Here is a 230686-nt window from a genome sequence, read left to right as displayed (position 1 = left end):
TCTAAAGAATCTGTAAAAGCAAGACAAAAAAAAAGAGAAAAAACAGTTTTAAAATACGAAAAAAAACGTAAAATATTAAAAGATTCTAAATCTTATGAACTCCTTCAAAGATTACCTAGAGATGCTTCACCAGTACGTTTAAGAAATAGATGTTCTATTACAGGAAGATGTAGAGGATACATGCGGAAATTTGGAATATCTAGAATTATTTTTAGAGATATGGTTTCTCAAGGTTTGATTCCGGGAGTAAAAAAAGCTAGTTGGTAATTTGTTGTAAAAAATGAACACAGATCCTATTGCAGATTTTTTAACTAGAATTAGAAATTCTTGTCTTGCAAGACATAAATTATTAGAAATTCCATATTCTAAATTGAAAAAAGAAATTACTAGAGTTTTATTAGAAAGTGGATATATATTAGATTATAAATTAGAAAAGAAAAAAAAATTTATAAAAATAGCTTTAAAATATTCTCAAGGAAAAATATCTGTTATTCAAAAAATAATTCGAATAAGTAAACCGGGTTTAAGAAAATATTCAAAATTTAAAAATCTTCCCCGTGTATTAAATGGATTGGGGATTGCAATTATTTCTACATCTTTTGGAGTAATGACAGATAAACAAGCGAGAAGAAAAAGATTAGGTGGTGAGGTATTATGTTATGTATTTTAAATTATTAAAAATATGTCTAAAATTGGTAAATCTCCTATTTTTTTTCCTGAAAATGTAGAAGTTAAAATTGAAAATGATAAAATATTTGTTAATGGAAAATTAGGTCATTTATGTCAAAAAATTTCTTCAGAAATTAAATTAGTTATTCATTATCATGAAAGAAAATTATTTTTAATTAGGAATCAAGAAAATAAAAAATCTAGGTCTTTACATGGGTTGTATCGTGTTTTAATTAATAATATGATACAAGGTGTTTCCAAAGGATTTAAAAAAGTATTAGAGTTAGTAGGAATTGGATACAGAGTGTCTAGTCATGAAAAAATATTAGAATTGAATTTAGGATTTTCTCATAATATTATGATGCAGATTCCTGAAGAAATTGATATAGAAGCAAGAATGGAAAAAGGTAAAAATCCTATTCTTATTTTGAAATCTTATGATAAACAACTTTTAGGGATTATTGCATCTAAGATAAGATCTTTCAGAAAACCAGAACCTTATAAAGGAAAAGGAATAAGATATTTAAACGAATATATTAGAAGAAAGACGGGTAAATCTGCCTAAATAAAAATATTATTTTATTGTTTGATTAATAATAAAATGAAATGAAAAAAAAAAAAATTCAATTTAAATTGAGAAAAGGAAAAGTTTTTGGGAAATCAAATAAACCAAGAATATCTGTTTTTAGAAGTAATAAATCTATATATGTACAAATGATTGATGATGATTCTGGACGGACTTTAATTTTTTCTTCTTCAAGAGAAAATATTTTAAAAAAAGAGAATAAAACAAAAATAGAGTTATCCAATGAAGTTGGAAAACTTTTTGGTAAAAAAGCAAAAGAATTGAATATACAAAAAGCTATTTTTGATAGAGGAAGATATTTGTATCATGGTAGAATCAAATCATTAGCTGAAGGAATTAGAGAAATGGGATTGAAATTTTAGTTAAAAAAAAATATGAAAATAGAAAAAAAAAGAAAAGGAAAAAATATTATAGGTGGGATAGAATTAAAAGAAAAATTAATAGGAGTTACTAGAGTTTGTAAAGTAACAAAAGGAAGAAGATATTTTAGCTTTAGTGCAATTGTAATTAAAGGAACTAAAAAAGGAATGGTGGGCTATGGATTTGGAAAATCTAAGGAAGCTCCTGATGCTATTCATAAAGCAGGAGAAAAAGCAAGAAAAAATTTACGTAAAGTATGTGTATTTAAAGGAACTATTCCTCATGAACAAGAATCCAGATATGGAGGAGCAAAAGTACTTATAAAACCTGCTTCAGATGGAACTGGAATCATTGCAGGTGGTATTTTAAGAGCTGTTTTTGAAGCTGCTGGATTTAAAAATATTTTATCAAAATCTAAAGGTTCATCTAATCCTCATAATTTGATTAAAGCTGCGCTTAAGGCCCTCTCTTGTTTAAGAGATGTTCAAACAATAGCAAAACAAAGGGATATTTCAATTCAAAAAGTGTACAGTGGATAAAAATTTATTAAAATTTTTATGTTAAGTAGTTTAAAACCAAAAAAAGGATCAAATAAAAAGAAATTAAGATTAGGAAGGGGACAAGGGACTGGAAAAGGGGGGACTTGTGGAAGAGGACATAAAGGAGAAAAATCTCGTTCTGGATATTCCAAAAAAATTGGGTTTGAAGGAGGGCAAATGCCTTTACAAAAACGTATTCCTAAATACGGATTTAGAAAAAGAAATAAAAAAAAATATTTTTGTATTAATTTAGATACATTACAAGATTTAGTATCCAAAGGAAAGATATCTGAAAATAGTGTTGTAGATAAAAAAGTATTGTTGAGCATTAATCTAATTCGTAAAAATGATGTTTTAAAAATTTTAGGAAGAGGAAAATTGTTATCTCCATTAAAAATTTATGCATCTAAGTTTAGTAAAAAAGCTATTTCTTCTATAAAAAAAGTTGGGGGAGATATTTTATCTATATAAAAATTATTTATGAATAATTTTTTTATTACATTTCACAATATTTGGAATGCAAAAGAATTACGTAAAAAAATAATAACAACTTTAGGTTTTCTATTAATATATCGTTTTGCAGCATATGTTCCTATTCCGGGGATTAATCCTTTGGGGATTAGTGATTTTATGAAAAATTTCAATCCTGGATCTAAAGGACTTATGCAAATTCTTTCTTCTTTTACTGGAGGAGCTTTTAATCGTGCATCTGTTTTAGCACTTGGAGTTATGCCTTATATTTCAGCTTCTATCATAATACAATTAATGTGTCTTATTATTCCTACTCTTCAAAGAGTACAAAAAGATGGAGAAAGTGGAAGAAAACAAATTAGTCTTATGACAAGATGGTTAACTGTAATTTTATGCTTAATACAAGCTCCAGTATATCTTATTTCTTTAACTAAACAGTTTATCCCTTTTTTATCATATTCTTCTATATCCAAAACTTATCTTATTGATATAAATTCATTTTATGGAAAAACTTTATTTTGGGGGATTGGAATTATGGTATTAACATCTGGAACTTTGTTTACCATGTGGCTGGGTGATAAAATTACGGATAAAGGAATAGGAAATGGGATTTCTTTGATTATTATGTCGGGGATCATAGCTCGTTTTCCAGAAGCAGTTTCAAAAGAAATACTTAGTAAAATAGAAATTGGAAATGGAGGTTTTATTGTTTTATTTTTTGAGTTTTTATTATGGTTATTAGTAGTACTTTTTTCTATTATAATTATACAAGCAATTAGGAAAATTCCTGTACAATATGTTTCTCATTATAAGTCTTTAAGTTCCAATTCTAAGTTAATACAAAAAAGACATCAATATATTCCATTGAAAATGACTGCAGCAGGTGTTATGCCGATTATATTTTCTCAGGCAATTATGCTTTTTCCATTAACTTTTTCAGAGTATGTAAATAATAATAAAATGAAAAATTTTTTCCATCTTTTTCAAGATGTTTATGGATTATGGTATAATTTAACTTTTTTCTTATTAGTAATAATTTTTACTTTTTTTTATACTGCTATTAGTATTCCGGTAAATCAAATGGCAGATGATTTAAAAAGAAATGGAGGACATATTCCTAAAATAAAACCGGGAAAAGAAACTGCAGAATATATAGATCATGTTTTATCTAATATAACTATCCCAGGGGCAGTACTTTTGGGAATTATTGCGATACTTCCTTCTGTAGTTTATCGAAGTATAGGAATAACTCAAAATTTTTCATTATTTTATGGGGGAACATCTTTGTTAATTGTAGTTGGTGTTATTTTAGATGTGATACAACAAGTTAATATATATTTGTTAAATTATCATTATGATGGATTAATGATGATGAAAAAAAAAGATAGTAAATTTAGATATTTTAATAAAAATTGATCAATAAGTCATAATCAATGAAAAATACAATATAAAAAAACAAAAAAATTCATAGTTTTTATTTGTTTTTTTTTATATTTATTATATTAAATTAAACAAACAGTTGTATTGTTATGATGGCAAAACAGAAACATATTGAGGTAGATGGAACTATTATAGAATCATCTCCAAACGCAATGTTTCGTGTTGAATTGGAAAACGGATGTATTGTTAAGGCTCATATTTCTGGAAAAATGAGAATGCATTACATAAAAATATTGCCTGGAGATAAAGTAAGGTTAGAAATGTCATCTTATGATTTAGAAAGAGGAAGAATAACATATAGATATTAAAAAAAATAGATATTGATTATGAAAGTAAGAGCTTCTTTAAAAAAAAGGACTGATAATTGTAAAATTGTAATTCGAAAAAAACGTTTGCGGATTATTAATAAAAAAAATCCAAGATTTAAACAAAAACAAGGTTAAAAGTTAAAATATGAGTAGAATTTCTGGAGTGGATATTCCAAAATCTAAAAATAGTGTTATAGGTTTGACTTATTTATATGGAATTGGAAGAAATTTGTCAAAAAAAATATTGTTCAATGTTGGAATTGACGAGAATAAAAAAGTTAAAGATTGGTCTGATGAAGAAATTAGTATACTTAGAAAGTATATCTCAAACAATGTAAAAATTGAAGGAGAATTGAGATCAGAAATTCAAATGAATATCAAACGATTAATGGATATTGGTTGTTATATAGGAACTAGACATAGAAAATGTTTACCATTAAGAGGACAAAAAACCAAAAATAATTGTAGAACTAGAAAAGGAAAAAGAAAAACTGTCGCCAATAAGAAAAAAGTATCAAAAAATTAATTATTAAAATAATTTTTGTTATTCATAAATAATATGAAAAAATCATCCTATGGAAGGAAAAAATCAGTTGTTGTAGATTCATTTGGAATAGCTCATATTCAATCTACATTTAATAATATTATTATTACTTTGACTAATAAAAAAGGTGAAGTAGTTTCTTGGTCATCTGCAGGAAAGATGAATTTTAAAGGATCTAAAAAAAATACTCCTTATGCCGCTCAAATGACCGCAGAAGATGTTGCAAAAAATGGATTAAATGCAGGCATAAAAAAAGTTGAAGTAAAAGTTAAAGGACCTGGATCAGGTAGAGATGCAGCAATACGAGCATTAAGTAATTCAGGACTTATAGTTACTTTAATAAAAGATATAACTCCATTACCACATAATGGATGTCGACCTCCTAAAAGGAGAAGAGTTTAATTATTGAATTTTTTTAAATTTATGGCAAGATATATAGGTCCAAAAACTAAAATATCAAGAAGATTTGGAGAATGTATATATGGAAAAGATAAATATTTCGAAAGAAGAAAATATCCATCAGGTCAACATGGAAATAGTATTCTTCGTAGAGGAAAACGTTCTGAATATTTCGTACAATTGTTAGAAAAACAAAAAGCAAAATACACTTATGGAATATTGGAACGACAATTTGAAAGATTGTTTTTAGAATCTGTAAGAAAAAAAGGAGTTACTGGAGAATTATTATTACAAGCATGTGAATCTCGTTTGGATAATGTTGTTTTTAGATTGAAATTTGCTCCATCTAGATCTTCTTCACGTCAAATAATTTCTCATAGACATATTATGGTTAATGGAAGTATTGTTAGTATTCCGTCTTTTAGATTGAATCCTGGAGATAAAATTGAAATTAGAGAAAAATCTAAAGAACATCCAGTCATATTAGAATCTATAAAAAATAAAGTAGAAGGAACGGTAGTTGATTGGTTAATTTTAGATGAAAAAAACATGTTTGGAATATTTAGAATGGTTCCAAAAAGAAATCAGATCCCCGAAAATATAAAAGAACAACTAATTGTTGAGTTATATTCAAAATAACATCTATAATATAGTATTAATTATATGTCTATTCTAGATTTTGTTAAACCTGATAAAATTACAACATCCGAATTCTCTGATTATAGAGGTATTTTTCATTTAAAACCTTTAGAACCTGGTTATGGAATAACATTGGGAAATGCATTAAGAAGAGTGCTTTTAGGTTCTTTAAAAGGATTTGCGGTTACTTCTATTAGAATAAAAGGAGTAAAGTATGAATTTACTACTATAGAGGGAATTGTTGAAGATGTTACTGAAATTGTTTTAAATTTTAAAAAAATTCGTTTAAAACGAAAAATTCAAGGAACAATCAAAAAAGAGATAGTTAATGCTTATATCGAAAGTCATTATGAACAAATAACAGGAAAGTTATTAAATAAATTTATTTCTAGTTTTCAGATTTTAAATACAGATTTAGTTATTTGTAATAAAAATAATGTTCCATTAGAAATCAGTTTTACCATAGAAGAAGGAAGAGGATATGTTCCTGCAGAAGAAAATAAAAATAATAATGATTTTTTAATTGACACTATTCCTATAGATTCTATCTATACACCTATTAGAAATGTAAAATATACAATAGAAAATTGTCGTGTAGGTCAGAAAACTGATTTTGAAAATCTTTCATTAGAAATAAAAACAGATGGTTCTGTTTGTCCAAAATCAGCTTTAATGGAAGCTTCTAAAATATTAATACAGTATTTTTCTATTTTTTCTTATGAAAAGATTGGAAAAAAAGAACATGATAAAATAGATAAAGAAATAAAATATGAAGAAGAATATTTACGTATGCGGACTTTATTAAAATCCAAATTAAGTGATATGAATTTATCTGTACGTACAAAAAACTGTTTAAAATATGCATCTATAAAAACTATAGCTGATTTAGTAAGTGGTAGTAGATCGAGTATGTTAAAAATGAGAAATTTTGGTAAAAAATCTTTGGATGAATTAGAAAGTCGAATGAAAGAAAAAGGATTGTATTTTGGAATGGAGATATCAGGGTTTAAATTAAAAAAATAGATTTTCTAATCTAATAGATAGATGAATCATAGAAAAAAAAATAATCATTTAAGTAGGAAATTTGGACATAGGAACTCTATGCTTTCTAACATGTCTTCTTCTTTGATTAAAGAAAAAAGAATTTTCACAACTTTAGCTAAAGCTAAGGCATTAAAAAGATATATAGAACCTATTATTACAAAATCTAAAATAAATACTCTTCACTCAAGAAGAAATATATTTTCATTATTGAAAGACAAAATTGCAGTGTCAGAACTTTTCAAAGATGTTTTTAAAAAAGTACGGGAACGTTCTGGTGGATATACAAGAATTATAAAAGTTGGATTTCGGTTGGGAGATATGTCTAAGTATTCTTTGATAGAATTAGTAGATTTCAATGATTTATCTTTTATTAAAATTAAAAAAAACAAGAGAAAATACACGAGACGTAGTAGTAAAAAAACAAAAAATTTAATAAAAAAAAAGGATAGAGGAAGAATTTATGAGCAAAATTAAAAAGATTAAATCGAGACAAATATTAGATTCTAGAGGAAATCCAACTGTTGAAGTAGATGTAATTACAGAAAATAATATATTAGGACGAGCGTCAGTTCCATCAGGTACTTCTAAAGGAATAGAAGAGGCTTTTGAATTGCGTGATGAATGTGAGTTTTTTTTAGGAAAAGGAGTTTTTAAGGCAGTTCAAAATGTTAATAATATTATTTCTCCTGAGTTGATTGGAAAATCAGTTATGGAACAAGAATATATTGATCAATTAATGTTAGATTTAGATGGAACAAAAAATAAGAAAAGATTAGGATCAAATGCAATTTTAGGAATTTCGTTAGCTGTAACAAAAGCTGCATCAAAAGAATTGAAATTACCTCTGTACAGATACATAGGTGGAATTTCTTCAAAAATTCTTCCGGTTCCTTTAATAAATATTATAAATGGAGGAAAACATTCTGATTCTTGTATTCCATTTCAAGAATTTATGATTATTCCTGTAAAAGCAAATAGTTTTTTTGAATCTATTCAAATGGGACATAAAGTTTTTTACAAACTAAGGGAACTTTTGAGGAAAAAAGGATTCTCCACTAATCTTGGTGATGAAGGGGGGTTTGCTCCAAATTTATTTAATATAGAAGATGTTTTGGATAATCTTTTAGAATCTATATATATGGCAAATTATGAGCCATATGATCATATAGGATTAGCTTTAGATTGCGCAGCTTCTGAATTTTATTCAGATAATCAATATAATTATTCCAAATTTGATAGAAGAAAAAACAAAAAAATAATTAAGAAGTCTAGTCAAGAACATGTAAATTACTTATCTTATTTGGTGAAAAGATATCCAATCTTATCTATTGAAGATGGAATGGATCAAAACGATTGGGAAGGTTGGAAATTGTTAACAGATGAAATAGGAAATAATGTCCAATTAGTTGGAGATGATCTTTTTGTAACAAAAATAGAAAGATTAAATAAAGGAATAAAAAAAGGAATTGCTAATTCTATTCTTATTAAAGTAAATCAAGTAGGGACGCTTACTGAAACTGTAAATACCATCAATTTAGCAAAAAAAAATAGATATAATAACATTATTTCTCATCGTTCTGGAGATACAGAAGATAGCTTCATAGCAGATCTTTCAGTTGCTTTTAATACTGGACAAATTAAAACTGGTTCGATCTGTCGTTCTGAACGAACCTCAAAATATAATCAATTATTTCGTATCGAAGAAATACTAGGAAAAAACTCCTGTTATCCAGGATGGACCTTTCATTAAAAAAATATTTATTGAATTGACTTTATTTATAAAGTCAAATTAAAGAATAAACCACAATCAATATTCCTTTTATTTTAAAATAATTATTACAACAACAATAAATACAGTACATAATAAGAAAGTAATTATATAATATGCAGTCAATGGTAATAATATTAGTTTTTATCATTGGATATCTATTTATTACACTTGAAAATATTGTATCCTTAAATAAGATAATTCCATCTCTTATTATGGCATCTATTTGTTGGTCTTTAATTATGTTTTGGAGACCTCAAATTTTTGAGTTAGATCATAATAAACAATTATTTAACTGTAGTACTAGTTTTGATAAATATCATTATTTATTATTACATTCTTTAGGAAAAGCATCTGAAATTATTTTTTTTTTAATTGGGGCAATGTCTATTATTTCTATTATTGATATTTTTTCTGGATTCGAGGCATTAAGAGAATTATTTTCTAATCATACGAAACGTAAATTTTTATGGATAATAACTTTTTTATCCTTTTTTTTATCTGCAATAATAGATAATCTTACTGCAACTATAGTTATGGTTTCTTTATTAAGAAAGATTATTTATGATTATAAAGAACGTTTATATTATTTAGGGTTTGTGATTATATCTTCCAATGCTGGGGGGGTATGGTCTCCTATTGGAGATATTACTACTACAATGTTATGGATTTCTGAAAAAGTTACCACTATAAATCTTATAAAAGAAATATTTATTCCATCTTTTTTATGCATGTTTTTTTCTACTTTATTAGGTTCTAGAATGTCTATTTTTAATGGATTTATTCAAGTTAAAGAAACTCAGTTATCTCAATTAGATCTTAAAAGAGGTTTTTTTTTATTGAATGTGGGGTTATCTCTTATGTTATTTGTACCTATTTTAAAAACTCTGATAGGTGTCCCTCCATATATGGGAATGTTGCTTTCACTTGGAATATTTTTTATTATAATAACTTTATTAAATTTTAAAAAAAGTTTTTCTATAGATGAAGTTTTTAGAAAAATAGATCTATCCAGTGTTTTATTTTTTTTAGGAATATTACTATCCGTTTCTGCATTAGAATCTTTAGGAATATTATATAATCTTTCTCATTGGATTATGGAAATAGTTTTTACGTGGAAATTAACAGCTTTTATATTTGGTTTGATTTCTTCTATTATAGATAATGTTCCACTAGTAGCAGCAACTATATCTATGTTTTCTTATCCTATTGATCACGAATTTTGGAATTATATAGCTTATGTTTCTGGTACGGGGGGGAGTCTTCTTATTATAGGATCCGCTTCTGGAGTTGCGGCTATGGGAATGGAAAAAATAGATTTTTTATGGTATTTGAAAAAAATTAGTTGGATCGCTTTGATAGGTTATTTTTCTGGATTTTTTTATTTATTAATAAAGTCCATTTTTTTGGAATGAAACTGATAACATTTTCTATAAATTCTCCTCCTAAATATGATATTGGAAAAAATATTGTTAAAATAATAATTTTAAACCAGATAGGAATTGTATATAAAAAAATTTGTATAAAGAAAATAATGAGTAAAATAAATCCATTTAACATTGCATAAGCTTTTTTAGCCTTTTGTACAAAAAAAGATGTTGTGATCCCCCCCAAAAATGCACTTAAAGCATAAAAAAAAATTAAAATTATAAAAAACTTAGTTGGTGCATGTATAAAAATATCTTTCAAATTTTTTAATGAAATGAATTGAATTTCTACAAATTTTTTTTTTATTAATTTAATAGAAAAAAGTATTTCAGAAACACTTACTATTATCCCTAGAATTATTGAAAACATATTTCGTAACATAAAATTCCGTTTTATTATTGATTGAGAAAATTTTTTTTATTTTGTTAATAAGTAAGTAAAACATTAAAATTTAAATTTTATTAATTTATGCATTCTTATACAGTAAATTGGATTTCAGTTAAAAAATATGAAGATATATTATTCCATTTTTGGAATGGAATTTCGAAAATAGAAATTAACAGACCGGAATGTCATAATGCTTTTCGTGTGGAAACAGTTAAAGAGATGATTGATGCTATAGATATATGTCGTGATAGGAAAGATATAGATGTATTGATTATAACAGGTTCTGGAGATAAATCTTTTTGTTCCGGGGGAGATCTTAGAACAAGAAAATTAGGGGGATATTTAGGAAAAGACGGAGTTCCAAGATTAAATATTTTAGATTTTTATAAAAAAATACGAGAATTGCCTAAACCTGTTATTGCAATGGTAAATGGTTTTGCTATAGGTGGTGGGCATGTCTTACATGTAGTCTGTGATTTAACAATTGCATCAAATAATTCTACTTTTAGCCAAGCAGGTCCTAAAGTTGGATCTTTTGATGGAGGTTTTGGATGCTCTTATTTAGCTCGTCATATTGGTCAAAAAAAAACAAGAGAAATGTGGTTTTTATGTAAAGAATATTCTGCTGAAGAAGCTTTAAGTATGGGTTTAATTAACAAAGTTGTCTCTAGAAAAAACCTAGAAAAAAAAACCATAGAATGGTGTCAAATAATACAAAAGAGAAGTCCTATGTCTTTGAGAATGATTAAAAGATGTTTAAACGCAGAACTAGATGGACAACATGGATTGATGCAATTAGCAGGAGATGCTACTTTTATGTTTTATTTAATGGAGGAATCTCAAGAGGGAAAGAATGCTTTTTTAGAAAAAAGAAATCCAAACTTTAAGAAATTTTCAAAAATTTTATGAAAATCATGAATAAAAAGTTGAAGTATTGGTGTGTATCTGCCAGACTTCATACTTTACTTTTATCTTTTTCTGGAATCACTTTGAGTTTTTTAATTTCAAAATATAAAGGATATCAAGTAAGTTTTGTTACTTATTTTTTGTGTTTAATGACTGCTTTATTTTTACAAGTACTATCTCATTTTTCAAATGATTATGGAGATTTTGTTAAAGGAGTAGATAATTGCAAAAGAATAGGTCCATTGCATCCAATTCAGAAAGGTTTTATTTCATTATTAGAAATGAGAAAAGCAGTGAATGTTTTTTCTATTTTATCATTTTTTTCTGGAATTTTATTGATTTTCCAATCAATTAAAGTAAATGTGAATAATTTTTTTATTCTTTTATTTTACTTTTTAGGAATATTAATTTGTATATATAGTTCTATAAACTATTCTATGGGAAAAAAACCTTATGGATATATAGGAATGGGAGATCTATTTGTTCTTATTTTTTTTGGAGTTGTTTCTGTAATGGGAAGTTATTTTTTATACACTCATACTTGGCATAGGGATGTTTTTTTTTATCTTTATCTATAGGATTTCTAAATGTATCCGTTTTGAATATTAACAATATGAGAGATATAGAAAATGATTCTAAAAATGGAAAATATACAGTAGCAGGAATACTTGGAATTAAGTATGCAAAATTATACCATGTTTTTTCTATTTTGATTTCTTTTTTTTTAGGAATCTACTTTATTTATTTAAACTATAATGGAGGATATCAATTTTTTTATTTAATTTTTATTTTTCCTTTTTTAATAAATCACATAAAAAAAATTATTTTTATATCAAGTCCAAAAGATTTTAATTTAGAACTAAAAAAACTAATTTTAATAACCTTTTTTTATTCAATAGGAATTGGAGTATTGTTTAATGTTAGATTTTGAAAAATATAAATTGTAAAATATGAAAATTACTTTTTTTAGTCATAGTACATACATGATAGAAATACATGGAATTTTTTTGTTAGTAGATCCTTTTTTTTATGGAAATCCTCTATTCAAAAAAGATTCAAAATTATTGAATAGATGTATAAAATATTTTAAAAGAATAGATTACATTTTATTAACACATGCGCATTATGATCATGTTTGTGATACAGAATTATTTGCTAATAAATTTGGATCTTTGGTAATTTCAAATTATGAAATATCTAATTTTTTTGAAAAAAAAAAATTAAAAACATATGGTATTAATTATGGATCTTTTATTTCTTTTCCATTTGGAAGATTAAAATATGTTTGGGCAACTCATTCTAGCGTTTTTGACGATGGAACTTATGGAGGTAATCCGGGAGGATTCCTTTTACAAACCAAAGATAAAAAAAATATCTATTTATCAGGAGATACTTCTCTTACATATGAAATGAAACTTATCCCCAGTTTTGGAACATTGAAGATTTCTATTCTTCCTATAGGAGGAGTTTATACAATGGGTGTAGAGGAAGCTATAATTGCTTCTGATTTTTTACAATGTAAAAAAGTTTTAGGGGTACATTATGATACTTTTGAGGCGATTAAAATAGATAAAAAAAAGGCAAAAGAGAAGTTTTATGAAAAAAATAAAGAACTTTTTTTGTTAAAAATTGGAGACACCATGTGTATTTAATATGTTTTTTCAATCAATTATAAAAAAAAAATTATTCTTTTTTAAAGAAAAAATAAAGAATTCTAATAGAATATTTGAACATAATATTATTTGGTTTCTAATTTTAAAAGAAAAAAATAAAAGAATAGGAATTGGAGAATGCAATCCATTATTGGATCATTTTGCATTAAAAAATTTGTATAATTATGAAAAAGAATTACTATTTATTTCTAAAAAGATAAATCGTAGTAAAAAAATTGATCCCATGTATTATCGCAGATTCATTTCGTATTCATCTATTTTTTTTGGATTAGAACAAGCTTTTTTAAGTTTTAATAAGGGATTTCCAATATTATATAATTCTGATTTTACTGATGGTAAAAATGGACTTCCTACAAGTAGTCTCATTTGGTTAAATACTTCTGAAAATGAATTTTTCAAAAAAGTAGAGGAAAAAATATATCTAGGATTTTCATGTATTAAAATAAAAATAAGTTCAAAACTTTTTCCTTATCAGTATTTTTTGTTAAAAAAAATAAAAAAAAAATATAATAATATAAAAATCCGTATAGATGCAAATGGTTCTTTTAAAGATAAAAAAAGTGCTTTGGATTGTATTAATAAGTTATTTGATTTAAATTTTGTTTATTTTGTTGAACAACCTATAACTCCTGGAAATTGGAATGAAATGGCTTATATATGCAAAAATTCAAAATTACCTATTGCATTAGATGAAGAATTAACAACTATAAATCAATTTAAATCTAAATTTTTGAAAGAAAAATTATTAGATTTTATATCTCCTCAGTATATTGTTTTGAAACCAAGTATATGTGGAGGTTTTTTAGGTTCTAAAAAATGGATTTTAGAAGCTAAAAAAAGAAAAATTGAGTGGTATATTAGTTCTTCTTTAGAAAGCAATATAGGAATGAATGCTATTACTCAATGGACTTTTAATCTTGTAAATGATCAGATAACTCATGGATTAGAGACAGGATCTTTTTATATGAATAATTTTTTATCTCCTTTACAAATCAAAAAAGGAAGTATTTGGTATAATCCTTTTATTATTAAAAAATGGAAGATAAAAAATCTCATTTAGGGTTGGGTTTATGGATAAATTTTTCTTCTAAAAAAATTTTTAAAAATCTCTTTTCCCCAGGACATCCTTTCTTTTATTGGCAAAAATCAATTCTTTCTTTTTTGAAAAGTTGGTATGATAGTAATCCTGGATTGATTGGATTTACTTCCGGAACTACAGGTATTCCTAAAAAAGTTTTTCTTAAAAAAAAATATATGATAAGATGTGCAAAAATGACAGTAGATTATTTTAATCTCAAAAAAAAGGGATTAAAAGGATTATTATGTTTATCTATAGATTCTATAGCAACAAAAATGTTTTTTGTCCGTGCTATTTTATTTGAGTGGAATATTTATTGTATTCCTCCGTCTTCTAATCCATTAAAAAATATCAACAAAGAATATTTTTTCGATATTTCATCAATGGTTCCGATACAAGTTTATTCATCTTTAAAAAAATTGGAAAATATAAAAATTCTTTTAATAGGAGGTGCCCCTATTTCTAGTGATTTGGAAAAAAAATTACAAAATATTTCAACTCTTTGTTATGCAACTTATGGAATGACGGAAACATTGGGGCATATAGCTTTAAAAAAAATTAATGGATTAAATAAAACTAATTATTATCAATCATTCAAAGATATTTCTCTTAGTAGAGACAAAAGAAATTGTTTAAAAGTATTTTCTCCATATTGTATGGATTCATTTATTCAGACAAATGATATTGTTCATCTGATATCAAAAGACAAATTTTACTGGGTTGGAAGATATGATAATCTTATTAATAGTGGTGGGATCAAAGTTGTCCCCGAATTGATAGAAAAAGATCTTTTTCCATTATTTCTAACATTTAAAAAGAGGTTTTTTGTTTCTTCAATTCCAGATAAAAAATTAGGTGAAAAAATTGTATTAGTTATAGAAAGTGATCCTTTCTTTTTTCGTATTCCAAAATCAATTTTTTTAGGTAAAAAAAAATTTTTTATGCCCAAACATATTTTTTTTGTGAAAAAATTTATAGAGAATTCATTGGGAAAATTAAGAAAAAAAGAAATAATGAATAAGTTGATCCAAAAATCAATTTAAATTATTATTTAGTATTTTCTTATCAAAATGTAATTTCAAAAGATTCAAAAAAGATTTTGTATCTAAATAATTTTTTATACTATTTTTTGTATTAACAATTTGAAATAAGTCTTTAGTCATATTTCCAGATTCTATTACTTCTATACATGTTTTTTCTATTTTTTCAGAAAAATCTTTTAGATCTTGATTTTTATCTAAAAATGCACGATGTTTAAGCCCCCGTGTCCATGAGAAAATAGATGCAATTGGATTTGTTGATGTTTTTACTCCTTTTTTATATAATTTATAATGTTTTGTTACAGTTCCATGTGCAGCTTCTGATTCTAATGTTTTTCCATCAGGAGTTAATAATGTTGAAGTCATCATTCCTAATGATCCAAATCCTTGAGCTATAGCATCTGATTGTACATCTCCATCATAATTCTTACATGCCCATACAAATCCTCCATTTGATTTTATTACATACGCAACCATATCATCAATTAAACGGTGTTCGTAAGTAATTTGAAGATCTTTGAACTTTGATTGAAATTCTTTTTCATACAAGTTTTGAAATATTTTTTTATATCTTCCATCATATGTTTTTAGAATTGTATTCTTTGTAGAAAGAAAAAGAGGACATTTTTTGTAAATAGAATAGTTGAAACAAGAACGAGCAAATCCATAAATAGATTCATCTGTGTTATACATTCCCATTGCAATTCCATTTCCTGAAAAATGATGTATTCCAAATTTTTTACTACTACTGTTCTTATTGTCGGGAATAAAAGAAATATATAATTTTCCTTTTTCTTTAATAAGAAAATCTACTGCATTATATTGATCTGCATGAGCATGACGTGCTATGCAGATAGGTTTTTTCCAATTTGGGATCAAACGAGAAATATTTTTTGCTATGATTGGCTCTCTAAATAAGGTTCCGTCTATCATATTTCGGATAGTTCCATTTGGAGATTTCCACATTTTTTTTAAGTGAAATTCTTTCATTCTTTCTTCATCTGGAGTGATAGTTGCACATTTTATTCCTACATTATATTTTTTTATCGCATGAGATGCATCTATAGTTATTTGATCATTTGTTAAATTTCTATTTTTTATTCCCAGATCAAAATAGATAATTTTAATATCCAAATAAGGGAATATAAAATATTTTTTTATGTACTTCCATATAATTCTAGCCATTTCATCTCCATCCATTTCTACTATAGGATGAATTACTTTTATCTTTTTCATAATATTAACTAACTTATCTTAATGAATTAAGAATAAAAAAGTGACAAATTTTTTTATTATATTCTGTATTTTTTTATTTTAAGAAAAATAACATATTTTTTGTATTATTTTTTTGAATTCAAAATAGAATTCTTAAAAACATCTAATAATTTTGTAATTTTCAAAAAAAAACTAAACTATTAGATAGGATAATTATTGGTTTATTTCATACAATGAAAATAATAATATAAAAAAATGCAAAATCTAAATATAGATTTTTTAGAAAAACTATTTGAAAATAATAAAAAAAGAAAATATTCTTTTCCAAATAAAAAAATGTCCACAAAATTTGTGGAAGATTTATTTTATATTCTTTTTACGCCTGACAAAAAGATTTTAAATAAAATTTCTTTTTTCAAAAAAAATTATAAAATTTTACAAAAAAAGTTATATTCTATTTTTTTAGAATTAAACATTGAAGAAAAAAATTCTGAAAAACTTTCTCAAAAATTCTTTAAAAAAATTCCTCATATTTATCAGACGTTAATTATGGACGCTAATGCCATTTTAGAATTTGATCCTGCCGCAACTGTTATAGAAGAAATATTTTTGTCCTATCCTGGTTTTTTTGCTACCGCGTTATATAGAATAGCTCATCAACTATGGATTCAAAATATTCCAATTTTTCCTAGATTGATAACAGAATACGCGCATAGTAAAACGGGGGTGGATATTCATGCTTCTGCAGAAATAGGAAATTCTTTTGTAATAGATCATGGAACCGGAATAGTAGTTGGATCTAGCACAAAAATAGGAAATAATGTTAAAATATATCAAGGAGTAACTTTAGGTGCCATATATGTAGATAAAAAATTAGAAAATAAAAAACGTCATCCTACCATAGAAGATAAAGTAACTATCTATGCTGGAGGAACTATTTTGGGAGGAGAAACTGTAATTGGACACGATAGCATACTTGGGGGGAATGTATGGGTAACCCGTAGTATTCCTCCTTTCTCTATAGTTTATCAAAAAAGTGAAATTAAAATGCGTAATAATAATACCCCTTTTCCTGATTCTATTAATTTTATGATATAATATAAAAAAAATTAAAAAAAAATGAGAGTAGAAAGCATCCTAAAAACTATTGGGAATACACCTCATGTCCATCTTAATCGTTTATTTCCTACTCATAAAGTATGGATAAAATTGGAAAAAAATAATCCTGGGGGGAGTATTAAAGATAGAATTGCATTATCAATGATTGAAGATGCAGAGAATCAAGGAATACTTAAAAGGGGGGATCTCATTATAGAACCTACATCTGGAAATACCGGAGTAGGGCTAGCTATGGTTTCTGCTGTAAAAGGATATCGTCTGATTTTAGTTATGCCCGAATCCATGAGTATTGAAAGAAGAAAACTTTTTTCTATTTTCGGAGCAAAATTTGTCCTTACTCCTAGAGAAGAAGGAATGAAAGGTTCTATTAAAAAAGCAGAAGAGTTGATAAATTCTATACCTAATTCTTGGATGCCAAGACAATTTGAGAATGTTTCCAATCCAAATATACACAGTCATACAACTGCAAAGGAAATTATTGATTCTTTTCCTGAGGGAATAGATTATTTTATTACAGGAGTGGGGACTGGAGGACATATAACTGGAGTAGCAGAAGTATTGAAAAAAAAATTTCCAAAAGTAAAAATTTTTTCTGTAGAACCAGTGGAATCTCCTGTTATATTTGGAGGGGTTGGAGGAACTCATTCCTTGCAAGGATTAGGAGCTGGATTTATCCCCCCTATTCTAAATGTGAATCTTTTAAATGGATCTTTTTTGGTATCAAAAGAAGAAGCATTTAAGTTTGTCAGAAAAATTGCAATAAAAGAAGGGATTCTTGTTGGAATTTCTACAGGAGCTTCTTTGTCAGCTATAGACAAAAAACTCTCTAATATTTCTAGAGAATCTACAATACTTACATTCAATTATGATACGGGAGAAAGATATTTATCAGTAGAGAATCTTTTTTAGATGTTAAAATTAACATATTAATATAAAAATGAGGGAAAAAAAACATTTATGTGGAATAGTTTTGAATAATTTACTTTTAAACAAAAAAAATAATAAATCTCATAAAGAATTTTATCACATTGAAATATTGATGAATGAATCTGGTGACTACTCTCCAGGAGACTCTGTTGCAATAATGGCGGAAAACTCATCAGAAGAAGTTCATAAAATTATGAATTTTTTGAAAAGTTGGAAAAAAATAATTTTTAATGATAAAAATGAAAAAAATATGATGTTTTTTATGTTTAAAAAAAAATTTAACATCGTTCATTTATCCCGAAATATGTTAAGTAAGTATTCTTTTTTTTCAGATCAAAATCCTATTTATTCTAATAAAAAAATATGGAGTTTTTTTGATCTTTTAAAAAAATTTCCTTTAAAAAAGGAAGTTCAATTAAAAGATTTTATTGAGCTTATGGATCCTATAAAACCTAGATTGTATTCTATCTCATCTTCTCCTAAAGCACACAATAATACTGTAATACATATTACAGTATTACGTCATCAATTTAAAATTGATGGAAAAATTAAATATGGATATTGTTCTAATTTTCTTTCTAAATTAAAAAAAGGAGATCTATTATCTTTTTTTATTCATAGAAATCATTTATTTAAATTACCAAAATCCAATAAGGATATAATACTTATTGGAACTGGTACGGGGATAGCTCCTTTTCGTTCTTTTTTATATGAAAGAGAAATTAATAGATCTACTGGAAAAAATTGGCTTTTTTTTGGAAATCAATATTCAGAAATTGATTTTCTATATCAAATGGAAATAAAAAATTGGAAAAAAAATGGAATATTAAACCATATAAATATCTCTTTTTCTAGAGATCAAAAAAAAAAAATTTATGTACAAGATGAAATATGGAAAAACCGTAAAGAGTTTTACAAATGGATAAAAAATGGTGCATATATTTACATTTGCGGAAAAAAAAAAAATATGAGTGTGGATGTTGAAAATACATTACTTCGTGTAATAAAAGAAGAGTTAGGAGAAAATTCTCTCGAATTTTTAAAAAAAATGAAAAAAAATAAACGTTATTCAAAGGATGTATACTAATAATTCAGATTCATAAAAAAATTCAGTGATAATGAAATTTTTTTTTTAAAAAAATTATTTTATTAACAATGATTTTAGCCATTTTATATCTTGATTCTTTTGTCCATCCAGCAATGTGGGGGGTTAATATAACTTTATCAGAATCAATAAGATAAAAAAAGTTTTTAGAAAGATTTCGATGATTGAAAAAATCTTCAAAAGAAGATTTTTCATATTCTAGTACATCTAAACAGGCTCCATATATCTTTCCATTTTTCAATGCATTTACCAAATGCTCAGTAAGCACACATTCTCCACGAGAAGTGTTCACTAAATAAAAAGGTTTACAAAAATTTTTTATAAATTTTTCGTTTACCATTCCTTTTGTCCCCTTTGTATAAGGGACATGAAGGCTAATTATATCAGATTCTATAAATATTTTTTCCATATCTACTTGTTTTGCATAATTATCTCCTATTTTAGGAAGGATATCATAACATAATGTTGTCGTTTCAAATCCTGAAAGTTTTTTAGCAAAAGCTTTTCCAGTATTTCCATATCCTATAATTCCTATTGTTTTTCCCATTATCTCTTTTCCTATATTAGATTCTCTGTTCCACTTTCCTATCTTAATTTCTTGATGAGTACGAATAACATTATTCATCATACATAAAAGCATAGCTATAGCATGTTCTGCTACAGAATCTTTATTTCCTTCTGGAGAAGAAATTAATGTAATCCCTTTTTTTAAAGCATAATCTTTATCTATATTTTCCATTCCAGATCCAACACGAGCTATAAATTTTAAATTTATAGCCTTATTCATAAATTTTTTATCTATTTTTAAACGACTTCTCAAAATAATTCCGTCATATAAAAAGATATTTTTCATAATGATTTCTACAGGATCAAAATAATTTTCATCACAAATTAATTTTTCTTTTCTGAGTTTATATATGATAAAAGGATGATTTTTATCTAAAATTAATATTCTTTTTATCATAACTTACTTTATTATTTATCTATCGTAATATTTTTATTATCAGGTTCTGTATTGATATTATTCTCATTAAAGTTTATCATCTCTTCTTCTTTATTTTTTTTTTCATCTTCATTCTCATTATTATTATCATCATTCTTAGTCTCAGTAGAAGAATCGGAATCTTTATTTTTTTTTTCATCTTCATCTTCATCTTCATTATGAAAAATATCTTCACAATGGGTCCAATTATATTTGAAATTTTCTGGTTTATGAAATGATAGTTTATCATGATAAATAAGGCTTGAATCTTTATATAAACTTTTCATATAATAAGCCCATATAGGTAATGCCATATTAGCTCCTTGCCCCAATTTTATACTTTCAAAATGAGCAAATCTATCTTCCCATCCAACCCATACTCCAGTAGTTAAATTTGGAATCATTCCTATAAACCATCCATCTGAATTTTCATTACTCGTCCCCGTTTTTCCTGCTATATCTAATCCTAAAAAATTATAATACTTCAATAATCTTTTAGCAGTTCCATATTGAACTACCCCTTGCATTAGTTTTAACATTATATATGCAACCTCTTCGCTAAAAACTTGTCTTCTACTAAAATCTATATGTTCTTTGATTAATTTTCCATATTCATCTTCTATTTTAACTAAAAGACTAGGTCTTACGTAAGAACCATAATTAGTAAATGTATTAAATGCTCCCGTCATTTCGTACAGTGTTAAATCGGCCGATCCAAGAGCAATGGAGGGATGTTCAGGAATGATAGATTCTATTCCCATTTTTTTTGCTAATTTAATTACTGGAACTGGGGTTATTTGAGATATAAGACGAGCAGAAATTGTATTTACTGATTGTGCTAATCCATCTTTTAATGTTAAAAATCCTCCATATTTTCCATTTGAATTTCTAGGATACCATTTTCCTATATGGAATTTTTCATTTGATATTTTAGTACAAGGTGTATAATGTAATTCATTAATAACAGTTGCATATAAAATAGGTTTAAAAACGGATCCAATTTGACGTTGTGTTTTTGCTACATGATCATATTGAAAATAATTAAAATCTATTCCTCCTACCCATGCTTTTATATATCCTGTATAAGATTCTATAGATAATAATCCAGCTTGGATAATACTTTTTTGATAACGAATAAAATTCCATGGGGATATGAAAACTTTTTTCTCTCCATTCCAAGTGAATAATTTGAGATATTTTGGTTTTTTAAATTCTTCTATAATTTTTTCTTCTTTAATCCCTTTTTGTTTCAGTTCTTGATAAAGCTGTGTTCTATGCATAGCAGATATAAGAATTCTCTTTGTTTTTTCTTGAGATATATTAAAAAATGGAGAGTTTTTGTTTTTTTTTTGAAAATTATTGAATAGAATTTGTAATTGACTAAGATGTTTTTTAACTGCTTTTTCAGCATAATCTTGCATTTTCGCATCAATAGATGTGTATATTTTTAATCCACTAGAATAAAGATTTAATCTTTTTCCCGTTTTTTTTTCGTAATCATCTAATGCATCTTGGATTTCCTTTTTTAAAAAATCTCCATAATAGGTTAATAATTCAAAATCTTTTTTTTGAATTTTGAAGTTTATTTTTATGTTTTTTTTTAATTCATTTTCATATTTTTTTCTATTCAAAAAATTATATTTATTCATTTGATGTAAAACCAAATTTTTTTGTTTTTTAGATCTTTTAGGATACATTTTTGGGTTATACAAAGAAGGATTTTCTAGCATTCCAACTAATGTCGCACATTCTCCTAAATTTAATTCTGAAGCTTTTTTATTAAAATAAGTATGAGCAGCAGTCTCAATTCCTTTTGCATTATACAAAAAATCAAATTTATTGCAATACATAGTAATGATTTCTTCTTTTGTATAACGTTTTTCTAATTCAACCGCCATGATCCATTCTAAAAGTTTTTGATGGATTCTTTCTAGTTTATTTTTCGCAGATTTACCTGTAAAAAGAAGTTTTGCTAATTGTTGAGAAATGGTGCTCCCACCTCCTCTTTTTCCCAAAGAAATAATGGCTCGGATAAGTGACTTTAGATCTATTCCTGAATGATTTTTAAAACGAATATCTTCTTTTGCTATCAAGGCATTTACAAAATATTTTGGAAGTTGTTTATAAGTAATTAGTGTTCTATTTTCTGAAAAAAACTTCCCAAGTAAAATTCCATTTGTATCATATACCTCTGATCCAACTTCCATTGTGGGTTTTTCGATATCTTTAGTATTGGGTAAAGGACCTAAATATCCTTTCGATGCAAAATAAAAAATGACAAAAAGTATGCTAATCCCCAAAAAAAAGAAAAACCAAAAATAAAAAAGAAGTATACGTAAATAAAAACTGATTTTATTTTTTTTATTTTTTTTATACACGTATAAAATTATTTTATTTTCATTTTTTTTTTAAAAAATTTTTAATTTTTATTTATATGTTAATTTTGTATTTTGAATGGCATTGATTGTTGATAATTTTTCCAGGGGAGGAGCTATTTTATTTTTTTTGTTTTTTTTTAAAATATCTTTTATCTTTTTTAATTCTATTATGTACCAGGTGTTTGGATTCTTTATGTAAGAAAACCACATTTTTTTTTTAAAAACATCAATTTTCATACATTGTGCAGCCCCTTTTTCTGTATAAATTTTGCTATGAATGTCTGGAAAATCTTTTATAGCAGATAAATAGGTATCCAATTCATAGTTTAAACAACATTTCAATTTACTACATTGTCCAGTTAATTTTTGTATATTGATAGAAAGTTGTTGATATCTAGCAGAATTGGTGTTAACGGTCTTTAATTTTTTTAACCAAGTAGAACAACAAAGTTCACGTCCACAAGATCCTATCCCCCCAATTTTTGCTGCTTCTTGTCTATATCCTATCTGACGCATTTCTATTCTTGTACGAAATGTTTTAGCTAATTCCTTGATCAATTTTCTGAAGTCAACCCTATTTACTGCTGTATAATACAATGTGGCTTTTTTTCCATCTCCTTGATATTCCACATCACAAATTTTCATAGTAAGATTTAAATCTTTTGCAAATTTTCTAGCCTGTAAAAGACTCTTGTATTCTTTTTTTTTTGAATAATTCCAGATATTTATTTCTTTATTTGTTGATTTTCTATATATTTTTTTTGTTAAAGAATCCAAGGAAATATTTTTATTTCGTATTTGTAATTTTACTAATTCTCCAGTTAGATTTACTATTCCCACATCATATTCTATAGGTTTTTTATTATTAGTAGATTCTACAGTTTCAACAGTGACAGGATCCCCTTGATAAAGAGGAATTTTTTCAAAATAGAGAAAAAATTCTTTTCTATCATTTTTAAATTTTACTTCTACTATCTTTTTTTTTTCTTCAAAAGGAGATTGTATATTGGACAACCAATCTATTACGTCAAATTTAAAATGATTCTCTCTTCTACTTCTATTTTTATTTCTATTATTACAATATTGATTATTAAAACAACTAGAACATAATTTTTCCATTATTTTAATGAGTTTACAAACAAAAATAAACTTTTCTTATCCTTATTATTTTCAATAAAATAATTTAATTTATATATTTCCATACTAAAGTATGGAGTTTATTATTATTTATGGAGAAAAAGATTGCTGTTTTTCCTGGTTCATTTGATCCTATAACTTTGGGACATTATGATGTTATTATTAGATCTTTAAATTTGTTTGATAAAATCATTATAGCCATTGGAAAAAATAATGAAAAGAAAAACATGTTTTCTTTTAGAAAAAGAAAAGAATGGATAGAAAAAACTTTTTTCAGTTTTTCTAAAGATAGAATCGAAATAGATATATTTCAGGGGCTTATAACTTCTTTTTGTATAAAAAAAAAGGCTCATTTTTTGTTGAGAGGGATTAGAAATCAATTGGATTTTGAATTTGAAAAGAATATGTTTTATGCAAATAAAGAATTAGAAAATTCAAATTCTATTTCTATTGAAACGGTATTTATTTTTTCTTCTTATAACAAGTCTCATATTAGTTCTTGTGTTGTAAGAGATATCATCAAAAATAGGGGGGATTATACTGTTTTTGTTCCTCATTCTGTGAGAATTTAAATTTTTTTTATTTACTGAATCCAATCAAGAGTGATTTGTTTTTTTTCTACATTTGCATCAATTAATTTTACTTTTACTTTATCTCCTAAATGATAAATCTTTCTTTTTTTTTTACCAATTATGCTATTATTATAATTATTTGAATTTAATGTATAAATGTCTTCTTTTATGTCACGTAATAGAACCATTCCTTCAGTTTGAAATAATAATAAATCTATATAAACACTCCAACTTGTAAATCCTGTAATAATTCCATAAAATTCTTCTCCTAGGTATTTTTTAATGTATTTTACTTGTATAAATTTTGAAAATTCTCTTTCTGCATCTACTGCTATGCGTTCTTGATAACTACAATGTTTAGATTGTTCTTCATAAAAATCCACAGATTTTATTTTTGATTTACATTCTTTATTTTTCATCAAATAAAAATCTAATAAACGGTGTGCTATAATATCTGAATATCTCCTTATGGGGGAAGTAAAATGAGTATAATAGTTAAAGGATAACCCATAATGTCCTATGTTTTTTGTGGAATATTTTGCTTTGCTCATGGAACGCAAAATTAAATTTTCAACCATATTTTTTTCTGATTTTCCTTTAACATTTTTCAAGAGATGATTAATAGATTCTTTTAGATTTTTTACATTTAAAAAATATCCTAACGGTTCTATTATTTTTTTTAAAACGAAAATTTTTTGAAAATCGGGTTTTTCGTGTATTCTATAAATATATGTTTTTTTAGTAGGTTTTCCATCTATATTTAAACTTACAAATTCTGAAATTTTTCTATTAGTCAATAACATGAATTCTTCTATCAATCTATGAGCATCATTGTTTTTTTCTAAATACAATTCAATCGGATTTTTATTTTTATCCAAATGGAATTTGATTTCAACTTTATCTAAAAAAATTGCTCCGTTTTTTATTCTTTTTTGAGTTAAAATTTTGGAAAAAAATAACAAAGTTGAAATTTCTTCATAAAAAGATCCTTTTTTTTTATCTATAATTTTTTGTACTTCTTCATATGTAAATTTTCTATTGGATCTAATGATTGTTTTTCCTATCCAACTTTTTAATATTTTTCCTTCACGGTTGATATTAAAAATAAATGAGAAACTGAGTTTATCTTTTTCAGGTTTCAAAGAACAAATATTATTTGATAATATTTTTGGGAGCATAGGAATCACTTTTCCTACAAAATAAACAGATGTTGCTCGTATGTATGCTTCTTGATCCAGTAAAGTTCCTTCTTTTACATAATGTGATACGTCTGCAATATGAATTCCTATTTCCCAAATGTTTGTATTTAATTTTCTAATTGAAATCGCGTCATCAAAATCTTTTGCATCTATAGGATCAATAGTAAAAGTATTAATATTTCGCATATCTTTTCTTTGATTGGTATCAAAATTTTTTTTTAATCCAATTTCTTTTGCTTCTTTTTCTACTTTTTTAGGAAATTCATATGGGATTCCATACTCTTCCAATAAAGAATAAAATTCCGTTTTATGTTCTCCAGATAATCCAAATACTTTTATGATTTCCCCTAAAGGATTATTGAAATTTTTGGGCCATGATATTATTCTGACTAACACTTTTTCATTGTGAAAATGTCCTTTTAGTTTTTTTTTTGGAATATGTATATCTACATGAATAGTTTTGTTATAAACTACTACTGATCCATATTTAGAGGAATGAGATTGAATTTTCAATATTCCTATAAAATTTTTTCTTTTTCTTTTTAGAATTTTTAGAACTTTTCCTTCTATTCTATTATTTGAAATTCTTAAAAACCGGATTCTCACTAAATCTCCTTCTAAAGCTCTATTTGTGTTTTTTTTCGAAACAAAAATATCGTTTTGTTTTCCATTTATACTTACAAAAGCATATCCATAGCTAGTAATATTTATGAATCCAGTAGCTAAATTGTTATGTAGAATTTTTCTTTTCAAATCTTTTTTTTCTTTTTTTTAATTTCATAATAAAAAATAAAAAACGTATTTATTAATGAATAATAGTTCAAGAATAAAAATCTGAAATTCTATAATTAGGAATTTATAGAATAGAAAATTTATTATTTTTCATATGTTTATGTTTTCGGATGTCATTCAGTATTGTTGATTATTTATTATCTTTGCATTGATCCGTTTTTTTTTACTATATATATAAAAAAATAACTCTCAGATGACAGGCAAACGTATATTATATGTTTCTTCAGATTTATTTCCTTTTTCTTCAGAGAATCCAATTTCTTTATCTGTTTTTAAGGTGACCAAATTTATGCAGTCTATTGGAAATGATGTACGTATTTTTATGCCAAGATTTGGAGTAATTAATGAACGAAGACATCAACTGCATGAAGTTATTCGTTTGTCGGGAATGAATTTAATTATTAATGACATAGATCAACCTTTATTGATAAAAGTAGCGTCTATTCCTGATGCTAGATTACAAGTCTATTTTATAGATAATGAAGAATATTTTAAAAGAAAAGCGATTTATGAAGATGAGAATGGAATATTTTTTCATGATAATGACGAAAGAGCTCTGTTTTTTACTAAAGGAGTTTTAGAAGCTGTAAAGAAATTGAATTGGGTTCCTGATATTATCCATATATATGGTTGGATCAGTTCTCTGATTCCGCTATATATAAAGAATTTTTATAAAAATGATTTTATTTATAGAAATGCAAAAATAATAGCATCTATATATAATAAACCTTTTAAAGGAGTTTTAAATAAAGATCTAATTAATAAAATTAGATTTGATGGAATCAAATCTAGAAAAATAAAATTATTAGAAAATCCAAATTATTTTAATTTAATTAAATTATGTATGGATTTTTCTGATGCTATAATAAAAGGAGATCTTTCTTTTCCAAAAGAAATAGAAGATTATATAGAAAAGAATAAGTTTTTAGTATTAAAATATTATCCTGTAGAAGAAAAAATAGAAACCGTTTATCAACAATTTTATAAAGAAACTGTTTTAGAACAGATTGATTAATAAAACATACATACATAATCAAACAAAAAAAATAATAATTTTTAAATTCTAATTTAATCAAATGTGTGGTATAATTGGTTACTTGGGATATAGAGATGCATATCCCATTTTGATTAATGGATTAAAGAAATTGGAATATCGTGGATACGATAGTTCAGGAATAGCCGTTTTTTATGAAAATGGATATACTTTATATAAGTCCAAGGGAAAAGTGAATGAATTAAAGAAAAAAATTTCTTCTATTCAAATTAAAGGAACCACAGGAATAGGGCATACAAGATGGGCAACACATGGGGGGCCAGATGATGTGAATGCACATCCTCATGTTTCTAATTCTAATGAACTTATTTTAATTCATAATGGAATTATAGAAAATTATCATGCTATTAAGATTATTTTACTTAAGAATGGATTTACTTTTAAAAGTAAAACGGATACAGAAGTTCTTGTAAATTTGATTGAATTTATTAAAAAAAAAAATAAATTATCTTTAGAAGAAGCAGTGAGAATTTCTTTAAATGAAATAGTTGGAGCATATTCAATTGCTATAGTAGAAAAATATCATCCAGAAAGAATTGTTATTGCTAAATTGGGGAGTCCTCTTGCATTAGGAATTAATGAGAGAGAATTTTTTATTGCATCAGATCCTATTCCTTTTTTAGATTATACAAAAAATGTAATTTATTTAAAAGATGGAGAAATGGCAATTCTTAGGAAGGGAGAAGAATTAGATCTTCGTAAAATTGTGGATAATCATAAACTGAGTCCGATTATTCAAGAACTTCAGATTAATCTAAAAGAAATTGAAAAAGGGGAATATAAATACTTTATGTTAAAAGAAATTTATGAACAACCAAAAACGATTTTGGATACCTTGAGAGGAAGATTAACAGATGGATTAATATGGATTAATGGAGTTGAATCTAATAAAAATATTTTTATAAACGCAAAATGTATTACTATAGTTGCATGTGGAAGTTCGTGGAATGCAGGTTTGATTGGAGAATATTTATTAGAAGAACTTGCAAGAATTCCTGTAGAAGTGGAATATGCTTCTGAATTTAGATACAGAAATCCTATTTTAGAAAAAAAAGATACTATTGTGATAGTGATTTCTCAATCAGGAGAAACTGCAGATACTTTATCTGCTTTGAAATTAGCAAAAAAGAAAGGTGTTTTCGTTTTCGGAATTTGTAACGTTGTAGGTTCTTCTATTGCTAGAAATGTGGATGCAGGGGCTTATACACATGCAGGTCCTGAAATTGGAGTAGCTTCTACAAAAGCATTTACTGCACAAATAGCAGTTCTTGTTTTATTAGCTTTGAAGATAGGAAAATATAGATTATCTCTTACAGAATATCGTTACAATCATTTATGCCAAGAATTTGGATTGATTCCAGAAAAAGTAAACAGGACTTTAGAAATGATTGAAAACGATATAGAAAAAATAGCTAAAGCATATTACAATGTAAATAATTTTCTTTATTTAGGAAGAGGAATCAATTTTCCAGTAGCTTTGGAAGGGGCTTTAAAATTAAAAGAAATTTCTTATATCCATGCTGAAGGATATCCTGCTGCTGAAATGAAACATGGTCCTATTGCTTTAATAGATGAAAATATGCCAGTAGTTATCATTGCAACAAAAAAAGGATGTTATGAAAAGATAATAGGAAATATTCAGGAAATTAAAGCTAGAAAAGGGAAAATTATATCTATAGTCAATGAAGGAGACGTTCAAGTATCTATGTTGTCAGATTACGTTATAAAGATACCTAATATTTCTGAAGAACTTAGTCCGTTGTTAACGGTGATTCCTCTTCAACTATTGGCTTATCAAATTGCATTTATAAGAGGTGAAAACGTGGATCAACCTAGAAATTTAGCTAAATCAGTAACAGTTGAGTAATGAGTCAAAAAAAGTTTAACGATATTCTTTTATGTATTTTTCTAGTGCCATGGACATAGAAGGAAATTCTGGAGTCGGTACTTTTATAGCTATTTTCAATCCTGCTTTGGAAGCAGCGTCCAAAGTTTTTTTTCCAAAAGTTGCGATCTTTATATTATTTTGATCAAAATTTGGGAAATTTTCAAATAAAGATTTGATACATGCGGGACTAAAAAAAACTAATATATCGTAATATATAATATGTTTTAAATCAGATAAATCACTGGAAGAAGTTTTATATAAGATTGCTCTTTTCCAGAAAAGATTCAATGTATTTAACATGTTTGAGATTTCTGGATTGAATATGTTTGAAGACGGAAAAAGAAATTTTTCTTTTGAATTTTTTTTTATGTAAGGAAGTATATCTTTAAAAGATTTTTTTCCAATGTGAATTTTTCTTTTTCTATAGACTACATACTTTTGTAAATAGTAAGCAATTGTTTCTGTTTGACAGACATATTTCATAGAGATAGGAACTTTGAAACGCATAGATTTTGCTAATCTAAAATAGTGGTCTACTGAATTCTTGCTTGTAAAAAGAACAACAGTAAAATCAGAAAAATTAATTTTTTGTTTTCTAATATCACTAGATGATGCCCCTTTTACTTCTATAAAAGATCTAAAATCTATTTTTACATTTTTATTTTTACTTAATTTTAAATACGGAGAATCTGAACCTGTGAGAGGATGTGAAATGAGAATATTATTGATCTTCATCATTTTTTCATTAATAATAATCTTGTTGTTATTGATTTAAAATCAAATTTTTAATCATAAAATGTATTAACGCAAATGTACAGAAAATATAGAAAAAAGATGAGTAAGATAATTCTTTTCCCATTTTTTTTTATTTTTTTTCAGAAATTAGCAAGAGTATTTTTTTCTAAAATTTTTACAAACAAGTTCTATAAGTAAATCGATCATATGATTTTTAGAAAAAAAATGACTCTATTATAAAGTCATCACTAAAAAAAAATGTGCAAAAAATATAACCTAACAGAGGGATAACTCCTGTCAAATTTAGATTATTACATAAATATTCTAAAAAAATTGAAAATTGAGGAGAGGCACAGAGCGGAATCGAACCGCTATAAAAGGTTTTGCAGACCTCTGCCTTTCCATTCGGCCACAGTGCCTTAATTTTTATTAATTAGATCTTTATCTTCTAGTAAAACACAGACTCTATCTACATTACTTTGCAAAGGGGGGTTTTCTTTACATATTTTTATTTTTGTATACTTTATCAAATCTACTTTACTATATTTTTTTCTTATTCGTTGAATTATTCTTTGTGCTAAATGTTCTAATAATTTAGAATTAGTTGCCATTTCTTCTTTCACGATGCGATATAAGTGGACATAATTAATGGTTTTTGATAAGTCATCATTAACAGAGGCTTTATAAAGATCTAATTCTACCTCTACATTTACTGTGTAATAAGATCCCACATATGATTCTTCAGGCATGCATCCATGAAATCCGAATAATTTTATATTTTCTAAAATAATTTTCCCCATTAATTATTTTAATTCATTTCATTTTCTAATTCTAATTTAATCTCTGATTATAATATATATACAACGAATAAAATAATAATAGAGAGATGTAAAATGAATAGAAAATAAGTCTCTACTATCTATAGAGAGAGAGATTTTTTAATTTATTTATTATTGTTTGTATCTAGAATCTGATTAATTAATTAAATTAATTTCTTTTTTATAGTTTTCTTCTACTTTTTTCCAGTTTACAATGTTCCAAAAAGAAGAAATATAATCTATACGACGATTCTTATATTTAAGATAATAAGCGTGTTCCCAAACATCTAATCCTAAAATTGGGATACCATCACAATCACAATTGATTCCTAACATTAATGGATTATCTTGATTTCCTGTAGAACAAATAGTGAGTTCTTTTTTTTCTTTAACACAAAGCCATGCCCATCCAGATCCAAATCTATTTAATGCTATTTCAGAGAATTTTTCTTTGAAAGAAGAAAAAGATTTAAAATATTTTTGAAATACTTCATTTAAATAGATACTGGGGGAAGAACTTTCTGAATGAGGAATTAATATTTCCCAAAATAAATTATGATTATAAAATCCTCCGCTATTATTTCGTATTGCAGGAGTTTCTATATTTGCTCTTCTTAAAATTTCTATTATGGACAGGTTGATCATGTCTGTCCCTTCAATAGCTTTATTTAAATTGTTAGTATATCCAGCATGATGTTTAGTATAATGAATTTCCATAGTTTTTCTATCTATATAAGGTTCAAAATCCTCATAAGAATAAGATAGTTTTGGAAGTTTAAATGACATATTTTTTTATTTTTTATTGAATATAAATATTGAGAATGTGAATGAAAACAAATATAATAAATATAAAGACAATTCGAAAGAAAAAATTATGATGAAATCATAGCTTTTATACCGGGAAGAATTTGATTCTTAAAACTTTCTAGCATTGCCCCACCTCCAGTAGAAAGATAACTAATTTTTTTTTCTAATTTTTCTATTTTTAATGAGGAAATAGTATCGCCTCCTCCAACTAAAGAAAAAGCTCCTCTCTCAGTTGCATTGGCTATTGCTTTTGCTATAGATTTAGTACCTAAAGAAAAATTAGGAAATTCAAAAACTCCTAAGGGGCCATTCCAAAAAATCGTGTTTGATTCATTTATTATATCGCAAAAATATTTTATAGATGAAGAAGCAATATCTAACCCCATCCATCCGTTTGGAATAGAATAAATAGAAACAATCTTCTTAGTTGCATGATTATGAAATGAATCCGCTATAACAACATCTTTTGGAAAAAATAAGTTATTTTTTTTTCTACATTTTTCAATAATATTTTTTAATATTCGTTTTGTTTTTTCATTTTCATCTTTTTCTATTACTATGGAATTTCCAACATTTCCTCCTTTTTCTTTTATAAAAGGATACGCCATTCCTCCACCTATTAATATATTATCTGCAAAGTGAATGATAGATTCAATGATCTTTATTTTAGAATATATTTTGGATCCTCCTAATAAGATAGAAATGGGTTTTTTTTTATTTTTTCCTAATACTTTGTTTAAAGATTGAATTTCTTTTTTCATTAGTAGTCCAATACACTTTTTTTGATCAAAGAATTTTGGAATGACACTTATAGAAGCATGTGAACGATGGGAAACACTAAAAGCTTCATTAACATAAATATCTCCTAAATTTGCTAATTTTAAAGCAAATTTTTCATTTCCTTCTTCTTCTTCTTTATAAAAACGAAGATTTTCTAACAATAGTATTTCTTTGTTTTTTAACATTTTAACATTTTTTTTTACATTTTCTCCTATGCAATTGTCAGAAAATTTTATAGGTATTTTTAATTGTTTAGATAACAATGGAATTATAATTTTTAAAGAATTATGATCCCTATTGAGGCTTCCTTTTGGTCTTCCAAAATGAGAAATTAAGACTATTTTACCATAATCAGAAATAATTTTTTTTAGAGTAGGAATACTATATTGAATTCTAGTATCATCAGAAATTTTATGAGAAGATTTAGATCTATCAACAGGAACATTGAAATCAACTCTTACTAGAGCGACTTTATTTTTAAAATTAAAATCATTTACAGTTTTTATTTTATCAATTATATTTTCCATTCAAACATCATTTAATTCAGTAATTAATTTAATGAAAATAATTTGATATATTAAGTTCAAAATTTTTGAAAAATTTATTTTTAATTCATTACAAATTTTTTTCACGTAATTTTGCAAATATATATTAGTTTTTCTTTGATTTTTTTTTAATGAAAATAGCAATAGGATCAGATCATACAGGAATAGATTACAAATGTTTAATTATTGATTTTTTAATTGAAAAAGGATATAAAATAAAAGATTTTGGTTTTTCTAGTTGTGCAGATAAGGTAGATTATCCTGATTTTGTTCATCCTACATCTAAGTTTGTAGAAAAAGGAAAAGCGGATTTTGGAATTATTATTTGTGGTAGTGGAAATGGAGCTGCTATGACAGCTAATAAATATCAGAAAATTCGTGCTGCATTGGCATGGAAGAAAGAAATTGCTTTTTTAGCGAGAAGACATAACAATGCAAATATAATTAGTATCCCCGCACATTTTGTGAAAAAAAATAAAGTTTTAGAAATAGTAGAAATATTTTTAAAAACAGATTTTGAAGGTGGAAGACATAAAGTTAGAATAGAAAAAATTCCTAAAAAAAATAATAATCCTCAGTAGCTCAGTCTGGTTAGAGCACCTGACTGTTAATCAGGGTGTCGCTGGTTCGAATCCAGCCTGAGGAGTTTTGTCCAGTTTAAATTTCAAGTCAAGTTCAATTATCCCTAATTTTTTCTAAGAAAATTAGAAACTAATTTTTTTGCTTTTTTTTTTGTTTGAATCAAATTAACGTTTAGTAATACAATATCAAATAATTTTGCATAGTGAAATTCTCTTTCTGCTTTGTTTAAACGTATTTTTATTTTCGATAATTCTTCAGAATTTCTTGTAATAAGTCTTTTTTTTAGAATTTTTATGGAGTGTGCCATTATAAATATGGATAATGAATTTTTGGGATATTTTCTTTTTAAATGTACCCCACCTTTTACATCAACATCAAATAAAATATGTTCATTTGTTTTCCAAATCTTGAAAATTTCACTTTTTAAAGTTCCATAAAATAATTGTGGGTAAACCTCTTCCCATTCCGCAAATTGATCCTTTTTTATATTGGAAATAAATCTGTCTTTAGAAATAAAATAATAATCTTTTCCATGTTTTTCATGGGGGCGAATTGTTCTAGTGGTACATGATACTGAAAATTTTAATTCAGGAAATTTTGAAAGAATGTAATGAGAAATTGTGGTTTTTCCAGATCCCGAAGGTCCTGATAGGATAATCATTTTTCCTCTTTTCATTTTTTCATTGTTTTTTTTTCTTTGTGAGAGAAAAAGACTTTTTCATAAAAAAAGAAAAATAAAAAGTGGATATTATTTCCTAAATTTGTTTCTTCTAATAACTTAAATTTACGTTTTTTTTAATTTTATATAAATGAAATTAGGAATAGTGGGGGTAACAGGAATGGTTGGACGTGTAATGATAGATGTTTTAAAACAAAGAAATTTTCCAATTGATGAATTATATCTTTCCGCTTCTGAAAGGTCAATAGGAAAAAAATTTATTTTCAAAAACAAAAAACATACTGTTCTAAGTATGGAAGAATTATTTTCAAAATCTCCTCATATTGTTTTATTTTCAGCAGGATCAGAAATTTCAAAAAAATGGGCTCCAAGATTCTCAGAAATAGGAACAACTGTTATTGATAATTCTTCTGCATGGAGGATGGACCCTGATAAAAAGTTGATTGTTCCTGAAATAAATGCTTCTTGTTTAAAAAAAACAGATAAAATTATTTCTAATCCAAATTGTTCTACAATACAATTGGTAATGATTTTATACCCTTTACATTTGGAATACTGTATAAATCGCGTAATAGTATCTACATATCAATCTGTTACTGGAACGGGAAAAAAAGCGTTAAATCAATTAAATAAAGAGAAAGCAGGATACTCCTATTATAAGGATAAATATGAAAAAATATATCCCCATCCTATTTATCAAAATGTATTACCACATTGTGATTCGTTTGGATCAGATGGATACACGATAGAAGAAATAAAATTAATGAAAGAAACAAAAAAAATTATGAATGATCAAAAAATATCTATTACAGCAACTTCTGCAAGAGTTCCTGTGATAGGAGGACATTCAGAAAGCGTTAATATCACATTTCAAAAAGAACCAAACATTGATCAAATACGGGAAATATTTGTAAAAAAAATTAAAGGAGTTATTGTTCAAGATGATCTAGAGAAAAATATTTATCCTACTCCGTTCTTTTCTCATGGAAAAGATGAAGTGTTTGTTGGACGGATTCGTAAAGATTTTTCATGTTTAAATTCATTAAATCTTTGGATTGTTTCAGATAACCTTAGAAAAGGTGCCGCAACAAATGCAATACAAATAGCGGAATACCTAATAGAAAAAAAATATATTTAGTCAGTTTACACTATATTATTAGTGATTTAGTGATTATTTATTGTTTCTTTTTGTTAAGAATTAAAGTATATTCCCCTAATATTTTTTTTTTATTATTAAAATATGAAATCATATCTCCAATATTTCCTCTTAGTGTTTCTTGGAAAACTTTTGATATTTCTTTACATATAACAATCTTTTTTTCTAATCCGAAAAAAATCTTAAAATCATTTAACGTTCGTATCAATCTATGAGGCGATTCGTAAAATATAAGAGTTCTATTTTCTTGAGATAAATTTTCTAATTTTATTTTTCTTTTTTTTTTTGGCAAAAAACCAACAAATGTAAATTCATTAGTAGGAAATCCAGAACTTACTAATGCGGGAATTAAAGCTGTTGGTCCTGGTAAACATTCTATAGATATATTAGAATTTATACAGTTTTTTACTAGTAAAAAACCTGGGTCAGATATACTTGGGGTTCCTGCATTGGAAATCAATGCTATTTTTTTCCCTTCTTTTATTTTTTTTAAAATAAATGGAATGATTTTATGTTCATTATGAATATGATAGGTTTTTGTATGAGTTTTAATATTATAGAAATTTAATAATCTTTTTGAAAATTTATAATTTTCTACTAGTATAAAATCTACTTTTTTTAAAATACGTAAGCTTCTAAAAGTAATATCTTCAAGATTTCCTATAGGAGTAGGAACAATATATAATAGCATTTTTTATAAAATTTTTAATTTTTTCAAAAAATTTCGGAAATTTTCTATTTTTTATCTATAAGATATAGAAGAACTTTTTCTAAGTTTTATTTTAAACTTAAAAATAAAACTTACTTAATGTCTGGTGATAGAGTAATCAATATTTTAGATTAAAAATAAAATTGGAGAAAATAATTTTTTCACTGTAAAAAAAAATAGATCGAAATCAAGTGAAATTTGACATTGAAATTTTATATAAGAACTTCATTGTCAAATTTATAATTATTATATTATAGATAATAAAAAATATGAAAATGAAATAATGCTGATGAAATCACAAAAGGAATGAAAGGAAAACAATATATATTTAGAAGTCGTTTAGTATCTGGAGATATTATATTTAAATATGATTTAAATGGTTTTTTAAGAGAGATTATATTTCCTGAAAGTCTTTCTTTATCACATTATATATGGATAGGAAAATATTTACCTTACAATGAATCTATTATTAATAAAATGAAAAATATAAGGTCTTCATTTTTTATAGAAGAAATTCCTGTAGATTTGTCTTTTAATCGTTTTTGGACAGATTATAGATATAAAGTAGGAAAAAAAAAAATGGCTGAAAATCTATGGAATAGAATGTCTTTGTCAGATAGAGTCAAAGCTTTATCATATATTCCTAAATATTTAGATCATGTTAGACGTACAGGACATGATCAAGCATATCCTACAACCTATTTAAATCAAAGATATTTTGATAGTTAACAATTATTTATTTCTCTTTTTTTCTATTTTCTAGTATGAGATTTATTGCTTTTTCAAGATTTATATCAAAAAAATAGTTTTCTTCAATTGGAATTGATTTATTTTTATGTTTTATATAAATATTGTATTTGTTTATTTTTAAAAGGATTTCATTATTTTCAAAAATTCCTAATAATTTAGGTAACTCAAGTAGTTTTAATGCCAATTCAAAAGAAATTGTATCAATTTTTTGACTGTTTAATAAAGGAGAAAATTTTGGTTTCTTTTTATCTTTAAATTCTCCCATTTGAACAATAGGTCCAAATCTCCCCACTTTTGCAAAAATTTTTTGATTTGATACTGGTTCTATTCCCAAAAATCGTTTTTTATGTATTTTATCCACATTTTTTTCTACATGTTTTATTTTTTCATGGAATTTATCATAAAAATTTTGAATGATTTTATTCCAAGATTTCTTTCCTTTGGCTATGTCGTCAAAACTTTTTTCTAAGTTTGCAGTGAATCCAAAATCCACTATTTCTTGAAAATTTTTTTTTAAAAAATTAGTAGTTAAAATTCCCATATCTGTGGGAATAAATTTATTTTTTTCTATTTCAGTAATTTGATCTTTTTTTTCAGTTATAATATTCTTCTTAAGATTAAGAAAAAAAGTTTCACGTTCCTCTATTTTTTTAATAATTTTTTGTCTATTCACATAATTTCTTTTTTGTATAGTAGAAATAATGGGGACATAAGTAGATGGTCGTCCTATACCTAGTTTTTCAAGATTTCTTACTAAAGAAGATTCACTATATCTAGGTAAGTGTTTTGTAAAAATCTGTTTTGCTATTATTTCCTTTTTTTTTAGAGAAGTTCCTTGTTCAATTTCTATTTGAATTTTTTTTGAATCATTTTTGTTTTTGATTCTCATAAATCCATCGAAAATTACGGTTTTTTTTGTCCAAACAAAAGGATATTCTAAATTTAAAGAAGATTGAATATAGAAATTTTTAATTTCTATATGTGCATCTGACATTTGTCCTATTATAGTTCTTTCCCATATAAGTTGATAAAGGCGTTTTTGAGAGATATCTAAAGAATCTAAAGAAGTGTTTAGAGAACTATTTTTTATATCTGTAGGATGAATAGCTTCATGAGCTTCTTGAGAAAATTTGTTTTTCGATAAAAATTCTTTTTGAGATAAATATTTCTTTCCATACAAAAGAAGAATATAATTTTTAATCTTTGATAAGATTTCTTTGGATAGATTAGTGCTATCAGTTCGAATATATGTGATATATCCTTTTTCATATAATTTTTGTGCTAAGAACATAGTTTTAGATATGGAATAATTTAATTGTTTACTGGCCTCTTGTTGTAAAGAAGATGTTGTAAATGGAGGAGGAGGAGTTTTTTTTTCGTATTTAGTGATAATATTTTTTATTAAAAATGAAGCATTTGAACATGAAATCAAAATGTTTTCCATTTTATTTTTGTTTTCTATCTTTTTTTCCAATTTTGCATTAATTATTATTTTTTTTGAATTTGAACCTGAATTAGTAAAAACACCATAAATCTGGTAGATTGGAATGGGGATGAAATTTTTTATATTTTGTTCTCTTTCTACTATAAGTCTAACAGCTGCTGATTGAACTCTTCCCGCAGAAAGTCCAGTGTTAATTTTTTTCCATAATACGGGAGATAATTGAAATCCTACTAATCTATCTAAAATACGTCTTGCTTGTTGAGCATAAACTAAATTATGGTTAATTCCTCTAGGTTTTTTTAGAGCATTTAAAATAGATTTTTTTGTAATTTCATGAAAAACTATTCTTCTAAATTTTTCATCTGGTATATTCAATGTTTTATAAATTTGATATGCAATAGCTTCTCCTTCCCGATCTTCATCAGAAGCTAACCAAATAATTTTATAATCTTTTATTAAACATTTTAGATTTCTAACAATTTTCTTTTTTTTAGGAAGTATCACATAATTTGGATGAAAATTTTTATTTGTATCAATTCCTATTTTTTTTTCGGGGAGATCTATAAGATGACCGTAACTAGATACTACATGAAAATTTTTTCCTAAAAATGTTTGTATAGTATTAGCTTTTGTAGGGGACTCTACGATTATTAAGTTTTCTTTCATAATTAGAATTTTTATCTATTTCTTTCTACAATAAAATTTACCATTGTTTTTAAAGATTTTTTTATTGTACATTCTGGGTAATGTTCTAATATTTTTAATGCATTATTACGTAGTTTCATCATTTTTTGATGAGCGTATTCTAATCCTCCGGATTGTTTAACATAGGAGATGATTTTCTGTTTTTTTTTTTCATCAAAATTTTTTATGGAATCTAATATCCATTTTTGATCTTCTTGAGAAGCATTCCTTATAGCATAAATAAGTGGAAGTGTTATTTTTTTTTCTTTTAAATCAATTCCAATAGGTTTTCCTATTAAATTTTTATGTTCACTAGCATAATCAAACAGATCATCTTTTATTTGAAAAGCAATTCCAGTTAATATTCCAAATTTTCTCATTTTTAATACTGTATTTTCATCAGCATTGACTGATCGTGCACCACCTTCACAAGAGGCAGCAATTAGACTTGCAGTTTTATGATAAACGATTTTATTGTAAGTGCTTTCAGTGATATTTAATTTTTTCGATTTTTCCATTTGTAATAATTCTCCTTCACTCATATCTTTCATAGTTTTACAAACAATTTTAAGAAGATCATGATAATTGTTATTTGTTGCTAATAGAAGACTTTTAGAAAGTAAATAATCACCTGTTAAAACAGCTATTTTATTTTTCCATATTGCATTAATAGAGGATACCCCACGTCTTAAATTGCTGTTATCGATTACGTCGTCATGTACTAAAGTTGCTGTATGAATTAATTCTATTAAAGAGGCTGTATGATATGTTTTTTTTTGTGTTTTTCCTAACATCTTAGCTATTAAAAAAACAAACATAGGACGGATTTGTTTTCCTTTTCTATGAATAATGTAATGAGTAATTTGATCTATAAGAGGAATTTTACTTTTTATAATAGAAAAAAATTGTTTTTCAAATACTTTCATTTCTTCTTTTATAGATGTTCTTATTTTTTCTAGTATTTTTTTCATTTTAAATTATAAGATTAGCATAGCATCTCCGTAAGAATAAAATCTATATTTTTCTTGTATAGCTATTTTGTATGCTTTCATAAGCAATTCATATCCAGCAAAAGCAGAGGTCATCATAAGTAATGTAGATTTAGGCATATGAAAATTTGTAATCATGGAATTAGCTATGCTAAAGTTGTAAGGAGGAAATATGAATTTATTAGTCCATCCAGAAAAAGGATTGAGATATTTTTTAGATGAAACAGAACTTTCAATAGCGCGCATAGATGAAGTCCCTACTGCACATACACGTTTTTTTTGTTGAATTGTATGGGTTACAATATGACATGTGTTTTTTTTTATAAAACATTTTTCAGAATCCATTTTGTGTTTAGAAATATCTTCTACTTCTACTGGTAGAAAACTTCCCAATCCTAAATGAAGAGTAATTTCTACTAAATTTATTCCTTTTATTTCTAGTATTTTTAATAAATGTTTTGAAAAATGTAATCCTGCTGTGGGGGCTGCTACAGATCCTTCTTTTTTTGCATAAACAGTTTGATATCTTTCTTCATCGTTTTTTTCTGGTAGTCTATTAATATATTTAGGTAAAGGAGTTTTTCCTAATTTTTTTATTTTTTTTATAAGTTCTTCGTGATTTCCATCAAAATGAAGTTGTAAAATTCTTCCTCTTGAAGTAGTATTATCTATCACTTCTCCTGTCAATCCGTTTCCAAAATTTAATTTATTTCCTACTCTTACTTTTCTAGCGGGATCTACAAGTACATCCCAAGTATTGTCTTTTGAATCTAATTCTCTAAGTAGAAAAACTTCTATTTTTGCTTCTGTTTTTTCCTTTTTTCCAAACAGTCTTGCGGGAAAAACTTTTGTGTTATTTAGGATTAAAGTATCTCCTTCTTCAAAATAAAGATGTAATTCTTTGAAAAGTTTATGTTCAATTTTTTGATTATTTCTATGAATTATCATCAATTTAGATTCATCTCTTTCTTGAGTTGGTTGATGAGCTAAAAGACTAGATGGAAATACAAAGTCAAAATCTGAAGTTCTCATAGAAGAATAGAATTAATTTTATTGAATTATCAAATATAAGGTCCTTTTTTTTTTATAAAAAAATATATATTTGTTTTTTTATTTGTGTGAAACTTTTTTTTTGAAAAAAAAGTGTACATTTACATGTGAATATGTTATCGTTCTTTATATTTTGAAAAATTGCTTCTAGACCTGATTCTAAGGATTTAATTAAGGTTTTTCGTAATTTTGATATTATTTTTAAAACAACGAAGAGTTTGATCCTGGCTCAGGATGAACGCTAGCGGCGGGCTTAACACATGCAAGTCGAGGGGCAACATGAAATCTATGTATTTAGATTTTGATGGCGACCGGCGGACGGGTGCGTAACACGTACGTAACCTACCTTTTGCTAGAAGATAGCCTGAGGAAACTTAGATTAATATTCTATAATGTAATATTATCTTATGATGATATTATTAAAGCTGAAATGCGGCAGAAGATGGGCGTGCGGCCGATTAGTTAGTTGGTGGGGTAAAGGCCTACCAAGACCACGATCGGTAGGGGGCCTGAGAGGGTGATCCCCCACACTGGTACTGAGACACGGACCAGACTCCTACGGGAGGCAGCAGTGAGGAATATTGGTCAATGGAGGAAACTCTGAACCAGCCACGCCGCGTGCAGGAAGAATGCCTTATGGGTTGTAAACTGCTTTTGTTTAGGAATAAAGATTTCTACGAGATAGAAATTTTGAATGTACTATACGAATAAGTGTCGGCAAACTCCGTGCCAGCAGCCGCGGTAATACGGAGGACACAAGCGTTATCCGGATTTATTGGGTTTAAAGGGTGCGTAGGCGGTTTATTAAGTCAGTAGTGAAATTTTGCAGCTTAACTGTTAAAATGGCTATTGATACTGATAAACTTGAGTGAGATTGGAGTAGCTGGAATGTGTGGTGTAGCGGTGAAATGCATAGATATCACACAGAACACCGATCGCGAAAGCAGGTTACTAAGTCTATACTGACGCTGAGGCACGAAAGCGTGGGGAGCAAACAGGATTAGATACCCTGGTAGTCCACGCCGTAAACGATGATCACTAGTTGTTGGATTTTTATATTCAGTGACTAAGCGAAAGTGATAAGTGATCCACCTGGGGAGTACGGCCGCAAGGCTGAAACTCAAAGGAATTGACGGGGGCCCGCACAAGCGGTGGAGCATGTGGTTTAATTCGATGATACGCGAGGAACCTTACCAAGGTTTAAATGTACTACGAATAAACTAGAAATAGTTTAGTCTTCGGACGGAGTACAAGATGCTGCATGGTTGTCGTCAGCTCGTGCCGTGAGGTGTTGGGTTAAGTCCCTCAACGAGCGCAACCCTCATTGTTAGTTGCCAGCGAATTAAGTCGGGGACTCTAACAAGACTGCCGACGCAAGTCGAGAGGAAGGTGAGGATGACGTCAAATCATCACGGCTCTTATACCTTGGGCTACACACGTGCTACAATGGTCGGTACAAAGGGTCGCTACTGAGCAATCAGAAGCTAATCTCTAAAAGCCGATCTCAGTTCGGATTGGAGTCTGCAACTCGACTCCATGAAGTTGGAATCGCTAGTAATCGCATATCAGCCATGATGCGGTGAATACGTTCCCGGGCCTTGTACACACCGCCCGTCAAGCCATGGAAGTCGGGGGGACCTGAAATCGGTGACCGTAAAAGGAGCTGCTTAAGGTAAAATCGATAACTGGGGCTAAGTCGTAACAAGGTAGCCGTACCGGAAGGTGCGGCTGGAACATCTCTTTTTTCAGAGTATTTTAATCTTGTTAAATTCTGTGAATTAGTCTAGAAGTATATTTATATATTCAACAAAAATAAAGTTAGAGGAGAGAGATTGGTATTTATATAAATTATATATCAGTCTCGTAGCTCAGACGGTTAGAGCGCTACACTGATAATGTAGAGGTCCGCGGTTCAATTCCGCGCGAGACTATTTTAGTTTTTTAATTTTTAAGATTAAAGTTAAAGTAGTGAGGTAGGAGGGGGAATTAGCTCAGCTGGCTAGAGCGCCTGCTTTGCAAGCAGGAGGTCATCGGTTCGACTCCGATATTCTCCATTCATTATTTTCATTATTATTGATATTGAGTTCTTTGACATAACATACAAACAAAATTAAATATAGGTTCACTTTAAAGTAAGTGTTAAGAAAAAAAAAAGCTAAGTAAGGGCGTATGGTGGATGCCTTGGCTCTGAGAGGCGAAGAAGGACGTGATAAGCTGCGATAAGCTGCGGGAATTGGCACATACAAATTGATCCGCAGATATCCGAATGGGGAAACCTATCATATTTCTATATGATATTACTTAAACAGTAATGCAAACCTAGAGAACTGAAACATCTAAGTATCTAGAGGAAAAGAAAACAAAAGTGATTCCGTTAGTAGTGGCGAGCGAAATCGGAAGAGCCCAAACCATTGAAGTTTTATCTTCAGTGGGGTTGTAGGTCTATAACTAAGGTAGATGTTTTATATAGTAGAATGGTTTGGAAAAACCAATCATAGAAGGTGATAATCCTGTATACGAAATATAAAAAATCACCTATTAGTAACCTGATTAGGACGGGACACGGGAAATCTTGTCTGAATCTACCGGGACCATCCGGTAAGGCTAAATACTACTCAGAGACCGATAGCGAACTAGTACCGTGAGGGAAAGGTGAAAAGTACTTCGAATAGAAGGGTGAAATAGATCCTGAAACCATACGCTTACAATCTGTCGTAGCCTTTTAGTGAGGTAACGACGTGCCTTTTGCATAATGAACCTACGAGTTAATTTTTCCGGCAAGGTTAAGTAGTTGAGCTATGGAGCCGTAGCGAAAGCGAGTCTGAATAGGGCGTTTAGTCGGAAGAATTAGACGCGAAACCGAGTGATCTACCCATGAGCAGGTTGAAACTGTGGTAACACATAGTGGAGGACCGAACCGGTTGACGTTGAAAAGTCTTCGGATGACTTGTGGGTAGGGGTGAAAGGCCAATCAAACTCGGAGATAGCTCGTACTCCCCGAAATGCATTTAGGTGCAGCATCGTGTTAAAGTAATGCAGAGGTAGAGCTACTGATTGGATGAAGGGGTTTCATCACCTACTGATTCCTGACAAACTCCGAATGCTGTCATTATGTTTCACGGTAGTGAGGGCATGGGTGCTAAGGTCCATGTCCGAGAGGGGAACAACCCAGACCATCAGTTAAGGCCCCAAAGTATATGTTAAGTTGTAAAAACGAGGTTTAGTTACACAGACAGCTAGGATGTTAGCTTGGAAGCAGCTATTCATTTAAAGAGTGCGTAACAGCTCACTAGTCTAGTGATTGAGCATGGATAATAAACGGGCATAAATATATCGCCGAAACTATGGGATTGAAAAATCAATCGGTAGGGGAGCATTGCAAGAACGCAGAAGCTATGTTGTAAAATGTAGTGGAGTTCTTGCAAAAGAAAATGTAGGTATAAGTAACGATAATGCGGATGAGAAATCCGTACACCGAAAAACTAAGGTTTCCTCAGCTATGTTAATCAACTGGGGGTTAGTCGGATCCTAAGATGTAATCGAAAGGTGTAGTCGATGGAAAACCGGTTAATATTCCGGTACTTGCTTTTATTGCGAAGGGGGGACGGAGTTATGAAACTGTCGCGTACGGACGGAAGTGTACGTTAAAATAGTTAGGTATAAAATATATAGGTAAATCCGTATGTTTTGCTGATCTATGATAGTACCACAAGCCTTTTTTGGTGAGTGGATAGTACAGGTAAGAGCTCCCAAGAAAAGCCTCTAAGCTTCAGATAAAAGCGATCCGTACCAAAACCGACACAGGTAGTTGGGGAGAATATCCTAAGGTGCTCGAGTGATTCACGGCTAAGGAACTAGGCAAAATAAACCTGTAACTTAGGGAGAAAGGTAGCCTTCCTTAGATCTCTAAGGAAGGCCGCAGTGAAAAATATCCAGGCGACTGTTTATCAAAAACATAGGACTCTGCTAAATTGAAAAATGATGTATAGGGTCTGACACCTGCCCAGTACTGGAAGGTTAAAGAAAAAGGTTAGCTTCTTTAGCAAAGCTTTTGACTGAAGCCCCAGTAAACGGCGGCCGTAACTATAACGGTCCTAAGGTAGCGAAATTCCTTGTCGGGTAAGTTCCGACCTGCACGAATGGTGTAACGATCTGGAAACTGTCTCAGCCGTGAGCTCGGTGAAATTGTAATATCGGTGAAGATGCCGATTACTCGCAATGGGACGAAAAGACCCTGTGAACCTTTACTATAGCTTCGTATTGATTTTGATTAAAAAATGTGTAGGATAGGTGGGAGACTTTGAAGTACTGTCGCTAGATAATATGGAGTCAACCTTGAAATACCACCCTTTTTTTAGTTGAAATCTAACTCAGTATTAAAAAAACTATTGAGGACATTGCGTGGTGGGTAGTTTGACTGGGGTGGTCGCCTCCAAAAAGGTAACGGAGGCTTCCAAAGGTACCCTCAACACGTTTGGTAATCGTGTGTAGAGTATAATGGCATAAGGGTGCTTGACTGTGAGACTTACAAGTCGATCAGGTACGAAAGTAGGGCATAGTGATCCGGTGGTTCCGCATGGAAGGGCCATCGCTCAAAGGATAAAAGGTACTCCGGGGATAACAGGCTAGTCTCCCCCAAGAGCTCACATCGACGGGGAGGTTCGGCACCTCGATGTCGGCTCGTCACATCCTGGGGCTGAAGAAGGTCCCAAGGGTTGGGCTGTTCGCCCATTAAAGTGGCACGCGAGCTGGGTTCAGAACGTCGTGAGACAGTTCGGTCTCTATCTATTGCGAGCGTTAGAAGCTTGAGTGGACCTGATTCTAGTACGAGAGGACCGAATTGGACGAACCTCTGGTGTATCAGTTGTATCGCCAGGTGCATTGCTGAGTAGCTACGTTCGGAAGAGATAAGCACTGAAAGCATATAAGTGCGAAGCTCACCACAAGATTAGGCTTCTTTATAAGGGTCGTTGAAGATTACAACGTTGATAGGCTATCAGTGTAAAGACAGCAATGTCATAGCTAAGTAGTACTAATTACCCGTAAGCTTTTATTTTCTGTCTATATTTAAATTAATGTATGTTATGTTCTTTTTTTTTGTTTTGATTCAATCAATCAATTCAATTATTTATTTTTTTTTATGGGTGGTTATGGCAATGTGGACCCACCTCTTTCCATTCCGAACAGAGAAGTTAAACACATTAGCGCTGATGGTACTGGTTCTTCCGGAAGAGTAAGTCGCCGCCCTATTTTTTGGTTAGTTAGTTTTTATTTTTAAGAGTGAGAGAGTTAGTTATGTAATAATTATTTTTATTTATTACCTATTATTTATTATTATAGCAAGCATTCCGAATATAAATCTCTGTGTTTAGTGTCTGCACGAAGAATGCTTTCGCTTCTATAATAATAAAGACTTTTTAATCCCATTCTCCAAGCTTCTAGATGAACTTTATTTATGAATTTAGCGGGAGTATTTTGATGAAATGCTAGATTTATACTTTGTCCTTGATCAATGTATTTTTGCCGTATTCTAGCTTGTTTTATTAATTCTAGTTGATTTATTTCTTTAAAACATCTAAATACATTTTTTTCTTTTTCACTAAGAGCAGTTAATACTAATCCTAAACAAGATCCTTTTTCATTCGCAATTTGTTCCCAAACTTCTGGAATATTATATCCATTTTTTATAAGAATTTTTTCCAAATGAGGATTTTTTCGAATATGCATTCCTTTTGAATCATCATCTACATATATATTTGCTGCTAAAGGTTCCACTCCTTGTGAGAGCCCTCCTGCTAATTTTGCAGAACTTCTATTGGGGGCCATTGCCATTAAAGTTAAATTTCTCCTTCCGGTTCCAACATTCCATTCTGATTCTCCATATTCTTGAGCTAAATATTGAGTTGCTTTTTGTGATTCTACTTGAATATTTCTGAAAATATGATGAATTAATATTTCAGATTCTTTAGATATAAATGGAATCATTTTAGATTGTAAATAAGAATGCCATCCTAAAGCACCTAATCCTAGAGCACGGCTTTTTTCTGCAAAACGAATAGCATCTTCTATTCCTTGTATATTTCTTCCTTTGTCAATAAATTCTTGCAAAACAGCATCTAAAAATAAAATAGAATAAAACACAGTATTTGTATTTTTCCATTCTACATATTTGTACAAGTTTAATGAAGAAAGACAACATACGAGAGTATGGCTTTCATCTGTTGGCAACATGATTTCTGAACAAAGATTACTATGATGGATTTTTAATCCGTGTTTTTTCCAATATTCTGGAATATGCTGATTAGCATTATCTTTAAAAAAAAGATAAGGTTCTCCAGTTTTAACACGTTCTTTCAATGTGTTGATCCATAAATTTCTTTCTTTTCCGTTATTATTCAACGCTTTTTCCATAAAAGAATTAGAAATTATCACTCCTTGATGAACATTATGACATTGTCTATTGATATCTCCTTTAGGTTCTCTTATTTTTAAAAACTCTGGATATTCCTTATGTTCAATATTCAAATAAATAGCTACTGCCCCTCTTCTAGTTCTTCCTTGTTTACTAGCTACTATGGTACTATCATATGATTTAATAAAAGGAATAATTCCATCAGAAGTTCCCAATGTTCCATTTTTTATAGAACTTCCTACTGGTCTCACAAGACTAAAATCATAAGAAGTTCCTCCTCCATGCTTGCTTAAAATAGCCATCTCTAAATTCTTTCTATATATCTCATACATACTATCTCCAATCCTTCCTGAAAAACAACTAATAGGCAACCCTCTTTCAGTCCCTAGATTTACCATAACTGGAGTGGAAGGAATCAGCCATCCTTTCCATAGAATATTAAAAAATTTTTCTTCTATTTTCTGTTTTTTAAGAATTTTTGCAGCATTTTTAGACAATCTTTTATATGCTTCAAAAGGAGTTTCTCCATTCAACAAATATCCCCCTTTAATTGTAGTCAAATACAGTTCATTATTAGCCCATATTGGAAGATCTATTCCAACTTTCCATCCTTCTTTTTCTGCAATAGGGTGTGTTTCCATTTTTTTTACTACTGTAAAATTCAAATTCCTAAAAAATACTTTTACTCTTTTTCTTCTATTTTTTTCTCCTTTTCTATTTTTTCTTTTAACTTAGCCAATCCCGCAATGTCTCCCAAAGTAGATTTTTCTAGTTTCCTGCTTCTAACACGATGCTCTTTTTTTTGTTGTTTTCCATCTTTATAATCTTTATAAATTGAAGTATGAGAAACAACAATCTTCTTGGTTTCTTTATTAAATTCTATAATCTTAAAATTAACTTTTTCTCCTATTTTAAGGTATTTACCATCTTTTTTTTCCAAAAAACGTAATGGAGCAAATGCTTCGAATTCTTCGAATTTTTGTTCTTTATCTTCTTTTTCTTTATCAGTAGTAGTCACAGGAAATTTTACTGTAGCTCCTTTATCAAATAAGTTTATTATTATTCCATGATGAATACTTCCTACATGATAAATATTTTCATACTTATTCCATGGATTTTCCGTTAATTGTTTGTGTCCTAAATTGAGTCTTCTTGTTTGAATGTCTAAGGACATAACTATGATTTCCAATCTATCATTAATATTACAGAATTCAGAAGAATGTTTGATTTTTTTTAACCATGAAAGATCATTTGTATAAACAATTCCAGATATTCCTTTCTCTAATTCTAAAAGAACTCCAAAATTAGTAAATTTTCGTACTACCCCAAGATGTTTTGATCCTATAGGATACTTTTTTTGGATAGATATCCAAGGATCTGGAGTGAGTTGTTTGAGACTTAAAGACATTTTTCTTTCTTGACGGTCTATAGTGAGTATCATGGTTTCTAACTTATCTCCTATTTGCACAAAATCTTGGGGAGAAGATAAATCAGAAGACCAAGACATTTCACTTATATGTAATAAAGCTTCTACTCCTGGTATAATTTCTACAAAAGCTCCATAATCTGCCAAAACACTGACTTTTCCCTTGACTATACTTCCCACTTTTAAATTTTTGTCCAATGAATTCCAAGGGTGTGGTTGCAATTGTTTTAATCCTAGCTGAACACGATTTTTATCTTTATCCACACCTAAAACCACAAATTTTAATTCTTGCTCCAACTGAACAACTTCTGTGGGATGATTTATATGAGGCCAACTCATATCTGTGATATGTAATAATGCATCTACACCTCCTAAATCTACAAAAGCTCCATAAGGAAGAATATTTTTTATTTTTCCTTCTAAAACTTGTCCTTTGTCTAATTTAGAAATCATTTCTTTTCTTTGTTCTTCAATATCTCTTTCTATCAAAACTTTATGAGAAACAACAACATTTTTTGTTTTTCTATTAATTTTAACGACTTTGACTTCCATAGTTTTTCCAACATAAATATCATAATCTCGAACAGGTTTTACATTAATGTGTGAACCTGGAAGAAAACATTCAATATCAAAAATTTCTATGATAAGCCCCCCTTTTGTTCTAGCAGCAACATAACCTAAAATAACCTCCCCTTTCTCATATGCTTCATTAATGCGTTTCCAATTTCTTAATGTTTTTGCTTTCTGATATGATAGAATACATTGTCCTTTATAATCCATCTTGACCACCATGACTTCTATAGAACTTCCTACTTCAAAAAAATTAAAATCTTCTCTAAATTCATTTATAGGAATCGCCCCTTCTGCTTTAAATCCAATATCCACAATTACATTCTTATTCGTAATAAGCGTCACAATCCCTTTATAAATTTCCAATTCTTGGATATCTGGCAAAGTTTTCGTATATATTTCTTCAAATTCTTTTCTTTTTTTTTGTATCTCATTATTATTATGAGTTTCGTATTTCGTCCAATCGAAACTTTTTATTTTTTCCTTATCATTTTTTGATTTCTCTAAATTCACATCATAAAGATTTGAATCTAAACTTTTTACATCCTTTTTAATTTCTTCTGTTTGATTAGACATATATTTATAATTTTAAAAAATAAGATAAGAACATCCGCACTTAACTTTTTTATTATTTTCTATTCATATTCATTCATAAAGATAGTAGTAAGGAACAGAAAAAACTAGAACAGTCAGATATTCTTTCTTAGTATTCTTAGTATTAGTATTGGAATATTGTTCAAGAATAAAAAAACTAGAGAATACAAAACTAATAATTTTTCATAAAATTATAATTCAAAAAAACTATTTTTTTCTAACTCAGACTTTCAAATTTTATCCTACTAAACTAAAATATCATCATCATTCATACACAGACACAAATGATTTCCACTTACACTAAAAAAGTAATAAAGTAAGTAAGTGAGAGATGAGAGATAATAAATAATTAATGATAATACAAAATACAATCTGAATTGATTAAATTGTAATGTAAAAAAAAGAATGTACCTCATTGTTGATACAGAAACCACAGGGCTACCTATATCTTACAGTATTCCAATTACTAATACAGAAAATTGGCCTAGAATTGTTCAAATTGCATGGCAATGTCATGATCTTCTAGGGAATTTTATAGAATTTAAAAATTTTATTATCCAACCAGAACATTATGACATTCCTTTCAATTCTTTTAAAGTTCATGGAATTACTAATGAAAAAGCAGAAAAATGTGGAAAAAATTTAAATTATGTTCTCAAAGAATTTAAAAAATCTTTCGAAAAATCCAAATGTCTAATTGGACATAATTTAGATTTTGATGTTAAAGTTATTGCATGTGAGTTTTTTCGTAAAAAAAAAGAAATTTCTTTCAAAGAAAAAAAACTTATAGATACTAAAGAAATATCAATTTCTTATTGTAAACTACCTGGAATCAGCAAAAAAAGATTTAAATGGCCCACATTAAACGAATTATATTACAAATTATTCGGAATCTACTTTTCTAATTTGCATAATGCATCAAATGATGTAAAAGCAACAGCTCGTTGTTTTTTAGAACTTATCAGAATTGGAATTATATCGTCTCATGATTTAGGAATAGACAAAAATACTCTAATCCAATTCAGAGAGCAGTTTCAGAACCCTATTTCTTCCTCTATGGTTTTCTTTGAAAAACCTTCCCCTTCTTATAATTACAAAAATACTCTTTATACAGAAGAATCAGAAGATATTTCTTATAAAAATTTGGATAAAATAAAAAAAAAAAGATATTCTCATATTCATAATCACACTTCTTTTTCCATACTTTCCTCAACCATAGAGATTCAATCTTTGATTGAAAAATCAATCTATTTTGAGATGCCTGCTGTAGGAATAACAGATTATGGAAATCTGATGGGGGCTTTTCATTTTTTAAACGCCATTCATTCCGCAAATAAAAAATATTTTCCAAAATCCATTAAGGGAATTATTGGATGTGAAGTTTTTATATCAGAATTTTATTTACAAAATAAATTCACTAAAGAACAACCAGACAAACGATATAAACAAGTCCTTTTATCTAAGAACAAAGATGGATATCACAATTTATCAAAAATTTGTTCTCTTGGCTTTACAGAAGGATTTTATTCTGGAATTCCTAGAGTGGGAAAGAATTTAATTGAAAAATACAAGAAAAACTTAATAGCTCTTACTGGAGATCTAAATGCAGAAATTCCACAAACCATATTAAATCAAGGAAAAAGAAAAGCAGAAAAAGTTTTTCTTTGGTGGAAAGAACTTTTCAAAGAAGATTTCTATATAGAACTATTCCGTCATGGATTAGAAGAAGAAGATTATGTCAATAAGATTTTACTTCAGTTTTCAGAGAAATATCATGTAAAATATATTGTCCAAAACAATACTTTTTACTTAAATAAAAAAGAGGCTCATGCGCATGATATTTTACTTTGCGTAAAAAATGGAGAAAAACAATCAACTCCTATAGGGACTGGAAGAGGTTACAGATTTGGATTTCCAAATCAAGAATTTTATTTTAAAAGTCAAGAAGATATGAAAGAAATTTTTTCTGATCTTCCAGAAGCTTTTGATTTTTTAGACGAATTAATTAACAAAATTGAAACTTATCATCTTTCTCATAAAATATTGCTTCCCAAATTTCAAATTCCAGAATCTTTTCGAAAGACTCTGGATCAGAAAGTTGAAATAAAAAATAACAATATAGGAGAGAATTATTTTCTAAGAAATCTTACTTATGAAGGAGCTAAAAAACGTTACCCCCATTTGACAAAAGAAATTAAAGAAAGAATTCATTTTGAATTAAAAACAATTGAAAAAATTGGATATCCTGGTTATTTTCTGATTGTACACAATTTTATTTCTCAAGCTAGAAAAATGGATATTTCAATAGGTCCGGGAAGAGGTTCTGTTGCTGGATCTGTTGTAGCTTATTGTATAGGAATAACAGATATAGATCCCATCAAATATAACCTTCTTTTTGAACGATTTTTAAATCCAGATAGGATTTCTCTTCCAGATATTGATATTGATTTTGATGATCGTGGACGGGAAAAAATTATTAAATGGGTTGTAGATAAATATGGGAAACATCAAGTTGCGCAAATTATTACCTATTCCACTATGGGGGCGAAATCTGCCATTAGAGACACGGCACGTGTATTTAATCTATCCTTAAAAGAAACAGATCGTATCGCAAAAATGGTTCCTAGTTTACTTTCTTTGAAAGAAATTTTATCAAAAAATTCTAAAATAGAAGGAATCAACAAAGATGAAAGGAATAATGTTAAAAGACTTAGAAAAATTGCAGAGAAGAAAGAAACCTTGGAAGGGAGAATTCTAAAACAAGCAAAAATTTTAGAGGGATCTATAAGAAGTACTGGAATACATGCTTGTGGAATAATTATAAGCCCCTCTGATATTAAAGAATATGTTCCAGTTTCTGTTTCTAAAGAATCTGATTTATTAGTTACACAATTTGATAATAATGTAGTCGAACATGCGGGCCTGTTAAAAATGGATTTTCTAGGATTAAAAACCCTTACTATTATTAAAGATGCTTTAAATCTTATAAAGAAACGTGTGAATCTCACAGATTTTTCATTTCCTCTAGAAGATAAAAAAACTTATTCTCTTTTCCAGAAAGGAGAAACCATAGCCGTTTTTCAATACGAATCTCCAGGAATGCAGAAATATTTACGTCTTCTTAAACCTGATAAATTTGATGATTTAATTGCAATGATGGCATTGTATAGACCGGGCCCATTACAATATATTCCTAATTTCATATCTAGAAAACATGGAAAAGAAGCAATCACCTATGATTTACCAGAAATGGAAGAATTTTTAAAAGAAACTTATGGGATAACAATATATCAAGAACAGGTTATGTTGATATCGCAAAAAATAGCTGTATTTAGCAAAGGGGATGCAGATTTACTTAGAAAAGCTATGGGAAAAAAACAAAAAAATGTTCTAAATAAAATGAAGAATCAGTTCCTTTTTCAGGCAATGAAAAAAGGATATCCGAAAAATATTTTGGAAAAAATATGGCAAGATTGGGAATCTTTTTCTTTCTATGCATTTAATAAATCTCATGCTACATGTTATGCTTATATCGCATTTCAAACTGCTTACCTGAAAACACATTTTCCATATGAATATATGGCTTCTGTTCTAAGTAATAATATGCAAAATATTAAACAACTAACATATTTCATAAAAGAGTGTAAAAGAATGGGAATATCTATTATTGGACCAGATATAAATGAAAGCGATTCCTTTTTTCAAGTAACAAAAGATCATAATAATATCAGACATATTAGATTCGGAATGAGAGGAATAAAAGGAGTTGGAGAAAATGCTGTTAAAACAATTCTTAGTGAAAGAGAAACAAATGGACCATATACTTCTATATTTGATTTAGTAAAAAGAATCAATTTACGTATAGTGAATAAAAAAACTTTGGAAAGTTTAATTTTATCAGGATCATTAGATGGATTTCATGTTGAGAGAGAACAATATTTTCATTTAGATGATGAAAATCAGTTCAGAACTATAGAGAAAATTATTCGATTCGGATCAAAATATCAAAAAATAAAAAAAGAGAATAAAACTTCTCTTCTTAATCTTAAAAAAATTGAAATAGAAAAACCAATTTTCAGAGAAGGAAACACATGGAGTCAGATTCATAAATTATCCAAAGAAAAAGAAGTATTAGGGGTTTATGCCACTTCACATCCTCTGGATGCTTTTTATTATGAGAGAAAATATTTTACTAATCTTTCTTTAGATCAATTTAATAAAAATGAATCCAAACTCATAGGAAAAAATATACACATATGTGGAATTCTATCTAAAATAGAAAAAAAAACATATATAAAAAGTGGAATAAAATATGGAATCTTATTGTTAGAAGATTATCATTCTTCTAAAGAATTCCGTCTTTCTGGAAAAGAGTATTTAAAATATGAACACCTTTTATTTAACAATAGCTTGTTGTATTTATCTATCTATATAGAAAAATATAGAGTAGAAAAATATAAATCTAAAGAAAATAGAATTCATGTTTTGCACATAGAAAGTTTACAAGATGTACTCAAAAAACTGACTCATAAATTGATAGTAAAAATTAATATTAATGACCTTGATAGCATGATCATTCATGAAATAGAAAGGCTTTTTTCTCAACGAAAAGGGAACAAAATACTTCATATTCTACTTTATGATAGAGAGAATAAAATTTATTTAAATTTTGAATCTAAAAAGTATGGAGTTAATATAACTTCAAGTTTTTTAAAAGAATTAGAAAAAATAAAGGGATTGGATTTTTTTTTAATTAAAACTTGTAATAGACAATAAATACTAAAAAATACTTTGTTTTATTAAATTTGTACCTTGCGAATAGTAGTGATTAGTAGTAGTTAAAGTTAATCAGTAAAGAATAGAGAAGATTATTTTTTACTACTGAATTGAATAATTAGTACTAAAAACTACAACAAAAAACTCGTTTATTTTTTCTTAGTGTTTTTGGGTTTTTACAAAATGAAAATAAAAGTTAGAGTATCTCATGATGAGGATACAAAATATGCTTTCTTGATTTGCAAGAAAATAGAGGAATCAGCAAAAAGTAGAGGAACTGGAATTTCTAAAAAAGATCCGGAATATATTAAATCAATAATGATTAATGGAAATGCTGTGATTGCCTTTTGTAATGGAGAAATAGCAGGATTTAGTTATCTTGAAGTTTTTCAAAATGAAGAATTTGTTGTCAATTCCGGGTTGATTGTTTTTCCTGAGTTCAGAAAAAAAGGATTAGCAAGAATCATAAAAATTGAAATCTTTAAACTTTCCAGAAAAAAATTTCCAAATTCTAAAATTTTTAGTATTACAACAAGTAATTCCGTTATAAAAATGAATACAGAATTGGGTTTTAAGCCAGTTTCTTTTAGTGAACTACCTCAATCAGAAGAGTTTTGGAAAGGTTGTCAAAGTTGTTCAAACTTTGACATATTAAACAGAAATAAAAGAAAAATGTGTCTCTGTACAGGACTTTTATACAACATATGTGACAAGATAAATAAACCTAACAAGAATAAAAATAACGAAAAAAATTTAATTCATGGAGATAAAATAGTTTTAGCCTATAGTGGTGGATTAGATACTTCCTACTGTTTAAAATATCTGATCCAGGAAGAAGGATACGAAGTCCATACTGTGATTATAAATACAGGAGGATTTAAAGAAGAGGAATTAAAAGAAATTGAAGAAAGAGCTTTTAATATTGGAGCAAAATCACATAGAACTATTAACGCTATAGAAGAATATTATCAAAATTGTATAAAATATCTTATATTTGGAAACATTCTTAAAAACAATACATATCCACTTTCAGTTAGTTCTGAAAGAATTTTTCAGGCTATTCAAATTGCACAATATGCAACTTTTATTAATGCTAAAGCAATCGCTCATGGTAGTACTGGAGCAGGTAACGATCAAATTAGATTTGATATAGCTTTTCAAATCATTTGTCCTGAAAAAATTACTTTATCCCCTATAAGAGATCTGAAAATTTCTAGAAAAGAAGAAATTGAATATTTGCGAAACAGAGGTATCTCCATTTGCTGGGATAAAGCGAAATATTCCATTAACAAAGGAATTTGGGGGACTAGCATAGGGGGAAAGGAAACACTCACCTCTTATCACGATTTTCCGGAAGAATCCTATCCAACAAAGTTAAAAAAAAAAAAGAGTGAAACTCTAGAATTAGAATTTGAAAAAGGAGAATTAGTAAGTATTAACAGAGAAAAGGGAAAGGCGATAAAAAATATAATAAAACTTGAAAAAATTGCCTCAGAATTTGCAATAGGAAGAGGAATTCACATAGGAGATACTATTTTAGGAATTAAAGGAAGAGTTGCGTTTGAAGCTTCAGCTGCTATTATCATTATTAAAGCTCATCATTTGTTAGAAAAACATATTCTTACAAAATGGCAACTTTATTGGAAAGAACAGTTATCTAATTGGTATGGAATGTTACTTCATGAAGCTCAATATTTAGATCCTGTCATGCGTGATATAGAAATGTTTTTAAGTAGCTCCCAAAAAAGGCTAACTGGAACTGTCCATATAATTTTATATCCTTATAGATTTCATTTAGTTGGGATTCAATCTGAATTTGATTTAATGGAATCTAATATGGCTCAATATGGAGAAATGAATTATGCTTGGACTGCAGAAGATGTTAAAGGATTTACAAAAATATTGAGCAATCAAATGAAAATGTATCATAATTTAAATAAAAAAGAAGGTAAAAAAGAATGATTGAAATAGGGATTATAGGAGGAACTGGATATACTGCTGGAGAATTAATCAGATTGATAATTCATCATCCGAAAGCAAGAATTAATAGTGTGGTCAGCAAAAGTAATCCAGGAAAATGGATTCATTGTATTCATCAAGATCTACTAGGTGAAATAAATATGAAATTTACTAGATCTTTAAACAAAGAAATAGATATAGTGTTTCTTTGTTCAGGACATGGACAATCTAGAAAAGAATTAAAAAAAATATCTGATCATGTAAAAGTTATTGATCTTAGTCAAGATTTTAGAATTCTCAATCAATCTGTTTTTGAAGGGAGAAATTTTATATATGGATTACCAGAATTACAGAAAGATGTCATAAAAAAATCTTATAATATCGCCAATCCAGGATGTTTTGCGACAGCTGTTCTTTTATCCATTTTACCTTTAGCTCAAAACAATCTACTAAAAAAACAGATTCATATTAGTGCTATAACTGGATCTACAGGATCCGGAAAAAAAATAAGTGAAACGAATCAATTTAGTTGGAGAACTAACAACATTTCTACTTATAAAATTTTTCAACATCAACACATACAAGAAATCAAACAGGTTATTCATAAAGTACAAAATAACTTTTCTTCTGAGATTTATTTGATTCCTTATAGAGGAAATTTTTCAAGAGGAATTATAGCAACTTTATATACTTATTCTAGTTTTTCTTTGGAGAAGAATAGAGAAATTTATAAGGAATATTATAAGAGGCATCCATTTGTTGAAGTCTCTGATATTAACATAGATATAAAACAAGTAGTAAATACCAATAAATGTATTTTGTATCTTCTAAAAGAGAAGGATCAACTGATAGTTATAAGCATTATAGATAATCTTATAAAAGGGGCTTCCGGTCAAGCCGTACAGAATATGAACCTTTTATTTAATTTAGATGAAACTTGTGGGTTGAGATTAAAATCCGTTCGTTTTTAATCAAAAAAAAGTGAAAATGGAACTATTTGACGTATACCCTATTCTAAACATAGAATTAACCAAAAGTAAAGGAGTATATATTTTTGATAAACAAGGACATATGTATTTAGATTTTTATGGAGGGCATGCCGTAATTTCTATTGGTCATTCGCATCCATATTATGTAAAATCCTTAATAGAACAAATTCATAAAATTCCTTATTATTCGAATAGTGTTTTTATTTATAAAAAAAAAAAATTAGCTCATTTACTTGGGTGTGTTTCAGGATATGAAAATTATTCTTTATTTCTTTGTAATTCTGGAACTGAATCTAATGAAAACGCATTGAAAATAGCCTCTTTTCATACAGGTAAAAAAAAGGTTATTGCTTTTAAAGGTTCTTTTCATGGAAGGACAAGCGGAAGTGTCTCCGTAACGGATAACTACAAGTTAGTATCTCCTTTTGATGCTCAACATGAAACTATATTTTTAGATTATAAGGAGATTGGAATTTTAGAAAAAAAATTAAAACATGGAGACATTTGTGCTTTAATTACGGAAGGAATACAAGGTGTTTCGGGAATCAGAGATCCGGGGGCTGATTTTTTTTGTCAAGTTGGGGCACTCTGTAAAAAGTACAATACAGTTTTTATTGTAGATGAGATTCAAAGTGGTTATGGACGAACTGGATCCTTTTTTTCTCATCAATTATATCCTCTTATAAAACCAGATTTAATTACTATTGCTAAAGGAATGGGAAATGGATTTCCCATGGGGGGTGTTCTTATTCATCCTAAATTTAAACCATATCACGGAATGTTAGGAACTACATTTGGGGGGACCCATTTAGCTTGTACTGCTGGAATTGCTGTATTAGAAATTATTCTAAAAGAAAATTTAATTGAAAATGCAAGAAAAATGGGAAAAATTCTATTGCAAGGATTACGTATGATTCCTAAAATAAAAAAAATAAGAGGGAGAGGACTAATGTTAGGTTTAGAATTTGATTTTCCTATTCATGAATTGAAAAATGTTTTAATTTACAAAGAAAAAGTATTTGTTGGAATCTCTAATCATTCATGTGTTTTAAGATTACTTCCTCCATTGAGTATTAACGTAACCCACATCAAATTATTCCTTACAAAGCTGAGGAATGCTTTATCATATCTAGAAAAAAAAAAATGAAAAAGAATATAACAAAAAGAAGAACGGCAAAGTTGATTCTGGAAGATGGAACAAAGTATGAAGCTTATCATTTTGGAGCCCCCGTTTCTTCTTCTGGAGAAGTTGTATTTAATACAGCTATGACGGGGTACACGGAGAGTTTGACAGATCCTTCTTACAAAGGTCAAATTTTGACTTATACTTATCCCATTATAGGAAATTATGGAATTCCATTTTCTTTTAATAAGGAATCAATTCATGAATTTTATGAATCAGATAAAATTCAAGTATCTGGACTTATTATTTCCTATTATTCTAATCGTCCGTATCATTGGAATATGTTTTGTACACTATCGGATTGGTTGCTAGAAAATGGAGTTCCCGGATTGTATGGAGTAGATACAAGACTCATTGCACAAAAACTTAGAAAGAAAGGAGGGGCAATGTTAGGTAAAATTTTAATGGATAAAGAGAAAGAAGATATCCCTTTTTATGATCCGAATCAGGATAATCTTTCTGAAAAAGTTTCGATACATGAGAAAATCATATATGGAAATGGAAAATATAAAATATTACTTGTTGATTTTGGATTAAAAAATAATATTTTACGTTGTCTTTTGCGAAGGAATTGCTCTATAATAAGAGTTCCATGGGATTATGATTATACAAAAGAAAAAGAAGAATATAACGGAATCGTTCTTTCTAATGGCCCCGGAAATCCAAAAATTTATGAAAAACCTATATCTTATATTCGTATGGCACTGAGAAAAGAACATCCTATATTTGGAATCTGTTTAGGAAATCAACTTTTGGGGATTGCAGCAGGAGGAGATACCTATAAACTAACGTATGCACATAGAGGACATAATCAACCTGTTTTATCACTAGAAACAGGAAAAAGTTTTATAACGTCACAAAACCATGGATATGGTTTGGATACTAAAAATATTTCTGGAAAATGGAAAATATTCTTTAAAAATTTAAATGATAATACTTGCGAAGGGCTCATTCATGAGAAAAAACCTTTTTTTTCTGTACAGTTTCATCCAGAAGCATCCAGCGGACCTAAAGATACAGAATTTTTGTTCGATCTTTTTCTCTCTTTTATTAAGAAGAGATTATTCAAAAAAAATTAGAAAGAATCTTCCTTAGACTTAAATATGAAGAATAAAATAGAGACAGTCCTGATTTTGGGATCAGGAGCATTAAAAATAGGGGAAGCTGGGGAGTTCGATTATTCTGGTACACAGGCTTTAAAAGCTCTTAAAGAGGAGGGGATTTATACTATATTAATCAATCCAAATATTGCAACTGTTCAAACTTCTAAAGAAGTTGCTGATAAAGTTTATTTTCTTCCTCTTACATCTTTTTTTATAAAAAGTGTGATTGAGAAAGAAAAACCAAAAGGAATTTTACTGTCTTTTGGAGGGCAAACCGCATTGAATTGTGGAATTCAGCTTTTTAAAGATAAAATCATAGAAAAATATAAGATTCAAGTTTTAGGTACTCCTATTGAATCGATTATACATAGTGAAGACAGAAGTCTTTTTCAAAAAAGGTTATCTAGTCTTAATCTCAAAACAACAAAAAGTTTCGTAGTCAATTCTATTGATCATGCCGTTTCTTATTCTTTAAAAATTGGGTTTCCTATTATAATAAGATCTGCTTATACACTTGGTGGGTTAGGAAGTGGGGTTGCAACAAATATTCATGATTTAGAAAAAATAGTACGTAAAGCTTTTTCTTATTCCCCTCAAGTAGTTGTAGAAGAATATTTAGAAGGGTGGAAAGAGATCGAATATGAAATAGTTAGAGATAAATATGATAATTGTATTTCAGTATGCAATATGGAAAATTTCGATCCTATAGGAATTCATACTGGAGAAAGTATTGTAGTAGCTCCGTCACAAACTTTAACGAATTCTGAATATTATAATTTAAGAAAATTAGCTATTCATATAGCCAAAAATTTTGATATCGTTGGAGAATGTAATGTGCAATTTGCATTAGATCCTAAATCAGAAGATTATCGTGTTATTGAAGTCAACGCAAGACTTTCTCGTTCTAGTGCTCTTGCTTCTAAAGCAACGGGGTATCCCTTAGCATTTGTTTCAGCAAAATTATCCATAGGATATGGATTGCATGAATTAAAAAATTCTGTAACTAAAACGACTTCTGCTTTTTTTGAACCTGCACTAGATTATATTGTATGTAAAATTCCAAGATGGGATCTAAAAAAATTTTATGGAGTATCCAATAAAATTGGGAGCAGTATGAAAAGTGTAGGAGAAGTTATGGCTATTGGAGGTTCATTTGAAGAAGCTTTCCAAAAAGGAATTCGCATGTTAGACATTGGAATGCAAGGATTCATAAATGATCATACAACAAAAAAAAGATTAGGAAAGACAACACATTTCATTCAAGTAGCTTTGAAAATCCCTACTGACCAAAGAGTTGTATTTCTAGAAGAAGCTTTGGAAAAAGGAATTTCCATAAAAAAAATTCATGATCTTACAAAAATTGATCCATGGTTTTTATATCAACTTGATAATATTTTTCAAACTAAAAAAAAGATTTCTTCTTATGATCATTGGAGATATATTCCTGATGAATTATTTCGTAAAGCTAAAAAAGAAGGTTTTTCAGATATGCAAATAGCTAGTATTTTTAAGGATAAAAATAAGGATGCTAATATTTTTGATATAGAGAAAAAAATAAGAAAATATAGAAAGGAAAAAAATATAGTTCCATATGTTAGACTAATTGATACTTTAGCCTCTGAATATCCTGCACATACAAATTATTTATATTTAACTTACCATGCCACTCAACATGATGTGATTTATGAAAAAGATGAAAAATCAGTAATTACTTTAGGATCTGGAGTGTATAGAATAGGAAGCAGTGTCGAATTTGATTGGTGTTGTGTGAATGCGTTGAATGCTATTAAAAAAGAATCTTATAGATCAATAATGATTAATTATAATCCAGAAACAGTAAGTACTGATTTCGATGTCTGTGATCGTTTATATTTTGAAGAATTAACTTTAGAACGTGTATTAGATATTATAGAGTTAGAAAATCCAAAAGGAACAATTGTATCTATGGGGGGTCAAATCCCTAATAATTTAGTTCTAAAACTTTATGAAAATCAAGTGGCTATTTTAGGAACATCTCCTCTTTCTATAGAGAAAGTAGAGAATAGATATAAGTTTTCTAATGCAATGGATGATTTAGGAATAGAGCAACCTAAATGGAAAGAATTATCAAATTTAGATACTATTTTTAAATTTGTAGAGGAAGTAGGATATCCTATTTTAATTAGACCTTCTTATGTTCTTTCAGGATCAGATATGAATGTGATTTCTAACCATGAAGAACTTCAGAATTACATAAATAAAAAAGAATCTGTATCTCCTGAGCATCCTCTTATTTTTACAGAATTTATTAGTAATGCAAAAGAAATTGAATTAGATGCTGTTTCTCAAAATGGAGAAATATTATATTATTCTATATCGGAACATGTAGAATTTGCGGGAGTCCATTCAGGAGATGCAACATTAGTCTATCCTCCACATAATCTATATTTATCTACATTAAAGGAAATAATCCGTATATCCAAAAAAATAGCAAAATATTTTAATATATCTGGACCTTTTAATATTCAATTTTTATCAAAAAAAAATGAAATAAAAGTAATTGAATGCAATTTGAGAGCTTCTCGTAGTTTTCCTTTTGTATCTAAGGTCTCTCATTTCAACATGATAGAACTAGCAACTCAAGTTCTACTTGGAAAAAAGAAAAATAAAATAGAACCTAATTTTTTTACTACGAATTTCTTAGGAATAAAAGCTTCTCAATTTTCTTTTTCCCGTTTACAAAATGCGGATCCCATTTTAGGAGTAGATATGACTTCCACTGGAGAAGTAGGATGTTTAGGACGCTCTTTTGATGAAGCGCTTTTAAAAGCTATGCTTTCTGTTGGATATACAATACCAAAAAAAAATATTCTTATATCAGGAGGTCCAATAGAATCGAAATTAGATTTGTTAGAAATGGTGAAACTTTTACATAAGAAAGGATATATATTATTTTCTACAGAAGGAACAAATAGTTTTTTGTTAGATAATGGAATACCTTCATTTTTAGCACATTGGAAAAATGTAAAAAAAAATACAAATGTGATTGACTTGATCAAAAGTAGAAAATTGGATCTGATTATTAATATTCCAAAAAATTTAAGTAAATCAGAGTTGGATAATGATTACACTATAAGACGTTCTGCAGTAGATTTTAACATTCCTCTTCTAACTAATGCGCGGTTGGCAAAAGCTTTTATACAAGCCTTTTGTAAGCTATCAATGGATCAATTATTTATAACTGCTTGGAACGAATATATATAATAGAATGATGAAAAATTTTTTTAGTGTAGAAGATGTAGATAACGTGTCTGATCTCATTAAAGAAGCAATCCATTTGAAGAAAAATCCATTCCTATTTCAAGATATTGGAAAAAATAAAACAATTGGATTGGTTTTTTTCAATACTAGTTTACGGACAAGAATTAGTTGTCAAAAAGCAGCTTTTAACTTAGGATGTCATACTTGGGTTTTAGACATTCATAAGGATTCATGGAAGATTGAAATGAGTGATGGAGTTGTAATGGAAAAGACTCAAGAACATTTTAAAGAGGCAATTTCTGTAATGAGTCTATATTGTGATATTCTTGCAATTAGAACTTTTCCTAATCTTTTAGACAGAAATTATGATTACAAAGAGGTCCTTTTTAAAAAAATCTTAACTTATTCTCAAGTTCCGGTAGTCAATATGGAAAGTGCGACTTTGCATCCTTTGCAGTCTTTAGCGGATGTTATGACTATTGCAGAATTAAGACCTTATTCAACAAAACAAAAATGTAAAGTAGTGTTAAGTTGGGCTCCACATATAAAACCATTGCCACATTCTGTGGCAAATTCTTTTTCTCAGTGGGTTTCTCAAATAGAGGAAATAGATTTTACCATTACTTGTCCAAAAAAATATGATTTATATGAAAAGTTTTCTAAAGGAGTTAATATTACATATCATCAAAATGAAGCATTTTTAAATGCAGATTTCATCTATGCTAAAAATTGGAGTAGTTATATAGATTATGGAAAAGTCCTTTGCCGTGATTCTGATTGGATGATTACGGAAAAAAAAATGAGATTAACGAATCAAGCTAAATTTATGCACTGTTTACCAATCAGGAGAAATATAGTAGTGGAAGATGCAGTTTTAGATAGTCAATATTCCATTGTTTTGAGACAAGCAGAAAATAGAATTTATGCTGCGCAAATAATTTTTTTGAAAATATTACAATCTTTATCATGAACATGAAAATTCATGTAGTAAAAATTGGAGGAAATTTAATTAATGATCAAGAATTACTTAGTTCTTCTTTGAAAGCATTTTGCCAACTAAAAGGAAATAAAATTTTGATTCATGGAGGAGGAAAAAAAGCTAATCTTATTTCTGATCAAATGGGAATTTCTACAAAATTAATACAAGGAAGAAGAGTTACGGACAAAAATATTCTTGATGTAGTAGTTATGACTTATGCAGGTCTAATAAATAAAAAAATAGTAGCAAAATTACAGTCTTATGATTGTAATGCCCTGGGATTGTGTGGAGCTGATGGAAATTGTGTTAAGTCGTATTTTCGTAAAAAAACAAAAACAAATATTATTGATTATGGATATGTAGGAGATCTCAACAGAAAAAGTAGTGTTAATACGTCTTTAATAAAATGGATTCTTAAAAAGAATATAGTTCCTGTATTATGTCCTATAACTCATGATGGTAAAGGATATCTTCTCAATACAAATGCAGATACCATAGCGGCGTACATAGCCATATCTTTGACCAATTTTGTAGGAGTAAAAGTAGAGTTACATTTTTGTTTTGAAAAAAAAGGAGTATTGCGAAATATACATGATTCTGAATCTTATCTACAAAAAATAGACTTTCGTTTATTTCAAAAAATAAAAAAAAATAATTCTATTAAAAATGGGATGATCCCAAAATTAGAAAATGCTTTTTTTGCATTAAAAAATGGAGTTTCTAAGGTCAGTATAGGTCTTCCTTATTATTTAAACGACGTTAATAATAAGACTATTTTATGTCTCTAATGAATTTGAAAGTTTTGAAGGAAGAAGCAATACAGCTTCTCATACGATTAATCAATACTCCATCTTTTTCTAGAAAAGAAAAAAAGGTCTCTCTTTTAATAGAATCCTATCTCTCTAGATATGGATTTCATATAAAAAGGAAATATAATAATATATGGACAGAAAATACGAATTTTTCTAAAAAAGAAAATCCACGTACTATTTTATTAAATTCTCATCATGATACAGTAAAACCTGGTAAAAATTGGAAAACGAATCCTTTTACTGCAAAAAAAAAAGAAGATCAATTGATAATAGGATTAGGTAGCAATGATGCAGGAGCTTCCGTAGTTTCATTAATTTCTACTTTTATATACTTAAGCAGCTTTTCTTTATTACCTTATAGATTAGTACTTGCGATTACTGCAGAAGAAGAAATTTCGGGGGCACTAGGCGTAAGATCTATTTTACCTGAATTAGGATCTATAGATTTAGGAATAGTAGGAGAACCAACAAATATGAAAGTTGCTATAGCTGAAAAAGGATTAATGGTATTAGATTGCGTTGCTGAAGGAAAAACAGGACATTCTGCAAGAAGAGATACAGCAGGAATTAATGCTATCTATATTGCTACAAAAGACATAGAATTTTTAAGAAAATTTCAGTTTGATAGAAAATCTAAATTCCTAGGATTTCCAACATTAACTGTCACTCAAATAAAAGGTGGGATTCAGCATAATGTTATTCCTGATTCTTGTTCTTTCGTGATAGATCTGAGAACCAATGAATTATATAAAAATGAGGAATTGATTGAAATATTACAAAAAAAAATTCGTTCCAGAGTAAAACCACGTTCTTATCATTCCAATTCGTCTTTTATCAATCCAATGCATCCAATTGTATTGAAAGCGAAATTCATAGGAATAAAAACTTATGGATCTCCTACTCTTTCTGATCAAAGTCTTATGCCATTTCCTACCATAAAAATGGGTGTGGGGGACAGTGTCCGTTCTCATACTCCTAATGAATACATTCTGATTTCAGAAATTCTAGATGGAATAGATATTTACATTCGTTTGTTAAAAGATTTTCACTTTTGAATTTAAAACAAAAAAGGTAAATTTGTTTTAAATGGAAAAAATATGATACAAGAAATCAACGATGAAAATTTTGAAAAGATTGTTTCTGAATCATCTGATAAACCAATTTTGGTAGATTTTTGGGCTCCATGGTGCGCTCCCTGTAGAACTTTATCGGTTCTCTTAGAAGAGATATTTACTGAATATCATGCGAAAGCATTAGTGGTCAAGTTAAATGTAGATAATAACCCAAAAATTTCTTCTAAATATGGAATACGTAGTATTCCTACCATGTTTTTTTTTAAAAACGGAGAAAAAAAAGACATGCATATTGGAATCGCTTCCAAAGAGGAAATCAGAAAAAAATTAGATGCCTTAATTTAAATAGTTAAAAAACTTATGGTCTGGTAGTTCAGCTGGTTAGAATACATGCCTGTCACGCATGGGGTCGCGGGTTCAAATCCCGTCCAGACCGCTATTTTTTTTAAACTCATTCCCATCCATACATCTATCTCTATTTAGAATAATTATATCTAGATCTAGTTTTATATTCAATTAAATCTTCTATGGAAATAATTTTCATATGAAATTTTTTAGCAATTTGAATTAGTTGGGGGAGACGTGCCATAGATCCATTTTTATTTAGAATTTCCACCAATACCCCACCAGGTCTGGCACATCCAGCCATTCTAGTTATATCAATCGCAGCTTCTGTATGTCCAGGTCTTTCTAAGACTCCTCCTTTTTTTGCACGAAGAGGAAAAATGTGACCTGGTTTATTGAAAGATTCTGGTGTTTTTTCTTTGACTAGGGCAAGAATAGTCTTTGCTCTATCTGAAACGGATATTCCAGTTCTAACGCCATTTCCACGTACATCTACGGAGACTGTAAAAGCAGTTTTTCTAGGGTCTGTATTATTTTTTACCATCATCTGAAGTTCTAATAGATCACATCTTTCCTCTGTTAAGGAAACACAAACTAATCCTCTTCCATGAGTGATTAAAAAATTTACAATTTTAGGTGTTATTTTTTCTGCAGCGACAATAAAATCTCCTTCATTTTCACGATTTTTGTCATCAACCACAATAATAAGTTTTCCATCTTGTATGTCTTGCAAAGCTTCTTCAATACAATTTAGATCCCCAAGATTAGAATAAACCCCCATTTTTTTATTTGTTAGTCGTTGTTGTTATATTTATATTTATATATAAAAATCATTCATTACAGTTTTGTAAGTAATCCCTATACTTACTGGAATCAAAAAAGTAAAATTTGGAATCCATGCTCCTATCCATGGGCATATTTCAGCTTTTTCTACTTGATTTTGACTAATAGTCAATAAAGTATGATAAATGGTGAATATAGTTAGGGCCATTATAATTGGAAGTCCCATTCCTCCTTTTCTGATTAGAGCTCCTAAAGGAGCTCCAGTAAAAAACATCAGAATGCATGTAACTGGTAATGTCAATTTTTTTTGTAGTTCTAGTTGATACTTAGCTAAATGAATTTCTTTTTCTTTCAGAATATTTTTCTGATGTTGAAGTTGATTTATTAAAAAGGATAAATGATCACTCATTTTCCTATATTTTTTTGAATTTGAATTTCTTTCAAAAAGGAAATTATAATTTTTTTCCTGAAATTTGGAATCAAATTTTTTTTTTTCTTTTTTTAAAAGATCTATTTTTTTGAGCAATTTTTTTGTGGACATGGTCTGATAAGAATCAGAATCATCCCAATTTTTTATCCCTTTTTTTGGGACTTTGAAAGATTGAATTAAAGTATCAAATGTGACTATTTGATAAGGATAAGGAGATGTTTTATTTTTTTTATCTACATTATTATGACTTTCACTATAAAAAACTCCATTAATTAGTTTTATTTTAAGAGACCCATCCTTTTTATTTGGAATTAAAATTCCTTTTTGAGAAAAAATAGTATTTATCAATAAATTCTTTCCATAAAAAAAAATAAATATATTCTCTAAGTGATTTTTATTCTTTTCAGATTTTTTATCTATTTTTATGAATAAATCTGGAAAAAAGTTAACAAAAACCCCTTCCTTTAATCTTAAAGAAGGATCAGCTACTAAAATTTGATATCCTAATTCCTGGGCTTTTCTTTTTGCTTTTGGAATAGCAAAATCAGATAAAAAATATAATCCTATAGATAGCATGACTGTGATCCAAAAAATAGGTTTCATTACACGAAAAAGGGAGATACCAGAAGATTTTATAGCAGTAAGTTCTTGGTTTTCTGAAATATTTCCATAAGTCATGATAGAGGTCAACAATATAGAAACAGGCGTAATTAACGGAATGATAGAAATTCCGAAGTAAAATACAAATTTTAGTATTATGAAAATATTAATATTTTTTCCTGTTAATTCATCAATTTTACTCCAAAAAAATTGAACAATAAATACAAAAAATACTGCACAAAAAATAACTAAAAAAGGAGCTATAAATAAACGGATCATGTATCCATCAAGCTTTTTTATTATCATTTTTATTTATCCATATTTAATAATACAACTAATTGAAATACATAATAATATATAATAATCTTATTCAGATTAATTAAAAGATTAATCAGGTTTTGGTAAAAAAAAGTATTCGTTTTTTTTCACATTTTTTTTTCCGTAAAAATCAACTATTTTTTGAATTTCATATATATCAATAAAAGGACATTGTAATCTGATTAATTCATTTCTATTAGAAAATAGAAGATCTCCTTTTCCAATCAATTGTTCAGCTCCTGTACAATCTAAAATTGTTCTAGAATCTATTTTAGAGCTTACTCTAAATGCAACTCTTGCTGTAAAATTCGATTTTATTAATCCAGTTATCACATCGACAGAGGGACGTTGTGTAGAGAGAATTAAATGAATCCCTACAGCACGGGCTAATTGTGCTAAACGGGTAATATATTTTTCTATTTCTTTTTTTTTAAAAGAAAGACTTAAATCTGCAAATTCATCAATAATTAGTATGATATAAGGTAAATGATATTTTTTTTCATGTTTTTCATTGTATTCTTGAATATTTCTAACCATTTTTTTTTCCAAAATAGCATATCGTTTATCCATCTCTTTACATAAAGAATTTAATACATTTTTTATTTCATGTATGTTTGTAATGATCGGATCCAAATTGGATGAATTCGGTAGTATAGCGAAATAAGATTGGGAAATTTTTTTATAGATAGATAATTCTACTTTTTTTGGATCAATCAAAACAAATTTGATTTCTTCTGGATTTTTTTTATATAGCAAAAATATAATTATAGCATTTAATCCAACAGATTTTCCTTGTCCAGTAGATCCTGCTATAAGCAAATGGGGCATTTTTGCTAAGTCTATAATAAAAACTTCATTGTAAACTGTTTTTCCTAATGAAATGGGAAGTTCCATATCCTGACTTTTTTTGAAACTCTCTTCCGAAAAAAGAATATTTTTCATATATATTGGAAAACACTTATTATTTGGAACTTCTATTCCAATAGAACCTTTTCCAGGAATAGGAGCTATAATTCTTATTCTTAAAGCGGATAAATTTAAAGCAATTTCATTTTCTAAGTTTTTTATTTTTGAAATCCGAACTCCAACTTTAGGAAAAATTTCATATAAAGTGATAGTAGGCCCTATAGTTGTTTTTATTTTACAGACGTCTATTTTGTAATAGTTTAATACTTGAACTATTTTTTTTTTATTATTTTCTAAATCTTTTTGATTCTCCATTCTAATTCTATTTTCCAATGAAGAACATTCATTTTTGTCTTTGTAAGATAGGATTTCATGAATATCATTTTTTTTCTTTTTTTTTTTGAAAGAAAAAAATTTACTATTGTGAATTTGAATTTTAGCATTTTTTATTTTTTTCTTGATCAAAAAATTTTTTATATTAAAAAATATGGTGGATACTACGTTGAAGTTGAAAGTGTGTTGTATTCCATTTTTTAATTCAGGAGTAGAAATACGAAATATGATGATACTGTAAAGAAGAATACTTGTAGTGACCAAAATTCCTACCCCTACTTTTCCAAATAAGTTGATCAAAAAATTTCCTATCTCAAAACCAAAAACTCCACTCAATATTCCATAATCAGGTGCAATCAGATAAAAAGTGATTGGAAGCCATATGCTGAAAAAAAAAAATTTATAGGTTATGGATTTGTACAGGAGTTCTTGGAATCCAAAAAGGATTCTTAACCCTGAAAAAAAAAATAATAATGGAAGAAAAAATGCACTAATTCCTATTCCACAGTGTATAAAAAAGTGAGAAATTTTTGCTCCTATTTTACCTAATATATTTTCTGCCACTATATCTTTATCAAAGAGGTTATAGATTTGACTTTGATCATTTTTCCAATGGAAAAGAAAAGAAAAAAAACTTAAGAATAAAAAAATACTCTTTCCCAGTAAGAAAAAACCAAAAATAGTTTCAATAATATATTTATTTTTTTTTGTATTTTTCAGATTTTTTGGCATTCTTATCTTAAAAGATTTTGAATTGAAATTCAATCAATTTAAATTTAAATATTTAAGATAAAAATTTTTATATAAATATGAAATTCATTTTTATTGGATTCTTTTTTTTGTTAGTCGATCATACTTTTTTACACAGTGAAAGTGAAAATGTACTCCCCCAAACAACAAGGAGTCACTTCTGTGATAACATGTACATAGATTTTACGAGTAGTGTTAATTCTAGAATTGAAAAAAATCCTTTTGAAAAAGATGTTCTGGAAAGAAATATTTTTGATGGAGTCTTTTTTTCTACAGATGAATTAAAATTAGAAACGATAGGAAAGGCGAATGAAAAAATCAGTTATCATTTTTCCCAAAGATTCTTTTTAAAGAAGAAAATGGACCCTGAAAAAGAAAAAAAATTGGAATACAATAATAATAAAATTGATAATCCAACTGATACTACTACTCCTACTATGAATATTCATTTAGCTTATTTAAAATATAGATGTAATGAAAAGTTATCTTTTTTGATAGGAAAACTACCAGTTACTTTTGTAAGTATTTTTTCAGAGAAAAATAAAGAGAATCCTGTTGGGATGAATTTTATTTATACTCCAATAAAAAATCATGAATTTCTATTTCAAATTCTAAATAGTATTAAGAATAAGAATCAATATGAACATGAACAACCAATCATCAATCTAAGACCTGTCCGTTATCCTATGGGATATTCATTGAATTGGAATTGGAGTGCTCATAAAATACAAAATAGATGGGCCTATTCTATTTTCCAAGAGAATCATAAAGAAAAATTTTGGAAGTTATTATCTTTGGGAAGTAAGTTGGATTTTTCTCCTTTCTCTATAGAGATGGATTACGTATTCAGTGATGAAGATATAGAAAGAAATGGAGATTTAACAACAATTTTTCATTCTTTAATAAGTAGGAATACTCATAGAAATCCTATTAAAAAAGTTTCTCCTGTTACATATGCTACTTATTTACTCAAATTACATTACAACTTTCCCCCAAGATGGAATTTTTTTACGCAAGGAGTATATGAGATGGGACGATCTAAAGAAGGAATTGATGGAACTCATTGGATATTAAAAGATCAGTTATTTAAAAGAGCATATGCTTATTCTGTAGGAATAGAATATAAACATCCTATTATAATAAACCATAATCATGAGATCAGGTTGTATTTGGTATATACAAGAGGAAAGGTATTGTATCTGGATACAAATAAAATTCTTCAAAAAGAAAATAAAAATGATCATTCAATCTCTTTAGGGTTGAATTATCGTATTCAGTTATTTTAATTATAAATATTAATATGAAAAAAAATATAGGCCTCTATTTTGGATCATTTAATCCCATTCATTTAGGGCATGTTATGATCGCTAATCATATAGTAGAATTTTTAGATATATATTCCGTTTGGTTTGTGGTTTCTCCACAAAACCCTTTAAAAAAAAAACGAATCTTTTAGATTATTCACATAGAATGAAAATGGTTCATCTAGCCATTTCAGACTATCAAAAAATGAGTGTTTTAGATATAGAATCTGGATTGTATCCTTCTTACACCATTCATACACTTGATATGATAGATAAAAAATATCCTGAACATAAATTTTATCTCCTTTTAGGAAGAGATGCTCTCTCTTCCATAAAAAAATGGAAAGATTATAAAATTATTTTAAATAAATATGATATTTTTGTGTATCCCCGTATTGGATACTTTTCTAAATTTAAAAATAAAAAAATCTGTTTTTTGAAAGCTCCAATAATTGAAATCTCTTCTTCTTTTATTCGAAATTCTATTCAAAAAGGAAAAAATATGAAACCTTTTCTTTTTCCAGAAGTTTGGGGATATATGAAAAAACATAATTTTTTTTCTAATAGATTAGATGAGTATTCAATTAATTAATTAGTTCGAATTGTAAAAAAAATAGAAAAGGAGTCCAACTACTCTAATTCTATTTTTTTTTACAATATTGATAGGCGGTTTTTAATAATTTTCTAAATTCAAGTTCAGAAAATATTTTTTCTATGGAATTCCAGTTTGGTTTTTTAACCAAAAGTTTTTTCTCATGAAAAGAATCAACGGGAACATTAGTCACAATTGTGACTAATTTTTTGGATAAAAAACCTAATTTTTTGTTCAGTTCAATATTTTTTTTTATTTTTCCACTAAGATCATGAGTAGAATTGAATAATTTCTCAAGACTTCCATACTTTTGAATAAATTTTCTTGCATTTTTTTCTCCTATTCCTGGCAATCCTGGGATATTATCGGAAGAATCTCCCATCATACTCCATAAATCTATAACTTGTTCTGGAGATTGAATCCCAAATTTTTCATTAATCTCCTTAATTCCTAATACTTTTTTTGGGTTTCCTTTAAAAGGGGGTCTGTAAATTTTTATGTTTTCTGTGACAAGTTGGAAAAAATCTTTGTCCAAAGTAGTGATATAAATACTATATCCTTTCTTTTCTGCTTTCTTTGCTATAGTTCCAATGAGATCATCTGCTTCGTATCCATATTGAGCATGAAGAAAAGAAATTCGAAAAGATTTTAAAATTCTCATTAGATAAGGAATAGAAATAGAAATAGCTTTCGGGATTTCTTTTCTATGAGCTTTATATTGACAGTATTCTTGTTTACGAAAAGTTTCTTGACTTGTGTCAAAAATAATGGACATATAAGAGGGTTTTTCTTCATTCAAGATCTTCATTAACAATGAAGTAAAATTGATAAGAGGAGAGGTATTTAATCCCTTAGAAGTAAAAAGAGGATTCTTTATATAAGCATAATATCCTTGATAAAGAATCGTATATGCATCTATTAAAAATAATTTTTTATTATTATTCATCATAAAAAAAATAGCAGTATTTTAAATCATATGTAATATGAAAAAATCATATAAATATACAGTTACGGCTGCATTACCATATGCAAATGGACCTATTCACATAGGGCATTTAGCAGGTGTTTATTTGCCTGCAGATCTTTTTGTTCGTTATCTAAGACGTAAGAATCAAGATGTTATTTTTATATGTGGATCGGATGAACATGGCGTACCTATTACGATACAAGCTAAAAAAGAAAATACAACTCCTCAAAAAATAGTTAATAAGTATCATTCCATGAATAAAGATTGTTTTACTAATTTTGGAATACATTTTGATAACTACTCTAGAACTTCGACAGATATTCATCACGAAATTTCTACTTCTTTTTTCAAAAAGCTTTGTCAAAAAGAAAAAATTTTTGAAAAAGTATCTGAACAATATTATGACAACGAAGCTAAGCAATTTTTACCGGATAGATATATCTCCGGAATCTGTCCCCATTGTAAAAATGAGAAAGCTTCCGGAGATCAATGCGAAAGTTGTGGAGCCTCGTTATGTCCTGAAGAATTAATAGGGGTAAAATCTACGATTAGTGGAAGTCATCCCGTTTTGAAAAAAACGAAACATTGGTATTTACCATTAAATGAATATCAAAATTTTTTAGAAAAATGGATTTTAACTAATCACAAAAATTGGAAAATAAATGTATATGGACAAGCTAAATCTTGGTTAGATCAAGGATTACAACCTCGTGCTATAACAAGAGATCTAAATTGGGGAGTTCCCATATCAGTAGTATCAGAAAAAGAAAAAAAAGTTCTCTATGTATGGTTTGAGGCCCCTATAGGATATATTTCCTCAACCATAGAATGGGCAAAACGTAAAAAAATAGATTGGGAACCTTATTGGAAAGGAAAGAACACTAAGTTAATTCAGTTTATAGGGAAAGATAATATTGTGTTTCATTGTATCATTTTTCCAGTTATGCTGAAAGCATATAATAGTGGATATATCTTTCCATATCAAGTACATGCTAATGAATTTCTTCATTTAGAAAATGAGAAAATATCCACTTCCAGAAATTGGGCCGTATGGGTCCATGAATATTTAAAAGATTTTCCCAACCAACAGGATTCTCTTCGTTATATTCTTATAGCAAATATGCCTGATAAAAAAGATAATAATTTCAATTGGAAAGATTTTCAAAGAAAAAATAATAATGAATTGATATCTGTATTAGGAAATTTCGTTAATCGCAGTATCACTTTGATTCAAAAATATAACAATGGAAGAATTCCAAATCCGGGAATTCTATCTACTGATGACAAAAAAATTTTAAATAAAATAAAAAAAACTCCAGAAAGTCTCAGTTATTTGATTGAAACCTACAGATTTCGTGAAGCTTTAATCTGTTTTATGGAATTGTCTCGAATTGGAAATAAATATTTAACTCAAGAAGAACCTTGGAATTATTCTCAATCTAAACGATTAAAAACTATTCTTTATGTATCTTTGCAAATCGTTGGAATGATTGCACAATTAGCAGAGCCATTTCTTCCAAACACTTCAAAGAAATTGTTAGAAATTCTTCGTTTGGAAGCTTGTTTTTGGAACGAAATAGAAAACGTAGAAGAAATCTTGTGCCCAGGACATTTGTTAGGAAAAGAAAATTCTCTATTGTTATTTAATAAAATAACAAATGAAAGTGTTGAAAGACAACTTCATAAACTTAAAATAAAAAAATAATATAATGAATTGCAAATTTTTTTTTCTGTTTTTTTTATTATTATGTTTTTCATGCAATGAAAATGATTTTTTAGAAAAAAATTCTTCAAAAGAAAGTAGGAGGGAACAAGTAAAAATAGATCCTACTTATTATTACATGTTGAGTCAATGTTATAATAGGAAAAAAGATCCATTTTTTCTTTTATGGACACCTCCTAATAATACTACTGGAATAATAATAAAAAATAATAGTAGAAAAATCATAAAAGCTCCTTTTGATGGTCAGTTTGTTGTAAGTGGTGGTATAAAAAATCATCCTCATCATAATAATAACTCTTCTAACAACAACTATTATGATTATTATTCTACTGATGAGGATGAGAAAAAAATATCTAAAAAAGACGGAATGGATCTATTATTGATAAATGATTTTGATGATCTTTCTTTCAAAGAAATTTACAATAATGAGAATGATAAAAAACTTTACAAAGTATATTTAAAAGGAAATTTTCATTTTAAAATTCCAGTAAGAAAAAACGATCAACTATGTTTCCAATTTTCTGTGAAAAAAGTGGATCCTATTTATTTGGAGTTTGTTCATCAACATAAGAAAGTAAAAATTTTCATGAAGAAATTCGATCGTATAAAAATTTATTTTATTCCAATTAGCGGAGAGAGAGGGATTCGAACCCCCGGAGGTAATAATAACAACCTCAACGGTTTTCAAGACCGACGCAATTAACCACTCTGCCATCTCTCCTATATTTATATTTGTATTTCTACGATATTTCTAAGAATATCTTGCATCGTTTCTCTTCTCCTGATAAGAAAGTCTTTTCCCTTAAAAATCATAACTTCAGAAGGGCGATAACGGGAATTATAATTAGAAGACATAGAATAACAGTAAGCCCCTGCATTTTTTATACATAAAAGATCTCCTTCCCGGATTTCAGATATTTTCCGATTAAATCCAAAAGTATCTGATTCGCAAATATATCCAACTACTGTGTAAAAACGAAAACGTCCATTAGGATTAGAAATATTTTCAATACAGTGATAAGCATCATAAAACATAGGACGAAGAAAATGATTAAACCCTGAATCAACTCCCGCAAAAACTGTAGAAGGGGTCTGTTTGACCACATTTACACTAACTAAAAAATATCCAGATTCACTCACCAAAAATTTACCTGGTTCAAAAATCAAAGTAATGGGTCTTCCGTAATTTTTACAAAAATTTTTGAATTTTTCTGTGATAGAACAACTTAAATAAGTAAGATCAGTTTTTAGATCATTTTTTTTATATGGAACTTTAAATCCACTTCCAAAATCAATATAATCAAGATATGGAAAATCTATAGCAATTTGAAATAATACTCTTGCTCCTTGTAAAAAGGATTCAACATCGTATATGTCAGATCCTGTATGCATATGAAATCCCTCTATTTTAAGACCTGTATTTTTCAATATTCTTTTCATATGAGGAATTTGATAGTAAGAAATTCCGAATTTAGAATCTACATGTCCAACTGATATCTTTGAATTTCCTCCTGCCATTATATGTGGATTAATTCTTATTCCTACAGGATAATCTGAATGATCATCCCCAAATTGTTCTAAAATGGATAGATTATCTATGTTGATTCTTACTCCAAAATTAACCGCTTTTTTTATTTCTTGTAGAGAAACACAATTTGGAGTAAATATAATATGTTTTGCGGGAATCCCAGCTTTTAATCCTAGTTCAACTTCCTGAATAGAAACTGTATCTAATCCACTACCCAATTTATGTAAAAATTTTAAAATATTCAGATTAGTATTCGCTTTACAAGCATAATTGATTCTTAAACATTTCACTCCACGAAAAGCGTTTCTCATTTTTATATATTGTTTCTCGATCTTTCCAGAATCATATATATAAAGAGGAGTTCCGTATTTTTTACCTAATTGAATCAACTGTTTTCTATGAACTGGTAAACTCATATTTTCTAATTCATTACTACTACATACATACACATAAGTCACAAATCACTCAAATTAAAAGTGAAAATGAAATGATGAATTATTTCAGGGCTAAATGAATCACATCATTCATATTTCTAACATAATCAAAAGTTAATCCTTTTAAGTGATCTTGTTTAATTTCCTCTACATCTTTTTTATTTTCTTGTGAAAGAATAATTTCTTTTATATTAGCTCGTTTAGCAGCTAAAATTTTTTCTTTAATTCCTCCTACAGGAAGAACTTTTCCTCTTAATGTGATTTCCCCAGTCATAGCTAAATGAGGTCTTAACTTTCTTTTTGTATAACTTGAGACTAGAGAAGTTAACATAGTGATTCCTGCAGAGGGGCCATCTTTAGGAACAGATCCTTCAGGAACATGAACATGTACATTTTTTTCTTCAAACATTTTAGGATCTATATGAAATTCTTCATAATGAGATTTAATATACTGTAAAGCAATGGTTGCAGATTCTTTCATGATTTCTCCTAAATTTCCAGTAATACTTAAATTTCCTTTTCCTTTCGATAAACTGGATTCAATATATAAAATATCTCCTCCAAAATTAGTCCAAGCTAAACCCGTTACTACACCTGTAACATTATTTCCTTCATAACGATCCGGCTCATTTGGTATTCCAAGTATTTCCTCTATCTTTTCTAGACTTAAATGTTTCACATATTTTTTATCCATAGCGATATGTTTAGCGACATAACGTGCTAATTTAGCAATATGTTTTTCTAGAGTCCTTAATCCAGATTCTCTGGTATAACTCTCAATCACTTTTTCAATTTCTTTAGTACCAAGAATTAAATCAGACTTTTTTAATCCATTTTCTTTCAATTGTTTAGGAATAATATGTTTTTTTACTATTTGTGTTTTTTCCTCCACAATATATCCATTCATTTCTATAATCTCCATTCTATCTATAAGAGCTGGGTGTATGGTTGAAAGGGAATTTGCTGTAGCAATAAACAATACTTTTGATAAATCATATCCCATTTCCAAAAAGTTATCATAAAAAGAAGTATTTTGTTCCGGATCTAAAACTTCTAACATGGCAGAGGATGGGTCCCCATTGGCTCCTATTCCAATTTTATCAATTTCGTCAATAACAAAAACGGGATTGGATGTCCCCACTTTTCGGATAGATTGTAAAAGTCTTCCTGGCATAGCCCCTATATAAGTCCTTCTATGTCCACGTATTTCAGATTCATCGTGTAATCCTCCTAAAGAAATACGGACATATTTTCTTTTTAGTGCAGTTGCTATAGATCTCCCTAAAGAAGTTTTTCCAACTCCAGGAGGACCATAAAAACAGAGAATAGGAGAACGCATATCTCCTCTTAATTTCAAGACGGCTAAATATTCTAGAATCCGTTCTTTAATTTTTTCAAGCCCGTAATGATCTCTATCTAATATTTTTTGTGCAAATTCTAAATCAAAACTATCTTTTGAATATTTTCTCCAAGGAAGATCTATCATCAATTCTAGATAATTTCTTTGTACCGTATATTCAGGCATTTGAGGATTCGTTCTTTGCATTTTCAAGAGTTCTCTATCGAATTGTCTCTTCGCTTCTTTAGTCCATTTTTTTCTGTAAGCTTTGGCTCGCATTTCATCAATCTCTTTTTCATAAGAAATATCTCCTAATTCTTCTTGTATGGCTTTAATTTGTTGATGTAAAAAATATTCTCTTTGCTGTTGATCCATGTCACTACGAACACGTGACTGAATATCATTTTTTAGTTTTATTTGTTGATGTTCTACGTTGAGAAAACGTAATGTCTCCATTGCTCTTTTTTTTAAATCATCGTACTCTAACAACTTTTGTTTGTCTCTAGTAGATAAATTCATATTAGCTGCTACAAAATTGATTAAGAAAGAGGGACTTTCTATATTACGAATAGCAATACTCGCTTCTGATGGAATATTTGGATTATCCTGAATGATTTTTATAGCAATTTCTTTGATGGATTCAACCAAAGCTAAATATTCCTTATCTTTACAAGAAGGTTTATTCTCTTCTAAAGCTATAATTTCCGCTTTAAAATATGGATCGTTTTGAATAAAACGGTTTACTTTGAATCTTCTTTTTCCTTGTAAAATAACAGTAGTATTTCCATCAGGCATTTTTAATAATTTCAATATTTTGGCTACTGTTCCAATAGAATATAAATCTTTTTCACTAAGATTTTCTATTCCAGAATTTTTTTGTGTTAAAACTCCAACTGTTTTATCAAGTCCATAAGCATCTTGTAACAATTGTATTGATCCACTTTTTCCTGCTATAATTGGAAAAACAATTCCAGAATACAAAACCATATTTCTTACTGTTAAAATGCATAATTGTTCAGGAATGTCATCTTTAAGTAGCTGATCTTCTTCATCTTGACTCATTAAAGGAATAAATTCTGCTTCAGACTCGAATCCAGATTCTGTAAATATATTTTTTAGTAACATAAAAAAATAGATTTCTTACTCTTACTTTGATGATCAATCAATAAATATTAATAAAAATCACCACTAACCTAGAAATTAAATATACTGTTTTCTATATGAAAAACAAAACCATCAATCCGTTCTATTTTTCGTTCAAAATGATTCTTAATGTTTCTCTAAAATTTTTATTTTTTTTTCAATCAGATCCATAAAAATTTCTTCAGTTAAAATTTGTATGTTCTTTTTTTTGATGCATTTTTCTAGTTTGGAACCAAAATTCTTTCCAACAACTATAAAATGAGTTTTATTATTCACTCTATTAAAAACTCTTCCACCTAAAAATTCTATTATGTTTTTAGCTCTATTTCGAGTCATTTGAGACAGTTTTCCCGTAAAAACAAAATATTTTCCTTGAAGAGGAGAATCTTTTTTTGGATTACATTTTGAAAAATGTAATCCATCTTTTATAAGAGTTTCAATCATATTTTTGTTTTCCGGAATAGAAAAATAAGTTTTTATACTTTCTGCTATTTTCTTTCCTATTCCGTAAATAGACGTTAAATGATTAATATCAGCAGATATTAAAGAGTCTATATTCAAAAAATGTTCTGTTAATTTTTTAGAAATATCTTCACCTACATGACGAATTCCTAAAGAATAGAGAACTTTATGATAAGGATTTGATTTAGATTTTTGTATATTATTTAGTAGTATTTTTGCTAATTTCTCTTTTACTCCATTTATTTGAATAATTTTTTCTTTATTTAGTCTATATAAATCGGAAATATTACATAAAAATCCCTTTTTGTATAGTTTTTTAATCATTTCATTTCCAATTCCTTGTATATTCATTCCTTGCTGACTAACAAAATGTTGGATAACCCCAATTTTTTGAGAAGGACAGTTTCTGCTATTAATACAATAGAATAATTCCTTTTCTTTTTTTAAAGGACTATTACATGATGGACATTTTTTTAAAAATGAGATTGGATAGGGGATTTCTAATCTCTTTTTTACATTTATTTTAGTGACTTTTGGAATCACATTTCCTCCTTTTTCTAGAAAAAGTGAATCTCCATGATGAATTCCCATTTTTTGTATAAAACGATTATTATAAAGCGCAACTCTTTTTACATTTGTTCCCGAAATTTCTATAGGAATAACATGGGCAACAGGAGTAATAATTCCAGTACGACCTACTTGAAAAGTGAGGTTGGATAATTTTGTTTCTGATAATTTTTGTCTAAATTTATAGGCAATCGCCCAAATTGGATATTTTTTTGTGTTTCCTAAAAGGAATTGTTTTTGGTATTCATTAACTTTAATAACTATTCCATCAATCTGATATGGAAGCTTCTCTTTCCGTGTTTCCCAATAGTTTATAAAATGGAAAACTTCTTTCATTGTTTTACAAAGTCGAGCAGTTTTTGTAGCTTCGAATCCCCATTTTTGGAGATATTTTAGAGATTGATATTGTGTATTAAAAGGCAAATTTTTTCCTATAACTGTATAAGCAATACAGGACAAAGTTCGTTTGTATACTTCTTTACTATCATGAATTTTTAGTGTTCCACTAGCCGTATTTCTTGGATTCGCATATGGAGTTTTTCCATTTTTTATACGTTCTGCATTTATTTCAAGAAATTTTTTTATTGTAAGGAAAATTTCTCCCCGTATTTCCAGATACTTAGGATAGTGATTTCCTTTTAATTTTAAGGGGATGGATTGAATTGTCAGTACATTTTCTGTTACATTTTCTCCTTTTTCACCGTCTCCACGAGTCAAAGCATTGGTTAAACATCCGTTTTTATAAATCAAATTGATAGAGACCCCATCATATTTCAGTTCACATACAAGTGATGTGAATGAAATAGATTGATCTATCCGTTTTTTCCAAATTATTAACTCTTTTTTAGAATAGGTATTTTGAAGAGAGTACATTTTATATTTGTGATAATTTATTGAATAGGAGGGATGAATTCCCCCTCCTATTTTTATTGTAGGAGATGATGTAGGATCATATAATTCTGGATGGGATTTTTCTAAAAGAGATAATTCTTTTAATTTTCTATCGAAATCGTAATCTGAAACATCAGAAGTGTCCAACAGATAATATTTTTTATTATATTCTGACAATTCTTTTCTGAGTTTATGTATTTTTTCTTTGATGTTTTTTTTTTGATTATCCATGTTATGTTGTGATGTATTGTATTGCGCGAATCATTCTGAAAAATCCTTGAATATCTTTTCGAATTTCTATATTTCTAAATCCTGTTTTTTTCATAAAATTCATGATATCTAAATGAATAAATTGATTAATTTCAAAGTAAACACATACTTTTCCAGTAAATTTTTCTTTTATCCAAAAAAGAATTTCTTTATAGAAAATTAAGGGATCCTCATCAGGAACAAATAATGCTTGAAAAGGTTCATATTGAAAAATATTGGGATGTAGTAATTTTTTTTCAGAGAGTCTTATATAAGGAGGATTACTCACTATAATATTAACAGGATATTTTTTTATTGGGATGGAAATTAAATTCTTCAATATATCAATTTTTTTAAAAAAAATTTTTACGTTATGAAACGTTGCATTTTTCCTTGCTATGGAAAGAATTTCATGAGAAAAATCTGCAGCATAAATATGCTGTATTTGGGGGAGTTTTTTTTTTAAAGTAATACTAATACATCCGCTTCCTGTTCCAATATCAAATATTTGAATTTGATCACTATTTTTTTTTGTGTATGGATATGTTGTTATATTATGATCTTTGTGATCTTGTATAATCCAAGATACTAACTCTTCTGTTTCTGGTCTTGGAATGAATACTTTTTCATTCACTATGAAATCCATTCCAAAAAAGGAAGTTTTTCCAATTACATATTGAATGGGTCTATTGTTTTTTAATTCCCATAATTTTTTTTTCAGTTTTTTGTATATGAAAGAATTTATTTTTTCTTTTTGACTTAATTTGAAGAGAACAGTTATCTGGTCACACTTCAAAAAATGAGTGGTTAGTAAAAAGAAGATTGCTTCTAATTCTCTTGTTTCTGTATATACTTTTTGAAGAGTTTTACAAAAAAAATTATAAAATTTATCTATATTCATATCCCATATTCAGTTTTAATAAAATCGTCTAAATTATAAATTATAAAACTTATTTTTTGTTATGTTTTTAGATGATGATACCATTGTTGCTTTAGCTACTCCTCCTACTGGATCCAGCGCTATCTCTGTTTTTCGTATTTCTGGAAAAAATTCTATTTCTACTGTTGAAAATATTTTTATTTCTATTCGATCTGGAAAAAAATTAAAAAATCAATCCACACATACTATTCACTTAGGATATCTTAGAGAAAAAAAAAATTTACTGGATCAAGTTTTAGTATCTCTATTTAGATCCCCTTTTTCTTATACAGGAGAAAATATGGTAGAGATATCCTGTCATGGATCTTCTTATATTCAAGAACAGATTTTACAACTTCTTCTCAAAAAAGGAATGCGTTTAGCTCGTCGGGGAGAATTTACATTTCGTGCATTTTTAAATAAAAAAATAGCCTTATCACAAGCTGAAGCGATAGCAGAATTGATTTTATCAGAGAATAAAGCCTCTCATGAAATATCTTTGCAACAGATTAAAGGAACATTAACTGATACCATTAAAAAATTGCAAAAAAAATTATTAGATTTTGCTTCTCTACTAGAATTGCAATTGGATTTTTCTGAAGAAAATGTAATTTTTACAAGAAAAGAAGAACTGATTTCATCTTTGAATGAATTAGAAGATACATTCAAAGATTTAATGGAATCTTTTTCATTAGGAAATGCTGTGAAAAAAGGAATTTTTGTCGTAATTGTCGGAGAAACAAATGTAGGAAAATCCACGTTATTCAATCACATCATTCAGGAGAACCGTTCTATTATATCCCACATAGAAGGAACTACTAGAGATAGCATAGAAGGTGAAATTATTTTGAATGGAATCCGTTTTCATTTTGTAGATACTGCAGGAATAAGAGAAACAGAAGATACAATAGAAAAAATGGGGGTTCGAAAAACCATGGAAAAAATACAAGAATCTCAAATAGTTTTATACCTTTTTGAAGCATCTCTCAAAGAGAAAAAAAAACAAAAAAAAATTTTGAATGAAATTCAAATTATTCGCGATCAATATCCCTTGAAAAAAGTTTTTGCAGTTGCTAATAAATCGGATCTTTCCCGTTTTAAAGATCTTTATAATTTAAAATCAAAAGTTTCTTATTTTTTTGAAATTTCTGCAAAAAATCATCAAGGAATAAAAAAAATGCTCAATACTTTAAGTAATTTATTTTTAAAAAAATTAAAAGAAAAAAATATCATAGTAACACAAAACAGACATTATGAAGCTTTAAAAAAATCCTTTCAAGAAGTTTTATTAGCTCATAAAATTTTAATACAAAAAAGAGTAACAGAAGAAGATTTAGTCTCTATCCATATTAAAGAGTCTTTACGGCATTTGGGAGAAATTACAGGAGAAATCACAAATGAAGATATTCTCAAAAACATTTTTTCAAAATTTTGCATTGGGAAATAAATAATATGATTGATTATGTTACAAAATTCAACAAAGAAAAAGAAAAAAAATGTTGTAAGAGTTCGTTTTGCCCCTAGCCCTACTGGACCATTACATTTAGGGGGGATCCGAACTGCATTATATAATTATCTTTTTGCTAAGAAATATGGAGGGACATTTCTTCTTAGAATAGAAGATACTGATAGAAAAAGATTTGTTCCTAATTCTGAATCGTATATTTTAGAAACATTAAAATGGTGCCATATAGAACCTGATGAAGGGGTTGGATATGGTGGAGATCACATTCCTTATTATCAATCGAAACGTGTAAAAATTTACCGTGTTTATCTAAAAAAACTTTTAGAAGAAGGACATGCTTATTATGCTTTTGAAACAGATCAGGAGCTTCATATAAAAAGAAAAGAATTTCATGATCGTGGATTAACTTTTTCTTATAATGCAGATCTAAGAATGCAGATGAACAATTCATTGAACATGACAGAAAAACAATTATTAAAGAAGTTAAATTCTTGTCTAGAATATGTGATTCGATTTAAAATTAATCCTGGAGAAAAATTGAAAATGCATGATATGATACGGGGGCCTATTATTGTAAATACAGATCACTTAGACGATAAAATATTGTTTAAATCTAATGGATTAGCTACTTATCATTTAGCTAATACTATAGACGATCATGTTATGGGAATTACTCATGTAATTAGAGGAGAAGAATGGATTCCTTCAATGTCCCTACACATCTTATTATATAGGGCACTGGGTTGGATTCCGCCTAAGTTTGCACATTTACCTTTAATTTTAAGAAGTGATGGGAAAGGAAAAATTAGTAAAAGAAATATAGATGGTTTAAATTTTCCTATATTTCCTTTACAATGGAAGGATCCTGAAACTAAAAACATCATACCAGGATACAGAGAGTTAGGTTATTTTCCAGAAGCTTTCGTGAATATGTTAGCTTTGTTAGGATGGAACCCAGGAGGAAAAAAAGAAATTTTTTCCTTAAAAGAATTAATAAACTTTTTTTCTTTAGAAAGAATCAATAAGTCTGGTGTTTTTTTTAACATAAGAAAAGCAAATTGGTTTAATCAACAATATTTGAATAAAAAGAAAGAAGAAATACTTTCTTACCTTTACAAGGAACTCAAAAGACGGTCTCTTTTTTGTGAAGAAGATTATTTATCTAAAGTGATTCAGATAACAATAAATAGAATCCATTTTATTCATGAAATATGGGAACATTCTTTTTACTTTTTTATTTCTCCTAATTCTTATAATCAAAATTTTTTGAATAAAATTTGTCATAAAGAAACCATTTATCAATTAGAATTTTGTAAAGTGTTTTTCTCAAATATAAATCAATTTACATCCGTTTATTTGAGATTATTGTTTCAAAAAGAGATAAAAAAAAAAAGAGAAAGACAGAAAATAATGCAATTACTAAGAATCTCTTTAGTAGGAGAATTAAAGGGGCCTGATCTTTTCATCATTTTGGAAATGATAGGGAAAAAGAAAAGTCTACAACGGATAGAAAACATGATGAAAAAAATAAAAGGTAAAATTAATATTCATAAAAAATTCAACAATTCATGCTAAAACATTATGAAACTATTATGATCATAACTCCTATTTTGTCTGATGAAAAAGCAAAAGAAACAGCAAAAGAGTATGAAAATTATCTAATCAAAAAAAATGTAAAAATTGTTTCTCAAGAACATTGGGGACTAAAAAAACTAGCTTATCCTATTCAAAAAAAACAAAGTGGTTGTTATCATTTATTTGAGTTCTTATTAAACTCGGATTTAGTTTCCGATTTAGAATTGAAATTAAGACAAGATGAACGGATTTTGCGTTTTCTTACTGTAAAATTAAATAAGTATGGAATAGAATACGCAGAAAGAAGAAGAAAAAAAATAAAAAAGGAAAAAAATTATGGAGGACATCAATCAAAACAATAGTAGTACTACTACAACAAAACAAAAACAAGGAGGAGATAGCGAATTAAGATACTTGTCCCCTCTTAAAATAGAAACAAAAATAGAAAAAAAATATTGTTCTTTTGAACAAAGAAATATTAAGTACATAGATTATAAGGATCCTGCCTTTTTAGTCAAATTTCTTAATGCACAAGGTAAAATTTTACCCCGTCGTATTACGGGAACTTTACAAAAAAATCAAAATAAATTAAATTCCGCTATAAAAAGATGTAGACAAATTGGTCTTTTGCCTTTTGTTACAGATGATTTGAGATAAATCAAAAAAAAAAATGAAAATAATATTGAAAAAAGACGTAGAAAATTTAGGGTTTCAATACGATGAATTAGATGTGAAACCTGGTTATGCGAGAAATTATCTAATTCCTAAGGGATACGCTGTTTTAGCTTTACCGGGGACTGTAAAAAAAATTCATGAAATCTTGAAACAACGTTCTCAAAAAGAAAGTTTCTTAATTGAGCAATCAAAAGAAATAGAAAAAAAATTAAAAAAATTAACTCTCAAAATAAAAGCGAAGGTTGGTAAGGGAGGGAAACTTTTTGGTTCCATTAATAATCAAGATCTTATGAAATTTTTCAGTAAAGAAGGAATTGACATAGATAAAAAATTTATAAGAATTCCTGGAAATAAGGTTATTAAAACAATTGGAAAATACCAAGCTAATATCCGGTTACATCGGAAACAGGAGATAAATTTTGATTTTGAAGTCTTATCTTCAGTTTAATTGATCATAGTGTTATAGTGTTATATAATAGAAATAAATTTAGGAGTACCACTATACAAGCGATCAACCAAGCTATAATTTTTAAAAAAGGACCATTTACAAATGATCCCATTTTTTCAGGATTTCCTGTAAAATTAACTAATGGGATAATCGCAAAACTTAATTGTATTGATAAAATTATTTGACTAATGATTAATAATTCTGCAGTCCCTTTTTCTCCATAAATAATAGAAGCTATCATAGCTGGAATAATTGCTATCAATCTCGTGATTAATCTTCTTATCCAAGGTTTTAATCTAATGTTAAGAAATCCTTCCATTACAATTTGTCCAGCTAGTGTTCCAGTGAGTGTGGAATTTTGTCCAGATGCAAGTAAAGCAAGAGAGAAAAAAACTCCCGCGAAACTAGATCCTAGTATAGGAGTTAAAAGTTTGTGAGCATCCATAATATCTGCAACTTCTGTATATCCAGATTTATGAAAAGTTGCTGCAGATACAATTAATATGGCGGCATTTATAAAAAAAGCCAGAAATAAAGATAACGTACTATCTATGGTTGCATATTTTATGGCCATTTTTTTTCCTTCAATAGTTCTTGGATAGTTTCTTGTTTGGATGATACTAGAATGCAGGTAAAGATTGTGAGGCATAACTGTAGCTCCTAGTATTCCAATAGATATATAGAAAGAATGCGAATTTTTAATTATTTCAGGATTAGGAATAATTCCTCTTAAAATGGAAAATATTTCTGGTTTAGAACTAATAATTTCAAAACTAAAACAAACTAAAATTGTAAAAATTAACGCTGCTACTACGCTTTCAATATATCGAAATCCTTTATATTGAAAAAACAAAATGAGGAAAACATCTATAGCTGTAATTAATACCCCCCACGTGATAGGAATTCCAAACAGCAATTTTAAAGCAAGTACAGAGCCAATGATTTCTGCTAAATCACAAGCAGAAATAGCTACTTCACATAAAATCCACAATATAAAACTAATAAAAGGGGGATAATGATCTCTACAAGCTTGTGCTAAATCTCTTTCACAAACAATGCCTAATTTTAGAGCTAAATGTTGTAAAATAATCGCAAAAAAATTAGATATAAAAATAACGGATAAAAGCAGGTATCCAAATTTAGCTCCTCCAGCAATATCTGTAGCCCAATTTCCTGGATCCATATAGCCTACAGCTATCAATAAACCGGGGCCTGTAAAAGCGAATAGTTTTCCCCATATTCCTTTTTGTTGAGGAACAGAAACGGAAGAGAAAACTTCCGAAAGGGAAGGATATTTATTTTTTTTTCTCCATCCTTTCATTTTCATTAGTAGTAAAAAAAAACATTCTTACTTTTACTTATTAAGACCCCGTTAAAGTTCATATTTAGTTTATTAAAAGTAGTAAAAAGTTCGAAAAAGTTTTTTTTTCAATGAACTTTGAAAAAAAAAAATGAGTTGCATATAATCAAATTATTTTTTATATTCGTTTTTTTTATTTCCGCTTTTTTGGATTTTGCTAAGCTAATTCTCTTTCATGAAAAAAAAAATAGCTATACAAGGTATAAAAGGGTGTTTTCATCATGCAGCAGTTATCAGATATTTTGAAGGATGTAATTATAAATTAATAGAATGTTCAAGTTTTAGAGAACTTGCTTGTTCAGTGGCAAAATCCAATGTAGATATTGGTGTTATGGCTATAGAAAATACTATAGCGGGAACTATAGTAACGAACTACAGTCTTTTATCTGAATATAATAATCTAAGAATAGTGGGGGAAGTATATATGCCTATACACCACCATTTAATGGTTTTTCCGGGACAAAATATGGAGGATATTAAGGAAATTTATTCTCATCCTATGGCACTTTTACAGTGTGAATTGTTTATAAATGCGTATCCTAACATAAAAATATCAGAATATTCTGATACAGCTGCTGCGGCTAAATATATTTCTGTACGAAAAAAAAAAGGGTTGGCCGCAATTGCATCAGAATATGCTGCTAAGGAGTATGAGTTAGAAATTATTTCTAGAAATATACAAACTATTACGAGTAATTTTACTCGATTTTTTATTATTAAAAATTTTCCTAAAAAAGAAAATTCTTTTAACAAAGCTTCTTTGAGATTTAAAATATTGCATAAAACTGGTAGTTTATCTCAGATTTTGAGTTTTATATCGAGTCTTGGAATTAATATGACGAAAATACAATCTATTCCTCTAATAGAAAAACCTTGGGAATATTCATTTTATGTGGATGTTATATTTAACAGTATAAAAGATTATGAAGTAATGAAAGAACGTATACAAAGAATTCCGTGTCTTCATAAACTTTCTATTATGGGAGAATATAAAAATGGGATTTCCCTAAATAAACCCTAAAGTGAAAAATGATTGTTGTAGCAAAAAGAATGCATCAAATATCGGAATACTTTTTTTCAGAAAAAATGAGAGTAATTCATAATCTTGAAAAAAAAGGGATACAAGTCATTAATTTAGGGATTGGGAATCCAGATTTACTTCCCCCAAGTAATGTTATTCCTAAAATGAAAGTAGCGTCAGAATTAGAATATGCTAATACTTATCAAAGTTATATTGGAATAGAAAATTTCCGTCATGCGATTTCTATTTGGTACAAAAAAATATATCAAGTGGATATTGATCCTGAGAATGAAGTTTTACCATTAATGGGGTCTAAAGAAGGAATTATGCATGTTAGTATGTCTTATTTGGATAAAGGAAGTAAAGTCTTAATCCCAGATCCAGGGTATCCGACTTATTCTTCAATCTCTAATCTTTTGGAAGCGGAAATTATTTATTATAATCTTCATGAAGAAGGAGATTGGTGTCCTGATCTTCAATTATTGTATAAAAAAAATTTTTCCAATGTCAAAATAATGTGGATTAATTATCCTCATATGCCTACTGGAGCAACTATCTCTTTAGAGAAATTAGAAGAAATTGTTTTCTTTGCGAAAAAAAACCATATTTTACTAGTTCATGATAACCCTTATAGTTTCATATTAAACAAATGTCCTTTGAGTATCTTTAATGTGAAAGAAGCCAAAGATATTGCATTAGAATTAAATTCTTTAAGCAAAAGCTATAATATGGCAGGATGGCGTGTTGGAATGATAATCGGAAAAAAAGAATTTATTCAAAATATTATCAAAGTAAAAAGCCAAATGGATTCGGGAATGTATTATCCAATACAGATTGGGGCGATAGAAGCTATGAATCAAAATTCAGAATGGTTTGAAAATATTAATATAGAATATACAAAGCGGAGAAAAATTATATGGGAAATCTGCGATCATTTATGTTTAAAATATAGAAGGAAAAGTTCCGGAATTTTCGTTTGGGCAAAAATTACCAGTTTAGATCAAAATGATCGTAAATTCTCTGATGAGATTCTGAATCGTTACCACATATTTATTACACCGGGAAGTGTATTTGGAAATAATGGAAAAGGATATGTAAGATTTTCTATGTGTTGTTCAGTAAACACTTTGAAAAAAGCAAAAAATAGAATTATTTCATGAATATTGGGATTATAGGATTAGGTTTAATAGGAGGATCTATTAGTTTAGGATTACGAAAATCTAATTTCGGAGATAAATTTATAGGAACTGATTCTAATCAGGTAAATGCTCTCCATGCTGTTCAACTTGGTATTGTTGATGAAATTATTCCTTTACAGGATCTTATTTTACAATCTTCAGTAATTATTTTATCTATTCCTGTAGATGGGATAGAAAAAATCCTTCCAAATATTCTTAACAAAATTACAAATAACACAGTAATTTTAGATACTGGTTCTACTAAATATGATATTTGTAATAGGGTTTTTTCACACCCAAAAAGAAGTCGTTTTGTAGCAACACATCCGATTGCAGGAATTGAAAATTCGGGCGCCATTTCAGCTCATTCAGATCTTTTTTATAAAAAAAATTGTATTATTTGTGATTCTGAATTGAGCGATCCAGATGCGATATCTATTTCAGAAAAAATTTTTTCTGTCATGAAAATGCGTATGATTTATATTACATCTAAAGAACATGATTTATATATTGCTTACATTTCTCATTTACCTCATGTAGTATCTTTTGCTTTGGCTCGGACAGTTTTAAAACAATTTCAAAATGAAGAAGAAAAAAAAGTTTTTAATAATATGATGGGAAGTGGATTAGCTTCTACCACACGTTTAGCAAAAAGCAATCCTGAAACTTGGTTACCTATTTTTATTTCTAATAGGAAGAATCTAATTCAAGCTATAGATATTTATATTAATCACTTAGAAATATTTCGTGATTTATTAAAAAATAAAAAATTTCATAAAATTGATCAATTTTTGAAAAATGCAAATGATATAAAAGATAAAAAATATGTATAAATTAATTATATGATGGAAAAAGAGATTCTAAATAATAGTATAGATAGATCCTGGATTGAAAAATGGAATTCCCCTTTCACTATTTCCGGCCCTTGTAGTGCCGAAAGTGAAGAGCAAGTAATAGAAACTGCTCAAAGATTGGATCCTGCATATGTACAAGTATTTAGAGCAGGGATTTGGAAACCTAGGACAAAACCGAATAATTTTGAAGGAGTTGGAAAAAAAGGACTTCAATGGTTAAAGAATGTAAAAAGAAAAACGGGATTGATGACAGCTACTGAAATAGCTAATTCAGAACATGTTAAACTTGCATTATCTTTTGATATAGATGTTCTTTGGATAGGAGCGAGAAGCACATCTAGTCCTTTTATTGTTCAAGAAATTGCGGATTCTCTAGAAGGAAAAAAGGATAAAGTTATTTTAGTGAAAAATCCTATACATCCTGATATAGAATTATGGATAGGAGCTTTAGAACGTTTATTTAAAAAAGGAGTTAGAAAATTAGGAGTGATTCATCGTGGTTTTTATACATATCAAGCATCTAAATACAGGAATCAACCAAATTGGAATCTTTTGTCAAAATTTAGGAGTTTTTTTCCTAGAATTCCTGTAATATGTGATCCTTCACATATTTGTGGAAATAAGGAAGGAATTTTTTCTATTTCAAAAATAGCTTATCACTTTAAATATGATGGATTAATGATAGAATGTCATTGTAATCCTGATAAAGCTTGGAGTGATTCTCAACAACAGATCACTCCTGAAAAACTTTTAGAATTATTAAAACAATTGATAGATTCTTCTAAATCTAAGGAATCTAAATCTGAAAACAATCAAATTCAAAAAAATTTAGATTCTTTAAGAATATTCATTGATGAACTAGATGAAAACATAATTGCTCTTTTAGCAGAAAGAATGAAAATTTCAAAGCAATTAGGAACCTTAAAAAAGGGATCGGATGTATCTATATTACAACCAAATAGATGGGTAGAGATTATGAATAAATCTATAAAATTAGGAAAAAATTTAGGACTTTCTGAGGAACTCCTTAAAGGAGTTTTCAAACTGTTGCATAAAGAATCCATTAAGATTCAAAACAGAATGTAAATGTCGAAGAGGATCTACTCAAGAAAACAACAATAGATTTCATAATCTAGTCATAAAAGGGAAAAATGTCTTATTTATTTACTAGCGAATCTGTTTCAGAGGGACATCCTGATAAAATTTCTGATCAAATATCGGACGCGATATTAGATCATTTTTTGGCATATGATCCAGAAGCGAAAGTAGCTATAGAAACTTTAGTGACTACTGGTCAAATTGTATTGGCGGGAGAAGTGAATTCTAAAATTTGGGTGAATGTACAGAAAATTGCACGTGGGATACTTAGAAAGATTGGGTATACTAAAAATGAATATAGATTCAATGCAGATTCTTGTGGAGTTCTTTCTTCTATTCAAGAACAGTCTATGGATCTATTCAAAGGAATTAAAAATTCTAAAAAATACGATCAAGGAGCTGGAGATCAGGGTATTATTTTTGGTTATGCAGTTAATGAAACAAAAAATTACATGCCTTTAACATTAGAAATGTCACATGATCTATTAAGGGAACTTTCCTCTATACGAAATGAAGGAGAAAAAATGACTTATTTACGTCCAGATGCAAAATCACAAGTTACTTTAAAGTATTCTGATAAAAATATTCCTATTCATATTCACTCTATAGTCATTTCAACTCAACATGATGAATTTGATACAAAAGAAAAAATGCATGAACGGATTATTCACGATATTAGAAATATCTTGATTCCAAGGTTAAAGAGAAATATCGTATCTAAGCAAATCAAAAAATTGTTCACAGATCAAACAAAATATTACATAAATTCTACTGGTCAATTTGTAATTGGAGGCCCTCATGGAGATACCGGTGTCACTGGTAGGAAAATTATTGTAGATACTTATGGAGGAAGAGGGTCACACGGAGGGGGGGCTTTTTCTGGAAAAGATTCTTCTAAAGTGGATAGATCTGGAGCTTATGCCGCTAGACATATCGCAAAGAATCTTGTTGCTGCAGGAATTGCAGATGAATTATTGATACAAATATCTTATGCCGTGGGCATATCTGAACCCATAGGAATTTTTGTGAATACTTATGGGACATCCCATAGAAATTTTCTAGATGAAGAAATTGTAGTGAATATAAAAAAGATTTTTGATCTCCGACCTTATGCTATAGAAAAAAGATTAAAATTACGTAATCCAATGTATGAAGAAACTGCTGTTTATGGACATATGGGAAAGAAAACAAGAAAAGTCTGGAAGTCTTTTTCTGATATAAAAGGAAATAAAAAAGAACAAGAAGTAGAACTTTTTACATGGGAAAAACTGGACTATTTACCTATTATAAAGGAGATTTTTAATCTGTGATTAAAAAAAAGTATGTATGTCTTACAATCTATTGAAGGGAAAAAAAGGAATTATATTTGGTGCTTTAGATGAAAATTCTATTGCTTGGAAAGTAGCAGAACGTGCTTATGAGGAAAAAGCGTCTTTTGTCTTAACAAATACTCCTGCCTCCTTAAGAATGGGGAAAATTTATGAATTATCTGACAAAACAGAATCTATGATAATCCCGTCTGATGCGACTTCTGTTATAGATCTTAATATTCTCTTTGATAAAACATTGGAGCATTTTGGTGGTGGGATAGATTTTATCTTACATTCTATTGCTATGTCTATCAATATTAGAAAAGGAATCCATTATACCTCTCTGAATTATGAATTCTTGAGAAAAGGATGGGAAATCTCTGCGGTATCTTATCATAAAATCATGCAAGTTGCTTGGAATAAAAACGCCATGAATAAATGGGGATCTATTGTAGCATTGACATACATAGCTTCTCAAAGAATTTTTCCAAATTATGGGGACATGTCAGATTATAAAGCTTATTTGGAAAGTATTACCAGAAATTTTGGATATCATTGGGGAGTTAAAAAAAAGGTAAGAGTAAATACTGTTTCACAATCTCCTAGTATGACAAAAGCAGCAAAGTCAATTAAAGGGTTCAACCAGTTTTTTCTTTTTTCTGAAAAAATATCTCCTTTAGGAAACGCTTCTCCACAAGATTGTGCAAACTACATTGTTACACTTTTTTCCGATTTTACAAGAAAAGTAACGATGCAAAATCTATATCATGATGGAGGTTTTTCTAATACAGGAATTAGCGAAAATATTATTTCATAATTCTCATATAATATGAAAAGATGAAAAAAATTATAGCTCCATCTTTACTTTCAGCAGATTTAGCTTTTTTATATAGAGAAATAGAAATGTTAAATGAAAGTGAATCGGACTGGTTTCATATTGATATTATGGACTCTTCTTTTGTTTCTAATATTTCTTTTGGAGCATTGTTTACAAAATATGTAAAAAAATATGCCTCCAAACCAATGGATGTCCATTTAATGATACTACACCCAGAACTATACATAGAACAATTTAAAGAATGTGGAGCGGATCATTTACATATTCATTACGAAGCTTGTATTCACTTAAATAGAACTATTTTTTCTATTAAAAAATATGGAATGAAAGTAGGAGTAGCAGTTAATCCACATACTCCAGTTATTCTTTTGAAAGATATCATTAAAGATATAGATTTTGTTTTGATAATGAGCGTAAATCCTGGGTTTAGCGGGCAAAAGTTTATTAGTCAAACTTATCAAAAGTTAAAAGATACTAAAGATTTAATCTTAAAAAAAGATTCTTCTGCATTGATAGAAGTAGATGGAGGTGTGAATTTAGAAAACGCTTCTTTATTATTCAAAAATGGCGCAGATATATTGGTAGCAGGAACTACCATTTTTTCTAATTCTAATCCAAAAAAAATTATTCATAAAATGAAATCCTCATTTGAAAATAAATAATAATTGATTAATCTCATCATGATTTCTAAAAAAACTATAGAAAGAATATTTTCTATTTCTTGTATAGAAGAAGTTATAGGAGATTTTGTTTCCTTAAAGAAAAGTGGAATAAATTATAGAGGTCTTAGTCCATTTTCGGATGAAAAAACGCCTTCTCTTATAGTTTCTCCTACAAAAAAAATATGGAAAGATTTTAGTTCTGGAAAAGGAGGAAATATCATTACCTTTCTTATGGAACATGAACATTTTACTTATGTAGAGTCATTACATTATTTAGCTAAAAAATATGAGATAGATATTCTTTATGAAGAAGATGAAAAAAATGAAACAGATGATAATAGAAGGAGTGTAAAAAAAATGTATTATGAAAAAAATTTACAACTAATACAAGATTATGCAAAACGTTTTTTTATTAAACAACTATGGTTCACAAAAGAAGGAAAAGAAAAGGGATTGAGATATTTGATAAAAGAAAGAGGATTTAATATGAAAATAATTCATGAATTTGAATTAGGTTATGCTCCTTCTTCTTGGAGTTTTCTTACAGAAAAAGCTTTAAAAAAAGGATTCAAAATAGGTGATTTAAAAAAATCTGGTATTACTGTTTTTAAGGAAAAATCGAAAAATTATTTTGACTGTTTTCGTAATCGTGTAATATTTCCAATACATGATTTATCAGGAATGGTTATAGGATTTGGTGGAAGAACTATTATTAGTAGTAGTTGTTCTACTACTAGTAGTAGTGCTCCTAGAATAAAATATTTAAATTCATCTGAAAGCAATCTCTTTCAAAAGAGCAAAATTTTATATGGATTATTCCAAGCCAAAACTGCTATTTTAAAAGAAAATTTTTGTTATTTAGTAGAAGGATATACAGATGTTATTTCTTTACATCAATCTGGAATCAAAAATGTTGTTTCCTCTTCTGGAACAGCCCTTACGATTGATCAAATTCTCTTGATCAAAAAATTTACAAAAACGATTGTTTTATTTTATGATGGAGATAAATCTGGAATTCAAGCTTCTTTAAGAGGAATAAATATGTTTCTGGAACAAGAAATGAATCCTAGGATATTATTTTTTTCTAATGGAGAAGATCCAGATTCTCTAGCAAAAAAATATTCCTCTTCTCATTCTCATTCTCAATGGAAATATTTTTTAGAAAAAAATAGTTATAATTTTATCTCTTTCAAAAAAAAAGTATATGATCTTTTACACCAAAATGATCCAATTGGAAAATCATTTTTAGTTGTGAATATTTTGAATAGTATTTTGAAAATTTCCAATATTCTTCAAAAGGAATTATTTTTACAAGAAGCTTCCAGAGTATTAGAACTTCGTCAGGAAGTTCTAATTTCTGAATTAGAACGAATAAAGAGTAAAAAAAAAAGAAAGAGTATTATTTATTCTTCTTTTTTGAACAAGAAGAACAAGAAAATAATCACAGATTCAAATCAAAATCTTATTCTGGAAGAAAAGTTGATTCAGTTTATTTTTAATCATGGAGATCAAATAATAAAAAAAGGCGAACACGAAACGACTACAGTACTTGAAAAAATATTGCATACTTTTAAATGCGAAAATTTACGTTTTTCTTTGTATTCTAATCAAAAATTATTTGATAAGATTTGCAAGAAAAAAAATCAAATAGGAAAATTGAAAAATTTTAAACAATATAAAAAGTTCTGTTATTCTCTATCCGAATGGGAAAAAAAAGGGATTGAAGTCACTTCAGAAGATAAAAATATAGAAAAATCTCTCACTGAAATGTTATTGAGATATAAATTACAATCGATATTGAAATCGATTCAAAAAGAAATTATGCGTTTTCAAAATATAGAAGCCGATGATCCTAATCATAAGAATCAGAAGAAGAATTTAATAAAAAAAATAATGCATTTAACAAATTTAAAAAATGAACTTAATAAAAAATTACATAGATATGTATGATCCATCCATACATACCATCCATACATACCATACATACATAAATGAAGATCAAGATATCTGAAAAGAAAAGAGCCTTATTATTTTTTTCTTTTTAAAGAATTTTGGTAAATTCGTGTATACAAAATAGCGAAAAATGAATCAGACATTAATTGCAAAAAAAGCGCCTAGTTTTACATCTAGTGCTGTATTAAATGGAAAAGATATTGTACATAATTTTACTTTAGAACAATTTAGGGGTAAAAAATATGTTTTACTTTTCTTCTATCCTAAAGATTTTACTTTTGTTTGCCCTACAGAAATATATGCATTTCAAGAAAAAATAAAGGAATTCGAATCAAGAAATGTACAAATTATTGCTATCTCTACAGATACGGAACAATCTCATTGGACTTGGTTACAAATTCCCAAAAAAAAAGGGGGGATATCTGGGGTGACTTATCCTATTGTTTCTGATGTCAATAAAACCATTTCCCATAATTATGGAGTTTTATCTGGAGATTGGATTTGCTGCAATAATAATGTAAAAGCAACGGGAGAACTTATTGCTTATAGAGGATTGTTTTTAATAGATCAAGAAGGAATTGTAAGACATCTTTTAATTAATGATTTTCCTTTAGGTAGAAATGTCAATGAAGCAATTCGTATGATAGATGCACTACAGTATTATGAAAAGGAAGGAGAAGTTTGTCCCGCAAATTGGACCCAAGGAAAACGTGCTATAAAAGCTACTCATAGTGGAATTATAGATTATTTTTCATCCGAATAGTGATTATTAATCTGCGGATATTTTATGTTTTTTAAAAAAAAAATTGCATTTTATACAATTGGTTGTAAACTGAATTACGCAGAAACCTCTTCCATTGCAAGGAAATTTTCTAATTTCAATTATGAACATGTTTCTTTCAAAAGTTTTGCAGATATTTATGTAATAAATAGTTGTAGTGTAACAAAGAATTCAGATACTGAATTTAAGAGGATAGTCCGTTATGCTATGAGAAAAAACGAAAAAGCTTTTATTATCGCAGTAGGATGTTATGTCCAACTTCATCCTAAAGAAATCTCTTATATAAGTGGGGTAGATCTCGTGTTAGGTTCTGAAGAAAAATTCCATATAATAGATTATCTTAATCAAGTCGATTTATCCAAAAAAAATTTTCCTGCAAAAATTTTTTTTTCAAAAAAAACATGTTCTTATTTCTCATCGTATTCTTTTTCTAATTCTTCTAATCCTAATAATAGGAGAACTCGTTCTTTTTTGAAAATCCAGGATGGATGTGATTACAAGTGTAGTTATTGTGTCATTCCTATGTCTAGAGGGCCTTCTCGTTCTGAGAGTATAGAAAATATATTGAAAAATATCAGATTCCTTTTAAAAAAAGGAGTCAAAGAAATCGTGTTAACAGGAGTCAACATTGGGGACTATGGAAAAAAAATATTTCCTAAGAATGAACGTCATACATATACCTTTTTTGATTTAATCCAGGAAATAGATCAAATAGAAGAAATGGTAAGAATCCGTTTGTCTTCAATAGAACCTAATTTGTTAAAAAATGAGTGTATTGAATTTTTATCAAAAAGTAAACATTTCGTACCTCATTTTCATATTCCTTTACAGTCTGGAAGTAACGAGATATTGGGAAAAATGCAAAGACGTTATAGAAAGGAACTTTATCAAGAAAAAGTGAAAAAAATACGCGACTTAATACCAGATGCTTATATTGGGGCAGATATTATTGTTGGATTTCCTGGGGAAACACACAAACATTTTTTAGAGACTTATCATTTTTTGAAAAAACTAGATATTTCATCTTTACACATATTTACTTATTCACAGAGACCCAATACAAAATCCATTCTTATACAACAGGAAAACATCTCTAAAAAAATACAGAAAAAACGAAATAAAACACTCAAGATTCTTTCAATAAAAAAATACCGTTCTTTTTGTGAGAAACAAATTCATACAATAAAAACTGTTTTATTTGAAAATAATTATTCAAATAACGAGTATTTGTATGGATATACAGAAAATTATATTAGAACAAAAATTTCTTTTATTTCAACATTTAGAAATACATTACAAGATGTTATTCTAAAAAAAATAGATGAGAAAGATGGGATTATGATTGCTCAATCTGTTTTTGTTTAAATAAATTCTACATGAAAAATTTCTTGAAAAGATTTTTTTACTAAAAGTTTTACCCCTGAAAGGGAAAGAGGATTCTTTTTTTTTAATTCCTTTTTTAAGGAAGTCACTTCTTGATTATCAATTCCACAAGGAATGATGTAATTAAAATACCGTAAATCGGTGTTCACATTTAGAGCAAATCCATGCATTGTAACCCAACGGCTTATTCTAATTCCTATTGCACATATTTTTTTTGATTTTCCATTTTCTTTTAACCAAACTCCCGTTTTTCCTTCTTCTCTTTCTCCTTTTATTCCATAATTTTTAAGTAAAAAATGAATAATAACTTCTTCTAAAAAACGTAGATATTTATGAATATCAGTAAAAAAAAAATCCATATTTAAAATAGGATATCCTACTAACTGTCCCGGTCCATGGTAAGTGATATCTCCTCCTCTATCTGTTTGATAAAATGATGCGTTTATTTTTTTTAAAAAATCTGATGATACTAATAAATGTTTATGTTTTCCATTTTTTCCTATAGTATATACATGAGGATGTTCTACAAATAGCAAATATCCTTGAATATTTTTTTTAGAAAATTTATTTTTTTTTTTTTGTATGAGATCATCAAATAAAATTTTCTGATAATCCCAAGTTTCTTGATATCCTTTTTTTCCTAAATCCTCGAATAGGATTTTTTTTTTCATAATTTTTTATTTTTTATTAGATTGAAATTTTTTAAAAATTTAATATAATAAAAAAAACAAATGTACCTTTCGTAAAAAGCGGTTTTCTTCATGAAAAATTCAAGGATATTTCTATGCTTCATTTATCAGAACAACAAATTATACGTAGAAAAAAATTAGAGAGACTCAAATTATTAGGGATCAACCCTTATCCATCAGAAGAATATTGCATTACAACTACTATTGTTAGTATACAAAAAAAATTTGTCGAAAAAGAAACAATAAGTATTGCAGGACGCTTAATCCGTTTACGGATTTTAGGAAAAGCTTCTTTTGGAGAGATTAAAGATCATACAGGTCGGATACAAATTTATTTTACTAAAAATAACTTTGACTCAGAAAAAATGGGTAAGGAGGATTCTTACGACATTTTTTTAAAAAAACTTCTAGATATAGGAGATATTATTGGAGTAAAAGGATTTTTATTTAAAACAAAAATGGATGAAATGACAATTCATGTTCAGAAATTAACTTTACTATCTAAATCTTTGCGTCCATTGCCACAAGTTAAAGTGGATCAGAAGAAAAAAATACATGATGCTTTTTCCAATCCGGAACAACGTTATCGTATGCGTTATGTCGATCTTATTGTGAATGATCAGGTTAAAGAAATTTTTTTTAAAAGAACTTGTATCATACGGGAAATGAGAAACTTTCTAGATAAAAAAGGATATATAGAAGTGGATACTCCTACTTTACAATCCATTCCTGGAGGAGCTGTCGCTCGTCCTTTTGTAACCTATCATAATTCACTTGGAATTCCATTGTATTTACGTATTGCTAATGAACTGTATTTAAAAAGACTTATCATTGGTGGATTTCACGGTGTCTATGAATTTTCTAAAAATTTCAGAAATGAAGGAATGGATAAAATTCATAATCCTGAATTTACTGTTTTAGAACTTTATGTAGCTTATAAAGATTATTATTGGATGATGAAATTGACAGAAGAATTGATCAAGTGTATTTCCAATAAAGTGCAAAAAAAAAAAGACATTAATATTAGTTTTCAAAAATCATTTCCAAGAATCCCCATATTGGACGCTATTAAAAAACATACTGGATTTGATCTGAAAGAGATGGAAGAGGATGAATTAAGAAAAGTTTGCAACAAATTGCAAATAGAGGAAAACTCAAAAATGAGTAAAGCAAAATTGATTGAAACTATTTTTGAAGAAAAATGCGAAAAACATTACATCAATCCGACATTTATTATCGATTTTCCTTTAGAAATGAGTCCTTTAACTAAAAGACATAGACGGAAAAAAAATTTGTCAGAACGTTTTGAACTTATTATTAATGGACAAGAAATTGCTAATTCTTATTCAGAACTTAATGATCCCATAGACCAACTGGCCCGTTTTCGAGAACAAATCAAATTTTCTGAAAAAAATAAAGATGAATCTATGTTTCTTGATAAAGATTTTATACGTGCTTTGGAATTTGGAATGCCTCCCACTGCAGGAATTGGAATTGGAGTAGACAGACTGGTAATGTTACTTACAAAACAAAATTCTATTCAAGAAGTATTATTTTTTCCTCAAATGCGTCCCGAACCAAAAAAATAATTTACTTGCCCTTTTTTTTTTCTAATCCTAATACTCTTAAACCGTTTTCTGTAGCAATTTGAACCAAATGATCTATGTCATAATAATGACAAGCTTCTAACATCACACGTAATTCTATCCAAAGATTTCCATCAGAAAAAGGTTTGTATATATCACAGATATTATCTGTTCCAAAAGCAACTGTGATTCCTTCAGGAACCATTTCATCTACTGGAGTGATAGAATTATGAGTAGGGGTTAACCGTTCACTTCTAGTGTGATCAATCCAAGCAATAGGGCAAGATATTACCATTAAATTCGCTTCTTTCATTAATTTGTATATTTTATAACGATATTTTAGAGTATGCGCTGCTAAAGAAATACTATGAATAGCCACTACTTTCCCTTGCATTCCATATTCAATTGTTTTTTTTGCGAGTTTTTCAGTTTCTTTTTCTTCACTAGTATTAAATTGATCTACATGAACATGTACTAATTTCCCATTTTTTTTAGCTGTCTTCAGTAAAATATCAAGATGTTCGTCTTCTCTACCAGAATCTTTAGCGGGTAATCCTCCAACAATATCCACAAATTCTATTGATTGATCAAACCAATACTTGGATTTTTTCTCCAATACTCCTTTAAGTACTTGATTAGCAAAACGAATTTGTATAGAATTTCCATAATTTTTTATCAACTTTTTGGCAGCTTTTAAGGCTCTGTCTTCTATAATTTCATCCACATCAATAAAAGTACACAAAGCTTGTGTTCCTTGTTTTAAGAAGTATTCCAAAGCTTTTTCCATACGAATATAAATGTCTTCTTCTGTCGCTAAACGTTTCATTTCATCAACCAAATACCATTTTTTTTCAAGAGAAGAGTAAGAATATTGAAAATTTTTTTTTGTTAAAGTATAAGCTCTATCTAAATGAGCATGAGCATTTACCCATCCTCCTTTTTGTTTTATTTTTTCTATAAAAATTTTTTTAGGGTTCATATTGATTTGTTTTTATACAGATAATTAATTTTATAGATTTGAAATCCAAATCACTTTTTTTGTGATAAAAAATGGTTCTTGAAAGAAATCATACAGAGGGTATTGTATAGCATGAGGAAATTCTTTTAATTCTTTAGAAAGTTCTCCTCCTTTTAAATATAAGGATCCATTTTGAATTTTTGAGTTAGATTTATATCTATATTTATTTTTTATCCAATTATGTATTTTTGATGTTTTTGCGACAGCTCTACTCACAAAAAAATCAAATCTATTTTCTAATTTTTCTGCACGTATACAAATAGCATGTGCATTTTTTAAATGCAAACTTTTTATAATTTTTTCTACAACTTTTATTTTTTTACTAATAGAATCAACTAATATAAATTCTGCTTGAGGAAAAACTATGGATAGAGGAATCCCTGGAAATCCCCCTCCAGTCCCCAAGTCCATAACACGTGATCCAGTAAAAAAAGAAAATACTTTAGCGATTCCTAAACAAAAAAGAACATGTTTTTGATAAAAATCGGAAAATGTTTTTTTAGAAATAATATTTACATAAGCATTCCAGTATGCGTATAATTCTTTTAAAGATGATAATTGATCAATTTGTTTATCTGATAGATATGGAAAATATTTTTGTACCAATTCCATGATTATAAAATTTTGTATCCAAATAAGTCAAGATAAATATATAATCCGATCAAATTTATTTATTTAGATTTGTAATCATTTCAAATCTTTTCTCTCTATGAAAAATAGATTCTTATCCAGTCGTTTACAAAATATATCTTATTCGCAAACTTTAGCAATGTCTGGGAAAGCTAGAGAATTAAAAAAAAAAGGATACGACATTATTAACTTAAGTTTGGGAGAACCAAACTTTTTACCCCCTGATTTTATTTTAGAAGCTGCAAAAAAGGCTATTGATGAAGGATATCATTATTACACTCCTGTATCTGGATACTTAGAACTTAGAGAAATAATCTGTAAAAAGTTCTTACGTGATAATGGATTGAAATATTCAACGTCTCAAATTATTGTTTCTACTGGTGGAAAACAATCTATTATCAATGTTCTTTTATCTTTACTTAATAGAGATGATGAAGTCATTATTCCCGCTCCATATTGGGTGAGTTATTATCAAATGGTAAAATTGTGTGAAGCTTCTCCTATCATCATCCCAACAACTATGGAAAAAAATTTTAAAATTAATCCGAAACAATTAGAAAAAGCTATTACAAATAAAACAAAATTATTTATTTTTAGTACTCCCAGCAATCCTACAGGAAGTGTTTATTCCTATGAAGAATTAGAAAATTTAGTAGAAGTTTTTAAGAAACATTCAGAAATAATCATTCTTTCTGATGAGATTTATGAACACATTTGTTACTCTGTAAAACATACCAGTATAGGTGTATTTCCTGATCTACATCATCAAGTTATTACACTTAACGGATTATCTAAAGCTTTTTCTATGACTGGATGGAGAATTGGATATGTTGGTGCACCAGAATGGATTGCAAAGTCTTGTGAGAAAATACAGGGACAAACAACATCTTGTGCGAATTCTATTGCACAACGTGCTGCTATTTCTGCATTACAAGCTTTACCAAATAAAATTGAATATATGATACAGGAATTTAAAAAAAGAAGAAATTTAGTTTTGGATATGATGAAAGAAATTCCTGGTTTTCAAGTCTATCAACCAGATGGGGCGTTTTATGTTTTTCCAAATGTATCAGAGCTTTTTGGTAAGAAATTTAATGGAGAAAAGATTCATAATTCCGATGAACTATCTGAATTTTTACTTGTAAAAGCTCAAGTTGCTACTGTTAGCGGAAGCGCTTTTGGGGATAATGAAAGTTTACGTATTTCTTATGCTTCCACAGAGGATCAAATAATAAAGGCTTTTACAAGAATCAAACAAGCATTAAAAAAATAATTTTGGGTGGACGACCGGATTCGAACCGGCGACCCTCAGAACCACAATCTGATGCTCTAACCCAACTGAGCTACACCCACCATTCATTTTGATCGTAAATGATCATGATCATTCTTCTAAAATTAATAAAAATTAATGATTTTACATATTAAATACAAAAACTTTCTATAATTTTTTTACAGTAAGAAGAAAGATCGTTATTGATCAATTTCATGATAAATTTTTTCTCTTGAAGAGGATACAAAAGATGAACGTTGGCGCCTGCATCTAGTGTAAAATAAATGTTTTTTCTGCTTTGTTTTCTAAAATCCCAAACTTTATCAAGAACGTTCAGTGTATTTGGTTTCATACATAAAAAATAGGGGGATGAGGTCATAATCATGGCATGAAGGCTCAAAGCTTCATGTTCTATTAATTCTCCAAAATCTTGTAAATCTCCTCTTTTTAGGATAGAGATTAGTCTATCCATGTTTTTATTAGCACATTTAAATCTCTCTTTAGCATAGGGATTACAATTCATTAATTGATGTCCTTTTGAACTAGATATTTGTTTAGGGGTTTCATCTATTACTAAAATAGTATCTCCCATTTTTGTAAAAATGGGATGTACTTGATAGGGATAGGGGATCGCATAAAGATTATTACTTCCTTTTATAGATTTATGCCCCCCCCAAACTACAAGTCCAGGATAAATAGATCTACAAGCACTACCGGATCCTAATCTAGCTAAAAAAGAAGCTTTTTTAAAAAAAAAATCTTCCTTCAAAGAAGGAACTAATTTTTTTTCTATTTCCATGATACATAAAGCTAAAGAACTCATAGAGGAAGCAGAAGAAGCAATTCCACTACTGTGTGGAAAAGTATTTTCTGTTTCTATAACAAAATTAAAATCTCGTAAATAAGAACAATAAAATGAAATTCTATGAAAAAATTCTAAAATTTTTGGAATAAAACTAGTTTTTTCTTTTCCAGAAAGAAAAACTCTTACAGAGAAATTTCTTTTTTTTTCTTTAAGATGGTAAATCAATCGTGTTACCGTGTAAACGTTTTCAAGGGAATAACTGATAGACGAATTCAATGGAATTTGAATTCTATTCTTTTGTTTTCCCCAATATTTTATTAAAGCAATATTGGAAAAACTTTTTTTTGTGAAGACTCCATTTGAATTTATAGAATATTTCTTTTTCCTATAATAAAAAAACTGATCCAAAACAAAAATTATGAATTAAAAACGAGATTCAATCTTTATCACGTTTTTTTATATAATCTAACATTTTTTTATCGTCTAATTCTCCTTCTGAACGAGCGATTACACAACTCGCCAATCCATTTCCTATAACATTTACGGTTGTTCTAGCCATATCCATTAATTCATCTATTCCTATAATCGCTAAAATAGGCCAAGTAGGCAATCCAAAAGATGCAACAGTTGCTAATAAAATGACTAAAGACGCTCTAGGAACTCCCGCAACACCTTTACTCGTTAAAATTAACGTTAATCCTATAATTATTTGCTTACCAAAACTTAAAGGAATTCCAGAAGCTTGTGCTACAAATACAGTCGCTAAAGAGAGATAAAGAGTCGTTCCATCTAAATTAAAACTATATCCTGTAGGAATAACAAAAGCAATAATTTTTCTTGGAACACCTAATTTTTCTAAATTTTCCATAAGAAGAGGTAAAGCGGATTCTGAACTTGTAGTCGCAAATGCTAGTGATACAGGTTCAGTTAATGCTTTAATGAACCCTCTTAAAGGAACTTTGATCCATAAAAGAATGGGAAATAAAACAAACATCAAAAAAATAAATAAAGCTATATAAAGTGTTAATAATAATTGAAAAAGATTATATAATATATCCAATCCCATATGTCCCACTGTATAAGCAATAGCAGATCCTACTCCTATAGGGGCAAAATACATAATAATCTTAGTAAATTTAAACATGATTTCAGAAAGACTCTCTGCAAAGAGTAATATCGGGGTCCGTTTTTTTTCATCCAAGAAAACCATAGAGATTCCAAATATGACGGAAAACACTACAATAGGCAATACATCTCCATGATATATTGATTTAATAAAATTTTCTGGAAACACATGAAGAATAGTCTCCTGCCACGTTTTACTTTCTACTTTAGGCAATTGTTGTTCAGTGATTCCTGATGGAATTACAATTCCTACTCCAGCTTGAGAGACATTAATTGCAATAAGACCAATAAATAATGCAAGAGTTGTAACTATTTCGAAATAAAGAAGGGATTTCCATCCCATACTTCCTAATTGTTTAATATTTGAATGACTTGCTATTCCAACTACTAAAGTTGAAAATAAAATTGGGGCTATAATTGTTTTGATCATCCTCAAAAAAATTTGAGACAAAAATCTCAGTTCTACAGCTATTTTTGGAAAATCTATTCCAACTTCTATTCCTATAATGATGGATAACAAAATCCAAGTCGTTAAGTCCTTTTTCAGAAAAGCATACAACATAAAAAGAGATATGACAAAATATCTTAATATGCAAAGAGTAAATTTATCCAATTCCAAAAAGGATTTCAATAAATGTATAAAAACATATACTAAAACACTGAAAAATGCTATTAGTAAAATCTTTTCTTTTTTTACTTTCATTCCAATACTCATTTTGTAAAATTCAACATATCTCAGAAAAAGTATGTTTTTTCTTATAAAAAAAAAACACAGCAACAGACCCGTAGGGACTCGAACCCCAACTAACAGAACCAAAATCTGCTGTGCTACCGTTACACAACGGGTCTAAATATGAAAAATGTAAATATAATATACCATTTTTTTTCAAAAACATTATAATAATTTTTTTTGAATAAAAGAGAATCAGATAGATAGATGTATTTTGTTTGGAAAAGAATATTTATGATAAAAAAACTATAATTTTGATTAAAAATCAAAACTATGTCTGTTAAAATACGTTTAAAAAGAATTGGTAAAAAACATAAACCTATTTATCATATAGTTGTCGCTGATTCTCGTTCTCCAAGAGACGGAAAATTTATAGAAAAACTAGGAATTTATAATCCTCATACGGATCCTCCTTCAACAGTATTAAAGATGCAAAATGCAGTTTCATGGTTGATGAAAGGGGCACAACCTACAGAAACGGTAAAATCTATTTTTTCTAAAAACGGCGTATTACTCAAAAAACATTTATTAGAAGGAGTGAAAAAAGGTGTTTTTACTGACGAAGAAGCACATAAGAAATTCCAAATATGGAACAAAAAATATAATAAAGTTCATCCATCATAACATGAACACCCCATCTACTTTATCTACTTTGAAACTTTTAGTTCCTTAGTCTTATTCAGAATAATAGAAAAATATCCTCTTGCATTGCAAAAGGATCTAAAGAACACAAACCCCTAAAAAACAATGAATACTTCTATTTTTGTAAAAAAAAACTTATTTTTGAAGAATTTTTTTAAAGTTTCAAAAGAAGTGTCCCCCCACGATTTATCTATCATTTTACATTTCTAAATTCTGAAAAAATTTTTAAAAAATCTTTTTTTTCAAATGGGTTCAAATAATGAATAACGATAAAAAAAATCCCCAAAATTATTCTATAATATCCGAATAATTTAAAATTATTTTTTTTCAGATATGTTATAAAACATTTGATAGCTATCATTCCTGTTACAAAAGATACTAGATTTCCAATAACTAATAATCCGATTTCTTGCAAAAAAAGTTTTCCTGTAAAAAACCTATAAAATTTAGGAATCCAGAATGGAAAGTGAAAATCAGAAAATTGAGAATAAGAGTCAAATAATTTTTTACATGTTGCCATACTAATAACAGGGACGGATAAAAAAAAAGAAAATTCAATAGACTTTCTTCTATTAATATTTTGTAACATACAAGCAACTATCGTTGCAGCACTCCTAGATACTCCTGGAATAAGAGCCATACATTGACATAATCCAATTATGAAAGCTTTAGAATAAGTGATCCGACTACTCCTATTATTAGGAGTTTTTTTTTCATAAAAATTTTCTACTTTTAGAAGAATTATCCCCCCGATCAGAAGGGATATGGCGACTATTGGAATGTTTTCTAAAAACAAATTATGATTCCTTAGTAATAAACCAAAGAATCCTATGGGAAAACTAGCTATTAAAATTTTTAGATAAAAATCCAATTTTTGAAAAAAAAACTGTTTCCTATATAAAACAAATACAGATAAAACAGCTCCAAACTGAACAGTTACTAGAAATAATTTAGTTATTTTTTTTTCCAAAATCCCCATTATAGAAGCGGCAATGATCATGTGTCCTGTTGAAGAAATAGGAAAAAACTCTGTAATTCCTTCAATAATTCCTAATAGGATTGATTGAATATAATTCATTAAATTTTCTATCTTACACTTTTACAGAAGTTAGTTAAAACTAATTTTATTAAACATCAATTTTTGCATATGTTGCATTTGTTTCTATGAAATTTCTACGTGGAGGGACTTCATCCCCCATAAGAATGGAGAATATTTTATCGGCTTCCAAATGGTTTTCTATATGAACTTTTCGTAAAGTTCTTTTTTTTGGATTCATAGTAGTTTCCCAAAGTTGTTCTGCATTCATTTCTCCTAATCCTTTATAACGTTGTATATTCACATGTTTTCTTCCTCCTAATTTTTTGAGAATGGTTTCTCTTTCTTGATCACTCCAAGCATATTGAGAGTGATTTCTTTTTTTTATTAAATAAAGTGGAGGAGTAGCAATATAGATATGTCCTTGTTCTATCAAAGGTTTCATATAACGAAAGAATAATGTTAAAATCAAAGTAGAAATATGACTTCCATCTATATCAGCATCAGTCATAATAATAATTTTATTGTATCTCAGTTTTTTTACATTTAAAATTTTTTGATCTTCTTCTGTTCCAATAGAAACTCCTAAAGAAGTAAATATGTTTCTTATTTCTTCATTTTCAAATATTTTATACTGTATTGCTTTTTCTACGTTTAGTATTTTTCCTCGTAAAGGTAAAATAGCTTGAAAATTTCTATCTCTACCTTGTTTAGCTGTACCACCTGCAGAGTCTCCTTCTACCAAATAAATTTCACAAGTTTCTGGATTGTTGAAAGAACAATCTGCTAATTTTCCAGGTAAAATACAATTATTATTGTTGAATGGATTCTTTTTTTGTATTAATTCTCTGGCTTTTTTAGCCGCTTGTCGTGCTTTAGCCGCTAATATCACCTTGTCAAGAATTTTTTTTCTATCTACAGGATGTTCTTCTAAATAAGCGTTTAATCTTTCCCCTACAATTTTTTCTACAATTCCTCCTACTTCATAGTTGCTTAATTTTGTTTTAGTTTGTCCCTCAAATTGAGGATCCATAACTCTAACAGAGAGAATAGCTGTAATTCCTTCTCTGAAATCATCTCCCGTAAATTCTATTTTCTCTTTATTGGAAAAAGACACCCCATATCCTTCTACATATTTTTTAAACGTTCTAGTTAAGGCTCTTCTAAATCCAGAAAGATGCGTCCCCCCTTCGAAAGTATTGATATTATTCACATAAGAATAAATTCTTTCTTTTAAAGAAGTATTATATCGCATAGCGACTTCTAAAAAAATATTTTCTCTTTCTCCTTCAGTAGTAAAAAAAATATCATTTGTTAATGATTCTTGATTTTTATCCAGAATAGGAAGATATTCTTTCAAGCCATTTTTAGAAAAAAAATATTCTCTTTTAGAATTATTATTTCTTTCGTCACTTAAAAATAAGTGAAGTCCTTTATTTAAAAAAGATAATTCTTTCAAACGTGTAGACAATATGTCATAATTATATATAATAGAACTAAAAATAGAGCTGTCAGCTAGATAATGAATTTTTGTTCCTTGCATATTATTATTGGTACCACCTAAATTTTTAACCTCATAAAGAGGTTTTCCTTTAAAATATTCCTGCTGATAGATTTTTCCATTTCTATAGATTGTAACTATCAAATTACTGGATAAAGCATTAACACAAGAAATTCCTACTCCATGCAATCCTCCAGAAACTTTATAGGAATTTTTATCAAATTTCCCACCTGCACCAACTTTCGTCATGACCACTTCAAGAGCTGACTTGCCTTCTTTTTTATGAAGATCTATTGGAATTCCCCGACCATTATCTAATACTGTCACAAATCCATCTTTATGAATCTTAACCCATATTTTATTACAAAAACCTGCTAATGCTTCATCAACGGAATTATCTATTACTTCAAAGACTAAATGATGCAACCCTCTAATTCCTACGTCTCCAATATACATAGAAGGTCTCAGTCTGATGTGCTCAATTCCTTCTAGAGATTGTATACTATCTGCCGTATAATCTGTATTTTTATTATGTTTTATATTCATAATCCATGAATTTTATTTTTTTTAGGAAATTTTTACTATTTCCATAAAAATTTATAGTTTTATATCCAACTCGCCCATTTCCCTTAGTGAGAAATAAAAATCGTACGACAAGAGAGATAAAAAAATTTTTTCTCACTAAGATAGAAAAAATATAAAAAATGTTATCACGTGAAAATTTGGGAAAAAAATAATCTTTTTAAGAATATTAATAAAGAAATAGAATATTTTACTTCAGGAAAGGATTCTGAATTAGATCTCCTTTTAGCTCCACATGATGTGATAGGAACTATCGCACATGTGATTATGTTAGAAAATATTGGATTATTAAATAAAAATGATTTAGAAATTTTAATTAAAGAATTACGAAATATTTACATAAACGAAATCTTAACAAAAAATTTTAGAATAGATGAAGGAATAGAAGATATTCATTCTCAAATAGAACTATTATTAACTGATCGTTTAGGAGAAATAGGAAAAAAAATTCACAGTGGGAGATCTAGAAATGATCAAATATTAGTAGATTTGAAACTCTTTGTTAGAGAACAAATCAAGGAAATTGTATTAATAGTATCTTCTTTTTTTGATGTCTTATTAAAATTAAGTGAACAATATAAAAATGTATTAATTCCTGGTTATACTCATTATCAAATAGCTATGCCTTCTTCTTTTGGACTTTGGTTCTCTGCTTATGCAGAAAGTTTGATAGATGATCTGTTATTAATTCGTACAGCTTATCGGATCACCAACAAAAACCCTTTAGGATCAGCAGCAGGGTACGGATCCTCTTTTCCTTTAAATCGTAAAATGACCACGGAATTATTAGGATTCGACCATTTGAATTATAACGTTGTGTATGCTCAAATGGGACGTGGTAAAATGGAAAGAATAGTCACAGAATCACTTTCTTCTTTAGCAAGAACTTTGAGTAAAATGTCTCAAGATATTTGTTTGTATTTAAATCAGAATTTCAATTTTATTAGTTTTCCTGACCATCTTACTACCGGATCTAGCATCATGCCTCATAAAAAAAACCCAGATGTTTTTGAGATCATAAGAGCAAAATGCAATAGAATTTCTTCCTTGCCAAATGAAATTTCTTTGATTTGTTCCAATTTGTGTTCAGGATATCATAGAGATTTTCAAATTATTAAAGAAAGATTTCTTCCTGTTTTTGATGAATTAAAAAATTGTTTTTCTATATTTCAGTATATGTTAAATAATATTATTGTGAGAAATGATATTCTTAAAGAAGAGAAGTATAAATATTTATTCAGTGTAGAAACTGTCAATAAACTAGTAAAAAAAGGGGTCCCTTTTAGAGAAGCTTATAAAAAAGTAGGATTGGATATCCAAACAGGATGTTTCGCCCCATTAACAAAAAATGTTTTTTCTCATTCTCACGAAGGAAGTATAGGGAACTTGTGTAATCAAGAAATTAGAGAAATGATGCAAAATGTTATTAAAGAATTTGATTTTGAAAAAATTAATAAAGTTATTGAACGATTAGTTTATGGAAAAATTCAGTTCAGTTGAACTGAAATGAATCAATATTTTATTGACGTTTTCTTAAATTCCTGCAAGGATTTTTTATGTTTCCAATCTTTTATTTTTTTATGATGTCCAGACAAAAGAATTTTTGGAACTTTCCAGCCTTTATAGATCATTGGACGAGTATAAATAGGAGATGGAGGGGTTGTTTTTTGAAAAGAATCCGTAAGAATAGAATCCATATTATTTACAACTCCTGGTAATAGTCTTGCTATCGACTCTACTATTACAGCTGCCGCAAGTTCTCCTCCAGATAAAACATAATGTCCAATAGATATTTCTTTGGAAATTAAGTGATCTCTAATTCTCTGATCAATTCCTTTGTAACGTCCACAAAGAATAAGAATATTTTTTTTTTGAGTTAATTCATGAGCATCTTTTTGTGAAAAGACTTTTCCATCAGGAGTCATAAAAATTTTCTCATCATAATTTCTCTCTGATAAAAGTTTGGAAAAACACTGATAGACAGGTTCTATTCTAATGACCATCCCCCCTCCACCCCCATAAGGGGAATCATCCACCTTTTTACGTTTTCCGATTCCATATTTTTTTAAATCATGAACATTAATTTCAATTAATCCTTTATTTATAGCTTTTTTTAAAATAGAATTGGAGAACGGGCCATTTAGAATTTCAGGAATAACACTAACAATATCGAAACGCATGATTTATTTTATTCAGAATATATATATAATATAACTTTTACTAATACTAAGAATCTATGCAAAGAAAAAAAAATCTACCTTTAGATAAATAATTTTCTGAAAATGAGTAAGTATGAGTCTGAGTAGCTCCAACATAGTTTCTATTATCGGTCGGCCAAATGTAGGAAAATCTACGCTATTTAACCGTATTGTAGGACGAAAAAAAGCTGTTTTTCATGAAACAAGCGGGGTAACAAGAGATCGGATTTATGGAAATTCTGAATGGAATGGAATTCCGTTTTCTATAGTAGATACAGGAGGATATTCTCCTAAAGAGAAAGGGAGGAACAATTTGATTGAAACAGAAATTCAAAATAGAATTTTAATTTCTGTTAAAGAATCGGATATCATTTTATTTTTAGTAGATATACAATCGGATATTTTAGATACGGATAGAGAAATTTCTCTACTTTTAAGAAAGTTTCAAAAAACTATTTTGTTAGTCGTAAATAAAGTAGATAATGGAAAATACATGTATTCCGATACAGATTTTTTTCTATTAGGATTTCGAAACTACTACTATATATCTGCTAAAAATGGAAGCGGTACTGGTGAATTATTAGATAAAATAGTAGAAATTTTCAAAACAATGAAAAAAAAAATTAGAATGGATGAAAAAGAGGAAATCCCAAATTTTTCTATTATCGGTCGGCCAAATGTAGGAAAATCTACGTTAATCAACTCTTTTTTAGAAAGAAACCATCATATTGTAACGAATATTTCTGGAACCACGAGAGATAGTTTAGAAGTTTTATACAAAAAATGGGGATATAAATGTATTTTAGTTGATACTCCGGGAGTTAGAAAAAAATCAAAGATTAGTGAAAGTCTTGAATTTTATTCTACTATGAAAACGATAAAAACAATTGAATACACAGATATTTGTATTTTAATGGTTGACGCGGTTCGTGGATGGGAAGCACAGGATACGAATCTTTTTAGATTAGTCGAAAGAAATTATAAAGGCATCATAATTCTTATGAACAAATGGGATTTGTTAAGAAATTCTACTAAAGCACAGAAAGATTACGAAATTTTTATTCGAAAAAAGATTGCCCCCTTTGATAATGTTCCTATTTTTTTTATTTCTGCTAAAAATAAAACAGGAATAAACAAGATTATTCCAAAAGCTTATCAAATTATTAAAATACGTAAAAATAGATTAAAAACAAATCTCTTAAACAGAGTGATGTTACCTATTATGCGAAATACTCCCCCACCTTCTGTAAAAAAAAAGTTGATTACCATAAAGTATTGTACTCAACTCCATACATATACGCCAAAATTTATTTTTTTTTCTAATTTTCCTCAGTATATCAAAGAATCTTATAAAAGATTTATTGAAAAAAAACTCCGGGGGCACTTCGATTTCAGAGGAATTCCTATCCAAATTTTTTTTAGAAAAAAATAATTGTATAATTTTTTATGAAAAATCCTTTTTTTCGGTGATAACACATTTAAGAGGAAAATTAATAGAAAAAAATCAATCTTATTTAATAATAGATTGTCATGGTATAGGATATTATGTTCATATATCTTCGTATACCTATTCTTCTTTATTCGAAAAAGAAGGAAAAAAAATACATATATATACTTATCTTTTTATAAAAGAAAATCAACATGTTTTGTATGGTTTTTTTGATAAAATAGAGAGAAAAATATTTTCTTATTTAATTTCTGTAAACGGAATAGGGCCAAATTCTGCTATAATTTTATTGTCTTCCTTAACTCCATATGAAATAGAAAAATCCATATATAAAGAAGATATAGAAACATTTCATAAAGTTAAAGGAATTGGGATAAAAACAGCGAAAAGAATTATAATTGAACTTAAAGATAAAATTCCTCATAAAACAGGAAAAGACAACTCTGTTAAAAAAGAAAACTTCCCTTCTCTAAAAAAAGAAGCTTTAAGTGCTTTGAACGTACTTGGTTTTTCTCCTAAAGAGTCCAATAAAGTTTTGGATGAAATTTTAGAGAAAAATCCAGAATTTTCTGTAGAAAATCTCATAAAAGAATCTTTAAAAAAATTGTAAGATCATAGAATAAAATTTCTAAATGTTGAAAATGTTGAAATTGATTAATTAATAATAAATACTGACCTCTTTATGTTATGAAACTTTTTTATCCCTCAATTATAGTGGTCCTTTTTGTTTTATCTATTTTCGATCTTATTGTGGGCTTGATAAATGATGCGGTAAATTTTTTAAATTCCGCTATTGGATCTCAAGTTGCTTCTAGAAAAACTATCATGATTTTTTCTAGCTTAGGAATTTTATTGGGTTCTTTTTTATCAAGTGGAATGATGGAAGTCGCAAGAAAAGGAGTTTTTGATCCATCTTATTTTTATTTTTCTGATCTTATTTTCATTTTCTTATCTGTTATGATCTCCGATATTATTTTATTGGATGTTTTTAACACATTGGGATTGCCTACTTCCACAACAGTATCTATGGTATTTTGTTTATTAGGAGGTGCATTTAGTATTTCCATGATAAAAATGTATTACAATGATGAACCGATTCATCATTTAAGTCAATATATTAAAGCAGAAAAAACATTGACAATCAGTATAGGAATTTTTTTATCTATTATAATTTCTTTTGCATCTGGCGCTTTTCTTCACTATTTTATACGATTTTTATTAAGTTTTGAATATAAAAATAGATTGAAATATGTAGTGATATGGGCCGCTATTTCATTGAGTAGTATGACTTATTTTCTTATTGTAAAAGGACTACATAGTACCTTACAAGGATTCACTTTGGATAATTTTTCAGGAGAATTTTCCTTATTTATACAACATTTTATTAAATGGATTCATAATAATTTTTTTGTTTTCTTATTTGTATTATTTTTTACATGGATTATTGTAGCCAATCTATTTGTTTCTTTAGGATATAATATCTTAAAATTTGTAGTATTATATGGAACATTTTCATTGGCAATGGCGTTTTCTGGAAATGATTTAGTCAATTTTATAGGAATTCCTATAGCTAGTATACAATCTTATAATATATGGAAAGAAGCAGGAAGCCCACTTGCGGAAAAATTCAATATGAAAAGTTTATCTGGTAACGTACAGGTTCCATCTTTATTTTTGATTTTTTCAGGAATAATTATGATATTAACTCTCTGGTTTTCAAATAAAACAAAAAAAATCACCAGTACTGAAATTAATTTAAGTAGACAAAATGAAGGAACTGAAAAATTTTTATCAAATTCTTTTTCTAGAGGAATTGTTCGATTTTTTTTATATTTAGGAAACAATTTTTTTAAATTATTTCCAAAAAGATTTTTAGTTAGAATAGAAAAAAATTTTAAGCAAAATAAAAAACAAGAAGATGAAAATATTGCTTTCGATTTAGTTAGAGCATCTGCTAATTTAACCATATCTAGTATATTAATCTCTATAGCAACTGTTCAAAAACTTCCTTTATCTACAACTTTCGTCACTTTTATGGTTTCTATGGGAACTTCTCTTTCAGATAGAGCTTGGGATAGAGAAAGTGCAGTTTATAGAGTGTCAGGAGTTTTAAAAGTTATAAGAGGATGGTTTTTAACAGGATTAATAGCCTTTATCATGGCAGGAATGGCGTCCTATTTTCTGTATTTTTTAAAAGAATGGGCCCTTCTATTTTTTCTTGTTTTAATTGGATTTGTTTTTTACAAAAGCTATAAAAGCTATCATCAAATAAAGCAAGAAGATAAAAGAAACATTTTTGAAACAGAAACAGAGGATTTGACTCTAGTAAAAACTTTTAAAAAAACTTCTTCTTTTTTAGAACCAATTCTTGAATCAGTAGAAAATATTTATAAATCTAGCATAGAAGGAATTACTCAAGGAAAGTTAAAAAAATTCCAAAATAGCAAGAAAATTCTTTTAAAAGTAAAAGAAAATTTTTCGATTGTACATAATTCTTTAATTAGAATAATTAGAAAAACGAGAAACAGAGATCCAAATGCGGGAATCCTTTATATTCATATTTATAACAAAACTAAAGAAATTATTGAATCTGCGGAGATTATTACTAATAGAACCTTCTTTCATATGATGAATAGTCATAAGCCTTTAAAATATCAGCAAAAGAAAAATTTAATGATACTTGAACGTCTTATGATTGAGCATTTTAACATTATAAAAAAAATAACAATAGATGAGAATAGAAATAGAACATATAGTAGTCATAAACATGAAAATCATACAAAAATTAAAATTCTTAAAAAAATAGAGCAACAAATCAACCAACAGGTCATGGGAATCATTCATCAAAAATATGGGACGAAAAACACTCTATTAATGTTAGATATTCTTTTACAATCAAAAAAGGTTACAGAAAATATAGAAGATATTATTGTACTATACAATAGTTATTCTTCTAGTTCTAGTTTTAATCCAAAAAAAGACGTTTTTTCTATCTTTTTTTTTGAATTAAAAACTCATTAGATTACATCCTCGTATATCTGAAAAATCCATTCTTCCTAACACTTCAAATTCTTCATCATTGATTTTCTTTCCTAAATCACTGGTAGAAATAAAAGAACAAGATAAATAATTTGATAAATCAATAATATCAATTCCGCCTATTTTATTATTATTTTCTTCTCTATGGATAAGAGGATCTTCCGAATCTCTTATGTATATTTTCATCCAAGGAGGACATCTAAAAATTCCGTTTTTTTTTGCATATGCTTGAGAAAGCAATTCTGTCATTCCATATTCCGAGTGAATATTTTTTACACAAAAACCTTTTTTTAAAAGATGGTGTAATTCTTCTCGAATTATTTCTTTTCTTTTCCCCTTCATTCCTCCTGTTTCCATAATAATAATATTTTTTTCTTTCTCATATCCTATAATAGGATCTTTGTTTTTTTCTATAAAATCTAATAAAGAAAAACTGAGTCCAAAAATTAAAATATTTTTTTTCTCTTCCTTCATAGAAATCCTATCTTTATAAGAAAGAAAACGACTTCCATTTTTATATGTTTTTTGTATCAAATATTTCATCATATAAATTAAGGAAGAATCATTTTTTCTATTATTTGGAAACAATGCTAAAAATTTGAATGTTTCTATTGATCCATAAAAGTATTCAAATCCTTTACAAATGCTATTAATATAGATTAATAAATCTGCTATGTAATGCCTGCTTTTGATTCCTGTAGTCCCAGTACTCTTGAAAATAATTTCTGGGATACTTTTTTTTTTACTACTCCAAATACAATGTGTTTTAAAAAAGGAAATAGGTAAAAAAGGAATTTCAGAAATCGTCTTAATACGAAATGGATCAATTTTTAATAATCGAATATAATTTCTATAGATTTCGTTATTTTTTATTTGATAATGAAATATCTTAAAAGTTAAATACTCAAATTCTTTTTTTGAGTCTATAGAAAAAATATTTTTTTTAAAATTCATTTTTTTATGATTTTTGAAAATAAAAAGTATAATTCTTCTAATTTCCTAAAAAAAAAGAGTGGTCCTTTCTGATGGATAGAGAAAAGATATTGAAATTCTTTTTCAAAAGAATTTTTTAAAAAATGACCAGGAATAAAATCTATTTTTTTATTTGCTTCTTTAAGAAAAAAAAGACATATTGATAGGTAAAAAAAATATTTTATCATTCCTAATATTCCCCCTAACCATTTGTCAATAGGATTTATCCATGTAATGATTAAAAAAAATTTTATGATTTTTTTTGTTACAAAAGCTATAAAAGCTAAAATCAAAAACGATATTATGAGAGAATATATTGTCAAAAAAGGTTCTTCATTTTTTATATGAACTTTTTTTATTAATAAATTTGAAGAAAAATGGAATAACTCTATTCCTTTGTATATCAGAATAAAAAATATCATAAATAAAAATAACTGAGAAAGAAAACCTTTTCGAAATCCTTTATATCCACCATATAAAACTATAATTATAATTATTATATCTGAGCCCATCATAATTAATAAATAATAAAATGAAAAAAGAATTTATAATACAAATACAACAATTTCATTTCAATTGGAATCAGGTCATTTTATATATACGAAATCATTTTTTCATAGAGGGAAAAATTGATCTCATTGGAATTATTTACTTGATAGGAATTCAAGAACTCGGCAAAGGTAAAAATAGATTTTTGAATAGAGAAGATAAAATAAATATTTTGCATATTGCAATCTGTAGAATTTTAGAACCTTTTGGATATTACGTTTTTATTGGAAAAGATAGGGAAGGATGGCCTCATTATTTATTGATCAAAAATCTTCCATTTTTTTTAAAAAATGAAGAACAATCTTTTTTTCTGAAAAAAGCTATCATTCGTTATATGAGTGATGAAAAAATACTTGAGATATAATTGAATTATTGATTGAATTGTTTTATGGATAAAAACGAAATTGAAAAAATAAGAGTGGAAATAAAGAGTTTTCATGCTAAAACATATGAAGATTTAGAATTTTTTAGAATTAAATTTCTTGGGAAGAAGAAAGGGATTTTAACTTTTTTATTTAAAAAATTAAAAAAAATTCCAGATAAAAAAAGAAAAAATATTGGAAAAATTCTCAATGAGTTAAAAAAAAATGTTCAGGATAAAATACAAATTTTTCACAAAAAAAATTTCATAAAAGGTGAAAAACATTACAAATACAAATTCGATCCTACAATTCCAGGAAAATCTATAGAAATAGGATCTCTACATCCCATATCTATTGTAAAAAATAGGATTTTAGATATTTTAAAAATGATTGGTTTTTCTTATGTTGAGGGGCCCGAAATAGAAAATGACTGGCATAATTTTACAGCTCTAAATATCCCTATAGATCATCCATCTAGGGATATGCAGGATACATTTTTTTTATACAAAAATCCTGACATTTTGTTACGGACACATACGTCCTCTGTGCAAATACGATATATGAAAAAACATAATCCTCCTTTTCGTGTTTTATCCATAGGAAAAGTATATAGAAATGAAACAATTTCATCACGTTCAAATTTTATGTTTCACCAAGCAGAAGGATTTTATATAGATAAAAAAGTATCCTTCTTAGATCTAAAAAAAATCATTCAATATTTAATAAACTCTCTTTTTGGAGAAAAAGCAAAAATACGATTTCGTCCTTCGTATTTTCCATTTACAGAACCTAGTGCTGAAGTGGATATATATTGTGATGATTATAACGCAGGATGGTTAGAAATAATGGGTTGTGGAATGATAGATCCACAAGTTTTGAAAAATGTGAACATTGACTCAGAAATTTATTCAGGATTTGCTTTTGGAATGGGCATAGAGAGACTTGCACACCTAATCTATAAAATTAATGATATTCGAACTTATTTTGAAAATGACATTTGTTTTTTAAAACAATTTAAAAATGATTTTTAGTTGTTTTTTATGTGTTTGTTTTTGTTATGTTGATGTTCTTTGTCTAAAGACTTCATATAAAATGATCCCACAAGCTACAGAAACATTTAAAGATGAAACTCCTTTTATTTTTGATGATGGAATTTTTGCTTTTTCTGAAGAAAGTTCTAAATATTTTGAGGAAATTCCATTTTCTTCATTTCCTAGTATTATTGCAGTAGGGCCTGAAAAATCAACATTATACCATAATATACTTGATTTTTCTTCTGTAGCAGAAACAATTTTTAAACCGTATGAAATTAAATATTCTATCGTTTTTTGAATATTTTTTTCTTGACATATTGGAACTTTAAATAAAGCCCCTGAAGAAGTTTTTATAGAATCAGATCCTATCAATGCGGTATTTTTTCTTGGAATGATGATCGCATCTGTTCCTACACATGCTGCCGTACGAATTATAGATCCAAAATTTCTTACATCCGTAATACGATCTAAAATGAGCAATAGTGGGTTTTTTCTATTTTCATAGAAAATAGGAAGTAGATCTTCTATATGATAGGTAACTACTGGGGATAGGATCCCAAAAACTCCTTGATGATTTTTGTTTTTTAATTGATGAAACTTTTGTTTTGGAACAATTTGAATTGGAATATTTTTTTTTTGGTAAAGATTGATTAACTTCCTATATACATTAGACTTTTGTTTTTTTCCTTTTTGAATAAATAGTTTTCTGATAGTTTTTTTGGATTGAATTGCTTCTATCAAAGGATGAATTCCATAAACAACTTCTGATTTATTCATGACATGAGGGAAAACTTTTACTTTTGTTTTTTTTTATCAAAAATTCTAAATATTGATTTGTTAAATAAATTTTTGATAAAAATACGGATAACATTTTTACAGAAAAAAAATACAAAAAAGAAAAGAATAAGATATAAAAGAGTGAGGATTCCAAATCCTAAAACATAATTATTAAAATAATAGGATAAAAAAAACGACAAAGAAAGACTCCCTGAAAAAAAGATCATTATGAAAAATATAAGAAAAATAAAATTCAAAAAAAATTCTGTCATGATGGAAATTAATAGTTTCATGACTTCATTTTTAAAACATACTAACTTCCTATTGAAAAAATTTTTAATAAAAATAAAGAAGAACAACATTAATTAGAAAAATAAAATAAACTCACTGAATTAAGTCCCCAATTCATTTTCTACTTGATCCATTTTATCTATTTTATTTTTGTTCCATTTTTTTTCAAAATCAGATTTTATTTGGTGGACTTTTTTTCCTATTTTTTGACTTATTTCTTGCAAATTTTCTTTCAATTCTTCAGTTTTTTTTCCTAGTATATTTTTTATTTTAGACTCCTTTTTTTTTTTTGTAGATAACAGAATTCCTACAACTAACCCTGCAATTGTTCCTAAGATGACACCTCCAAAAAAACTTCCTACTCTTTTCATAAAGAATTTTATTTTATAATAATAGATAAATTTAATCATACAATATTTACGTACAAAATTGTCATTGTTGATTTATAAAAATATTTTTCTACATGTTAGATATTAAAACAAATTTTCCTCTAAAAAAATTTAATACATTTGGAATCAATGTCTATGCCCATTATTTTGTAAATGTGAAAAGTATAGAAGAAATCCAAGAAACTTTTTGTCAATATCCATTTATATCAAAACTTTTTTTGGGAAATGGGAGTAATATTCTTTTTTTAAAAAATTTTTATAAAGGATTAATAATCAAAATAGGGATCAAAGGAAGAGAAATCATTCAAGAAAACAATTCTCAAGTTATAGTGAAAGCTTCTGCGGGAGAAAATTGGAATGAATTCGTAAGTTGGACTATAAAAAAAGGATTCAGTGGATTAGAGAACTTATCTTTTATTCCGGGAACAGTTGGAGCTGCACCGATTCAAAACATTGGAGCATATGGAACAGAAATAAAGAATACTTTATTGAAAGTTGAATTATATGAAATTGATAATAAAAGAGTTATAGAATTAACACGTGAAAAATGTCAACTAACATATCGTCATTCTTTTTTTAAGAAATACAGAAATAAATTCCTTATTTTATCTGTCTTTTTTCTGTTAAGAAAAAAATATCACAAATTGAATATATCATCTATTGAAATCAGAAAGGAGTTAGAAAATATGAATATTAAAAAACCTAATCCTCATGATTTAAGTCAGGCAATTCTTCACATTAGACAGAAAAAATTACCAGATCCAAGAAAAATTGGAAATGCAGGGAGTTTTTTTATGAATCCTATAGTAGAAATTTTTGACTTTCAAAAATTGAAATCTCAATATCCAACTGTGATTGGATATTCTTATTCTAAAAAGAAAGTGAAAGTATCTGCTAATTCGTTGCTAGAACTAGCAGGATGGAAAGGAAAAAAAGTAGGAAATGTAGGAGTTTATGAAAAAAAACCCATAGTTTTAGTAAACTATGGAAAGGCTACTGGAAGAGAGATATATTCTTTTTCAGAAAAAATCACTCAAGACATAAAGAAAAAATTAGGTGTTTTTTTACCTAGAGAAGTAAATGTCATTCAATAAAAAAAAACTCTCTTTCTTATCTTACTTTATTTACTTATTACTTATAATTTTTATTTTTGTAGGTTTGGAATAATAACAAATTTTTTTGGGGATGTCTCGTCAATAATATAGATAAAAAAATTATGTCAATGACTTTAGAAGAATCAACAATATATATACAAAACAAAATTAACAAAACTAAACCTGATTTTGGAATCCTATTATTAGGAATACAGTTTAATCAACTTGTCAAGGAAATTAAAAAACCTATATGTATTTCTTACAAAGAAATTCCAAATTTTTCAAATTTATATGGAGAACTTATATTTGGAGAGATAGAAGAAAAAAAAGTTGTTTTTTTAATAGAACCTTTTTTCTCTTACGAGTACGAGGAGAAAATAAAAGATCCCCCCTATTTTCCTATTGTAGTGTGTAAAAATATTGGAATTGATAAATTAATCTTAATCAATATTTCTGGAGGAGTAAATCCAAACTACAAAATGGGTGACGTCATGTTGGTTAAAGATCATATCAATTTTTTTCCAGATAAGTATTCTTCTTTTCTAAAAAAGAATAGTTTTTTCGTTGGGATCACAGAAGAAGAAACATATGATAAAAAAATGCTTGAAATAGCAGAAAATATAGCTATGAATCACAATATCATTATACAAAAGGGGGTTTATGTCGCTTTTCCCTATCCAAATTATAAAACACCTGCAGAATATGCAATGATCCGATCTATGGGGGGAGATTGTGTTGGAATGAATAACATTATTTCATACGTGATCGCAGCTAGATATATGAATTTACGGGTATTTTCTATCTCCATTATTACGATGGGGGGATTATCTAATATAAAAAAAAAGGATTATTATTTTGATTCCATTTTTCAAGAATCTGAAAAATCCATATCTATTTTAATATTAATTGTAAAAGAATTTATAAAACTCTGTTTTTAATGAATTCAAGAATTAATTATTCACTCACTAAAACTAAGAAAATTAGGATAATTTATCCATTATATTTTTCGTAATTTTTACAAAAATTTTTTTTATCTGATCGTTTTCTAAAACAATAGGAATTCCTGAATCAGAAGATTTTCTAATGTCTTGTAACATAGGGATTTCTCCGAGAAAAAAAATATTCATTTTTTTGGAAAAATTTTTTGCTCCATTTTTTCCAAAAAAATAGTATTTTTCTTTTTCTGTAATGAAAAAAGACATATTTTCTATGATTCCAAGTATTGGAACATGAATAGATTGAATACGAAACATTCCTACACTTCTCTGGACATCAGATAAGGCAATTTTTTGAGGAGTGCTAACAATGATAATTCCTTTTAATGGAATTTCTTGCAAAAGGGATAAATGAATATCCCCTGTCCCTGGTGGTAAATCTACAATTAAAAAATCTAACCCATCCCAATTTGTTTCATGGATAAATTGTCTTAAAACTTTAGTTGCCATAGGTCCTCTCCAAACAATAGCTTCCCCAGGTTTTGAAAAAAAACCTAAAGAAAGTATTTTCACTCCATAACGGATGATAGGATTTATCAGATGATTTCCATTCTTTTTTATGAAAAAACATGATGAAATCACATCTTCTCCTATATTGAACATTAAAGGAATAGAAGGGCCATAAATGTCTGCATCTAACAATCCTACCTGAAATCCCATATTCACTAAAGAAACTGCTATATTAGTTGCTATTGTGGATTTTCCTACTCCTCCTTTTCCAGAGGCAACTGCAATTATATTTTTTATTCCATTGATTTTTTTAGTAGTATCTAATTTTTTTTCTATTTTTAGACGAATTTTTTTTTCTTCAAAATGTAAATTTTGATCTTTTATAGATTGGTATATATCTTTTTCTAATTTCTTTTTTACATGCATAGTAGGATTAGATAAGTTAATAGAGATTATGATTTCTTCCTGAAAGAAATCTATATTTTTGACTATTCCTGATTCAATAATATTTTTATTATTAATAAAAACATTTTTTAATGCTTTTGTAATTTTTTGTTTCATACATAAGATTATAACAGATATACTATGAGTAAGTAATGAGATGTAGATTTATTTTCACATTCACAATAGTACAAAAAAATGACTAGATTTAATATCTAAAATGATTATTCATATGTTGTTCTATTTTATTTTGTTATGAATGAAAGGAAAGAAAAAATAAATAATAATAAATAACTTATGTTCATCTTGAATAAGAAATTTCATACTAAAATCATCGTTTTTAAATGGGGGAACATAGAAACTATGTTTTTGGAACAATTAATTCTTTCTGAAAAAGAGAAAAGTTTTTTTTTATCTCTATCAGAAAAACGGAAGAGAGAATTTCTAGGAGTTCGTTATGCTCTAAGGGCTATAGGAATTATGAATATTTTTTATAATGAAAAGAGAAAACCTTTTCTTTTTCCTCAAGAAAAATATATTTCATTGAGTCACTCTTTTGAAAGAATAGCTATAGCAATTAGCTCCTATCATATAGGGATAGATATAGAAAAATTCAGAAAAGATCAAAAAATAATTAAGTTAAAAAAAAAATTCCTTAGAAAGGATGAATCTATTTTTATTCATACAAGTCATGAAAAAGAATATCTTCATATCATATGGGGAATCAAAGAAAGTTTATATAAATTAGAAGGAGGTATTTCATCAAGTTTTTTAGATCACTACAAAGTTTCTCCTTTTTGCATAGAAAAGGATTCTTGTATCTCATGCTGGATTCTAAAAAAATCATATAGTAAGAAGTTTTCTGCATTTTATAGAAAAATAGATGAACATTACCTTGTTTATATTATAGATAAATAATAATAAATACATACAACACACATATATGGAATAATGGATTCATTCCTTTTTATATTTTTCTTATCATAAGAGGGAACAGGAGTTTATTCTCTATTTTAGAATTTTTTGCAGCATCATTTAGTCTTTTCAGTGTTATCTTTGCAAAAAAGAATAAGATATGGTTTTATCCAATAGGAATAGTAAGTACAATTATATACAGTTATATAACTTTTATTACTTCTCTTTATGGAGATTTTATTATTAACCTATCTTATACAGGAATGAGTTTGTATGGTTGGTATACATGGAAATTTAAAAGAAAAAATCATACTATAACTTTTTCAGATAAAAAAGATTATTTTTATACGGCTTTATTTTTTGTATTTACTTGCATTTTCAGTATAATGGTTTATTATTATTTTAATGGCTCCTTACAACAATCCAATTCTGATTGGATAGATGTATTTACAACTGGTATTTTTTTCTCTGGAATGTATCAAATGACTATGAAAAAAGTAGAAAGTTGGATTTTTTGGATAATTGGAAACATCATTTCCGTTCCTATTTATTTTTTGAAAGGGCTCGTATTAACAGGTATTTTATTTATTTTCCTTGTAGGATTGGCTATAAAAGGTTATGTCCTTTGGAAGGAAAAAGTTATTCATTCAATAAATTTTGATTAATTGATTTGCAACATCATTTATGTTGTCGTATTCTATTTCTATTCTTTTTTTTATATTCTTTACTCGTATTTTATTCTTTTCCATTTCATTTTTTCCTATACTGATAGTAAATGGAATGTTATTCTCGTTTGCATATTTAAATTGTTTATTTATTTTCACAGCGTTAGGATACAATTGAGTAGAAATTCCTTTTTTTCTCAAAAAATTGATCATTTTATATGCATATAAAACCTCTTCATCTCCGAAATTGATAAACAATACTTTTGAAGGAAAATTAGAGATAGTTTGAAATAAATTTTCTTTTTCCATAGCTAAATAAATTCTATCTAAACCTAAAGAAACTCCTACTCCAGAAATGTTTTTCATTCCAAATAAACTAGCTAGGTTATCATATCTTCCCCCACCTCCAATGGAATAATAATTTTCAGACTTATTATTATTTGGAAATATTTCAAATATTGTTCCTGTATAATAATTCATTCCTCTAGCTAGAGAAAGATTCCATTCCAATTTTGTTGTACTCTTTAAAGAAAGATTCTTTATTTTTAGAAAAATAAAACTAAGATCTTTTATTCCGTTTTTTCCTCTTTTAGAGGATCTGAAAGCAACGTTTAAAGATTCCTTTTTTTTTGAAAAGTTTTCTTTCATATCAAAAAAATATGCTATCTTTTCGAAAGACTTCGATGAAATCCCTTTACGAAGCATTTCTTTTTTTACTGAATGTCGTCCTATTTTATTCCATTTATCTAAAGATGTAGTAAAATTTTTCCATAAATGATTTTCTATTCCAGAAATCTCTAACAACCCCCATAAAATATCTCTATGGTTAATATTAATAGTTATAGGAAACTTTAATTTTGTAAAAATTTCGTCACAAAGTTGAATGAATTCAATTTCTTGCCATAATGATAAAGAAGAATATCCTATTATATCCGCATCACATTGATAAAATTCTCTAAATCTTCCTTTTTGTTTTTGGGGTTGATCTGCACGCCATACAGGTTGTATTTGATATCTTTTAAAAGGAAAAATAATTTCATTTCTATGCATAACTACATACCGAACAAAAGGAACCGTTAAATCATATCGAAGCGCTTTATTGGATATTTTTTCAGTGAAATTTTTTGTAAAATCAATAATATTTTCTTGATTTTTTTTTCTTTTAGTCAAAAAATCTGAAATTCCTTTTTTTAAAAAATTTCCTGAATGAAGTAACTTAAACATTAAATATTCTCCTTCTTCTCCATATTTTCCAAATAGTGTGGAAATATTTTCAAATGACGGAGTTTCTATGGAATAGTACCCAAAAAGTTCAAAGCAATTTCTAATAATTTTAATTAAATAGTTTCGTTTATTCATCTCTATTGAGGAAAAATCTCTGGTTCCTTTTGGAATTCTAGAATATTTCATAATAAGTAATTCGTAAAAAAAAAACTAGTAAAAGTAAAGTAAATTGATTCTCCTTAAATCTAAGAAATAATTTTGTTAAAAATCATCTTCATTTTTATTGGGTTCTTTTTTTAATAGAGATTCACTATATTTTTTCATTCTCTCTTTCAAGAGTTTATTTCTTTCTTCGTAAGAAATAGGAAGATCAAAATTATCTTCTAGCATCATATACCTCTTATATTTTTCTTTTGAAATACTGGAAGTGTTCTCAATCGCTTGATTAAATATATTTTTTTTTTGATTTGATGACAAGTCCCCCTTATTATTAGGAACTACACTTCCCGAATAATCACTTTTAGTGTTTTTTGGTGTTTTCTGAGAATGAGTGAAAGAGTCTATAGGTTGAGAATAAGAATGAATTCCTTCTACTTTTGCTAATTTTTGTTTATAAGGTTCTTCTAACCTATGAAATATTTTTTTTTCTTCGTGATGAATAGCTCTCTGAACTTCAGTGGGAAATCCAGTTGCTACTATAGTCACTGAAATACTTTCATCCAAACTTTCATCTTCTCCTATCCCCATAATAATATTCGCATTGTTTCCTGCTTCAGCTTGAATATAATCACTTATAATTCCTATTTCATCTATTGTTATCTCAATTTTTCCTGAAACAATTAGCAAAAGAACATTCTTTGCTCCTGTAATCTTATTATCATTCAGTAATGGAGAATCCAACGCTTGTCCAACTGCTTCTTTTGCTCTATTTTCTCCAACAGAAACTGCTGAACCCATAACAGCTGTTCCACTTTCTTTAAGAACTGTTCTAGTATCTCTCAAATCTATGTTCTGTTTATAATGGTGAGTAATAACTTCTGCTATCCCCTTCGCAGCTGTGGTAAGGACTTCATCTGCTTTTGCAAATCCTGCTTTAAATCCAAGATTTCCATATAATTCTCTCAATTTATCATTATTAATTACAATGAGAGAATCTACATTTTTTCTGAGAGATTCTATCCCTTTTTGAGCTTGTTGTAACCTCATTTTTCCTTCAAAATGAAATGGAATTGTCACAATTCCTACAGTAAGAATCCCTTTTTCTTTAGAAATTCCTGCAATAATTGGAGCTGCACCTGTTCCAGTACCCCCCCCCATTCCTGCTGTGATAAATGTCATTTTTGTATTAGAATCTAAAATACTTTTGATTTCTTCTAAACTTTCCAAAGCGGCTTTTTCTCCTACTTCTGGATCTGCACCCGCTCCTAATCCTTCTGTAATAGAAGCTCCTAATTGAATTTTTACAGGAACTGGGTTATTATTTAGAGCTTGCGCATCTGTATTACATGCTATAAAATCGACACCTGTAATTCCTTGTTCAAACATATAGCTTAAAGCATTACTTCCTCCTCCTCCTACACCAATTACTTTGATTGCAGCTGAACGATTTTTTGGAAATACAAATTGAACGTTCTCTTTTTTTAAATCTTCTTTTTCTTTTTTCATTTCATTGTTTATTATTCTGTATCATTTAATATTTGACGGAATTTATCTGCCCAAATTTCAAGAAAAGATTTAGATTTTTTTTTCGTTTTTTTCTTTCTAAAATCATTCTGAGAGTCGTCATATGTTTCTTTATTAGTAGATCTACTACTATTCTCATTCTTTATAGAAAAGAACTCTGTAGTTTTTTCATATCTAGGGATCATTTCTGTACAAATTTTTTTATCTTCTAATCCTTTTATTACCAACCCGATAGATGTAGCATATTCTGGATTACTTATCATCCCATTCTCCCCCCCTGCGATATGCTCATTTGAAAACCCTACCCGGACATCCATTCCAGTCATATATTCTGTTAAAGGACGAATATGTTTTAATTGAGATCCTCCTCCTGTCATGACTAATCCTGCTATAAGTCGTTTTCTTTGTTCCTCATTGCCATAATTTTTAATCTCTATATTTACTTGTTCCAAAATTTCGCATACTCTCGTATGGATAATTTGGGAAAGGCATTTCAAAGAAATCTCCTTAGGATCTCGACCTCTTAATCCAGGAATACAAACAATTTCTGTTTCTTTATTTTCACCTGGCCATGCAGATCCAAATTTTATTTTTAGTAATTCTGCTTGTCTTTCTATAATTAAACAATCTGTTTTAATATTTTCAGTGATTACATTTCCCCCAAAAGGGATGACTGCTGTATGTCTAATAATGTTATCTTTAAAGATAGCAATATCCGTAGTCCCTCCTCCTATATCCACTAAAGCCACCCCTGCTTCCCTTTCTTCCATGTTTAATACAGCTTCTGCAGAAGCTAAAGGTTCTAAAGTCATTCCGGACAAATTTAATCCTGCAGCTTTGACACACCTTCCAATATTTCTAATAGAAGAAATTTGTCCTACTACTACATGAAAATTTGCCTCTAAACGGCTTCCGTACATACCTATAGGTTCTACTATTTCTGATTGACTATCTACTTTGTATTCTTGTGGAAGTACATGAATTATTTCTTCTCCTGGAAGCATAACAAGTTTATGAACTTGATCTATTAACTTTTGTATATCTTTTTGATTAATAACATTTTCAAAATCTAACCTTGTGATATAATCATTATGTTGTAGACTTCTAATATGTTGTCCTGCAATTCCTACAAACACTTCTTTTATTTTTAATCCTGAACTATGTTCCGCTTCTGATACCGCTTCACGAATGGCTTCTATTGTTTGAGTGATGTTGTTGACTACCCCTCTATGTACACCTATACTTTTAGATCTACCAATACCTAAAATTTCAATTTTATTATATTCATTTTTCCTTCCTACCATAGCTACAATCTTTGTAGTTCCCACATCAAGACCTATAGCTATATCTTGATATTCCATAAACTTATCTTTTTTTAGCGACTACTTGGTCCTTATATTGTAAATCAATACTTTGATACTGATTAATATCTACTTTATTTAAGTACTGCTTATAAAAAGCTTTTAATTTATTCAATTTACTTTTAAAATCCTCTAGATCCCCTAATATAATTTTATGATTTCCTATTTTTGGAATTAAAACAAATAAGTTAGCAACAGTTTTCTTGATACTAATAATTTGATCTTTCAACAATTCATCAGAGTTGATTTCCTTTACTAAACTAACTAAATGTTTTTTTTCTTCTTTTGAAAAAGATCCTTTTGCTAAAATAACTTTTGATGAATAGAAAGAAGAAAGTTTACAACTTTCTGCATCTTTCGTAAGATAATATTCTTTATTTCCATTTTTTATTCTTAAAATTGGTTCTTTTTGCAAAATTTTAATATTTAGAGTTCCATCTACATCAAGAAATACTTCAGATTTTTTTATAAAAGGGGAATCGTTTAATTGTTTCTCCATTCTTAATATATATAATTGACCTATTTTTTTTTCTCTTTTAGAAAAGAGAATGTTTTTAATAAATTTTTCATTTACAAAATGCTCATTAGATAATAATGGTAAAATGACTATTTTTAACTTTTTTAAAGTTCTATTTCTATGTCTTTTTTGAGAAAAATAAGAAAAGAATATCATAGAAATCATATATACTAAAATAGTAGTAATAAATATTACTTTATTTTTTTTCATCTCTCCATATCGTTGATACAACCACTCTTTGAGAGGACGTATTAAAGTATCAATCCTCCCCCCCCGCGGCTATGGCCTATGGTTAGAGAAGAATATCGAATTTTTTTTTCAATTTTTTCTAAAATTTTATTAAAAGTAGAGACTTCTTTTTTTTTAGAACTCATTTTTATCTTTTCTAATAATTTATTAGAACTAATTCCTTATTTTTTTTTCATCTCTCCATATCGTTGATACAACCACTCTTTGAGAGGACGTATTAAAGTATCAATATCCCCAGCGCCTATGGTTAGAAGAATATCAAATTTTTTTTTTTCAATTTTTTCTAAAATTTTATTAAAAGTAGAGACTTCTTTTTTTTTAGAACTCATTTTTATCTTTTCTAATAATTTATTAGAACTAATTCCTTCAATGGGAAATTCTCTAGCTGGATAAATATCTAATAAAATTAAAAGATCAAGTTGTTCTAAACTTTTAGCAAAATCAACTTCAAAATATTTCGTTCTACTAAATAAATGTGGTTGAAAAATTCCTAATATTTTTTTACCTGGAAAACATTTTTTCACAGTAGTAATAAGGGAATTAATTTCTGTAGGATGATGTGCATAATCGTCTATATATATTTTTTTTATAGATTTATAATGAATAGAAAACCTTCTTTGAATCCCCTTAAATAAAAATAAAGCCTTTCTAACATCTTCATTATTTATTTTTAAATAATCTGATATAGCTAATGCAGCGGTCACATTTTTTAAATTATGTATACCTGGAATTGGTAAGGGAAGTGATTTCCATGTTTCTGTTGGAGTATGAAAATCAAAATACCATTTATTTTCTTTTACAGAAACATGATCTGAATAATAATTTGCTTTTTCTTCTTCTACAGAATAATAGATAGCGTTTTTATTAGAAAAAAACGATTTCGATTCTTCTTTGCAAAGAAATATTTTTTCATATGGATTTTTGATTCTATTTGAAAATTCTATGTAAGCCTTTCTCAAGGATTCTTCTTTTGGATAAGTATCTATATGGTCTCTATCTAAAGACGTAATACATGCTATGTTTGGGGATAGATATAAAAAAGAACGATCAAATTCATCCGCTTCTACTAAAAATATTTCTGTCCCATTCAAAATAAGATTCGATTGATAATTTTCAGATATTCCTCCCAAAAAAGCAGTAACATTTTTACCAGAACTATATAAAATATGTCCTAGTAAAGTCCCCGTGGTTGTTTTTCCATGTGTTCCTCCTATAGCTATACAAATTTTATCTTTTGTAATTAAAGATAATACTTGAGAGCGTTTTTTTATATTTTTTCCATATTTCTTTAGAAAAATCCATTGGTTATGATTGTCTGGAATAGCTGGAGTATAAACAATTAAACATTTTTTAGAATGAATCCATTGAGGCAATATTTCTGTATTATCATGATAATTAATTGATATCCCCTCTTTTTCTAATTTTCTTGTTAAAAGTGTTCGATATCTATCGTATCCATAAACTGTCTTGCCCATGGAATGAAAATATCTTGCTAAGGAACTCATTCCCATTCCACCTATTCCTAAAAAGTAAAAAGAATCAATTGTATCTAGATTCATAAAATAATTTGTAAAATTTCATTTACAATATCGTTTGTTGCTTTCGGTTTTCCTAATTGTAAAAGATTTTTACTCATTTTTTTTCTCATACTAGGATTATTTAGGAGTTTAATGGTAGAATCTACTAATTTTTTATCTAGATCCTCATTTTTTATGATCAAAGCAGCTTCTTTATTTTCCAATATTTTAGCATTTTTATTTTGGTGATCATTTGATGCCCAAGGCAAAGGAATTAATATATATGGTTTTCCTATTAAACAGATCTCTGATATAGTTAAAGCACCAGCTCTAGAGACAATGATATCTGCTGCTGCATAACAGATCGTAATATTATTAATAAATTCCATTAAAAGAAAATTTGCATGATGAGAAATACTACTATTTTCTTTGATTCTATGAATATCTACTTTTCCTAACTGCCAAATCAGTTGTATATCTAGATGGATCAGTTGTTTTAATCCTTTTACCCAAGCATTATTAATACTATTAGATCCTTGACTCCCTCCTATAGATAAAATAATAGGTTTTTCTATTTTTAAACCCAAATGAAAACAAGCTTCTTCTTTACTAGGTAATTGTAATATTTCTGATCGAATTGGATTTCCAGTTATTATAGTTTTTTTTGGTGGAAAATATTTTTCGGCTTCTTCATAAGCAAGACATATCTTTTTAGCATAACTAGAAAAAATTCTATTGGTTAATCCAGGAAAAGAATTTTGTTCTTGAATAAGAATGGGAATTTTATTTCTTTTTGCTGCATACAATGTTGGAAAACTCACATATCCACCTGTTCCAATAACTATATTTGGTGAAAATTTTTTAATGATTTTATTTGCTAGAAAACAGCTATAGATCAGATCTATAAACAAATTAAACACTGAAATAGAAAAAATTTTTTTCTTCCCCCCTGAAATACAAATACTTTCTATTTGATATCCAAATTTAGGGATTTCTTGCATTTCCATGTTTTTTTTAGATCCAATAAACAAAATATCTGTTTCTGGAAACTGATTCTTTAGCTCATCTGCAATAGCTATTCCTGTATAAATATGCCCTCCAGTCCCCCCACTTCCAATAATAATTCTAGGATAAATATTCTTCATGTCTTCATGAATAAGAATAATTAATTAATAATCTTTTTTTCATGTTCAATTATTTGTGGAGTAGTAACTCTTTTCGTACTCCGACGACTATCTTTTTTCTTATCAGGATGTTTTTTATCTAGTATTCTACTAACACTCAATATTATTCCAAAACTAAAAAAAGTTACCCACATAGAAGTTCCTCCAGCACTAATCAGAGGTAAGGTTTGACCTGTTACAGGAAATAATCCAACTGTAATCCCCATATTAATGAGTGCTTGATTTATAATCGGAAATCCTACAGCAAGGACCAATAAAGTACAAAAATAGTTTTGTACTTTTGTAGCGATGATCATAATTCTAAGTAAAATTAGAATATAAGTAAACAAAAGAAGAACTCCACCTACAGATCCATATTCTTCTATAATAATAGCATAAATAAAATCTGAAGAAGATTGGGGAAGAAAGGCTTTCAAAACACTTTTTCCAGGTCCTCTTCCCAATTTATTCCCCAAAAAAATAGCTGTTTTAGATTGTTTCATTTGATAATTTTCTTCAGAATTATGATCTAAAAAATTTTCTATACGACTTTTCCATGTATAAACTCTATTCATGGGTTTTTTTTCTCCCCATTTTAACATAGAATAAATATATCCACTTGCAGATATGATTCCCATTAGTAAGATTCCTATAATCCCTGTAAATGGATATCCTCCTATAAAAAGCAAAATTAAAACGGAAATAAAAACAATCGCTGCTGTAGATCCATTAGCTGGGAAAATAAGTCCAATAATAAAAAATATAGGAAATACCAAAGAAAAAAAAGAATTAAGAAAGCTTATTCTTTCTTTTTTTTTCTGAGATAAATATCTAGCGCAATAAATAAATAGAGCTAATCCAGCAATATTAGAAGTTTGAAAAGATATATTAATAATAGGAACATGCAACCAACGAGAAGCATTGACTCCATCCACTTCTTTTCTTTGACTAAGAGTAAAAAAAAGTAGAATAAATACTATCGGAATTGATAGTATGGAAATCCGATAAAAGTATTTATAGTCTATGAATTGAGTCAAAAAAAGAATGCAAAAACCAACTAGCAAAAAAAGAGCATGTTTGAATAAATAGCTGAATACTGTATTTGTCCCTCCATATTGAGTCACTAAATTCGTACTTGCTGAGTAAACTGGTAAAAAAGAAAATAAGGCTAATAAAGTGATAAAAGCCCATAAATATCTATCTCCTTTAATATATCTATTAAAAAAAATATCTCTTTTTTTCATAGAAAAGGTTTCTTACTTCTTGTTTAAATTTATTTCCTCTTTCTTTATAATCTTGAAAAAGATCGAAACTAGAACATGCTGGAGATAAAAGAATGTTATCTCCATGAAGAGATAAAATATAAGCCATACGAACAGCTTTTTTAATACTTTCTGTTTCCACTATAATGTCAATAATATCTCTGAAAAAATTTACAAATTTATCATTTTGTTTTCCTAAACAAATTATTGCTTTTACTTTTTCTTTTACCAATGGAACAAGTTCACTATAATCATTTCCTTTATCTTTTCCTCCTGCAATCCATATTACAGGAGAGATCATACTTTTTAAAGCATAAAAGACAGCATTCACATTAGTAGCTTTAGAATCATTTATAAATTGCACTCCATTAATATTTAATACTTTTTCCATTCTATGTTCTAGAGTTGTTAATCTTAATATAGTAGTAGATATGATTGATTTTTTTTTTTGAATATCTTTTAATAATCCCATTTCTGATATGGTGATTGAAGCCATAATATTATAAAGATTATGATCTCCTATTAAAGGAACTTTTTTCACATTTAGAATGTATTTTTCTTCATTTTCTTTTCTAAAAAATATTTTATTCCATTTGAGATAAGTTCCTAACCGTAATTCTTTTTTAATAGAAAATGGAATACATCTGGATTGAATTTTATACTTTTTTAATCCTTCTCTGATCAGAGGATCATCGTAATTATAAATCAAAAAATCTTCTTTTTTTTGAAGAGTTGCAATTTTAAATTTAGAAAAAATGTAGTCTTCAATATTATTATTGTATCTATTTAAATGATCCCTTGTAATATTTAATAACACTGCAATATTAGAACGAAAATTGAATACATCATCTAGTTGAAAACTACTCAATTCTAATACATAAACATCTTTTTCTTTCTTTAGTGCTTCTCTTGAAAAACTCCGTCCAATGTTTCCTGCTATTCCTACAAAAATTCCTTTTTTTTTAAGAATTTTGTAAACAATAAAACTAGTAGTCGTTTTTCCATTACTCCCCGTAATTCCAATAATATAGGAAGTTTTCAGATAACTTTTTCCAAATTCTAACTCAGAAATAATAGGAATTTTCAAAAAATTAATTTTATTTATCAATGAATTTTTTCTAGAAATTCCAGGGCTTTTTATTACTTTGATAGCTTTTTTATATATTTCTGTATGTCCATTTTCTTCAAAAGGAATTTTATTTTCTATTAAAATTTTTTTGTATTTATTTTGAATAATTCCAGAATCAGATACAAAAGGAGTAAACCCCTTTTTTTTAGCTAATAAAGAAGCTCCAATTCCGCTTTCTCCTCCTCCCAATACAACTATTAATTTTCTTTCCATTATGTTACAAAACAATTACCATCAATACTACTACAACAGATAAAATCATTTGTATGATAAAAAAACGATTGACTATTTTACTTTCGTGATATCCTAATTTTTGAAAATGATGATGTAAAGGAGCCATTAGAAAAATCCTTTTTCCTATTCCATATTTTATTTTGGAATATTTAAAATACAATACCTGTATTATGACAGAAATATTTTCTATCAAAAAAATTCCACCTAAAATAGGAAGTATTAATTCTTTTCTAGTAATAATAGCCAATGCAGAAATAACTCCCCCTATAGTTAAACTTCCTGTATCTCCCATAAAGATTTGCGCTGGATACGTATTATACCAAAGAAACCCAATCAAAGCACCTAAAAAAGAAAAAGAGAATATGGATATTTCTCCTATGTTAGGAATATAGATTAGATGAAGATAAAAAGATAAATTTTTATTACTAGAAATAAAAGATAATAAGGATAATGTCAAAAGAATAATAGAAGAAATTCCAGCTGTTAACCCATCTATTCCATCAGTAAGGTTCGCCCCATTGGATAGAGATACAGTAATTCCAATCACAATAGGAATAAAAATCATCCACGTATGTTTTTCCCATTTTTGATTATACCATTTTAAAAGATAAGCGTAGTCAAATTCATTCCTATGATTCATCATAGGAAGAGTTGTTTTAAAAACATGCTCTCTTTCCAGTGAAAAATAAGTTGGAATAGATTCCTTAGAATTATTATAATCTTTATTCTTTAGATTTAAAGTAACATTTTTATGAAAAGACATCGTACTTCCAATGAAGATTCCTAAAATTATTTGCCCCAATATTTTCCCAATCCCATGAAGTCCATTTTTATTATATTTTATTTTTATATAATCATCTATAAAACCAATACATCCCATATATAAGGTAGTCACAATCAAAATCATCACATATACATTTTTCAATGCAGAAAGAAAAAATGTAGGAATTAATGATGAAATTATAATTATAATTCCACCCATTGTTGGAGTCCCTTCTTTTTTTTTTTGCCCCACTAGTCCAATATCTCGTATTTTTTCTCCTATTTTTTTTTTTTTTATCTGGTATAAAATCATTTTTTTATGAAAAACCAATGCCATGCAAATAGATAAAAAAAAAGCAATTACTGATCTGAAAAAAATAGAATTATTAAATAATAATTTCATAAAAAATGTAAAAGTATTTATTTATTATTATTTAATAATAATGTTTTAACGATTTTCATATCGTCAAAAAAATAACGTTTTCCTTTAATTTCCTGATAATTTTCATGTCCTTTTCCCGCTATAAGAATAATATCTTTTTTTTTTGCAATTTGAATTGCTGTTTCGATCGCTTTTTTTCTGTTTATAACAGTTATAATAGAAGAAGAATACTCTTTTTTATAGGATCGAAATTTTTTCATCTCTGTTAAGATTTTATTTGGATCCTCTTCTCTAGGATTATCTGATGTAAAAATAGATCTATCACATGTTTCATAAACTATTCGCCCCATTAAAGAACGTTTTTCTCTATCTCTATTTCCTCCACACCCTATCACGCAAATTAATTTTTCATCTTTTTTTTTCATTTTTTTAATAGTCTTTAAAACTGTTTTTAATCCACCTGGATTATGAGCGTAATCAATAATTATCCGTATCCCTGAATAAGATAAAAATTGTTCGAAACGTCCTTTTATAGGTTGTACTTTTTTTATCTTTTTCAAGATTTCATGTTTTTTCTTCCCCAATAGGATAGCTGTAACGTAACTTGCTAATAAGTTATAAACATTAAATTCTCCTATTAAACAGGTTAAAAAAGCCTGCCCATTATTAATAAGTAACTTGTTCCCATTCCCATTTCTTTCTAAAATTTTGATATTGTAATCTGCTTTTTTCTTTATTCCATATGAATAGGTTTTAGCCAAAATATTTTTTATGATTTTATGTGAATTCTGATCATCTGAGTTTATCAGAGCAAAAGCATCTTGATGCAAAAAATTTGAAAAAAAATATCTTTTAGTTGATAAATAATTCTCAAAAGATTCATGATAATCTAAGTGGTCATGTGTTATATTAGTAAATACTCCACCTGAAAATAATAATCCATCAATTCTTTTTTGATGAATTCCATGTGAACTGACTTCCATAAATGCATATTTACATTTTTTTTGTATCGAAAGGTTTAAATATTTATTAATTTCAATAATATCAGGTGTTGTATGAATAGTCGGAAATTCGTCTAATAAAATTTTTATCCCCATGGTAGAAATCAGAATAGACTTTTCTCCCATTTCATAAAACAATTGATGGAGGATAGTAGCAACAGAAGTTTTTCCATTTGTTCCAGTAATTCCTACTAATTTTATTTTTCTAGTAGGATTATCATAAAAATTAGAAGAAAGAATTCCTAAAGAATCCGTTGAATTTGGAACAACTATATAAGTTATTTCCTTATGATCATGAATAAGGGGAAGGGAGGTGTGTATTTTTTCGCAAATTATAGTATTTGCACCTTTTTGTATCGCCTCCATAATAAATTGATGGCCGTCTATTTTTTTCCCTTTTCTGGCTAAAAAAATCATATTTTTTTTTACTGTTTTAGAATCCATAGAAATCCCTTCTATCAATTTTGAAGTCTGTCCTATTATTTTTGAGATATGTATTTTTTTTAAAATATGTTTTAATATTTTTTTCATTCTTCTAGTTCAAGAGATATAACTTGATTTCTTTTCAATTTATTTCCTGGTTTTACTGACTGACTAATAACTTTTCCTATTCCTTTATATTTGATAGAGAACCCTTTATTTTCTAAAATAGGAATAATTTCTTTTCCAGGAACAGAAATGAGATTCGGCATAATTCCTTTGTCAAGAAAATAGGGTTTTGATTCCTTAATTTTTTTTATAAAATTAATATTCGATTTATTTGTCTTGAAAAAGTTTTTCTTTTTTTCTCTTGTATAGATATATCTAGCTATTGTATCGAATACAGGAACTGCAACTTCTATTCCATAATATCCTTTTTCTGGTTTTGAAATAACAACAATACAGGAATATTTTGGATTTTTAGCAGGAAAATATCCTACAAAAGAACTATTGTAAGTTGTTGTTAAAAATCTTTTTTTCCAATAATTTAATTGTGTTGTTCCAGTTTTTCCTGCATAAGGATACTCTGGATTATAATATTTTTTAGCTGTTCCATTTTTTACAACTCCTTCTAACATGTTTCTAACTTTTTTTAAAGAGGTTTCTGTTGCGATAGAAGGATTTATAACTATAGGGTTTGTATACTTTTTTATACTTTTTCCATGGAATTTAATTTCTCTAATAAAAAGAGGTTTTATCATTTTCCCTTTGTTGGCGATAGCATTATAAAAAGTGAGTATTTGCAAAGGAGTTAATTTGATGTTATATCCAAAAGTCATCCATGGTAATGTTATTTCGCTCCAATTTTTATTTCCAGGATTGGGGATAAAAGGATCACTTTCTCCTGGAATATCTATTCCTATTTTTTTATTTAATTTCCATCTGTACAAATGTTTCATAAATTCTTTTGGATTTTTTTCGTAATGTTCATAAATAATTTTTGCTATTCCTACATTGGAGGACCGTTCTAAAATTTGTTTTGGATTCATTTTTTTATCTCCTCTATAATGACTGTCTCGAATCTCTTTTCCTTTCAATTTAAAAACTCCCCCTTCTGTATTTACAATCATGTTGACATCTATTTTTTTGTCCTCTAAAGCTGCAAGAAGGGACATAGTCTTGAAAGTAGATCCAGGCTCATTTCCTTCCCATACAGCAAAGTTTCTTAAATCTTCATAAGTATTTTTTTTTGTTTTTTCCAAATTAATCATGACAGGTATTTTTCCACTTTTTACATCCATGAGAATAACACATCCATGTTCTGCACGAGAAATGAATAATTCTTTAAGTAATGCATGATAAGCTACATCTTGCAAAGATATGTCGAGAGTAGAATAAACATCTTTTCCATCTTCCGGATCTACTTGATTTCCTGAATTTAATGGTTTCCATATTTTATAACTAATACGTTGTTCTAATCTTATTCCATTTTTTCCTTTAAGATATTTACTAAAAGCTCCTTCCAACCCTGCCTTTCCTCTATGATCATCATATCCTAATGTTCTTTTTCCACCTACATTTTCGAATGTATGAATTCGGAATATTTTTTTTTCTGTAATCAAACCTCCTCGAATTTGTCCTTGATTGAATATGGGAAAACTTTGTAATCTTTTTAAATGTGTATAATCCAAATTCTTTACTAATAAGAAATATCTATTTCCCCTTTTCTTTTCGAATTGAAATCTTTCATAAAAAAAAGATTTTGGTTTTCTCAATAAACATTCCAAGGAATCACATAAAAAAGAAATATTATCTTGAAATAATTTTTCTTTTATAGATCTAAAGTCTATATAAATATCATACTTTATGATAGACATAGCTATAATACTATTATCTGAAGCATAAATATTTCCACGTTTTGCCCTAATTAAATTGGTTCTAATAACAAATCTTTTATCTATTGACGTATTTTGAATCTGGAATAAGTTGAAAATAATTCGTACTGCAATACATATGAATAAAAAACCAATTAAATAAGATTTATATAATAAAATATGTCTTTTGTCTTTCATCTGTCTTTCATCATTTTGTTTTAAAATCCCTATTTTGTTTTTCTTCTAAAATTAATTCATATGGAGGTTCTTCTAAATGTTTTAATCCCTTAACTAATTTATTTAGAACAGATGCTAATTGCATTTGCATACATTGACTATGTAAATCTGCGTATATAGATTTTAATTCTTTGATTTCTTCGCTCATCTGAGTCAACTTTTTTATTTTTCTGTCCATGATATGAGAACTAGTAATACTTATTAAAGAAAGAAACGTAAGAAATATAATAAAACTCCAACTACGAGATGCATTTTCTTCAACTAAAAATTTTCCTTTCAGAATTTCTTTGATAGAAAAATTTCTTTTCATTTTTTTATTTTTTTTATTTTTTTAAAAAAATTACATACAGAAAATTTATAATTTTTCAGCAATTCTTAACCCAGCACTTCTAGATCTTGGATTATTTTTAATTTCTAAATGGTTTGGTCTGATGACTTTTTTATGTATCATTTTGAATGGAATCATATTTTTCTTATTTACGATATATCCTTTTCTTTGATTTAAAATTCCTGTTTTAAAAAAATATTTTATGATCCTATCCTCTACTGAATGATATGAAATCATTGCTATTCTTCCTCCTGGAAGTAGGAGATTAGAAGATTCTATCAAGAAATCTTTTAAAAAATTTATTTCATTATTGACTTCTATTCGTATAGATTGGAAAATTCTTGCAAAGAATCTTCTTTTTTTTTCAAAAGATACTTTTTTTAAAAAAAAAATATTCATTAAATCAGATGTAGTTTTAATAGGTTGTTTAAAACGTTTTTTTAATATTTTTTCAACAATTCTTCTTGCGTTTCTAAATTCGCCATATTCAGAAAACATATGAAATAATTTATTTTTTGAATATTTATTCAAAACATATTGAGCGGAATAAATATCATTTTGATTCATTCTCATATCCAAAATACAGTTCTTTAATCTATAAGAAAATCCTCTCATAGGATTCTCTATTTGATGAGAAGAAATTCCTAAATCAGCTAATATTCCTGATACTTTTTTAATATGATAGCGATTCAGTATACGTTTAATGTAAATAAAATTCTCGTGAAATAAATGAAATCGTTTATCCTTTATAAGGTTTTTTTTGATTGCTTCTTGATCCTTGTCTAAAGCAATTAAAGTCGCTTTTCTATCTAATTTTTTTAAAAGAGCAGAAGAGTGTCCACCTCCACCAAATGTGACATCTACATAAATTCCATTCTGATCTGTAATCAAATTCTCTATGCTTTCTTTTAAAAGAACTGGATTGTGGGAAAAATAATGTTGTAAATTCATTTTTTTTGTTTCTTTTTTTTTAATAGATTCTTGAGTATGAGTACTAAATTATACTTTATCACTTTTTATAATCATTTGATTAAATTTTTACAAAAAAAATGAAATTTTATTTAATAAAAAAAGATAACTACTCTAAAGCAAGAGCTGGAATAATAGAAACAGATCATGGAAAAATAGAAACTCCAGTTTTTATGCCCGTAGCTTCAAAAGGAAGTGTAAAATCTATTCCCCAACATGAACTGTATAATGTAGGATTTAAGATCATTCTTGGAAATACATTTCATTTATATTTTCGTCCTGGTATTGAAATATTACATCATGCAGGAGGACTTCATGCATTTATGAATTGGAAAGAATCTATTTTAACAGATAGTGGTGGATTTCAAATTTACTCTATGAAAAAGTTGAATAAAATAACGGAAGATGGAGTGATGTTTAAATCTCTTATAGATGGATCTTTTCATTTTTTATCTCCCGAAATCTCTATGAAAATCCAACGGTTTATAGGAGGAGATATGATTCTGGCTTTTGACGATTGCCCCCCTTTTCCTTGCAGTTATAGTTATGCAAAATCATCTCTAAAAAAAACACACAGTTGGTTAAAAAAATGTTCTTCTTTCTTAAAAAAGAATCCCGAAAAATATAGGTATAAACAAAATTTTTTTCCTATAGTTCAAGGAAGTATTTATCCTGATCTAAGAAAGTATTCTGCGGAAGAAATTTCTGACTTAAAAGATTCTGAAGGAAATGCAATAGGAGGATTAAGTTTAGGAGAAGAAAAAAAAAGAACACAAGACATCATTGATATAGTGACAGATATTTTACCTAAAGAAAAACCAAGATATTTAATGGGAGTCGGAAATCCTGAAGAAATTTTAGAAGGAATTGCACTTGGAATTGATATGTTTGATTGCGTTATTCCTACAAGGAATGGACGGCACGGAATGTTATTTACATGGGGAGGGGTAATTAATATTAAAAATAAAAAATGGGAAAAAGATTTTTCTTGTTTAGATGAATTTGGAAATTCTTATGTAGATAAATCATATAGTAAATCTTATGTCAGACATCTCTTTTATTCCAGAGAAGATTTAGCAAAACAAATAGTTTCTTTACATAACCTTTCTTTTTATTTCAATTTAATGAAAAAAGCAAGGAATCATATTCTGAAAGAAACTTTTTTTTCTTGGAAAAAATCAATCATTCCTTCTCTAAAAAAACGTTTATAATAAATGAAAATATTAGATCGTTATATCATTCTTAATGTTCTTGTTACCTTTCTATTTATTCTGATAGGAGGTCAAATATTATCCGTAGTTATTGATATAACTCAACGTATGCACAGATTAGAAAACAATCAAGGATCAATTAAAGAAGCTGTAATCCGTTATTATCCATATTGGTCGATATGGTTTGCCAATACTTTTTCTCCCATTTCCGTTTTTTTATCCGTTATTTTTTTTACGTCAAGATTAACAAATAATTCAGAAATTATTGCTATTCTAGGAAGTGGAATTAGTTTTAAAAGAATGACCATCCCTTATTTGATCTCATCTTCCATTATAGGAATGAGTAGTTTTACAATTAATCATTCTTTTTTACCTTTAGCTAACAAAAAGAAAAATAAATTCCATTACCAATATTTGTTAAGTTCAAGATATAAGAATAAATATGAAAACAATCAGACGATCAGTACTCAAATATCTAAAAATGAATATATTTTTATTCGAAATTTTTCAAGAAAAAAAAATATAGGAGATGAATTTGTTTATCAAAAATTTAATGGAAAGAAACTGGCATATATTTTAAAGTCAAAAAATATATTTTGGTCAAAAAAAAATCATATATATATATTATATGATTATAGTGAAACCTATATAAAAAAAAATAAAGACCTATTTTTTAGAGGAATTTATATGAATAAAAATTTTTTTCTCTCTCCAGAAGAGCTTTTACCGGAAGAATATATAGCAGAAACAATGACCAGTTCTGAACTAAAAAAATTTATAGAAATAGAAAAAAAAAGAGGATCCAAAAATATAAATATTCATTTGAATGAATATTATCAAAGAATAAGTTTACCTTTTTCTAATTTTATATTTACTCTTTTAGGATTATCTATTGCATCAAAAAAGAAAAAAGGAGGAATAGAAAAAAATCTAGTAATTGGAATTATCTTAGCTTTTTTATATCTATTTTCCATAGAATTTACGAAAGTCTATTCCACAAAAGATTATTTACCTCCTTATTTATCTGTTTGGATCCCGAATGGAATTTTTGGAATAATCACAATTCTTCTTTATTGGAACAGGAACAGAAGTTTAGATTTCTAATCTATTTCAAATAGAACTATATAAACTTCACCATTTTTTTTAATGTATTTTACGGGGACATCTCCTGAATGTTTTTTTATTAATAAACTATGTAATACACTATTTATATCGCTAGGTTTTTCCATTTTTTCTCCATTGAGAGATAAGATAATATCTCCTTCTTCTATTCCAATACCACTCAAACGACCCGATTTTTTTATTTCTTTGACTCGAATTCCATAATCAATTCCTAAATATTTTCTCTTTTTTTTTTCAATAGATTCAAAAGTTGCACCTAGTAATTCAGATGGATCCATATCTTCTTTTCTTATAATCTTTTTTCTTCCTTGTCTATCTCTTAGAATTACGTTAAAATCTTTTCTTTTTCCATTACGGAGAATATTTATTTTGATTTGATCTCCTGGATGTTTTGTGCCAACTATAAATGATAAATCAGCAATGTTTTGTATTGACTTTCCGTCTATCCTTTTGATAATATCTCCTTTTTGAATTCCTGCATTATAAGCTCCGCTTCCAGGAAGAACTTCTCCAATTAAGAACCCTTTTTGCTGTTTTATGTTTGTATGCGTTTTATGATTATAAGCTTTTAAATATTCAGACTTAGAAAGATCCATTCCTTTGACTCCTAAAAAGGCACGTTGTACAGTTCCATATTTTTTTATATCTTGTATTACTTTTCCCACTAAATTGGAAGGAGCGGCAAAACTATATCCTATAAAATTTCCTGTAACTGAAGAGATAGCAGTATTAATTCCAATTAATTCTCCATTTGTGTTTACCAATGCACCCCCACTATTTCCAGGATTCACTGCAGCATCCGTTTGAAAAAACGATTCTATAGCTGCTTGATTTTCTCCTCTTAAAATTCCCAAACTTCTGTTTTTTGCACTTATAATTCCAGCAGTAACAGTGGAATTCAAATCAAAAGGATTTCCTATAGCCAAAACCCATTCTCCTACTTTTACTTGATTAGAATCAGAAAAATAAATAAAGGGTAAATTTTTTTCATTTATTTTTAACAATGCTATATCAGTGCTAGGATCTGTTCCCATTAGTTTTGCTCTATAAGATCTTTGATCATTGAGAGTAATCTCGATTTTTTCTGCATGTTTAATAACATGATTATTGGTAACAATGTATCCATCAGGAGATATAATTACTCCAGATCCATGAAGACCAATAAAATCGTTTTTTTGAGGAATTCTTCCTTTTTCTAAATCATCAGGAAATCCAAAAAAAAAGTCGAATGGATCTAATTTATTGTTTCCTCCAACTCCTCCAATATTTCTAGAGTAATTTTTTACATTGACTACTGCATGGATTGTTTTTTCTACTACTCTAGTAAAATCAGGTAATCCTGAAGAATCAACTAATGCTGATGATGCCCGTTTTTTCCTTGGATAAACTTCATATGAAGGAGAAAGAAAGGATTTAGCATATTTTTTGTATGCTGCGATACTTCCCAATGAACTTATAATACTGCTAATCAAAATATAAAAAACTATTTTCTTCATAATAATAGAACATGAAAAGTTTTTTTTCAGTATGCACAAAAATATATAAAAATTTAATGAATTTTAAAATTCAACTTTTTTAAAAAAAAATAATAGTAACTTCGTTTTTTTCTTATTCAGATTATGAAATGAAAATAGATTTTTTAAAGTTTCAAGGAACTGGAAATGATTTCATTTTGATAGATATTCGAAACAATAAAATACAGGAAAAAAATCATTTCTTTATGAAAAAATTGTGTGATAGACATTTTGGAATTGGCGCAGATGGAATCATTTTCATTCAAAATGATTCCAAAAGTGATTTTTATATGAAGTATTATAATTCTGACGGAAAAGAAAGTACAATGTGTGGGAATGGGGGGCGTTGTGCCGTTTCTTTTTCAAAGAAATTAAAAATTCCGAAAGGAAATGAAATCTATTTTAGAGCTGTAGATGGATATCATTATGGAATAATTCAAAATAAGGATTTAGTTTCATTGAAATTAATTGATGTAAATAAAAATATGATAAAAGTTAATTCTAATCATGTCTTTTTAAATACAGGATCTCCACATCATATTTTTTTTGTAGAAAAAGACATCAAAAAAATAGATGTTTACAAAAAAGGTAGAATGATACGATTTCAGAAGCATTATTCTAAAATAGGTGGGGTAAATGTTAATTTTGTAAAAGTACTTAATTCTAATACTTTAGAAGTTAGAACCTATGAAAGAGGTGTAGAAAACGAAACTTTATCCTGTGGAACTGGAGTTGTAGCATCTGTAATTGCAGCATATGAAATGGAGAGAATTCAGTTTAAAAAAAATATTAATAGTAGTAGCAGCGGGATATCTAATTCTTTTTTAGTACAGACTTTGGGAGGAAAATTATGGGTTTCATTTAAAAAAATACAGAATGAATATAAAGAAATTTATTTGACTGGTTCTGTTCAATTTATATTTGAAGGATGTATCATTGTTTGATTTGTAATATAAAAAAATATGAAAGAAAAAAATTTTTATTCAATAAGTGAAGTTTCTATGAAATTTCTTGAAATCTATTTGAATACTTTCTCTCCAGCAGGAGATGAAAATAAAGGACAAGAAGTGTGGAAAAAATACATCAGTCCTTATGTAGAAAAAATAGAAACTGATTTATATGGAACAGTTGTAGGAATCATAAATCCGAGTTCTTCATATAAATTAATTATAGAAGCACATGCTGATGAAATCTCTTGGTATGTGAATTATATCACGGAAAATGGAATAATTTATGTCTCTCGTAATGGAGGATCAGATCATCAGATAGCTCCATCTAAACGAGTCATTATCCATACAGAAAATGGATATGTAGATGGAGTTTTTGGTTGGCCAGCTATTCATACAAGAAAATCTTCAGATGAAAAAAAACCTAATATTGATAATATATTTGTAGATATAGGAGCTTTTGATAAAAGAGAAGTAGAAAAAATGGGTGTTCATGTAGGTTGTCTGATTACTTATCCTGATAAATTTTTTCTTATGAATAAAAATTATTTTGTATGCAGAGCATTAGATAATAAAATAGGTGGATTTATAATTGCTGAAGTGGCAAAAATGATAAAGAAATATAGAGAAAATTTTGAATTTGGTTTGTATTTTGTGAATTCTGTTCAAGAAGAAATTGGTTTAAAAGGAGCTAAAATGATTTCTAATGCTATTAAACCTAATATGGTTATAGTTACGGATGTCACACATGATACTTCTACTCCTATGGTTGATAAAAAAGTACTAGGAGATATTAGATGTGGAAAAGGACCTGTTATTGTATATGCTCCTTCAATACAAAAAGACCTTAGAGAGCTTATTATACATACTGCTAAAAGTAAAAAAATATATTTTCAACGTTTAGTTTCATCTAGATCTACTGGAACAGATGCAGATGCTTTTGCTTATTCAAATAAGGGAGTTGTATCCTCTTTAATTTCTATTCCTCTTAGATATATGCACACTACAGTAGAAATGGTACACAAAAAAGACGTAGAGAAAACTGTACAATTAATTTTTGAAACTTTAAAAGAGATTAACTCAAAACGTAAAAATAAAAATTGATCACTTTTTGAATCGGAAATGAATGATATCTCCATCTTGAAGGATAGAATTTTTTCCTGATAAAAACATTTTACCTTCCTTTTTCGCTTTTTCTAAAGATTCATGTTGAATAAAATCTTTATAATGAACTACTTCTGCAAAAAGAAATCCTTTTTTGAAATCTGTATGAATGATAGAAGAAGCTTGGTAAGCGGTATAGTTATTTGGAATAGCCCATCCGCAAATTTCTTCTTTTCCTATTGTAAAAAAAGTTTTTAAATTCAACAGTTTGTATGCTTCTTTTATCAACTTATTAATTCCAGATTCTGTGTTAATAAAATAATTCTTTTTGGATTCTTTTTTTAGTGATAAAACTATTGTCTTCGATTTTTCTTTTTCTCCTATTTTTTTTATCATGGAAGAATGATTCTCTTTTTCATTTTCATTTTTTACATTACATACATAAATAACAGGTTTTACGGTTAATAAATGTAAATCTTTTATGTATTCTTTTTCATTTTTTTTAAATGGAAACATTCTAATATTTTTTCCTTTTTCTAAAAAAGAAATAATTTTTTTCAATAACATTGAAGATTTATTATTTATATTTTTATTTCTTTTCAAGATTTTTTCTATTGTTTCAAAATCTTTTAACTGTAATTCTAAATCTAGAATCTCTTTATCACGAATGGGATTTATAGATCCCTCCATGTGAAGAACACTTGCATCATCGAAAAAACGGATCATATGAATAATGACATTCGTTTCCCGAATATGAGATAAAAATTTATTTCCTAATCCATCTCCTTTATGTGATCCTTTAATTAATCCAGCAATATCTACAATTTTTATTTTGTATGGAATTACTTTCATTGGATTAATAATTTTCTTTAGTTCATATAATCTTTTATCTGGAACATTTGTAATTCCATAATTGGGTTCTATGGTACAAAAAGGAAAATTTTCTGATAAAGCTTTATTAGAATTAGAAAGTAGGTTAAAAAGTGTTGATTTACCGATATTTGGAAGCCCAACAATTCCGCATTTCATATCATATAACCTGTTTTTGGGTTTATTTTTTTCATTATCTTAATAATCTAAAGTTAAAGAATATAAGAATATCAATTTTCTCTTGATAAGAAAAGGTAAAAATATAAGAAAATATGAAAAAAAAGAAATGCCATTTTTGGAACATATTGAAGAGTTAAGAACTCATGTGATTCATAGCCTATTCGCGATTATTATCGCGACTATTTTTTTGATGAACAATAAATCTATTGTATTCGATGATATTCTTTTTGGTCCTGCAAAAACAGATTTTATTACGTATCGAATTTTTTCGAAACTAGAAAATTTTTTTTACAAAAAAAAAACCGTTTCTTTTTTGAAAAAAAAACTGGAAATCCAAAATAGAAAAATATTCGGTCAATTTAATATGTACATATGGACTTGTTTCATAGGAGGAATTATTTTGTCTTTTCCTTATATTTTTTACGAATTTTGGAAATTCATAAGACCTGCACTTTCTGAAAATGAAAAAAAATATTCTAGACAAATTATTACAACGGTTACCTTACTTTTTTTATTAGGAGTTCTTTTCGGATATTTTATATTATGTCCATTTTTAATTCATTTTGGATATTCTTTTAGAATCAGTTCATTTCCAAAGAATATATTTGATTTGTCAGATTATATCTCATTGATAATGCATTCTATATTATCTATGGGAATCACTTTCTTATTTCCAATATTTATCTATTTTTTAACGAAAATAGAATTGTTATCTTATTCTTTTTTAAAAAAATATAGAAAACATGCTTTTTTTATCATGTTAATTATTTCTTCTGCCATTACTCCTGGAGATATTCTAAGTACAATAATTGTTTTGATTCCTATGATGATTCTTTATCAACTAAGTATTTCTATTTCTTTCTCTCTATTCTACTCTAAAACAAAAAAAAAAGAAAAAAAAACCTCTTGATCAAGAGGTTTTTTTCTTACTTTGGAGTTTGAATCACAACTATATCAACACGTCTTCCTTTATCATTTTTTATACTCTTACATTTTACCAATCCTCTTATTTTCATTCTATAAGGAGAAATCCCTTTGGATTTCAAAGCTTCAAATACACATTTAGCTCTTTTCAGGGATAAAGCTTTATTGAAAGAATTTTTACCAGAATCATCTGTACATCCATTTATATAAAATTTAGAATGAGGAAGCCTTTTTGTCATAATTACAGCAATTTCATTAATAATGGATCTTGAATGAGAAGATAATGTCGGTTGACCAAACTTAAATAAAATAGGTTTTAAAATTATATTTTTATTAGATTTATTAGAAGAACTTATTTTTCTAGTTCTACTAGTAGTAGTTCTAGTAGTTCTAGTATCAGGACATCCATTAAATTTTTTTAATCCAAATTTTTTCGGGCACTTATCTTCATGATCAGGGATATTATCGGAATCTGTATCAGGACATCCATTAAATTTTTTTAATCCAAATTGATCAGGACAGAAATCATATTTATCTAAAATTCCATCTTGATCTTGATCTTGATCAAGAATCTCTTCACAGCAATTTGTATCCTTTTCTTCTTCTTCAGAATTCTCTTCAATAAGATTATTCTCTTTTTCTTCTTCTTCTTTTACTACTGTAGAATCAGAAGAAGAAACTCCTTTCTCTTTTTCTTCTTCTTCTTTTACTACTGTAGAATCAGAAGAAGAAACTCCTTTCTCTTTTTCTTTTTCTTCTTTTACTACTGTAGAATCAGAAGAAGAAACTCCTTTCTCTTTTTCTTCTTCTTCTTTTACTACTGTAGAATCAGAAGAATAAATTCCTTTCTCTTTTTTTTTGGAATGACTATTTCCAAAACGAAATACGAGTCCCATAGAATGGTCCCAAAAATTCAAAAAATCTTCTTTTGCTTCAGCAATAAAAGGAGTAGGAGTTGTGAGAATATGATTGTAAGTACTTTGAAGATTCACCCCAACATTAGAAACAACCCATAAATTCATTCCTACTCCTCCATCTAACAGAATAAAATGTTTTTGATTTAAATTATAATAATATGAATAATCTGAAACAGATACTTTTAATGCGCTATTTTCATAGTTAAATTGATGATATCCACCACCTAATATTAAATAAGGATCAATTCTATATTTAGGAAATAGATGAAGATTGATTCCAGGATTGAATTTTATAAAAAAAGAATCCATTATTTTCCATCTATTATTATCAACCATTCCTAATGTTCCATTAACATACAAACCTATGTTTTTAGTGAGATGATGTACAATTTCTATATCTGAAAAAAAAGGATTGAGACTATTATTTCTTTTATAAAAAAAATACCTAAATGGAGATTTAATAATAGGATAATAATTAACATCATGCGATCTTATTTTTATAGACCATTTATTCTGAGAATATTGAGATTGAGAAAAAACAAATGAAAAAAAAGCAAATAAAGTAATAATAAAAAAATTTACGTTTTTCATATCCTTTAAAATGTTTGAATATAAACAAATATATAGAATAGTAATTCTATTTCTGATCTTTTTTTTTGTGAATTTATTATTTCATGAATTTAATTCACGAAAAATATCTTTTTTTCTTATATATTCACGTTTATCGTAAACTTTTTTTCCTTTCGCTAAAACAATTTTTAATTTTACATATCCTTTATTATTTATAAATAATTTAGTGGGAATCACAGTAAGTCCTGGATCCTTTAATTTTTTTTCTATTCTTTTTAATTCTTTTTTATTTAATAATAATTTTCTTTCTCTTCTACTTTGATGATTCCAATTGGTTCCAAATTTGTATTCAGAGATATCCATGTTAATGGAATACAATTCTCCATTTTTTATCTGACAAAAACTTTCCGTAATATTAGCTTGATTTTGTCTTATAGCTTTAACTTCATGTCCAAGCAATTGTATACCAGCTACATATTCATCTAAAAAATTATATTTGAATTTCGATTTTCTGTTTAGGATACTCATAATTAATTGTTATTTTTGTGTTTTGATTTTTTATTAACAAAAAATTCATATGATTAAAAATATGAAAAAAATATCCAGTATAAAAACTAAAAAAAACAAATTCAAAAAAAAAATATATGAATATACGTGATTTAAAAGATTTATGTTCTCAAGTAAGAAGAGATATATTACGTATGGTAAATAATGCAAATTCTGGTCATCCTGGTGGATCATTAGGATGCACAGAATACTTGGTAGCTTTATATAAAGAAATCATGTATTTTAATCCAAAAAAATTTACTATGGATGGAGAAGGAGAAGATCTTTTTTTTCTGTCAAATGGTCATATCTCTCCTGTTTATTATAGTGTGTTAGCTCGTTCGGGTTTTTTTTCTGTAAAAGAATTATCAACTTTCAGAAAACTAAATTCTCGTTTACAAGGGCATCCTTCCATACATAGAGGACTCCCCGGAATCCGAATCTCTTCTGGATCCTTAGGTCAAGGAATGTCAGTAGCAATTGGGGCGGCCATATCAAAAAGATTGAATAAAGAATTTAATAGATTGATTTACAGCCTACATGGAGATGGAGAATTAAATGAAGGGCAAATATGGGAAGCTGTTTTATATGCAGGAGCAAATCATATAGATAATTATATAGCTACTGTAGATTATAATGGGGTACAAATAGATGGACCTACCGATCAAGTTCTTTCTCTTGGAAATCTTAAAAAAAAATTTGAATCTTTTAATTGGATAGTTTTAGAAGAATTAGGAGGAAACAATATAGAAAAAGTCATTAATATTTTAAAAAAAGCAAAAAATGAAACTGGAAAAAAAAAACCAGTTTTAATTATTTTATATACAAAAATGGGGTATGGAGTAGATTTTATGGAAGGAAATTATATATGGCATGGAAAATCTCCTAATCAAGAGGAATTAGAAAAAGCACTTTCTCAACTCCCTAAAACTCCTTTAGGAGATTACCCAATCTGATATCATAGAAAAAAAATAAGAATTATGAAACTATATGAAAATAAAGGATTAAAAGAAACTAGAGCAGGATTCGGAAATGCTTTGACTTTATTAGGTAGAAAAAATAAAAAAATTGTAGTATTATGTGCTGATTTGACTAGTTCATTATTTATGAAAAAATTTTCCAAAGAATTTCCTGAACGATTTTTTCAGATTGGAATTGCAGAAGCTAATATGATGTGCATTGCATCTGGACTTAGCATTGGAAAATATATTCCTTTTGCTGGAACATTCGCAAATTTTGCTACATCTCGCGTATATGATCAAATCCGTCAGTCTATAGCTTATTCACGAAAAAATGTAAAAATATGTGCTTCTCATTCTGGGTTAACCTTAGGTGAAGATGGAGCAACACATCAAAGTTTGGAAGATATAGGAATGATGAAAATGTTGCCTGGAATGACTGTTATTAACACTTGTGATTACAATCAAACTTATGCGGCAACTTTAGCTATTGCTGATTACTCTGGTCCCGTTTATTTACGTTTTGGACGTCCTTCTGTAGTTAATTTTACGGAAGAAAATCAAAAGTTTGAAATTGGAAAAGCGATTCTTTTAAAAAAAGGAAAAGATGTAACTATTATTAGCACAGGCCATTTGGTATGGGAATCTTTAGAAGCATCTAGAATATTATACGAAAAAAAAGGAATTAATTGTGAAGTTATTAATATTCATACAATAAAACCATTAGATGAAAAAACCATATTAAATTCTATTAAAAAAACAAAATGTGTTGTCACTGCAGAGGAACATAATTATTTAGGAGGATTAGGAGAAAGTATTTCTAGAATTATTACTACTAATAATAAAAAGTATCCTATTTATCAAAGTATAGTAGCAGTAAACGATACTTTTGGAGAAAGTGGAAAACCAATGGAATTATTAAGTAAATATAAAATAGATCGTGAATCAATCATAGATCATGTAAAAAGAATACTTAAAAAAAAAAACCTCTATAATAATAATTGAATTTGGAAATAAAAGATTTGCAAAAATTAGTTCATGATTGGATTCTTACCCATGGAATCCGTTATTTTAACGTATTAACTAACACTATTCTTTTATCTGAAGAAGTAGGTGAAGTTTCTAGAATTATTGCAAGAAACTATGGAGAACAATCTCCAAAAAAAAATTGCAAAAACAATGAAAATCTTGGTGAAGAATTATCGGATGTCTTATTTGTTTTGATTTGTTTGGCGAATCAAACTGGAATTAATTTAGAAGAGTCTTTTAAAAAAAAACTAAAAAAAAAGAAAATAAGAGATCATAAAAGACACCATGATAATGAAAAACTAAAATAAATTAATTAATATGTCTTCTTACATTACTATTCGGAAACTAAAAAAAAATTATTTATGTGGAGCCATATCTATAACAGGATCTAAAAGTATCTCGAATCGTCTTTTAATTTTAAAAGCTATTTATCCCGATGATATTCACATAGAAAATCTTTCCAATTGCCAGGATACAGAAGTTTTAAATAAAAGTTTAAATAGCATTCAAACATCTAATGTATTCAATATTCACCATGCTGGAACTGCTATGCGTTTTTTGACTTCTTATTTTTCTATACAAGAAGGAAAAGAAGTCATTTTGACAGGATCAAATAGAATGAAAGAAAGGCCGATATCCGGACTTGTAGATGCTTTAAAAAAATTAGGTTCAGAAATTTATTATTTAGAAAAAGTAGGATTTCCTCCAATAAAAATTATTGGAAAAAAAATTCTAGGAGGAAAAATTGATATTAATGCAAAAATTAGTAGTCAATATATTAGTTCTCTGATGTTAATAGCTAGTAAATTTGATACGGGACTTAAAATTTATTTAAAAGAAGAAATTACATCCATTCCATATATAAAAATGACTTTCGATTTATTAAATCAAGCAGGGATAAAAGTTTCTTGGAGTAAAAAAATTATTCATATTTTACCAGGAAAAGAAAAAGTAAAAAAATGTTTTTCTATAGAATCAGATTGGAGTTCAGCGTCTTATTACTATTCTATGGCTGCTATATCAAAAAAATGCAATATCACTTTAAAAACGTATAAAAATGAAAGTTTACAAGGGGATAAAGAAATCTCTTCCATTTATGAAAAATATTTTGGAATATCTACTCTTTTTAAAAAAAATCAAATTATACTGAATAAAAAGTTCAATTTTACTCCATTAAAATTTATTATTTTAGATCTAAATAAAACTCCAGACATTGCACAAACTATAGTTGTGACTTGTGCATCTCTGGGTGTTAAATGTCTGTTAAAAGGATTAGAAACATTGAAAATTAAAGAAACAGATAGATTACAAGCGTTAAAAAACGAACTACTCAAATTAGGTGTAAAAATACACATTACAAACTCTGATTTAGAAATCAGAGATTTTTTATCAAAAGAAATTAATTCATCTATTCGAATAAAAACTTATCAAGATCACAGAATGGCTATGTCTTTTTCTCCATTTGGATTGTGTCATTCTCTGAAAATTGAGGATCCAAATGTTGTAGAAAAATCATATCCTGATTTTTGGAAAGATTTGAAACATTTAGGATTTTCAATTCATTATTCTGATGATGAATAAAGTATTCTTCTTGCTGTAATAAATCTATTCTTCCAATATTTTTGATACAGTTGAGAAATAATTACTCCATTTGATGTAGAGGCATGAATAAAGAATATACTGTTGTGATTTTCTACATGCACTACCATTCCTACATGATTAATTTTTTTTTTAGACATTTCTGTAGAAAAAAATAAGAGATCTCCTTTTTCTATTTTTTTGGGGGGTACGAAAAATCCTTTTTTTGCTTGGTGGTAAGAGACACGTGGCAATAAAATTTTGTAAAAAGAAAAAATCTTTTTTATAAAGGCAGAACAATCTATTCCTTTTTTAGAATTTCCACCATATTTATATGGTGTATAGATATAATTTTTAGCTATCTGAATAATAGAATCAGTATCAGTTTTTTTAGGAATTTTTTTTTTAAAAAATTTCAAATCATTTTTTCCCTCATTGTACAATGATTTTTGTTTCTTTCTTCTAAAAGAAATCTTCTCATATTTTTTCTTATTATTATAATACTCTATATTTCCAAATAAATGAATAGAAAAAAAATGAAAGTAAAATAAGAAAAACAAAACAATTTTAGAATTCTTTATGATCAGTATAATTACTTTTTACTTTTTTCAGAAAAAAATACCTTTAAAATTTGAAACAAAAAGTCTTACAATCAAATGTAAGTAAAATACTTGTATTAAAGATAAAAAAAATTTAATTTGTATTTGTGATTTGATGAGGTTTTTTTTTCAAAATTCAAAGGCCCATTCGTCTATTGGTTAGGACGTCAGGTTTTCATCCTGGAAAGAGGGGTTCGATTCCCCTATGGGCTATTTATTCAAATAAACGTAAAAAAATGGCGAATCATTTATCTTCTTTAAAAAGAATTAGACAAAATCATACTAGACGATTACGGAATAGATATTCGTATAAAAGTACAAGAACATCTATTAGAAAATTAATGAGGGAAAATAAAAAAGAACAATTGCCCAACATTTTTTCTATGATAGATAAATTAGCTAAGAAAAATATAATTCATATAAATAAAGCAGCAAGATTGAAAAATAAATTCAGTAAAAAATTTTTATCAAATAAATCTAAAGAAAAAGATAGAAATGAATCTGAAATACAGAAAAATGACATCTCCAATAGGAATATTTGATTCTGGCATTGGAGGGCTTCTTATAGCTAAAGAAATAAAAATTCACATGCCTAATGAATATATTATTTATTTTGGAGATAATGCAAATATGCCTTATGGAGAAAAATCTAAAGAATTTATTAAAAAATGTTCAATGAAAATTGCTTATTTTCTCTATAAAAAAAATTGTAAAGCTATAGTAATAGCTTGTAATACAATGGTTACAAATTCTTTAGATATAATACAAAAAGAATTTTGTAAAAAAATATTAATATTTAATGTGGTAGAACCTGTAATCAAAACATTAGTTTCTTCTAAAAAAGTCGGACTCATGGCTACCCCTGCAACTATCCGTTCAAATTTTTTTAAAAAAGAAATAGAAAAATATTTTCATCATTTAAATTTGGATCTAATCCAAATAGAGACCCCGTTATTAGCTCCTATTATAGAAAATGGATTGGATAAAAAAAAAATAAACTCAGTTATTGAATCTTATTTGAAACATCTACAATCAATAGATACGTTATTGTTAGCTTGTACCCATTATCTATTTTTTAAGCATGAAATAGATAGTTTTTATCATGGAAAAGTACGTGTAATTGATGTACAAAAAATAGTAGTTCAATACATACAAAAAAAATTACATGAAAATAATTTATTATCTATTCATTCAACTAAGAATCCAATTTTTTATACATCTAGTTCTGCATCATCATTTTTCCAAAAACAAGTCAAACTTATTTTTGGAAAAGAAGTTTTTTTCAAACAAAACACACGATTTTAGTTTTTTCTAATTTGTGCATCTATTACAGATAAAGTAGCTAAATTCACAATTTCTTCTATACTAGACTGCATTTGCATTACATGTGCAGGTTTTCGCATTCCTAACATGACGGGACCAATAGTTTGAACATTTCCTAATCCTCTAATAAACTTATAAGTTAAATTACCTGATTCTAAGTTTGGAAAAATAAAAATATTTGCTCTTTTTTTAACAAGTTTAGAAAAAGGAAATTTACTAGCTAACAAGAATTCATTTAAAGCAAAATCAGGTTGTAATTCTCCATCTACTATTAAATCTGGATATTTTTTATGCAAAAAAGCAACTGTTTGAGATACTTTATAAGAAGTTTTAGAGCCAGAAGAAAAATTTTGAAAGGACAACATAGCTATATGTGGTTCTATATTAAAAGCTTTCACAACATAAGAAGCCATTAATGCTATTCTAGCTAATTCTTCACTTGTTGGATCTGTAATAACTGCCGTATCTGCTAGAAATAGAGGCCCCCGTTTAGTTAATAAAATCATCATTCCAGCTATTTTCTGAACAGATTCTGCTCTTCCTATAACTTCTAACATGGGGCGTAAACTTAATGAAAAACTTCTAGAATACCCTGTAATAACTGCATCTGCTTCTCCTTGATCAACCATCATTGCACCAAAATGATCAGGGGTACGCATTCTGATTTTTGCATCATATAGAGTTAATCCTTTTCGATTTCTTCTTTTCCAAAGAATTTTAGCATAGTTCTCTATTTTTTTTTTATTTTTTTCTTTTTCAGGATCTATTATTTTCAATTCTACATCTAGATTGTTTTCATTTATTAGACGTTTTATTTTATGTTCATTTCCTAAAACAATAGGATGAGAAACAATTCCTTCTTCATTAAGAATTTGAACAGATTTTAGAATCTCATATTCTACTCCATTACAAAAAACAACTTTTTTAGGATTCGTACGAGCTCTATTTTGAATCATTCTTAGGATTTTACTTTCGTACCCCATTCTATCAAGTAATTTTTCTTTGTAGATTTTCCAATCTAGGATAGGATTTCTTGCAACTCCAGAATCCATAGCTGCTTTAGCAACAGCAGGAGCTACACGAGTGATTAACCGATTGTCGAAAGGTTTAGGAATAATATATTCTTTTCCAAAAAAAATATTTTTTTTATTATAAACAACATTAACTTGTTCTGGAACCGGTTCTTTTGCTAAAGAAGCGATCGCATGAATAGCAGCTAATTTCATTTCATCATTAATAATACTTGCATGAACATCTAACGCACCTCTAAAAATATAGGGAAATCCTAATACATTATTTACTTGATTAGGATAATCGCTTCTCCCAGTAGCTATAATGACGTCAGGTCGTATTTTTACGGCTAAATTGTAATCTATTTCTGGATCAGGATTTGCCATCGCAAAAACAATAGGATCTTTTGCCATACTTTTTAACATTTTTTTGGTTAAAACTCCCCCTACAGACAGTCCTATAAAAACGTCAGCATTTTGAATCGCTTGTTCTAATTTTTGAATGGAATAAGTGTTAACTGCAAATTCTTTTTTTTCTTCATTTAAATCTTTTCGTGAAGTATGCAATAATCCTTTACTATCAAACATAAGGATGTTATTTGGATTGACTCCAAGTTGTTTATAGGTTCTTGTGCAAGAAATTGCTGCCGCTCCTGCTCCATTGACTACCATTTTTATTTCATGAATGTTTTTTCCAACATAATTAATAGAATTAATTAATGCCGCTCCTGAAATGATAGCTGTTCCATGTTGATCATCATGCATTACTGGAATATTTAACTCAGATTTCAATCTTCGTTCTATTTCAAAAGCTTCTGGTGCTTTTATATCTTCTAAATTGATTCCTCCAAAAGTTGGAGATATAGCTTTTACTGCATCTATGAATTTTTCTGGATCAGATTCGTCTATTTCTATATCAAACACATCAATTCCAGAAAATATTTTAAATAAAAGTGCTTTTCCTTCCATAACCGGTTTAGATGCTAATGCTCCAATATCTCCAAGACCTAATACAGCAGTTCCATTAGTTATAACAGCGACAAGATTTCCTTTAGATGTATATTTATAGACTTCATTGGAAGAACGAGCTATTTCTTTGCAAGGTTCTGCAACTCCAGGAGAATATGCTAAAGATAAATCTCTTTGACTGCTGTATTTTTTTGTTGGAGAAATTTGTATCTTTCCAGAAGGAAATTGACTATGGTAATCTAAAGATTCTTCACGAAACCTCCTTCTATTTTTTTTTTTTCTCATTTTTCATTTTATTATTAAAAAATAAATTTTTTTCAAAAAAATATTTCTTTCCATTTGATTTCCATTGAATTATAAGTTTATAATATCCTATTTTTAGAAATTTTTTAGGGATAAACAATGTTTTCTCTGAGTCTTTTCTTATTTTAAAAGACCGAGAAACATCTAAGTCTTTAGATGAAGATCTAAATAGAGTGAAATAACCATGACCATTTTCTAAAATTTTTGGAAATACAATTTGTATTCCAGAAGATAAAATAGATATTTTAATTTTTTGAGGAAGTCTTGATGCATTTTTTTTTGCATTGATAATTTCTTGATATTTTATTTCTTCTTCATAATATTTATCTGATACAAGTTGACTTTCTACATGAGGAAAAAAAAATGCAGTGTAAATAATAAAAATTATAAAAATAAACAAAGACAATACAATTCCTGTTTCCCAAGAAAATTTTATTTTCATTATTTAATAAATAAGTTCCAATTCATTATTTTTTTTCCTTGAGGTTCTTTAGATTTCATAGGTTTTTTTAATTTAGTATTGATAAAATAGACATAACTAGAGATCTTTTGAATATCATTTCCTTTAATTTCTCCTGATTGTCCAAAAGCTCGCATAGTAGGATTATTTTTACTTCCATTCCATATTATAGAAAATATATTTTTAAATAAATCTTTTTCAACAATATTTATCCAGTAATCATCTGTTAAATTAGGGCCTATATTTCCGCTTCCATCAGATTGATGACAGGTAGAACAATTTTCTTCAAAAAGAACTTTTCCATTATCAATTAATTTTTCTTCAAAAGAAGCATTTTCTATAGTTACCTGAGGGATTTTTTTCTCATAAATTTCTATTTCTTTTAATTGTTTTTTATAAGCCATTTCGTATTCTTTATATGGATCAGAAAAATCTGTAAAAAAATAAGAAATAAAATAAATTAAGGAAAATACAATTGTTAGATAAAAAAGATGTAACCACCACATTGGCAATTTATTATCTAATTCTAAAATTCCATCAAATCCATGGTCTATTTTTTTAATCCCTCTATTGATTTTTTTAGGATCATGAAATATAAATTTATAAAACCTAAAAAAATAATTTCCTTCATTTTCTTCTAGTATTTTACGTTTTTCTTTTTCTGTTAAAAATTTTATTCTTCTACTAAATATTAAATACTCAATGGAATCTAAGATCAGTAATAAAATTGTTATAGTTATAAAAAAGGATATAGTGACTGGATGGCCTATATAATTATTATCAAAAATAACATAGTACATAAACATTATAACAGATAAAATAGAAGGAATAATAATAAAAGAAGGAATTTTTGATCTCATAAACATTCTTGTTTTTTTTTCCTTTTTTCTCCCTCTACTTCTAAAGGAAGTTCACTGATTTCTTCATAATATTTTTTAGGTCTTGAAAAAACAAAAAATAGAATGAAAAAAAAAGTCATAAAAAATAGAACTAATATAATAGATTGAAAAATTCCAATATCTTTTTCGTAAGAAAAATATTTTTTTAAAAAACTTATCATTAAGATTTAATATCTATTCCTAAACGTTGTAAATAAGAAATAAGAGCTATGACCTCTCTTTTTTCCAAAGGAATAAACTTTTCTTTTTCCTTTCTTCTTTGTAAATCCATTTCTTTTTTTATTTCTGGATATTCATTATATATATCAGATACAATTTTATTGGCTTGTGAATCCATCTCATCATTCAAATTTTTTATATATTCCAAAGTATATGGAACTCCTAATTTCATCATAGCTCTTATTTTTTTTTCAGTATTAGATCTATCTAATTTATTGTAAATTAACCAAGGATATCTTGGCATAATGGACCCTGGAGATGTAGAACGAGGATTATACATATGTTTATAATGCCAAGAATTAGGATTTTTTCCTCCTTCTCGCGCTAAATCAGGGCCTGTTCTTTTAGATCCCCAAAGAAATGGATGATCATATACAAATTCTCCGGCTTTAGAATATTCACCATAACGAACGACTTCATCTCTAAATGGACGAACTTGTGCACTGTGACAAGCATTACATCCTTCTCTCACAAAAATATCTCTTCCTTCCAATTCAAGAGCTTTATAAGGTTTTACGTTATTTATAGTAGGAACATTAGACTTTATTACTAAAGTAGGAATAATTTCTATAAATCCTCCAATAGCAACAGCTATAAAAGAAAGGATAGTAAACTGTATAGGTTTTTGTTCTAGCCAACTGTGAAATTTTTCATTTTTATTTTTTCCATTTTCAGTAAATGGAATTACTTGAAATGACTCCTTATCAAGGAAAGTCCCTTTTCTTATAGTTCTAAATAAGTTGTAAATCATCAAGATAAATCCAAAAAAATAAAGTGCCCCACCTACAAATCTGAGTTTATAAAAAGGAATAATAGATAAAACCGTATCCAAAAAATTTTTGTATGTTAGAGTTCCATCAGGATTAAATTGTTTCCACATTTCAGATTGCAATATAGATCCAAAATACATAGGGAATATATACAATGTAATCCCCAATATTCCTAAAAAAAAATGAATATTTGCTAATGAAATAGAATATAATTTAGTATTCCATAATTTTTGTGTTAACCAATAGATGATTCCAAAAGCCATAAATCCATTCCAACCTAAAGTTCCTAGATGAACATGAGCAATCACCCAATCTGTAAAATGACCAATCGAATTAAGTGTTTTAGTAGCAAGCATAGGTCCTTCAAAAGTTGCCATCCCATAACAAGTAATTCCTACTGTAAAAAATTTTAAAATGGGGTCTTTTCTTACTTTATTCCAAGCTCCTCTTAAAGTTAACAATCCATTTAACATCCCCCCCCAAGAAGGGGCAATTAACATAATTGAAAAAATAGTTCCCAACATTTGAGCCCAATTAGGAAGAGAAGTATACATTAAATGATGGGGTCCGGCCCATATATATATAAAAATTAAGGACCAAAAATGAATAATAGAAAGTTTGTAGGAAAATATAGGTTGATTGGATGCTTTTGGAACAAAATAATACATTAATCCAAGTATGGGAGTTGTTAAAATAAATGCGACTGCATTATGTCCATACCACCATTGCATTAAAGCATCTTGTACTCCAGCATATATAGAATAACTTTTAAAAGAGAAAATAGAAATAGGTAATTCAAGATTATTAAATATGTGTAACATGGCTACTGCTACCCATGTTCCTAAAAAAAACCAAATACTGACATATAAATGCTGAATTCTCCTTTTTAAAATACTTCCTATCATATTTATTCCATAAACAATCCAAATAAATAAAATCCATATATCTATAGGCCATTCATGTTCAGCGTATTCTTTACTAGTATTTATTCCTAATAAAAAAGTAATCCAAGTAGAAAGAATAAATATTTGCCATCCCCAAAAATGAATCCAGCTAAGAATATCACTAAAAATTCTTGTTTTCAGAAGACGTTGTAAGGAATAATAAGAACCTGTAAAAATTACGTTTCCAACAAAAGCAAAAACAGTAGTGCTTGTATGTAACATTCTCCAACGTCCAAATCCCATTATTCCTTGAGAATCTTTTAATTTATTCCTTAATAAAAATTCTGGAAGTTCTGGATAAAATAACATAAAAGCAATAACTAATCCAGCAAAAAATCCAACAATAGCCCAAAAGAGTGTTGCATATAGAAAAGCTTTAACAATACGATTATTATAATAGCATGTTTCTAATTCTATTTTCATCATAAAAAATTATTAATTTTTTTTTCCACTGCAAGTGTAGGAATCATCATCAATTAAAATTCTAACTCTAGGAGTTTCATAATCATCAAATTGACCAGAATAAAGACTAATTAAAAAAAGAATCAGAAAAATTCCCCCTAGAAAAATACTAGATAATATCATAAGAATTAATATATCCATAAATCTAAAAATTTTCTTTGTATCTAAGATAGAAATCTCCGTGAAACCATCCAAGTAGATAACATAGAAAATGTAATAACGGAGAAAGAACTTAAAGGCATTAAAATAGCAGCTATAAGTGGCTTTAAATGCCCAGTTATAGCAAATACGATTCCTATTCCATTGTAAAATAAACTGATCGCAAAATTAATTATTACCAAGATTATAGAAATCCTGGATACTTTTAGAAATAAAAAAATTTTTTCCAAATGATTCGATTGAATAAAAGCATCACAACTTGGAAAAAAACTAGTCGGGTTTTCTGAAACTGCAATCCCTACTTCACTTTGATTTAACGCAGAAAAATCATTAATTCCATCACCAAACATCATCACTTTTTCTCCTTTTTTTTGCAATTTTTTCACATAATTCAGTTTTTCTTCTGGGCTTTGATTAAAAAAAATTTTACTTGATTGAGGTAAAATGGATTTTAAATATTTTTTCTCTAATTCATTATTATCTCCAGATAGAATAATAATTTTATATTTTTTTAAATTTTGAAATATTTTTTCTATTCCATTACGATAATAATTTCTAAATAAAAAAGAACCTATCAATTCATTATTGATAGAAATAGAAACACTTGTTGTTCTTTTATAAAAATTATTTTTTTTAATTCCTAAATATTCTTGAGATCCAATTTTAACTAAAACATCATTTATTATTCCTTCCAATCCTTTTCCAATTATTTCTTGAAAATTCTTTACAGGATAATATTCTTTCAGATTTACAGATAATTCTGTTAATATTCTTTGACTCAAAGGATGGGAAGAATTTCTTAACAAAGAAGAAATCATTTTTTTATCTTCATCTTTCAAAATGTTTCCTACAAAAAAAATTCTCTCTTTATTTGGATCTGTAATAGTTCCTGTTTTATCAAAAATTAAAGTTTTTATAGTGGAAATTCGTTCCATTGTAAAAATATCTTTTACGTAAAATCCTTTTTTAGAAAAAAAACGTATGATATTTCCAAGTATAAATGGGGTTGAAAGTGCTAATGCACAAGGACAAGTAATGATTAAAACTGAAAAAGTTGTTTGAAATACTTTTGTAACATTAATAAAAGACCAATATATTCCTGTTATTACAGAAATCATTAAAACAATAGGAGTAAAATATTTACTAAATTTATTGGTAATTGAATTCAAATGAAACAATTTTTTTTTACGAAAATTTTTTTTCCATAATAAAGTTAAATAACTTTGATCTACATTTTTAATTACTTTTAAAAAAATGGCTTCTCCTTTTTGTTTTGATCCCGAATAAATACGATCTCCTACTTTTTTAGGAACCAAATGAGATTCTCCTGTAATAAAACTATTATCTAATACCCCGCTTCCTTTCATTAAAATAGAATCTACAGGAATAATTTCTTCATTCTTTATAAGAATCACGTCACCTATTTTCAAAGAGGAAATCAAAATTTTTTCTTCTTTATAATACTCATTGTGAATTTTTGTCACAGAAATAGGATAAAAAGATTTATAATTCTTTTCAAAAGAAAGTATTTTATTATGAGTATGTATCTGAAGGAGTCTACTAATGAGTAAAAAAAAAGAAAAGCTAGAAAGACTATCAAAATATCCAGATCCTAAATCAAAAGAAACTTCATAAAGACTCCATGAAAAAATAACCAATATTCCTATAGAAATCGGAATATCTATATTAGAAATATGTTTTTTAAAGCTAAAAAAAGCGTTTTTTACGTAATCTGTGAAAGAAAAGTAAACAATTGGTAAAGAAAGAACCGCCATTAAAAACCTGAAAAAATGACGATGTTCTAAGAACCATAAATCTTCTTCATAAGCACCTACGTATTCTGGAATAGCTAAAAGCATAATATTTCCAAAGCAAAAAAAAGAAATTGCTAATTTTCCTATTAATTTTCTATCAAATATTTTTTTCTCTTCTCTCATTCCAATCTTTTCTTCTATAGATTCAAAATTAATAGACGGTTTATAACCAATGGTTTCAAGATATCTTGCTAAATCACTAAGTTTTAATTCCGCATTGTTGAATGTTATCCCAACTTCCTTATTTGTAAAATCAACTGTAGATTCATAAATGTTTTTATTAAAATTTGGCAATTTTTCTAAATTGAAAACGCAAGAACTACAATGAATTGAAGGAATTAAAAAACGAACAAAAGTAATATTCTTATGTTTGAAATTAATTATTTTATCAGCAATTTTTTCGTCATCAAGAAAATCAAAATTTTCAGATTTTTTCATGGAAAAAATTCTTTCTAGTTAGTATATTTTTCGTATTCTTCAAAAGACATTAACAAATCATATTCTTGTTTATCCAAAATTTTAATTCTAAGAATCCATCCTTTGTCATAAGAATTCTGATTTATGAATTCTGGATTTGATAATAATTTTTTATTAATTTCAAGTATTTTACCTGAAACTGGCATAAATAGATCTGAAACAGTTTTAACAGCTTCTATTGTACCAAACACATTTCCTTCTTCGATTTCTGTTCCCACAATATTCTCATTGATATCTAAATAAATAATATCTCCTAATTCATTTTGAGCAAAATGAGTAATTCCAACCACATAATTTTTATCCCACAATCCAATCCATTCGTGATTCTTACTATATTTAAAATTTTTAGGGTCCATAAAATAATTTTTTACGTAACAGTAGAATTATTTTTTAAGTTTGAAAAAAAGATAAATTTTTTCAAAAAAAGATTCAAAAATAGTTTTTTTTATTTTTCCCATTTCTATTTTTGTTAAATATTTACCTATTCTTTTTTCTATTCCTTGAGAATTTTCTTTATCAAAAATCCACAAAGAATATTTTTCTATTTGAAAAATTAATTGATCTGAATACTTTAGAGAAGTAGCATAACCTGCATTTTTTAATTCAATTGCCCAAGATTGATAATCTTTTTTTTTCAAAAAAAATAATTTGGAATAACGAGGTTTTTTTAAAAATTTAGAATGATCACTAAAAGATTCTCGAACTGATTTGTATTTTCTAAAACATTCTTTTGGAAGATCATCATCATGATAATAAATTTCACCATCCCAATTTTTCCCACATTTTATTCCGAAATGATTGTTTGTAGATTTTGCTAATGTACTTTGACCGCAAGAAGATTCCAAAATCCCCTGTCCTAATTTAATACTAGCCGGGATTCCAAAATGTTCCATTTCTTCAATAGCGAATGGGGCATATTCTTTAATATACTTAATGGCATCTTTTTTTTTCTTTTTTTCTTCTTCTTCTTTTTCTTTTGAAAATAAAAACAAAAAAGTCATAAAAAAAGAAAAAACAAAACAAATAAATTCTTTTTCTTTCACTGATTCATGTTGATTTTCATGATAAAATTACATTTTTTTTCACATCAAGTAAAAAGATTCCATAATAGACCTATTTTAATAGATAAATTTTCTTTTTCTTCTTTTTTACTTTGATGAAATATAATATTTTGAATATTTTGTATTCTTGTATAAATCTGAATTCTAAACACTTTGAAATTGAAAAAATAATCTATAAAAGGAAATCTTTTAATTCCTTTTTTTGATGAATAATAAGGAGAACATTCATTCTCTGACTCTGAAAAAAAATCAGAAGGATAAGAAAAATATTTGTAATCAAATTTACTAAAATAATGAATGGATAAACCAGTTTGTATAAACAAAGATTGATTAAAATAATGATCTTTATAAGAGATAGTATTTCTAAACAAAAAGTTTGGAATAGAAAAAATGAATTGATCTGAATTATACTTTTGATATAAAAATACATTATTGAATTGAAATTTCCATATATCATGGATTGTCCTGATTTTCAATTCACATGAATTGATATATTTCCAATCCAATAAATTGGGGATTTTTTCCTTACTATCAAAATTTATTTTAGACACTTTAAAAAAAATATCTAAATTTTCTTTCTCTTTTGGAAAGAAAAAAAAACCAATAGACTTGGTATAAAATTCATTCTTTGTATTGTTGTGGTAATTGTTATTACACCCCCCATTTTTTTGAATGAGAGAAAAATTAAAAAAATCAGAAAAAATATTATTTTTTTTTGTGAACTTTAAAAAAGTTAAAAAATTGAATTTTGAAAATAACAATGTATTTAATTGAACGTTTGTTTGTAAAAAATTCTGATTATGATCTTCTATCATCCATTTTCCATTTGAATAAAATTCAAAAACTTTATTTATAAAATAATTAACTTTTGTGTTAATAGAAATTTTATTTACACTTGTATCTTTTTTTTTAGCAATTCCATTGTAATTGTTGTTGTATAAATCTTTTGAAAAAATTTGATCACGAATTTTATCATAGATGAATCCTATTTCTACATTTGATTTTTCTTCTTTTTTTAAAATTAAAGAACATTCATTCTTAAAATGAGAATGATGAGTTATATTATTTTTAAATACTTCTTTAAAAAAAAGATGATCTTTAACATATTGTGTGTATTCTATATTGTTTTTAAAAAAAAGAGATTGATTTTTATTTTTTTCTATCCATGACAAAAAAGGAAAAATTTTTTGAGATCCACTTATGTAAATCCTTTTATGAAAAAAATTTTTCTTCTCAAAATCAAAATTTTTATTATCCGTCGTAGTATTCCAAAAGGGAATAAAACTTTTTTTTTCATCATCAAAATCTTGATATAAATAATGCCCCCATAATTTTTTTTTCAATTCCTTGTTTTGATAAATAAATGTTGTTAACAATAACTTTTTTTCAGAAAAATTAGGAGGTTCCCCAAAATGAAAATTTCTATATTCTACAGAATAATTAGTTGTTTCATTAGGACTTTGAGTAAAAAGAACTCCAACGCCTCTTTCTTGAAAAGAATTTTTTACATAGAGAATTTCTGTAGTAGGTGTTTTTACATCAAAATATCTAATCTCTTCAGGAGAAAAAAAAACATTATTAAAAAAATGTATTTGTTGATTGCAAAATAATTCATCATTATTCAATGATTTAGAAGGAGTAAATTGCATTAATTTTACATTATGTGGAATAAATAAATTATTTCTCCTATTCGAAAAAAAAAAACCAAAATTATCTTTTCTAAAAAAATTATGAGAATAATATTTTTCTATAGAAAGAGATGAGTTATCTAAAATTTTTTTTTGCTTACTCTTTTCTGTCCAAAATTGATAATCTTGAAAAGTAGGATTATAATAAAGTTCTGTTACTTCTTTTTTTGAATCATCCACTGTTATGGGGATGGGGGGGATTCCTTTACTTATCCCTACAATAAAAAAAAACAGAAAGAATAAAAAAGGAAATATGACTATTTTCATAGTAATTTGAATCATACTATATTACATAAAAATAAAATAAATATGAAAAATTTATTTATATTTGTATTTGATATCATTTCTTCTTCTACTAATTTTTGTTTAGTACTATACCTAATACCTAGTTAGTACACTAGATCATAAAGTAAGATAAACAACTATAACTAAACTAATAAATATAAAAAACTAACTTTTAATTTTATTTTATGCGTCGTACGTACGTAATCGTCGTACATGGAGTGTGGTGTTGTTTGTATGAGTAGTTCCGTTCCTATCCTATAGAGGCAGGCTAGAGGAGTGAGTAGGTAGAGAGAGAGGGGATCGGGTCTATCTTCTTATTTATTAGTTAGTTCTGGTAGATAGATAGAAAGTAAGACTAACTAAAGAGTAAAAGAGTAGTAGTATAACAATTAATAAGTAGTAGTGCTGCTAACTCTAGCTACTAGTTTTCTAGGGCTAGTGAGTGATGAGTGAAAATTAAGATAAGTATAAGTAAGTGTAAGAAAGAAATAAGAAAGAACCAATGTTGTATGGTTGCTTTGTATTGGTCGTTAAAACAATAAAAAAAACTTACTTCATCACGTTTTACTGAGAACTTTTTCATCATGTAAAAAACACCATACATAAATTAAATCATGAATCATGTTTGAATTTAATTTTAGAACTATTCAGAAAAAACTTTTAGCTGATAGTACTACACCTATAGAATTGTATTTAAAATTAAGAGATCGTTTTCCAAACACATTATTATTAGAATCTTCTAATAAGAAAAATAACTCTTCTATTCTTTGCATAAATCCAGTATCAGAACTTATTTTAGATAAAAATGTAGTCAGAATATCTTATCCAAATTGTGTTCACAAACATATTTTTATAAATGATAGATTCGATATTCAAGTTTTAATTGATGACTTTTTCAAAAAATTCAAAAGTGAAAATTCAGAAAAATTTTATTCCGGGTTATATGGGTATATATCTTACGATAGTATTCAGTATTTTGAAAATATTCAATTTCTTTCTCCTGTTAAAGAATCATATAAGTTACCACAAATACGATTTGGATTTTATGGTAACTTAATCATATTTCATCATTTTTATAATAAAATGTATGTCATTGAACATAATTTTTCTAACATAAAAAAAAAGAATCTATCTGTAGATCAATTGATAAAATTAGTTAAAAGAAAAAAATTTTCATCTTTTCCTTTTAAATCTGTGGGGAGTCGTTCTTCAAATATAACTGATAAAGAATACCAAAAAATGGTTTCCAAGGGAATAAAATCCTGTTTGCGAGGAGATGTTTTTCAAATAGTATTATCTCGTCAATTTCAACAAAAATTTAAGGGAGATGAATTTAATGTCTATCGAGCTTTACGATTTATTAATCCTTCCCCATATTTATTTTATTTTGATTATGGAAGTTACAAATTATTTGGAGCATCTCCAGAATCACAGTTAATTGTGAATAATAAAATCGCTTATATAAAACCAATAGCAGGAACTGTACGGAGATCAGGAGATGAAAAAAAAGATAAAAAATTATCTGAATTTCTTATAAAAAATTCAAAAGAAAACGCAGAACATGTTATGTTGGTAGATTTGGCAAGAAATGATTTAAGTAAAAATTCATCAGATGTAAAAATAGAGTATTTCAAAGAAATACAAAGTTTTTCTCATGTGTACCACATGGTTTCTAAAGTATCCGGAAAATTAGAAGAGAATATCTCTATTCTAAAAGTATTTGGAGATACATTTCCTGCAGGAACTCTTTCTGGAGCTCCAAAGTATAAAGCTATGGAATTAATAGATAAGATAGAGAATCAACATAGAGGAGTATATGGAGGTGCTATTGGATTTTTTGGATTAAATAATTGTTACATCAATACAGCTATTGTTATTCGTTCTTTTATCAGTAAAAATAATACTCTTTTTTTTCAAGCTGGAGCTGGAATAGTTTCTGATTCTAAAGAAGAAAAAGAATTAGAAGAAGTAAATAATAAACTTATGGCTTTATTTAAAGCTATAGAACTAGCTAAAACTATTGAGTGAATGAATATGAATAAAATATTGATAGTGGATAACTATGATTCTTTTACATATAATCTTGTTCATCTTGTCAAACAACTAACAAAAAATCCTGTACAAGTGTTTAGAAATAACGAAATTAAACTTTCCGATGTGGAAAAATACAAAAAAATTATTTTGTCTCCAGGTCCAGGAATTCCTGATGAATCTCATATTTTAAAACCGTTAATCAAAAGGTTTTCTTCCACTAAAAGTATTTTAGGCGTTTGTTTAGGACAACAAGCTATAGGAGAAGTGTTTGGAGCTACTCTTCTTAATACAAAGAAAGTTTATCATGGAATTACCAGTTCAATAAATATTGTAGATCCTTTAGAGATTCTTTTTCAAAAACTTCCTAGAAAAATAAAAGTTGGACGTTATCATTCTTGGATTATTTCTTCACACAATTTTCCTGATGATATTCTTAAAATCACTGCTACTGGAAATCAAGGAGAAATAATGGCTTTACGTCATAAATTTTATGATGTCCGGGGTGTTCAATTTCATCCAGAATCTATTTTAACTCCATACGGAGAAAAAATTATAGAAAATTGGTTGAATATAAAATAATTGTGATGGAAAATATATTAAATCATCTATTTTTAGAAAATACTTTAACAAAAAAAGAAGCTGAAAATCTTTTTCTAAACTTATCAAAAGGAAAAATAAATAAAAACCAAGCAGCAGCTCTAACAATTGTATACAATATGAGAAATCCTACTTTAGAAGAAATAATCGGATTTCGTAAAGCTTTAATGAAATCATGTATACAGATAAATTTAACAGAATTCAATGCTATTGATATTGTGGGAACAGGTGGAGATGGAAAAAATACTTTCAATATTTCAACTATAGCATGTTTTATAGTTGCGGGGGCAGGTGAAAAAGTTATTAAGCATGGAAGTTTTGGATCTTCTTCTATTACTGGATCTTCAAATGTTTTAAAAAAATTGGGATATCATTTTACCAATAAAGAAGATTCTTTAAAAAATCAACTAGAAAAAGTTGGAATTTGTTATTTACATGCTCCTATATTTCATCCTATATTCAATCTGATTTATCCGATTAGAAAAGAATTAGGAATTAGAACTCTTTTTAATACGTTGGGGCCATTGCTAAATCCGGGAACTCCTAAAAATCAATTATTAGGAGTTAATAATTTGGAATTAGCAAGAATATATTATTATATGTATCAAAATACAAAAAATAATTACGCTATCATTCACAGTTTAGATGGATATGATGAAATCTCTTTAACTAGTGACATAAAGTGTTATACTCCAAATGGAGAACGATTTTATTCTATAGAAGAATTAGGAAAAAGTAAATTAAATCCTGATGAATTAAAAGGAGGAAAAAATACAGAAGAAAATACTCGTATATTTATTAGTATTTTATCTGGAAACGGAACATTCGCTCAAAATGAAGTTGTTTTAATTAATGCAACATTCGCATTAAGTTTACTTAATCAAGAAAGCTTTGAAAGTAATTATGAAAAAGCTAAAAATTCTTTAAAAAGTGGAAAGGCAAAGAGTATTCTTAAAAAATTATTAAACTTATGAATCTTCTTGATCAAATTATATCTTTTAAACGAAAAGAAGTTACCAGAAAAAAAGAGTTTTTTTCCCGGAAAAAATTAGAAAATAATTTTCTTTTTGAAAGAAAATGTATTTCTCTATCTAACAAACTCAAAGAAAGTAATACAGGAATTATTGCAGAATTTAAGCGTAAATCTCCTTCCAAAGGAGTCATCAACACGACCGTCTCAGTGGAAAAAGTAGTGAAAGATTATGAAAATGCTGGTGCAAGTGGAATTTCCATTCTTACTGAATGGAATTTTTTTTCTGGAAAAAACGAAGATTTGAAAAAGGCACGAGAGATTGTATCTCTTCCATTGCTTAGAAAAGATTTTATTATTGATGAATATCAAATCATAGAATCTAAATCTATAGGATCTGATGTCATTTTGTTAATATCTGAAATTCTTTCTAAAAAAGAAATAAAAAATCATGTTTATATCGCTAAAAGTATTGGGTTAGAAGTAGTTATAGAAATTCATAAAGAAAATGAAATTGATAAAATAACAGATCATACAGATGTTATAGTAGGAATTAATAACCGTAATTTAAAAACTTTTATTGTAGACCCTGAACATTGTTTAAAATTATCTTCAAAAATTCCTAATTTAAAAATCGCCGAAAGTGGGTTTTCTAAGAATCCTAAAAATATTTTATTGTTACGAAAAAAAGGATTTAAAGGATTTTTAATTGGAGAACATTTTATGAAAACAAATGATCCAGGAATAAGTTGCAAAAATATGATAAAATCATTGGAAGTTAAAATATGATGAAATTAAAAATAAAAATATGTGGTGTCAAATCAGAATTTGAACAAATTTCTAGTTTATTTCCTGATTTCATAGGTTTTATATTTTATCCTCATTCTCCTAGATTTGTAGGTCGTAATTTCATTTTTCCAAGATTAAAAAAAGAAATATTGAAAACAGGTGTGTTTGTAAACGAATCACAAAAAAATATTTTAGAAAAAAGTAAAGAACTAGATTTTGTTCAATTACATGGATCAGAAAGTCCTTCATATTGTGAAGGTCTTTTAAAAAAAGGATTGAAATTAATAAAATCTTTTAATATTGATAATCTTTTTTCTTTTAAAAAGATTAGAGATTACATTGGGTTATGTTCTTATTTTTTATTTGATAGCAAAACTACACTTTATGGAGGAAGTGGAAAAAAATTTACTTGGAATAAATTATATGAATATCAACTAGATACTCTATTTTTTTTAAGTGGAGGAATTGAAATGAAAGATGTAGATAGAATTAAAAATTTTTCACATCCTAAAATGTTTGGTCTTGATATAAATAGTAAATTTGAAATTTATCCAGGAAAAAAAAACAGATCTGCAATAAATGATTTTATAAAAAAAATAAGAGAATTATGAAATATTTAGTTAATGAAAATGGGTATTATGATGAATTTGGAGGATCTTTTATTCCTGAAATGTTATATAATAATATAGAAGAGTTGCAGTGCAAATATAAAGAGATTACTACAAATCATGAATTTAAAAAATCATATAAATATATCTTACATAATTATGTCGGGAGACCGAGTCCTTTATTTTTTTGTGAAAAATATTCCAATAAATATGGAGCAAAAGTTTATTTAAAAAGAGAAGATCTAAATCATACCGGATCGCATAAAATCAATAATACCATTGGTCAAACACTATTAGCCAAAAAATTAGGTAAAAAAAAAATTATTGCTGAAACAGGAGCTGGACAACATGGAGTAGCTACTGCTACTACTTGTGCCTTAATGAATTTAGAATGTGTTATTTTTATGGGAAAAATTGATATGGCCCGTCAATTGTCTAATGTTCTTAGAATGAGGTCACTTGGAGCAAAAATTTTTCCAGTATCTAGTGGGGAAAAAACACTTAAAGATGCAGTAAACGAAGCGATTCGTTATTGGATTAATAATCCAGAAAGTTATTATTTGATAGGATCTACTGTAGGCCCCCATCCATATCCTCAAATGGTTGCGGATTTTCAATCCATTATCAGTGAAGAAATAAAAATACAATTAAAAGAAAAAGAAGGTTGTTCTTTTCCCAATTATGTAATTGCCTGTATAGGAGGTGGAAGTAATTCTGCGGGAGCTTTTTATCATTTTTTAGATCACAAATCTGTGAATTTGATAGCAGTTGAAGCTGCAGGATTGGGGATAAATACAAAAAAAACAGCTGCGTCAATAGCTTGTGGGACTAAAGGAATATTGCATGGAAGTATGACCATTGTTTTACAAGATAAAGACGGACAAGTTCTTCCTGCACATTCTATATCTGCTGGATTAGATTACCCAGGAATAGGCCCTATGCATGCTAATCTTTTTGTAAAAAAACGTGTGAATTTTTTACATTCTACTGATGAAGAAGCTTTACAATCAGGATATGAACTAATTCAACTAGAAGGAATTATACCGGCTTTAGAAAGTGCTCATGCTCTATCTGCATTAAAAAAAATTCCATTTAAAAAAAATGATATTGTAGTTATCAATTTATCTGGAAGAGGTGATAAAGATATTAACATTTACGATAATTTTTTTTCCAAATCTAAGAAAAATGAACAATAGAATACATGAGTTATTTAGAACAAAAAAGAAAAATGTATTGTGTATCTATTTTACTGCTGGATATCCAGATTTAAATAGTACGGAAGTACTAATAAAAACTTTGCAAAATCTACCTGTAGATTTAATTGAAATAGGAATTCCTTATTCTGATCCTTTAGCGGATGGAATGGTAATACAAAATAGTAATCAAATTTCATTAAAAAATGGAATGAATATTTCTTTCTTATTTTCACAAATAAAAAAAATTAGATACAAAATGAAAATAAAAACTCCCATTATTCTTATGGGATATTATAATCAATTTTATAAATTTGGGGCGGAAAATTTTTTGAAAAAATGCATTGATTCAGGAATATCAGGATTAATTTTACCTGATTTACCAGTTGATCTTTTTTTGAAAAAATATCAAAAATTATTTAGAAGATATTTTTTATCTATAATATTTTTAGTTACACCAAAAACAACTACACAGAGAATTTCTTTGTTAAGCACTCTTACAGATGGTTTTTTATATTTAGTTTCTTCTAATTCTACTACAGGAGAATATCTGTTATTTGGAAAAGAACAGATATCTTTTTTTGAAAGAGTTCACAAATTATCTCAAAGAATTCCTAAATTAATTGGGTTTGGAATTCGAGATAAAAAATCGTTTGATTTATCATGTCAATATGCAAATGGAGGAATTATTGGAAGTTCTTTTATTGAATCATTAAATAAAAATAAATTAGAAGATAGTATTAATAAATACATAAAATCTATTAGATAAAATTTTCTTTTTTATCTCGAATTCCAAAAAGAAATGTTCCTAAACGAATAAGATTACTACCATGTTCTATAGCAATTAGATAATCTTTACTCATCCCCATAGATAGAATTTTAAAATCTTTATATTGATTTTTTAAACTTTTGTATAGTTCATTTAAGTAATGAAATTCATGACGTATTTTTTGAATGGATTTTTGGAAAGATGCTATCCCCATAAAACCAATAATTTTTACGTTTTTCATATTTTTATATTCTTCAGATTCCAATATATTACTAGCTTTCTTATCCGTTATACCGGATTTATTTTTTTCTTCACAAATTTTTATTTGTAATAAGCAATTGACAACTCGATTGTATTTTGATGCTTCTTTATTTATGATTTGAAGGTGTTCAATTTTTTGAATACTATGAATTAAATAAATAAAATGGGTAATGTATTTTAATTTGTTTTTTTGAATTCTTCCAATCATATGCCAACGAATATCTTTTGGCAATTTTTGATATTTTTTTATCATTTCTTGAACATAATTTTCTCCAAAATCTCTATGTCCTATTTTATATAATTCTTCTATGTAAGAAATATCTTTATTTTTTGATACTGCTAAAATTTTTATATTTTTTGGAATGGATTTTTTTATGAAAAAAAAACGATTCTGAATAGGATTCATAATAATAATATATTTATGATTATGAGAATTTTTTTTCAAATTCTTTCATGATATGTATTAAAAAACGAACACTCTCTAATGAAAGAGCATTATAGATACTAGCGCGATATCCTCCTAAGGTTCTATGACCATTTAATCCTACAATTTTTTCTTTTTCCCACATTTTATTGAATTCTTTTTCTAGATTTTTTTTCTTTAAAAAAAAAGTTACGTTCATATTCGAACGATCTTTTTTATGAATTTTATTTTCAAATAGATTATTTTTATCGATTTCATCATATAACAATTGAGCCTTATATTCATTTTCTTTTTCCAAAATAGAAAGCCCTCCTTTTTTTTCTATCCATTCTAATGTCAACATAGATGTATAAATAGAAAACACATTTGGAGTATTTAAAATACGATCATTTTTGATATGAATCATATAATCTAAGTAAGAAGGAATATTTCTTTTAACTTTTCCTAAAATTTCTTTTTTCACTATGACGATAGTCATTCCTGCAGAACTTATATTTTTTTGTGCAGAAGCATAAATCAAACTAAATTGTCCAAAATTTAATTTTCTACTAAATATATCTGAAGACATATCGCAAACTATTGGAATAGAAGTTTTAGGAAATTTTTTCATTTGTGTTCCGACTATTGTATTATTAGAAGTACAATGAAAATAATCTACTTCATTTGGAATTTTATAATTTTCAGATATATATGTATAGTCATTTTTTTTTCCAGAAAAAAGAATATTTACTTCCCCAAATTTTTTAGCCTCTTTGAGAGCATTATTTGCCCATATCCCTGTATCTAAATAAGCTGATTTTTGATTCATTAAATTATACGGAACCATTGTAAATTGCAAGGTTGCTCCTCCTTGAAGGAACAAAATAGAATAGTCATCGTTTAAATTCATAATTCTTTTGACTAATTCTGTTGTTTGTTCCATTATTTCCGTAAAATACTTACTTCTATGAGAAATTTCAAGTACTGATAATCCACTTTTATTAAAAGAAATTACAGATTGAGCGGATCTTTCAATTACTTGTTTAGGTAAAATAGAAGGGCCTGCATTAAAATTATGTATTTTCATAATAAAAATAGATAGTAGAGAGAACAACTGATTTTTCTCAAAATTAAAAAAAGTATTAATTTAAATTCTATTCTTCTAATAATTAGAAAGGGAATCAATATATTATTTTTATTCCTAATATTTTATTTGTTTTTTTTGTAACTTTAAATCTATCATCTAAACGATTTCCTATAACTAAAATAATATCTTCATTTCCATTGACTAATAACCATATTTGTTCTTTTTCCAAAAGAGAAAATTTTTTTTCTTTATAATATTTGCTTAATTTTTTTTTTCCTTTCATATTTATAGGATAAAAATAATCTCCATTTCTCCAGGTTCTTAATTTTAATGGAAATTGAATTTTATAAAAATCTATCAATGATAATGATGAGATTGTAGGATTAAATTTTTCTATTTCTGTTTCTGTAATAAAAAAAAATTCTACATTTATAGGAAATGATATTTTTTTATTTATATTTTGAATTGAAAAAACTTTTTTTTTATTTTTAAATAAAAAAGATTTGGAAATTAAAATCCAATTATTTTCGTTCTTAATAATACGATATTTTTTAGATATCAATTGTTTTCCTGATTGTGCGTAAAGAAGATTTTCTAAGTTTTTCATATTAGAAAATCCATAAGGAAAAAATAATTTAAATAAATAACAAGATAAAGGTTGTAATTCTAAGATTTTACTACACGATAGTTTCCAGTAAAAAAATGGATTATATTTTTTTTCTATTGTTATTTTTTGATTTATTTCTTTAATTTTATTTTCTATTAACAAATTTTCTTGATAAAGAAGATTGATACTTTTTTTTACTCCTTTGTAAAAAGGATCTGAAAAAATAGATATCACTGAACGGATTTTATTTCTTAAATACTTATTATTATCAAAATTACTTTTATCTAATCTCCAGTTTATGTTTTCTATTTTAGCATAATGTAAAATTTCTTCTTTTGTAAAGTTAGAGAGAGGACGAATAAATTTTTCTCTTTTTACAGGAATTCCTAATAATCCTTTAATTCCTGTTCCTCTTATTAGATTTAAAAAAAAAGTTTCTATAGAATCATTTAAATGATGTCCTAATGCTATTAACTCATATAAATTGAATAACTCATTAAACCAATCGTATCTAAGTTTCCTAGCTGCCATTTGTATAGATAACTTATGTTTTTTAGAAAAATCAAGAGTATTAAATCGTTTTATATGACACATTATATGTTTTTTTAAACAAAAATTTCTTACGAAATCTTCATCTTTATTAGATTCTTTATCTCTTAGTGTAAAATTACAATGCGCAACACCTAATGTTAGATTAGGAATATGAAGTAATAAATTTAAAAGTACCATACTATCTAATCCGCCGCTTACAGCAACACAGACTTTTTTTTTTCCTGAAAAATATTTCATAATTTTTTTTAAAAAAAAATGATCATATTTTTCGTATGAAAATTTATTCATAATTAATTATTGATTGAGAGATTGTGTTATCTCTTCAACTATATCTTTTTTGGGTTTTCCAGTAATATCTATTTTTCGATAAGATTTCTCGTAGAATAAAATTCTTTTTGAAAAATGTTTAAGAATAAATTGAAATAATTCATTTTTAGATAAATGCGCGATTAATGGTCTTGTTTCTTTTTCAAAATACAATCTTTTGAACAATGTGTAACTATTAGTTTTTAAATAGAAAGTTTTTGAAAATTTATTTAATAAGTAAATGTTATTATAATAACAAGGAGTTCCACCTCCAACAGATAAAATATATCTTTTTTTTTTTTTAAAAAAATTTTTAAGTATCAAATGCTCTATCTTTCTAAAAGAATTTTCTCCTATCTTTTTGAAAAGATTATAAATTGAATCATGTTGATTTTTTACAAGAAGATCATCTAGATCATAGAAATCAAATTTTAATTTTTTAGATAAAATTTTTCCTATAGAAGTTTTTCCACACCCCATATATCCTATTAAGGTTATTTTCATAAAATAAAAAAAATTAGTAGTATATTTGTTTATCAAGCAAATAGTGTTCTCTTTTAAGGAAAGACCTGGTAGCTCAGCTGGTAGAGCATTACACTTTTAATGTAAGGGTCCTGGGTTCGAATCCCAGTCAGGTCATTCAATGAGAATTAAATTTCTAATTCTAATCCAGCGGGACAATGATCTGAGTATTGAATTTCAGGAAGGAGATAAGCTTTTTTCATCTTTTTTATTAAAGATGTACTAACCATGGCGTAATCAATTCTCCAACCTTTATTATTTTTTCTAGCATTATGAGTATAACTCCACCAACTATAATGATTGCTTTCTTGAACATAGTTTCTAAAACTATCTATAAATCCTAAATTTAAAAAATGCGTCATCCATTTTCTTTCTTCTGGTAAGAATCCAGAAACTTCTCTATTTTTTATAGGATCGTGGATATCTTTATCCTTATGACAAATATTATAATCTCCACAAATAATGAGATTTTTAAACTCTTTTTTAATTTTTTTCACATGATGAAAAAATTGATACATAAAATGAAATTTAAAACTTAATCTATTTTTTATATTTTTTCCAGAAGGAAGATAAAGGCTTATGACAGATATTTTTTTTAAGTCAATACGTAAAACTCTTCCTTCTTGATCAATAGAATCAAATCCTATTCCATATTCTACATGAATTGGTTTTTCTTTACATAAAATTCCTACTCCGCTGTATCCTTTTTTTTTTGAAGAAGGATACCAATAATGGTAATACCCAAAATTATCAAGAATATTTGTGTTTATTTGTTCTGGAAAAGCTTTAATTTCTTGAAAACACAAAATATCTGGTTGAATGTCTTCAACCCAATGGAATAATCCTTTATTTATTCCGGATCTAATCCCATTTATATTATAACTAATGATTTTCATAAAAAAAGTTTTTTTGTTAAAAGTAATCATCTTTTTTCTTTGAAAGAATTGAATTTGGATAACAAAAATAGAGTTTCAAAAAGTTTAATAATATTCAAAATTTTTTATATTTGCTGTAATGCAGCATGATTAAAAATCTAGATGTTAATAAAAAGCTTACAAGACAAGAAAGTAAGCTTTTGTTATTTTTTTTCCTATATCTGTCATGGAGAAACTTAAAATAGCTATTCAAAAATCAGGGCGTCTTTATGAAGACTCTATAAAGTTGCTTAAAGATTGCAGCATTGAGGTAAATATTGGGATAGATAAATTGAAAACAACAGCTCTTAATTTCCCACTGGAAATTCTTTTTTTAAGAGACGATGATATTCCTCAATATTTAGAAGATGGAGTAGCTGACATAGGAATAGTAGGAAAAAATGTTCTTCTAGAGAAAAGAAAAAAGATACAAATTAAAGAAACTTTAGGATTTGGAAAATGTCGACTTTCTATAGCTGTTCCGAAATCTATTATGTACAATGATCTTAGTGATTTAGATGGAAAGAGAATTGCGACAAGTTATCCTTTTTTAGTAAAGGAATTTTTTGAAAAAAGATACATTCAATCAGAAATTCATGAAATATCTGGAGCTGTAGAAATTGCCCCCGGAATAGGTTTAGCTGATTGCATTTGCGATTTAGTAAGCAGTGGTTCTACATTGTTTATGAATGGATTGAAAGAAGTAGAAACAATTCTTCAATCAGAAGCTGTTTTAGCATCTCATCTTCATTTAGGTAATCCACAAAGTATTATAATGGACAAATTATTATTTAGAATACGAGCCGTTAAAAAAGCAAAAAATAACAAGTATATTCTTTTAAACGTTCCTAATGAAAGACTAGAAAAAATAATCTCTTATCTTCCCGGAATTAAAAGTCCCGTGATCCTTCCTTTAGCAAATTCAAAATGTAGTTCTGTACATTCTGTGGTAAATGAAAATGATTTTTGGGGAATAATAGAAAATTTAAAAGCACTTGGAGCTCAAGATATATTAGTGCTCCCGATAGAAAAAATAATACTTTAAATATTATGGATATGGATATTCCAGTCTACTCTTATCCTTCAGAAAGGATATGGAGAAATCTTATAAAAAGACCTGTAACAAATAATAATATAGAAGATTCAGTATTATCTATTATAAATAATGTAAAATTATATGGCGATGTTGCTTTAAGAGCTTACACAAAGAAATATGATAATTTTAATTTAAAAAATATTCAAGTAACAGAAGAAGATATTAATAAGTCATACTTGAATATTTCAAGCGGTTTAAAAAAATCTATTGATACAGCGTATGAGAATATTCTCTGTTTTCATAAAAACCAAATTTATGAAGAATCTAAAATAGAGATTATTCCAGGAGTGATTTGTTGGAGAAAATCTATTCCAATAGAAAAAATAGGGTTGTATATTCCTGGAGGATCTGCCCCTTTACTATCTACTGTTTTAATGTTAGGAATTCCTAGTAAATTGGCAGGATGTGAAGAGATTATTTTATGTACTCCTCCAAATAAAAATGGAGAAATTCATCCATCTATTTTATATACATCTAAATATGTAGGAATTGAAAAAATATATAAAGTTGGAGGCGCTCAAGCTATTGCAGCTATGGCTTATGGAACTGAAAGTATTTCTTCTGTTTATAAAATATTTGGTCCTGGAAATTCTTATGTCACAAAAGCCAAACAAATTGTATCTCAAAAAGGAATTGTTTCTATAGATATTCCTGCGGGCCCTTCTGAAGTAGTAATTTTAACAGATAATACTGCCAATCCAAAATATGTTGCATCTGATTTACTTTCTCAATCTGAACATGACTCAGAAAGTTATATTCTTCTAGTCACAATTTCTAATGATTGTTGGATTAAAAAAGTAAAATGTGAATTGAAAAAACAGTTCCAACATCTTTCTAAGACTAAGAAACAACATATCATTAAAAAATCTTTAGAAAACAGCAAAATTATTCTTCTTTCTTCTTTAGAAAAATGCATTTATTTAATAAATACAGTAGCTCCAGAACATCTTATTGTTAATTGCAATAATTCCTCTTATTGGGGAAGTCAAGTAAAAAATGCTGGATCAATTTTTTTGGGGAATTATTCCCCCGTCAGCGTAGGAGATTATGCTTCTGGTACAAATCATGTTCTTCCTACACATGGATATGCCAAATCTTACAGTGGGGTTTCTGTAGAGAGTTTTCTTAAAAAAGTTACATTTCAAAAAATTTCTAAAAAAGGATTACGAAATTTATCAAAATGTGTAGAGATTTTATCTTCTGAAGAAGGATTAATAGCGCATAAAAAATCTGTTAATATTAGATTAAAATAAAAAATGAATCAATCAATAATAATTCTAATCCATGAACACCTTTTCGTCTTCATCAAATTTTGATTTAAATTCCTTAATAAGAGAAAATATTATTAATGTATCTCCTTATCTTTCAGCTAGAGAAGAGTATCAACAAAAAGAAAAAAAATCTATGATTTTTTTGGATGCTAATGAAAATTCTTTTGGATCTCCTTTATCTTTTTCTAATTCATATAATAGATATCCTGATCCATTGCAAATGGAATTAAAAAAAAAGATATCGGAAATAAAGAATATTTCTGAATCTAAAATATTCTTAGGAAATGGAAGCGATGAAATTATTGATTTAATTTATCGTATTTTTTCACGTCCAAAAGTAGATCATTCTATTGTTTTTCCTCCTACTTATGGAATGTATGAAGTAAGTGGAAGAATTCATGGAGTAGATGTTATTCAAGTCTTTTTAACAAAAGAGGAATATCAATTAAATTTAAAAAGAATAGAAAATGTAATTAATCAGTATAGTAAAATAATTTTTATTTGTTCTCCAAATAATCCTACTGGAAATGATATACAAAGAAAAGATATTCAGAAAATTATAAAAAAATTTACAGGAATAGTAGTTTTAGATGAAGCTTACATTGATTTTTCAGAACAAGAATCTTTTTCCAAAGAAGTAGACAAATATCCTAACTTAATTATTCTTCAAACCCTTTCTAAATCATGGGGATTAGCAGGATTAAGAATCGGAATAGCTATTGCTTCTGAAGAAATAATTCAATGGATGAACAAAATAAAATATCCGTACAATATTAGTCAAATTTCGCAAGAAATAGCAATTCGAGCATTAGAAAATAAAGATCTATTTTTTTATCATTTGAAGAATATTCTTTTAGAAAGAAAGTATATGGAAGAATCTCTAAAAAAAATTTCTATAATAGAAAAAGTATATCCTAGTGCTTCAAATTTTTTACTTGTAAAAATCCCTATATTTTCTAAAAATATTTATAGATATTTAATTGAAAATAACATTATAGTTAGAGATCGATCCAAAATTATTCTATGCAATGAATGTTTAAGAATAACAGTAGGAACTCACGAAGAAAATGAATATTTAATAAATCAAATAAAAAAATATTCCAAGAAATGTTTTTAATAAAATGAAAAAAATATTATTTATAGATAGAGATGGAACAATCATTAAAGAATCTCCTCCAACTTATCAAATTGATACTCTAGAAAAAGTAGAATTTTATCCAAATGTTATATTTTTTTTAACAAAAATAGTTCATGAATTGACTTATGATTTGGTAATGGTTACCAATCAAGATGGATTAGGAACGGAAAGATTTCCGGAAAAAAATTTTTGGCCCATTCACAATCATATATTAAAAGTTCTAAAAACAGAAGGAATCAATTTTTCTTCTGTTCATATTGATAAAACTTTTCAAGAAGAAAAATCTCCCAATAGAAAGCCTGGTACAGGAATGTTAACTTCTTATTTAAAGGATTCTTATTATGATCTACCAAAATCTTTTGTCATAGGAGATAGATTTACAGATGTTATTCTTGCAAAAAATTTAGGATGTAAATCCATATGGATTAATAAAGAAGACCACAATCACATCATTTCATCAAATGAATTTTCTATATATGAGGATGTGAAAAATATAATAGTTTTAAAAACTGATAACTGGAAAAAAATATACGAATATTTAAAAAATATATCGAAAAAATTTTTCGTACATAAACGTACGACATTAGAAACAGATGTGAAAATCACTCTTAGACTTTATGGAAAAGGAAAATCGGAGATTCAAACAGGTCTTGGATTTTTCGATCATCTGTTACAACAGATTTCGTTTCATAGTTTGATAGATTTGAATATTTATACGAAAGGAGATCTACATGTAGATGAACATCATTCTATAGAAGATACTGGGATAACTTTAGGAAAAGTATTTCATAAAGCTATTAATAATAAGAAAAAACAAGGAATAGAACGTTATGGTTTTTCTTTAATTCCTATGGATGATTGTTTGTCTACAGTCGCATTGGATCTTGGGGGAAGAAGTCAATTATCTTGGAATGTCCAATTCTTAAGAGAAAAAATAGGAAAAATTCCTACTGAAATGTTTTCTCATTTTTTCAAATCTTTTTCTTCTTCTGCAAAATGCAATTTGCATATTCGTTCTACAGGAGAAAACGAACATCATAAAATAGAATCCATTTTTAAGGCTTTTGCAAAAGCCTTAAAAATGGCCATACAAATAAATTCTAGTCATCATTTACCTAGTTCTAAGGGACTATTGTAAAAAATTTTAATAACAAATTATGAAAACAATTATTATAAAATATCCTGCTGGAAATGTCCAATCTGTTCTATTTTCGTTGGAAAGAATAGGAGTACAAGCAGTTGTAACAGATTCACAAGAATCTATTCAAACTGCTGAAAAAGTAATTCTACCTGGTGTAGGAGAAGCTAATTTTGCTATGAAACATTTAAAAAAAAAAAAATTGGATATTCTTCTATCTAAATTAGAACAACCTGTATTAGGAATCTGTTTAGGGATGCAATTGCTTTGTAAATCTTCAGAAGAAGGAAGCACTACATGTATAGGAGTTTTTGACTTATTAGTCAAAAAATTTCAATCTGAAAATAAAAATGATAAAATCCCTCAAATAGGATGGAATACAATTCATAATCTAAAAGGACCTTTATTTGAAAAAATTACAGATGGAAGTTATCAATATTTTGTACATAGTTATTATGCTCATTTAGGAAAATACACTATCGCTAAAACTGATTATATAGTCTCTTATAGTGCCGCTTTACAAAAAAAAAATTTTTATGCTGTCCAATTTCATCCAGAAAAATCTTCTTATGTAGGACATAAAATATTAGAAAATTTTATTCGATTATAAAAAAAAATTCAAAAAAAATGAATATTATTGCGGCTATAGATCTTATTGATGGAAAATGTGTTCGTTTAATACAAGGAGATTATAAAAAGAAAAAGATTTATAATAATGATCCGTTAGATGTTGCATTTTTATTAGAAGATCATGGGATATCTAGATTACATTTAGTAGATTTAGATGGAGCAAAAAAAGGAAAAGTAGTTCATTGGAAAATATTAGAAAAAATAGCAACATATACACATTTGATTATTGATTTTGGAGGGGGGATTCATACAGATGATGATGTTCGTATTGTTTTTGAAAATGGTGGATATATGGCGACTGTTGGAAGTATAGCAGTGCAAAAACCTTTACTTTTCAAAAAATGGATTCATATTTATGGAAAAAATAAAATATTACTTGGAGTAGATGTTAAGAATAATCAAATCGCAACTAATGGATGGACAAAGTTTTACTCAATTTCTTTTTGGGATTTTTTAAAAGAAAAAAGCCGACATGGTATAAAAAAAATTTTTTGCACGGATATATCCAAAGATGGAGTTTTATCTGGGCCTTCTTTTTCTTTATACAAGAAAATTATTCAAAAATTTCCGGATATTGAATTTATTGCAAGTGGGGGAATCAGTAATATGAGAGATATAGATATATTATCAAATTTGGGATGTTATGGAGTAATTATTGGAAAAGCACTCTATGAGAATAGAATCTCTCTGATAGAATTGATGGATTGGAAAAAAAAGAATAATCAAAAAAAAATAAAAAAATGTTGTTAGCTAAGCGTATTATACCTTGTTTAGATATAAAAAATGGAAGAACTGTAAAAGGAGTGAACTTTAAACATCTAAAAGATGCTGGAAATCCAGTTGAATTAGGAAGTTGGTATACGAAACAAGGAGCAGATGAATTAATATTTTTAGATATTACGGCAACAAATGAAAAACGTAAAACATTATTAAGTTTAGTAAGAGAAATAGCGAGACATATAAACATTCCCTTTACTGTAGGTGGAGGGATTAGAGGAGAAAAAGATGTTGAATTGTTATTAAATGCAGGAGCGGATAAAATCTCTATTAACACTGCAGCTTTTGAAAAACCAAAACTATTAGAAATTCTTTCGAATAGATTTGGAAGTCAATGTATTGTTTTGGCAATTGATACAAAATATGAGGAAAATGAGTGGTGGGTATATTTAAATGGGGGAAGAATTCCAACTAAAAGAAAAACTTTGGATTGGGCAAAAGAAGCTTTTAGGAGAGGAGCAGGAGAGATTTTATTAACTTCAATGAATCATGATGGAACAAAAAGTGGATTTGCTTTGGATATCACTAAAAAAATATCTGAAAAACTTTCTATTCCAGTTATTGCTTCAGGTGGAGCTGGAAAATTAAAAGATTTTTATGAAATTTTTAAAAATGGAAAAGCAGATGCTGCTTTAGCAGCTAGTATTTTTCATTATAGAGAAATAGAAATTCCTGAACTTAAATCTTATTTAAGAAATAAAAACATTCTGATTCGGTAAAAAAAATCTAAATGTAAATGATGAAAAATAATCTTCTTATTCAAGAAAAAAGAATAAAGTTTAAGAACGGATTGATTCCCGTTATTGTTCAAGATTCAAAAACAGATAAAGTTTTAATGTTAGGTTATATGAATCAAGAAGCATATAGAAAAAGTATTGAAGAAAGAAAAATCACTTTTTATAGTAGATCTAAAAAAAGATTATGGACAAAAGGAGAAATCAGTAAAAATTATCTTTTGATTAAAGACATATTAGTTGATTGCGATCAAGATACATTATTAATTAAAGCAGATCCAACAGGGCCTACTTGTCACAAAGGAACGGATACTTGTTGGAAAGAAGAAAATCAAATAAATTTTTTATTTTTTTTAGAAAAAATTATTTCTAATAGAATAAAAAAAAGAAATAAAAATTCTTATGTGTTGAAACTTTTTCAAAGTGGAATTAATAGAATTGCTCAAAAGTTTGGAGAGGAATCAGTAGAAGTTATCATTGAATCTAAAGATATGAACAAAAATTTATTTTTAAATGAATCTGCAGATTTGTTGTTTCATTATCTTTTACTTTTGTATAGTAAAAACTGTTCGCTTCAAGAAGTGATAGAGGTTTTAAAAAAAAGACATTTAAAGATAAAAAAAAATTAAGAAATATTTAATATTTTATGAATTTGAAGAGAAATTTTCCATTTAGGATGTTTTTTTATATAAGAAATGATTTTTGGAATCATTTTTATATTTTGTTTCCATTCAGGTTGTAACAATAAAACACAATGTGGATTTTTATTTACTGAATTTGACTGTTCTTCTGCAAAAAAAAAGTCATTTTCATCATGAATAACAACTTTTAATTCATTCATTTTTTTATAATTTTCTTTTAGTGGAAGCTTTTTTTTTTAGGAGATATAGTAATCCAATCAATAAATTCTTCCTGAATTGGATAGGTTCCTGAAGTTTCTACATGAATTCGGTATCCTCTTTTTTTAAGAATTTTAGTTAAAGGAGATAAATTCCACATTGTGGGTTCCCCACCAGTAATAACTATTATTTTTGCTTGACTATTTATGTTTTTAATAATTTGATTTACTGTTAAAAAATCGTTTTTATTGATTTTCCAACTTGTTTTAGTATCACACCAATTACATTTTATGTGACATCCTCCTAAACGGATAAAATAAGCAGCTATTCCAGAATAATGTCCTTCTCCTTGAAGGGAATAAAAAGATTCTTTCACAGGAAAAGTAACAGTATTATTATAATATTCATGAATGATTTTTTCTCTCATTGTTTATTTATTCTCTATTTTTTAATGCAGCAATTAAAGTGTTTTTGATAAGCATAATACGAGTCATAGGGCCTACTCCGCCTGGAACAGGAGTCAAATAAGAAGCTTTTCCATAAACACTATTAAAATCAACGTCTCCTTTAAAATAGAATTTTTTTCCATTTTGAATTCTAGTAATCCCTACGTCTACGACTATAGAACCTTTTTTAATCATTTCTCCTTTTAAAAAACCTGGAATTCCTACAGCGGTAATAATTATATCTGCTTGTTTTGTATAATATTCTATATTAGGAGTGGAACTATGAGTTAATGTAACAGTGCTATTTCCAATATCTTTTCTTCTACTCATCAAAATACTAATTGGTCTTCCTACAATATTACTTCTTCCAATTACTACAGTATGTTTTCCAGATATTTTTATCTTGTTTTTTTCTAAAAGAGTTAATATCCCTAATGCAGTAGCTGGAAAAAAAGCTTTCATATTCAAAGACATTTTTCCAAAATTTTCAGGATGAAATCCATCTACATCTTTTTTTGGATTAATAGACAAAATTATATTATTCTGATTGATGTGTTTTTGAAGAGGGAGTTGAACAATAAAACCATCTATTAATGGATCCTTATTCATTCTTTGAATTTCTTTTAGTATATCATGTTCAGAACTATATTCTGGTAAATGGACTAAAGTAGATTGGAGCCCTATATTTTTACATTCTTTAATTTTGCTATTCACATATGTTAAACTAGAACTATTAGTTCCTGATAAAATAATTCCAAGATGAGGAATCCGTTTTTTTTTCTTTTTTATATTTTCTATTTCTTTAGAAATTTCTTTTCTTATTTTTATTGCTAATTTGTCCCCATTCAGTATTTTAGTAATCATTTTCGAATTTCTATTTCTTTTGTTAATTGAAGAAATTCTCTTACGGAAAGTTGTTCTGCTCTTTTGTTCAAAAATGGAAGATTGTAAAAATCTGTAATTTTTTTTTTAAAAGATTTTAGAGAATTTTTTAATATTTTTCTTCTTTGATTAAAAGATATTTTCACACATTTGAATAAAAGATCTTTATTGAAAATTTCTACTTTTTTCCTTTTTAAGAAAAGAACTGCTGACATTACATTTGGAACAGGAAAAAAAACATTTTTATCAACAGTAAAAAGATATTTTACATCGTAAAATGTTTGGACAAGAACCGATAAAATTCCGTAAGTTTTTTTATCATTATGAGAAACTATACGTTCTGCTACTTCTTTTTGAAACATTCCAACACATTCTGGAATGTATTGATTATATTTCAAAATATGAAATAATATTTGAGAAGAAATACTATAAGGAAAATTTCCAATCAATGCAAAATTCTTAAGATTAATTTCTTCTGGACTCCATTCTAAAAAATTTTTATGGATTATCTGTTTTTTAGAAAGAGGAAAATTATTTCTTAAAAAAGAAATTAATTCTTCATCAATTTCTATCAAAAACACCTTATCACATATATTTAATAAATAAGTTGTTAATATTCCTAATCCTGGTCCGATTTCTACTACTGTATTATAATCTTTAAAAGAAAGATTTTTTACAATTTTTTCAGCTATTTTTTGATCACTCAAAAAATGTTGATCTAATTTATTTCTAGAAGAATAGAAAAACTTACGCATAGTTAAGTACAAATATAGACTTATAGTAAGATATTTATTATTTATCTTGTAATTTTATATTATTTTTGAATTTTTTTTTTGTTATGCTTCAAGTGTCTTTTATAAGAGAAAATAGAAAAAAAGTTTTATCAGGACTAAATAAACGAAAATTTAAAGAAATAAATTTAATAGATGAAATATTAATTTTAGATAAAAGAAAAAAGAGAGTACAAAATATTCTAAATAAGATTTCAGAAAAAGAAAACTTAATCTCTAAAAAAATAAGTAATCTAGTAAAAAGTTTAGATTTTTCTTTTCAAATTAATTCTTTGAAAGAAAAGGCACTTTTTTTTAAAAGAAAAAAAAAGGATCTTAATATAGAATTAAAAGATATAGTTCAAAATTTGGAAAAAAAACTAAACCAAATTCCTAATGTTCCTGACGAAAAAATTAATGAAAATACAGAAAATATTCTTTTTCAAGAAGGTTCTATTTATCGTACAATTGAATGTGGGCTTCCTCATTGGGAATTATCCAAAAAATTTCATTTATTCGATTCAGATTTAGGTACACAAATATGTGGATCTGGATTTTCAGTTTATTTTGGAAAAGGTGCTAAATTACAAAGAAGTTTAATTCAATATTTTTTAGATCAAAACATCCGTGCTTCCTATATAGAGTATAGTTTTCCTTATCTTGCAAATGAAATGTCTGTATATGCTACTGGACAAATTCCAGATAAAGAAAATCAGATGTATTTTATAGAAAAAGACAATCTTTATCTGATTCCAACTGGAGAAGTCCCTCTTGTAAATTGTTTTAGAAACAATGTTTTTACATATAAAGATCTTCCTGTTAGAGCGACCACCTATACTTCTTGTTTTAGAAGAGAAGCCGGGTCTTATGGATCTAAAGTACGAGGGCTAAATAGATTGCATCAATTTGAAAAGGTAGAAATAATTCAAATTACACCATCTGATACTTCTTATGATTATTTAGATGAAATGATTTTGCATATTAGAAATATTCTAAAATCTTTGGAATTACCGTTTAGACTTATTCGTTTAAGTGGAGAAACACTTGGATTTTCTTCTTCAATGACTTATGATTTTGAAGTGTATTCTATGGGGCAAAAAAAATGGCTAGAAGTAAGTTCTGTTTCAAATTGTACGAATTTTCAATCAAATAGATTGAAAATTCGTTATAAAACTCTTTATGGAAAAATGGAATTGTGTCATACTTTAAATGGTAGTTCTCTAGCGTTACCCCGTATTATGGCAGCTTTATTAGAAAATAATCAAACTGAAAATCAAATTTATATTCCTAAAGTTTTGGTTCCTTATACAGGATTTGACTATATAACAATCACATAAAATAAACAATTTTAATTTATTGTCTCTCCATTACATACAAAAATAGTTTTTGATATGAAAGTCATTGATCATATAGCTAAAGCTAAAAAAAGTTTGTTCTCTTTTGAAATTTTACCTCCTTTGATAGGAGATGATATGAAAGATATTTTTTCAACTTTGGATCCTTTAATGGAATTCAATCCTCCTTTCATTGATGTGACATATCATCGTGAAGAATTTATTTATCTTGAGAAAGAAAATGGACTTTTACAAAAAAAAACTATTTCAAAACGTCCTGGAACTGTAAGAGTTTGTGCATCAATTATGAATAAATATGGGATAGATGCTGTCCCACATATTATTTGTGGTGGGGTAAATAGACAAATGACTGAAAATGCTTTAATAGAAATCAATTTTTTAGGAATAGATAATGTTTTAGTTCTTAGAGGAGATCCTCTCAAAACTGAAAAGAGTTTTTTTGCAAAAAAAAATGGACATAAATATGCAATTGAATTGGTCAAACAAGTTCAAGATTTGAATAAAGGAAAGTATCTTGATAAAAATCTAGAACGAAAAAATGCACCATTATTTGATTTTTGTATTGGAGTAGCTGGATATCCTGAAAAACATTTAGAAGCTCCAAATATTGAAAGAGATCTCTTTTTTTTAAAAAAAAAAATAGAATCTGGTGCCAATTATATTGTAACTCAAATGTTTTTTGATAATAAAAAATTTTTTTCTTTTGTAAAAAAATGTAGATCTGAAGGAATTTCTGTTCCTATAATTCCTGGAATTAAACCTATTTCTTCAAAAAAACAGTTAAATATTCTTCCTTCTCGTTTTTACTTAAATATTCCAAATGAATTAGTAAAAGAAATTGAAAAAGCTAAAGATAAAAAATCTGTTTCTAAAATTGGAATAGAATGGGCGATACATCAATCAAAAGAGTTAAAAGATTCTGGAATAGAAGTAATTCATTATTATACAATGGATAAACCAGAAAATATTTATAAAATTGTTAAAGCTATTTATTAAAATCATATTGATATTATTATCAGAATATATAAAGAGTTTCTTTAATGGCTTTTATTATTTTTTCTTCATTGGGAAACCAAGCTTTAATTAAATTGGAAGCATAAGGAGCAGGGGTATCAAGAATCGTGATTCTATTAATAGGTGCATCTAGATAATCAAACGCTTTTTTTTGTATAATATATGAAATTTCAGATGCTATTGAAGAAAACGGCCAAGATTCTTCTAAAATGACTAATCGGTTAGTTTTTTTTACAGACAAAAGTATAGATTTATAATCCAACGGACGAATAGTTTGAATATCTATTACTTCTACACTAATATTTTCTTTATCTAATTTTTTCGCTATACTTAAAGCCATTTTCATGATTTTTCCAAAAGAAACTAAACTTATATCAGTTCCTTCTTTTTTTATATCTGCTTTTCCAATAGGAAGAATGTATTCTTTTTCTGGAATCATCATTTTATCTCCATACATTTGTTCTGACTCCATAAAAATAACTGGGTTATTATCTCGTATGGAAGATTTTAATAGCCCTTTTGCATCATAGGGATTACATGGAATTACAACTTTTAATCCTGGACAACTTGCATACCAACTTTCAAAAGATTGAGAATGTGTTGCACCTAATTGGCCAGCAAAACCAGTTGGCCCTCTAAAAACAATAGGTATATTCCATTGTCCTCCACTCATATAACGTATTTTTGCAGCATTATTAATAATTTGATCCATTGCTACCAAAGAAAAATTAAATGTCATAAATTCAATGATAGGTCTACATCCATTCATAGCAGAACCCACTCCTATTCCAGAAAATCCTAATTCTGAGATAGGTGTATCAATAACTCTATTGGGGCCAAATTCATCTAGCATTCCTTTAGAAGCTTTATAAGCTCCATTATATTGAGCGACTTCTTCTCCCATGAGATAGACGGAATCATCTCTTCTCATTTCTTCGCTCATCGCTTCAGCTATTACTTCTCGAAAGGTCATTTTTTTCATTTTCTTCATACATAATAAAAGTTACGAAACGTCAAAAATAATAACGGAAAAGGAGGCCTTTTCCGTTTTGAAATAATTATTATTAATCAAATTAATTATTATTATTTATATTCTTCTTCTTTTGATCGATGATTATTGAGCATTTCTTCTTTTCTACTATCTTGTATCTTTTTAAGATCATATTCTTCTTTTCTTGCTGCTGATATGATATTATTTATCTGATTCAATAAATCACCTTTTTCTTTGATAATTTGTGATCTTTCTTCCTCCAGTTTTTTCTTCTCTTCAAATTCTTGTTTTGCTTTGATTATTTCTTCTGGTCCAGAAGTTTTTGAGTTTATGATCCTTTTTTTTTTTCTCATTTCATCCAGAATTAATTTTTGAATATTGATCATATGAGAATATTCATCATGATGGTAATCACTTTCTTGTTGTAATCTTTCTATTCTATTTCCTAATTCTTTAATTCTTATATCTAAAGTATTAGAATCTAGACTCGAAAAAAACTTGTTTTGCTCTTGTTCTAATTTTTTTTCTTCTATTATATCAAAAGAAGGTTGTGGAGTAGGAGGAAACTTATATTTTTCTTTTTCACTGGAATAAAAATAAGGATAAGAATAAGAATAAACAGATGAATCTAGGGTGTTAGGATGATGATTTGTAAAAGAGAAGATTTTTTTAGAATTAGATGGATCTGAAGAAGTTTCTTCTTGTTCAGTTTCAGGATCAGGAGAAGGAGCAGGAGGTTCGTAAGAAGAAGAAGAAGAAGAAGAAGGATCAGAAGAAGAGATGGTGTTGTCATCATTACAGGATACAAGTAAAATTCCTAATGCTAGAGAAAAAATTGTTAGAAATCTAGTATTCATAATAATAATAATTTTTAATTAGATTTGATATCTATCAATTGGATTCGTTTTCACTTTCACTGACTTTGAACATTTTATTTTATATAAATATATAAAAAAAATTACTCCGTATAACAACAATTTTTTTTTATTTGACTCAAGAATTTGATTCTGAAATCCATCAAATTCAGTATTTAGGAATAAAATTAGATTAGAATTAGTAAAAAATTACTTTCAAATTTAGTATCTTTAAATAAAGATTTTTTATACATTTTTTTTCTAATTATGGAACAACTCATCAGATTAACTATACGTGGGATATCCTTAAGTCAAATACAGTCTGGGATATATGTTTTATTACTAGAAGAAGAAGAATCTGGAAAAATAAAACTTCCTATTATTATAGAAAGTTTGCAAGCTCAATCTATCTCTTCTGCTTTAGGAAAAAGAGATCCATCTAGATCTTTTACTCATGACCTATTTCTTTCTGTTTCAGAAATATTTCGTATAAAATTAAAATCAGTTGTTATATACAAATTAGTAAACGGAATATTTTTTTCTTATATTCTATTTTATAAGGAGGGAGATCAAAAAACAGAACATAAAATAGATTCAAAGACGTCAGATGCAGTAGCGTTAGCTGTAAGATTTCAAGCCCCTATTTATACTACAAAAGAAATTTTTGATAAAGCGGGAATATATTTTGAAAATGGATTTCCTATTGAAATTGAAAATAAAGAAGATAACGAAGATACTGAAGAATGTATTGAAAATTATTCAATCCCCCTTTTTTTTAATAAAGAAAAAACTCAACAAGAGTTAGAAAAAATGACTGATAAAGATCTTAATGCTCTATTAAATCATGCAGTAATTAATGAATGTTATGAGCTTGCAGCACGAATAAAAAAAGAATTAGACAGAAGAGAATAATATGTTTTCATATCTAATAAAACTATAATTGTATAAATGTTTTTTGTCTTTTTTGTAGGAGAATTCATATATTTTTTTCCATTTTTTTGAATCTATTTTTGGAAATCTTGCATCTCCATTAAATTTTTCATGAACAAGGGTTAACTCTATAATATTTGCTTGATCTATTATTGATTTATATACTTTTTCTCCTCCAATAATGAATATTTTTTTATAAGATAAATGATAGATATCCTTCAAAGAAGAAAGGATTTTTACGTTTCTATTATTATTGAAACTTTTGGAAAAAAATTTTTTTTTTTCGTTAAAATAATATTTCTTCTTTTTGGAAGAATATTTCCAATGGATTCAAAAGTTTTTCTGCCCATTAAAACTGTTTCTCCAATAGTAAGTTTTTTAAAACGTTTAAAATCATTAGGCAAATACCACATTAATTTATTATTTTTTCCTATAAATCCATTTTCTGAAACTGAAGCAACAAGAATTACGATCATTAAAGTTAAATTTTTTTTATATTATAATATATATTAGTATAGTATAGTAAACAATTTATGGATATTATTCCTATTAAATACGATCCAAAATACGTAGAAAAAAAAATATATCATCATTGGATGAAAGGAGGTTATTTTGGATCTTATCCAGATAAGGATAAGATTCCTTATACAATTTTAATGCCTCCACCTAATATCACTGGAATTCTTCATATTGGTCATATTTTAAACAACACTATTCAAGATATATTAATTCGATACGCCAGAATGAAAGGATACAATACGTGTTGGATTCCGGGAACAGATCACGCTTCTATTGCTACAGAAGCAAAAGTTGTTAATTTGTTAAAGCAACAAGGATTATCCAAAATTATTATGGGAAGAGAGAAATTCTTGTATCATGTTTTAAAATGGTCTAAAAAACATCAGAATATTATCTTGAATCAACTAAAAAGATTGGGGTGTTCTTGCGATTGGAAGAGAACTCAATTTACGATGAGTCAAGGGTTGTCGAAATCTATTACAAAAGTTTTTATAGATTTATATGAAAAAGGATATATATACAGAGGGCATCATGTCGTGAATTGGGATACAGAAGCAAAAACCACTCTTTCGGATGAAGAAGTAATCTACAAAGAACAAAAGGGGAAACTTTATCATATAAAATATCAAATTGAAGGAGAAAAAAATTTTGTAACTATTGCAACAACTCGTCCTGAAACTATATTTGGAGATACTGCTATTTGTTTTCATCCGGATGATATTCGTTATTTTCATTTAAAAAATAAAAAAGTTATAGTTCCAATAGTTAATAGAGTGATTCCTGTGATTCAAGATTCATATGTAGATCAAAATTTTGGAACTGGATGTTTAAAAATAACCCCTGCTCATGATATTAATGATAAAAATATTTCTGATAAACATCATTTAGAGGTTATTAATATCTTCAATGAAGACGCTACTATAAATGAAAAAGGACTTCATTATAAAGGTATGGATCGTTTTGAAGTTAGAAAGAGAGTTATTAAAGAATTATTTCAATTAAAATCTGTAGTGAAGATAGAAGAAAATCATAATTATAAAATAGGTTTTTCAGAAAGAACTCAATCTATAGTAGAACAACGATTGTCACTTCAATGGTTTTTAAAAATGAAAAAAATATCCATCCATGCTATAGATGCAGTAAAGAATGGAGAGATTCAATTTCATCCCAGTAAATTCAAAAAAAATTATTTCCAGTGGATGGAAAAAATTAGAGATTGGAATATATCTAGACAATTGTGGTGGGGACATCGTATTCCTGTTTATTACTATGGAAAAAAAAATAGTGATTTCGTTGTAGCAGAAAATTTTGAAATAGCTTTAAAAAAAGCTAGAAAAAAAAGTAAAAATAAAAAATTGCAATCTGATCAAATTAAAATGGAAACAGATGTTTTAGACACTTGGTTTTCTTCTTGGATTTTACCTATATCTGTATTTAACGGAATTCATCATCCTTATAACCGTGAAATATCTTATTATTATCCTACTGAAGATTTGGTAACAGGTTCTGATATTTTATTTTTTTGGGTTGCACGTATGATTATGGCAGGGTTTCTTTTTCAAAAAGAAAAACCATTTAAAAATGTTTATTTTACTGGTATAATAAGAGATTCTAAAAATAGGAAGATATCTAAATCTCTAAACAATTCTCCGAATACTATGAATTTGATTGAAAAATATGGAGCAGATGCTGTTCGTGTAGGAATTATGCTTAGAACTAACGCGGGAAAAGATTTTCATTTTGATGAAAAAATTTGTTTACAAGGAAGAAATTTTTCTAACAAAATATGGAATGCTTTTCGTTTAATTCAAAGTTGGAAAATAAAATCAAAATCTGATAAAACAGATATTTCTGAATCATCTAATATCGCTTTCATATGGTTTGAAAATCGTTTTTATTATGTTCTAGAAACTTTTGAAAAATTTTTTATAAAGTATAAGTTCAATGAATCATTGATGATTTTGTACAAATTTATTTGGAATGATTTTTGTTCTTATTTCCTTGAAATAATAAAATCATCTGGAGATTTTAGATCAAAATACGTTTATTTAAATACCGTAAAATGGTTTGAAAATATATTAAAATTATTACATCCTTATATGCCTTTTCTTTCAGAAGAAATTTGGAATCTTATTCAAAAGAGAACTTCAGAAGAAGCTTTAATTATTTCTTCTTGGCCTAAAAAAAATTCATATAATCATGATATATTAGTTTCTTTTGAAAAAGCAACTGAAATTGTATCTCAAATACGAAATATTAGAAATATTAAACGTATTCCTTATAAAAGGAAACTTGTGTTATTTACTAATAGTATAATAGAAAAAAAATGTGATTCAGTAATTTTAAAATTAGCAAACTTATCTAAAATTGTTTCTATAAAAAAACCTGTAAAAGGAAATTTTTTTTCATTTCTTTTAGGAAAAGATAGATATTTTTTATCAGAAGAAAAAGAAAATATCTTTTTCATTAAGAATAAGAATGATCAAGATGAAATAATAGATGTTATTAAAATTGAAAGAGAAATTAAATATTTTGACAATCTATTATCTAGAATACGAAAAAATTTATCAAACGATAAATATGTCAAGTCTGTTCCCAAACAAATTCTTTTAAAGGAAAAAAAAAAAGAAAATGATACTTTGGAAAAAATAGCTATTTTAAAAGGCTATTTAAGAAATCAATAAATTAATTAATCCCAATTATCGCTGGCTCCTCCTCCCCCAAACGATCCTCCACCTCCAAATCCATCATCATCAAAGAAATCTTCATTTTCTTCTTCTTCATATTTTTGGTGTGAATTTCTAAATAGAAAATTTGTTAAAAAAAACGGATTTATCAGTAATGAATAAAATTCTAAATCATTTTTTCTATGTAGTAGAAATGCAACTAGAAAAATACTAAACGGGATCAAAAAAGTCCATAAAAAAAAATTATTATTTTTTTTCTTTTTTCTGTATTTATTATTATTTTTGAATTTATTATTCAAAATATTAAAAACCTCTTTTGTACTGAAATCTATAGCTTGATAAAAATCCCCCCTCTGTAATTGAGGTTTTATTTTTTTTATGATCTGTCCAGTTGATAAATCTGTTATATATGGTTCTATTCCATATCCATTTTGAATGGATATTTTCTTGTCTCTAACAGAGAGTAATAGAACAATTCCATTATTTTTATATTTTTTTCCAATATGCCATTTTTCACCCCATTTAGAAGCCAAAATACTTGGATCTTCTCCATAAAGATCTTGAACTATAGAAACTAAAATTTCTGTAGACGTTATTTTGGAATATGAAATAAGTTTCTTATTTAAAGAATCTATATCAGTTGTTGACAATACACCTGCATAATCTTGAATAGGAGATATTTTTTTTGGAGGGGGGGGGATATGATGAAATTGCCCTTTCACTGAATTGGAAGTGAAAATCAATAAAACTAAAAAAAAATTCAGAATTTGCATGTAGTTTGTCATTAAAATCTTTTTTTTAAAGACATTGTAAACTGATTTTATTATTTCAAAATAATAGGAAATTTGGATCAAAAAAAAAAATTAATCCCTAAAATCTATAAGAGGGGATTTTTTTGCTCCAATATGAGATTGAAAATATCCTTTCTCTTTAAATTGATAAAACAAATTTGCAACTATAAATTTAGGAAATTGATTTCTATAAGTATTAAAATTATTTACTTGATCATTAAAACGATTTCTTTCCACACTGATTCTATTTTCTGTTCCTTCTAATTGATTTTGTAATTCGTAAAAATTTTGTGTAGATTTCAGATCAGGATAATTCTCTACTATCAACAATAATCTTCCAACAGAACGGTTTAGTTCTTCTTGTGCTTTTTGGAATTTGCTAATTTTATCTTGGCTTAAGTCATTTGAGTTGATCTTTATGGAAGTTGCTTTTGATCTTGATTCTATTATTTGATTAAGTGTATTTTTTTCAAAATTAGCTGACCCTTTTACTGTATTTACTAAATTTGGAATGAGATCCGCTCTACGTTGATAAACAGTTTCTACCTGCCCCCATTGTGTTTTAATGTTTTCATTCAATTTTACCAATTGATTATATGTTCCAGTCATCCATATTCCTATTCCAAATAGAAATATGAAAATACTGGAAATTGTAATGAAAAAAATTTTTTTCATTTTTTTTAATTTTGTAACAAATTACAAATTTGTAAATTTTTAATCTGAATTTTTCAATTCAGTAAAAAAAATTTCTCTATTAGAAAAATAAAATTGACATTCTTTTAAAGCGTTTTTATTACTATCCGATCCATGAATAGCGTTTTTTTCTAAAGAACTTGCATATAATTTTCGTATAGTTCCTTCTGCTGCGTATATAGGATTTGTATTTCCTATTAGAGTTCTAAAATCTTCTACGGCATTTTCTTTTTCTAATAGAACTGATACAATTGGACCAGAAGACATAAATTCTACTAAGGATTCAAAAAATAAACTTTTTTTATGTTCTGAATAAAATTTTTTAGCAGATTTTTTTGAAAGTACCATCATTTTTATCGCTCTAATACGAAATCCTGCATTGACTATCTTAAACAAGATTTCCCATGTATATCCTTTTTTAACTGCATCAGGTTTTATCATAGCACATGTAATTCTTCCATTAAAAAAATGAGAAATCATAATAATAATATAATAATGATTTTAAATGTATTTTTCCTATTCTTTTTTTTGCTAAAATACTGAATAGTTCTCTTTTCTATCTATGCAAAAAAAAGAATAGGAAATCTGTTCATCTAAAAAATTAAAATTCCTGTATTTTCATAACACAAAAATTTGTATTCATGAATAATAATAACAGTGATCAAGAATATAAAAATAATAATTCTGAAATTAAATCTTCTTTTGATTCATTTAGAAAAATGATTTTAGATGATTATAAATTAGCACGTATTAGTCGTGAAACAAGCCTTTTAGGACGTAAAGAAGTATTAAATGGAAGAGCAAAATTTGGAATATTTGGAGATGGAAAAGAAATTCCACAATTGGCTATGGCAAAAGTTTTTAAGAATGGAGATTTTAGATCTGGATATTATAGAGATCAAACTTTTATGATGGCAATAGGAGTTTTGAATGTCAGAAGTTTTTTTTCTCAGTTGTACGCACATTCTGATTTAGAAGCTGAACCGGTTTCATCTGGAAGAATGATGACTGCGCATTTTGGAACGCGGTTACTGAACGATGATGGAAGTTGGAAGAATCTTATACGTCAAAAAAATTCTATTGCAGATATATCTTCTACTGCATCTCAAATGCCAAGACTATTAGGATTAGCTCAGGCTTCTAAAATTTATAAGAAATTAAAAAATCTGAATAAAACACATAGAATGTTTTCCAATAATGGAAACGAAGTGGCGTTTGGAACTATTGGAAATGCAAGTATCTCTGAAGGTTTATTTTGGGAAACTGTAAATGCAGCATCAGTTTTGCAAATTCCCATTATTCTTTCTATTTGGGATGATGAATATGGAATTTCAGTTACTAATAAGTATCAATTTTCAAAAAAAAATATCAGTGATCTTTTATATGGATTTCAGAGAACAAAAAAAGAGAATGGAATAGAAATTATACGTGTAAATGGATCGAATTATATGGATCTTACAAAAACATATTTAAGAGCAGAGAAAATAGCTAGAAATGCACATATTCCAGTAATCATTCATGTAACAAATTTAACTCAACCTCAAGGCCATTCTACATCTTCATCACATGAAAGATATAAATCGAAAGAACGTTTAGAATGGGAAATGAGAAATGATGGAATAAAAAAATTTAGAGATTGGATTTTAAACTTTAAGTTTGAAAAAAATAAAGGTGTATTTCGGAACATTTCTAATGTTTATTCTTTGAATAAAATAGATATAGAAGCTAAAGCATATGTTAAAAAAGAACAAGAAATAGCTTGGGTGGCTTTTCAGAGGCCTATTAAAAAAATAAAAAATGAATCTGTAATTTTTTTACAGAAGTTACAAGAAACATTTCCATATAAAAAATGGATAAAAAAATTTCTAAAAGAGTTACATAATTCTAAACATTTGCAGACAAAAAAATCTATTTACCGTGTAGTTAGAAAAACTCTATATTTTCTTTCTAAGGAAAAATCATATCAAAAAGATTGTTTGAAGAGATGGTTTCATAAAAAATATAGTAAAGAAGAAGAGAACTATTCTTCACATTTATATAGTTTTTCAGAAAAATCAGCAGTCAAAATAAATGAAGTGCTTCCTCTATATAATAAAAGAAATGCCACTTTTGAAGTGGATGGAAGAATTGTTTTAAGAGAGAATTTTGATAAATTATTAGAGTTATATCCTGATCTTTTAATTTTTGGAGAAGATGTGGGAAAAATAGGAGATGTAAACCAAGGATTGGAAGGTCTTCAAAGAAAATATGGAGAAACACGTGTTTTTGATACGGGAATACGAGAATCAACTATTCTGGGACAAGGTATAGGTCTTGCAATGCGTGGACTTCGTCCTATAGTTGAAATTCAATATTTAGACTATATATTGTATGCTTTACAAATTATGAGTGATGACCTAGCTTGTTTACAATATAGAACGAGAGGAGGACAAAAATCACCTGTAATTATTAGAACTAGAGGACATCGTTTAGAAGGAATATGGCATTCTGGATCTCCTATGGGAGGTCTTATTAATTATTTAAGGGGGGTTTTTATTCTTGTTCCTAGAAACATGGTAAAAGCAGCTGGTTTTTATAATACTTTGTTAGCTGGAGATGACCCCGCTTTGGTAATTGAGTGTCTTAATGGATATAGAATAAAAGAAAAATTGCCAGAAAACTTGGGAAATTTTAGAACCCCAATAGGAATAGTAGAGATTACAAGAATAGGAAAAGATATTACCATTGTTACTTATGGTTCTACATGGAGAATTGTAAATGAAGCAGCAGAAGAATTATCTAAAATTCATATAGATTCTGAAATTATTGATGTTCAATCTCTATTACCTTTGGATATACAAAAAGATATTAGAAAAAGTTTAAAGAAAACAAATCGGTTATTGATTATAGACGAAGATGTTCCGGGAGGAGCATCTGCTTATCTTCTACAAAAGATATTAGAAGAACAAAAGGGGTATTATTATTTAGATAGTCCACCTATTACAATTACAGCTAAAGAACATCGTCCTCCTTATGGATCTGATGGGGATTACTTTTCAAAACCTTCTGTTGAAAATATTGTAGAAAAAGTGTTAAAAATTATGCATGATACTTAGATAAAAGTTAAGAATTTTTTTTAAAAATCTAATTTATATTTGATAAAGTTTTTATTGTTTTTGTATGTGTATGAAAATAGAAAAAACCTTGCATTCAAGGATTAAAAAAATAAATTTTAATAATATTTCTTTTGGAAATCATTGTTCTGATCATATGTTTTGTTCTGAATTTAGAAATGGTGAGTGGAAGAACTCTATTATAAAACCGTTTGGAGATATAGTGGTTTCTCCTCTTTCTCTCGTATTTCATTATGGCCAAGCTATTTTTGAAGGTATGAAAGCTTATAAGGATAAAAACGGGGAAGTTTTTTTATTTCGTCCAGAAGAAAATTTTAGAAGAATGAATAGATCTGCTATTCGGTTGGAAATGCCTACTATTCCAGAATCTATTTTCATGAATGGTTTGAAAAAATTAATTGATATAGATAGGGATTGGATTCCCAAAAATTATGGACAATCTTTGTATATTCGTCCTTTTTTAATCGCAACAGATGGGGTTTTATCTGCTAACCCATCTAATGAATATTTGTTTATGATTATATCTACTCCTGCAGACTCTTATTATAAATCTCCTTTAAAAATAAAAATAGAAGAAAAGTATAGTCGTTCTGCATCAGGAGGAGTTGGCTTTACTAAAGCTGCTGGAAATTATGCTTCTTCTTTTTATCCTACTAGATTAGCAAGAGAAGAAGGATTTGATCAAATTTTATGGACCGATTCTTCTACTCATACATTAATAGAAGAATCGGGGACTATGAATGTTTTTTTTTGGTTAGAAAAGAAGCTCATTACTCCAAAAGCAAACGATAATATATTAAGCGGAATTACCTGCAAGAGTATTATGTCTTTAGCTAAAAAAAAAGGAATAAATGTACAAGAAAGAGATTTAAGTGTTTCAGAAATAATAGACGCATTAAAAAAAGGTATTCTAAAGGAAGCTTTTGGATGTGGTACGGCAGTAGTAGTAAACTATTTTAAAACAATTAGTTATCAAGGTAAAAAATTTTTTTTACCGAATTTAAACGAGAAAGAGAGAATTTCTATTCTATTAAGAAAAAGTTTATTAGACCTACAACATAATTTATCTGAAGATCCTTTTGGATGGAGATCCCCATTAAAAAAATACTTATAAATTCAATCCATTAAATATATTATATTATTTTTTTATATATGATTAGTAATAATGATTTTCAATCTATAGAGGAAATTACCGAGCAATCTATATCTATTTTATATGGGGTAGATCCTTGTCCTAAATTAGACTTTCAGTATACTAAAAAAAAATATACAGGAGATATTACTTTAATTTTGTTTTCTTTATCTAAAAAATTAAAAAAACCTGTAGAACAAATTGGGGCTCATATTGGGAATTATGTACAGAATAAATTGATGGGACTTATCTCTTTTTCTGTTGTAGGAGGTTATTTAAATTTTATTTTTGAGGATAGTTATTATTTTCATATCCTAAAAGAAATGTTAAATAAGAATTTTTATGATTTAAAATTACAAACTGAAAATATAATGGTAGAATACTCTTCTCCTAATGCAAATAAACCTCTTCACTTAGGACATATTAGAAATAATCTAATTGGTTATTCTATATCAGAGATATTAAAAATGGTTGGACATAAAATCATAAGAATTCAGATCATCAATGATAGGGGAATACATATCTGCAAATCTATGATTGCCTGGGAAGAGTTTGGAAAAGGAGACACTCCAGAAAGCGTAGGGATGAAAGGGGATCATTTTGTAGGAAAATATTATTGTTTATTTGACAAAATTTATCGTGAAGAAATTCAAAACTATTCCGGAATAAATTCAAAAAAAAAAGATGTCCCAATTTTGGAAAAATCTAGAAAATTATTAAAAAAATGGGAATCTGGAGATAGACCGACTATAAATCTTTGGAAAAAAATGAATCAATGGGTTTATAATGGATTCAAAAAAACTTATAAAGAATTAGGAATCACTTTCGATCAGGTAGAATATGAAAGTGATGTTTATGAAATTGGAAAGAATATTATAAAAAAAGGTCTTAAAAAAAAAATTTTTTTCAAAAAAAAAGATGGATCAGTTTGGATAGATCTAATGAAAGAAGGGTTTGATGAAAAACTTCTTTTACGATCTGATAAAACTTCTGTATATATGACTCAAGACATAGGAACTGCTGTAGAACGTTTTAGAAAATACAAGATAGATAAGTTAATCTATATTGTTGGAGAAGAACAAGATTATCATTTTCAGGTCCTTTTTAACATATTATCCCGTTTGGGATATGTATGGGTTAATAAATTATCTCATCTTTCTTACGGAATGGTTGAATTACCCAGTGGAAAAATGAAATCTAGGGAGGGAAATATTATAGATGCAGATCGTCTCATTTTAGAAATGTATTCTATAGCAAAAAAAAATTTTTTCAAGAATTTTTCAAAAGAAGAAAAAGAAAAATATTCTAAAATAATAGGAATAGGAGCTTTAAAGTATTATTTTCTTAAAGTGGATCCCAAAAAAAAAATTGTTTTTTATCCTGAAAAATCTATAGACTTTAAGGGGAATACTGGGACATATATTCAATATACTTATTCTAGAATTCGTTCATTAGAACGAAAATTTTTTGATCAATGTTCATTTACTAATGAATATTGGAATAATGCGAAATTTGATACATATGAAAGAAATATGATTAAAATTCTTAAAAAATATCCATTAATATTAAAAAAATCAGCAGAAAATTTGAATCCTTCTTTGGTCGCTAATTATATTTATGAAGTTTCTAAAATTTTTAATCATCTTTATCAAAACAAAAAAATGATAGATATTTTGGATATTGTTCATAGTAACATTCGAATGAATATTATTCATGTAACAGGAGATATTTTAAAATATGGTATGGGATTATTAGGAATAGAAATACTTGATCGTATGTAAAAAAAAACAAAATTATGTTTGACCAATTACAAAAAAAACTAGATAAAGCTCTTCATATTTTAAAGGGAAATAACAGAATTACTGAAATCAACATTTCAGAAACACTAAAAGAAATCAGAAGAGCTCTTATAGATTCAGATGTGAATTATAAAATTGCCCGAACATTTATTCAGAAAGTTAAGGAAAAATCCATTGGAAAAAAAGTTATCACTTCTTTAAAACCAAAAGAACTAATTATAAAAATAGTATATGATGAATTAGTAACCCTTATGGGGGAAAAAAATACGGAAATCAATATATCCAGAAGAAATCCTTCCGTTATTTTAATCTGTGGATTACAGGGAAGTGGAAAAACTTCCTTTTCCTCTAAATTAGCTTTTTTTTTTCAAAAAAAAAACAAATCTCCTTTATTAGTAGCTGCAGATATTTATCGTCCTGCAGCTATAGATCAATTGAGAATTCTTGCAGAGAAAGTTAAAATTCCTGTTTTCTTTTTAAAAGGAAGTAAAAATGTAATAGAAATTGTTCAAAAATCTATTTGTTATGCTAAAAAAGAAAACCACGATATAATTATCATTGATACTGCAGGGAGATTATCTATTAATAAAACAATGATGGATGAAATACAAAAAATTGATAAATCATGTCAACCAGATGAAATTTTATTTGTTGTAGATGGAATGACTGGACAAGATGCTATAAACACTGTTCAAATTTTTTCAAAATTTTTGAATTTTGATGGAATAGTTATGACAAAATTAGATGGAGATAGCAGAGGTGGAGCAGCTATTACCATATCCAGTATTGTTGGAAAGCCTATTAAATTTATTAGTAATGGAGAGAAAATAGAAGATATAGAGATTTTTCATCCAGATAGAATAGCTAATAGAATTCTAGGAATGGGGGACATAGTTTCTTTTGTAGAAAGAGTTCAGGAACAATTTGATGAAGAAAGAACTCAAAAAATTTATAATAAAATTTCAAAAAATCGTTTTAATTTTGAAGATTTATTAGAACAAATTCAACAAATAAAAAAAATAGGAGATCTAAAAAACATTATTTCCATGATTCCGGGGAGTCTAGGAATAGAAAGATTTTTTGATAAGAAAGCTACTAATAAAAAAAAGGATTCTCTCAAAAGAATAGAATCAATCATTCATTCTATGACTCCTTATGAAAGAAAAAATCCAAAAAAACTTTTCTCTGAAAGTAGAAAAAAAAGAATTTCAAAAGGATCTGGAATCCCATTGAAAGAAATAGATCTTTTTTTAAATCAATTTCATAGTATAAGCAAAATGATGAAAACTATCAATGTTAATTCCGGACAACAAATAATAAAAAATTTTTTATCAAGTATAAAAAAATAAAATGGAATTGCAATGGGATTTTATTTTTTATAAAAAATATGTCTTTTATTTATTATAAATATTTTTAATTTTGTTCATATTATATTAATTAATTTAATTGAAATATTCATAAATTACACTATTGTGAATGTGAATAAGTAATCCATGATGAAAGGTTTTTTTTTAAATAGAGATAAATTTTTGAACATTTTAGATAATATAAATATTTGGGATGTTCTCATTATTGGAGGAGGTGCTACAGGATTAGGAATTGCTTTGGATTCAGCTTCTCGAGGATATAAAACGATTCTTTTGGAACAATCCGATTTCTCTAAGGGGACTTCTAGCAGAAGTACCAAATTGGTTCATGGAGGAATACGATATTTAGCTCAAGGAAATATAAAATTAGTTTATGAAGCATTGCAAGAAAGAGGACTATTATTGAAAAATGCTCCTCATTTAGTAAAAAAACAACGATTTGTTATTCCAATTTTTAGTTGGAAAATGGGGTTTTTATATTGGACAGGTTTGAAACTTTACGAGTGGTTAGCTGGATCATTAAGTTTTGGAAAATGCAAGTTTTTATCCAAAAATGAAATATTAAAAATTTTTCCTGAAATTAAACCTGATAAGTTAAAAGGAGGAATCCTGTACTATGATGGACAATTTGACGACGCTCGTTTGGCTATTAATTTAGCACAAACTTGTGTTCAAAAAGGAGGTATTTTATTAAATTATTTTCAAGTTAAAAACCTGATCAAAAAAGTTGGAAATAAAATATCTGGGGTGATCGCGGATGATCTTGAAACTAAAAAAGAATATTCTATTTATTCAAAAACAGTGATTAATGCTACGGGGGTATTTTCCAATGCTATTTCAAAAATGGATGAATCAAAATGTACCATATTGATAAAGCCTAGCCAAGGAACACATATTGTATTAAAAAAATCTTTTTTTAGTAGTTCTAATGCTATAGTTATTCCGAAAACTTCTGATGGAAGAGTTTTGTTTAGTGTTCCATGGTATGATCATGTTTTAGTAGGAACTACAGATACGTTTCTAGATAAATGTATTCTTGAACCTAAACCTTTAGAAAAAGAAATAGATTTTATTTTAAAAACTTTTAATAAATATTTTATACATTCTCCTAGAAAATCTGATATATTAAGCGCTTTCTCAGGATTAAGACCTCTTGTTGTGTCCCATCATTTATCTCATTCTTCTTCTACTAAAGATATTTCTAGATCTCATAAACTAATGATAAGTCCTTCGGGATTGGTTACAATTATAGGTGGAAAATGGACAACATATAGAAAAATGGCTGAGGATACTGTTAATAAAGCCATTGAAATAGGAAATTTAAATAAAGTCCCTTCTTTAACAAAAAATATAAAAATTTATGGTTCCGTTTCTTCTTCAAATTCAAATAATAATAGAAAAAAACAAAGTTCTTGTTGGAAAAAATACGGAGAAGATGAATATCATATAAAAAAACTAATACAAGACAATCCTTTACTAGGAGATTCATTAATAATCTCACAAGAAGAAGACAACAAAGACGATAAGAATAAGTATTCTTCTTATTATTCCTGTACTAAAGCAGAAGTTATATGGATGGTACGTTATGAAATGGCTAGAACAATTGAAGATGTTTTAGCAAGAAGACTCCGTTTATTATTTTTAAATGCAAAAATAGCTATAGAGATTGCCCCAAAAGTTGCATCATTAATGGCTCAAGAACTCTCTAGAGATGAATCATGGGAAAAATCACAAGTCGCTTCTTTCAAAGAGTTAGCTATGCAATATTATTATCCATCAGATCCATCAGTTTGATATTTTCTTCTTTTCTTCTGCTTACCATTACCAAATAAATAATGTGAAATAATAAAGTAATTAAAGAGAGAAAAGTTGGAAATACCATTATTTATTATTATTCAATATGCTTATGAAAAAATATGTGCTATCATTAGATCAGGGAACAACTAGTTCTAGAGCTATTATTTTTGATAAAATTGGAAATATTATTTCTATAGCTCAAAGAGAATTTACACAAATTTACCCTTCACCTGGATGGGTAGAACATAATGCAGAAGAAATATGGTCTACGCAAGCTTCAGTTGCTTTAGAAGCCATTCTAAAGGCAAATTTAGAAGGTGAAAATATTATTTCAATAGGAATTACTAACCAAAGAGAAACCACTGTAGTGTGGGATAAGAAAACTGGAGAACCCATTTTCAATGCTATTGTTTGGCAAGATAGACGAACATCAGACTATTGTGATCAAATCAAATGCGATGGATTAACTGAAATGATTAGAAAAAAAACAGGACTTATTATAGATCCATATTTTTCTGCCACTAAAATTAAATGGATTTTAGATAATGTTTCTGGAGCTAGAAAAAAAGCTTATTCCGGGACATTGGCCTTTGGAACTATAGACTCATGGCTTATATGGAATTTAACAGGAAAAAAGATTCATGTTACAGATGTAACTAATGCATCTCGTACCATGCTTTTTAATATTCATACACTTAGTTGGGATCAAGAATTAATAGATTTATTTGATATCCCAAGAACAATGCTACCAGAAGTCAAATCTTCTAGTGAAATTTTGGGGTATACTACGGGACATATCCTTTCTCATAAAATTCCTATATCAGGAATTGCAGGAGATCAACAAGCTGCTCTTTTTGGGCAGATGTGCACTAAGATTGGAATGGTGAAAAACACTTATGGAACTGGTTGTTTTATGTTAATGAATGTAGGAGATAAACCAGTTTTTTCTAGAAATAATTTAATAACTACTATTGCTTGGAAAATCAAAAATAAAGTTCAATATGCTTTAGAAGGAAGTGTTTTTATTGCTGGCGCTGTTGTACAATGGCTTAAAGATGGATTAGGGTTGATTTTATCTGCTAACGAAGCGGAAACACTTGCTGCTTCTGTAGAAAATACAGAAGGAATGTACATGGTCCCCGCTTTTTCTGGATTAGGCGCTCCTTATTGGGATCAACAAGCAAGAGGGACTATTGTTGGAATTACAAGAGGAACTTCTTCTGCTCATTTTGTAAGAGCTGCTTTGGAAAGTATTGCTTTTCAGAATATGGATGTTCTTAAAGCTATGGAAGCGGATTCAGAAATTTCTATCAAAGAACTTCGTGTAGATGGAGGAGCAACAGTAAATAAATTATTAATGCAATTTCAATCTGATATTTTAAATGTAAAAGTTGTAAAATCTAAAGTATCTGAACTCACTGCAGCTGGAGCAGCTTATTTATCAGGATTAGCAGTAAATTATTGGACAAATCTAGAAGAAATTCAAGATAAATGGCAATTAGAACAAGTTTTTGAACCAAAAAGAATGTCAAATCGTTTGGAAAGAATTCAAGGTTGGAAAAAAGCAATCCAAACAACTCGTTCTTGGTCTAGTAGAAAGTGATAGATAAAATAGAAAAATAAATATTATATGACAAACATGGTATCAGAAATAATAGGGACAATGATTCTTGTTTTTTTAGGAAATGGAGTTGTCGCAAATGTTATTTTGTCTAAAACAAAAGGACATGGAAATGGGGGGGGGTGGCTGACTATTTCCATTGGATGGGCTTTAGCTGTTTTTATGGGAATTTTAGTTTCCTATCCTTATAGTGGGGCACATTTAAATCCATCTATTACAATAGGATTAGCCATAGTTGGAAAATTTTCTTGGAATCTTGTTCCTTCTTATATTTTTTCTCAATTTATTGGAGCAATGTTAGGATCTTTATTAGTATGGATTTTATATAAAGATCATTTTTTAGTAACTAAAAATGTACAACATAAATTATCTGTTTTCGCAACAACTCCTTCTATAAAAAATTTTTATTCAAATTTTTTCAGCGAAGTTTTTACTACTTGTAGTTTTATATTTTTTTCTTTTTTTCTTACAAATGAAAAATATTCTGTTGTAGAATTGGGGGGGTTATTAGGAGTAGCTTTTCCATTATCTTTAATGATGTTAGGAATTGGATTATCCTTAGGAGGAACTACTGGATATGCTATGAACCCTGCTCGCGATCTGGGTCCAAGAATTATGCATTTTATTATTCCAATACCTGGAAAAGGTGGAAGTGATTGGAATTACGCTTTCATACCTGTATTAGGACCTATTGTAGGAAGCGTAATCGCTTCTGTATTGTATTTATTTTTCTTTGAATAAAAAAACTTGTAACTTTTTTTTATAAAAAAAAACTTCTTTCTGTGTAGAAGATAATATATGTCAGATAATGATAATTCTAAAGATAGTTCAAATATTATAGATCACAGAAAAATAGGAAAAAAACTAAAGTTTTTTATCTTTTCTGATAGAGTCGGAATGGGATTACCATTGTGGTTGCCTAGAGGAACAATTTTTAGAAAAAATTTAGAAGAATTTTTAAATGATATTCAAAAAAAGTCAGGATATGAAATGATTGTTACCCCACATATTGGACATAAAAAATTATATGTTCAAAGTGGACATTGGAATAAATATGGAAAAGATAGTTTTAAGCCTATTCAAACTCCTCATAAAAAAGAAGAATTTCTTTTAAAACCAATGAATTGTCCTCATCATTGTGAAATTTATAGATCTCAAGAATGGTCATATCGTGATCTTCCTAAACGCTTTGCTGAATTTGGAACAGTATATCGTTATGAACAAACTGGGGAACTTCATGGTCTAACAAGAGTTAGATGTTTTACACAAGATGATGCACATATTTTTTGTACGTTTGATCAATTATTAGAAGAATTTAAGAAAGTAATAAATTTAGTTTTTTACGTATTCCGTCATTTAGGTTTTTTGGATCATACGGTTAGAGTTTCTCTTAGAGACCCCAAAAAAAATAATAATTTCTATATTGGATCTGAGAAAAATTGGAAAAAATCTGAAGAAGTAATTTTAAGAGCAGTTCAAGAAGAAAAAATAAATGCATCCATAAATTATGGAGAAGCGGCTTTTTATGGCCCCAAATTGGATTTTCTTGTAAAAGATTCTTTGGGAAGAAATTGGCAACTAGGAACTGTTCAGATAGATTATAATTTACCTGAAAGGTTTGATTTATATTATAGAGGAAAAAATAATGAAAAACATCGTCCTGTAATGATTCATAGAGCTCCTTTTGGGTCTTTAGAACGTCTTATAGCTATTCTTATAGAACATACAAAAGGAAACCTTCCTTTTTGGTTAGCTCCTACACAGGTAGTTATACTTCCTATCACTGATAGGAATATAATGTATGCGAAAAAAATTTTAAATTTGATGCTAAGTTACAATATTCGTGTATTCATTGATAGTAGAAGTGAAAAAATTAATAAAAAAATAAGAGATTCTGAAGATTATAAAATTCCTTATATGGTCATATTAGGAGAAAAGGAAGAAAAAAATGAGATGATTTCACTCAGACGTCATGGGGTTGGTGACATAGGGATTTTTACAATTTCTAATGGAATAAAAACTATTTTTAAAGAAAAAAATTAAATATTATAATAAAAAATAAATTTTTAAGAGGAAAAAAGAGAATTTTCCGTTTTTTACCACAAAAAAAGGAGAAGCATAGAATTAATACAAAAATTGATTCCCATAAGGTTCGTTTAGTAGGTGTAGAATCTGATTCCATAAAGAATGGAGTTTATTCTTTACAAGAGGCACTTCAATTTGCCAGAGAGAAAGAATTGGATTTGGTTGAAATTAATCCTAAACTGGATCCACCAGTGTGTAAAATATTGGATTATAAGAAGTTCTTATATGAACAAAAAAAGAAAAAAAAACAATTTAAAGCAAAACAAGTTAAAGTAAATACTAAAGAAATAAGATTTGGGCCACAAATCGGAGATCATGACGGAAAAGTCAAAATAAAAACTGCTGAAAGATTTTTAATGCGGGGAGATAAAGTGAAAGTATTTGTTTTTTTTAAAGGCCGTTCTATTGTTTACAAAGATCAAGGAAAAATTAAATTATTAAAATTTGCAGAAGAAATTGAAGAATACGGGAAAGTCGAACAAATGCCAGTTATGGAAGGAAAAAGAATGTATATGATATTAGCTCCAAAAAAATTTTGATATGCCGAAATTAAAAACAAAATCAGGATCTAAAAAAAGATTTAAAAAAACATCTAGTGGATATATAAAAAAAAAACATGCGTTTAAAAATCATCTTTTAACTAAAAAATCTAAAAAAAGAAAAAGAAATCTTTCTCAATTTTCTCTATTGAAGAGATCAGATCAAAAAAGTATAAAAAAACAACTACTTTTACTTTAATACTTAAAATTAATTTTTTAAAAACTTATGTTATGCCTAGATCTACAAATGCCGTTTCTTCTCGAAAAAGAAGAAAAAAAATACTCAAATTAGCGAAAGGTTTTTATGGAGCAAGAAGCAAAGTTTATACCGTTGCTAAAAATGCAGTGGAAAAATCTTTTTGTTATGCTTTTTCAGGGAGAAAGAAAAAAAAAAGAGATTTTAGATCGCTTTGGATTCAAAGGATTAATGCGGGGATTCGACAATATGGGATGTCTTATTCAGTTTTTATGAAAAAATTATCCGATAAAAACATTAAACTTAACAGAAAAGTACTTTCTGATTTTTCTATGAATGATCCGGATACTTTCAAAAAGTTAGTAGATCACATTATTTCATAGTATTTTTATAAATTTTTTTGTCCTTTTTTAACAACTTAATGAGTTTTTTTCTTATTATTTTTTTTTTCAAAGAAGAAAAATAATCTATAAAAAGTTTTCCATTCAGATGATCATATTCATGTAAAATAACTCTAGCACATATTCCTTGAAAAATTTTTCTTTTTTTTTTCAAATTTTGATCATAATATTCTATTAATACATTGGATTTTCTTTTTACAAATCCCATTATTCCAGGAATACTAAGACATCCTTCATACAAATTACATTCTTTACCATAGTATTTTAATATTCTAGCGTTAATAAAAACCTCTTTATAAGAAGAATTATCTATTCTATCTATTTTTTTTTTTTCATCATCTAACGTATGCATCATTTCTACTTCTATTATAAAAAGTTTGATCCTTTTTCCAATTTGAGGAGCTGCTAATCCTATTCCTTTCATGGAATGCATAGTTTCAAACATATCTTTTATTAATTGATTTATTTCTTTTTTTTTACTATAACAACAAGAAAAAATGTCTAAGTCTAAACATTTTTTTCTGAGAATAGGATTTCCATAAGTAACTATAGGTAAAACCATTCTTTATTTTTCTTTATTTTTATTTTTTTCTTTTCTTTTAAGATAAGATTGCAGAATGATGATAGCGCTGATTTTGTTCAGAATCATTTTTTGTTTTCTTTTTTTTTTTTCAATCCTAATTCTATCATAGTATAAAAAGCCATTTTAGATGTAAACCGTTCATCGAATCGTTCGATAATAATTTTAGGATATTTTTTATGAAATTCAAAAATAAATTTTTGAATAGATTTTTCTATTAAAGAATTTTTATTTCTTAATGTTTTTGGTAATCCAATAACAATTTTTTCTATTTTCTCATTATTTAAAATCATATCTAAAAAACTCATTAACTTTTTAGTTGGAATTGCATTGAGACCAAATGCAAATATTTGTTTAGAATCTGTGATAGACAAACCCGTGATTACATGTCCGTAATCGATTCCTAATATTTTTTTCATTTTCATATTAGTATTAAGATACTATACTTGTTATCTTATTTTATTTTTACTACTTTTGTCTATAGAAAATATTTATTTATGTCAAGTGAAAAACCTTAAATCAAAAATAGAAAAATATTGGAATAGGAAAGAAATATGGAGTACTGATCGGCAAATACAAGATGGAGTTATTGAAACAATTGATCATATAGAACAGGGAGCTATAAGGGTTTCTGAGTTTTTAAATGGAAAATGGATAGTGAATGAATGGATAAAAAAAGCTATTATTATGTATTTCTCTGTTAGAAAAATGAATTTAGTAAAATTGGGGCCATTAGAATTTTATGATAAAATTCCTATTAAAAATAGATTCAAAGATAAAGGAATTCGGGTGGTTCCTCATGCTGTAGCTCGATATGGTTCTTATATTTCTCCTGGAGTTATTCTTATGCCTTCTTATGTCAATATAGGATCATATATAGGAGAAAATACCATGATAGATACATGGGCTACAGTGGGAAGCTGCGCGCAAATTGGGAGTCGTGTTCATGTAAGTGGTGGAGTAGGAATAGGAGGAGTTTTAGAACCAATACAAGCTTCTCCAGTCATTATAGAAGATGATGTTTTTATTGGCTCTAGATGTATTTTAGTGGAAGGTGTTCTTATAGAAAAAGAAGCCGTGTTAGGTGCAAATGTTGTTTTAACCTCATCTACTAAAATTTTTGATGTTACAAATGAAAAACCTATAGAAATGCAAGGAATGGTGCCTAAATCTTCTGTAGTTATCCCTGGATCTTATCCCAAAAAATTTCCATCAGGAGTTTATCACATTCCTTGTGCGTTAATTATAGGAAAAAGAAAAGAGAGTACTAACAAAAAAACTTCTTTAAATGAAGCCTTAAGAACACATAATATTGTGAATTAATTAGTTATAGTTATTTATGTTTGAATTTGAAGAAGAAATAGAAAAAAGTGTTTTCTTTTTAAAAAAAGGAAAGTGTTTGTTGTATCCTACAGATACAGTATGGGGATTAGGTTGTGATGCTTTTAATTTACATGCTGTAAAGAAAATATACAAAATGAAGAATAGAAATTTTTCTAAATCCATGATAATTTTAGTAGAAAATATGGATCGTTTGTGTGAATTAGTAGAAAGAATTCCTAATTTCGTTAGAAAATTAATAGATGAGAATAATCATTTTATAAAAAAACCTATTACTATTATATACGAAAATATTCGTAAAACAGTTATAAATTTTAATAACAACAGTACTTTAGCTATCCGTTTAACAAAGGATCCATTTTGTACTCATTTAATTAGTAAATTAGATAGACCGATAATATCTACCTCTGCTAATTTATCAGGATTTCCTACTCCTAAATGTTTTTCTGAAATTACTAATTCTATTTTAAATCAAGTCGATTATGCTGTTGACTTTTGTAGTAAAAAAGAAGAAAAATCTAGATATAATGCTTCTTCTATTCTCAAAATAGTTCCAAACAATCAAATTAAAATATTACGTATGTAATTTAATTTACATGAATTTAGTTTCTGCTCTTCAGAATAAAAAAATATTCCGTATTGTTAGAGATTCATCAAAAAAAATACAACAAGATTGTTACGTAGTGGGAGGTTACGTTCGTGATTTTTTATTGGGTAAAAATGATTCAAAAGATTTAGATATTTTAACTATAGGAGAAGCAATTCCCTTGGCCCAAGAAGTTTCCAAACATATAACTCCTTCTCCTAAAATAAATGTATTTAAACGTTTCGGAACAGCAATGTTAGAATATAACAATCAAAAAATAGAATTTGTAGGTTCCAGAAAAGAATCGTATTCTTTTCACAGTCGTAATCCAGTTATAGAATTCGGATCATTGCAAGATGATCAGAAACGAAGAGATTTTACAATTAACGCTTTGGCTATTAGTTTGAACGAAAATAATTATGGAGAATTGATAGATCCATTTGGAGGTTTTTTAGATTTAAAGAAAAAAATTTTAAAAACTCCATTAAATTCAGATATTACTTATTCTGATGATCCATTGAGAATGATGAGAGCAATTCGTTTTGCTACTCAGCTTAAATTTTTTATTGAAAAATCTTCATTTTTATCTATAATAAAAAATAAAAATAGAATTAATATTGTTTCTACAGAAAGAATTGTTGAAGAATTCAATAAGATTCTTTTGTCTAAGAATCCTTCTATAGGATTATTTTTATTGTATAAATCTGGATTGTTATCAATTATATTACCAGAACTAACCTTATTAAAAGGAATAGAGAAAAAAAATGGATACAAACATAAGGATAATTTTTATCATACACTGCAAGTGTTAGATAATATTAGTCAAGAAGAAACGAGCTCTCTTTGGTTAAGATGGTCAGCTTTACTTCATGATATAGGAAAATTTTATACTAAAAAATTTTTACCAAATATAGGTTGGTGTTTTCATTCACATGAATTTGTAGGATCTAAAATGGTTCCTAATATTTTTCAAAGATTAAAGTTATCGAAAGGAATTCATATGAAATATGTAAAAAAAATAATACAGAATAGTTATAGACCTGTTGCATTAATAGAAAAAAATACTAGCGATTCTGCTATTCGTAGATTATTGTTTGATATGGGGAAAGATATAGGAGATTTAATCAAATTATGTATAGCAGACATTACTACAAAAAATGTAGAAAGAAAAAATAAGTATAAAAGAAATTTCCATTCTTTAATGAAAAGAATTAAAGAATTAGAAAAAAAAGATAGGATAAAAAATTGGAAATCGCCCATATCAGGAAACGATATTATGAAAGCTTTTCATATCAATCCATGTAGAAAAATAGGGATCATAAAAGATTTTATTAAAGAGTCTATTTTGGAAGGAATAATTCCAAATGAATTTGATTCTGCTTATTTTATTATGTTAAAAAAAGGAGAAGAATTAGGATTAAAAAAAAAGGATGAAAATAAAAACTGAATATATGTTTTTTTCTAAGATTAACGGAAAAGAAAAAAAAAAAATCGTATTATTACCCCATATTTATCCAGATGGAGATGCTTTAGGTTCTTCTTTAGCTCTTTTATTGTTTTTAAGAAAACTAAAACATGATGTAGAATTGATATCTCCTACAGAATATTCTGATTTTTTTAAATGGTTACCTGGTAGCAAGGAAATTCTTGTGTTTTCAGAAACAACTAAATATTTGGTAGAAAAAAAAATTGAAGATTCAGATTACATTTTTTTTGTAGATTTTAATAATTATTCAAGAATCAACCCCCTAAATAAATTTTTATTAGTTGCTAAAGCAAAAAAAATATTAATAGATCATCATCCATATCCATTTTCTTTTGATTTTATGTTTTCAGATCCAAAAGCTTCAGCTACAAGTATTTTAGTATTTAGATTGATATCTCAAATGAATCATTTAGATAAAATAGATAAAAAAATAGCAACGTGTTTATACCTTGGGATAATGACTGATACAGGTTCTTTTCGTTTTCCTTCTGTTACGTCCGAAACTCACTTTATTGCAGGAAAATTAATAGAAAAAGGAATTGATATAAATAATATCTATAATCATTTATTATATGAAAAATATAATGAAAACAAGTTAAAACTTTTATCTAAGGCATTGGAAAAGTTAAAAGTTATGGAAAAATATCGTACCGCTTACACAAGTATCAATTCATCTGATATTCATTTTTACTCCTATAAAAAAGGAGATACAGAAGGAATTATTACTTATGGTTTAGGGATAAAAAATGTTGTTTTTTCTGTTTTCTTTTTTGAAGAAAATGAAGGGGATCCAATCAGAATTTCTTTCCGTTCAAGAGGGAATTTTGATGTCAATCAATTTGCTAGAAGACATTTTGGAGGAGGAGGTCATAAAAATGCAGCAGGTGGCACTTTAGAAAAAACCCTATTTGAATCTATTGAATATTTTTTAAATATAATTCCCAATTACCATAAAAATCTTATTTTTTCCATTTAATATTACACCCGCAACTAGGTTTAGTAGTTTTTTTTATTTCTCTTTTACTTAAAAGTTTTTCTAAGACGTTTCTTACATCTGATCCTGTAACTGGTATTTTATTGTTGGGTCTAGAATCATCTAATTGACCATGGTAACATAAATCACCTGTAGCATTAAATATGAAAAATTCAGGGGTACATTTAGCTCCATAATATTTGGCTACTTCTTGTGTCTCGTCAAAAAAATAAGGAAATGAATAACGTAATTTATGAGATATTTCTTTCATTATTTCAGGAGAATCTTCTGGATATTTTTCTATATCATTGGAATTGATAGCTAAAAAGCTAACTCCTTTTTGGATATAATCGTTTGCTAAACGAACTAATTCTGTATTAATATGTTTAACATACGGACAGTGATTGCAAATAAACATAATTACAGTCGCCTTATTTGAGAAATAATCTTTAATAAATTTTTTCTTACCAGAATTTGATTCTAATAATTCAAAATCTTTTATTTTTATTTTTTGAATTTCATTAGAAGAGTAAGTTTGTACCATAATTTTTTTTCTTAAATTAATTTTTTTCTGTTTTCTTTTTTGAAAAATATTTTTTCTTTTCTTCTTCAGCTAATTCAGCGTCTATCAATATTCTTCCACTATGTTCGTCAATTAAAAGTTTATTACGTTGTATAAGTTCTGAATATTTTTGAGGAGTTATTGCAAGATAAGAACCTAATGGAGCTCCTCTTTGTACTGGTGCAACTGCTATTCCATTTTTTACTCCTTTTCTTATTTTTTTGTAAATTTTTAATAAATTAGGATCTATTTTTTTAGATATATATATTTTTTTTTCTAATAAAATTTTTTCTTCTTTTTCATTTTCTAAAAGAATCTGATTTAATTCTTTTTTTTTATGAAGAAAATGTTCTTTTTTATCTTTAAAAAATTCTTCTTTTTTTTCTAAAATTTCTTTTTTCTTATGAATATTTAAATTAATTTCTTTAATTCTTTTTTTAGAGAGTTGAATTTCTAATTTTTGATAATCAATTTCTTTTTCAATAGAATATAATTCTTTGTTGTTTTTTATATTATCCTTTTGTTTTTCATATTTTTGAATCAAAAAATCTGAATATTTTTTAATTTTATTTTGTTTGTCTATATTCTCTTTGAGAGACAAAATTTCGTGATGAACGGATTCTAATTGTTTTTTCATTTTTTCAAGTTCTTCTTTCAAATTTTGTATCTCTATAGGAATATTGAGACGAAAATCTCGTATTTCATCTATATGCGAATCTATTAATTGTATATTATATAAAGTTCTTAGTTTCTCTACCACAGAGAGATCTGATTTTTTCTTATTTTCCATACTAATAGAAATATTTAACTGGATTAGTGTCACTTTCTGATTCATAAATAGAAATATGAACAAATTTTTTCTTTAAAAAAGATTTCACTATATACTTTGTATATTTTTCTGATTCATAATGTCCTATATCTACAATCAAAATTTTATTTTCTGATTTGAAAAAATCATGATATTTTAAGTCAGATGAAATGAATACATTCGCTTTTTTTTTTATCGCTTCCTCAATTCCAAAACTTCCTGAACCTGCTATCATTGCTATTTTTTTAATTTCTCTTCCTGTGAATGGAGAATGTCGTAGACATGACAAATTCATTATATTCTTTAAATAAATGAGAAAATCTGATTCATTCATTTTTTCTGAAATAGATCCTATTATTCCTATTCCTAAATAAGGATTAATATTTTCAATATTATAAATTTCGTAGGATACTTCTTCGTAAGGATGACTTGAAAAAAGTGTTTTTTTGATTATATTCAATTTATGAGATGGAAAAATGACATTAATACAAGTTTCTTTTTCCATATGAAACATACCTTTCTTTCCAAAAAAAGGTTTTGTCTTTTCGTTCCCCATAAAAGTTCCCACACCATCAAAATTATAACTACATTGACTATAATTAGAAATGTTTCCAGCACCTGCATTAAATAAAGAATTTCTTACTTTTTTTGCATAAGAAATAGGGACATATGTTGTTAATTTTTTTAAAATTCCTTTTCTGGGAAATAGAACTCCTTCTCTATGAATTTTTAAAAGTTTTGATAAATAAGAATGAGTTCCTTCCCACATAGAATCTAAATTAGTATGAATTATATAAATTGCTATACTATTTCTGATTGCAGAAATTATCACTCTTTCTGAAAGTGTCTCTCCTATCAAACTTTTTATTGGTTTAAAAAGAATAGGATGAAATGAGATAATAAGATTACATTTTTTGTTTATAGATTCAACAATGACTTCTTCGTTAAGATCTAAAGTTATCAAAATATTTTTTATTTTTTGATCATATGATCCAACTATCAAACCTACATTATCGTAGGATTCTGCATATTCTATAGGAGCTAAACACTCCAATTGAGAAGCAATATCTTTGACTAAAATTTCCATATTAAAGAAATACGAAAAAACGAACAAATATAAAAAATAGATTTTAAAATTTGAAAAAAAAAGAAAATATGAATTTCATTCAAAAAAAACCTACTTGGATAAAAGTAAAACTTCCAATTGGAAAAAATTATAACGAATTACAAAAGTTAGTTACTTTACACAAATTGAATACAATTTGTCAAAGCGGAAGTTGTCCTAATATAGGTGAATGTTGGGGAAAAGGAGTAGCTACTTTCATGATATTAGGGAATATTTGTACAAGATCTTGTAGATTTTGTGGAGTAAAAACAGGACGTCCTGGAAAGGTAGATTGGAAAGAACCTGATAAAGTAGCTAGATCTATTAAAATTTTGAAAGTTAAACATGCTGTTATTACTTCTGTAAATAGAGATGATTTAAAAGATATGGGGATTTCTATATGGGTAAAAACTATAGAAATAACCCGTTATCTAAATCCAGGGATTACAATAGAAACATTAATTCCTGATTTTAAAGGAGAAAAAAAAATAATAGATCAAATTATTATTACAAAACCGGAAGTTATTTCTCATAATGTAGAGACAGTTTATAGATTAACAAAAAAAGTACGTATTCAAGCAAAATACAATCGTAGTCTTGAAGTTCTTCAATATATTAAAAAAATCAATCAGAATATTCGTACAAAAACAGGAATAATGTTAGGATTAGGGGAAACAAAAAAAGAAATATTAGAAACAATGAAAGATATAAAAAATTCTAAAGTAGACATCTTGACATTGGGGCAATATTTACAACCTACTTTAAATCATTTTCCTGTTCATTCTTTTATTTTACCGGAACAATTTCAGGAATATAAAAAAATAGGATTGAAAATGGGTTTTAAACATGTGGAAAGTGGTCCGTTAGTTAGATCTTCTTATCATGCCGAAAAACATGTGAAATAAAATTTTTTCAGAAAAAATTTTATTCTTTTCCAAAGGAATATTGAAATTTTTGATCATTCCATAGTCTTTTATCACGGAGAAAGTTCTTAATATAAGAAGATACAGATTGATCTTTTTCATATTTAGTAAAAAGAAATAGTTTTTCTACAGGACGTGTAGTCGCAACATATAACAAATTGAGATTATCAAATCTTATATTTGATAAATAATCCTCATAAAATTTTTTAATGTAATTATCATCATCTATATATTGTAAATAGGATTCAATTTCTAAATAAATAGTATTTAATCCATGATACAAATGAGGAGATACATTAATCCATGCACCTTCTTTTTCTTTTTTTTTTGAACAAACATTCCAGTCTACGAAAGGAAGAAGGACTATAGGAAATTGCAATCCTTTAGATTGATGAATAGTCATAACATGAATAGCATCTATATTTTCTGAAACAGAAATGCTTTCTTTTTTTTTTTTTAATTCCCAGTATTCCAAAAAGTCTACAATAGAATTATTTCCAATACTTTTTATTGCTCTATGAATAAAATCTAAAAAAGAATAAATAGATGAAGTATTATAAGATTGATTCTTTTTCTTAAAGAACCCTAATGAATGAATAATTTTTTCTGCTATTTCATAGAGAGATTTATTATTGTATAACTTATTAAAGTTAAATGACTTTTTATTAAAAAAAACTTTTTTCAAAAAAAGATCTAATGGGAGAAAAAGTGTTTCCATAAGAAAATCATGATCTTCTTTTTTATTAGTAGATATTAATTTATTTTGCAACAACAATAAAATTAATGAAGCTCTTTTTTGATAACAATGAGGTTTTAAAAAAATATAAAAAAAATGAATGATGATTTCGATTTCTAAATGATTTTTTATGAGAAGTGATACGGAAGTATTTACAAGAAATCCATCTTGAATAAGTTTTTCAGATAAAAAATTTCCTTCTTCATTACTTCTAACTAAAATAGCTATATCTGATAACTTATACTTATTTTGTATTAACAATTTTTTTATTCTTTTTCTTATTTCTAAATAAACATATTGTTTATAATTATTTTTTTCTATATTGTAAATAAAATTCAATTCCACATATCCCCCAGTTTTTTTGAATATTTTTTGTTGGGAATCTTTATAGAGTTTTTGGTAAATGGGGGAATGAAAAAATTTAGATACAGATTGATAAAGTGAATTATTAAATTTTACAATTTCTTTGTAACTTCTGAAATTAGTATCTATAGTAAAAACTTGTTTTTGATAAAATTGGGATGGATAAGAAATTAAATGAATAAATTGTTTAGGGTCTCCCCCTCTCCATCGGTAGATTGACTGTTTAGGATCTCCTACAATCATAGCAGAACCATTTTCTGATAAAGCATTTTCAATTAATATTCGAATATTAGACCATTGTAAAAATGAAATATCTTGAAATTCATCTATAAAATAATGTTTATATTGTATTCCCATTTTTTCATAAATATGTGGGAATGGCTCTTTAGTAGTAATTTCTTCATGAAGTATTTTATTTAATTCTGCGTTTAAAATAATTTTTTTTTCTTCTTTTAAAGAGACAAATTCTTTTTCAATCTCATGTATTATTGACAAAAAACTCAAATGTTTTAAAAAAAGTTTCTCTAGAATATAGGACGAAATGTATTTTTTGTATATGTGTTTTGTTTTTTTATATAAAAAAATGATTTTTTTTTTATTTTTAGAGATCAATGTTTTTTGATCTGTTTCTATCCATTTAGAATGGAATATTTCCATATGAATAGACTTTTCAAGTCTTTTTTTAAAAGGATTTATGAAAAGATCTCCTAGAGATAGTTTTTTAAATAATCTAGGTAAATCTGAATGGATAAATGAATGTTCTTGAATAGATGTTTTTTCCAAGAATTCAAAAAATTTTTCTCCTTGTTTTTTACATTTTTTTTCAAATTTTTTTGTTCTGTTTAATAAAGTTTTTTTTAATCTCAAAAAATCGTAAAAAGAATAAGTTTTCATTTTATTCATAGATAAAAAACTATTTTCCTCTACTATAAGAAAAGCGATTTTTAAAAGTTCTTTTCTTATATCCCAATTTTTTCCTTCCTTTAATTTTTCTAAGGAACATTGGACAAAAATATTTGACCACTTTTCTGATTTTTTTAGTTTTGAGAATAAATTCTCTACTACTTTCAATAAAAAACTATTGGTATCCATTTCTAAATCTATCTTTTTGGATAAAAAAGATAAAATAGTCCTATAGGTAAATTTGTCTATAGTACTTATAGAAATAGAAAAAGAAGAAAAATCATGAAAAATTGCAGATAATATTTTTTTAGAACGTTTGTATAATTTCTGTTTGGTTAGGTTTAAATCTTTTACAAGATGAGAAAATAAGGAATAATATTCTTCACTAACTTTTTGATTAGAAAATTCTTTTATACATTGTAATATCCTTCTTTTCATTTCTTCAGAAGCCTTATTTGTAAAAGTTAATGATAAAATATGTTTAAATTCGTCATTATTAGAACTTTTGAATAGAATATAAAGGTAATTTTTTACCAAAAAAAAAGTTTTTCCAGAACCTGCTGATGCATTGTATATTTTTAAAGTAGATGGGGATAGCATAACATAAAATTTTTTTACAGATGAAATTATCACAAATATAAAACGATATAAAAAATTCTTTTTTTTTACATTTGTTTATCCAATGAAATAAATATTCAAAAATAAAAAAAACACATGTCTCAAAAATTTCCATATGGAGTAGCAACTGGTAATCTTGTAAAAGAAATATTTGAATACGCTAAGGAAAATGGTTTTGCCATTCCTGCTGTTAATGTGATTGGGTCTAATACTATAAATTCAGTAATGGAAGTCGCTTCAGAAGTAAATTCTCCTGTGATAATTCAATTATCTAATGGAGGAGCTATGTTTTATGCAGGAAAAGGTCTAAAAAATAAAGAAAGAGCAACAAAAGGGGCTATAGCATGCGCTAGACACGTTCATGAATTATCGAAATTTTATAAAACTACTGTTATACTTCATACAGATCATTGTTCTAAGAAAGATATTCTATGGATAGATGGCCTATTAAATGCTAACGAAATACATTACAAAAGTTTCGGAAAAACATTGTTTAGTTCACATATGTTAGATTTATCTCAAGAATCTTTAGAAGAAAATATTAGAATTTGTGAAAAATATTTTGAAAAAATGAATAAAATTCAAATGACAATTGAAATAGAACTTGGGGTAACAGGAGGAGAAGAAGATGGAATAGACAATTCTAATATAGAAAATAATAAACTTTATACTCAACCAAAAGAAGTTTCATATGCTTATGAAAGATTAAGAAGAATAAATAATAATTTCATTATTGCTGCTTCATTTGGAAATGTACATGGAGTATATCAACCAGGAAATGTTATTTTACGTACAGAAATATTACAAGAAACTCAAAAATATATCCAAAAAAAATTTCAGACTAGAGAAAAACCAGTTTTTTTTGTTTTTCATGGTGGATCAGGATCTTCCAAGAAAGAAATTCAGGATGCCATTAGTTATGGAGTGGTAAAAATGAATGTGGATACTGATTTACAATACGCTTTTACATGTGGTGTTAGGGATTATATGAGGAAATATAAAAAATATTTAGAAAAACAAATAGGAAATCCAGAAGGTGGACATCTTCCAAACAAAAAATATTATGATCCTAGAACATGGCTTAGAGAAGGAGAAAAATCGTTTAAGATTTATCTCAGAAAATATTTTGAATTAATGAACAACATTAATACCTTATGAAACTCCCATGGCTTGGTTTTTAAGAAAAAAAAAAAATATTATAACCTCTATAAGAGAAAGAAAAAATTTTCCAAAAGGTCTTTGGTATAGATCCCCTAGTGGAAAAATTATAGATGTAGAAAAATTAAAAAAAAATTCTTATGTTAATCCAGAAGATGGATATCATGTAAGAATTCACAGTAAAGAATATTTTGAAATTCTTTTTGATGATGGAAAATTTTTAGAAATGAATGTTAAAATGACGAGTAAGGATCCTATAAAATGGGTAGATTGTAAAAAATATACAGATAGAATTAAAGAAGCCATAAAAAGAACTAATTTGTATGATTCTATTAGAACAGGAGTAGGGAAAATGAAAGGAATAGATTTGGTTATTTCTTGTATGGATTTTTCCTTTATAGGAGGATCTATGGGATCTGTAGTAGGTGAAAAAATATCTAGAGCAATAAAATATTGTATTGAAAAAAAATTACCATATATATTGATATCTAAATCTGGTGGTGCTAGGATTATGGAATCTTCTTTCTCTCTAATGCAAATGGCAAAAACTATAGCGAGACTCACTCAATTACGTGATGCAAGAATTCCTTATATTTCCGTTCTTACGGATCCAACTACAGGAGGAGTGACAGCTTCTTATGCTTTACTTGGAGATATTAATATAGCAGAACCAGGTGCTCTTATTGGATTCGCAGGGCCTAGAGTGATTAGAGAAACTATAGGGAGAGATCTTCCTAAAGGATTTCAAACCGCAGAATTTCTTCTAGAACATGGATTTATAGATTTAATTTCTTCTAGAACTGAATTAAAAAAAAATATCTCCAATCTCATTTCTATGATGATATAAAAAAATTATTCCCATTCAATAGTAGCTGGAGGTTTTGATGTAATATCATATACTAAACGGTTAATTCCGTCTACTTCGTTAATGATTCTATTAGAAATTTTTTCTAAAAAATCGTAAGGTAAACGTGCAAAAGTAGCAGTCATAAAATCTTCTGTTTTTATAACACGTAATACGGCAGTATATTCATATGTTCGTTTATCCCCTTTTACTCCTACAGATTTTACAGGAAGAAGTATAATAAAAGCTTGATTAACAATATTGTAAAAATTCGATTTTTCTAATTCTTGTGAAAGAATACTTTCCGATTTTTTTAGAATCGAGATCTTTTTTCTGTCTACTTCTCCAAGAATACGAATGCTAAATCCAGGACCAGGAAATGGATGCTTATGTAAAATTTCTTTTGGTATTCCTAGTTTTTTTCCTATTTTTCTGACTTCATCTTTAAATAATTCTTTTAACGGTTCAAGAAGCTTTAATTTTCTTAATTGAGGCAATCCACCTACATTATGATGAGATTTTATAAAAAAATTTTTTTTTAGTTTTTTTGAAATAGAAGACTCAATAACATCTGAATATATAGTCCCCTGTGCTAAAAATTCTGCATTTTGAATCTTTTTTGATTCTTTTTGAAATATATCTGCAAATTCATTACCTATAATTTTTCTTTTTTTTTCAGGATCAACAATTCCAGTTAAAATTGATAAAAAACGTTTTTTTGCGTCTATGATCTTAATAGAAAAATTCATCTTCTTACAGAGAAAGAAAATTTTTTCTCTTTCTTTTTTTATCAGAAATCCTGTATCAACAAAAATACAATTTAAAGCATTTCCAATGGCTTTATGAATAATGTAAGCAGATACAAAAGAATCAACCCCGCCTGAAAATCCTAGTATTACTTTTTTATTATCTACACGTTTTCTTATTTTATTTACAGTATTTTGTACAAATTGATTTAATTTCCAATTTCTATTACATTTACAAATACGAATAATAAAATTCTTCAATATAGAAATTCCAAATTTAGTATTATCTACTTCAGGATGAAATTGGACTGCATAAATATCTTTAGTTTTATGGATTAAAGCGGCAATAGAACAAGAATCAGTATGACCAATTTTTTTAAATTCTTTTGGTAAATCTTTTATTTCATCAAAATGACTCATCCAAACAACTGATTTTTCTGGTATTCCAAAAAATAAATCGTTTTTAGAATGATCTATAAAAAAATAGGATTTTCCATATTCTTTGTATTTTGATTTTTCTATTTTTCCTCCAAAAAGAAAAGAAATAAGTTGCATTCCATAACAAATTCCAAGTATCGGAATATTTAATTGGAATATTTCTTTGGAAATTAAAGGAGAGTTTTCTTCATAGACAGAAAAAGGACTTCCTGATAAAAGAATTCCTTTTGGTTTTTTTGATAAGAGATTCTGAATAGAAATATCATAGGGACATAAAATTGCATATACACCTATTTCTCGAATCCTTCTTGTTATCATTTGGCTATACTGTGAACCAAAATCTAATATAAGAATAGAATTTTTTTTCATTATCTATCTATTTACAGATTACATAAAATGTACTTAACTTACTTGATTCTATTATAATTAGAACCCTATATCTTTTCTAAAATAGAAATTTTCAAAATAAATTTGGTCGACCTTATTATAAGCAATTTTTCTTGCTTTTTCAATAGATTCTCCGATTCCTATTAGATTTAGAACACGTCCACTTGACGTTATCCATTTTTCTTTTTCTTTTTTTGCTCCAGCAATATAAAAGGGTTCTTTTAAAGAATTTATTCCCTTTATAATTTTTCCAATTTCGTATTTTTTCGGGTATCCTTTTGAAGACAAAACTACGCAACAAGAATACAATTTTTTCCAATATATATATATATATTCTTGATCAATAGAAGATTGTATTATATTTAGTAAATTGCTTTTCATTAGAGGAAATAAAGTTTGAGTTTCAGGATCCCCTAATCTAGTATTGTATTCTAATAAATAAATCCCATTTGAAGTAATCATTAACCCAAAATAAATAAATCCAAAAAAAGTCAGTTTTTCCAAAAACAATCCTTCTAAAGTTGGTTCCAATATATTTTTTTGAAAATCTATCCAAACATCACTTGTCATATATGGATTAGGGACAATAGTCCCCATTCCTCCTGTATTTAACCCTATTTCTTTTTCTCCTATTTTTTTGTAATCTTTAGCAGATAAAAAAGGAATAATATTTTTTCCATTAAATATAGATATAATAGAGGCTTCATTTCCTTTCAATAATTCTTCTATGATAACTTGATTTCCAGATTTTCCAAATTTTTTATCTATCAAAATAGAATT

208 protein-coding genes, 10 tRNA genes, 3 rRNA genes and 3 pseudogenes (2 of these 224 running past the window's edge) are annotated in these 230686 nt (G+C 27.4%); 128 read left to right on the top strand and 96 right to left on the bottom strand.

Annotated features, from left to right (window positions below; all coding sequences use genetic code 11):
• The 16 genes from rpsN to nhaD form a co-directional block, all read left to right on the top strand.
• On the top strand, window positions 1–267 hold the 3' portion of the coding sequence (gene rpsN, locus H0H71_RS01890) for a 30S ribosomal protein S14 (protein ID WP_185855867.1). Its footprint begins 3 nt before the window's first position; only the last 267 of its 270 coding nucleotides appear in the window; its start codon lies off the left edge, out of view; the stop codon is at window positions 265–267.
• 13 nt (window positions 268–280) lie between these two features.
• Entirely contained in the window at window positions 281–670 is a 390-nt protein-coding gene (gene rpsH, locus H0H71_RS01885; protein ID WP_185855866.1) for a 30S ribosomal protein S8, read from the top strand.
• Window positions 671–682: 12 nt separating this feature from the next.
• Window positions 683–1234: a 50S ribosomal protein L6 gene (rplF, locus tag H0H71_RS01880; RefSeq protein WP_185855865.1), complete on the top strand. Its 552-nt coding sequence runs from the start codon at window positions 683–685 to the stop codon at window positions 1232–1234.
• Between the two features lie 41 nt (window positions 1235–1275).
• The gene (gene rplR, locus H0H71_RS01875; RefSeq protein ID WP_185855864.1) at window positions 1276–1617 is read left to right on the top strand and encodes a 50S ribosomal protein L18; all 342 of its coding nucleotides are present in this window, start codon (window positions 1276–1278) and stop codon (window positions 1615–1617) included.
• Window positions 1618–1629: 12 nt separating this feature from the next.
• Window positions 1630–2154, top strand: a complete 525-nt coding sequence (gene rpsE, locus H0H71_RS01870; protein ID WP_185855863.1) for a 30S ribosomal protein S5 — start codon at window positions 1630–1632, stop codon at window positions 2152–2154.
• A gap of 18 nt (window positions 2155–2172) precedes the next feature.
• Window positions 2173–2625: a 50S ribosomal protein L15 gene (rplO, locus tag H0H71_RS01865; protein WP_185855862.1), complete on the top strand. Its 453-nt coding sequence runs from the start codon at window positions 2173–2175 to the stop codon at window positions 2623–2625.
• A 9-nt stretch (window positions 2626–2634) separates the two neighbouring features.
• Complete coding sequence (gene secY / locus H0H71_RS01860; RefSeq protein WP_185855861.1) at window positions 2635–4041, top strand: preprotein translocase subunit SecY; 1407 nt, start codon at window positions 2635–2637, stop codon at window positions 4039–4041.
• A 116-nt stretch (window positions 4042–4157) separates the two neighbouring features.
• Window positions 4158–4373: a translation initiation factor IF-1 gene (infA, locus tag H0H71_RS01855; RefSeq protein ID WP_014726678.1), complete on the top strand. Its 216-nt coding sequence runs from the start codon at window positions 4158–4160 to the stop codon at window positions 4371–4373.
• A gap of 18 nt (window positions 4374–4391) precedes the next feature.
• Window positions 4392–4508, top strand: a complete 117-nt coding sequence (rpmJ, locus tag H0H71_RS01850; protein ID WP_185855860.1) for a 50S ribosomal protein L36 — start codon at window positions 4392–4394, stop codon at window positions 4506–4508.
• Window positions 4509–4518: 10 nt separating this feature from the next.
• Entirely contained in the window at window positions 4519–4899 is a 381-nt protein-coding gene (gene rpsM / locus H0H71_RS01845) for a 30S ribosomal protein S13 (RefSeq protein ID WP_185855859.1), read from the top strand.
• Window positions 4900–4932: 33 nt separating this feature from the next.
• Window positions 4933–5319 carry a 30S ribosomal protein S11 gene (gene rpsK / locus H0H71_RS01840; protein ID WP_185855858.1) on the top strand — a complete coding sequence of 129 codons (387 nt, stop codon included), beginning with the start codon at window positions 4933–4935 and terminating at the stop codon, window positions 5317–5319.
• Window positions 5320–5340: 21 nt separating this feature from the next.
• On the top strand, window positions 5341–5955 hold the full coding sequence (rpsD, locus tag H0H71_RS01835) for a 30S ribosomal protein S4 (RefSeq protein WP_185855857.1): 615 nt from the start codon (window positions 5341–5343) through the stop codon (window positions 5953–5955).
• Window positions 5956–5979: 24 nt separating this feature from the next.
• Window positions 5980–6978, top strand: a complete 999-nt coding sequence (locus H0H71_RS01830; protein WP_185855856.1) for a DNA-directed RNA polymerase subunit alpha — start codon at window positions 5980–5982, stop codon at window positions 6976–6978.
• 21 nt (window positions 6979–6999) lie between these two features.
• Complete coding sequence (gene rplQ, locus H0H71_RS01825) at window positions 7000–7473, top strand: 50S ribosomal protein L17 (protein WP_185855855.1); 474 nt, start codon at window positions 7000–7002, stop codon at window positions 7471–7473.
• Entirely contained in the window at window positions 7460–8749 is a 1290-nt protein-coding gene (gene eno, locus H0H71_RS01820) for a phosphopyruvate hydratase (protein WP_185855854.1), read from the top strand. The genes rplQ and eno overlap by 14 nt, the downstream gene beginning before the upstream one ends.
• A 134-nt stretch (window positions 8750–8883) precedes the next feature.
• Window positions 8884–10182 (top strand): sodium:proton antiporter NhaD, encoded by a 1299-nt coding sequence (gene nhaD, locus H0H71_RS01815; protein WP_185855853.1) that lies wholly within the window; start codon window positions 8884–8886, stop codon window positions 10180–10182.
• Here the strand turns inward: nhaD and H0H71_RS01810 are convergent.
• Window positions 10109–10564: a hypothetical protein gene (locus tag H0H71_RS01810; protein ID WP_238784434.1), complete on the bottom strand. Its 456-nt coding sequence runs from the start codon at window positions 10562–10564 to the stop codon at window positions 10109–10111. The genes nhaD and H0H71_RS01810 overlap by 74 nt on opposite strands.
• 99 nt (window positions 10565–10663) lie before the next feature.
• Here H0H71_RS01810 and menB point away from each other — a divergent pair, with 99 nt between their 5' ends.
• The 5 genes and pseudogenes from menB to H0H71_RS01785 all read left to right on the top strand — a co-directional run bounded on the left by menB (window position 10664) and on the right by H0H71_RS01785 (window position 15282).
• Window positions 10664–11491 carry a 1,4-dihydroxy-2-naphthoyl-CoA synthase gene (gene menB / locus H0H71_RS01805; protein WP_185855852.1) on the top strand — a complete coding sequence of 276 codons (828 nt, stop codon included), beginning with the start codon at window positions 10664–10666 and terminating at the stop codon, window positions 11489–11491.
• A pseudogene (gene menA, locus H0H71_RS03135) lies at window positions 11488–12419 on the top strand (1,4-dihydroxy-2-naphthoate octaprenyltransferase). The gene menB and the pseudogene menA overlap by 4 nt, the downstream one beginning before the upstream one ends.
• A 19-nt stretch (window positions 12420–12438) precedes the next feature.
• The gene (locus H0H71_RS01795; protein ID WP_185855851.1) at window positions 12439–13140 is read left to right on the top strand and encodes a metal-dependent hydrolase; all 702 of its coding nucleotides are present in this window, start codon (window positions 12439–12441) and stop codon (window positions 13138–13140) included.
• Between the two features lies 1 nt (window position 13141).
• Entirely contained in the window at window positions 13142–14221 is a 1080-nt protein-coding gene (locus H0H71_RS01790; protein WP_185855850.1) for an enolase C-terminal domain-like protein, read from the top strand.
• Entirely contained in the window at window positions 14197–15282 is a 1086-nt protein-coding gene (locus H0H71_RS01785; protein WP_185855849.1) for an AMP-binding protein, read from the top strand. Before H0H71_RS01790 ends, H0H71_RS01785 begins: the two co-directional genes overlap by 25 nt.
• On the opposite strand, the gene H0H71_RS01780 is transcribed toward H0H71_RS01785, so the two are convergent.
• The gene (locus tag H0H71_RS01780) at window positions 15274–16515 is read right to left on the bottom strand and encodes an NADP-dependent isocitrate dehydrogenase (protein ID WP_185855848.1); all 1242 of its coding nucleotides are present in this window, start codon (window positions 16513–16515) and stop codon (window positions 15274–15276) included. The two genes, H0H71_RS01785 and H0H71_RS01780, sit on opposite strands and share 9 nt — an antisense overlap.
• A gap of 234 nt (window positions 16516–16749) precedes the next feature.
• Between H0H71_RS01780 and H0H71_RS01775 the strand changes: the two genes are divergently transcribed.
• Genes H0H71_RS01775 through H0H71_RS01765 form a run of 3 tightly spaced genes read left to right on the top strand, consistent with a single transcriptional unit; the run spans window position 16750 to window position 19627 of the window.
• Window positions 16750–17592, top strand: coding sequence for a serine O-acetyltransferase (locus tag H0H71_RS01775; RefSeq protein ID WP_185855847.1), 843 nt, complete (start codon window positions 16750–16752; stop codon window positions 17590–17592).
• Window positions 17593–17613: 21 nt separating this feature from the next.
• Window positions 17614–18522 carry a cysteine synthase A gene (cysK, locus tag H0H71_RS01770; RefSeq protein ID WP_185855846.1) on the top strand — a complete coding sequence of 303 codons (909 nt, stop codon included), beginning with the start codon at window positions 17614–17616 and terminating at the stop codon, window positions 18520–18522.
• A gap of 28 nt (window positions 18523–18550) precedes the next feature.
• Complete coding sequence (locus tag H0H71_RS01765) at window positions 18551–19627, top strand: flavodoxin domain-containing protein (RefSeq protein WP_185855845.1); 1077 nt, start codon at window positions 18551–18553, stop codon at window positions 19625–19627.
• 22 nt (window positions 19628–19649) lie between these two features.
• Here H0H71_RS01765 and H0H71_RS01760 read toward each other — a convergent pair whose 3' ends face one another.
• The 3 genes from H0H71_RS01760 to H0H71_RS01750 are packed head-to-tail and all read right to left on the bottom strand — an operon-like array spanning window position 19650 to window position 24124.
• Entirely contained in the window at window positions 19650–20609 is a 960-nt protein-coding gene (locus tag H0H71_RS01760; RefSeq protein ID WP_185855844.1) for an NAD(P)-dependent oxidoreductase, read from the bottom strand.
• Between the two features lie 11 nt (window positions 20610–20620).
• Window positions 20621–23005: a transglycosylase domain-containing protein gene (locus H0H71_RS01755; RefSeq protein WP_185855843.1), complete on the bottom strand. Its 2385-nt coding sequence runs from the start codon at window positions 23003–23005 to the stop codon at window positions 20621–20623.
• Window positions 23006–23053: 48 nt separating this feature from the next.
• The gene (locus tag H0H71_RS01750) at window positions 23054–24124 is read right to left on the bottom strand and encodes a PSP1 domain-containing protein (protein ID WP_185855842.1); all 1071 of its coding nucleotides are present in this window, start codon (window positions 24122–24124) and stop codon (window positions 23054–23056) included.
• 110 nt (window positions 24125–24234) lie between these two features.
• Between H0H71_RS01750 and coaD the strand changes: the two genes are divergently transcribed.
• Window positions 24235–24714: a pantetheine-phosphate adenylyltransferase gene (coaD, locus tag H0H71_RS01745; protein WP_185855841.1), complete on the top strand. Its 480-nt coding sequence runs from the start codon at window positions 24235–24237 to the stop codon at window positions 24712–24714.
• An 11-nt stretch (window positions 24715–24725) separates the two neighbouring features.
• On the opposite strand, the gene rnr is transcribed toward coaD, so the two are convergent.
• Window positions 24726–26666: a ribonuclease R gene (gene rnr, locus H0H71_RS01740; RefSeq protein ID WP_185855840.1), complete on the bottom strand. Its 1941-nt coding sequence runs from the start codon at window positions 26664–26666 to the stop codon at window positions 24726–24728.
• A 232-nt stretch (window positions 26667–26898) separates the two neighbouring features.
• Between rnr and H0H71_RS01735 the strand changes: the two genes are divergently transcribed.
• Both H0H71_RS01735 and glmS read left to right on the top strand, forming a co-directional pair.
• Window positions 26899–27720 carry a glycogen/starch synthase gene (locus H0H71_RS01735; protein WP_185855839.1) on the top strand — a complete coding sequence of 274 codons (822 nt, stop codon included), beginning with the start codon at window positions 26899–26901 and terminating at the stop codon, window positions 27718–27720.
• A gap of 61 nt (window positions 27721–27781) precedes the next feature.
• Window positions 27782–29626, top strand: coding sequence for a glutamine--fructose-6-phosphate transaminase (isomerizing) (gene glmS, locus H0H71_RS01730; protein WP_185855838.1), 1845 nt, complete (start codon window positions 27782–27784; stop codon window positions 29624–29626).
• Window positions 29627–29641: 15 nt separating this feature from the next.
• On the opposite strand, the gene H0H71_RS01725 is transcribed toward glmS, so the two are convergent.
• The 5 genes from H0H71_RS01725 to H0H71_RS01705 form a co-directional block, all read right to left on the bottom strand.
• On the bottom strand, window positions 29642–30382 hold the full coding sequence (locus H0H71_RS01725) for a uroporphyrinogen-III synthase (protein WP_185856482.1): 741 nt from the start codon (window positions 30380–30382) through the stop codon (window positions 29642–29644).
• Window positions 30383–30730: 348 nt separating this feature from the next.
• Window positions 30731–30801, bottom strand: a tRNA-Cys gene (locus H0H71_RS01720).
• Window positions 30802–31182 (bottom strand): dihydroneopterin aldolase, encoded by a 381-nt coding sequence (gene folB / locus H0H71_RS01715; protein WP_185855837.1) that lies wholly within the window; start codon window positions 31180–31182, stop codon window positions 30802–30804. It abuts the tRNA gene before it with no gap.
• A gap of 174 nt (window positions 31183–31356) precedes the next feature.
• Window positions 31357–31986: a superoxide dismutase gene (locus H0H71_RS01710; protein WP_185855836.1), complete on the bottom strand. Its 630-nt coding sequence runs from the start codon at window positions 31984–31986 to the stop codon at window positions 31357–31359.
• A gap of 86 nt (window positions 31987–32072) precedes the next feature.
• Window positions 32073–33314: a phosphoglycerate kinase gene (locus tag H0H71_RS01705; protein WP_185855835.1), complete on the bottom strand. Its 1242-nt coding sequence runs from the start codon at window positions 33312–33314 to the stop codon at window positions 32073–32075.
• A gap of 149 nt (window positions 33315–33463) precedes the next feature.
• Here H0H71_RS01705 and H0H71_RS01700 point away from each other — a divergent pair, with 149 nt between their 5' ends.
• A complete protein-coding gene (locus H0H71_RS01700) occupies window positions 33464–33913 on the top strand; it encodes an RpiB/LacA/LacB family sugar-phosphate isomerase (protein WP_185855834.1) in 450 nt (149 codons plus the stop codon).
• A tRNA-Asn gene (locus tag H0H71_RS01695) sits at window positions 33904–33978 on the top strand. The genes H0H71_RS01700 and H0H71_RS01695 overlap by 10 nt, the downstream gene beginning before the upstream one ends.
• Before the next feature lie 39 nt (window positions 33979–34017).
• Here the strand turns inward: H0H71_RS01695 and gmk are convergent.
• Entirely contained in the window at window positions 34018–34590 is a 573-nt protein-coding gene (gene gmk / locus H0H71_RS01690; RefSeq protein WP_185855833.1) for a guanylate kinase, read from the bottom strand.
• Between the two features lie 133 nt (window positions 34591–34723).
• On the opposite strand from gmk, the gene H0H71_RS01685 reads away from it, so the two are divergent.
• Window positions 34724–35731 (top strand): aspartate-semialdehyde dehydrogenase, encoded by a 1008-nt coding sequence (locus H0H71_RS01685; RefSeq protein WP_185855832.1) that lies wholly within the window; start codon window positions 34724–34726, stop codon window positions 35729–35731.
• A 37-nt stretch (window positions 35732–35768) separates the two neighbouring features.
• On the opposite strand, the gene rsmI is transcribed toward H0H71_RS01685, so the two are convergent.
• Complete coding sequence (gene rsmI / locus H0H71_RS01680) at window positions 35769–36440, bottom strand: 16S rRNA (cytidine(1402)-2'-O)-methyltransferase (RefSeq protein WP_185855831.1); 672 nt, start codon at window positions 36438–36440, stop codon at window positions 35769–35771.
• A 324-nt stretch (window positions 36441–36764) separates the two neighbouring features.
• On the opposite strand from rsmI, the gene H0H71_RS01675 reads away from it, so the two are divergent.
• Window positions 36765–37187: a hypothetical protein gene (locus H0H71_RS01675; RefSeq protein ID WP_185855830.1), complete on the top strand. Its 423-nt coding sequence runs from the start codon at window positions 36765–36767 to the stop codon at window positions 37185–37187.
• Between the two features lie 7 nt (window positions 37188–37194).
• On the opposite strand, the gene topA is transcribed toward H0H71_RS01675, so the two are convergent.
• From topA to queA, 3 genes are read right to left on the bottom strand one after another with little or no spacing between them, the layout of a single operon-like run.
• A complete protein-coding gene (gene topA, locus H0H71_RS01670) occupies window positions 37195–39318 on the bottom strand; it encodes a type I DNA topoisomerase (RefSeq protein WP_185855829.1) in 2124 nt (707 codons plus the stop codon).
• A gap of 11 nt (window positions 39319–39329) precedes the next feature.
• Window positions 39330–40307, bottom strand: a complete 978-nt coding sequence (locus tag H0H71_RS01665; protein WP_185855828.1) for a polyprenyl synthetase family protein — start codon at window positions 40305–40307, stop codon at window positions 39330–39332.
• A 6-nt stretch (window positions 40308–40313) separates the two neighbouring features.
• Complete coding sequence (gene queA / locus H0H71_RS01660) at window positions 40314–41357, bottom strand: tRNA preQ1(34) S-adenosylmethionine ribosyltransferase-isomerase QueA (protein WP_185855827.1); 1044 nt, start codon at window positions 41355–41357, stop codon at window positions 40314–40316.
• 224 nt (window positions 41358–41581) lie between these two features.
• Here queA and H0H71_RS01655 point away from each other — a divergent pair.
• The 5 genes from H0H71_RS01655 (at window position 41582) to rrf (ending at window position 46625) form a co-directional block, all read left to right on the top strand.
• Window positions 41582–43119 (top strand): 16S ribosomal RNA (locus tag H0H71_RS01655).
• A gap of 113 nt (window positions 43120–43232) precedes the next feature.
• Window positions 43233–43306, top strand: a tRNA-Ile gene (locus tag H0H71_RS01650).
• A gap of 49 nt (window positions 43307–43355) precedes the next feature.
• A tRNA-Ala gene (locus H0H71_RS01645) sits at window positions 43356–43429 on the top strand.
• A 94-nt stretch (window positions 43430–43523) separates the two neighbouring features.
• Window positions 43524–46431 (top strand): 23S ribosomal RNA (locus H0H71_RS01640).
• An 84-nt stretch (window positions 46432–46515) separates the two neighbouring features.
• Window positions 46516–46625 (top strand): 5S ribosomal RNA (gene rrf / locus H0H71_RS01635).
• The 16S, 23S and 5S rRNA genes sit together here with 2 tRNA genes alongside, the layout of an rRNA operon.
• Window positions 46626–46709: 84 nt before the next feature.
• Here the strand turns inward: rrf and H0H71_RS01630 are convergent.
• Both H0H71_RS01630 and rpsA read right to left on the bottom strand, forming a co-directional pair.
• A complete protein-coding gene (locus H0H71_RS01630; protein ID WP_185855826.1) occupies window positions 46710–48428 on the bottom strand; it encodes a ribonucleoside-diphosphate reductase subunit alpha in 1719 nt (572 codons plus the stop codon).
• Between the two features lie 41 nt (window positions 48429–48469).
• Window positions 48470–50359, bottom strand: coding sequence for a 30S ribosomal protein S1 (gene rpsA / locus H0H71_RS01625; protein ID WP_185855825.1), 1890 nt, complete (start codon window positions 50357–50359; stop codon window positions 48470–48472).
• Between the two features lie 423 nt (window positions 50360–50782).
• On the opposite strand from rpsA, the gene dnaE reads away from it, so the two are divergent.
• The 11 genes from dnaE to H0H71_RS01570 all read left to right on the top strand — a co-directional run bounded on the left by dnaE (window position 50783) and on the right by H0H71_RS01570 (window position 66927).
• Window positions 50783–55153, top strand: coding sequence for a DNA polymerase III subunit alpha (dnaE, locus tag H0H71_RS01620; RefSeq protein WP_185855824.1), 4371 nt, complete (start codon window positions 50783–50785; stop codon window positions 55151–55153).
• Window positions 55154–55336: 183 nt separating this feature from the next.
• Window positions 55337–57115 (top strand): argininosuccinate synthase domain-containing protein, encoded by a 1779-nt coding sequence (locus H0H71_RS01615; protein ID WP_185855823.1) that lies wholly within the window; start codon window positions 55337–55339, stop codon window positions 57113–57115.
• A complete protein-coding gene (gene argC / locus H0H71_RS01610) occupies window positions 57112–58083 on the top strand; it encodes an N-acetyl-gamma-glutamyl-phosphate reductase (RefSeq protein ID WP_185855822.1) in 972 nt (323 codons plus the stop codon). Before H0H71_RS01615 ends, argC begins: the two co-directional genes overlap by 4 nt.
• Window positions 58084–58099: 16 nt before the next feature.
• A complete protein-coding gene (locus H0H71_RS01605) occupies window positions 58100–59248 on the top strand; it encodes an aspartate aminotransferase family protein (RefSeq protein WP_185855821.1) in 1149 nt (382 codons plus the stop codon).
• On the top strand, window positions 59245–60363 hold the full coding sequence (carA, locus tag H0H71_RS01600; protein WP_185855820.1) for a glutamine-hydrolyzing carbamoyl-phosphate synthase small subunit: 1119 nt from the start codon (window positions 59245–59247) through the stop codon (window positions 60361–60363). Before H0H71_RS01605 ends, carA begins: the two co-directional genes overlap by 4 nt.
• 24 nt (window positions 60364–60387) lie before the next feature.
• On the top strand, window positions 60388–63630 hold the full coding sequence (carB, locus tag H0H71_RS01595; RefSeq protein ID WP_185855819.1) for a carbamoyl-phosphate synthase (glutamine-hydrolyzing) large subunit: 3243 nt from the start codon (window positions 60388–60390) through the stop codon (window positions 63628–63630).
• A 7-nt stretch (window positions 63631–63637) separates the two neighbouring features.
• A complete protein-coding gene (locus H0H71_RS01590) occupies window positions 63638–64597 on the top strand; it encodes an N-acetylornithine carbamoyltransferase (protein WP_185856481.1) in 960 nt (319 codons plus the stop codon).
• Window positions 64598–64599: 2 nt separating this feature from the next.
• Window positions 64600–65394 carry an acetylglutamate kinase gene (gene argB / locus H0H71_RS01585; protein WP_185856480.1) on the top strand — a complete coding sequence of 265 codons (795 nt, stop codon included), beginning with the start codon at window positions 64600–64602 and terminating at the stop codon, window positions 65392–65394.
• Complete coding sequence (locus tag H0H71_RS01580; RefSeq protein ID WP_185855818.1) at window positions 65385–66473, top strand: M20 family metallo-hydrolase; 1089 nt, start codon at window positions 65385–65387, stop codon at window positions 66471–66473. Before argB ends, H0H71_RS01580 begins: the two co-directional genes overlap by 10 nt.
• Before the next feature lie 42 nt (window positions 66474–66515).
• Window positions 66516–66836: a thioredoxin gene (gene trxA / locus H0H71_RS01575; protein ID WP_185855817.1), complete on the top strand. Its 321-nt coding sequence runs from the start codon at window positions 66516–66518 to the stop codon at window positions 66834–66836.
• Between the two features lie 17 nt (window positions 66837–66853).
• Window positions 66854–66927 (top strand) — tRNA-Asp (locus H0H71_RS01570).
• Between the two features lie 39 nt (window positions 66928–66966).
• On the opposite strand, the gene ribB is transcribed toward H0H71_RS01570, so the two are convergent.
• The 3 genes from ribB to H0H71_RS01555 all read right to left on the bottom strand — a co-directional run bounded on the left by ribB (window position 66967) and on the right by H0H71_RS01555 (window position 70938).
• Window positions 66967–67617, bottom strand: coding sequence for a 3,4-dihydroxy-2-butanone-4-phosphate synthase (gene ribB, locus H0H71_RS01565; protein WP_185855816.1), 651 nt, complete (start codon window positions 67615–67617; stop codon window positions 66967–66969).
• Window positions 67618–67653: 36 nt separating this feature from the next.
• Window positions 67654–68955: an LptF/LptG family permease gene (locus H0H71_RS01560; RefSeq protein ID WP_185855815.1), complete on the bottom strand. Its 1302-nt coding sequence runs from the start codon at window positions 68953–68955 to the stop codon at window positions 67654–67656.
• A gap of 81 nt (window positions 68956–69036) precedes the next feature.
• Window positions 69037–70938 (bottom strand): FtsK/SpoIIIE family DNA translocase, encoded by a 1902-nt coding sequence (locus H0H71_RS01555; protein ID WP_185855814.1) that lies wholly within the window; start codon window positions 70936–70938, stop codon window positions 69037–69039.
• 188 nt (window positions 70939–71126) lie between these two features.
• Here H0H71_RS01555 and H0H71_RS01550 point away from each other — a divergent pair, with 188 nt between their 5' ends.
• Complete coding sequence (locus H0H71_RS01550; protein WP_238784431.1) at window positions 71127–72242, top strand: porin; 1116 nt, start codon at window positions 71127–71129, stop codon at window positions 72240–72242.
• Between the two features lie 14 nt (window positions 72243–72256).
• Window positions 72257–72852 (top strand): annotated as a pseudogene (gene nadD / locus H0H71_RS01545) (nicotinate (nicotinamide) nucleotide adenylyltransferase).
• A gap of 49 nt (window positions 72853–72901) precedes the next feature.
• On the opposite strand, the gene H0H71_RS01540 reads toward nadD, so the two are convergent.
• The gene (locus H0H71_RS01540; RefSeq protein ID WP_185856479.1) at window positions 72902–73798 is read right to left on the bottom strand and encodes a 5'-3' exonuclease; all 897 of its coding nucleotides are present in this window, start codon (window positions 73796–73798) and stop codon (window positions 72902–72904) included.
• A 37-nt stretch (window positions 73799–73835) separates the two neighbouring features.
• Between H0H71_RS01540 and metG the strand changes: the two genes are divergently transcribed.
• Window positions 73836–75524: a methionine--tRNA ligase gene (gene metG / locus H0H71_RS01535; protein ID WP_185855812.1), complete on the top strand. Its 1689-nt coding sequence runs from the start codon at window positions 73836–73838 to the stop codon at window positions 75522–75524.
• A gap of 648 nt (window positions 75525–76172) precedes the next feature.
• Here the strand turns inward: metG and H0H71_RS01530 are convergent.
• The 5 genes from H0H71_RS01530 to H0H71_RS01510 all read right to left on the bottom strand — a co-directional run bounded on the left by H0H71_RS01530 (window position 76173) and on the right by H0H71_RS01510 (window position 83056).
• Window positions 76173–76263, bottom strand: a tRNA-Ser gene (locus tag H0H71_RS01530).
• A gap of 5 nt (window positions 76264–76268) precedes the next feature.
• The gene (lysA, locus tag H0H71_RS01525) at window positions 76269–77486 is read right to left on the bottom strand and encodes a diaminopimelate decarboxylase (protein WP_185855811.1); all 1218 of its coding nucleotides are present in this window, start codon (window positions 77484–77486) and stop codon (window positions 76269–76271) included.
• A gap of 79 nt (window positions 77487–77565) precedes the next feature.
• Window positions 77566–79968, bottom strand: coding sequence for an endopeptidase La (gene lon / locus H0H71_RS01520; protein ID WP_185855810.1), 2403 nt, complete (start codon window positions 79966–79968; stop codon window positions 77566–77568).
• Between the two features lie 144 nt (window positions 79969–80112).
• Complete coding sequence (gene ligA / locus H0H71_RS01515; protein ID WP_185855809.1) at window positions 80113–82137, bottom strand: NAD-dependent DNA ligase LigA; 2025 nt, start codon at window positions 82135–82137, stop codon at window positions 80113–80115.
• A gap of 1 nt (window position 82138) precedes the next feature.
• Window positions 82139–83056 carry a N5-glutamine methyltransferase family protein gene (locus tag H0H71_RS01510; protein WP_185855808.1) on the bottom strand — a complete coding sequence of 306 codons (918 nt, stop codon included), beginning with the start codon at window positions 83054–83056 and terminating at the stop codon, window positions 82139–82141.
• Between the two features lie 61 nt (window positions 83057–83117).
• Here H0H71_RS01510 and mnmE point away from each other — a divergent pair, with 61 nt between their 5' ends.
• The 5 genes from mnmE to rplI are packed head-to-tail and all read left to right on the top strand — an operon-like array spanning window position 83118 to window position 87237.
• Entirely contained in the window at window positions 83118–84521 is a 1404-nt protein-coding gene (gene mnmE / locus H0H71_RS01505; protein WP_185856443.1) for a tRNA uridine-5-carboxymethylaminomethyl(34) synthesis GTPase MnmE, read from the top strand.
• 15 nt (window positions 84522–84536) lie between these two features.
• Window positions 84537–86114, top strand: coding sequence for a glutamate--tRNA ligase (gltX, locus tag H0H71_RS01500; RefSeq protein ID WP_185856442.1), 1578 nt, complete (start codon window positions 84537–84539; stop codon window positions 86112–86114).
• The gene (rpsF, locus tag H0H71_RS01495) at window positions 86108–86476 is read left to right on the top strand and encodes a 30S ribosomal protein S6 (protein ID WP_185856441.1); all 369 of its coding nucleotides are present in this window, start codon (window positions 86108–86110) and stop codon (window positions 86474–86476) included. The genes gltX and rpsF overlap by 7 nt, the downstream gene beginning before the upstream one ends.
• On the top strand, window positions 86451–86771 hold the full coding sequence (rpsR, locus tag H0H71_RS01490) for a 30S ribosomal protein S18 (RefSeq protein ID WP_185856440.1): 321 nt from the start codon (window positions 86451–86453) through the stop codon (window positions 86769–86771). Before rpsF ends, rpsR begins: the two co-directional genes overlap by 26 nt.
• 13 nt (window positions 86772–86784) lie before the next feature.
• On the top strand, window positions 86785–87237 hold the full coding sequence (gene rplI, locus H0H71_RS01485; protein ID WP_185856439.1) for a 50S ribosomal protein L9: 453 nt from the start codon (window positions 86785–86787) through the stop codon (window positions 87235–87237).
• 4 nt (window positions 87238–87241) lie between these two features.
• Here the strand turns inward: rplI and H0H71_RS01480 are convergent, their stop codons facing one another.
• Entirely contained in the window at window positions 87242–88564 is a 1323-nt protein-coding gene (locus H0H71_RS01480; protein ID WP_185856438.1) for an Nramp family divalent metal transporter, read from the bottom strand.
• A 208-nt stretch (window positions 88565–88772) separates the two neighbouring features.
• Between H0H71_RS01480 and H0H71_RS01475 the strand changes: the two genes are divergently transcribed.
• From H0H71_RS01475 to mtaB, 10 genes are all read left to right on the top strand, one after another.
• Window positions 88773–89618, top strand: coding sequence for a prephenate dehydratase (locus H0H71_RS01475; protein ID WP_185856437.1), 846 nt, complete (start codon window positions 88773–88775; stop codon window positions 89616–89618).
• Window positions 89619–89626: 8 nt separating this feature from the next.
• Window positions 89627–90778, top strand: coding sequence for a pyridoxal phosphate-dependent aminotransferase (locus H0H71_RS01470; protein ID WP_185856436.1), 1152 nt, complete (start codon window positions 89627–89629; stop codon window positions 90776–90778).
• A complete protein-coding gene (locus tag H0H71_RS01465) occupies window positions 90775–91629 on the top strand; it encodes a prephenate dehydrogenase (protein ID WP_185856435.1) in 855 nt (284 codons plus the stop codon). Before H0H71_RS01470 ends, H0H71_RS01465 begins: the two co-directional genes overlap by 4 nt.
• A gap of 12 nt (window positions 91630–91641) precedes the next feature.
• Window positions 91642–92736 (top strand): bifunctional 3-deoxy-7-phosphoheptulonate synthase/chorismate mutase type II, encoded by a 1095-nt coding sequence (locus H0H71_RS01460; protein WP_185856478.1) that lies wholly within the window; start codon window positions 91642–91644, stop codon window positions 92734–92736.
• A gap of 65 nt (window positions 92737–92801) precedes the next feature.
• Window positions 92802–94058 carry a methionine adenosyltransferase gene (gene metK, locus H0H71_RS01455; RefSeq protein WP_185856434.1) on the top strand — a complete coding sequence of 419 codons (1257 nt, stop codon included), beginning with the start codon at window positions 92802–92804 and terminating at the stop codon, window positions 94056–94058.
• 16 nt (window positions 94059–94074) lie between these two features.
• The gene (locus H0H71_RS01450; RefSeq protein WP_185856433.1) at window positions 94075–94875 is read left to right on the top strand and encodes an enoyl-ACP reductase FabI; all 801 of its coding nucleotides are present in this window, start codon (window positions 94075–94077) and stop codon (window positions 94873–94875) included.
• Window positions 94876–94895: 20 nt separating this feature from the next.
• Window positions 94896–95558 carry a ribulose-phosphate 3-epimerase gene (gene rpe, locus H0H71_RS01445; protein WP_185856432.1) on the top strand — a complete coding sequence of 221 codons (663 nt, stop codon included), beginning with the start codon at window positions 94896–94898 and terminating at the stop codon, window positions 95556–95558.
• An 18-nt stretch (window positions 95559–95576) separates the two neighbouring features.
• Window positions 95577–97508, top strand: a complete 1932-nt coding sequence (dnaG, locus tag H0H71_RS01440; RefSeq protein WP_185856431.1) for a DNA primase — start codon at window positions 95577–95579, stop codon at window positions 97506–97508.
• Between the two features lie 133 nt (window positions 97509–97641).
• On the top strand, window positions 97642–98274 hold the full coding sequence (locus tag H0H71_RS01435; RefSeq protein ID WP_185856430.1) for a peroxiredoxin: 633 nt from the start codon (window positions 97642–97644) through the stop codon (window positions 98272–98274).
• 24 nt (window positions 98275–98298) lie between these two features.
• A complete protein-coding gene (gene mtaB / locus H0H71_RS01430; RefSeq protein WP_185856429.1) occupies window positions 98299–99657 on the top strand; it encodes a tRNA (N(6)-L-threonylcarbamoyladenosine(37)-C(2))-methylthiotransferase MtaB in 1359 nt (452 codons plus the stop codon).
• On the opposite strand, the gene lipB is transcribed toward mtaB, so the two are convergent.
• Entirely contained in the window at window positions 99654–100346 is a 693-nt protein-coding gene (gene lipB / locus H0H71_RS01425; RefSeq protein ID WP_185856428.1) for a lipoyl(octanoyl) transferase LipB, read from the bottom strand. The genes mtaB and lipB overlap by 4 nt on opposite strands.
• Window positions 100347–100459: 113 nt before the next feature.
• On the opposite strand from lipB, the gene lysS reads away from it, so the two are divergent.
• A complete protein-coding gene (gene lysS, locus H0H71_RS01420) occupies window positions 100460–101953 on the top strand; it encodes a lysine--tRNA ligase (RefSeq protein ID WP_185856427.1) in 1494 nt (497 codons plus the stop codon).
• Window position 101954: 1 nt separating this feature from the next.
• On the opposite strand, the gene H0H71_RS01415 is transcribed toward lysS, so the two are convergent.
• Together H0H71_RS01415 and rsmG are read right to left on the bottom strand one after the other, a co-directional pair.
• Complete coding sequence (locus tag H0H71_RS01415; protein ID WP_185856426.1) at window positions 101955–102929, bottom strand: amidohydrolase family protein; 975 nt, start codon at window positions 102927–102929, stop codon at window positions 101955–101957.
• Between the two features lie 30 nt (window positions 102930–102959).
• Complete coding sequence (gene rsmG, locus H0H71_RS01410; RefSeq protein ID WP_185856425.1) at window positions 102960–103580, bottom strand: 16S rRNA (guanine(527)-N(7))-methyltransferase RsmG; 621 nt, start codon at window positions 103578–103580, stop codon at window positions 102960–102962.
• A gap of 97 nt (window positions 103581–103677) precedes the next feature.
• On the opposite strand from rsmG, the gene H0H71_RS01405 reads away from it, so the two are divergent.
• A complete protein-coding gene (locus H0H71_RS01405) occupies window positions 103678–104871 on the top strand; it encodes a pyridoxal phosphate-dependent aminotransferase (protein ID WP_185856424.1) in 1194 nt (397 codons plus the stop codon).
• Between the two features lie 5 nt (window positions 104872–104876).
• Here the strand turns inward: H0H71_RS01405 and H0H71_RS01400 are convergent.
• From H0H71_RS01400 to H0H71_RS01385, 4 genes are all read right to left on the bottom strand, one after another.
• Window positions 104877–104951: transfer RNA gene (locus H0H71_RS01400), tRNA-His, on the bottom strand.
• Window positions 104952–105019: 68 nt separating this feature from the next.
• Window positions 105020–106081 (bottom strand): diphosphomevalonate/mevalonate 3,5-bisphosphate decarboxylase family protein, encoded by a 1062-nt coding sequence (locus H0H71_RS01395; RefSeq protein ID WP_185856423.1) that lies wholly within the window; start codon window positions 106079–106081, stop codon window positions 105020–105022.
• Window positions 106082–106109: 28 nt separating this feature from the next.
• Entirely contained in the window at window positions 106110–107513 is a 1404-nt protein-coding gene (locus tag H0H71_RS01390; RefSeq protein ID WP_185856422.1) for a dicarboxylate/amino acid:cation symporter, read from the bottom strand.
• A gap of 63 nt (window positions 107514–107576) precedes the next feature.
• Window positions 107577–107647: transfer RNA gene (locus H0H71_RS01385), tRNA-Gln, on the bottom strand.
• Window positions 107648–107801: 154 nt separating this feature from the next.
• Between H0H71_RS01385 and rpsP the strand changes: the two genes are divergently transcribed.
• Window positions 107802–108152 (top strand): 30S ribosomal protein S16, encoded by a 351-nt coding sequence (gene rpsP, locus H0H71_RS01380; protein WP_185856421.1) that lies wholly within the window; start codon window positions 107802–107804, stop codon window positions 108150–108152.
• A 211-nt stretch (window positions 108153–108363) separates the two neighbouring features.
• On the opposite strand, the gene H0H71_RS01375 is transcribed toward rpsP, so the two are convergent.
• Both H0H71_RS01375 and gyrB read right to left on the bottom strand, forming a co-directional pair.
• Window positions 108364–109248 carry an undecaprenyl-diphosphate phosphatase gene (locus H0H71_RS01375; RefSeq protein WP_185856420.1) on the bottom strand — a complete coding sequence of 295 codons (885 nt, stop codon included), beginning with the start codon at window positions 109246–109248 and terminating at the stop codon, window positions 108364–108366.
• 49 nt (window positions 109249–109297) lie between these two features.
• Window positions 109298–111253 (bottom strand): DNA topoisomerase (ATP-hydrolyzing) subunit B, encoded by a 1956-nt coding sequence (gene gyrB / locus H0H71_RS01370; protein WP_185856419.1) that lies wholly within the window; start codon window positions 111251–111253, stop codon window positions 109298–109300.
• A gap of 168 nt (window positions 111254–111421) precedes the next feature.
• Between gyrB and argH the strand changes: the two genes are divergently transcribed.
• Complete coding sequence (gene argH / locus H0H71_RS01365) at window positions 111422–112789, top strand: argininosuccinate lyase (RefSeq protein ID WP_185856418.1); 1368 nt, start codon at window positions 111422–111424, stop codon at window positions 112787–112789.
• 11 nt (window positions 112790–112800) lie between these two features.
• On the opposite strand, the gene trmD is transcribed toward argH, so the two are convergent.
• On the bottom strand, window positions 112801–113469 hold the full coding sequence (gene trmD / locus H0H71_RS01360; RefSeq protein WP_185856417.1) for a tRNA (guanosine(37)-N1)-methyltransferase TrmD: 669 nt from the start codon (window positions 113467–113469) through the stop codon (window positions 112801–112803).
• Between the two features lie 112 nt (window positions 113470–113581).
• Between trmD and der the strand changes: the two genes are divergently transcribed.
• The 3 genes from der to H0H71_RS01345 all read left to right on the top strand — a co-directional run bounded on the left by der (window position 113582) and on the right by H0H71_RS01345 (window position 117955).
• On the top strand, window positions 113582–114919 hold the full coding sequence (der, locus tag H0H71_RS01355) for a ribosome biogenesis GTPase Der (protein WP_185856416.1): 1338 nt from the start codon (window positions 113582–113584) through the stop codon (window positions 114917–114919).
• Between the two features lie 34 nt (window positions 114920–114953).
• Window positions 114954–115544 (top strand): Holliday junction branch migration protein RuvA, encoded by a 591-nt coding sequence (ruvA, locus tag H0H71_RS01350; RefSeq protein WP_185856415.1) that lies wholly within the window; start codon window positions 114954–114956, stop codon window positions 115542–115544.
• Window positions 115545–115621: 77 nt separating this feature from the next.
• Complete coding sequence (locus H0H71_RS01345; RefSeq protein ID WP_185856414.1) at window positions 115622–117955, top strand: inorganic phosphate transporter; 2334 nt, start codon at window positions 115622–115624, stop codon at window positions 117953–117955.
• On the opposite strand, the gene H0H71_RS01340 is transcribed toward H0H71_RS01345, so the two are convergent.
• Together H0H71_RS01340 and H0H71_RS01335 are read right to left on the bottom strand one after the other, a co-directional pair.
• Complete coding sequence (locus H0H71_RS01340) at window positions 117941–118927, bottom strand: LuxE/PaaK family acyltransferase (protein ID WP_185856413.1); 987 nt, start codon at window positions 118925–118927, stop codon at window positions 117941–117943. The genes H0H71_RS01345 and H0H71_RS01340 overlap by 15 nt on opposite strands.
• Complete coding sequence (locus tag H0H71_RS01335) at window positions 118924–119460, bottom strand: CvpA family protein (protein ID WP_185856412.1); 537 nt, start codon at window positions 119458–119460, stop codon at window positions 118924–118926. Before H0H71_RS01335 ends, H0H71_RS01340 begins: the two co-directional genes overlap by 4 nt.
• Window positions 119461–119477: 17 nt before the next feature.
• Here H0H71_RS01335 and H0H71_RS01330 point away from each other — a divergent pair, with 17 nt between their 5' ends.
• Both H0H71_RS01330 and pheS read left to right on the top strand, forming a co-directional pair.
• On the top strand, window positions 119478–119858 hold the full coding sequence (locus tag H0H71_RS01330; protein ID WP_185856411.1) for a hypothetical protein: 381 nt from the start codon (window positions 119478–119480) through the stop codon (window positions 119856–119858).
• 24 nt (window positions 119859–119882) lie between these two features.
• A complete protein-coding gene (pheS, locus tag H0H71_RS01325; protein WP_185856410.1) occupies window positions 119883–120887 on the top strand; it encodes a phenylalanine--tRNA ligase subunit alpha in 1005 nt (334 codons plus the stop codon).
• A 24-nt stretch (window positions 120888–120911) separates the two neighbouring features.
• Here the strand turns inward: pheS and rlmB are convergent, their stop codons facing one another.
• Together rlmB and H0H71_RS01315 are read right to left on the bottom strand one after the other, a co-directional pair.
• A complete protein-coding gene (gene rlmB, locus H0H71_RS01320; protein WP_185856409.1) occupies window positions 120912–121667 on the bottom strand; it encodes a 23S rRNA (guanosine(2251)-2'-O)-methyltransferase RlmB in 756 nt (251 codons plus the stop codon).
• A 392-nt stretch (window positions 121668–122059) separates the two neighbouring features.
• A complete protein-coding gene (locus H0H71_RS01315; RefSeq protein WP_185856408.1) occupies window positions 122060–122329 on the bottom strand; it encodes a YtxH domain-containing protein in 270 nt (89 codons plus the stop codon).
• Window positions 122330–122421: 92 nt separating this feature from the next.
• On the opposite strand from H0H71_RS01315, the gene murB reads away from it, so the two are divergent.
• Both murB and H0H71_RS01305 read left to right on the top strand, forming a co-directional pair.
• Complete coding sequence (murB, locus tag H0H71_RS01310) at window positions 122422–123441, top strand: UDP-N-acetylmuramate dehydrogenase (protein ID WP_185856407.1); 1020 nt, start codon at window positions 122422–122424, stop codon at window positions 123439–123441.
• A gap of 122 nt (window positions 123442–123563) precedes the next feature.
• A complete protein-coding gene (locus H0H71_RS01305; RefSeq protein ID WP_238784468.1) occupies window positions 123564–124379 on the top strand; it encodes a purine-nucleoside phosphorylase in 816 nt (271 codons plus the stop codon).
• A 42-nt stretch (window positions 124380–124421) separates the two neighbouring features.
• Here the strand turns inward: H0H71_RS01305 and H0H71_RS01300 are convergent, their stop codons facing one another.
• Window positions 124422–125447, bottom strand: a complete 1026-nt coding sequence (locus tag H0H71_RS01300; RefSeq protein WP_185856406.1) for an Mrp/NBP35 family ATP-binding protein — start codon at window positions 125445–125447, stop codon at window positions 124422–124424.
• Between the two features lie 177 nt (window positions 125448–125624).
• Here H0H71_RS01300 and H0H71_RS01295 point away from each other — a divergent pair, with 177 nt between their 5' ends.
• Both H0H71_RS01295 and pnuC read left to right on the top strand, forming a co-directional pair.
• Window positions 125625–126245, top strand: coding sequence for a 4'-phosphopantetheinyl transferase family protein (locus H0H71_RS01295; RefSeq protein WP_185856405.1), 621 nt, complete (start codon window positions 125625–125627; stop codon window positions 126243–126245).
• Window positions 126242–126907: a nicotinamide riboside transporter PnuC gene (gene pnuC / locus H0H71_RS01290; protein WP_317168089.1), complete on the top strand. Its 666-nt coding sequence runs from the start codon at window positions 126242–126244 to the stop codon at window positions 126905–126907. The genes H0H71_RS01295 and pnuC overlap by 4 nt, the downstream gene beginning before the upstream one ends.
• On the opposite strand, the gene hisS is transcribed toward pnuC, so the two are convergent.
• The 14 genes from hisS to rsmH all read right to left on the bottom strand — a co-directional run bounded on the left by hisS (window position 126890) and on the right by rsmH (window position 143201).
• On the bottom strand, window positions 126890–128317 hold the full coding sequence (gene hisS / locus H0H71_RS01285) for a histidine--tRNA ligase (RefSeq protein ID WP_185856404.1): 1428 nt from the start codon (window positions 128315–128317) through the stop codon (window positions 126890–126892). The two genes, pnuC and hisS, sit on opposite strands and share 18 nt — an antisense overlap.
• Window positions 128318–128392: 75 nt before the next feature.
• Complete coding sequence (gene ftsZ, locus H0H71_RS01280; protein ID WP_185856403.1) at window positions 128393–129796, bottom strand: cell division protein FtsZ; 1404 nt, start codon at window positions 129794–129796, stop codon at window positions 128393–128395.
• Window positions 129797–129807: 11 nt separating this feature from the next.
• Window positions 129808–131175 carry a cell division protein FtsA gene (gene ftsA, locus H0H71_RS01275; RefSeq protein ID WP_185856402.1) on the bottom strand — a complete coding sequence of 456 codons (1368 nt, stop codon included), beginning with the start codon at window positions 131173–131175 and terminating at the stop codon, window positions 129808–129810.
• A gap of 4 nt (window positions 131176–131179) precedes the next feature.
• A complete protein-coding gene (locus H0H71_RS01270) occupies window positions 131180–131902 on the bottom strand; it encodes a cell division protein FtsQ/DivIB (RefSeq protein WP_185856401.1) in 723 nt (240 codons plus the stop codon).
• Between the two features lie 41 nt (window positions 131903–131943).
• Window positions 131944–132066, bottom strand: a complete 123-nt coding sequence (locus tag H0H71_RS03105; RefSeq protein ID WP_262887069.1) for a hypothetical protein — start codon at window positions 132064–132066, stop codon at window positions 131944–131946.
• 36 nt (window positions 132067–132102) lie between these two features.
• On the bottom strand, window positions 132103–133500 hold the full coding sequence (gene murC / locus H0H71_RS01265; protein WP_185856400.1) for a UDP-N-acetylmuramate--L-alanine ligase: 1398 nt from the start codon (window positions 133498–133500) through the stop codon (window positions 132103–132105).
• Window positions 133497–134603 (bottom strand): undecaprenyldiphospho-muramoylpentapeptide beta-N-acetylglucosaminyltransferase, encoded by a 1107-nt coding sequence (gene murG, locus H0H71_RS01260; RefSeq protein ID WP_185856399.1) that lies wholly within the window; start codon window positions 134601–134603, stop codon window positions 133497–133499. The genes murC and murG overlap by 4 nt, the downstream gene beginning before the upstream one ends.
• A 20-nt stretch (window positions 134604–134623) precedes the next feature.
• Complete coding sequence (locus H0H71_RS01255) at window positions 134624–135865, bottom strand: FtsW/RodA/SpoVE family cell cycle protein (RefSeq protein ID WP_185856398.1); 1242 nt, start codon at window positions 135863–135865, stop codon at window positions 134624–134626.
• Window positions 135840–137225 (bottom strand): UDP-N-acetylmuramoyl-L-alanine--D-glutamate ligase, encoded by a 1386-nt coding sequence (gene murD, locus H0H71_RS01250; RefSeq protein ID WP_185856397.1) that lies wholly within the window; start codon window positions 137223–137225, stop codon window positions 135840–135842. The genes H0H71_RS01255 and murD overlap by 26 nt, the downstream gene beginning before the upstream one ends.
• 4 nt (window positions 137226–137229) lie before the next feature.
• Window positions 137230–138411: a phospho-N-acetylmuramoyl-pentapeptide-transferase gene (gene mraY / locus H0H71_RS01245; RefSeq protein ID WP_185856396.1), complete on the bottom strand. Its 1182-nt coding sequence runs from the start codon at window positions 138409–138411 to the stop codon at window positions 137230–137232.
• A 17-nt stretch (window positions 138412–138428) separates the two neighbouring features.
• Window positions 138429–139922: a UDP-N-acetylmuramoyl-L-alanyl-D-glutamate--2,6-diaminopimelate ligase gene (locus tag H0H71_RS01240; protein WP_185856395.1), complete on the bottom strand. Its 1494-nt coding sequence runs from the start codon at window positions 139920–139922 to the stop codon at window positions 138429–138431.
• Entirely contained in the window at window positions 139919–141883 is a 1965-nt protein-coding gene (locus H0H71_RS01235) for a penicillin-binding protein (protein ID WP_185856394.1), read from the bottom strand. The genes H0H71_RS01240 and H0H71_RS01235 overlap by 4 nt, the downstream gene beginning before the upstream one ends.
• A 10-nt stretch (window positions 141884–141893) precedes the next feature.
• Entirely contained in the window at window positions 141894–142232 is a 339-nt protein-coding gene (locus tag H0H71_RS01230; protein WP_185856393.1) for an FtsL-like putative cell division protein, read from the bottom strand.
• A 45-nt stretch (window positions 142233–142277) separates the two neighbouring features.
• Complete coding sequence (rsmH, locus tag H0H71_RS01225) at window positions 142278–143201, bottom strand: 16S rRNA (cytosine(1402)-N(4))-methyltransferase RsmH (protein ID WP_185856392.1); 924 nt, start codon at window positions 143199–143201, stop codon at window positions 142278–142280.
• Between the two features lie 98 nt (window positions 143202–143299).
• Between rsmH and tgt the strand changes: the two genes are divergently transcribed.
• Together tgt and H0H71_RS01215 are read left to right on the top strand one after the other, a co-directional pair.
• Window positions 143300–144430 (top strand): tRNA guanosine(34) transglycosylase Tgt, encoded by a 1131-nt coding sequence (tgt, locus tag H0H71_RS01220; protein ID WP_185856391.1) that lies wholly within the window; start codon window positions 143300–143302, stop codon window positions 144428–144430.
• Between the two features lie 3 nt (window positions 144431–144433).
• Entirely contained in the window at window positions 144434–145534 is a 1101-nt protein-coding gene (locus H0H71_RS01215) for an LptF/LptG family permease (RefSeq protein WP_185856390.1), read from the top strand.
• Here H0H71_RS01215 and H0H71_RS01210 read toward each other — a convergent pair.
• Window positions 145531–147048 carry a Do family serine endopeptidase gene (locus H0H71_RS01210; protein ID WP_185856389.1) on the bottom strand — a complete coding sequence of 506 codons (1518 nt, stop codon included), beginning with the start codon at window positions 147046–147048 and terminating at the stop codon, window positions 145531–145533. The two genes, H0H71_RS01215 and H0H71_RS01210, sit on opposite strands and share 4 nt — an antisense overlap.
• Before the next feature lie 128 nt (window positions 147049–147176).
• Between H0H71_RS01210 and dapF the strand changes: the two genes are divergently transcribed.
• Entirely contained in the window at window positions 147177–148010 is an 834-nt protein-coding gene (gene dapF / locus H0H71_RS01205) for a diaminopimelate epimerase (protein WP_185856388.1), read from the top strand.
• A gap of 18 nt (window positions 148011–148028) precedes the next feature.
• On the top strand, window positions 148029–149117 hold the full coding sequence (locus tag H0H71_RS01200; RefSeq protein ID WP_185856387.1) for a M42 family metallopeptidase: 1089 nt from the start codon (window positions 148029–148031) through the stop codon (window positions 149115–149117).
• Here the strand turns inward: H0H71_RS01200 and ychF are convergent, their stop codons facing one another.
• Window positions 149118–150146, bottom strand: coding sequence for a redox-regulated ATPase YchF (gene ychF / locus H0H71_RS01195; RefSeq protein WP_185856386.1), 1029 nt, complete (start codon window positions 150144–150146; stop codon window positions 149118–149120).
• A gap of 127 nt (window positions 150147–150273) precedes the next feature.
• Between ychF and tatC the strand changes: the two genes are divergently transcribed.
• A complete protein-coding gene (gene tatC / locus H0H71_RS01190; RefSeq protein WP_185856475.1) occupies window positions 150274–151077 on the top strand; it encodes a twin-arginine translocase subunit TatC in 804 nt (267 codons plus the stop codon).
• Between the two features lie 16 nt (window positions 151078–151093).
• Here tatC and H0H71_RS01185 read toward each other — a convergent pair whose 3' ends face one another.
• Both H0H71_RS01185 and smpB read right to left on the bottom strand, forming a co-directional pair.
• On the bottom strand, window positions 151094–152599 hold the full coding sequence (locus tag H0H71_RS01185) for an OmpA family protein (RefSeq protein ID WP_185856385.1): 1506 nt from the start codon (window positions 152597–152599) through the stop codon (window positions 151094–151096).
• A gap of 81 nt (window positions 152600–152680) precedes the next feature.
• Window positions 152681–153106, bottom strand: coding sequence for an SsrA-binding protein SmpB (smpB, locus tag H0H71_RS01180; RefSeq protein ID WP_185856384.1), 426 nt, complete (start codon window positions 153104–153106; stop codon window positions 152681–152683).
• 116 nt (window positions 153107–153222) lie between these two features.
• Between smpB and H0H71_RS01175 the strand changes: the two genes are divergently transcribed.
• Genes H0H71_RS01175 through H0H71_RS01160 form a run of 4 tightly spaced genes read left to right on the top strand, consistent with a single transcriptional unit; the run spans window position 153223 to window position 156693 of the window.
• Complete coding sequence (locus H0H71_RS01175) at window positions 153223–154080, top strand: transketolase (RefSeq protein ID WP_185856383.1); 858 nt, start codon at window positions 153223–153225, stop codon at window positions 154078–154080.
• Window positions 154081–154104: 24 nt separating this feature from the next.
• Window positions 154105–155088, top strand: a complete 984-nt coding sequence (locus tag H0H71_RS01170) for a transketolase family protein (protein ID WP_185856382.1) — start codon at window positions 154105–154107, stop codon at window positions 155086–155088.
• Between the two features lie 2 nt (window positions 155089–155090).
• A complete protein-coding gene (locus H0H71_RS01165; protein ID WP_185856381.1) occupies window positions 155091–155420 on the top strand; it encodes a nucleotide pyrophosphohydrolase in 330 nt (109 codons plus the stop codon).
• A gap of 10 nt (window positions 155421–155430) precedes the next feature.
• Complete coding sequence (locus H0H71_RS01160; protein WP_185856380.1) at window positions 155431–156693, top strand: 3-phosphoshikimate 1-carboxyvinyltransferase; 1263 nt, start codon at window positions 155431–155433, stop codon at window positions 156691–156693.
• Here H0H71_RS01160 and H0H71_RS01155 read toward each other — a convergent pair.
• Entirely contained in the window at window positions 156675–157250 is a 576-nt protein-coding gene (locus H0H71_RS01155; RefSeq protein WP_238784467.1) for a C40 family peptidase, read from the bottom strand. The genes H0H71_RS01160 and H0H71_RS01155 overlap by 19 nt on opposite strands.
• A gap of 180 nt (window positions 157251–157430) precedes the next feature.
• Here H0H71_RS01155 and H0H71_RS01150 point away from each other — a divergent pair.
• The 3 genes and pseudogenes from H0H71_RS01150 (at window position 157431) to murI (ending at window position 158594) form a co-directional block, all read left to right on the top strand.
• A tRNA-Glu gene (locus tag H0H71_RS01150) sits at window positions 157431–157502 on the top strand.
• 23 nt (window positions 157503–157525) lie between these two features.
• A pseudogene (gene rpsT, locus H0H71_RS01145) lies at window positions 157526–157747 on the top strand (30S ribosomal protein S20); the annotation flags it as partial.
• A 37-nt stretch (window positions 157748–157784) separates the two neighbouring features.
• Window positions 157785–158594: a glutamate racemase gene (gene murI / locus H0H71_RS01140; RefSeq protein ID WP_185856378.1), complete on the top strand. Its 810-nt coding sequence runs from the start codon at window positions 157785–157787 to the stop codon at window positions 158592–158594.
• On the opposite strand, the gene H0H71_RS01135 is transcribed toward murI, so the two are convergent.
• The 10 genes from H0H71_RS01135 to H0H71_RS01090 are packed head-to-tail and all read right to left on the bottom strand — an operon-like array spanning window position 158591 to window position 170114.
• A complete protein-coding gene (locus H0H71_RS01135) occupies window positions 158591–160876 on the bottom strand; it encodes an NADP-dependent malic enzyme (RefSeq protein WP_185856377.1) in 2286 nt (761 codons plus the stop codon). The two genes, murI and H0H71_RS01135, sit on opposite strands and share 4 nt — an antisense overlap.
• The gene (locus tag H0H71_RS01130) at window positions 160857–161336 is read right to left on the bottom strand and encodes a FixH family protein (RefSeq protein WP_185856376.1); all 480 of its coding nucleotides are present in this window, start codon (window positions 161334–161336) and stop codon (window positions 160857–160859) included. Before H0H71_RS01130 ends, H0H71_RS01135 begins: the two co-directional genes overlap by 20 nt.
• Window positions 161336–162214 (bottom strand): cbb3-type cytochrome c oxidase N-terminal domain-containing protein, encoded by an 879-nt coding sequence (locus tag H0H71_RS01125; RefSeq protein ID WP_185856375.1) that lies wholly within the window; start codon window positions 162212–162214, stop codon window positions 161336–161338. Before H0H71_RS01125 ends, H0H71_RS01130 begins: the two co-directional genes overlap by 1 nt.
• The gene (locus H0H71_RS01120) at window positions 162211–162414 is read right to left on the bottom strand and encodes a cytochrome oxidase (protein WP_185856374.1); all 204 of its coding nucleotides are present in this window, start codon (window positions 162412–162414) and stop codon (window positions 162211–162213) included. Before H0H71_RS01120 ends, H0H71_RS01125 begins: the two co-directional genes overlap by 4 nt.
• Window positions 162414–164612 carry a cytochrome-c oxidase, cbb3-type subunit I gene (gene ccoN / locus H0H71_RS01115; RefSeq protein ID WP_394798414.1) on the bottom strand — a complete coding sequence of 733 codons (2199 nt, stop codon included), beginning with the start codon at window positions 164610–164612 and terminating at the stop codon, window positions 162414–162416. Before ccoN ends, H0H71_RS01120 begins: the two co-directional genes overlap by 1 nt.
• A gap of 9 nt (window positions 164613–164621) precedes the next feature.
• Window positions 164622–164789, bottom strand: a complete 168-nt coding sequence (ccoS, locus tag H0H71_RS01110) for a cbb3-type cytochrome oxidase assembly protein CcoS (RefSeq protein WP_185856373.1) — start codon at window positions 164787–164789, stop codon at window positions 164622–164624.
• Window positions 164790–164812: 23 nt separating this feature from the next.
• Window positions 164813–167059, bottom strand: a complete 2247-nt coding sequence (locus H0H71_RS01105) for a heavy metal translocating P-type ATPase (protein ID WP_185856372.1) — start codon at window positions 167057–167059, stop codon at window positions 164813–164815.
• 14 nt (window positions 167060–167073) lie between these two features.
• Complete coding sequence (gene gcvH, locus H0H71_RS01100; protein ID WP_185856371.1) at window positions 167074–167454, bottom strand: glycine cleavage system protein GcvH; 381 nt, start codon at window positions 167452–167454, stop codon at window positions 167074–167076.
• Window positions 167455–167481: 27 nt separating this feature from the next.
• Window positions 167482–168141, bottom strand: coding sequence for a glycoside hydrolase family 73 protein (locus H0H71_RS01095; protein ID WP_238784466.1), 660 nt, complete (start codon window positions 168139–168141; stop codon window positions 167482–167484).
• Between the two features lie 44 nt (window positions 168142–168185).
• On the bottom strand, window positions 168186–170114 hold the full coding sequence (locus H0H71_RS01090) for a putative porin (protein WP_185856370.1): 1929 nt from the start codon (window positions 170112–170114) through the stop codon (window positions 168186–168188).
• Between the two features lie 639 nt (window positions 170115–170753).
• Here H0H71_RS01090 and H0H71_RS01085 point away from each other — a divergent pair.
• Genes H0H71_RS01085 through trpA form a run of 7 tightly spaced genes read left to right on the top strand, consistent with a single transcriptional unit; the run spans window position 170754 to window position 177092 of the window.
• Complete coding sequence (locus H0H71_RS01085; protein ID WP_185856369.1) at window positions 170754–172160, top strand: anthranilate synthase component I family protein; 1407 nt, start codon at window positions 170754–170756, stop codon at window positions 172158–172160.
• A 6-nt stretch (window positions 172161–172166) separates the two neighbouring features.
• Window positions 172167–172745, top strand: coding sequence for an anthranilate synthase component II (locus tag H0H71_RS01080; RefSeq protein WP_185856471.1), 579 nt, complete (start codon window positions 172167–172169; stop codon window positions 172743–172745).
• 5 nt (window positions 172746–172750) lie between these two features.
• A complete protein-coding gene (gene trpD, locus H0H71_RS01075) occupies window positions 172751–173737 on the top strand; it encodes an anthranilate phosphoribosyltransferase (RefSeq protein WP_185856368.1) in 987 nt (328 codons plus the stop codon).
• Window positions 173734–174522: an indole-3-glycerol phosphate synthase TrpC gene (trpC, locus tag H0H71_RS01070; RefSeq protein ID WP_185856367.1), complete on the top strand. Its 789-nt coding sequence runs from the start codon at window positions 173734–173736 to the stop codon at window positions 174520–174522. The genes trpD and trpC overlap by 4 nt, the downstream gene beginning before the upstream one ends.
• Complete coding sequence (gene trpF, locus H0H71_RS01065; protein ID WP_238784465.1) at window positions 174519–175133, top strand: phosphoribosylanthranilate isomerase; 615 nt, start codon at window positions 174519–174521, stop codon at window positions 175131–175133. The genes trpC and trpF overlap by 4 nt, the downstream gene beginning before the upstream one ends.
• Complete coding sequence (trpB, locus tag H0H71_RS01060; protein ID WP_185856366.1) at window positions 175130–176326, top strand: tryptophan synthase subunit beta; 1197 nt, start codon at window positions 175130–175132, stop codon at window positions 176324–176326. Before trpF ends, trpB begins: the two co-directional genes overlap by 4 nt.
• Entirely contained in the window at window positions 176316–177092 is a 777-nt protein-coding gene (gene trpA, locus H0H71_RS01055; RefSeq protein ID WP_185856365.1) for a tryptophan synthase subunit alpha, read from the top strand. Before trpB ends, trpA begins: the two co-directional genes overlap by 11 nt.
• On the opposite strand, the gene H0H71_RS01050 is transcribed toward trpA, so the two are convergent.
• The 4 genes from H0H71_RS01050 to H0H71_RS01035 all read right to left on the bottom strand — a co-directional run bounded on the left by H0H71_RS01050 (window position 177085) and on the right by H0H71_RS01035 (window position 180812).
• The gene (locus tag H0H71_RS01050) at window positions 177085–177759 is read right to left on the bottom strand and encodes a YggS family pyridoxal phosphate-dependent enzyme (protein WP_185856364.1); all 675 of its coding nucleotides are present in this window, start codon (window positions 177757–177759) and stop codon (window positions 177085–177087) included. The two genes, trpA and H0H71_RS01050, sit on opposite strands and share 8 nt — an antisense overlap.
• A gap of 19 nt (window positions 177760–177778) precedes the next feature.
• Entirely contained in the window at window positions 177779–178843 is a 1065-nt protein-coding gene (gene serC, locus H0H71_RS01045) for a 3-phosphoserine/phosphohydroxythreonine transaminase (RefSeq protein ID WP_185856363.1), read from the bottom strand.
• A 94-nt stretch (window positions 178844–178937) separates the two neighbouring features.
• Complete coding sequence (tilS, locus tag H0H71_RS01040) at window positions 178938–180290, bottom strand: tRNA lysidine(34) synthetase TilS (RefSeq protein ID WP_185856362.1); 1353 nt, start codon at window positions 180288–180290, stop codon at window positions 178938–178940.
• Between the two features lie 6 nt (window positions 180291–180296).
• Complete coding sequence (locus H0H71_RS01035; protein WP_185856361.1) at window positions 180297–180812, bottom strand: shikimate kinase; 516 nt, start codon at window positions 180810–180812, stop codon at window positions 180297–180299.
• Between the two features lie 62 nt (window positions 180813–180874).
• Between H0H71_RS01035 and H0H71_RS01030 the strand changes: the two genes are divergently transcribed.
• A tRNA-Lys gene (locus tag H0H71_RS01030) sits at window positions 180875–180947 on the top strand.
• An 11-nt stretch (window positions 180948–180958) separates the two neighbouring features.
• Here H0H71_RS01030 and H0H71_RS01025 read toward each other — a convergent pair.
• Window positions 180959–181726: an exodeoxyribonuclease III gene (locus tag H0H71_RS01025; protein ID WP_185856360.1), complete on the bottom strand. Its 768-nt coding sequence runs from the start codon at window positions 181724–181726 to the stop codon at window positions 180959–180961.
• A 205-nt stretch (window positions 181727–181931) separates the two neighbouring features.
• Between H0H71_RS01025 and hisG the strand changes: the two genes are divergently transcribed.
• The 8 genes from hisG to hisIE are packed head-to-tail and all read left to right on the top strand — an operon-like array spanning window position 181932 to window position 189157.
• Window positions 181932–182789 (top strand): ATP phosphoribosyltransferase, encoded by an 858-nt coding sequence (hisG, locus tag H0H71_RS01020; RefSeq protein ID WP_185856357.1) that lies wholly within the window; start codon window positions 181932–181934, stop codon window positions 182787–182789.
• An 11-nt stretch (window positions 182790–182800) separates the two neighbouring features.
• Window positions 182801–184093, top strand: coding sequence for a histidinol dehydrogenase (gene hisD / locus H0H71_RS01015; RefSeq protein ID WP_185856469.1), 1293 nt, complete (start codon window positions 182801–182803; stop codon window positions 184091–184093).
• A 31-nt stretch (window positions 184094–184124) separates the two neighbouring features.
• Window positions 184125–185228 carry a histidinol-phosphate transaminase gene (gene hisC / locus H0H71_RS01010; protein WP_185856354.1) on the top strand — a complete coding sequence of 368 codons (1104 nt, stop codon included), beginning with the start codon at window positions 184125–184127 and terminating at the stop codon, window positions 185226–185228.
• 4 nt (window positions 185229–185232) lie between these two features.
• Window positions 185233–186387, top strand: a complete 1155-nt coding sequence (gene hisB, locus H0H71_RS01005) for a bifunctional histidinol-phosphatase/imidazoleglycerol-phosphate dehydratase HisB (protein ID WP_185856351.1) — start codon at window positions 185233–185235, stop codon at window positions 186385–186387.
• A gap of 19 nt (window positions 186388–186406) precedes the next feature.
• Window positions 186407–186997: an imidazole glycerol phosphate synthase subunit HisH gene (hisH, locus tag H0H71_RS01000; protein WP_185856348.1), complete on the top strand. Its 591-nt coding sequence runs from the start codon at window positions 186407–186409 to the stop codon at window positions 186995–186997.
• 17 nt (window positions 186998–187014) lie between these two features.
• A complete protein-coding gene (gene hisA / locus H0H71_RS00995) occupies window positions 187015–187767 on the top strand; it encodes a 1-(5-phosphoribosyl)-5-[(5-phosphoribosylamino)methylideneamino]imidazole-4-carboxamide isomerase (RefSeq protein ID WP_185856347.1) in 753 nt (250 codons plus the stop codon).
• Window positions 187761–188513, top strand: coding sequence for an imidazole glycerol phosphate synthase subunit HisF (gene hisF / locus H0H71_RS00990; protein ID WP_185856468.1), 753 nt, complete (start codon window positions 187761–187763; stop codon window positions 188511–188513). The genes hisA and hisF overlap by 7 nt, the downstream gene beginning before the upstream one ends.
• Before the next feature lie 17 nt (window positions 188514–188530).
• Window positions 188531–189157, top strand: a complete 627-nt coding sequence (gene hisIE / locus H0H71_RS00985) for a bifunctional phosphoribosyl-AMP cyclohydrolase/phosphoribosyl-ATP diphosphatase HisIE (protein ID WP_394798413.1) — start codon at window positions 188531–188533, stop codon at window positions 189155–189157.
• Here hisIE and H0H71_RS03130 read toward each other — a convergent pair.
• The 4 genes from H0H71_RS03130 to rsmA are packed head-to-tail and all read right to left on the bottom strand — an operon-like array spanning window position 189154 to window position 191450.
• On the bottom strand, window positions 189154–189369 hold the full coding sequence (locus tag H0H71_RS03130; protein ID WP_394798412.1) for a hypothetical protein: 216 nt from the start codon (window positions 189367–189369) through the stop codon (window positions 189154–189156). The genes hisIE and H0H71_RS03130 overlap by 4 nt on opposite strands.
• A gap of 17 nt (window positions 189370–189386) precedes the next feature.
• Entirely contained in the window at window positions 189387–189794 is a 408-nt protein-coding gene (locus tag H0H71_RS03125; protein ID WP_394798411.1) for a 7-carboxy-7-deazaguanine synthase QueE, read from the bottom strand.
• 7 nt (window positions 189795–189801) lie between these two features.
• Complete coding sequence (locus tag H0H71_RS00975) at window positions 189802–190674, bottom strand: bifunctional 5,10-methylenetetrahydrofolate dehydrogenase/5,10-methenyltetrahydrofolate cyclohydrolase (RefSeq protein WP_185856466.1); 873 nt, start codon at window positions 190672–190674, stop codon at window positions 189802–189804.
• Window positions 190674–191450 (bottom strand): 16S rRNA (adenine(1518)-N(6)/adenine(1519)-N(6))-dimethyltransferase RsmA, encoded by a 777-nt coding sequence (gene rsmA, locus H0H71_RS00970; protein ID WP_185856344.1) that lies wholly within the window; start codon window positions 191448–191450, stop codon window positions 190674–190676. The genes H0H71_RS00975 and rsmA overlap by 1 nt, the downstream gene beginning before the upstream one ends.
• Window positions 191451–191533: 83 nt before the next feature.
• Between rsmA and serS the strand changes: the two genes are divergently transcribed.
• Complete coding sequence (gene serS, locus H0H71_RS00965) at window positions 191534–192802, top strand: serine--tRNA ligase (RefSeq protein WP_185856342.1); 1269 nt, start codon at window positions 191534–191536, stop codon at window positions 192800–192802.
• A gap of 54 nt (window positions 192803–192856) precedes the next feature.
• Window positions 192857–193816: a methylenetetrahydrofolate reductase [NAD(P)H] gene (metF, locus tag H0H71_RS00960; RefSeq protein ID WP_185856339.1), complete on the top strand. Its 960-nt coding sequence runs from the start codon at window positions 192857–192859 to the stop codon at window positions 193814–193816.
• A 19-nt stretch (window positions 193817–193835) separates the two neighbouring features.
• Here metF and H0H71_RS00955 read toward each other — a convergent pair whose 3' ends face one another.
• Window positions 193836–194816: a pyruvate dehydrogenase complex E1 component subunit beta gene (locus H0H71_RS00955; RefSeq protein ID WP_185856465.1), complete on the bottom strand. Its 981-nt coding sequence runs from the start codon at window positions 194814–194816 to the stop codon at window positions 193836–193838.
• A gap of 101 nt (window positions 194817–194917) precedes the next feature.
• Entirely contained in the window at window positions 194918–195682 is a 765-nt protein-coding gene (locus tag H0H71_RS00950; protein ID WP_185856337.1) for a hypothetical protein, read from the bottom strand.
• A gap of 264 nt (window positions 195683–195946) precedes the next feature.
• Here H0H71_RS00950 and H0H71_RS00945 point away from each other — a divergent pair, with 264 nt between their 5' ends.
• Window positions 195947–196591, top strand: coding sequence for a bifunctional nuclease family protein (locus tag H0H71_RS00945; protein ID WP_185856334.1), 645 nt, complete (start codon window positions 195947–195949; stop codon window positions 196589–196591).
• On the opposite strand, the gene H0H71_RS03100 is transcribed toward H0H71_RS00945, so the two are convergent.
• On the bottom strand, window positions 196574–196831 hold the full coding sequence (locus H0H71_RS03100; protein WP_262887068.1) for a dihydrofolate reductase: 258 nt from the start codon (window positions 196829–196831) through the stop codon (window positions 196574–196576). The genes H0H71_RS00945 and H0H71_RS03100 overlap by 18 nt on opposite strands.
• Window positions 196832–196845: 14 nt before the next feature.
• Window positions 196846–197085: a dihydrofolate reductase gene (locus H0H71_RS03095; RefSeq protein ID WP_262887067.1), complete on the bottom strand. Its 240-nt coding sequence runs from the start codon at window positions 197083–197085 to the stop codon at window positions 196846–196848.
• A gap of 57 nt (window positions 197086–197142) precedes the next feature.
• Here H0H71_RS03095 and H0H71_RS00935 point away from each other — a divergent pair, with 57 nt between their 5' ends.
• Window positions 197143–199812, top strand: a complete 2670-nt coding sequence (locus H0H71_RS00935) for a valine--tRNA ligase (protein WP_185856331.1) — start codon at window positions 197143–197145, stop codon at window positions 199810–199812.
• A 5-nt stretch (window positions 199813–199817) separates the two neighbouring features.
• On the opposite strand, the gene H0H71_RS00930 is transcribed toward H0H71_RS00935, so the two are convergent.
• From H0H71_RS00930 to ndk, 3 genes are all read right to left on the bottom strand, one after another.
• On the bottom strand, window positions 199818–200588 hold the full coding sequence (locus H0H71_RS00930) for a TPM domain-containing protein (protein WP_238784464.1): 771 nt from the start codon (window positions 200586–200588) through the stop codon (window positions 199818–199820).
• Between the two features lie 90 nt (window positions 200589–200678).
• Complete coding sequence (locus H0H71_RS00925; RefSeq protein ID WP_185856327.1) at window positions 200679–201281, bottom strand: LemA family protein; 603 nt, start codon at window positions 201279–201281, stop codon at window positions 200679–200681.
• A gap of 39 nt (window positions 201282–201320) precedes the next feature.
• Window positions 201321–201779, bottom strand: a complete 459-nt coding sequence (gene ndk, locus H0H71_RS00920) for a nucleoside-diphosphate kinase (protein WP_238784463.1) — start codon at window positions 201777–201779, stop codon at window positions 201321–201323.
• Between the two features lie 161 nt (window positions 201780–201940).
• Between ndk and H0H71_RS00915 the strand changes: the two genes are divergently transcribed.
• From H0H71_RS00915 to rplT, 11 genes are all read left to right on the top strand, one after another.
• Window positions 201941–204394, top strand: coding sequence for an alpha-ketoacid dehydrogenase subunit alpha/beta (locus H0H71_RS00915; RefSeq protein WP_185856325.1), 2454 nt, complete (start codon window positions 201941–201943; stop codon window positions 204392–204394).
• Between the two features lie 70 nt (window positions 204395–204464).
• The gene (locus tag H0H71_RS00910) at window positions 204465–205526 is read left to right on the top strand and encodes a branched-chain amino acid aminotransferase (protein ID WP_185856323.1); all 1062 of its coding nucleotides are present in this window, start codon (window positions 204465–204467) and stop codon (window positions 205524–205526) included.
• Window positions 205527–205564: 38 nt separating this feature from the next.
• Window positions 205565–207325, top strand: coding sequence for an arginine--tRNA ligase (gene argS / locus H0H71_RS00905; protein WP_185856321.1), 1761 nt, complete (start codon window positions 205565–205567; stop codon window positions 207323–207325).
• A gap of 14 nt (window positions 207326–207339) precedes the next feature.
• Window positions 207340–208692: a signal recognition particle protein gene (ffh, locus tag H0H71_RS00900; protein ID WP_185856319.1), complete on the top strand. Its 1353-nt coding sequence runs from the start codon at window positions 207340–207342 to the stop codon at window positions 208690–208692.
• A gap of 144 nt (window positions 208693–208836) precedes the next feature.
• Window positions 208837–210504: a glycerol-3-phosphate dehydrogenase/oxidase gene (locus H0H71_RS00895; protein WP_185856317.1), complete on the top strand. Its 1668-nt coding sequence runs from the start codon at window positions 208837–208839 to the stop codon at window positions 210502–210504.
• 106 nt (window positions 210505–210610) lie between these two features.
• Window positions 210611–212110, top strand: a complete 1500-nt coding sequence (gene glpK, locus H0H71_RS00890; RefSeq protein ID WP_185856315.1) for a glycerol kinase GlpK — start codon at window positions 210611–210613, stop codon at window positions 212108–212110.
• A 27-nt stretch (window positions 212111–212137) separates the two neighbouring features.
• Entirely contained in the window at window positions 212138–212869 is a 732-nt protein-coding gene (locus H0H71_RS00885) for an MIP/aquaporin family protein (protein ID WP_185856313.1), read from the top strand.
• 57 nt (window positions 212870–212926) lie between these two features.
• Window positions 212927–214171 carry a threonine--tRNA ligase gene (gene thrS / locus H0H71_RS00880; protein ID WP_185856311.1) on the top strand — a complete coding sequence of 415 codons (1245 nt, stop codon included), beginning with the start codon at window positions 212927–212929 and terminating at the stop codon, window positions 214169–214171.
• Window positions 214172–214212: 41 nt separating this feature from the next.
• A complete protein-coding gene (infC, locus tag H0H71_RS00875; protein ID WP_238784471.1) occupies window positions 214213–214752 on the top strand; it encodes a translation initiation factor IF-3 in 540 nt (179 codons plus the stop codon).
• Between the two features lies 1 nt (window position 214753).
• Entirely contained in the window at window positions 214754–214951 is a 198-nt protein-coding gene (rpmI, locus tag H0H71_RS00870; RefSeq protein WP_185856309.1) for a 50S ribosomal protein L35, read from the top strand.
• Between the two features lie 32 nt (window positions 214952–214983).
• Window positions 214984–215331 (top strand): 50S ribosomal protein L20, encoded by a 348-nt coding sequence (gene rplT, locus H0H71_RS00865; RefSeq protein ID WP_185856307.1) that lies wholly within the window; start codon window positions 214984–214986, stop codon window positions 215329–215331.
• Here rplT and def read toward each other — a convergent pair.
• Window positions 215321–215911, bottom strand: coding sequence for a peptide deformylase (def, locus tag H0H71_RS00860; protein WP_185856305.1), 591 nt, complete (start codon window positions 215909–215911; stop codon window positions 215321–215323). The two genes, rplT and def, sit on opposite strands and share 11 nt — an antisense overlap.
• Window positions 215912–215994: 83 nt before the next feature.
• On the bottom strand, window positions 215995–216354 hold the full coding sequence (locus H0H71_RS00855; protein ID WP_317168086.1) for a RuvX/YqgF family protein: 360 nt from the start codon (window positions 216352–216354) through the stop codon (window positions 215995–215997).
• A gap of 79 nt (window positions 216355–216433) precedes the next feature.
• Here H0H71_RS00855 and H0H71_RS00850 point away from each other — a divergent pair, with 79 nt between their 5' ends.
• Genes H0H71_RS00850 through H0H71_RS00835 form a run of 4 tightly spaced genes read left to right on the top strand, consistent with a single transcriptional unit; the run spans window position 216434 to window position 220318 of the window.
• Window positions 216434–217252 carry a 2,3,4,5-tetrahydropyridine-2,6-dicarboxylate N-succinyltransferase gene (locus tag H0H71_RS00850; protein WP_185856303.1) on the top strand — a complete coding sequence of 273 codons (819 nt, stop codon included), beginning with the start codon at window positions 216434–216436 and terminating at the stop codon, window positions 217250–217252.
• A 16-nt stretch (window positions 217253–217268) separates the two neighbouring features.
• On the top strand, window positions 217269–217856 hold the full coding sequence (locus H0H71_RS00845) for an L-threonylcarbamoyladenylate synthase (RefSeq protein ID WP_185856301.1): 588 nt from the start codon (window positions 217269–217271) through the stop codon (window positions 217854–217856).
• A 10-nt stretch (window positions 217857–217866) separates the two neighbouring features.
• Complete coding sequence (locus tag H0H71_RS00840) at window positions 217867–219303, top strand: CCA tRNA nucleotidyltransferase (RefSeq protein ID WP_185856300.1); 1437 nt, start codon at window positions 217867–217869, stop codon at window positions 219301–219303.
• Window positions 219304–219307: 4 nt separating this feature from the next.
• Entirely contained in the window at window positions 219308–220318 is a 1011-nt protein-coding gene (locus tag H0H71_RS00835) for a DHH family phosphoesterase (RefSeq protein WP_185856462.1), read from the top strand.
• On the opposite strand, the gene H0H71_RS00830 is transcribed toward H0H71_RS00835, so the two are convergent.
• Genes H0H71_RS00830 through H0H71_RS00820 form a run of 3 tightly spaced genes read right to left on the bottom strand, consistent with a single transcriptional unit; the run spans window position 220302 to window position 222772 of the window.
• Window positions 220302–220859, bottom strand: coding sequence for a thioredoxin family protein (locus H0H71_RS00830; protein ID WP_185856298.1), 558 nt, complete (start codon window positions 220857–220859; stop codon window positions 220302–220304). The genes H0H71_RS00835 and H0H71_RS00830 overlap by 17 nt on opposite strands.
• 16 nt (window positions 220860–220875) lie before the next feature.
• The gene (locus H0H71_RS00825; RefSeq protein WP_185856461.1) at window positions 220876–221667 is read right to left on the bottom strand and encodes a zinc ribbon domain-containing protein; all 792 of its coding nucleotides are present in this window, start codon (window positions 221665–221667) and stop codon (window positions 220876–220878) included.
• 1 nt (window position 221668) lies between these two features.
• Entirely contained in the window at window positions 221669–222772 is a 1104-nt protein-coding gene (locus H0H71_RS00820; protein WP_185856296.1) for a Nif3-like dinuclear metal center hexameric protein, read from the bottom strand.
• Between the two features lie 68 nt (window positions 222773–222840).
• Between H0H71_RS00820 and lipA the strand changes: the two genes are divergently transcribed.
• Window positions 222841–223695, top strand: a complete 855-nt coding sequence (gene lipA / locus H0H71_RS00815; protein ID WP_185856460.1) for a lipoyl synthase — start codon at window positions 222841–222843, stop codon at window positions 223693–223695.
• Window positions 223696–223714: 19 nt separating this feature from the next.
• Here the strand turns inward: lipA and H0H71_RS00810 are convergent, their stop codons facing one another.
• The gene (locus tag H0H71_RS00810; protein WP_317168084.1) at window positions 223715–226348 is read right to left on the bottom strand and encodes a UvrD-helicase domain-containing protein; all 2634 of its coding nucleotides are present in this window, start codon (window positions 226346–226348) and stop codon (window positions 223715–223717) included.
• 81 nt (window positions 226349–226429) lie between these two features.
• Here H0H71_RS00810 and fbaA point away from each other — a divergent pair, with 81 nt between their 5' ends.
• Both fbaA and accD read left to right on the top strand, forming a co-directional pair.
• Complete coding sequence (fbaA, locus tag H0H71_RS00805; RefSeq protein WP_185856294.1) at window positions 226430–227491, top strand: class II fructose-bisphosphate aldolase; 1062 nt, start codon at window positions 226430–226432, stop codon at window positions 227489–227491.
• A gap of 7 nt (window positions 227492–227498) precedes the next feature.
• Window positions 227499–228338 (top strand): acetyl-CoA carboxylase, carboxyltransferase subunit beta, encoded by an 840-nt coding sequence (gene accD, locus H0H71_RS00800; RefSeq protein ID WP_185856293.1) that lies wholly within the window; start codon window positions 227499–227501, stop codon window positions 228336–228338.
• Between the two features lie 5 nt (window positions 228339–228343).
• Here the strand turns inward: accD and guaA are convergent, their stop codons facing one another.
• Together guaA and purD are read right to left on the bottom strand one after the other, a co-directional pair.
• Entirely contained in the window at window positions 228344–229888 is a 1545-nt protein-coding gene (gene guaA / locus H0H71_RS00795; protein WP_185856291.1) for a glutamine-hydrolyzing GMP synthase, read from the bottom strand.
• A 57-nt stretch (window positions 229889–229945) separates the two neighbouring features.
• On the bottom strand, window positions 229946–230686 hold the 3' portion of the coding sequence (purD, locus tag H0H71_RS00790; protein WP_185856289.1) for a phosphoribosylamine--glycine ligase. It continues 495 nt past the right edge of the window; the window shows 741 of its 1236 coding nt (coding positions 496–1236); the start codon falls outside the window, past its right edge; the stop codon is at window positions 229946–229948.

The organism is Blattabacterium cuenoti, from assembly GCF_014251375.1.
Lineage (GTDB): Bacteria > Bacteroidota > Bacteroidia > Flavobacteriales > Blattabacteriaceae > Blattabacterium > Blattabacterium cuenoti_K.
This window is presented reverse-complemented; position numbering and strand designations above follow the sequence as displayed.

What these genes read in the sequence shown, in the direction of transcription:
- rpsH (WP_185855866.1), top strand. Translation starts at nt 281, where the DNA reads ATGAACACAGATCCTATTGCAGATTTTTTAACTAGAATTAGAAATTCT.
- rplF (WP_185855865.1), top strand. Translation starts at nt 683, where the DNA reads ATGTCTAAAATTGGTAAATCTCCTATTTTTTTTCCTGAAAATGTAGAA.
- rplR (WP_185855864.1), top strand. Translation starts at nt 1,276, where the DNA reads ATGAAAAAAAAAAAAATTCAATTTAAATTGAGAAAAGGAAAAGTTTTT.
- rpsE (WP_185855863.1), top strand. Translation starts at nt 1,630, where the DNA reads ATGAAAATAGAAAAAAAAAGAAAAGGAAAAAATATTATAGGTGGGATA.
- rplO (WP_185855862.1), top strand. Translation starts at nt 2,173, where the DNA reads ATGTTAAGTAGTTTAAAACCAAAAAAAGGATCAAATAAAAAGAAATTA.
- secY (WP_185855861.1), top strand. Translation starts at nt 2,635, where the DNA reads ATGAATAATTTTTTTATTACATTTCACAATATTTGGAATGCAAAAGAA.
- infA (WP_014726678.1), top strand. Translation starts at nt 4,158, where the DNA reads ATGGCAAAACAGAAACATATTGAGGTAGATGGAACTATTATAGAATCA.
- rpmJ (WP_185855860.1), top strand. Translation starts at nt 4,392, where the DNA reads ATGAAAGTAAGAGCTTCTTTAAAAAAAAGGACTGATAATTGTAAAATT.
- rpsM (WP_185855859.1), top strand. Translation starts at nt 4,519, where the DNA reads ATGAGTAGAATTTCTGGAGTGGATATTCCAAAATCTAAAAATAGTGTT.
- rpsK (WP_185855858.1), top strand. Translation starts at nt 4,933, where the DNA reads ATGAAAAAATCATCCTATGGAAGGAAAAAATCAGTTGTTGTAGATTCA.
- rpsD (WP_185855857.1), top strand. Translation starts at nt 5,341, where the DNA reads ATGGCAAGATATATAGGTCCAAAAACTAAAATATCAAGAAGATTTGGA.
- H0H71_RS01830 (WP_185855856.1), top strand. Translation starts at nt 5,980, where the DNA reads ATGTCTATTCTAGATTTTGTTAAACCTGATAAAATTACAACATCCGAA.
- rplQ (WP_185855855.1), top strand. Translation starts at nt 7,000, where the DNA reads ATGAATCATAGAAAAAAAAATAATCATTTAAGTAGGAAATTTGGACAT.
- eno (WP_185855854.1), top strand. Translation starts at nt 7,460, where the DNA reads ATGAGCAAAATTAAAAAGATTAAATCGAGACAAATATTAGATTCTAGA.
- nhaD (WP_185855853.1), top strand. Translation starts at nt 8,884, where the DNA reads ATGCAGTCAATGGTAATAATATTAGTTTTTATCATTGGATATCTATTT.
- H0H71_RS01810 (WP_238784434.1), bottom strand. Translation starts at nt 10,564, where the DNA reads ATGTTTTCAATAATTCTAGGGATAATAGTAAGTGTTTCTGAAATACTT.
- menB (WP_185855852.1), top strand. Translation starts at nt 10,664, where the DNA reads ATGCATTCTTATACAGTAAATTGGATTTCAGTTAAAAAATATGAAGAT.
- H0H71_RS01795 (WP_185855851.1), top strand. Translation starts at nt 12,439, where the DNA reads ATGAAAATTACTTTTTTTAGTCATAGTACATACATGATAGAAATACAT.
- H0H71_RS01790 (WP_185855850.1), top strand. Translation starts at nt 13,142, where the DNA reads ATGTTTTTTCAATCAATTATAAAAAAAAAATTATTCTTTTTTAAAGAA.
- H0H71_RS01785 (WP_185855849.1), top strand. Translation starts at nt 14,197, where the DNA reads ATGGAAGATAAAAAATCTCATTTAGGGTTGGGTTTATGGATAAATTTT.
- H0H71_RS01780 (WP_185855848.1), bottom strand. Translation starts at nt 16,515, where the DNA reads ATGAAAAAGATAAAAGTAATTCATCCTATAGTAGAAATGGATGGAGAT.
- H0H71_RS01775 (WP_185855847.1), top strand. Translation starts at nt 16,750, where the DNA reads ATGCAAAATCTAAATATAGATTTTTTAGAAAAACTATTTGAAAATAAT.
- cysK (WP_185855846.1), top strand. Translation starts at nt 17,614, where the DNA reads ATGAGAGTAGAAAGCATCCTAAAAACTATTGGGAATACACCTCATGTC.
- H0H71_RS01765 (WP_185855845.1), top strand. Translation starts at nt 18,551, where the DNA reads ATGAGGGAAAAAAAACATTTATGTGGAATAGTTTTGAATAATTTACTT.
- H0H71_RS01760 (WP_185855844.1), bottom strand. Translation starts at nt 20,609, where the DNA reads ATGATAAAAAGAATATTAATTTTAGATAAAAATCATCCTTTTATCATA.
- H0H71_RS01750 (WP_185855842.1), bottom strand. Translation starts at nt 24,124, where the DNA reads ATGGAAAAATTATGTTCTAGTTGTTTTAATAATCAATATTGTAATAAT.
- coaD (WP_185855841.1), top strand. Translation starts at nt 24,235, where the DNA reads ATGGAGAAAAAGATTGCTGTTTTTCCTGGTTCATTTGATCCTATAACT.
- H0H71_RS01735 (WP_185855839.1), top strand. Translation starts at nt 26,899, where the DNA reads ATGACAGGCAAACGTATATTATATGTTTCTTCAGATTTATTTCCTTTT.
- glmS (WP_185855838.1), top strand. Translation starts at nt 27,782, where the DNA reads ATGTGTGGTATAATTGGTTACTTGGGATATAGAGATGCATATCCCATT.
- H0H71_RS01725 (WP_185856482.1), bottom strand. Translation starts at nt 30,382, where the DNA reads ATGAAGATCAATAATATTCTCATTTCACATCCTCTCACAGGTTCAGAT.
- folB (WP_185855837.1), bottom strand. Translation starts at nt 31,182, where the DNA reads ATGGGGAAAATTATTTTAGAAAATATAAAATTATTCGGATTTCATGGA.
- H0H71_RS01710 (WP_185855836.1), bottom strand. Translation starts at nt 31,986, where the DNA reads ATGTCATTTAAACTTCCAAAACTATCTTATTCTTATGAGGATTTTGAA.
- H0H71_RS01705 (WP_185855835.1), bottom strand. Translation starts at nt 33,314, where the DNA reads ATGGAAAATATAATTGATAAAATAAAAACTGTAAATGATTTTAATTTT.
- H0H71_RS01700 (WP_185855834.1), top strand. Translation starts at nt 33,464, where the DNA reads ATGAAAATAGCAATAGGATCAGATCATACAGGAATAGATTACAAATGT.
- gmk (WP_185855833.1), bottom strand. Translation starts at nt 34,590, where the DNA reads ATGAAAAGAGGAAAAATGATTATCCTATCAGGACCTTCGGGATCTGGA.
- H0H71_RS01685 (WP_185855832.1), top strand. Translation starts at nt 34,724, where the DNA reads ATGAAATTAGGAATAGTGGGGGTAACAGGAATGGTTGGACGTGTAATG.
- rsmI (WP_185855831.1), bottom strand. Translation starts at nt 36,440, where the DNA reads ATGCTATTATATATTGTTCCTACTCCTATAGGAAATCTTGAAGATATT.
- H0H71_RS01675 (WP_185855830.1), top strand. Translation starts at nt 36,765, where the DNA reads ATGAAAGGAAAACAATATATATTTAGAAGTCGTTTAGTATCTGGAGAT.
- topA (WP_185855829.1), bottom strand. Translation starts at nt 39,318, where the DNA reads ATGAAAGAAAACTTAATAATCGTAGAGTCCCCTACAAAAGCTAATACT.
- H0H71_RS01665 (WP_185855828.1), bottom strand. Translation starts at nt 40,307, where the DNA reads ATGAAAAAAATACTAGAAAAAATAAGAACATCTATAAAAGAAGAAATG.
- queA (WP_185855827.1), bottom strand. Translation starts at nt 41,357, where the DNA reads ATGAGAACTTCAGATTTTGACTTTGTATTTCCATCTAGTCTTTTAGCT.
- H0H71_RS01630 (WP_185855826.1), bottom strand. Translation starts at nt 48,428, where the DNA reads ATGGAAACACACCCTATTGCAGAAAAAGAAGGATGGAAAGTTGGAATA.
- rpsA (WP_185855825.1), bottom strand. Translation starts at nt 50,359, where the DNA reads ATGTCTAATCAAACAGAAGAAATTAAAAAGGATGTAAAAAGTTTAGAT.
- dnaE (WP_185855824.1), top strand. Translation starts at nt 50,783, where the DNA reads ATGTACCTCATTGTTGATACAGAAACCACAGGGCTACCTATATCTTAC.
- H0H71_RS01615 (WP_185855823.1), top strand. Translation starts at nt 55,337, where the DNA reads ATGAAAATAAAAGTTAGAGTATCTCATGATGAGGATACAAAATATGCT.
- argC (WP_185855822.1), top strand. Translation starts at nt 57,112, where the DNA reads ATGATTGAAATAGGGATTATAGGAGGAACTGGATATACTGCTGGAGAA.
- H0H71_RS01605 (WP_185855821.1), top strand. Translation starts at nt 58,100, where the DNA reads ATGGAACTATTTGACGTATACCCTATTCTAAACATAGAATTAACCAAA.
- carA (WP_185855820.1), top strand. Translation starts at nt 59,245, where the DNA reads ATGAAAAAGAATATAACAAAAAGAAGAACGGCAAAGTTGATTCTGGAA.
- carB (WP_185855819.1), top strand. Translation starts at nt 60,388, where the DNA reads ATGAAGAATAAAATAGAGACAGTCCTGATTTTGGGATCAGGAGCATTA.
- H0H71_RS01590 (WP_185856481.1), top strand. Translation starts at nt 63,638, where the DNA reads ATGAAAAATTTTTTTAGTGTAGAAGATGTAGATAACGTGTCTGATCTC.
- argB (WP_185856480.1), top strand. Translation starts at nt 64,600, where the DNA reads ATGAAAATTCATGTAGTAAAAATTGGAGGAAATTTAATTAATGATCAA.
- H0H71_RS01580 (WP_185855818.1), top strand. Translation starts at nt 65,385, where the DNA reads ATGTCTCTAATGAATTTGAAAGTTTTGAAGGAAGAAGCAATACAGCTT.
- trxA (WP_185855817.1), top strand. Translation starts at nt 66,516, where the DNA reads ATGATACAAGAAATCAACGATGAAAATTTTGAAAAGATTGTTTCTGAA.
- ribB (WP_185855816.1), bottom strand. Translation starts at nt 67,617, where the DNA reads ATGGGGGTTTATTCTAATCTTGGGGATCTAAATTGTATTGAAGAAGCT.
- H0H71_RS01560 (WP_185855815.1), bottom strand. Translation starts at nt 68,955, where the DNA reads ATGATAATAAAAAAGCTTGATGGATACATGATCCGTTTATTTATAGCT.
- H0H71_RS01555 (WP_185855814.1), bottom strand. Translation starts at nt 70,938, where the DNA reads ATGCCAAAAAATCTGAAAAATACAAAAAAAAATAAATATATTATTGAA.
- H0H71_RS01550 (WP_238784431.1), top strand. Translation starts at nt 71,127, where the DNA reads ATGTACATAGATTTTACGAGTAGTGTTAATTCTAGAATTGAAAAAAAT.
- H0H71_RS01540 (WP_185856479.1), bottom strand. Translation starts at nt 73,798, where the DNA reads ATGAATAATAATAAAAAATTATTTTTAATAGATGCATATACGATTCTT.
- metG (WP_185855812.1), top strand. Translation starts at nt 73,836, where the DNA reads ATGAAAAAATCATATAAATATACAGTTACGGCTGCATTACCATATGCA.
- lysA (WP_185855811.1), bottom strand. Translation starts at nt 77,486, where the DNA reads ATGAGTTTACCAGTTCATAGAAAACAGTTGATTCAATTAGGTAAAAAA.
- lon (WP_185855810.1), bottom strand. Translation starts at nt 79,968, where the DNA reads ATGTTACTAAAAAATATATTTACAGAATCTGGATTCGAGTCTGAAGCA.
- ligA (WP_185855809.1), bottom strand. Translation starts at nt 82,137, where the DNA reads ATGGATAATCAAAAAAAAAACATCAAAGAAAAAATACATAAACTCAGA.
- H0H71_RS01510 (WP_185855808.1), bottom strand. Translation starts at nt 83,056, where the DNA reads ATGAATATAGATAAATTTTATAATTTTTTTTGTAAAACTCTTCAAAAA.
- mnmE (WP_185856443.1), top strand. Translation starts at nt 83,118, where the DNA reads ATGTTTTTAGATGATGATACCATTGTTGCTTTAGCTACTCCTCCTACT.
- gltX (WP_185856442.1), top strand. Translation starts at nt 84,537, where the DNA reads ATGTTACAAAATTCAACAAAGAAAAAGAAAAAAAATGTTGTAAGAGTT.
- rpsF (WP_185856441.1), top strand. Translation starts at nt 86,108, where the DNA reads ATGCTAAAACATTATGAAACTATTATGATCATAACTCCTATTTTGTCT.
- rpsR (WP_185856440.1), top strand. Translation starts at nt 86,451, where the DNA reads ATGGAGGACATCAATCAAAACAATAGTAGTACTACTACAACAAAACAA.
- rplI (WP_185856439.1), top strand. Translation starts at nt 86,785, where the DNA reads ATGAAAATAATATTGAAAAAAGACGTAGAAAATTTAGGGTTTCAATAC.
- H0H71_RS01480 (WP_185856438.1), bottom strand. Translation starts at nt 88,564, where the DNA reads ATGAAAATGAAAGGATGGAGAAAAAAAAATAAATATCCTTCCCTTTCG.
- H0H71_RS01475 (WP_185856437.1), top strand. Translation starts at nt 88,773, where the DNA reads ATGAAAAAAAAAATAGCTATACAAGGTATAAAAGGGTGTTTTCATCAT.
- H0H71_RS01470 (WP_185856436.1), top strand. Translation starts at nt 89,627, where the DNA reads ATGATTGTTGTAGCAAAAAGAATGCATCAAATATCGGAATACTTTTTT.
- H0H71_RS01465 (WP_185856435.1), top strand. Translation starts at nt 90,775, where the DNA reads ATGAATATTGGGATTATAGGATTAGGTTTAATAGGAGGATCTATTAGT.
- H0H71_RS01460 (WP_185856478.1), top strand. Translation starts at nt 91,642, where the DNA reads ATGGAAAAAGAGATTCTAAATAATAGTATAGATAGATCCTGGATTGAA.
- metK (WP_185856434.1), top strand. Translation starts at nt 92,802, where the DNA reads ATGTCTTATTTATTTACTAGCGAATCTGTTTCAGAGGGACATCCTGAT.
- H0H71_RS01450 (WP_185856433.1), top strand. Translation starts at nt 94,075, where the DNA reads ATGTCTTACAATCTATTGAAGGGAAAAAAAGGAATTATATTTGGTGCT.
- rpe (WP_185856432.1), top strand. Translation starts at nt 94,896, where the DNA reads ATGAAAAAAATTATAGCTCCATCTTTACTTTCAGCAGATTTAGCTTTT.
- dnaG (WP_185856431.1), top strand. Translation starts at nt 95,577, where the DNA reads ATGATTTCTAAAAAAACTATAGAAAGAATATTTTCTATTTCTTGTATA.
- H0H71_RS01435 (WP_185856430.1), top strand. Translation starts at nt 97,642, where the DNA reads ATGAATCAGACATTAATTGCAAAAAAAGCGCCTAGTTTTACATCTAGT.
- mtaB (WP_185856429.1), top strand. Translation starts at nt 98,299, where the DNA reads ATGTTTTTTAAAAAAAAAATTGCATTTTATACAATTGGTTGTAAACTG.
- lipB (WP_185856428.1), bottom strand. Translation starts at nt 100,346, where the DNA reads ATGAAAAAAAAAATCCTATTCGAGGATTTAGGAAAAAAAGGATATCAA.
- lysS (WP_185856427.1), top strand. Translation starts at nt 100,460, where the DNA reads ATGCTTCATTTATCAGAACAACAAATTATACGTAGAAAAAAATTAGAG.
- H0H71_RS01415 (WP_185856426.1), bottom strand. Translation starts at nt 102,929, where the DNA reads ATGAACCCTAAAAAAATTTTTATAGAAAAAATAAAACAAAAAGGAGGA.
- rsmG (WP_185856425.1), bottom strand. Translation starts at nt 103,580, where the DNA reads ATGGAATTGGTACAAAAATATTTTCCATATCTATCAGATAAACAAATT.
- H0H71_RS01405 (WP_185856424.1), top strand. Translation starts at nt 103,678, where the DNA reads ATGAAAAATAGATTCTTATCCAGTCGTTTACAAAATATATCTTATTCG.
- H0H71_RS01390 (WP_185856422.1), bottom strand. Translation starts at nt 107,513, where the DNA reads ATGAGTATTGGAATGAAAGTAAAAAAAGAAAAGATTTTACTAATAGCA.
- rpsP (WP_185856421.1), top strand. Translation starts at nt 107,802, where the DNA reads ATGTCTGTTAAAATACGTTTAAAAAGAATTGGTAAAAAACATAAACCT.
- H0H71_RS01375 (WP_185856420.1), bottom strand. Translation starts at nt 109,248, where the DNA reads ATGAATTATATTCAATCAATCCTATTAGGAATTATTGAAGGAATTACA.
- gyrB (WP_185856419.1), bottom strand. Translation starts at nt 111,253, where the DNA reads ATGAATATAAAACATAATAAAAATACAGATTATACGGCAGATAGTATA.
- trmD (WP_185856417.1), bottom strand. Translation starts at nt 113,469, where the DNA reads ATGCGTTTCGATATTGTTAGTGTTATTCCTGAAATTCTAAATGGCCCG.
- der (WP_185856416.1), top strand. Translation starts at nt 113,582, where the DNA reads ATGAGTCTGAGTAGCTCCAACATAGTTTCTATTATCGGTCGGCCAAAT.
- H0H71_RS01345 (WP_185856414.1), top strand. Translation starts at nt 115,622, where the DNA reads ATGAAACTTTTTTATCCCTCAATTATAGTGGTCCTTTTTGTTTTATCT.
- H0H71_RS01340 (WP_185856413.1), bottom strand. Translation starts at nt 118,927, where the DNA reads ATGAATTTTAAAAAAAATATTTTTTCTATAGACTCAAAAAAAGAATTT.
- H0H71_RS01335 (WP_185856412.1), bottom strand. Translation starts at nt 119,460, where the DNA reads ATGATGGGCTCAGATATAATAATTATAATTATAGTTTTATATGGTGGA.
- H0H71_RS01330 (WP_185856411.1), top strand. Translation starts at nt 119,478, where the DNA reads ATGAAAAAAGAATTTATAATACAAATACAACAATTTCATTTCAATTGG.
- pheS (WP_185856410.1), top strand. Translation starts at nt 119,883, where the DNA reads ATGGATAAAAACGAAATTGAAAAAATAAGAGTGGAAATAAAGAGTTTT.
- rlmB (WP_185856409.1), bottom strand. Translation starts at nt 121,667, where the DNA reads ATGAATAAATCAGAAGTTGTTTATGGAATTCATCCTTTGATAGAAGCA.
- H0H71_RS01315 (WP_185856408.1), bottom strand. Translation starts at nt 122,329, where the DNA reads ATGAAAAGAGTAGGAAGTTTTTTTGGAGGTGTCATCTTAGGAACAATT.
- murB (WP_185856407.1), top strand. Translation starts at nt 122,422, where the DNA reads ATGTTAGATATTAAAACAAATTTTCCTCTAAAAAAATTTAATACATTT.
- H0H71_RS01305 (WP_238784468.1), top strand. Translation starts at nt 123,564, where the DNA reads ATGTCAATGACTTTAGAAGAATCAACAATATATATACAAAACAAAATT.
- H0H71_RS01300 (WP_185856406.1), bottom strand. Translation starts at nt 125,447, where the DNA reads ATGAAACAAAAAATTACAAAAGCATTAAAAAATGTTTTTATTAATAAT.
- H0H71_RS01295 (WP_185856405.1), top strand. Translation starts at nt 125,625, where the DNA reads ATGTTCATCTTGAATAAGAAATTTCATACTAAAATCATCGTTTTTAAA.
- hisS (WP_185856404.1), bottom strand. Translation starts at nt 128,317, where the DNA reads ATGAAATATTCTAGAATTCCAAAAGGAACCAGAGATTTTTCCTCAATA.
- ftsZ (WP_185856403.1), bottom strand. Translation starts at nt 129,796, where the DNA reads ATGAAAAAAGAAAAAGAAGATTTAAAAAAAGAGAACGTTCAATTTGTA.
- ftsA (WP_185856402.1), bottom strand. Translation starts at nt 131,175, where the DNA reads ATGGAATATCAAGATATAGCTATAGGTCTTGATGTGGGAACTACAAAG.
- H0H71_RS01270 (WP_185856401.1), bottom strand. Translation starts at nt 131,902, where the DNA reads ATGAAAAAAAATAAAGTAATATTTATTACTACTATTTTAGTATATATG.
- H0H71_RS03105 (WP_262887069.1), bottom strand. Translation starts at nt 132,066, where the DNA reads ATGAGTTCTAAAAAAAAAGAAGTCTCTACTTTTAATAAAATTTTAGAA.
- murC (WP_185856400.1), bottom strand. Translation starts at nt 133,500, where the DNA reads ATGAATCTAGATACAATTGATTCTTTTTACTTTTTAGGAATAGGTGGA.
- murG (WP_185856399.1), bottom strand. Translation starts at nt 134,603, where the DNA reads ATGAAGAATATTTATCCTAGAATTATTATTGGAAGTGGGGGGACTGGA.
- H0H71_RS01255 (WP_185856398.1), bottom strand. Translation starts at nt 135,865, where the DNA reads ATGAAAAAAAGAGATATTTTTTTTAATAGATATATTAAAGGAGATAGA.
- murD (WP_185856397.1), bottom strand. Translation starts at nt 137,225, where the DNA reads ATGGAAAGAAAATTAATAGTTGTATTGGGAGGAGGAGAAAGCGGAATT.
- mraY (WP_185856396.1), bottom strand. Translation starts at nt 138,411, where the DNA reads ATGAAATTATTATTTAATAATTCTATTTTTTTCAGATCAGTAATTGCT.
- H0H71_RS01240 (WP_185856395.1), bottom strand. Translation starts at nt 139,922, where the DNA reads ATGAAAAAAATATTAAAACATATTTTAAAAAAAATACATATCTCAAAA.
- H0H71_RS01235 (WP_185856394.1), bottom strand. Translation starts at nt 141,883, where the DNA reads ATGAAAGACAAAAGACATATTTTATTATATAAATCTTATTTAATTGGT.
- H0H71_RS01230 (WP_185856393.1), bottom strand. Translation starts at nt 142,232, where the DNA reads ATGAAAAGAAATTTTTCTATCAAAGAAATTCTGAAAGGAAAATTTTTA.
- rsmH (WP_185856392.1), bottom strand. Translation starts at nt 143,201, where the DNA reads ATGAATTTACAACATTATTTTTCCCACAATCCAGTTCTTTTAAAAGAA.
- tgt (WP_185856391.1), top strand. Translation starts at nt 143,300, where the DNA reads ATGAAATTTTATTTAATAAAAAAAGATAACTACTCTAAAGCAAGAGCT.
- H0H71_RS01215 (WP_185856390.1), top strand. Translation starts at nt 144,434, where the DNA reads ATGAAAATATTAGATCGTTATATCATTCTTAATGTTCTTGTTACCTTT.
- H0H71_RS01210 (WP_185856389.1), bottom strand. Translation starts at nt 147,048, where the DNA reads ATGAAGAAAATAGTTTTTTATATTTTGATTAGCAGTATTATAAGTTCA.
- dapF (WP_185856388.1), top strand. Translation starts at nt 147,177, where the DNA reads ATGAAAATAGATTTTTTAAAGTTTCAAGGAACTGGAAATGATTTCATT.
- H0H71_RS01200 (WP_185856387.1), top strand. Translation starts at nt 148,029, where the DNA reads ATGAAAGAAAAAAATTTTTATTCAATAAGTGAAGTTTCTATGAAATTT.
- ychF (WP_185856386.1), bottom strand. Translation starts at nt 150,146, where the DNA reads ATGAAATGCGGAATTGTTGGGCTTCCAAATATCGGTAAATCAACACTT.
- tatC (WP_185856475.1), top strand. Translation starts at nt 150,274, where the DNA reads ATGCCATTTTTGGAACATATTGAAGAGTTAAGAACTCATGTGATTCAT.
- H0H71_RS01185 (WP_185856385.1), bottom strand. Translation starts at nt 152,599, where the DNA reads ATGAAAAACGTAAATTTTTTTATTATTACTTTATTTGCTTTTTTTTCA.
- smpB (WP_185856384.1), bottom strand. Translation starts at nt 153,106, where the DNA reads ATGAGTATCCTAAACAGAAAATCGAAATTCAAATATAATTTTTTAGAT.
- H0H71_RS01175 (WP_185856383.1), top strand. Translation starts at nt 153,223, where the DNA reads ATGAATATACGTGATTTAAAAGATTTATGTTCTCAAGTAAGAAGAGAT.
- H0H71_RS01170 (WP_185856382.1), top strand. Translation starts at nt 154,105, where the DNA reads ATGAAACTATATGAAAATAAAGGATTAAAAGAAACTAGAGCAGGATTC.
- H0H71_RS01160 (WP_185856380.1), top strand. Translation starts at nt 155,431, where the DNA reads ATGTCTTCTTACATTACTATTCGGAAACTAAAAAAAAATTATTTATGT.
- murI (WP_185856378.1), top strand. Translation starts at nt 157,785, where the DNA reads ATGAATCTGAAATACAGAAAAATGACATCTCCAATAGGAATATTTGAT.
- H0H71_RS01135 (WP_185856377.1), bottom strand. Translation starts at nt 160,876, where the DNA reads ATGAGAAAAAAAAAAAATAGAAGGAGGTTTCGTGAAGAATCTTTAGAT.
- H0H71_RS01130 (WP_185856376.1), bottom strand. Translation starts at nt 161,336, where the DNA reads ATGAAAATAAAATTTTCTTGGGAAACAGGAATTGTATTGTCTTTGTTT.
- H0H71_RS01125 (WP_185856375.1), bottom strand. Translation starts at nt 162,214, where the DNA reads ATGAGATCAAAAATTCCTTCTTTTATTATTATTCCTTCTATTTTATCT.
- H0H71_RS01120 (WP_185856374.1), bottom strand. Translation starts at nt 162,414, where the DNA reads ATGATAAGTTTTTTAAAAAAATATTTTTCTTACGAAAAAGATATTGGA.
- ccoN (WP_394798414.1), bottom strand. Translation starts at nt 164,612, where the DNA reads ATGATGAAAATAGAATTAGAAACATGCTATTATAATAATCGTATTGTT.
- ccoS (WP_185856373.1), bottom strand. Translation starts at nt 164,789, where the DNA reads ATGGATATATTAATTCTTATGATATTATCTAGTATTTTTCTAGGGGGA.
- H0H71_RS01105 (WP_185856372.1), bottom strand. Translation starts at nt 167,059, where the DNA reads ATGAAAAAATCTGAAAATTTTGATTTTCTTGATGACGAAAAAATTGCT.
- gcvH (WP_185856371.1), bottom strand. Translation starts at nt 167,454, where the DNA reads ATGGACCCTAAAAATTTTAAATATAGTAAGAATCACGAATGGATTGGA.
- H0H71_RS01090 (WP_185856370.1), bottom strand. Translation starts at nt 170,114, where the DNA reads ATGAAAATAGTCATATTTCCTTTTTTATTCTTTCTGTTTTTTTTTATT.
- H0H71_RS01085 (WP_185856369.1), top strand. Translation starts at nt 170,754, where the DNA reads ATGTTTGAATTTAATTTTAGAACTATTCAGAAAAAACTTTTAGCTGAT.
- H0H71_RS01080 (WP_185856471.1), top strand. Translation starts at nt 172,167, where the DNA reads ATGAATAAAATATTGATAGTGGATAACTATGATTCTTTTACATATAAT.
- trpD (WP_185856368.1), top strand. Translation starts at nt 172,751, where the DNA reads ATGGAAAATATATTAAATCATCTATTTTTAGAAAATACTTTAACAAAA.
- trpC (WP_185856367.1), top strand. Translation starts at nt 173,734, where the DNA reads ATGAATCTTCTTGATCAAATTATATCTTTTAAACGAAAAGAAGTTACC.
- trpF (WP_238784465.1), top strand. Translation starts at nt 174,519, where the DNA reads ATGATGAAATTAAAAATAAAAATATGTGGTGTCAAATCAGAATTTGAA.
- trpB (WP_185856366.1), top strand. Translation starts at nt 175,130, where the DNA reads ATGAAATATTTAGTTAATGAAAATGGGTATTATGATGAATTTGGAGGA.
- trpA (WP_185856365.1), top strand. Translation starts at nt 176,316, where the DNA reads ATGAACAATAGAATACATGAGTTATTTAGAACAAAAAAGAAAAATGTA.
- H0H71_RS01050 (WP_185856364.1), bottom strand. Translation starts at nt 177,759, where the DNA reads ATGAATCCTATTCAGAATCGTTTTTTTTTCATAAAAAAATCCATTCCA.
- serC (WP_185856363.1), bottom strand. Translation starts at nt 178,843, where the DNA reads ATGAAAATACATAATTTTAATGCAGGCCCTTCTATTTTACCTAAACAA.
- tilS (WP_185856362.1), bottom strand. Translation starts at nt 180,290, where the DNA reads ATGAATAAATTTTCATACGAAAAATATGATCATTTTTTTTTAAAAAAA.
- H0H71_RS01035 (WP_185856361.1), bottom strand. Translation starts at nt 180,812, where the DNA reads ATGAAAATAACCTTAATAGGATATATGGGGTGTGGAAAAACTTCTATA.
- H0H71_RS01025 (WP_185856360.1), bottom strand. Translation starts at nt 181,726, where the DNA reads ATGAAAATCATTAGTTATAATATAAATGGGATTAGATCCGGAATAAAT.
- hisG (WP_185856357.1), top strand. Translation starts at nt 181,932, where the DNA reads ATGGAGAAACTTAAAATAGCTATTCAAAAATCAGGGCGTCTTTATGAA.
- hisD (WP_185856469.1), top strand. Translation starts at nt 182,801, where the DNA reads ATGGATATTCCAGTCTACTCTTATCCTTCAGAAAGGATATGGAGAAAT.
- hisC (WP_185856354.1), top strand. Translation starts at nt 184,125, where the DNA reads ATGAACACCTTTTCGTCTTCATCAAATTTTGATTTAAATTCCTTAATA.
- hisB (WP_185856351.1), top strand. Translation starts at nt 185,233, where the DNA reads ATGAAAAAAATATTATTTATAGATAGAGATGGAACAATCATTAAAGAA.
- hisH (WP_185856348.1), top strand. Translation starts at nt 186,407, where the DNA reads ATGAAAACAATTATTATAAAATATCCTGCTGGAAATGTCCAATCTGTT.
- hisA (WP_185856347.1), top strand. Translation starts at nt 187,015, where the DNA reads ATGAATATTATTGCGGCTATAGATCTTATTGATGGAAAATGTGTTCGT.
- hisIE (WP_394798413.1), top strand. Translation starts at nt 188,531, where the DNA reads ATGATGAAAAATAATCTTCTTATTCAAGAAAAAAGAATAAAGTTTAAG.
- H0H71_RS03130 (WP_394798412.1), bottom strand. Translation starts at nt 189,369, where the DNA reads ATGAATGAATTAAAAGTTGTTATTCATGATGAAAATGACTTTTTTTTT.
- H0H71_RS03125 (WP_394798411.1), bottom strand. Translation starts at nt 189,794, where the DNA reads ATGAGAGAAAAAATCATTCATGAATATTATAATAATACTGTTACTTTT.
- rsmA (WP_185856344.1), bottom strand. Translation starts at nt 191,450, where the DNA reads ATGCGTAAGTTTTTCTATTCTTCTAGAAATAAATTAGATCAACATTTT.
- serS (WP_185856342.1), top strand. Translation starts at nt 191,534, where the DNA reads ATGCTTCAAGTGTCTTTTATAAGAGAAAATAGAAAAAAAGTTTTATCA.
- metF (WP_185856339.1), top strand. Translation starts at nt 192,857, where the DNA reads ATGAAAGTCATTGATCATATAGCTAAAGCTAAAAAAAGTTTGTTCTCT.
- H0H71_RS00955 (WP_185856465.1), bottom strand. Translation starts at nt 194,816, where the DNA reads ATGAAAAAAATGACCTTTCGAGAAGTAATAGCTGAAGCGATGAGCGAA.
- H0H71_RS00950 (WP_185856337.1), bottom strand. Translation starts at nt 195,682, where the DNA reads ATGAATACTAGATTTCTAACAATTTTTTCTCTAGCATTAGGAATTTTA.
- H0H71_RS00945 (WP_185856334.1), top strand. Translation starts at nt 195,947, where the DNA reads ATGGAACAACTCATCAGATTAACTATACGTGGGATATCCTTAAGTCAA.
- H0H71_RS03095 (WP_262887067.1), bottom strand. Translation starts at nt 197,085, where the DNA reads ATGATCGTAATTCTTGTTGCTTCAGTTTCAGAAAATGGATTTATAGGA.
- H0H71_RS00935 (WP_185856331.1), top strand. Translation starts at nt 197,143, where the DNA reads ATGGATATTATTCCTATTAAATACGATCCAAAATACGTAGAAAAAAAA.
- H0H71_RS00930 (WP_238784464.1), bottom strand. Translation starts at nt 200,588, where the DNA reads ATGCAAATTCTGAATTTTTTTTTAGTTTTATTGATTTTCACTTCCAAT.
- H0H71_RS00925 (WP_185856327.1), bottom strand. Translation starts at nt 201,281, where the DNA reads ATGAAAAAAATTTTTTTCATTACAATTTCCAGTATTTTCATATTTCTA.
- ndk (WP_238784463.1), bottom strand. Translation starts at nt 201,779, where the DNA reads ATGATTTCTCATTTTTTTAATGGAAGAATTACATGTGCTATGATAAAA.
- H0H71_RS00915 (WP_185856325.1), top strand. Translation starts at nt 201,941, where the DNA reads ATGAATAATAATAACAGTGATCAAGAATATAAAAATAATAATTCTGAA.
- H0H71_RS00910 (WP_185856323.1), top strand. Translation starts at nt 204,465, where the DNA reads ATGAAAATAGAAAAAACCTTGCATTCAAGGATTAAAAAAATAAATTTT.
- argS (WP_185856321.1), top strand. Translation starts at nt 205,565, where the DNA reads ATGATTAGTAATAATGATTTTCAATCTATAGAGGAAATTACCGAGCAA.
- ffh (WP_185856319.1), top strand. Translation starts at nt 207,340, where the DNA reads ATGTTTGACCAATTACAAAAAAAACTAGATAAAGCTCTTCATATTTTA.
- H0H71_RS00895 (WP_185856317.1), top strand. Translation starts at nt 208,837, where the DNA reads ATGATGAAAGGTTTTTTTTTAAATAGAGATAAATTTTTGAACATTTTA.
- glpK (WP_185856315.1), top strand. Translation starts at nt 210,611, where the DNA reads ATGCTTATGAAAAAATATGTGCTATCATTAGATCAGGGAACAACTAGT.
- H0H71_RS00885 (WP_185856313.1), top strand. Translation starts at nt 212,138, where the DNA reads ATGACAAACATGGTATCAGAAATAATAGGGACAATGATTCTTGTTTTT.
- thrS (WP_185856311.1), top strand. Translation starts at nt 212,927, where the DNA reads ATGTCAGATAATGATAATTCTAAAGATAGTTCAAATATTATAGATCAC.
- rpmI (WP_185856309.1), top strand. Translation starts at nt 214,754, where the DNA reads ATGCCGAAATTAAAAACAAAATCAGGATCTAAAAAAAGATTTAAAAAA.
- rplT (WP_185856307.1), top strand. Translation starts at nt 214,984, where the DNA reads ATGCCTAGATCTACAAATGCCGTTTCTTCTCGAAAAAGAAGAAAAAAA.
- def (WP_185856305.1), bottom strand. Translation starts at nt 215,911, where the DNA reads ATGGTTTTACCTATAGTTACTTATGGAAATCCTATTCTCAGAAAAAAA.
- H0H71_RS00855 (WP_317168086.1), bottom strand. Translation starts at nt 216,354, where the DNA reads ATGAAAATGAAAAAAATATTAGGAATCGATTACGGACATGTAATCACG.
- H0H71_RS00845 (WP_185856301.1), top strand. Translation starts at nt 217,269, where the DNA reads ATGTTTGAATTTGAAGAAGAAATAGAAAAAAGTGTTTTCTTTTTAAAA.
- H0H71_RS00840 (WP_185856300.1), top strand. Translation starts at nt 217,867, where the DNA reads ATGAATTTAGTTTCTGCTCTTCAGAATAAAAAAATATTCCGTATTGTT.
- H0H71_RS00835 (WP_185856462.1), top strand. Translation starts at nt 219,308, where the DNA reads ATGTTTTTTTCTAAGATTAACGGAAAAGAAAAAAAAAAAATCGTATTA.
- H0H71_RS00830 (WP_185856298.1), bottom strand. Translation starts at nt 220,859, where the DNA reads ATGGTACAAACTTACTCTTCTAATGAAATTCAAAAAATAAAAATAAAA.
- H0H71_RS00825 (WP_185856461.1), bottom strand. Translation starts at nt 221,667, where the DNA reads ATGGAAAATAAGAAAAAATCAGATCTCTCTGTGGTAGAGAAACTAAGA.
- H0H71_RS00820 (WP_185856296.1), bottom strand. Translation starts at nt 222,772, where the DNA reads ATGGAAATTTTAGTCAAAGATATTGCTTCTCAATTGGAGTGTTTAGCT.
- lipA (WP_185856460.1), top strand. Translation starts at nt 222,841, where the DNA reads ATGAATTTCATTCAAAAAAAACCTACTTGGATAAAAGTAAAACTTCCA.
- fbaA (WP_185856294.1), top strand. Translation starts at nt 226,430, where the DNA reads ATGTCTCAAAAATTTCCATATGGAGTAGCAACTGGTAATCTTGTAAAA.
- accD (WP_185856293.1), top strand. Translation starts at nt 227,499, where the DNA reads ATGGCTTGGTTTTTAAGAAAAAAAAAAAATATTATAACCTCTATAAGA.
- guaA (WP_185856291.1), bottom strand. Translation starts at nt 229,888, where the DNA reads ATGAAAAAAAATTCTATTCTTATATTAGATTTTGGTTCACAGTATAGC.